A 230,686-nucleotide genomic window follows, 5' to 3' on the forward strand; every position below is an offset into this window, starting at 1 on the left:
GAGATAGTTACTATTGAAGCAGGATCAAAAGAGATTATAGAGTTTATTATTTCTGAGACTCTTACACATCTTAAAAAATCAAGCATAACAAACATTTTAGTGATACGACCGTGGAAACCAACTTATTGGAAAATCCTGCCAGAAGGGTTTTCTGTTGCTATAGATAATATTAATGATGTATCAGACAAAATTGCACTGGTAACATCGAAAATCAATTGGAAATCTAAGGTGTGATTGAAGATCTTTGAGAAGTTTACTATCAGATGGAAGATACTTTTTTGTAGTGAGAGTCTTTTAGCTGTTTAATGGCAGAATCTGGTCAGTGTTTTCTGGTTTCAGTGGTTAGATGTATCCGATTTGGTGGGGAAATCGGAAACAGGGCATACAGTCAGATGATTCTGGCATCGTGAAGTTGCGAATGCACTTGTTGATTCCTTAGTCTCATTAGAGGTAAAAAGAGATTCAGTATTGTGATTCTGGCTATTGCTAGGGAGTGTTACTCATAATTCACAATGGCTTAATTGAATGACTCAGAATCGAGAAATTGCTTTGTTAGAGGCATTTTTGAATGCAGGCGAAGCACTGGGCATGTCGCAGTCTCAGCTTGAGACTATTATCGGAAAAGAAATCACCTCGATTGGCCAAGGCATGAGTCCTGATAGCGGGCCAGGCGAAGCGGCAATGATGCTTGTTAGATGCTATGAAAAAGGTGACAGATTTATTTTATTTTTAACTCCATCTAGCCTCGGTAAAAGGTGACAGATTTATTTATTTGACTTTATCTAAACGGAGTTTAGGTTTCTTTGAAATATAAAAGGAATGATTGCTATGCCAAGGAGAGGCAGAGTTGTTATCCCCAATTACCCACACCACGTAGTTCAACGGGGTCACGACTGGAATGTTGTATTCGCTTCTGAGACAGATTACCAATATTACCTAAGGAGTTTGGGGTCAGAGTAAAAACTACAAGAGATTTTCAGCTTTTAGCCGGTCAATAGCAGCAGGCTGGTCAGGCCATTTCGGTTTCAGTGGTCAGGGCTTTGCAGAATAGCGGGCAATTCGGTGCAGCGCCTGCATCGTACATTTAGATAATTAGGTTTGTCGCCGGAATCGTAACGATAGTAAAGGTTCTGGACTCATGTGCAGACTTTTCTGGATCAAGAGGCAGCCTTTTTTGGAACAATGTGCAATCTGGTCTGGAATACGCAAGTGGGTCTCTTATGTCTATATATGGCGGGTTAATCGGCCATAATGTTGTAGGTGAAGGAATAAATATCGGACGTAGTGGTACTGTTCATGTTCATGGTTGGGATTTGAAACTAGAAGATGATCTCCTAACTGGCTACCTACTGGATGGTAACTGGATCGAGACCGCGGTTAATATAACTGAATGGTATGATACTACTCCTGAGAATGGACTTCATTTATTCAATCATGAAAATGTCAACGTACCTGAACCTAGACAAAAATGGAGACCCCCCAGCTCTGCTGGGGAGGCATCAACAGTTTGACAGAAACAGGAGTCTCATAGTAACCCCAAAGCGTGAGCCGCCAAGCAACACGCTAAGGAGAAACCATGAGACAAGTAGAAAGTTTAAGCCACACGAGATGGGAGTGTAAGTACCATATTGTGTTTATCCCGAAGTACCGGAGGAAGACGCTTTTTGGGCAGATCAGGCAGGAGCTTGGAGAGGTATTCCATCGGTTGGCAAGGCAGAAAGAGAGTTTGATAGAGGAAGGGCATGTCATGGCTGATCATGTACATATGATGATATCGATACCACCAAAATATGCGGTATCGCAGGTAGTTGGGTTTATCAAAGGGAAAAGTGCGATCCACATAGCCCGTACCTACCTGGGTCGTAAAAGGAACTATGTTGGCCATCATTTCTGGGCCAGGGGATATTTTACTTCGACGGTAGGCAGGGATGAGCAGGTGATTCGGGAGTATATACGGCACCAGGAAGCGGAAGACCGCAGGATTGATCAATTACAGTTGATGTAACAGCCCCTTTGAGGGGCTCAAGGAGCCAATAGGCTCCGTTTTACAGACCGCTTCGAGCGGTTCACAACTAAAGCCCCCGGCTTTGCCGGGGGATACTTACTGTTTTGTTACTCATGGTGACTGGACTTGCGGGAATTGGATTCAGCAGGTTGAAAAATCGTCAATCAACGTAATGGATTGAGAAAAGTACGCCAAGCAAGGCCCCGTATCATGGTGTATTAAAGGCGATTATCCCTCACCCTATACTTACACTCTTGGTAAGTAGAGATTGGTCCCTGCGAGGGCATATTTTTTGATCTAAAAACAAGGCCTGTAATGAAGGTCGGGTTAGAGGTCTGCAATTATCCGGCTTGCGCAAATTTACTTGCACTTAAAGTATGCAGAAGACTCATCAATGCAATCTCCCTTGAAAGTATAAGGGACCCATAATGCAGCTTATGTCATAGCGCAATTACGAGTATTAAAGAGAAGATCAAGCTTACGAATAGGGGCCGATCAGGTTGTGCGTGGTGCGATGATGATTTTGTGGTTCAGTCAGCAATTGGGGGTGGGTTTCAGTGATTGTTACCGATGCAATCTATTATGAAAAAGAAAGAGAGTAACGATATTGCCGGGGAGTGAGAGTGTTTATGGCTTCCATGCCATTGTCTATATTACATCAACACATTATTAAGGTTATTCATTATCCCGAATAGAATGAAGTGCAGGTGCTGAATTGTGACGATTGCCTTAAATAGCCTGCTCGATTACGGCTGCTCCGGAATAATGAATCAATCAGAACTTCCTCAATATTTGTGCAGTCAGTTAAATAAAGGATAACCAGATCATTACTAGTGCGGTTACGACAGCAAGCACCGCCAGTGCGGCGCCGATACACCAGATACAGATATTACCAAATCGATTGATCAACGTAGTCATTTGTCTACTCCTACCCTCATTGAGTGGTATAAAAAATTTTTTTTTTAATATAAGGTACTGATTAGTTGTCATGTGGTTGGTGATACAAAACAACATAAAATATAAGGTTAGACAAAAGAATTTAAAAAGCAAAAAAATGAATAAAATCAGATGGTAAGTGTATTATGAAGTACTAAATATGATATTTAAGGCTATGAAGTTCCAGTATTTTTATAGGTTGTCGCTGCTTGTGAAGATTTCCTGAAATGATAATACTGCCGCCCCGTTAACTATCAAAGCAAAGCCATTTGATGAATATCGGATTACTAATCACATAGCGGATCGCCTCTCAGCAATGCCATCAAATCCAGCTTTCCTAACAGATTTGAGCTGTAATAATCATGATAATTGCTCTGGAGGACGATATATATATATTTTCTCCAACATAATAGTGACACTGCTCAGCACTCAGATCGATCAGGCATGCGGCATCGAGCGGTTTTCACCCATTCAACTCAGCACTGTAAGTGCACTATCTGACAATCATGATGGGTAATATTCACTGTTTTGCGCTGCTTGCGGTTGGGATAATAGTCTCGGGATAACAACAAGCGTAAGGAGAAGGAAATGATTATTTATCGAAATCCCTCTAACGCTAAGATCAAAGAGCTGATTACCTTATCGAGCGAGGGTGCCGCCAGGTGGATTGAAGAGAAAGAGACCGGTGATGTGTTTTACTGGCCCTCGGACATTGCCTATCACAAGCAGATAGCCGAGGTCCTGCATATCGAAGAGTATGAAAAGGGCATTGCCATTGAAGACAGGTATGAATCCTGATTATCCGATCCGGTGCCCGTGATCGAGTCTGTGAGGGTATGCCATTCGTCAGCATGCGCCTAACTTCAATCAAGAAAAAAAGGGAGAGTGATGTCTCCCTTTTTTTCAATGTGAATGGATTAACGGCTACGAATTGCGTTGACGCAAGCGGGTTATCCCGATACCGATCAGGCCCGCGCCCAGCAGAAGGAAGGTAGAGGGTTCCGGAACATTCGGTGTTGGAGTCGGGCTGGATGGGGGAACCGGCGGATTCGCTGTTTCACCCGCAAGACTGTAGGTAAAGGCCTCAATCGCTTCATTGTCATAGAAGGCAGTGCCGGTGAGTTCGATTAAATTATTGTTATCGGTAAATGTGAATTGCAGCAGGTTGTCTGAATCAGTGTCAATGATCGAAAAATAATCCGAATAATTGATCCCATAATCGTTACCGACAGCTGTACCGATAATGTTGTCCACATTAAGCCCGGCCAGACCGGTCGGTTCGTTTGTGCCGTCGGCGCTTATCGTGTAGAACCCCGGGCCATTTGTGGTGTGACTGAAGATTGGTAGCGCGTCAGTGGTACCGAAAAAACCTGATAACATAAAGAAAAACAAATACTTAATCTTATCCATGATCGTGCTCCCTTTGATTGATATTGTTTGTGGGGATTTTAAATCCTAACCTGAAGGTTTACAGGAAAGCAGCGAACCTTCCTCATGAGTCTAAAGGATAAAACAATCGCGCCGCATATTTGCGTATGAACTCGGCCGGCCATGCGGGCGGAATCTTATTTGTATTTTCGATATTTGTAGTATCAACCTGAACAAATCTATGCTAAAAAGTAGTATGATAATTCCTGATTTTTTATTGAGATAGATTCATTGTTTAAGATTATCTCTCAGCAAAGCCGGTGAAAAAGAAGAATCTCAAGAAAAAAGAACTCGCGGTCAGAATGAAGCGATTGGTTGACCAATTCTCCGATCTGAACAACCGGCTCAATCGAGTTTCCCACGACAAGCTCAATCAAGGATTGAAACTGGATCAGTTGAGTGAGGCCAATACTGGCATGCAACTGCGTCTGCAGGAGATGCAGAATCAGATTGGGCAATTGATCTCTCAAGAGGAAGAGCTGAGTAGTCTGCTGGACTCCCTGCGGCTGCAAGCCTCGGATCGGAGTACCACCGAGGAATCCCGCCCGGAACAACAAGAGATTCAGCGAAACATCGACTATTTGAACGAACAGCTGGCATCACTGCATGAGCAGCAACAGGCGTTCAAACAGGCTTTGGAGCGTGACAGTCGGTCGGCAGATAGCGCTGCCAATGACACAGACGATCTGCGACGGGAAATCGCCGATTTGCTGTCCCATATCAGGCGCCTTGAGGAGAGTGGCAGTGAACTCCTGATCAGCGACTCGAATCATGAATCGCAAATTCAGAGCCTGCAGAACGATATCGCTGAACTCAGCCACAAACAGGTGCTGAGTCAGACTGAGCAGGGAGAACCGCAACAGGAGGTCTCCCGGCTGTTGCAGGAGAGTGCTCAACCCCTGCGTCATGAGATTGAGCATCTGAGACATCAGCTCACTGAGAAGGGTGGTCAGCAGAAGGAGTTGGAACGTCGCCTGTTGGAGCTTGCCAATCGCATAGGTGAAACCGGGGCCAGACTGGAGAGTCAACAGCAGGATAAGGCGCGCAAGAACGAGGTATTGGAGCAACGTCTGTCGAAGTTGGAGAACCTGGTCAAGGATTTTGAACCGGTTTCCAATGCCGATGCGTCCCAACTGCTGGAGTTGGAGCGGAAACTCAACCAGGCCGAAGAGGATATGACATCCCTGTTGGCGGATAAGAATCGCGAGTTGGCAGCGCGCCTCGATTCCATCGATGGGGCATTGAATGAACAAGCGGTCAAGCACCAATCTTTCCAGGACAGGGTCAATCATCTTAACAATGATCTGGCTGACAGTAGCCGCAGTTTGCAAGAGCAGCTTGCATCCACTGATCTCCGGCTATCAAGTTACATAGACCAGCAAGCGGATCTGCCGGATCCATTGACCTCAATCTCTACTGTAATCGAGGAACAGAGAGAGCGTTTTGAGGAGACGGTCAACCAATTGAAAGGGGAGATAAGCGGTCTGCAATCGAAATTGCAGGTGCTCGATATGGATGAGCATGAGGCCGCAGAGAGATTGAACTCACTTGCCACCGATCTCGACCAGCAGGCCGGTAATCGAGAGCAATTGCAGGAATCGGTTACTGCCGCCAGGAGTGAAATCAACCGGAGAGTGGATGAAATCGAGGCGCGATTGGTCAATACAGAGCGCCTGTTCAAGGAACGAGAAGAGGCTGCACAGGATCAGTTGCACAGGTTGAACAGCGTTGCTGATGAGATGACCGAGCAGAGTAGGCATGGCGTGGATCTCAAGTTGACCACCGCTGCTTTGCAGGAAGACGCCAGCGGCCTGAAAGAGAGTGCCGGCAAACTCAGCGAACGCCTCGACACATTGGAGCAGACACTGCACCAAGGGGAACAGAAGCAGACACAAATTTCACAACAATTGTCCGTTGTTGAGCAAGATCAAAAGGAACTCCGTGAATTTAGCGACTTAGGGATCGATTCTCTGCAGGAGCGCGTGAAGACCGCATTGGCGCAACTGGCCGAACAATCAGGGCTGAATGAAGGGTTGTCGCAACGCCTGGATGATCTGGAATCATCCCTGCAAGCACAGTTTAAAGACATTGACTCCAGGCACCATCAATTACTGGAAACAGAGTCAGAAACCCGGGATCGGTTGCAACTCCAGGAACAAAACAGCCACACTCTCTCCGATGTGATCACGGATATTAAAACAGATCATCATCTACTGTTGGAACAGACTGAAAAACAGAAAACCTTTCTCGAGGCGATGACCTCCGAATACGGCAAACGCCAGGAGGAATCGGAGCAGATGGTTGAACGTCTGGGCCTGCTCGGTGCGCAGGTGGAGTCAGCCAGGTCGAGCGGGACATATCATAGCATTGCGATTGGCGGGCTTTTTGTATTACTCCTGCTTTCCATCCTGTTGGGTTACCAATATTTTACCGACAAGTTTGGCGGTTTCGAGCGTGACATCTCACTGAAGCTGATGGAAGCCAGTGAAAACTATATGACTCGGGACGAGATTGAAAAGCTGATGAGCGGTGGCGTTGCTCAGGAGGGAAGCGCCTATGATTCATTGGCGGTCGAAGAGCTGATGAACCAACAGGAGACCTTCGAGCAGCGATTGGATGAGTTTGAACAGCAAATCGCCGCATCGATAGGGTCAGTGGCGGGCGGGGCCGTGGATAGGGATCGAAGCCCGGTCGGACAGACAGAAGCGTTGGAGCCATCGACCTTAGATGTGAGGACGGAACAACGGCTGCAGCGAATGGAAGTGATGCTGGAGAGTCTGAGAAAAGAGTTTGGCTCCCGTATTGAACAACTTGATGCGCAGAACCGTGTTTATCTCAGCAGCCAGGATGAGATGGCCGCGATAATAAACCAGATGGCTACCACTCTGCAGGGGCTAAAGAGCGAGTATCAACAGTTGGAGCAACAACCGGTGTCACAAGATGGCTGGCAGGCGTTAAGAAGCCGTGGCGGCTATACCATTCAGCTGATCGGTGTTTCCAACCAAGAGTCAATTGCAGCTTTTGCCGACAAGCACGGCCTGAAGAGAGAATTAGCCTATATCGGTACCGAGCGAGAAGGGAGTGCATGGTACATCCTGCTGCACGGTACGTATGATACCTATACAGAAGCTGCAAACGCACTGGAGACCCTTCCAGAATCCTTGAAATCCCAGCAACCATGGATAAGAAAAATGCCGGACAAAGGAACGATCAATAGACTGTAAGGTTAGGTGTCTCTTGATTCAATCCACTGCGATTTCACCAAACAAGGGAAAACCGCTGTTTTTAATCCACTCTTTGGCTGACCGGCTCAGGATCATAACGGGCACTTCCAAATCGATCTGCTTGCAGTGTCTGGAGAATACCTTCATGGCCTCCTGTTGGGTATAGCGGGGACGGGTGTAAAAACTACCGGTCCGATCTGTTAAGAACCACTTGTCCAGATGCCGGGCAATTTGCAGGCGCGGCTCTTTGGTGGTTATCCGGGTATTACCGATCGTCAGGTCGAGGCCTTCACAGAGCCGCCCGATTATTTTTGGTATCTCATTGTCATACAGGCGTTTGACGGTTGACAGTTTTTTGAAATAGTGTGATTCCTGGACTTCACCTCGTGTCCAGGCGATGGCGTCATAGTCATCTTCAGCAGCGTGCATAAGCAGAAGTTTCAAGGCTAAACTCAGCCACTCCCTGCGGAAAGGTGCGGGTGTTATCCTGCCAGGCCAGCGATCTTTGTATCCATACATGGCGCCGCTCTGGTGCCAATCACTCTGTATCTCCTCAATGAACAGCAATCGCCTGCCCCGGCAGTCAATACGCTGTTTGGTGCGGAAGTGTACAAGCAGGTTTCGGGCATGGTAGTGGCCGGTGAAATGTGAAAGCGGATAGTCGGGCAGTGTCAGCAACCACTCGCGATAGTCGCTTCCGCCGTACAGACTTTTATGCTCATAACGGCCGTAGTGTGTATAGGCGACAGGAATGCCCAGATGTTGCAGAGCATGTCGACTGGCGGTAGTGAAGGCCTGTTCCTTGGTTGCAAAGTGATGCTGATTGGTTTCGTTGTCACCTATCGGATTGCCCACTGAATCGAGTGCAAACCACTGTTGCGATGAGGCGAGGGTATTCCAGCCTTTCTGCTTTTTCAGATATCCCACCTTGTAGTAGTGGACAGGATCCACGTAACGAAGGACGCAACAATCACTGGGTTCGGTAATGGCTCTGGGCGTAATTGAAAGGTTGATCGATTTTGAGGTGGGTATTTCTGTGAACTCAAGCTGACAGGCTTGATCTCTGACGATCTCATTGGTCAGACTGAGACGGGTAATTGAGAAATCAATATGCGACAAAAGTTGATCCCGGGTGATAGCGGTCCTGCTGTCTTCTTCCATCTTATCCAGAAAGGGCATCAGGCCGGACCAGGTTATCTCTTCTTCACGGACACCCGAACGTGACAGATTCAACAATGTTTGCCGCCATTGTACCGGCGAAGCACGATGCATAGACATCTGTTCTATCTTTTTACGTAAACTGCTGTAGAGCTGTTTGGGATAGCTATACTGTTTTTCCGTCAATACAAGTTTATCCCCGGTCACGCGTTTTCGAACATGCTCGATCTCCCTGATCTGCTGTTCCTGCTGTATCCAATCATCGAAGGCCTGGTAGTCTGATGATGACCAGTGGAGTCGTGGCAGATCTGCAAGCGTATAACCGGAGAAAACAAAAGAGGGATGATAGGGTGGGTTTTTCAACCGATCCGGTTTGACGATGATGTCGACAAAACCATACAAATCACGATGAGATGTGTCCGCACCTACCACGCGGTTGAGTCGCAATGCGTGGTAGCGTGCGCGGATATTACTTATTCCGGCCAACTGTCCACTGGGTAATGGGATCATCTTGCTCGCACCCTATCTGTTGTCTGCGCCTTTTGTAGCATCTGCTGGTTTTATAGCAGGCCACCGTTTCAGTTTTAACAGAGTGGATGTAGGGAAATGGCGGTCATACACCATAATTCATGCAACAAGCCCTGGTTGAATCTTACCCGAGGATCCATTCGCAGGCTGAGCTCTATTGAAATACAAACGATGCGTAGAGGGGATGTGATTCCGGTTCCTTTTTAATCAGCGCAATAGTTGTGGTATTTCCAGCGTCTATTTTTTTACAATCAGACACAAGGGTGGGTGACTGACTTTCGCTGGGTGTGTGAATGGTGTGACCGCGCTACTGGCAGGCATAGTGTCGCGGTTGATATTGAATGGCTTTCTCATCTTCAGCCCTTTGTGGTTGCCACTGGAGTCGGTATTCTGGTTCACTGTAATAATGACTTTACCGGCCAAAGTGGTCCACGATGGGTTTGTGACTGATTCTTACGTTAGGCTATGGTCATTTATCTGGCCGTGATATAGAAGAAGTTCAATATGCGGTCTTAAGATCCTTTTAGGTTGAGCCGGAGATCAATATGGCTGATAACTACCAAGGCTGCTGTCATTGTGGTGCTGTCCGCTTCTCTTTTGAGGGCGATATCATTGAAAAGGGATTGCGTTGTAACTGCTCAATTTGTACCCGTAAGGGTGCGATGATGAGTTCCCAAGCGATCCCACCGGAACAATTCAAAATCCAGGCGGAAGAGGGTGCATTAGGCCTCTATCAGTTTGGCGCCAAGACAGCGAAGCACTATTTTTGTAACCGTTGCGGCATCTACACATTTCATGAAACCGCCAGGTTTCCGGGGCACTTCCGCGCCAATCTGGGCTGTATTGAGGGGATCGATCCCTTTTCAATGGAGTACGATCTGTTTGATGGCAAGCATCTGCTTTAATTTATCTGCGTTCACAATCAGTAAAGTGCAAAATGGCCCGTAAAAGAGGCAAAAGAGGACAATTCCAGCGTTTTTACAAGGGATTGTTGAGGTGGGTCTTTCTACTCTTCTTCGCATCATCGATGTTGCTTTTCGCATTGATACTGATATTCCGTTTCGTTGATCCGCCGACATGGTCGTGGAAACTTCAACGAGAACTCAATCCCCCTGTCAACCAATCAATTGTATCGAAACATGAGTGGTGGGACCTGCAGTACATACCGCCCGCCATGCAACTGGCAGTGGTGGCAGCGGAAGATCAGAATTATCCCCGTCACATGGGAATTGACTTCAACGCGGTTCAACAGGTCCTGAAAGAGGCTGAAAGAGGTAGGGCGCTACGCGGCGCCAGCACCCTGACTCAGCAGACGGTAAAAAATCTCTTTCTTTGGCAGCGTCGGGATTGGAGCCGTAAACTGCTTGAAGGAGGTCTTGCCCTTGTGCTTGAAGTACTCTGGGGTAAGCGTAGAATTCTCGAGGTCTACCTGAACATTGTAGAGTTTGGTCCTGGTGTCTACGGTGTTGCCGCCGCCAGCGAATATTGGTACCAGCTTCCACTGGATCAGATATCGCATAATCAAATGGCCAGATTGGCGGCGCTTCTTCCCAATCCCTGGCGCTACCGTGCAGAACCGCCAACACCCTATGTCAGTGAACGGGCAGTGTGGATTGAGCAACAGATGGATCGACTGGGATATGTCTGGTTACTGCCCGTCACCGGCGGTTGAATCCACGAGCCTGGTGTCGTCCACGGGGCCTAAGTTGATGGCTGAAAGACAAACTCTACCGGCATACCCTCTAAACGCTGCTGGAAATGATCAAGCAGTTTCCGCGATGTCAGGACGATAACAAAGGTTGTTTCCGCGGTATCCCGATTTTGCAGGTCCTTCGCCAGGGCTTCAGTGGCGGAAAGATCCATATAGGAGACCACGCTCAAGTCAAGAAGCACGCTATCGTATCGATGGCGCTTGAGCAGACTGCTCAATTGATCGATTGAGGCATAAAACAGATGGCCTTCGACGCGGATCTGAACCGATTCGTCTTCCTTCTTAATATTAATATCAAGTTTTGAAGCGGATAGAACAAACAGGATCAGCGACAGTATAAATGCAATGATCAAACCGGTTTGCAGGCCGAGAAATACTATTCCGAACAATGTTGTGACAAAGACCAACAGTTCGCCGGTCCAGGAAAACAGGCGGGCGATCTCTCCGGGTTTGATCATACCTATACCCACCAGCATCAATGTGCCGGCGATAACCGGCATCGGCAGATAGGTGAGCAGGGTGCCAAGGGTATCAATCAGGATGAAAACGATAAATGCTGAGAGTATACCGGCCAGGGGCGTAGCTGCCCCCAACGACATGTTCAAGGCTGTTCGGTTAAAACTGCCGGAACCTGCGAAGCTCGAAAAGAAGGCAGCGAGGGTATTGGCGATACCCTGAGCGAATACCTCCTTATCCAGGTTGATTGACTGGTCGGTGTCACTGCGCAGGTGTTTGATGATCACCATTGACTGGGCCAGTCCAATGAGCGCTATGGTAATGGCATTGGGTAACATGGCCAATCCCACCAGCAGATACTCGAGATCCATCTTCGGGCTTGAGAGAGGCAGGGCCTGAAAGGGTATATGTCCAAGCAATTCTATTTCCGTATCGACTTGAGTGAATATACCCATCACAAGCAGGCCTGCGGCATAGCCGACAACCATGGCGATCAGGATTGCATACCGGGGGAACCTGATTTTTGCGATGATTCCTGTAATCACAGTTGTGATACCGATGGTAAAGCTGTAGGGATTGATCAAAGACTGCCAATCATCAGCCATGACAAAGAGTTTTTCGAAGAAGAAAAGGGTCCCCGATGGGGTAAGCCCCAGCATACCGTCGAGAGATGAGAGGATGAGGATGATACCTACACCGACCGTGATGCCGGTTATGGCTGCCGGGCTTAGGTATTGAAAATATTTGCCGCCCCTGAGTAACCAGATTGATAGTTGAATCAGTCCAACCATCAGGCTGAGCAGTATCACATAGTCGATATAGAGCGGGCTGCCACGCCCTGCGAAAGGCGCTACCGTTATGCCGATCAATACGGCAACCGCGGTGTTTGGTCCACCCAACATCGAACTGGTGCCGAAAAGACTGGCGAAGAGGGTTACGAAAATCGACGTATAGATGCCATATTCAGGCGGTAGTCCTGCCAGATAGGCGAAGGTGATGCCCTGGGGTATCACCAATATGGCTGCGACAACAGCGGCAAACGCCTCTGTCGTTAGCTTCAGCTCTCCTGCTTGAGATGGCCTCCATGGAATTAACTCCGACAACAGTCGCAGATATCTCATATCACTATCATTGGCCGAGTGTCAGCAGGCCCAAAATTCCATGGTTTAACCTCGTGTCTATTCCGGCAGCTCAATCTACTCCACCAGTCCGGAGATGGATTCAAAGAGTTTCAACATTTTACTTCGCCGGGGATCGCCCGGCCGGATCTGCATATTGATGTAGGCCGATACATCCAGGGCATCCTGATGGGTCAGGGAACGCTCCTGTCCGAGGGGCATGTTCGCCCAGATGAATCCGGCCGCCTTTTTGGTATTGGCCATGCCGGCACCTTTATTGTATGCATCCATTCCCCACAACGGCGGTATACCTGGAATGCCATGGCCGTCACTGCCGTGGCATAGGGCGCACTTACTGTCATAGATGGCCTTGCCATTGGCTGGATTCGGGTCATAGCCTGTGTCGGGCAGGGTGGGTACCCCGCGTCCCGGTGGTGCCTCGCCTATCATTTCACCATAGGAGATATGGGAGATGTAGGCCGCCACAGCCAATATCTCCGGCGAGTCCTCCGGAGGCATGATGCCATCCAGGCTATAGACGAAACACTCACGGATACGCAGTCCTATACCATTCCGACGCCCGTTCTTACTGCGCCATTTCGGGTACATACCGGCAACATTGAGGGGAATGGCATCCGGTTTCCGTCCGGCGTTGAGGTGGCAGTTACTGCAACGTAATTGGTTGCCGGAATAACGGGCGCCAAAGCGTTCGGTTTCAGTGATGATGCGATAGCCGAAAACAACATTGCTATGGTAATCGTCCAGGTAACTCCGCTTGAGTAACTCTTCGATCGGGACGGGGGTGCCTGCTGCTAAAGGCTCGATAGCGAGCAGCCCAAACATAAGTATAAATGGGTGTAGAAATCGGCCGGATTCAAATACCTGACGAACCAGTCGCGGTAAAATAATGTTTTTGCTATTCAATGTGTTATAAACATTCTAAATAACAGATGCATGGTATGTTAGAACCTGTGTCCAAGTGACCTGCAGCCTGGCAGGCGGCAGGTGAGTGGGAGGAATTTACCATAATTAAAGTGGTTTTTTTAGATATAAGCTTCAGAGTCTGGTGTAGTTCACCTTTATGACTCTAATCACAGGGTCCTAAGCGCTTTCCAATGGTCTTTGAACTCACTTGCACACCTTCCACATCTATATTGATTACACCTTCGGCGCTATCACCATGGTAGGTGATACTTCCATGGCTTCTGGTTACACCTGCCGCTTTGGTGCAGCTAATATTCCACGACACCTTATCCCCCTCTGTGGTGAGCTCGATATTTTCACAAGCCTTTCCCAATTGACTCTCCTTAGGTACGAAATCGGCCCTGGTGATGCAGGTTGTATAGGAAGTGGGTGGCAGCTGTATCGGCATGCCGGGCATATTCAGTACCGCTGTCCACTGCCACTTTCCCGGATTCATATTGATCTCAGATGCGTCGCTGACCTTTGAGAGAAACAGGAAAAAAGAGAGCGAGATAGCAATAGTTCTGAAATTCATCGGTAGATCCAATGAGACTGGAAACTGTCAGCAGGAATAGCTGGCAGATAATCTATCGCGTTTCGAACGCCGATGACGAGATCTGATTCACAAGGCAACAATGCTCCGAAGTTAAACTTGGCCTGCAATTTGCTGTTGGACTGGGTAAGGGCATATTCAACAGGAGAACAGCATTGGTTATTCAGCTTTGGATTGGGTTGCTATCACTCTCCGTACTGGGTTCTGTGAGTATACAGCTGTTAGCCCCGGGTTCCGGGCTGATCGCGATTATTTCAGGTCTTTTCCTGGTTGTAGGCGGTACTCTACTGACAGCCATCATGAGCCACTCCTTCAATTCCGTATTGACGCTTTGGGAGCTGATTGCCGATTTTCGTCGTCCCTCAGCCAACACGGAAGACGAAGAAGAGGGGTTCAGACGTTTTCTGCAAGCGGCAAATTACTTCCGCCGCGGCGAAATTCGGCCGGCTGAAGCGGTCACTCAACAGATCTCAGAACCGCTGCTGCGCCGGGGGACACAACTGATCTTGGACGGTTTTCCCCGTGACCAGGTAACGCTTACGCTGCAGCGCCAGATTGCAGAAGACCGGGACCACTTGCGCCGCCCTGCCGAGATGTTGCGAGCCATGGGAGGCTATGCACCGGCATTTGGCATGCTTGGAACATTGCTTGGTTTGGTGCAGATGTTATTCGGGTTGGGGTCCGGAAATCTGGCCTCTATCGGTGCGGCCATGGGTTTCGCCATGCTGACCACAGTGTATGGCCTGGTTTTGGCCAATCTGGTGTTCAAACCCTTAGCCAGCAAACTCGAGCAACGCGGCAGACAGTTGATTACACGTCGCGTCGCACATCTCCAGGCAGTCATGATGTTGTGCGACCGGCAACATGCTGAACTGATCAGGGAAATGATGGATGAGGTAAATGCCAGGCAGGACATGCGGCAGGCGGCTCATGAGTTGCAGTTGATCGCAAATCCCAACCAGCATGCGGCCTGAGGGCATGACTACCGATGACCATCAACAGTGGAAAGAACCAGATGCTCGATAAAGCAGCCAGGGAAGAAATACTGGATGGCACTACCTGGTATGCCTGGGAGATTGAAGAGAACGATGGCGGATGGCTACTGACCTATGTGGATGTGCTGAGCGTCATCCTGGCCATGTTGGTAGTGTTATTGGGACAGATGGCAGTACAGCATCTCCAGACAACCAATGAAGACAGCCGGATGGCGGCGAGCTATGAGGCCGTTCCCAGCGACGAGCCGACTATTGAAGTACAACAACCGCAACCATCGATTCAAACTGACGCTGATTCCGCACAGACCATTGATGCCGAAACCCGTCTGGTTGCGGCGATAGAGGATCGTTTCCAGGATGAGGTTAAGGTTGTACAACGGGACAAGGGGATCTCCCTGGAGATCGCCGATGTGATTCTTTTCGATTCAGGCAAGGCGGAACTGCTTGCCGAGGCCCTGCCCGTATTGAAAAAGCTCGCTGTGACACTGCAGGAGATTGGCGAGGCGGATATTGCCGTGGAAGGGCATACCGATGACAGGCCGATTTTGGGTGGCAGGTTTCAGTCGAATTGGGAACTGGCAGCTGCTCGCGCCAATGCAGTTACCCGTTTTCTGTTGGACCAGGGTTTTGCGCCGAAACATCTGCGTTCGGTCAGCTATGCGGATGCTCATCCTGTTGCAGATAATTCAAATCCCAATGGTCGTGCCGAGAATCGCCGTGTCAATCTGCGCGTGGAGTTCTTGAAATAGCCGTTAGATGCTTATTCAAGTCTCATACAGGCTGAGTCCTGAATGGATGAGGCATCCTTAAATTCCTATACTCATAATTTGATGTGATGCACTCCCCATTCTAGTCCGTCGCTCAGGCCTAGTTCCCTGTTTTTTGATCGACGTCAAGTTCAAACCTCCCTGGAATATCCGATTCTTTGCCAAGCTATTTGGTATTTATGCAATTATTGGAGTAGAAGAGCCATGGGATTTTATAGAGTCGGCATTGCTGTATTGATTGGATGCTTAACCGTTTCATGTGGCGGCGGTGGTGGCGGTGGCGGGAACAGTGATAACACCAATACATCGACTATATCCATGGCTGAGTTGGGAAAGAAGCTGTTTTTTGATACCAATCTATCCAGTGGCAGCAACCAGGCATGTGGCTCTTGTCACGACCCGGACAACGGCTTCGCCGATCCTCGTGTCAGCGTTACAGCTCCGGTTTCTGAGGGATCCGTAGGCGGAGAATTTGGTGATCGAAATGCGCCCACCGCTGCCTACGCCTCTTTCGCTCCATCCTTTGGGGAAGTTGCGGATCAGGATCAGACACCGGAGACAAACTCCAATTACCAGGGTGGGCAGTTTCTCGATGGGCGTGCCGTTGACCTGGTTGAACAGGCCAAGGGGCCCTTCCTCAACCCGGTCGAAATGAATAACACGTCCGAGGCCGAGGTTGTCGCAAAGGTACAAAACTCTGACTACTCTTCGGACTTCATCGCTGTATTCGGTGCGGATGCGTTTAATGATACAACGATGGCCTATCACAACATTGCAACCGCGATCGCAGCATTTGAAGCTTCTTCAGAGGTCAACAGATTCAGTTCGAAGTTTGACGCTTACCTGATGGGCAACTACACCATGACTGCGTCGGAACAGCGTGGGTTTGATCTGTTCATGGATGCCGAGGTGACTAAATGCGCAAACTGTCATACAGTCGGTGACACACCTGAAACATCCCTGTTTACAAACTTTCGCTACTACAATATCGGAACACCGATTAACCTGAATAACCCCGCCTATCTGGCTGACAGCTCTTTTATCGATATCGGCCTCGGAGCCAGCAGTGCGATTGCTGAGTCAGACAGGGCAGGAGAACGGGGTAAATTCAAGGTTCCCACCTTGCGCAATGTGGAGTTGACGGCACCCTATATGCACAATGGTGTCTACGCCACGCTGGAAGAGACGGTGCTGCACTATGATATTCAGGTTGCAAACCTGTTTATCACGCCGGAAGTTAATGACGACAACATCGCGGCTGAAATGAATGCCGGCACTTTTGTCGGTCTTGGATTGTCCGATCAGGATCGTGCTGATCTGGTCAATTTTATGAAAACCCTGACCGACGGTTACTTTTAGGGTCTGCTGCCACCTTTATCCCGGCAATCAAATCAGCGTTACATGCAGCATTGACTCGCAAGCCGATGTGCTCAGCGGCGTTTTTTGTTCTTTCCTTTTTTAGGTCTGTCCGGGCCCACGCGAATTGTACTGCCGCCTAGATCGCTACCATCAAGTGCAGCGATTGCGGCCCGGGCTTCGTGACCCTCCATATCGATGGTGGCGAAACCTCTACAGTCACCGCTGAAGAGGTCCTTGGCTATTTTAAGAGAACGCACTACGCCATATTCTGTAAAGAGTGCTGTCAAACTCTCTTCTGTGGTCGATCTGGGAAGACCACGAACCGATAGGGTAATCATTGACCTATTCCTGAGTAAGTGTGATGAAAGACCAATCCGTGCATCCCTGTACGGATATCGCCCGTTGGTTCGCAGATATGACAGGATGCCAAGGTGAGTGGCAACGGGGAAGAATTAAGAGTTACAGGGGAACTACGTTATCAGCCTGCGGACCCTTCTTACCCTCGACCTCGGTAAATTCCACTTTTTGACCATCCTCCAGAGAACGGTGTCCTTCACCGGCAATAGCGCGAAAATGGACGAAAAGATCCTTGCCGTTTTCACGTTCGATAAAACCATAACCCTTTCCGCTGTCGAACCATTTAACGGTTCCGATCTGTCTTTCTGACATCAGTAAATTACCTCAATGAATTGCAAATATGCCCGCCACAATAAACGGACCATCCCCACGGATCTTGGCAGGCGCTATGTTGCTCGATTCGGTTGCATCTGTAGTGAGACAGCGAATTTGAGGCGTTATAGGCAGGTCAAAGATCATGCAGACCACCCACGATACTTCTCCCGGTAAAGAAATGCAAACAACAAAATTTATTCGCCGAGTAGCTGCCACCGATTGAAAGGTCCCTGGATGTATTTGTGGCGAATGGGTGGTGATGATATGTAACATATTGTAATAAAAGGTTATTTTAGGGTTACTCGCTTGTAACTAAGGAAGCTGCTTTGATAGAAAGTCGATGATTGAGCCAAGACGGGAACGATAAGAATAGTTAATTGAATATAGATGTGGGAAGATTGATTGGCTAAATCGATAATTTTGCGGACCGTGCAAGAATCTGTGTGTTTTCTATATATATCAATAAGTTAAGTATTTTCGTATTTATTATTGCGGCACTGTTGATGCCTGTCTCACAGGCCCCTGCCTCAGATACCGTAAGAGTACTGATTGTACACGCCTACAGCCAAGAATATCCCTGGACCAAGGGGCAACATGAAGGTTTTGTCGAAAGGCTAAAACAGGGATTAACCCTACAACCCACGATAAAAACAGAATATCTGGACACAAAACGCATTCTCTATGATGAGGATTATGCAGATCGATTTGCCGATTACCTGAAGCGGAAATACCATGATTTCAATCCAGATGTACTGTATGTCACAGATGACAACGGTTTGAGTTTTGGTATAGATGAGCTCTCCGCACTGTTTCCTGACACACCGTTATTCTTCTCCGGAGTCAACGATTATTCGATCCAATCCAAGCTTGACAAAAGCAGAGTCACCGGCGTTTTTGAAAAAAAAGAGATTGGGCCCAATCTGGATTTACTAGATGCTCTATTTGGCGATGTAAGCCATATCGTGGTGCTTGGCGACGATTCAAATACCTACCAGGCCATCGAACGTGAAATACATCAGGAGATGGCGACGCGACCGCGGATGAAGATTACCTATCTGGCGGATAATCGACTGGACATTATTTTGAGTCGCTTGACTCAGATTGAAAGGCCGGTAGTCCTACTCACTACTTTAGGTGCATTACAGAATAGTCAAGGCGAGATACTCAATCTCCACCAGACAATTTCACGTATAACATCATCCAACGCGGATGTCGTTATCAGCATGGAAGATGCTTATCTCTTAGATGGTGTGCTGGGTGGCTATGTCACCAGTGGCCATGCACAAGGATCGACTGCCGCCGCTCTGATGCGCGATTATCTTGACGGCCAACCCATCAGTTCAATATTGCCTGTTACCGACAGTCCGAATGAATATGTAATTGATCACAGGGTTCTGGAGTCCTTAAAGCTGGATTTACCAGACTACATTCACAGCAAGGCCAAGATCCTCCACCCCAGCATCAGTTTTTATCAGGATAATCGTAATGCGATATTGTCGATTCTTATCTTTCTTGCAATTGCATTAGTTGCAACACTGATTTTTTATAGCCTGGTAACCTCGCGTAAGAATCGAAAACTGCGATTACAGTCTACCCAGCTTCTTCATCAAGGGCGAATGCTTCGAGAAAGCGAAGAGAAATACCGTTTATTGTTTGAGCTTTCCGAAGACCCAATGCTAGTGATTCAAAGCGACAAGTTCGTTCTGGCCAATGATGCGGCAATTCGGACGTTGGGATATGGCAGTGCAGATGAAATACAACAGGTACATCCATCCAGTTTGTCCCCCGAAAAGCAGCCGGACGGGCAGCTATCTGTGAGTAAAGCCGACGACATGATGGAGCAGGCCTATTTGAATGGGTATCATCGATTCGAATGGCAGCATCTAAAAAAAGACAGTAAACCGCTCCTCTTAGAGGTCTCATTGACACGAATACCTTTCGAAGGCAAAAGTGCACTGTTTTGTGTATGGCATGATATAACCGAGTGGCGACGTGCTGAACGGGGATTGCGCGAAAAAACCACTTATCTCAATAGCATATTAAGTGCATCGATTAAAATTGGCTTTATTGCGACTGACAATGATCTGAATATTACCTATTTCAATCAAACTGCCGCTCAGATATTCGGTATGAAACCTGACGAGCTGGAAGGTAAAGACATTCACTTCTTTCACGGCGGAGTGGGCAGTGTGGCCGATCAGCAGATGTTCAAAGCGTTGCAATCAGCCAGGGAAGAGGGTGAGTTTCGTTTCTCTTTGCAACGTATAATTGATGGCAGTAAACAATATATTGATGCCAGAATCTCGCCTATCTGGGATGAATCCAAGATTTTGAATGGCTACATGCTGATGGCTGAGGATGTAACCAAACAACACGCTGATGAGGAGTTGATAAAATTTCAGGCTACCAATGATATTCTCACCAGTCTGCCCAATCGACGAACACTTGTGGATCGTTTATCTCAAACCGTTTCACGCTGTTTGCGGCATAATAAACTGGGCATTGTGATCTTTATCGATCTGGACCACTTCAAACATATTAACGATACGCTCGGACATACGGTCGGCGATAGCTTGCTGCAGCAGCTGGCTGTTCGTATGCAGGAATCGGTGCGAAGCGAAGATACCGTGGCACGTTTGGGGGGTGACGAATTTGTTGTCCTGTTATCTGAAACCAATGAGGATTTAGAGACTGCCATCAACAACGCACAGGTTATCGCCGGTAAACTATTGCAGGCGATTGCCATTCCCTATGATATAGAAAAGCATGATATAAGAACCAGTGCCAGTATTGGTATCACAATCTTCCCCACAGACAATGAGTCGGCTGACGATGTACTGAGAAAAGCGGATACAGCCATGTATCAGGCAAAAGAGGCCGGCCGCAATACGATCAAGTTTTTCTCACCTGAAATGCAACAGAAAGTTGAAGCTCGATTAAGGTTATTGGAGCAGTTGCATCAGGCAGTCGATAAGAGGGAATTTCTGGTCCACTTCCAACCGCAGATTGACCTAGACGGACAAATGGTTGGCGCCGAAAGTCTGGTGCGTTGGTGCATGCGTGACAATACTTTAGTGTTACCGGACGAATTCATTCCATTGGCTGAAGAGAGTGGCCTGATAGAACCGATCAGTGAATTTGTATTGCGTGAATCACTTTTGGCACAGCTGAAATGGATGCGGCAGTACCCTGAACACAGGGTTCCACGCATATCGATTAATGTCAGCGCCATGCAGTTTCGAAAAAAGAATTTTGTCGATGCGATCAGAACGGCCGTGAAGGATAGCGGCAATGACCCGGACAACCTGACACTTGAACTGACGGAAAGTATGCTTATCGGCAACATCGACGAGACCGTCGAAAAAATGAAGGAATTAAAGGATTTCGGTGTCAGATTCTCCATTGACGATTTCGGAACCGGCTATTCATCATTGGCTTATTTGAAAAGCCTGCCGATCAGTGAGATTAAGATTGACCGCTCCTTCGTCCGGGATATACTCACCGATCCGAATGATGCCGCATTGGTGGAGACTATTCTCAATCTGGCCAAACAGTTACATCTGGAGGTTGTTGCGGAAGGCGTTGAAACACAGGAGATACGCAACATGCTTTTAGAGTATGGATGTACTGTTTTTCAGGGCTATTATTTCAGTAGACCCATACCCCTGGAGCAATTTGAAAAAACGTATCTAACCGACCCTGGCATATCAACCACCCAGTAATGCGGCTACCTCCTTGCTTCGTTTTACCCGTGAATGTCGATGTGTCGATGATTGGCTTTCATTCTGCTTGCTGCGCTTGTGTTTGTGTGTGGCTTTTGTCGGGGACTGTTTTTCTGCGTCAATTCGGGTATCTGATTGTCGGGTTTTATTGACAGATCGCTTCTTGGTTGTATTTACACGGTTTTTGTTGCCGTTCGGTTTTCTGTTTTGTATACGATCATTACCATTTCCTCGCTTCTGAATGGGCTCGGCTTTGATGTTGGGATCCGGTTCGTAGCCTTCAACAACTATTTCCGGAATCTTTTGTTTCAAAAGTCGCTCAATATCCTTTAACAGCTTGTGTTCATCCAGGCATACGAGAGATATGGCTTCCCCTTCATTTCCGGCCCTCCCGGTACGCCCGATACGGTGGACATAGTCCTCGGGGACATTGGGTAACTCGTAGTTTACAACATGAGGCAGCTGGTCGATATCCAAGCCACGTGCGGCGATATCGGTGGCTACCAGCACACGTATCTCACCGTTTTTGAAACCGGCCAGTGCCCGGGTGCGCGCACCCTGACTTTTATTGCCGTGAATCGCCGATGCGCTAAGACCGTCCTTCTCCAGTTGTTGTGCCAGACGGTTAGCGCCATGTTTGGTGCGTGTGAATACCAACACTTGTCGCCAGTTTTGCGATCCGATCATATGGCTCAACATCTCTCGCTTGCGCCGTTTATCCACCGGATGGACCACCTGTTTGATCCTTTCGGCGGTGGTGTTTCTACGCGCGACCTCTATCAATTCGGGATGATCCAGCAAGCGGTCAGCGAGTTTTTTGATATCACTGGAAAATGTGGCGGAAAAGAGGAGATTCTGACGTTTGTTGTTGTCGGGCAGCAATGCCAATACTTTGCGGATGTCATGGATGAACCCCATGTCCAACATGCGATCGGCTTCATCCAGCACCAATATTTCAATTTGGGAAAGATCCACTGTCTGCTGACCGGCATGGTCCAATAGCCTGCCCGGCGTGGCGATCAGGATATCAACACCACGGCGCAGTTCATCGATCTGAGGGTTGATCTTGACGCCGCCGAAGATAACCGCAGAACGTAAGGATGTGTGGCGGCCATAGGTCTGGACGCTGTCGCCAACCTGGGCTGCCAGTTCCCGGGTTGGCGTCAATACCAAGGCCCGAACAGGTCGTTGACCGTTATGTGAAGGTTTTTTTGCCAGCCGCTGCAGCAGGGGTAAGGTGAAGCCTGCAGTCTTGCCTGTACCGGTCTGGGCGCCGGCCATGACATCCCTGCCTGTGAGAATGACGGGGATTGCCTTGCGCTGAATCGGTGTGGGTTGGGTGTAACCCTGATCGTGAATGGCGCGCAGAAGTTCGGCCGACAGGCCGAGATTTTCAAATGACATGGGATAGTACTCCGTAACCTGCTGTAGCTCCATTTCAACAGGGAGCATGAAGCGGTTACTTGATTAATTTGTTGGATTTCCAAAAGGGGAGTTGCTTGCTCAACCCTATGGCCCCGCACCGGAAGTCCTGTGTCGGGTTGTGAATCTGAATCTATTTGTTACTCCAGTCTTGCCCTCCCTGCGACAGCAATGCTGGCGGGAGCCGGTCCGGGCTGGAAAAGATAGCTGTCAATAAGCGGGAAGCGCTGTCCCTGATGAGGGAGAGGCGAACGGCTCAAGGTATTTCGACGAGCGGATTATCCTAGTGGGCGCTAACCGGTCAAACGCCCCCGAAGCGGTGCACTATACCAGAAAAATCGTCACCGATCAGATTTGTTTCGTTTTTTCGCCTTGCGGAGGCCTTTTTTACCCATTTTCGGCTGCTCCAATCTGCTGATGTTCAAGCGTTGGCCACAGACCCAAGCCCTTTTCAGATCCTGATAAATATCTTTCGGTATCCCGACCGGCAGATCGACGAGGCTGAAATCATCATGGATATCGATATGCCCGATATACTGAGCATCAAGCCCCGCTTCATTTGCGATTGCGCCAACGATATTGCTGGGTTTGACCTGGTGTTGATGCCCTACATCGATGCGAAATCGCTCCATCCCATTTGCGGGACGGGTCTGTGGTTTGCGCTGACGTTTCTCATTTTTCCCACGTTGTGACTTCGACTCTGTATCTCGCCGGGCTGGCCTCTCCCTTTCCGGTTTCAGCAATAAAGACTGATCACCCATCGACAGCTTGGCCAGTGCGGCGGCAATCTCCAGTGCAGGTACATCGTGCTCCTGCTGAAACTGCTCCAGCAGGCTTTGCATGAATTCCAGTTCTCCTGCTGCAATGGTATCGCTGATGCGCTGTTTAAAATTGGCGATACGCTTGTTGTTCACCATTTCGGTGGTCGGCAGCTCGAGGGATGCGATTTTTTGTCTGGTTGCCCTCTCTATGGCTTTGAGCATGCGACGTTCGCGCGGGGCAACAAAAAGAATGGCGTCACCGATACGTCCGGCGCGCCCGGTTCGCCCGATGCGATGGATATAGGCCTCGGTGTCATGGGGAATGTCGTAATTTATGACATGGCTGATCCGCTCAACATCGAGGCCGCGAGCGGCCACGTCTGTAGCGACCAGGATATCGAGAGAGCCACGCTTCAGGCGCTCGACCATCTGTTCCCGCTGCTTCTGCACCATGTCTCCATTCAATGCTGCGGCGGCATAACCCCTGGCTTCCAGGCGCTCAGCCAGTTCACTGGTGGCGGTCTTGGTGCGTACAAATATGATGATGGCGTCGAAGGTCTCCACCTCCAGGATGCGTGTTAGCGCATCGAGTTTGTGCAGGCCGCTGACCTGCCAATAGCGTTGTCGAATGGTATCTGCAGTCGCGGTTCGCGTCTTGATCGCGATCTCGCAGGGATTGTTGAGGTGGTGACGGGCAATGTGTTGGATCTCTTTCGGCATGGTTGCCGAGAAAAGGGCTGTCTGATGCACTTCCGGGATCTGTTGCAGAATCCACTCCACGTCATCGATAAAGCCCATGCGCAACATCTCATCCGCTTCATCCAGCACCAGAGCTTGCAATGAGTCCAGTTTAAGCGTCCCTCTGCGCATGTGATCCATCACCCGTCCCGGAGTGCCGACAACCACGTGCACCCCTCTTTTCAACTGCCTGATTTGACCAGAATAGTCCTGGCCGCCGTACACCGGCAGTACATGAAATCCCTTGATATGGGCCGCATAACGTTGAAAGGCCTCGGCTACCTGAATCGCCAACTCCCGGGTAGGTGTAAGGACCAATACCTGGACGATGTGTTGTTTGGTGTCGAGTCTGGATAGCAGGGGCAGGGCGAAAGCAGCTGTCTTGCCGGTTCCCGTCGGTGCGTGTCCCAACAGATCCCGGCCTTCCAGCATATAGGGGATGGTCTGAGCCTGAATTGGCGACGGTGTTTCGTAGCCGACCTCGTCAAGTGCCTTCAATAAAGGCTTGGGCAGCTTTAAATCACGGAAACTGGAGTGGAGGGCGTCGGTGTCTGACATTGGGGGATTCCTGGTGGGGCGAAGCGATATGGCCATAGGCAAGGCCGGGCGGAGCAGTATAATGTTTCACCTAGTGATTACAATAGCTTATTTAAATTAACCGGGTTAAATGGCGTAAAAAATGAAGATTGAACAGATTTGGGTCGATGCCGATGCCTGCCCGAAGGTGATCAAGGAGATTCTTTACCGTGCTGCTGAGCGGGTAAGGATAGCGTTGATTCTGGTTGCCAATCAGCCATTGCAGGTGCCGGGTTCCCGCTATATCCGCACGGTCCAGGTGGGGGCCGGTTTCGATATTGCCGATAACTACATTGTACAACGGGCGCAGCCCGGCCATCTGGTGGTAACGGCAGATATCCCCTTGGCGGCCGAAGTGATACCGAAAGGGTGTCTGGCATTAAGTCCGCGCGGGGATCTCTATACCGAGGAGAATATCCGCCAGCGTCTGAATATGCGTGACTTCATGGATACATTGCGTGGCAGTGGCATTCAAACAGGTGGACCGGCAGCACTCAGCCAGGCTGACAGGCAGGCATTTGCCAATCAGCTTGACCGCTTGCTGACTTGTTGAGCAGGCGGTCTGGTGGCCTCCAAGACTATTTCAAACCGACCTTTTCGCTGGTGGAACGTGTATCGAGGCTGAGTGCGGAATAGAGCGGGCAGGTGGCGAATAGACCGGTCAGCAGCAGAATAAGCCCAATCCAGCCGACTGGGCTTTGCAATCCATAGAAGATATTTCCGATCAGCAAGATACCAATAATGATGCGGACGACACGGTCGATTATACCGACATTTTTTTTCAGTAAATCCATATGTGTTGCTCCCGATAATAATGATTATAAAAAAGCCTACCATAACCTCTATGTGTATTGATTGTACCCTATAGCTGATTAACAATTGTTTTCATAAAATCGGCCGTTCGATCATGAATCATACGCTTGATATGTTCCTTACAATGTCGCTGATTGCCAATGAACCAATGCATGGGTGAGCCATGAACGCCAAACACTTGCGTGAATCGTTACGCAGCTCAGCGGATCCTGTAATAGCGGAACACTCTCAACGCTTCTTCAAAACCGGTAAGGGTGAATATGGTGAGGGGGATCGCTTTCTGGGTATCCGAGTACCCGTACTCCGGCAACATGCCCGACAGCACCGCAACATACCCATCAAGCAACTCCTTCAATTGTTGCGCTCCGGATATCATGAAGAGCGTCTCTGTGCGCTGTTAATCATGGTATTGAAATATCAAAGCGGTACTGATGAAGAGAGGGAAACAATCTTTCAACACTACTTGAACAATACGCGATATATCAATAATTGGGATCTGGTAGACAGCAGTGCCTACCATATCGTTGGTGTACACCTCGAAAATAGAGACAGGCGCATATTGCACAACCTGGCCAGGTCGGAAAGCCTTTGGGAGCGCCGTATCGCCATTATCTCAACCCTGCATTTCATTAAAAAACAACAGTATGAGGATACCTTAAGGATATCGCGTCAACTGTTGGATGATACTCATGACTTGATACACAAGGCGGTTGGCTGGATGTTGCGGGAGGTGGGAAATCGTGATCTATCCGTTGAGCAGAGATTTCTTCACGAGCACTACCAGAGTATGCCCCGTACCATGCTTCGCTACGCGATCGAGAAGTTTCCGCAAAAACAGCGCAAAGCCTATCTGAATGGCCAGGTTTGATTGTTATGCCGTATAAACTGCATTAAATCAGTCGATATGCCATAATGTGTGTGAAATTTATTATATTCTTCATACGATGGCCGTCACGACTCAATTCCGCTCTTTCTTGCTGCTTGTCCTGCTGGGTTATGCGCCTTCCTGCCTCTCCCATGGGGTGGGTTTGAAGATAGAACGGCAGGAGGCGGCTGTTATCTGGCTTCACCATACCGACGACACTCCCCTGGCCGATGTTGAATACGAACTCACTGCAGACGGTGGGAACGCACCCTATCAATCCGGAAAGAGCGATGCATCGGGTAGGGTTGTGTTCATTCCCGGGGATGTCCGGGGGTGGCGGTTAAGGGTCTTCAGCGAGGACGGGCACGGTATCGATACCGTCTTCGAATTGGCTCCAGGTGTGGCATCACACTCCCATACTGGCCATACCTATTCCGACTTCACCAAACTGATTTTGGGTATTGGTATCCTGTTGAGTGGATTTGGAGTGATGATGTTGTTTACGAAGCGTAAGAGACGGTGATGCATTCAACACATTGCATCTGCTGAATATGCATATACCCGACGGTTTCATTGCACCACAGTTCTATCTGCCGGCCTATGTGGTGACAGGCGGAGCCTGGTTATGGGCGGCGCGGGGTCTTAAACAGCGGCTCAATGAAGAGACCATACCCCGTTTGGCGGTGATCACCGCATTGGCCTATGTCATTGGAATGGTCATGTTGCCTCTGCCTGGGGGAAGCACGGGACATCTGGTGGGAATCGCCATGCTGGCGATGCTGTTTGGTGTAAGGCTGGCTTTTTTGGCATACAGCCTGGTGCTCTTGCTACAGGCGCTGCTGTTCGGCGCGGGGGGGATTACAGCCTTGCCGGTGAATGCATTCGCGGTCGGACTTGTCGGTGCTGCAGTGATGACCCTATGCATGGGTTTGCGAGGTGAGCGAAATCCGCTGCCATTTCTAGCGGCAGGGACATTTCTGGCGGTGGTGATACCCGCTTTGCTGATAGCGTTGGTATTGGGGATTCAGCCGTCCATCGCCCATCGGGATGACGGTACCCCCCTGTTTTTTCCATTCGGCCCCGAGGTGGCGGTGCCCGCGATCCTTCTGCCTCATCTGATAATTGGCGGGGTGGAGGCGCTGCTTACCCTGGCTGTCTGGCGTTATGCCAAGACAAGGGGGTGGTTGGTATGAGGGATTTGCGTTGGATAGTGCTCTATCTGCTTACCGTGGTTGGGGTGACATTGATACATCAACCGTTGTATCTATTGATCGGCCTGGTTGTGGTGATTCTGTTTTCGGGTTCGCTACGTTGGCGTCTGCTACGAAAGGCGCTCCTCTCCGTGTTGCTGTTCAACACAGCTGTCTCCCTTGGATATCTGGTAATCGCCCTGCTGAGGGATGAGTTCCACATCGAGTACCTGATATTGATCAACGCTCGTGTGTTGTTGCTGGTGATGCTGGGATTTTGGCTGAGCGCCAGGATTAATTTCGCCAACGCATTGAGGTTCTCGCCCACACTAACGTTTTTAACCACCTTGGCTGCAGGTCAGATTCGTCTGATGAGCCGCATCATCAACGATTATCGCGCGGCGTTTGAGAGCCGCTGCCTGAAAAGACCGAACTGGCGTGAACGGTCCCGGCTCGCAGTGGTGCAGACGGAAGCGATAGTGGAGCAATCCCATCATGCCGCAACAGAGATCAGCCAGGCGATGCGTTCAAGAGGCGTATTCAATGATTGAACTGGATCGTATCGGATTCAGCTGGCCTGAGGGTCCTGCTGTATTCAAGGATCTGTCCCTGCGGGTGGAGACGGGAGAGAAGTTGGTGGTGTTGGGTGCCAACGGATGTGGTAAGACAACCCTGCTCAAGCTACTGAACGGTCTTCTGTTTGCAACCTCTGGAGACTATCGCTACAGGGGGGATCCGGTCACCAGGCAGCTTGTACGCAGCGGTCCATGGGCCAATCGATTCCGGCGGGAAATGGTATTGCTGTTCCAACATCCGGAGGCGATGTTGTTCAATCCCACGGTTGCCGATGAGATAGGCTATGGCCCCCGCCAATTGGGCATTCCCGACAGTGACAAGCTGATTCAGGAATGGGCCGGGCGTTTGGGGCTTCAACCGTTACTGGAAAAGGCCCCCTATAGCTTGTCCGGCGGTGAGAAAAAGAAAGTGGCATTGGCCGCGCTGCTGGTGCTGGAACCGGCGTGCCTACTGCTTGATGAACCCATTGCCAATCTCGATCCTCGAAGCAGTGGCTGGGTGGTCGATTATCTGCTTGCCACTGAGGCGACAGTGATTATCACGACCCACAATTTAAGTATGGCTGCTGAATTGGGCGAGCGCTGCCTTATCATGGATGAGCGGGGCACGCTCTGTTTTGACGGCCCGGTCAAACAGGCTTTGGCGGATATGGAATTATTGCAGCAAGCCAACCTGGTGCATCGTCATCAGCATCGGCACGGTGCAATCAGCCATTCCCACCCACATGTACACGATTGGGAGTAGATGAAGCCATGACAGATTCCAACGAACTTGCCCGCGTCACTGTTTCACTACCGGAAGGTTTACTGAATGAACTGGATAAACGCTACACCGATCAGGGTTATGCATCCCGTTCAGAGCTGGTGCGGGATATGATAAGAGAAAAACTGGTGGAGGAGCGCTGGGCCGGCGAGCATGAAGATGTGTTCGGTGTATTGACCATCAGCTACGACCATCATCAACGTGGCTTGACCGAGAAGATCAACCATATCCAACATCACAGCTATATCAATGTTCTCTGCACAACCCATGTGCATCTTGATCACCATCACTGTCTGGAAACCATTATCGTGCGGGGAAAACCCGATGAAATAGAACAGTTGGTCACCAAGATAGGCGGTATGCGAGGCGTCAGATTCTCCAAATTGACCCGAGCCTCGATACCGGCGATGTGAATCAATCAGGGTGCCAGGGCCAATCGCTTTAATTGGTTAACAATGGCTCGATAGGCGAGTTATTGATACGTGGCACAACAGCTTACCCGCTCCGATTATTTCTTCTATTGTATTTATCAGGCGGTTGAATGATTTTTCAACAGGGGGTTCGGGTGAGGGAGCTGGAAGAGCGTATTCAAACCATTGGTCACCAGATGTGGGCCGAGATGCAGTCGAGGTCCGATACCCACCCTCGAGGATGGATCGATCGATTGCTTGCCCAATTGTTGGCTGACGATCAGTTTCGCCTGCAAGGTCTTCGCTTCGTCGACACCGTACCGGTGCTGACTGACGACGCACAGCTTGTGAACCATTTCAGGGAATATTTCTCAGTACTCGAAGGTCGTCGCCTGCCGCCGCTGCTGGCCTGGGGGATCAGGCGCAGCACATCTCCGGCACTACCGACAATGCTGGCACCGGTCATCCGCACTGCCGTACGGCGGGTAGCGCAGCGTTTTATCGCCGCCGAAGACGCTGACGGCATACTGGATTGTGTGGCAAAGCTGCATGGAAGAGGGATTCGCGCAAGTCTGGATATGCTGGGTGAAGCGACTGTGAGTGAGGCGGAAGCCCTGGGCTATCAACAGGCCTATCTCGACTTGATTGCCAGGGCTTCCGAAGGTAGTAAAGCCTCTGGTTGGGACACTGACTTGAACCTCTCGATAAAGGTCTCTTCTCTCTATTCACAGATCTCGGCCGTTGACAGTGAAGGCAGTATCATTCAATTGGCCGAGCGTTTGAGACCGATCTGCCATGCCGCCATGACAGCGGGACTCACGCTCACCCTCGATATGGAGCAGTACGACTTTAAGGCGATCATCCTGCAACTGTTCAAACGGTTGGCCATGGAGGAGTCGTTGCGCCAATGGAAAGGGATGGGGATAGCCATCCAGGCCTATCTGCGTGATGCAGATAGTGACCTGGACGAGCTCTTATCATGGGTCGAACTCAGGGGCACGCCCATTATGGTGCGTTTGGTGCGTGGCGCCTACTGGGATATGGAAACCGTGGTTGCAAGGCAGCAGGGATGGCCGGTACCTGTTTGGCCCACCAAAGGTGAAACCGATGCCTGCTTTGAACGCTCCCTGGTCCGGCTTTTTGAATCGCCGCTGATCAGGCCGGCAGTGGCTACTCATAACCTGCGTAGCATTGCCTGTGCCATAGCACTGGCAGAGAAGACGGGTAGAGGTCGGGACGAGTACGAGTTTCAAATGCTGCATGGAATGTCAGGTGCATTGGAACCCCTGATAACCGATCGAGAGTTGACTTTGCGCCATTATCTACCGTTTGGCGAGTTACTGCAGGGTATTGCCTATCTGGTAAGGCGCCTGCTGGAGAACTCTTCGGATCAATCGATTCTACCCCTGATGCCGAAACTGGACATCACCCGGATATTACAGCCTCCCCAGACAGGCGATGCGGAGGAATCGCCGACCCTGCAAGGATTTACCAATCAGCCGTTGCATCGATTCACTCAATTTTCAGAGCGCGAGGATTTTGTTTCTGCACTCGAGGCGGTGGAGAGCGAGCTGGGTAAAACCTACCCGCTGATGTTATCGGGCCACATTGCTTTGGAGGAGCATGTCATCGAATCCACCAATCCCGCCGATACGACGCAACTGATCGGCAGGGTTGTCAGTGCCGGTGCGGATGATGCTGAAATGGCGATTAGGCAGGCCCAGTCGGCCTGCAGCGACTGGCGGGCGAGGTGTTTCAGCGAACGGGCGGACTACCTGGATCGTATTGCCGGTGCATTGGCCGGTCAGCGTGACCGGTTTGCCGCATGGGAGGTGAAAGAAGCGGGTAAGGGGTGGACAGAGGCGGATGCGGATGTGGCGGAGGCGATCGACTTTCTTCACTACTATGCGGAACGTGCGCGAGCCCTCGACAGGGGACAAAACTCATCCCTGCCGGGGGAGGAGAATTGGCTTACCTACCAACCCATGGGTATTGGTGTGGTGCTTCCACCCTGGAATTTTCCATTGGCGATCCCCGTCGGCATGTTATCGGCCGCCATAGCCTGTGGTAATTGTGTGATTCTCAAACCCGCGTCACAGACGCCTGTGGTTGCCTGGCACTTTTGTCGGCTGCTACAGCAAATAGGACTCCCCGAGGGCGTTGTGACCTGTCTCCCGGGGAGTGGGGCTGAGATAGGTGAAGCACTGGTACGCGACCCACGCACCCATTTTGTCGCCTTTACCGGCTCAAGGGAGGTGGGTCTGCATCTCCATCATCTGATGTCACAATCCATAGAGGGGCAGCGTCATGTCAAGCGCCTGATTGCCGAGATGGGTGGCAAGAATGCGATCATTATCGATGCGGATGCCGATCTCGACGATGCGGTTGCAGGAGTTATCGACTCCGCCTTTGGATATCAGGGGCAGAAATGCAGTGCCTGTTCCAGGGTGATATGCCTGGACTCGATCCATGACAGATTCGTATCCCGTCTGACTGAGGCGACACGCAGTCTCTCTGTCGGTGATCCAGCGGAGCCTCGCAACAGGATCGGCCCGGTAATCAGTACCGAGGCAAAACAGCGCATTCAGCAACGTATCGAGGAGGCCAGGATCACGGCGCACCTACACTACATCGGAGCCTCGAAATCGAATCAGGCCCACTATCTGGCACCGGTTATCTTCACCGATGTGGAAGAGGAGTCGCCGTTGGCGCAAGAGGAGATATTCGGGCCGGTGTTGGCGGTGATGCGCGCGACAGATTTCCAGGACGCCCTGCGCATTGCAAACAGCACCGCCTATGCGCTAACCGGAGGGGTCTATTCCCGTCTGCCATCCCATTTGGTACAGGCAAAGCGGGAGTTTGCTGTGGGAAATCTCTATATCAATCGCAAAATTACTCGCGCCATGGTCCACCGACAGCCTTTCGGTGGTTTCAAGTTGAGTGGGATGGGTTTCAAGGCGGGTGGTCCCGACTATCTGCTGCAATTTCTGCAGGCCAAAAATGTAACCGAAAACACATTGCGGAGAGGTTTCGCCCCCGTTAATCCGACTATTGGAGATTAATCCGGGTTTTGCAATGCATATTAGCTAATATTTGCGAGAATTAACGATACGCTGTGTATATAATTATGTGTGAAATCAAAACAACTAAATGACCACAGGATTTCCAATTGCCAGTTAATTGTCCAGGCCTTACCTGATGTGAAAATTAAACCCGGTAAAATTAAGGTTTTTTGGCTGAGAGCCTCTTAAAGGTAACTAAAAAAGATAATTGATTGAAGTCGATATGGAAAAAAAGCCTGAGAGAAGAACAATGGGCGCATACCCAAAATCTCAAGAAAAAGCTGGTGAGATCTTCCGTCTGACAGTCGCCTTTCTGGCGAAACATGAGCTAATTATCAATCCTGTCAATTTCAGCATTGCATACCACTATGTCCTCGGTGAGGATCCCGCTCTGAACGCACGCTTGGACGAGCTGCTGAAGAGTGATAAGGGTTGGCAGGAAGAAACTGTAGGGAAGCTGTTCAGACACTATGTCTGCAATTGTGATGAAGCGGTGTTGAGGGATCTGAGAGAGGAACTGATGGATATCGTCGCCCATACCTTGGGGACCATGATCGATCTGACCGGTAAGACTTCGATAACCAATGAAAAGATTAAAACGCATATCGATACCTTGGCGGAAAGTAACAGGATTGAAAGCGTCATGCAGGCGGTTTCTTCGATCATATCTGAGACCCGCTCACTGGTTACCGAGACGAATCAGTTTGAGACACAACTGCTCAATTCAACTGACGAGGTTGAGAAACTCAAGGAGGAGCTGAGTTATGCCAGGCAGGAAGCGATGCTGGATCCGCTGACGGGGGTGATGAATCGACGTGGATTCGATCAGACACTCGCCTCGATGATCAGTGAGATAGACCAGCAACATACTGCCAATTTCTGTCTGGTGCTCATAGACATTGATAAATTCAAGGAGGTTAACGATAACCATGGCCATCTGCTGGGAGATAAGGTGCTGCGCGCAGTGGCGGAGTTGTTAAATCGTCATACCAAGGGAAAAGACGCCTGTGCGCGTTTTGGCGGTGATGAGTTCGCCATCCTGCTGCCGGATATAGGTTCCAACAATGCGCGGAACCTGGCCGAGCATTTCCGTACCGTTATCGAGAAGATCGTACTCAAACGACCGAATACCGGGAGTGTCGTCGGTGGCATTTCGGCATCGATCGGTGTGGCCGCATTCCGTATGGGGGAGTCCTGCGAAGATTTTCTCAACCGCTGTGATCAGGCGCTCTATCGCTCTAAATCGCTGGGCAGAAATCGGGTGACGCTGGCGGATTGATTTGAATCCCTTTCAAAGGATTCAAATCAATATGTATTAGGGCCTGTTAACAGGCCCTAACCGGCATCTGAATGGTTTGTTTTCAGGGTCGTAATTAACAACATCCTGAAAGGTCAGGCTTGAGATATTTTCTCAAAGGTTCTTTCCATCTCTCCGCGCATCGCGCTATCAGGCATCTTTCCAAAACCTGCGCTCATATTGTCAAGGACATGGTGTACCTTTGAGGTTGCAGGTATGGCACAAGTGATGGCTGGATGGGAGACGATATATTTAAGGAAGAACTGCGCCCAACTGTTGCAGTCGAATTCATCCACCCATTCCGGCAGCGGTTCCTCTTTCACCCGTCTGAACAGGCTGCCTCGCGCAAAGGGACGATTTGCGATCACAGCAATCCCCCTGTCCATCGCCAAGGGTAACAGCCTGTTTTCTACTGCCCGGTCTCTGATATTGTAACTCAGTTGAACAAAGTCGAAAGGATTGTTCGAGAGAGCCCGATACAACTCATCATGATCACGGCCATGAGATGTCGTAATGCCGACATATCGGATCTTACCCTCCGTTTTCATCCTCTTCAGTGTCTCAAGGTGTACTCGCCAGTCTCTCAGATTGTGAATCTGTATGAGATCGAAACGTTCGACGCCCCACAGCTTCCTCGAGAGTTCCATCTGAGTGACACCATGCTCTTTTCCGTCTGTCCAGACCTTGGTGGCGGCAAACAGTGATCCCGGTTGAGTACGTTTTAACAAGGTACCGAGTACATGTTCAGCGGAGCCGTACATAGGGGATGAATCGATCAGTGATCCTCCCATTTTAAAAAACTGCTCCAATACCTTGCCGAGCTTGGCTATCTTTTCACTGTTTCCGGCAGAATCAAAGGTGCGTGAGGTGCCCATTCCAATGACGGGTAATCTCTCATTGCTGGCGGGTATCGTTTTTTTGATTGCTGTTCGTTCTACAGCCTGAATCAAGCTGGGAGTGAGCCAACAGCTGCCGGCCATAGCGGCCATCATTTTGAGCAGTGCCCTGCGTCCAATCGGCTTATCCGATCCGTTCATAGCGTCCTCCTGCAGAAGTAGCATGCAGTCCATTCGCCATGATAGTTTGCCGCCGTCCCAGTCTGTATGCAATCCATGCCCAAAACAGGGAGATCGGTACGGCGATCCAGGCGATGCCGGAGAGCGTGAAGCCGACCGATTTAAGACCTGCATAGACCCAGGAGCTGACGGCATCCCCGCCGCGATAGACTACGGTATCGATAAAATTCTTTGCCTTATATTTCTCTTCCCGACTAAGGACTACATATAGCATCTCGCGGGCCGGTCGCATAATGGCGTAATTTCCCGCCCGCCTCATTACTTGAACAGCGATCAATACTGGTAGTGCCGGATAGAATCCCAACAATACAAAGCCGAAAGCAAGTAGCAGAGGGATCAAAGCCAATGTAATACCCAGGCCAACTCCCTTCACCAGGCGTGATGTCACAAAGGTCTGCAACAATAGAGTAAGCAGATTCACGCTGAGATCGATCGCAGCAAAAACAGATGTGCGCGTTTCCGAGTCGGAAAATGCATCTTTGACGATCTGTGCCTGTTGAAAATAGAGGAAAGTAGAGAGCAGTGTAAACAAAAGCATCAACAGGCAGATTCCCAGCAAGTAGGGGGAGGTGAGGGCAAGGCGTATACCGTCCAGGATTGCTCCTCCCAGCGGCTTGTCATCGAGTCGATGAGGTTCATTGACCTCATGCCGGGTACGTTGCCAGGCGATCAGCCGATAAATGCTGATGATAGATAGACCAAGCAGTCCGGCCGATATCAACAGCATTGATGCATTGCCGACAGATTGAACCAGGAAGGTTGTCAAGAGTGGTCCCGTAATCGCGCCGATAGTTCCTCCTGTGGCGATTACGGCAAACAGCCGTCTTGCCTGTTCATTATTGAACAGATCGGTCATAAAGCTCCAGAAGACCGAGACAACAAACAGATTAAAGACACTCAACCAGACGAAAAAGATCCGGGCAGTAAGGATCTGTGAAAATCCGGATTCGAAAAGCAGATAGAAGAGCAGAATATTGACGATAAAAAAATAGTAGATGTAGGGTAGAAATGATTTGCGTTGCAGATGTGATGTCACATAACCAAACAGTGGCACTGCCAGCAGCATGACGATAAAGGTGGCTGTAAACAGCCATTGCAATTTATCTACCCCCGCTATCACTCCCATCTCGTCGCGGATCGGGCGCAGTATGTAGTAACTGCTGAGCAACGAGAAAAAATAGACAAAGGACCAGATCACCGCACCATATTCACCCGGGTTGATATTGACCATGTTTTTTACATAATTGTGAATGGCGAAGCGTCTGATCATCATAGTTTACAGTTGTCAATCCTTATGGTGATGGTCCGGGAGATAGCCGTTAAAATGCTGTTCTGCCGTGCTTTGTGAACTGCGCACTACCTGAATTATGGGTAATTTAGTAAAAGTTTACGCCATACAAATCCTTCTGTATGACAACACCGCACCCTGCAGAGCGATTAAACCGGCAATCTATTAAGTTGTCGGGCTGATATTATGCGGAAGTTTACAGGGTGGATCTGCTTACCGGCTCTTTTGACTACGCAAACGGTCTAGCAGGGAGTGGGCCTGATCGATGAATTCTGTTATCAGTTCAGGGTCAACTCGCCTGTCTTTCTGGTAAAAGATCACTCGATCGCCCCGACTCTCAACCACCCAGCCGGGATTGTTGGCGAAATGGGTCAGCAGGTCATTATTGAATAACGATCGCACTTTTGCCTCTTCACGGGCGGCCAGACGGTAGTTTTGAGTAAAGTTCGGGGCCTCATCAAAAGCCACTGTTCTGAAGTCTGTATTCAGCGTGCGTTTAGACCTGTCATTCGGACTCAGATCGAAGTGTGGCAGGGGAGTGATTTCGTGGAAGGCAACCACTGTTTGCATATGTGTCAGTATTACACCCTCGTCAGTCAAACTGGGGATTTCTCGCCTGCCTTCAAACCCCTGAGTGGCTTCGAAGGTGTAGTTGAAAACCAAAAGACGGTCTCCGATACGTCCGCCTCGCATCATGTTCTGAATCAGTGGCTGTCCCTGGCTGAAAAGATAGAAATCAGCGTCATCAACGAATTGGGGCAGTCTCTGTTGACCGGGATCAAGCGTGAGACCGATGCGTTGGGCCGCTTTCGCAAGTGCGTCACGGCGGTGGTTCTCGAAATACCAGGCGGCAACGAGAATAACAGCGACGATGATCAGAAAAATCGTGATTTTCAATCTCCTTTCCCCTTGTGCTCCATCTGCGATTCCAGAATTAGGTGGGTCCAGTTACAATGTCACTGCATGACAGAGATAATCTCGTTTTAAGCTTGTGGCCAACAATCAGCAATATTTCAACTTGGAATTGAGATTCTATCAGAATTGATATTCCGGTTGCCGGTGCGATGGATAAAATTTAACAATCCAGTCGAATTATGGCAGGTATAAACAAACCAGTGAGCGATTCACAAATAGGCAAGCGGTTCGAAGGTGATCTCGATCTTCACAAAGCCCAGGATATCAAGTTACCTAAGACGCTGTTTGTTCATGGTAATCTGGACCTTTCAGGGAGTCATAATGTCCGCTTGCCCAAGCGTCTGCATGTCGCCGGAAACCTTGATATGTCGGATACGATGATCGAGGAGTTGCCTCCCAGGCTTCGTGTCGATGGTGACCTCAGTCTGTTCAGCACAAGGATTCATACGCTGCCTAAAGGCATCAGACTCGGCGCCGGACTCGATCTGCGGGCAAGCAGAATCATGAAGCTGCCCAAGGGCTTGGTGGTACCGGGAGATCTGGAGCTCTCCGGTACTCTGATAGAAAGCTTACCTAATAATCTCAGCGTGGGTGGGGATCTGTATCTGGGCAATTCTGAGCTGACCGGACTTCCCGCAAATCTCAAACTGGGTGGAGGATTGGATCTGTCCGCGACACCCGTCAAGGAGTTGCCGAATGGCCTGAAGATCGGCGGCTGGTTGAACCTGGTCGGGACTTCAATAAAGCGCCTTCCCAAAGGGCTTAGCGTGGGCGAATGGCTTGATCTTCGGGCCGTTGATATCAAAAAACTGCCCAAGGATCTTCAGGTGGGTGGTGATCTCTACCTGGCGGGTACGCGAATCAAGCGGTTGCCCGGCAACATCAGGGTGGGAGGGGATATCGAGTTTTGAATCAGAGTATACTGTCTAATTGCACAAGCCATGCTTTTCGATAAGCGCCTGCTGTAAAAACGGTTGAGCAAAGACTTGCAAGTCCCGATATGCCAATTTAGTGATGTGTGACAAATCCTCGGTGTAATAGCCTTCCTTACGGTTTCCTTCTGAATTGGTCATCAACCGCTCAATCTCCAAGACACTGACTCCATGCTCGTTCGCATAGTTTCTGATCCATTCATTGACCGCTAAGACATTCGAACTGATGTAATCCTGAAAACTTCGTTTTCCCAATATTTTTCCGATAAACTGCATGACAGAAGTTTTTATGTCTGACGGCATACCGAAAGTTACCTCAGTTGCGATTATCGGTATGATTCCCGCTTCTTTAGTGCGGTCTATCATGTATTTCAGATTCTCAATTGCTGTTTGGCGTGTCTGCGCTTCCAGTTCCATTGGCGCATTCGAGAAATCATTGATATGGCCCCAGATAATGACCGCTGCAGGATTGTTGGAGATGGCATCGGCTTCAAAGCGCCCGCGAACCTGAGTTGAGGTCTCACCGGATATACCTTTATTGACAACCGGGAGACATGCCACTTCACTTAATGGCCAACCTTGCAAATAGGATGCGCCTATCATTACGATCTGTTGCGAACCAGACTGATCGCTTGTCTTATCCGACAAAACCGGACCTGGGTATATTGTGATCGAAAATACAAAAAGCACCAAAGACAAAGGAATGGGAAGTTTCATGGGATAGATCAACTTTCCTGTAATTTAATTTCGAAATTAATGATATGCAGTATGCACTACACGGCTGGTATTAAATAGACAGCAGATTATGAGTTTTTCATCTTTCGAACATATCTTCAAGAGATTATTATTGTTGTATTTTAATATCTTTATTCTACTTCTCCTTCCGATAAATATTTACAGTAAATAGTGTGCCGTCAGCAATCTTTCAGCATGAGGTTTGAATAGGCGGGCCTCTCTGCCCGCCGGTCGGGTATCGATGGCGGTTCTACTATTCTGTTAAAATGCCGAACGACTCTATCTCAGCCCTGCTCATAAGGTAGATATCGTCGGCAGGAGCGGCATAAATCGTGAAAAAGTAAAAATCCTTCCCAACAGGTTCGCTCAGCATTTCATTGAAATAGGTGATCTGGGCATTATGCAATGGGCTGTCAGCCGGGAGATCTACCGCTTCGATACCGTTTTCAAAGTCAGACCAGGAATGTACCCCGAACGTTGCGCCTTCTTCCATGGTGCGTTGATTGCCTGAGCAAAACAGATCGACAGCGCCTGAGGCGATATCGCTGGTACTTTCCAGGTGGGTGGACAACCCCGACTTTCTGATGAGTCTGCCTGTCTGCATGTTGATGTCGTCGTGAATCGAACCTGAGATTGTCCCTTCTACGATTGTCGTTACCTCCGGGTGGTCAGATACCAGATCGAAAATCTGATTGTAGGCCCGGGTGCCCAATCCCCCTGACAGGCGTAGATTTTCACCGAGTTGGAACTCCGTATCGAGATAGGCCCTCTCCCCATCGATCTCAACACGGCTGGTTCCTCCAGAAATCATGGATTGGGTGAGTTTCATGTGGATGTCCTTTAGCCGTCCTGTGTTTTCTCCTGTACCGACACAGTTCCGCCCGGTGGCGGAGAAGACCACTGCATCTTCAATGACTGTCGAAGCTGTCTTCACACTGCTGATTTGATCGCAGTAGTAGCCATTTTCGGCATCCGGCAGGTTCACAAGAACCCACTCAAAATCAGGTAGAAAACCGTCTTCCGTCGACATGGTAAGGATAGGTGACTGGTTATCTTCGCCAAAGGCTGCCAGCCCCAAGGCCTGGTACTCCTGCTGTGGTTCAAGTTGGATCAACAACAGGCCGCTATAGGCTAGTGTCGTGCTTGCCCCATCGACAGTCACACTGCCATATTCATAATTAGCCGGTTGATTCAGTGACACGAATTCCGCAACCTTGCTCCCATTCGAGTCGCCATTACAGCCGGTCAGCAGCGGCAATGCGGTAAAACATGCCAACATAACCGCTTTAATCGTAAACATGACTATCTCCACTCAAAATTACAATCTAACCGACCACCCGGTGGCCGCGCTGCTTCATGCATTCGACAACGATCAACTTGCGCTCCTCCCGGGTTTCCCATGCCCGTTCGCCGGCACCCAGCATGCCACCGACTATTGCACCGCCAACTGCACCTTCCGAACCTTCATCAATAGCGCCAACCAGAGCACCTATTGCTGCACCCAGTAAGGCTTCCGATTTAACGTCATCGTTGGTGAACCTCCTTTTCTGGGAGAGGTTGCTGCAGGCAACCAGATCGACTTCATAATTAGAATTCTTGTCGCCATCCACGATTGGGTGGTATTGACTACTGGTCGTTCCGCATCCACTCAACAAGAGCGTTATTGAAGCTGCAACTATTATTTTGGGATTGAGTAACATGGCAAATCCTCTTTTATCGTGTTAATCGATGCTGACAGTATCCATCGCCTGTGCATATATGTCTGTCGCAAGAGGGTCTGCTTATGTAAGGATTTGTAGAGACTGCGTATCTTTGGTGAGACGGGTTGGGCAGTGCCTATAGAACGGGAAAATATATAAAAGTATGGGTTACCGGACTTTTCCGGAGACGCCAGGCCAACGCAATTCAACGCATAAACCACCTGACTCGATGTTCCTGGCAACCGCTACGCCATTGTGCTGCCGCATTATCAGCTGCACGAATGCAAGCCCCAATCCAATACCGCCGGTCTCGCGGCTCCGGCTCTTATCGATGCGGGAAAAAACCAGGAAGATATCTTCCAGCTTTTCAGCCGGAATGCCCGACCCGTCATCCTCTACCTGGATCACGATATCATTCTGCTTCACCAAGACACGAACTGCGATCCCGGTCTCGGTAAAATGCACAGCATTCTGTATCAGGTTATGCAGGGCTCGTCTAATCAAGCCTTCATTTCCATAACCCTGTGTCCCCCTCTGACAAGTAACGTCGATTTTGATAACCTTGTCCTGATAGCACTCGGCAACGGAATTTGCCAGCGCACACAGATCAATCGCTTCATCGATCGATGCCTTTTTGCCTTGCAGGCGGGTATACTCCAGCACATCCTCAACGGCGCAATCCAGCTCGTCCACATAGGCATCGAACTGCTCGATTTGTTGCTGCAGGGCTTCAATCGTGTGCTTATTGCGTGACAGATCAAGGGCAAAACGGATACGGCTCAGAGGTGTGCGCAATTCGTGCGGAATAGCACCGATCATGAGCTGCTGTTCATGAATCTTGCCTTCCAGCTGGTCGGCCATGCTATTAAAACTTTTCGCCAGTAGCTCTACCGGTGGGCGGGGTTTGTCTATTCTGGCGCCTAATTCTCCCTTCCCGAAAAAGCCCGCTGCCTCAGATAGTTCATTGACAGGTTTCGATACCGAACGAATAATCAGAATTGTACCGAATGCCTGCGACAATGATATGAGTAAGAGCGGTAGGACCAACCATATGGCCTCATCTGTGTTGATATCGCTGAATGGTGGTGTGTCTGTCTCGGAGATCTTCAATACACTGTCGTTGTTGGGCAGGGCGAATAGACTGTACCAGATATCTGTCGAGATATCACAAAGGTATTGTCTTGGGCCTTCACCTAAGAGTGCCTTTCGCTCAGCGCTATTAAGCAATTCACGGCCGACCAACTCCATGACCAAATCGAACACAGGCTGATAGTCGGAAACTGCCCGATGCCATTGACCTTGCGGTGTCTGTTCCAACTTGAGCATAAGTAGTTGGTGGTCCACAATCACTTCCTGTTTGAAGTCAATCCAGTTGCTTTTCAGTAAAACCGGCCTGAATATCACAAATATCATGACAAAAAACATCACTATGGAGAAAAGAATGACCGCAAGGTAGGTTTTGAGAAAAAACAAGCGCATTGGCGTTCAGCTATCCTGAGTCAAACTGCCCATACAAGTATGAACAGCACATGTAAAATATGATAGTCATGTTGTTTATCGCTTTTGTATGAAACCGTAAGCATCGAGGAATTAAAACTACCTGTTACATAGAGAGACCGAACAGAGTTTATTTTCTTGACATCAGGTACCCCTTACCGCGTATTGTCTTGATGTAGCGATAGGGCGGACTTTCGTCTTTCAGCTTCCTGCGCAGGGTTGAGATACGTAAATCGATAGAACGATCCAGACCATCGTATTCGATACCCCTAGTCATCTTGAATAACTTGTCCCGACTGACAGGAGTGCCGGCATTCTCCATCAACACCACCAGTAGTTCGAACTCACCAGTGGTCAGATCCATCTGTTCCTCACCTTGCATCACTCGAAGAGAATCACGGTCCACTCTGATATCCTGTACAACCAAGCTGGATGAGTCCATATGCACCGGTGAAGCAGAGCTTCGGCGTAATGCCGCCTGGACATGCGCCAACAATACATGGGGCCTGATTGGTTTTTTTAAATAGTTATCGACGCCCTGTTGGAGGGATGCCACCTCGACCATATCATCATCTTTTGCCGTCAGCATGATAATGGGATTAAAGAACTCTTTGCGGATACGCCTGCAGATTTCAATACCATCAATACCAGGCAACATGAGGTCGAGGATTACCAGGTCCGGGACTTCGGTGGTGATGGCGTTGACCGCCTCATCGCCATTAAAGACCGATTTGACCAGATAGCCTTCGTCGCGCAGGAATTCGGACATCATCCGGTTGAGTTCCATATCGTCTTCAATCAAAACAATTGAGTGATTACTGGTCATTTTAAATTACTTTTCGGTTGTTAGATTTCAAACTTAACATCTGTCGGTGTGAGCCGCTGCATAGCCTGCCGTCAATCTGGCTCTCTACCATCATGCAAAAAGAGTAACTTCTGAGTGGGTTGATTTGTGGAGGTTCTCAGTTGCTTTGGTGTTCCGAATATATTTTATATTGATAGGGGCTTCAAGTTTACCAACCAAGCATATACGGACGTACTGAAATCGCCAGCGATAAAGAGTGGAATGAGTGGTAAACAATTATACAGTTTGTAACTCAAATCCAAGGACCTGTGAAAATCCTGGACAGCAGGTAATAATTTCGGCCTACTGTTGGCATAGCATTATGTAAAAGCGAATGGCGTTATACCGAAACCAAAGACCAGTATGAAATAACACACAGACTGACTGTTTGGATTTATCCCTTCAACCAGTCTACAAGGTGTTCCACTGCGGTTGTAACCCGGCCGCAATATCGGCGAATGAATTCATCATCTATCGTTTCGGTTTCGGCCATTTCCAGGGCATGTGACCCATTGAAATCCACTACAGCGATGCGCGTGGAGAGTTCCTTTGTATGGCGTCCAAAACAGGCGCCTGGCAACAGCGCCACACCCTGCTCAAGCAGCAACCGGTCGCAAAAACTCAGGCTGTCCATGACGCCGCGGATGGCCAGTTGCTGACGATAGGCATCAAAGCGGGGAAAGAGGTAAAAACCACCTGAGGATGGGTGGAGCGCTGCACCGGTATCCGATAGCGTCCTGTAGGCATAATCAGACAGCGTGGAGAGAATCGCTCTGCATTGATTCAGATAGACCGCCATCTCGGGATGATCCTCCATGGCGGTAATCGCAGCATACTGTATGGGTGCACTGGTGGAGGTGAATGTTTCACTGGCAACAGCGGCCACTGCATCCGCCAGCCAGTTGAGACCGTGGGGAAAGACGAAGAAACCCAGTCGCCAACCACCGGCACCGCACCATTTGCTTAAACCATTGCTGATGATGGTGCCTTCCGGGTAGTAGCGTGCCAGAGAGCGATGACTACCCTTGAAATGCGTACCGCTATAGATCTCATCGGAGAGGGCAAGCACGCGGTACTTTCGTAATACATCCGCCAAGGCTTTGAGTCGTTCCTCAGTGTAACAGAGACCGGTGGGATTACTGGGCGAGTTGAGAATCAAAAGACGCGGACGATCCGGATCTTGTCGACACAATTCTTCCAGGATTTCGGGCTCCACCCCTAATCCTGTTTCCGGGCGTGTACGAAGCCAATGGATCTGCCGGCCGATGATACGTGCCTGTGGCGCATAGGAGACCCAGGATGGCGAAGGGATTACCAGGTCACCGTAATAGACCAATTGAACCAGAAACATCAGTTCCTTGGTACCGGGACCCACCACGATATTGTCGACAGCGTAGTCAAGACCCTCGGTGCGTTTCACCCAGTCTACTATTGCCTCACGAAGCGCGGGGAGTCCCTTGACCGGCAAGTAGTCTTTCTGATGGGCGTTTCTCGCGAGGCTCTCGCGCACATGTCCCGGTACGGGAAAAGGGGACTGTCCCAATCCCAGTCGATAGACATCACGCCCTGAAGCCATGAGTTGACGCGACCGCTCATTGATCGCCAGGGTTGCGGATTCTCCCATACCCCTGATATTTAAATTGAGATAGACCTCAGGGGAACGAGGTTGATTGACAGACATAAACTGACCCTTGTATTGGTTGTTCTCTACACATAATAGCGGTGATCACAGATGCCTATCCGGATCATCCATATTGTTAATACGATCGTAATAGTGTTTAGGATGTCTGATGAATCGGTCATCCTGAAAACAACCGATCACTCGTTTGATGAGTGTTATTAGTTTCATAAAACCGGCAAGAGAGCATTGCCATGTGCAAAATCGATACAGAACAGCCCCCTCACCCGGTATGGATACCTTCCAAAAAGCTGATGGAACAGAGCCAGATGGCACTCTTCATGCGCCAGGCAGGGGAGCAGCAGGGGCGGGAATTTACTGAGTATGGTCAACTCTGGGAGTGGTCTGTCACTGACCCCGCCACTTTCTGGGGCGCCTTGTGGCGCTTTTGCGCTATTGTTGCCAGTCGAGAGTGGGACGAGCTACTGCAAGATGGTAACCAGATGCCGGGGGCTCGCTGGTTTACAGGTGCAAGACTCAATTTCGCGGAGAATCTGCTGCGTTTCAGGGATGATCATCCTGCATTGATCTGTATTGGCGAGGAAGAGGACGGTGACGGTGGTAACTTGCAATATACTGAGCTCTATCACGCCAGCGCCCGGCTTGCCGCGGCACTTCGTCAACTGGGTATAAAACCGGGTGACCGGGTTGCCGCCATCCTGCCGAACATTCCACATGCGGTAATAGGTATGTTAGCCACATCCTGGCTGGGTGCCGTGTGGTCATCCTGCTCACCGGACTTCGGTAGTGAAGGGATTGTCGATCGATTTGGACAGATCGAACCCAAGCTGCTCATAGTCGCAGATGGTTATCGCTACAAAGGTCGATCCATCGATATTCGCGATAAGATCAATCGGGTTAGGGCGGGGCTGCCTGGCTGTGAGCACTGTCTGTTCGTGTCCTGGCAGGGGACAGGTGAAATCGAAGATGCGATCCACTGGGACAGTGCATTGGATAACGATTTCCCTTTGCCACCCTTCGCCCAGCTGCCTTTCGATCATCCGCTGGCAATCCTGTTCTCTTCAGGCACCACCGGAAAACCGAAATGTATCGTGCATGGAGCCGGCGGCACGTTGTTGCAACATCTGAAAGAGCATCGACTGCATACGGATATCCGTCGCGAGGATCGTCTGTTCTACTTCACTACCTGTGGCTGGATGATGTGGAACTGGTTGGTCTCGGGTCTTGCTTCCGGCGCCACTCTGATACTTTACGACGGTAATCCCATGTACCCGATGCCCGATCGTTTATGGCGTGTGGCGGATGATATAGGGATTACCGTATTCGGTACCAGCGCCAAATATATCTCGGCTCAGCAGAAAGCGGATGTGACGGTGAAGCACAACCTGCCTTTGTCTGAGTTGCGCACGCTGCTCTCCACCGGTTCGCCACTGCCACCCGAGGCCTTCGACTATATTCACCAGGCGATCAAACCGGGAGTACAGATCAGTTCCATCTCGGGAGGTACCGATATCATCTCCTGTTTCGCTTTGGGAAATCCCATGCTGCCGGTGTATCGCGGCCAACTGCAGTGTCGTGGTCTGGGGATGGCGGTGGATGTGTACGATGCTGAAGGAACGAGTCTCAACGATCAGCCGGGTGAGATGGTCTGTAAAAGGCCCTTTCCCAGCATGCCGGTCGGCTTTTGGAACGACAGTGACGGGCGCCGTTATCGTGCTGCCTATTTCGAGCGTTTTGCAGGTGTCTGGAACCATGGAGACTGGACACGCATAACCGGGCAGGGCGGACTGATCATAGAGGGTCGGTCCGATACGGTGCTCAATCCGGGTGGTGTACGTATCGGCACTGCCGAGATCTACCGTCAAGTGGAACGGCTGCCACAGGTGAAGGAGTGTGTCTGCGTGGGACAACAGTGGGATGATGACGTGCGCGTGGTGCTGTTCGTGGTCCTGCAACAGGAACTGGATTTGAATGATGAACTACGCCAACAGATAAATGACACCCTACGGATAAACGCCAGTCCTAGGCATGTGCCTTCAAAGGTGATCCAGGTGACCGATGTTCCGAGGACGCGCAATGGAAAAGTGTCTGAAATCGCCGTTCGGGATACCATCGAGGGAAGAGCGGTTGCCAATACGGAGTCGCTGATTAATCCCGATGTCTTAGTACAATATCGTAACCTGCCTGAGTTGGCTGTTTCATGAAGGTGCGGATCGGAACAGAACAGGGAGGGCCGCCGATGCGGCAGATATCATATACCTGCCGCTGTAGATAGATTATCCGTATTGATACAGGCGCCTATAGAGACTTCAGATATTCGACCAGGTCGGATTTGGCATTGGCACTGAGAGATAGGCCAAAGTGGCTATCATAGTGATCGACAACATCCATCAGTGTGGCGAATCGGCCATCATGGTAATAGCCTCCCTTGCTATGAGTCCACAACCCCTTGAGAGGTGCCGTTCGGTAACCATCCTCGGGACCACGCCGGGCCTGGAAATCATCAATGCCGATTTCATCCGGGAAATGTAGATTCCAGCCTGGTTCGCTAAACAGTGGAGGTACATGGCAGCGTGCGCAATCAGCCTGATTCTCGAATACCAGCTTTCCCCGTTTGGCCGCCTCGTTATCATAACTCCGGCGGGGTGGCTTAGGTGCTTTGAGCGCAAGTTGATACTGTTGCAGTACAGCCAGTTTCGGTGTTACCCGATCAACTTCAGGTCTGGTATCGCCAAATCCATTGGCCGCGGCTACCGGGAATTTATCGAAGTCATCGAGACGTGGATCATAGAGTGTACCTTGGCCGCCCATCTCCAGAGTCGCAACAAGGGCATTCCAGTGAGTGATCGACCCCCAACCGGTCCAGGTATGCAGATTGATGCCTGCCAGGCCGAATGCAGGAGGAATCAGAACAGCCCCTGACCTGCCGTCCGGCTGAAAAGCCTTGCCGTCGAGCAGCAGGGAAGCATCAAATTTTCCCGCTCCCCAGCTCATGAGTACGCTTCTGACCGTTTGCTCATCGACATTCAACAGTTCAGTGAACGGCGAGAGATCCGGCGCAAGGGCGATAATCAATCCTGGGTCGAGATCACGGTTGGCCCAACCATCCAATCGACGACCGATACCACCGGCGAAAGAATCATCTACCGTACTGTGGCAAAGCGCACAGGTGATGCCCACTGATTCCAACCTGCCGGCTTCATCTAGCTTCCCCTTTAAACCCACCACTGCATCGAGTTCGAGCAGGGCGAGTGTTGTTGCGGGATCGGTCAGATCCACCTTGCCCTGTTTCAATGCGCGTTGCAGTTTTTTTGGCAGGGCTTTGATGTCGACTTTCAACCCCACGGCCAGGGCAGTCGTCGGATCGACACCGGGACCCACCCCTCCCAATGACTCACCGGCAATGGCTTCATGCAATCTTAACCGCTCTGTCCAAAACGATTCATCACCGAATGTATCGTGTCTGAATGTCTGTCTTCCCTTCGATACAGAGGATAAAACATCGAAAAAAAGACCCGCATCATGGAAGTGTCGGTTTGCAGCCTGCGCAGAGGTGGGTAATGCAAACGTTAATGTCAGAGCAAGCAGTTGTATACTAATCAGTAGATTGCGACATTTCATGATTTGTTCTCCCATCACGGCAGGTTGATGGATTGTTTAAGAAGCAGGAACACGCGATAGACAATCGCATCGCAACGGGCGCCTGCAAATGGATAGGCGAGAGCACTGATCTCTTCCAAACGATATTTATATTTGCTGCGTAGAATCGATTTAGCCCTGTGCAGTCGTGTTTTTACGGTTGCTGGATTCAAGTCCAGTGCCTTGGCGGTTTCATCGGTACTCAAGCCTTCAAACTCACGCAACATCAGCACCAGGCGAAAATCCCGGGGCAGGCTGTCCACCGCTTTTTCCAGCATTCGCACCATTTCATCGTTCATCGCTGTCATTTCAGGCTCGATGGTTTCATCGGCGGTCAAACTGACAGCATCAATCGGTAGAGAGACGGCATGCAGCCCCGACTCTTTGCGGGCAATTCGAAACGCAATACGGGATGCGATACGCATCAGCCATGTAGCGAAGCCATCGGGGCCATGAAACTGATGCAAATGCTGAAATGCACTGACATAAGCCTCCTGGACCGCATCTTGCGCCAGTGAATCGTCCGTCAGAATGCCATATGCCAAGCGAAACAACCTGCGGTTGTAGCGCCTCATAATCAACTCATACAATGGATGATCGCCATCAAGAATACGGGCAATGACCTCACTGTCGCTGAGTGCCTCAAATAACCGAAGATTTTCCCTCATTTTTGGTTTGTCGTCTTTCATAACCTTAAAGAGGCATCTGGTTATTGATAGGTTCCCACTAAATTTCAAATGATCTGAGCATGGGGTATGCAACACCAAGGGTATTCGCGCGCAAGCCGAGATAGTGGGGATTTATGATTTAACTGACAAACATATCCCGCCATACAGGAAGACAATATCCACTATGTGAGAGGAGGGAATTGATCGGGTGAAGCTCTGATTGATTCACCATTCCTGGCGCAGCGAGGCACCGACGAGAAATCCTGCGCCAATCTTTCAATGACTGACTGGAATCCTGCCTTCGCTGGATTGACTGTGCTGTGATCGGTTTGCGCTACCTTAGTAAAACCTGGATACTTTCCGTGTCAGCTACTTCGCCGTGTAGCTGAATTTCTGGCCGCCGATGCTCGCCTCATACATCAAGCCGCCCTTGGCGACGGTAAAGGTGGCCATGCCTTTGTGATATTTACCTGAGGTGATGGCATCATGCTGACCGCCACTTGCGCCGACAGAGCTTCCTGTGGTCGTCGCAGCGGCTGAGGCGCCCGCGGTGATCGCGACAGCGGTAGCCTGCGCGCCGAATTCGAAGTTGCCGCTGGTAAACTCATCCAGTGCCCGCTTGTCCTGGAAAAAAATAATCATGCTGTAGGCCTGTCCGCCGAGTTGCAGGCCGATTGTTACCTGGGTGACCTTGGTATCGCCGATGTGTACGCCGTTCTCGTAAACACGCCCCTTGCCGAAGGCGCCGCCAATGCCGATCCCTGCCTTTCCAACGGTGGGAAAAACAGCATAGCCCTGGTGGTTGTCGAAGAACCATCCACTTTCACTGGCGGCATTAAAGACATCAACTGTCTCCTGATATTCATCGGCCCAGGCATTCACCACCGAGAGAAGAAACAAGACAGTAATCGAATAAATGGATGTGATTCTAATATTCATTATTGTTTACCCTCCAGTCAGCGGTGTGGGAATGATCTGCTGATAGGCATACTATCAACCATAGATATTATAGATGGGGAGAAGTTTTATATTCCCTCCATTTTACCTCAATTAGGCCACGCTTTTGATCATAAGGTTATAAATATAGAAAAAATATAAGCGGTTAATAAAATGTGTCTTATTTTGTAAACTTTTTGCTTCGATCGGGTGTATGGCGATAACTAGGGCCGCCTTGATTATTACGCGGAACGGCTTTATCAGTTAGTACCTATTTTTTAAACCACTTTGTTGCAACAAGGTTTGTCATGAGCATGGTCTGTTACAAGTAGTCAAAGCTCCATATACATGGATATTGTGTCTTGACGAGAATATAGGAATTGATAATAAATACGATTGAGCTCAGAAATGATGTGCCCAACTTAGTTCCAGTTCCCACTGTTCCATTTCCACCGAGCCTGTCTGGCCAGGTGTGAAGACCGGATTGCTTCCCTCGATCTTCTCATTCAGTGCACGTGTCAATGACAGATTGATTTGATTCATTTTATTAAAGGAAAAAGTGGTGCCGAAGCTCAGGTGGTTACGGATCGTTGCCGGTGCAAGTACATTGAACAGCGCCTGTCCGCCTTCAAACAGCTCATCGGCACGGCTATATCCTGCTCGAAAGGTCCATTGAGGATCATATTCCCACTGTACCCCGAATTTCCAGATTCCCATGTCGTCCCAACCAAACCCCAAGCCCTGATCCGAACCAAGGCGCTGACTGGGATTGGCGAAGAAGTTGACATCATTGCCATTCGCGAGAGACCTCACTTCACCGTAATTGATGTATTGATAGTCAAGCGCCAATGTAACCGTTGGGCTGGCAACATAAGAGAGTCCAATGACCCAGGTTGAGGGGGTATCGAAATCCCCCTGTTCCGCAAACAGGCCCTCGTAGTCGTCAAATTCCGACATATAGAGGCGGCTTTGGTATGAGGCGCCCAGTGACAGCCTGTCATTGACCCTGCCCAGCCAGCCTATCCGTACACCGTAGCCCCATGACTGATCATAACCGTTGTTGGTTACCTTGCCCGTTGCGGTTGTCGCCATGGGATTGTCGAACGGTTCCAGACCTTCCGCCTTGAACCGTTGCACAGCGACTATGGGCATGATACCCAGCCAGTGGCCATCACTGACCTTACGGGCATAGGTGACACCGAGAAACAGTTGGGCGAAATCCACGCCTGTCGGTGAGCTGGTGGGAATGCCGAAGGCAGCCCCGAAATTACCGAACACCGCGCTATCGTATTCGGTATTCATGCCGCCGTTGCCACCGACGGAGATACCGATACTGCTATGTTCGTCCAGGGGCCTGTTCCATCCGACATGAGGCACAAGAAATATATCGTTTTCACTGGTGTATTCGCCGGCTGGAATCTGCATCGGTGAAAGGGCGTCGTTATTGGCGGTAAAGCCGCGGTCGGAAGGTGAGAAAAGGGCCATGCCCAGATCCGTTCTGTGACCGAGCAGAACCATGCCGGCAGGATTGGTCGCGGCGGCGAGGGTGTCCTGGGGAAATGCAACACCGGCACCCGCCATGCCCTTGTTGGTGGTGCCGAACCCGGTGGGGGAATAACCATTGGTTGCGTGGGCTGTATGGCTCACAGAGATGATTAGTACAAGCCCTATGAAGCGGGACAGCCGGTGAGTTACTGTTGATCGCCTACCCAATAAGAAACCGACTGTCATAATGAAATTCCCCAACAGATATGAATAGTGACTATGTGCCCTAGGATTCAGGCAGGTAACATTATTGTATTAAGTACTATAAAACCACAAACTGGTGGAACTTAAGAATATTGGAAAATCAATTTGTAACAATTGTTTTACATCAATAAGCAGAGCGCTTCCCCAGTATGGAAATCCGGGTTGAATGTATTGACCGATGATTTTTCGTTATATTCTTTCCTGATCCCTCAGCACTTTTACCTGAAACAAGGCATTCCTTTCTTCTTCCTCCAGCGCATTTTCAATGAAACGAATCGTATTGCGATACTGGGGGATGATGTTATAGCGCAACGCATTCACCCGCTTCTGCGCCTTGCGTTGTTCGGCAATCAGACGGTTGAGACTCATCGAGACTTCGCCCATCTTTGCAAGCTGAAGCGAGGCTTCGGCAAAGTGGAGGCGGGTTTCATCGAAGCTGGGATCGGTGCCGAGCAGGCCGACCGGGTTGAGTGGCAGCAGTTGTCCGCTGACAGATGGGTATTCCACACCGAGGTTTCGCCGCGGCAGGATTTTCAGATCCAGCACGGGTTCCACCCCGAGGGCCGCCTGATTGACGGCACGGCTGCCCATGCGCAATTGCAGCATGCTGAGCCAGTGATAAGCCAGTTTAGTGGCTTCGTGGGCTTGATCTCTGATCTTGCGGTATTCACCGATGCGTTGATAGACCAGTCGCGTAAGCAGCTCCCGTTTGCGTTCCAGCAGGCTGTGGCCCTCCTCAAGAAAATTGAGCTGCCGTTTCAGATTCAGCAGGGTGTTCTTGGTCGGGGCCGCTTTGATGCGTTTACCGGTCATGTGCTCTGCCGATGGTACTTGGCGATCTCGGTTTCATTGACCCGGGTCAGCGCCTGTGGCGGGAAGGTGGAAAGCAGATCCCAGGCCAGGTTGAGGGTCTCCTCGATACTGCGGTCTTCATCCTCCCCTTGTTGTACAAAACGCTGTTCGAACGCATCGGCAAACTCCAGATAGCGGCGGTCACGGGCGGATAGCTCATCGGCGCCGATGATGGAGGCCAGATTGCGCGTCTCCAGGGCTCGGGCGTAGAGGGCATAGAGCTGGTTGGAGACGTGGGGATGGTCCTCTCGGGTGAAATCCTTGCCGATACCGTCCTTCATAAGACGCGACAGTGAAGGGGATATGTGCACCGGGGGATAGATGCCCTGGTTGTGCAGTTCGCGACTGAGGACGATCTGCCCCTCGGTGATATAACCTGTCAGGTCCGGGATCGGGTGGGTGATGTCGTCGCTGGGCATACTCAATACCGGCACCAGGGTGATGGAGCCGTGTCGATCCTTGATGCGTCCGGAGCGTTCATAGATCTCCGCCAGATCGGAGTAGAGATAGCCGGGGTAACCCTTACGCGCCGGCACATCGCCCTTGGCGGTGGCGACTTCGCGCAGCGCTTCGGCGTAGTGGGTCATATCGGTCATCACCACCAGGACATGGCGGTCGAGATCGAAGGCGAGGTACTCCGCCGCGGTCAGGGCCATGCGTGGGAGCGTGAGGCGTTCCACCGGTGGATCGTCGGCCATGTTGACGAACATCACCACATTGCCCAGCACACCGGAGGAGGCGAACTCCTCCTGGAAGAAGCGGGCGTCCGCGTAGGAGACACCCATGGCAGCGAAGACCACCGAGAAGCGGCTGTCGTCGTCGGGGAGTTTGGCCTGACGCACGATTTGAGCCGCCAGCCGGTTATGGGGCAGGCCCGAGGCGGAGAAGATCGGCAGCTTCTGTCCGCGCACCAGAGAGTTGAGACCATCTATGGTGGAGATGCCTGTCTGTATGAACTCTTTCGGATAGGTGCGGGCTGCCGGGTTGAACGCTGCGGCGCTGATACTGCGGCGCAGGTTTGAGACAATGGGGGGACGATAATCCCGCGGTTCGCCCAGGCCACTGAAGACGCGACCGAGGATCTCCGGAGAGAGGGCGATTTCCACCGGTTCGTCGAGGAAGCGCACCCAGGTGCTCTCCAGGTCGATTTCGGCGGTGCCCTCGAACACCTGAATCAGCACTTCTTCGTTGGAACTGCGGATCACTTGGCCGTTGCGTGTATTACCCTGCTGGTCGCGGATATGGACCCGGTCGCCAAAGGCGATATCGGGGACATCGGCTACCGTCAACAACCCGCCCCGGGCGGAGGAAGCGGTACGATACTCCTTGGCGCTCATGCTGTCTGTTCCCCCCGTTGTGCATATTCGGAATGGATTGCCTTGAAGTCATTCAATGCCTCAACCCGAAACGCCTTCAGCTGATCGGTTTGGGACGAATCGTAAAGTTCCTTGCAGCGGCGCAGGCGTGCCAGTATCGGCATCTCGGCAAGTTCCTGGACAGGCACGCCGAGATCGATCAGGGTGGCGCCTTCGTCATACACCGTGAGGATCAGGTCGAGCAACATGAACTGCTTATGCGGTGAGGAGAAGGTATCCACCGGATCGAGGGCGCTCTGTTGCAGCACACCCTCCTTGATCAGTGCGGCACCCTCCAATATCCAGCGCTGGGCGGAGGAGAGGGCCTCGGGCCCTACCAGATTGACGATACGTGACAGTTCCGCATCCCTCGCCAGCATTGCCAGCGCCTGGGCACGGCGTTTCTCCCAACCACGGTCGATGTTTTCGTGCCACCATTCGGCGGCGGTGCCGACATCGGCGGAGAAGCTGTCGACCCAGTCGATAGCCGGGTAGTGGCGGGCATCCGCCAGTTCCTTGGAGAGGGCCCAGAAGGTCTGGATGATCTCCTTGGTATGGCTGGTGACCGGCTCGGAGAAATCGCCGCCTGGTGGAGAGACGGCGCCGATCAGGGTGACCGAGCCCTTGCCGCAATCCATGGTCTCGACCCGTCCCGCCCGTTCATAGAAGGCAGCCAGCCGGGAGGCAAGATAGGCGGGATATCCCTCTTCCACGGGCATCTGACCCAGGCGGCCGGAGACCTCGCGCAGGGCCTCGGCCCAACGACTGGTGGAGTCGGCCAGCATCACCACGTCGTAGCCCTGATCCCGGTAGTACTCGGCAATGGTGATGCCGACATAGATCGAGGCCTCACGGGCCACCACCGGCATGTTGGAGGTGTTTGCGATGAGCAGGGTGCGATCCATCAAGGGTCTGCCGCTGTAGGGGTCTTTCAATTTGGGAAAGCTGTCGAGTACATCCACCAACTCATTGCCGCGCTCACCGCATCCGACATAGATGACGATATCGGCATTGGCCCAGCGTGCGACCTGATGTTGCACCACGGTTTTGCCCGCGCCGAAAGGGCCGGGTACGGCGCATTTACTCCCTTTGAGCAGGGGGAAGAAGGTATCGAGAATACGTTGCCCGGTGATCAGGGGTTCGACCCCGTTGTCACGACCCTGATAGGGGCGGGGCTTGCGTACCGGCCACCTGTGGTAGAGCTTGAGATGATGCACCTGACCCCGAGGGTCACGCACCTGTGCGATGGTCTCTTCCAGGTTGTAGTCGCCCTCGGGCGCGAGTTCGATCAATTCACCTTCGATGTTAGGGGGAACGACGATGCGGTGTTCGACTGTCTCAGTCTCCTGTACTAAGCCAAGACGGGCGCCACCGATGATCGGCATATTGGGTTCAAGATTGTCGCTGGGTACGAAGTGCCACAGTTTCTCCCGATCGAGGGGTAGGGGGCTGAGGCCACGGGGGATCTGGTCACCTGCCTTGATGAACATCTCCTCCAGGGGGCGCTGCACACCATCGAATATACCGCCGATGAGGCCAGGACCGAGTTCCACCGAGAGAGGATGGCCCAGGCCCTCTACCGGTTCGCCGGGTCGTACCATTTCAGTGGATTCGTAGATCTGGGCCAGGGCTTCGTCACCCTCCAGGGAGATCACCTCACCATACAGGCCGAGACTGCCGATGCGCACCTGCTCACCGTTTTGCACGCCCGGTAGCCTGATGGTGACGATGGGACCGTTGATATCCTGAATGGTGCCTTTCTTGTTTTCGTGTTTCATCGTTAAAGTGCCTGTCCATCACCGATAGGGGGTAACAACCTTTCGACCAACGCCTGGTGCACTTTGCGCTCCAGTCGGGTGAGTCGGCCCTCGAAGGTGTGATCGATCTGTACGCGTTTGTCGGCTGTGGTGATCAGGCAGCCGCCTATGGTTTCGATACTCTGCTCCTTCAGTTCGAATATCTTGCCTGCCGCCAGACTGGAGGTCAGGGTCTCCCATTGGGGTTTCAGGCGTCGCAGATCTTCGGTATTTACCGAGACCAGCAGCCGCTGTTCCTCGATCTGTTTTGCGGCCTGCTGCAGAAAGGCCTTCAACAATTCGATATATTTTGCCTCGTCCTGGGCCAAGGCCTGCATGCGTTGTTGCAAACGGTCGACTACCACCTGTACCAGGTTCCAGCGCATATGATCCATTTTACTGTGCAGCTTCAGTTCATCCGCCTGAACCTTGCGTAAATAGGCCCTGTCAGCCAGTGATTTGGCCAGCAGAGTCTCTTTCTCCTCGCGTAGATGAAGACGCTCGCTGGCTTCACGCAGGATATTCTTGCGTCCCGCTTCGGCCCGGCTGTGACACTCATTGGCCATCAGTTCGGCCCTTTCAAGGATCGCTTTTTCAAGCGCTTCAACCTGATTCAATGTCGTTCTCCTCTGTTAACCACCGGTGAGTTTTTTCAGTTGAATGTCCAGGTCGGAATGAAACTCCTCGGGATCCTGCAACGACGGGACCTCGGACAGGATGATGCGACCGCCTTCATTGCGGATCTGATCCAGCAGCTTGGAACCGACATGATTGACAGACTGCTCGATGATCAGCAATGCCCGCTGTCGTTCCTGTAATAGCTGGTTCAATAATTCGTCCAGCCTGCTGCTGTCGGGTTCTGTGAGGGTTTCAAATCCGATCAGCCGGAAGCCGTCCGTCAGGGCATGGCTGCCGACGAAGATCTTTCTGACTTTGTGTGTTGCTGTTTCCGGCACTTTCAGATCTTATCCAGCAACAGAATACTCATCACCAGACCGTAGATGGCAATACCCTCAGCCAGGCCGAGATAGATCAGCGTGCGTCCGAAGATCTCCGGTTTTTCCGCCAGCACGGCCAGTGACGCGGCGCCGATGGGTCCCACCGCGATACCTGCACCGATGGTGCTGAGGGCAGTTGGTATACCGACACCGATGATGCCAAGACCGAGGCCAATCGATATCTCGCCACCCGCTTCGGCAACCTCGGTGGCTGCCATGACCTCGTTGGCTCCCATGAAGATCAGTGTCGCCTGAGCGACGACAAAGACCAGCAGATTGATACCGATAGTCGGTTTGAACCACGGTCTGCTGACCTTGGCAGGCTGCATCTCCATGATAACGCCGGTGATGATGAGGCCGGCGATACCCAGGGTCATTACTGCAATAAGCCAGTACATATTGATCTCCTATTATGTTGAGTTTTTAGTTATGAGTTATGAGTTGATGTGTTCGCTTCGCTCACGCTTGTTTGAATTAACTCACATGCAGTAACGTGCGACATTGCTGCCTGTTGATAACCTATAACTAAAAACTCATAACTCAAAACGCTTAAGTTAAAGTGTGAGCGGCTTAAACGCCTTCCCATCTCCCGAATAGAAGCGGGAGAAACCTTCATAGAATTCGAGTCGCAATACCTGGATGGCGACGATCAGCCCTTCCAGGACCAGGATAAAGATATTACCCAGGATTACTGTAATCCAATGACCCATATCACCCATCATGTTGGCCAGGGTGAAGACTGCAATCGCCAACGCCACATGGTTCAGGCTGAAGGCCGCAACACGCAGGAAGGAGAGGGTATTTGATGCATAACCGGTAATCGTCTCGAAGGTCTCTATGAAGGCAACCAGTATGCGCTCTCCGATCGCAGCTTCCTGCTCGACCAGTTTGTGGGCGAAGATGCCGATCAGGGTAAGGATGGCAAGGGTGCCCCAATACGGAGAGATGCTGCCGGTGTTGTAAAAGCTGTAACCGGTTCCCAACAGGCCGGTATAGAGTAGCAACGAGAGCAGGCCATTATCGCCGAACAGGGCGCCGATTCGGTCGCCTATCATCATGTGGTTGAAGATATTGATCAGGGTTACCAGGATAATGAAACCGACGCCCCATAGTAGCGCCACGGTGAGCATGTAGAGTGGATCGGTGAGTGGCGCGATCCATAGCGCATGCATGATATGTTCATAGCCGAAGATACTGCCGTAGAGAAAACCGAATAGGATAGATGCAAGACCGGCGGCGATGCCAAATGGGGTGAAGCTTCCGAGTTTGCGCCGCAGCAGCAGGGTGACTGCGATGATCACCGCGCCATGCCCTACATCCCCGAACATCATGCCGAACATCAGGATATAGGTGAGGGCGAACAGCTGGGTTGGGTTGACCTCGCCATAGCGGGGTACACCGTATTGCATCACCAGTGATGAAAAGGGCCTCAACAACCGGTTATGCCGCATCACCGAAGGTACCAGTCCGCGTTCCTCTGGTTTGGGATCGCGGGTCTCCAGCACAAAGGTATTGGGAAGCTTGTCCCGTAAAGCGATTTCCACCAGGCTTATATCCTCGGCGGGAATCCAACCCTGTAGCCGGGACAGATTGCCCCGATGGCGGGCGGCCTCCCCCAGGGCCACATAGGGTGCTGCCAAATGGAGAACACGTGCTGCCTTCTGTAGCTCCTGCCCGGAGGATTCTCCCCAGGCCGCAATAATTTGTTCAAGCGATTCGGCTGCTTCTTCTACTGATGCCCTGCGTTGCATGAGACGGGTCTTGGCGGTTTCAGGCTGAGCGTGCAGCTCCGGTGGAATATCGAGTGGTCTGAAACCGGCGGTATCAAGCACCGATTTCAGTTTAGAGCCTTCACGGCCACCCGTGCCGGCGATAATTACATGGCTCTCGTTATCACTTTCGTGGAAGGGAAAGAGTAGGTAGTTATCGAGTCCAAGGGCGTCTTTCAGTTGATTCACCTGGGTACGGGGGACCATGCCGATGGTGGTTTTGAGAAACTGATTGTCGCCCTGAAGCTGGCCCAGATCGATATGCAGATTACGGAAATTGGCCAGGGTGGTCTCCAGTTGATCGATACTGCGCCGTTCTTCCAGCTGCCGGCGGCGGGTCTCGTCAAAGTCGGAGCAGCTCTCCCACGCCTTCCCCAGCCATTGGTTCACCGCTTCGAGCTCCTGTTCGGAGATTGGGGTGACCTCACCGGTAAGTGCCTTGGGTATGAATCCGACTTGAGAGGCGATCTTATCCATTCGCGCCCTGGCTTGCGCATAACACTCGCGAAAACGTTGACCGGGAATATCGGGTAGTGCCTGCTCGGCATAGGGGCGATTGTCCGGACTGAAACTGTTGAGACCGGCCAGGATCATCGAGGCATTTGGCAGATCTTCCGTGAGCACATGCAGGCTGATATGCTTCATCGGCAGCGGGCTAAACATGACTCGCCTCCGTTGCATCCATCTGCAAGGGATTGCCGGGTACCGCCTCATTCAGAATTGTCCCATCCATCTGCAGCAACTTGCTCTGAATAATGGCGTAGAGCTTCATCAGGTCCATATCGCGAATAATCAAGTAGCTGAGCGCAGAGACCACCGCGTCGGGGCTGTGGTGCATCAATTTGCGTAGTTCGTCAGAGACGGTTTGATCGAGACGCTGGCGTACCTGGGTGATGCTGTTGGCATTCGAGAGGATTGCCTTAAAAGGGGCGGGCAGGTGCTCGATGATGGTTTCCAGCCCATCCAGGTTGGCCAGTTCCATCAGTTTTTCACGCTGGAGCCGCCCGCCGTAGGGGATCAGCAGGTAGTAGGCTTCACTGGGGGCGAAGCGATAGACCAGCCGGTAGCGCAGCAGCCATAGTATGTTTTGCCGATCGACCATGATGCCGATCACCTTTTTCAGACCGCGTTTATCGATACTGTCCGTAATATTGGCGTGGCGCAGCATACCGGTGTAGTAGAGACGATCGATGGCCGCGTCAAGGGAGAAGTTTTCGTGCTGCTCCTCAAACACATTACGCGCCTGCCTGGCAATCAGGGCGTAGGGTCCCTGGTCGAGCTGGCGCAACATCTCGAGCACATTTTCCGCCTGCAGCAGGGATTCGTGAGGCAGGCGGATATTCTCCGGCATCTCAAACAGGTTATCCCGGATCTCCTCCATCCCAAGGCTGTTCAATTTACCCCGGATCAGTGTTTTCAGGTTATAGAGTTCGAACTTTCTCGGCCAATAGAGCATCAGTCCGCGGGAACGACCGCTGAGAGGGCGCAATAGAACCGACAGTTCACTCATCAGTCGCTGTAACAGAGCCTGTTCAACCAAACGGATCCTTTGCCGGTTGTCTATGGATTCTTCAAAAATCGGCTGAAGATCGAAGGCATCGCCAAGCTGTCTGAGTGACATCTGCTTCAAGCGTTCGATCTCATCGGCGTCGAGCAGACGCGCCGAGAGTACACCGACACGGGTTTTTAGGTAGGCCTGATCCCTATTCGAACTCATCGGAACGGTTCAATCTTCATCTGCCGTGGGATCGATCAGTACGGTGAAGGCTGCTTCCAATGCGTCATCCTCACGTGCTTCGGCATATTCGCGCAGTTGGGCATGGCGTTCATTGAAGCGCTTTTTTAGTTCCGCGATGGTCTGTTCAGCGCGGCTTTCCGCCTTTTCCATGAAACTATGGTGCAATTCGGGAATCCGCGCCTCGAAATGTTCCTCTTTAGTCTTTGCCTCTTGCAAAGCCTCCTGGATCATGCGTTCTCGCATCTCCTCGGCTTTGTTGTGAATTTGTTGCGCTTTGGTTTCTGCATCGAGCAAGCGCTGAAGTGATTCTTCCATTAATACAAATCCCCCCAGTATTATGTTGGGCCGTTTGTTGTATCTGAGGATCAATGGCAGGGCATCGATCTGCGACCCTGCAGTACATGAATAGTGTAGCTAATTTAGCTGTGGATTGTACGACTTCATTTGTTCGTCGATTGAGCCAGATCATTAATCAAACATCTAATCCGACCGGCTGAATCAGACATCGGTATCCGGAGGCGCCAGCTCAGGATCCTTGCGCTGATAGCCAACGGCCTTGAGCTTATCCAGATAGGCCTGCCAGAGCTCATCATGGTGTTTGCCCAGATTAAAGAGATAGCGCCAATCGTAGAGTCCTGAGTTATGGCCGTCATCAAAGTGGATCTTGATTGCGTACTGGCCGACAGGTTCAATCTGGGTGATGCTTACCATCTCTTTGCCACGCTCCAGTTTTGCCGTCGCAGGGCTATGGCCCCGCGTCTCGGCGGAGGGTGAATAGACCCGCAGGTATTCGCATGGGAGCGAGAAATGGCTGCCATCGTCAAAGGCGATATCCAGGAAACGACTCTTCTGATGTACCTTGATATCAACCGGGTGTGGATAATCCGCCATCAATGCCTATCCTCTGGATTCGGTTCTGCTTCAGGCCATCCCGAGGCATGTCTGCAGATCAGATCAGCAAGCATCTTCATATGCTCTGGTGTGTCATTCAGCGCCGGTATGTAAGCATAGCTTTTACCCCCGGCATGGAGGAAGGCATCCCGGTTATCCTCGGCGATCTCTTCAAGAGTCTCCAGACAGTCGGCGGAGAAGGCGGGGCATACCACCTGGACACTCTCTATACCTTCGGCACCCCACTGCTTCAAGGTCTCCATAGTGTAGGGTTTGACCCATTCCTGGGCGCCGAAGCGCGATTGAAAGGCCAGATGCCATTGTTCCCTGTCCAGCCCCAACTGCTCCACAACCCGGTTCGCTGTGGCATGACATTCATCAGGATAGGGATCGCCAGCCTGGTAGTAGTCCTCGGGGATACCGTGAAAAGAGAACAGCAGCTTTCTTGCCTCACCAGCCTGCTGACGGTATTTGCGTATGCTCTCACTCAATACCCGGATATAGTCGGGATGGTCATGGTAACGTTGTATGAAGCGCACTTCAGGTATCCATCGCCAGCCCTGGAGTTCTCCTGTCACGGCATCGAATATGGATGCAGTGGTGGTGGCTGAATACTGCGGGTAGAGGGGAAACACCAGCAGGCGCTGCACATTCTTCCGACGCAACTCCTGTAACACGCTGGCGATTGAAGGGTTGCCATAGCGCATCGCCAAGGTTATGTGGACATTTCCCTGCATACGTGAATTCAATATTTCCGTCATGGCTGCCTGTTGCCTTCTGGAAATGGCCAACAACGGTGCGCCATCCTCTGTCCAGATGCGCTTGTAATCCTCGGCCTTTCTTTTCGGCCTGACCCGCAATACGATACCGTGGAGTATTATCTGCCAGATCAGTTTCGGGATCGCCACTACGCGTGGATCACTCAGGAATTCCGCCAGATAGCGACGTACCGCCACAGTTGTCGGGGCATCGGGTGTACCGAGGTTGACCAGTAGTATCCCAAGACCGCCGTCTGGTTGATTGAGCTGATCTGACTGATTGATGTACTTCATAGACTTATTTCCGGTTTGAATATCGGATTTTTGCTTCAACCCGCGCACTATTCAACAGGTCTTTATTGTGTATTTCCGGATAGAGTCGCCACAGGCGCTCAACTGCTTCAGCCTGCGTTACGGCAATACGCTCAAGTCGTTCACGGGTCACCGGGCCGAGCCCGTGCAACTGCAATAGTTGCGGCGCCCTCCAGGCGATATAGTCGGCGACCAAACGGCGAGCCTCCTCATCCTCCCAATCCTCCGTGACGGGCAGATCCGGAAAAGTCCATGGAACCAACACGGGGGCACTCTCATGATAAGGGCTGAGTGTTCCGTCCGGGCTGTGTTTGAACCAGGCTCGTCTGTGGTGCTGTCCGCCGCGGTGCCTGATCAATGCCTCCAGGATCGAGGCATGCACCCGGGGATTATAACCATCATCATTAGGCTGCTCTCTTTCCACCAATCGTGCAGAGATGAATGAGAAATCACCCCGTTCAGCGGCGACCCACTTGGCGCTATCGCATCGACTCATCTCAACCGCTTTGCGACAGGAGGTTAAAAGCGCAACAGGTGCGAGACTTTGTTCATCCAGTAGCCACTGCTCGTAGATATCCGCCATGGGGAAGGGGAGATCGTCGATGACTTGAGACAGTGCAGTGATCAGTTGTTCCGCAGAGGCGATCATATCACGGACATTAAATAACGGATTAACAGGCACTTGCTGCAGACCTGAGTCGATTGTCCAGCGTCCGAAGGTATAAAACTCCTTCCCGTTGAATGGCATATTGGCCCAAAGGCCCTGCGGTGTATCACTCAGAACCTGGATCTCCCAGACAACACCATTGCTGCTTAATGCACGGGCATTTTCAGTGCTGAATACCTGCAGTACGCCATTGAACGGATTGAGTCGTCGTATACTGAATGCACTGATTTTCTGACTGACCATGAGGGGAGACTACATCAGGAGACTGGAACAAGCGAGTTCCCGCTTGCTATAGTCGATAACCTTTATTAAGACGCAATAGGGGAGTTAAGGATAATGCGTGAATCAGCAGGAGTGAACCATAGTTCATACGGTCTTGATAACCACGGTCTGTACAACCTGAATGACATCTACTGGAACTTGCCAACCCCGAGTCTGATGGAACAGGCGATTTTTCGTCGCGAGGGTCAGTTATCACATCTCGGTCCCCTGGTAGTCAGGACAGGGCACCACACCGGACGTTCGGCGAACGACAAATTCATTGTCGATGAACCGTCAGTGAGCAAGGATATCTGGTGGGGTGATATCAATAAGCCCATTTCGGAGGAGGCTTTCGACAATCTGCACAAACGCCTGGCGTCCTATCTGCAAAACAAGGATGTCTATGTGCAGGATTGCTATGCGGGGGCGGATTCCGACTACCGCTTGCCGGTGAGGATTATTACAGAGAACGCATGGCATAACATCTTTGCCAGAAATGTCTTCATTCAGGCAGAACGTGAAGAGCTTGCGGATCACGTACCGGGCTTTACCGTGATTGACGTACCCCGGTTTCACGCCATTCCTGAAGTGGACGGCACCGTTAGCGAAACATTCATTATTGTTAATTTCTCCAAGAAACTGGTCTTGATCGGCGGTACCAGCTATGCGGGAGAGATTAAAAAATCGATATTCAGCGTGATGAACTACCTGATGCCGCAGCGGGATGTGCTACCGATGCATTGTTCGGCGAATATCGGCCCAAACGGTAAAACCGCACTCTTTTTCGGTCTTAGCGGAACCGGTAAGACCACCCTGTCTGCTGATGCAAGTCGTACATTGATCGGTGATGACGAACATGGTTGGAGCGATAATGGCATTTTCAACTTCGAGGGTGGCTGCTACGCAAAGTTGATCAATCTGTCGGCGGAGAATGAGCCTGAGATCTTCTCAACAACCATGCGTTTCGGCACGATATTGGAAAATGTCACCATGATGGCAGATTCCCGTCGTCTTGATCTCGACGATAGTACCTTGACGGAAAATACTCGTGGCGCCTATCACATCAGTGCGATTCCAAACGCTACCCTGGACGGTGTGGGTGGCCATCCGGATACGGTGATCATGCTCACAGCAGATGCCTTTGGTGTATTGCCGCCTGTTTCCAGGCTCAATTCAGCTCAGGCGATGTACCACTTTATCTCGGGCTATACAGCCAGGGTGGCTGGAACAGAGAAAGGGGTTACCGAACCTTCACCTGTCTTCAGCGCCTGTTATGGCGCACCTTTCATGCCGCTCCACCCCCAGCGCTATGCAGAACTTCTCGGTAAACGGATCGATGAGCACAAGTCGAAGGTCTGGTTGATCAATACCGGCTGGACAGGTGGGCCCTATGGTGTCGGTAGTCGGATGGCGATTCCTCATACCCGTGCCATGGTAAATGCGGTGCTGGATGGAAAGTTAGATGACATACCCATGCGTAAGGACCCGATTTTCGGGGTTGAAATACCCACTCAGGTACCGGATGTTCCGATTGATGTACTTTTTCCAAGGGATACATGGAAGGACCAGGGGGCTTACGATGCCCAGGCGATGAAGCTTGCGGGTATGTTCAGGGATAACTTCAAGAAGTTTTCCCTTCAGGTGAGCCAGGATATCAAGGATGCAGCACCAAAGGCTGGTTAGCCTGTCATTTTTTTTAATAATGGGATGACATTGACCCGGCAATCTTATGCATAATGCGATATCTCTCACTTGAAGCCAGACACCCGTAATTCAGACTAGACTGTAACGTTTGCAACAATTTTTATATGAATAAACCGAAACGCCAGGCAATCTTCGAGCGCTTGCAGGCGGATAATCCCGATCCCACCACCGAACTCAGCTACAATACCCCTTTCGAACTGCTGGTGGCGGTGATCTTGTCGGCACAGGCAACAGACAAGAGCGTGAATAAGGCGACACAACAGCTTTTTCCCCTGGCAAATACACCTGAGAAGATTCTCGCACTCGGCGTGGAAGGGTTAAAGCGTTATATCAGAACCATAGGGCTGTTCAACAGTAAAGCCAAGAATATCGTCGAAACATGCCGTATTTTGATCGAAGAGTACGGGAGCGAAGTGCCGGATACGCGTAAAGCGCTGGAGAGATTGCCGGGTGTGGGTCGAAAGACGGCCAACGTCGTATTGAATACTGCTTTCGGCCAACCCACCATGGCGGTGGATACCCATATTTTTCGGGTTGCCAATCGAACCCGTCTGGCGCCGGGCAAGACGCCATTGGAAGTTGAAAGAAAGCTTTTACGTTATATACCTCAGCCATTCTTGCAAGATGCGCATCATTGGCTGATATTACACGGGCGATATACTTGTATAGCACGCAAGCCTCGATGTGGGAGCTGTGTCATTGAAGACTTGTGTGAATATCGGGATAAGTGCATATAAAAACCCGCCTGAATTGCAGCTTTCCAGATCATTCAGGCTTATCAACGGAGATGACGATGAAAAAATCAACCCCTCTATTTATGGTATTTCTGTTGTTGCTGATTGCTTCCATGGCACAGGCTGACACGGGACTGATCAATGTACAGAGTCAGTTTGGTGTCGAAAAGACAGCCGACCGATTTGCAGCGGCAGCGACAGAGGCTGGTTTGAAGGTTTTCAACCGAATCGATCATGCTGCCGGGGCGGCAAAGGTGGGAAAGTCTCTGCGTCCCACCCAACTGATTATCTTCGGCAGTCCCAAGGTTGGTACGGCTCTGATGACAAGCGATCAGCGTGTCGGTATCGATCTGCCGTTGAAGGCTTTGGTCTGGCAGGATGCGGAAGGTAAGGTCTGGCTGAGCTACAATAGTCCTGACCACATTTTCAATAGATTCGCCATCGATGACAGGCCCAAGGTCAAGGGCAAGGTCACCGGAGCGCTGGATAAGTTCGCAAGGCATGCCACACAACCCTAGGCACCACCCGTAACTACTCAGTATGATCAGCGGTGACAGGAACCAATTACGTCAGGTCTTTTTTGAGGCATGGCGAAAGCATCTGACAGGTGAAGAGACAGAACCACTGGAGAAGATGGTCGTCAGTGTGATTGTTGAGCATCCTGAATACCATGAGATGTTGAGCGACAGTGAGCGATTCCTATTGCGGGAATTTCACGCTGACGACGGGCAAAGTAATCCGTTTCTGCACATGGCTATGCATATCAGCCTGTTGGAGCAGATCTCAACGGATCGACCGGCAGGCATCAGCGAGTTTTACCAACATCTTTGTCAACGCATGGGAGAGGCGCATGAGGCTGAGCATCAGCTGATGGAGTGTCTTGGCCGGATGTTATGGGAGGCGCAGTCCACAAACAGGATGCCGGATGAACAAGCCTATCTGGAGTGTATCAGGACACTGTTGAATTGATGGCATACACAGATAACCGAAACTGTACCTTATGTCGGGTCATGCGGGGCCTGGCTTTTGGCGGCATAGGTGCGGCCATTGGCGGCTATGGCGCGCTCTTGTTTGGTGTTGAGCGCAGTGATGCTATTTACTATGCGCTGTTTGGCGCTGTGGCGTTGACGGCGTTTCTGCAGCGTAAAAGGGAAAAGAAGGATTCAGAGGACGAGTAGGTGTTACGGTTTGTGAACCTGGTGGTGTCCGGGACGGTAAGAATCTTGTCTCTTTTCTGATTAACCCAGCGCTTCCAGGTCCCGCTGCAACTGATCTTCATCAGCGATATTCAGTTCGATCAGGCGGCGCAACAGCATGATGCTCTCCATATCGATCTTTTCACACAATACACCGAGATGTTGATTCTCTTCGTGTGCGCAGACCGCATGCATGGAAATTACGGCATCAACGTGGTTGAGCATTACCTCAATAGTAACCTCATCCCCCAACTCCCCGGACCAGTCGGCAGGTGTTTTGAGTAGTGCACCTTTGAGTGAGATATCTATCAGTGTGGTTGGATAGGCGTTTTTTTTCCTGATGATTGTCGCGGGGGCATCGAAGAGTACACGGTGGAAACGTCGACGCTCTTTCGAATCTGGTTCATTCATATCGTTTCCTAATCATGAAACTGCATTTGCGTGCCGCCCACATCGATAATATCTCCATCCGTCAATAGCTGGGCCTGGTTGCCGATCGGTTTACGGTTGATGCGGGGAGGGTTGGGGCCTTCGAGGAAGGTGATGAAATAGCCGTTCTCCCTCCGCGCGATCATCGCACAATCACCGCCTGCATGGCCTATCCGGGTCATATTCCTGTTAAGTGGGATAATTCTTCCGAAGTTATCACCATTCATAATTTGAAGTACACCTGACTTGGATTTCGACTCATCGCTTTCGATCGGCTCATTTTCGTCGGTCAACTGATCGTTGGCAGGGATTGGACCTAGATCGGCACTCAGGTCCATAACATCTTCCGCGAAAGACAATGTATGTTTCCCTACTTGTATCACATCACCATGGTTGAGGGTGGTCTGCTCTGTCTTTTCATGGTTGACCAGGACAGGAAAAGCTTCCTCCTGAGCCTGGAGCAGGTAGCTTTGGTCGTCATTGCGCGTGATAACCGCCTGTACAGGGGCTATGGCGAGACTGTCGATCGGGATGGTGCAGTCATCGTTGCGCCCGATTTCGGTCTTGTCACGCTCAATGTGAAAGACATCTATAACGCGACCTTTGAAGGAGAGGGTGAGTTTAGCCATGGAAAAGTCTTAGATTCAACCTGTACAAAGTAGAGTATATACCCAGATTTATTGGGAAAACCATATCATGATCACTCTTCTTCCAATAGGAATTTTATCGGAATAGATAGATAAATCTGATGGCAATGATCCGATTACTGGGTCAGCGTCACTGTGAAGTTGTCTATATGATACGGCTCACCAAAAGGTAAAGTTATATTGGTTAGACAATCTAAGGTTAACCAGTGCTCTCCTGTGATTATGTTAGAAGTTTAAACTAACCTATAATAATTACAATGTGTTACTGAAAATTATTAATTGAAAATATTGGATCGACGTAATTTTGACATTTCACATGATTACTGCTTAACTTCGCTGAAATCACGTTGTATTTCTGCCATGTCAAACGGATTTGACTAATGGGTCAAACAATAGCTACAGATGGTCCAGTGTTTCCAAATCTTTGCGTCTATTTAATCGATCAGAATTCTGAGCGTCAGAGTTACCTGAAGAATGTCATCAGGTTTGTCGAGGGCGATCTGCGTATTGTCTCGGAACTGTCTGAAATTGAGTTGCCTTCAATAGATGAGGCAGTCGCGTGTGTGGCTGTTTTTCTCGGCATTGATCTGGAATTGGAACGGCAACTGGAGATTGCACAGAAGCTGCAGCAGGAGTTTCCCGGTATGCCGGCCTTTCAGCTCTATGATGAGCACAGCGGCCTACCGGATAAACTCGAAGGTTGTGACAATGTGATCGGCAGTATCAAGCTGCCTAGTGTCTACGATGATCTGATGGCTTTGATCCATAAGGCCCAGGTCTATCAAGAGTTAAAGACTTCAGACGTCCAGACCGCCCGACCGGTTGAACTCTTCCGTAGCTTATCGGGCAGCAGCAGGGCTACCAGACGGGTCAATAAAATGATTGAGCAGGTTGCTGATTCCGAGGCAACGGTATTGATACTGGGGGAATCCGGTACGGGCAAAGAGGTGGTGGCCCGCAAACTCCACTTTCACTCGGTGAGGCGCGGCAAGCCCTTTGTCCCTGTGAATTGCGGAGCGATCCCGGCCGATCTACTGGAAAGTGAATTATTTGGTCATGAAAAAGGGGCCTTTACCGGTGCCATCAGTGCCCGCCAGGGGCGTTTCGAAATGGCCGAGGGCGGTACTCTGTTTCTCGATGAAATCGGCGACATGAGCATGCCGATGCAGGTTAAGTTGCTACGGGTTTTACAGGAGAGAACCTTTGAGCGGGTTGGCAGTAACAAAACCATGGCTTGTAATGTCCGTATCATCGCCGCAACCCATCGAAATCTCGAAGAGGCCATCAAGAATGGGGACTTCCGCGAAGATCTGTTCTATCGATTGAATGTGTTTCCAATTGAAATGCCACCTTTGAGGGATCGTGTTGAAGATATTCCCGTATTGGTTAACGATCTGATTCACCGCATAGAAAACGAAAAAAGGGGATCGGTCAGATTGACTCCTGCAGCGATTGCCGCCCTGAGTCACTACCGCTGGCCCGGTAATGTCAGGGAACTGGCCAATCTTATTGAACGTCTGGCAATACTACATCCCTATGGGGTTGTCGATGTGGTCGATCTGCCGGAGAAGTTTCGCCCCACGGGCGATCTGCATGAGATTACCCAACTCCCACAGGTTACCCTCGAGGGAGAGGAACCTGGCACCACCATGAATGCTCCGCGTCTGCCCAATGATGGTCTTGATCTAAAGGCGCATCTGAATTCACTCGAACAGAGTCTGATCCAACAGGCCTTGGATGAATCGGATGGAATTGTCGCTCATGCTGCCAAGCGGCTACACATGCGGCGTACCACACTGGTGGAAAAGTTACGTAAATATGGCCTACAACGTCAAACTGAGTCGCCAGGAATTTGACGCACTGCCAAATCTATCTTTATAACTGATTGATATATAACAAAAAGTAAATTAGGCACACATATTGCAACTTGGTCAGTGAGTAAGCTCAATTGACTACAGAGGCCAATATACGTGTCACCCAAGCCATCTCTTGCCGATAGACAGCACGCCTTGGAATCTGCGTTCAAGCTGTTTAATCAGCTTTCTGAAGAGCTGACCGGTTCCTACCAGCAACTACAGCAACAAGTTCTTGAGTTGAACCAGGAACTTGCTGCCGCCCGCAGTGAGCGTATGGTACAGCTTGCAGAGAAGGAGAGATTGGCGGATCGTCTTGAGAGACTGCTTGAAACCTTGCCTGCAGCAGTCATTGTGCTGGATGGCGAAGAGCGTGTTCGTGAGTTCAATCCGGCTGCTCTCAAGCTGCTCGGTACCCTCAATGAGTATGATGCATGGCCGGAAGTCATGCGTGCCGCTGTTTTGACCGGTGATATCTCAGGTAGCGAATTAAAACTGCGTAACGGTCGCCTGCTTACCCTCTCTTCCAGCCGGTTGGAACAGACCCCAGGGCGTATCCTTGTCCTGCTCGACATCACTGAAACCCGTCGTCTTCAAGAACGGCTGAATCGACATGAACGGTTGACCGCGATGGGTGAGATGTCGGCTCAACTGGCTCATCAGATGCGCACTCCATTGAGTACTGCGCTACTTTATGTCTCCCATCTGGCCAGTGATGACCTGGTTCCTCAGAAGCGCCATCAGTTTACCGCCAAGCTCCGTAACAGGCTGCAGCACATGGAACGTCAAATACATGACATTCTGCTGTTCGCACGGGGGGGAGACGCTGGTGAATCCCGTCTTTCCCTGGGTAAATTACTGACGGCATTTGCTGCTTCTGTCGAACAGGATTTGGCCGATGCCAAGGTGAAGTTGTTGATTGACGACCAGAGTCAGGAACGGGCCATTATGATCGGTCGCCCGGATGCACTTCAGGGATTGCTCAACAATCTGCTCGAAAATGCTGTTCAACAGGGCGCCAGTGAGGTCCGGCTTATTCTGCGTGTAGGATCCGAAATCGAGTTGGATGTGGCCGATAATGGTCATGGTATACCGGATGATCTGCATCAACGTATCTTCGATCCGTTTTTCACTACGCGCAATGCCGGCACGGGCCTGGGATTGGCAGTCGTCCAGAATCTGGTGCTGAATCATGGAGGAGAGATCACCAGCGGGCATTCGGATAGCGGAGGTGCCCTGTTTCATCTTCGTTTCCCGCTGGCCTTGAGAAAGAGCGATCTGGAATCAGAGATGGCGGGTGAACGAAGGTCTGTTTCAGAACATTATGATGCGATGAGGAGCCTGTCATGAGTTTAGCGACGGTGCTGATTGTTGAGGATGATCCCGCACTTAGGGAAGCCTTGAGTGACACATTGGAGCTTGCAGGTTACCCGATCTGTGTTGCTGAAGAGGGCGGTGCGGCAATCAATCTACTGCAGCAGAGATCTGTCGGTATGGTTGTAAGCGACGTACAGATGCATCCCATGGATGGGCACACTCTTCTGCGCAAGATCAGGGAGCGGTACCCTGATTTGCCGGTGTTGCTGATGACGGCTTACGGCACTATCGAGAAGGCTGTCATGGCAATGCATGATGGCGCCGTTGATTACCTGACAAAGCCATTTGAGGCGGAAGTGTTGGTCAGTAAGGTCGCCAGTCACATCCGAACAGCTGTCGGACCTGTCTTAGATGGCCCAGTTACGGAGGATTTGCGAAGTCGTGAAGTGCTCGATCTGGCGCTTCGCGTTGCTGGCAGTGATGCCACAGTATTGCTGCATGGTGAGAGTGGTACCGGTAAAGAAGTATATGCCCGCTATATCCACCAGCACTCGACCCGTACCGAGGGACCTTTCGTAGCCATCAACTGTGCTGCGATTCCGGAAAATATGCTTGAAGCGGTCCTTTTCGGATACGAGAAGGGCGCCTTTACCGGTGCCTATCAAGCAACCGCCGGCAAATTCGAACAGGCACAGGGCGGTACACTGCTGCTGGATGAAATTTCCGAAATGAGCCTGGCTCTGCAGGCAAAACTGCTGCGCGTCTTGCAGGAGAAGGAGCTTGAACGTCTGGGTGGTCGCAAGCTGATTGAGTTGGATGTCAGAGTGCTGGCAACCACCAATCGCAAATTGCGTGAAGAGGTCTCAGCCGGCCGATTCAGGGAGGACCTTTTCTATCGCTTGAATGTTTTTCCCCTGAGTCTGCCGCCGTTGCGGGAGCGTCAGCGGGATATTCTGCCTTTGGCGCTTCATCTTCTGCAGCAGAATCTCAGAACCGGGCAGACACTGCCGAGCCTGAGCGATGAGGCAAAACAACGCCTGCTTGTTCACCCATGGCCGGGTAATGTGAGGGAACTCGACAACCTGATGCAAAGGGCCCTTATCCTCGATAGCGATGGTGTGATAGATGCCGATGAACTCTGCTTCGAGAGCGAGGCAGCGGAATCCACGCCTGTACAGGCCTCACAGCGTTCTCATCCGGGCCGCCTGCCGGAAGATCTTCGCTCAGTGGAGGAGCAGATGATTCTGGATGCGCTGGAAGAGGGGCGAGGCAGCCGCAAGGCGGTTGCCAGCCGCCTTGGCATCAGTGAACGGACACTGCGTTACAAGATTGCGCGCATGCGGGATGCCGGCGTCACCATACCGGGTTGAAATGGTATGAAAACTGCGTGGCAAAGTTGAGTAGCTGATTTAATGGGAAGGGTACGATGAGTAACAGTATGAACATTGATCAAGTCCTGGCTCAGATGCGGGTGATGGCGGCCCAGGCTACCAATAAATCATCCCAGGCATCGGAGAGTGGCGGGGCGGATTTCGGTGAACTCCTGAAACAGTCAATCGACCACGTCAATTCCGCGCAACAGGAGGCCAGTGCATTGCGCACCGCGTTTGAGAGTGGCGAGGGTGATATGGATCTGGCCCAGGTGATGATTGCGGCCCAGAAGTCGAGCCTCTCTTTCGAGGCCATGGTTCAGGTACGCAACAAACTCGTCGAAGCGTACAAAGACGTAATGAATATGCCGATCTAAGTTTCTAATTAAGAAGGCAAAAAATGGCAACGACAGCAACCGAGACAAATACTGAGATTCAGGTAAAGCATCGACTTCAGAATAATCCCACTTTACGTGTGATTGCTGTAATGGTGGGATTTGCCGCAAGCGTCGCCTTGGGAGTGGCAGTGGTGCTTTGGACCCAGAAGCCCAGTTACAGCCCGCTCTACGGCAACCTCGCCCACAAGGATGCTGTCGAGATAGCTCAGGCCTTACAGCAGGCCGGCATCAAGTATGAGATCGATCAGAGCAACGGCATCATCATGGTGCCCAGCAGTGACCTGCAGGAAGCGCGGATGAAACTTGCCGGCCAGGGATTGCCGCAATCGGGTTCCGCCGGCTTTGAGTTGATGCAGGAGGATACGGGGTTTTCCACCAGTCGTCTGGTCGAATCGGCTCGCTATCAACGCGCCATAGAAGGTGAACTGGCCCGCACCATTATGACCCTGACCAGTGTCGAGAGCGCCAGGGTCCACTTAGCGAATCCGAAGCAGTCGGTGTTTGTCCGCAAGCGTAAATTCCCCAGTGCATCGGTGGTGCTGAAACTCTATTCCGGACGAAACCTTGAGAAGGGACAGGTTGATGCCATCACTCACCTGGTCGCCTCAAGTGTGCCGGAACTGGATGTCTCCAAGGTTACGGTGGTCGATCATAAGGGTCGTCTCTTGAGCAGCAAAGACGACTCACGGGAAATGGGGTTGACCACAAGTCAGTTTGAGTATACCCGGGAACTGGAGAGTCACTACAAACAGCGTATCGAGGATATCCTATCGCCCATGGTGGGTCGGGAAAACCTGCGTGCGGAAGTCACCGCGGACGTTGATTTCACCTATATCGAAAAAACCCAAGAGTATTTCAATCCGGATGCCACTGCGCTGCGTTCCGAGCAGCTCAATGAGCAGTCATCTGTGTTGAATGAGGTGCAAGGAGTACCTGGCGCCTTATCCAATCAACCACCGGCTGCCGCGACCTCGCCTCAAGTCGCGGCTGGTGGCGCTAATGCCGAAGCCGGCGGCACACCCATCAACTCCAGTAAACGGGCAACCCGAAATTATGAGCTGGATAAGACGATCAGTCATACCCGACTGCCCACCAGTCGCCTGCGTCGGCTATCCGTAGCGGTGGTTGTCAATCATCGCTACCGGACCGCAGAGGATGGAACGGTCGAAGTGATAGAACGTACCGCTGAAGAGATTACCCGGATCTCCACCCTGGTGAAGGAGGCGATCGGTTACGATCTCCAGCGCGGTGATAGTGTACAGGTCGTCGATGAAGCCTTCTACGTGCCGGCGCCGCCGGAACCGCTACCGGAAGCCCCGATGTGGGAAGAGGCATGGTTTTGGGATATCGTACGACAGGTTGGTGGCGTTCTGCTGTTCCTGCTACTAATCTTTGGAGTGTTGAAACCGACAATGACCCGTCTCACCAAACAGGTCGCGATCAGCCCCATGCCTGAAGGTGCGGCTGCGGCTGCAGGTGGCGCCACAGGAAGCCTTGAAGGAGGTGCTGTAGGCGAACCTGGCGGTATGATGGGCGCCCTGGCCGAGGATGATGCTTCCCTGCATCTTCCGGGGCCTCGCAGTTATGAGAAGACCCTGGATCAAGCCCGAAACATGATCGAGGAAGATCCGAAACGAGTGGCGCAGGTCGTTCGAAAGTGGATTGCAGAAGATGGCAGATAATCAGGTAGCAGATTCGAAAGCGGTAGCAACCGAAGAAAACAGCGAAGTCGCTAAGATTGGCGGCGTCTCACGCGCCGCTATTTTGTTACTGGCGCTCGGGGAGAAGGATGCCGCTGAGCTACTGCGGCATATGGGTCCGAAAGAGGTGCAGGATGTCGGCCTCGCCATGGCGACTTTGACCGATGTCTCCACCGATCAGATGGAAGGCGTGATGCGCCACTTTGTCTCGACCCTGGAGAAACAGACTGCACTGGGGCTTGGCTCTGACGAATATATCCGCACCATGCTCAACAGCGCATTGGGTGAAGACAAGGCGGGTGGGGTGATAGACAGGATACTGCTCGGACGTAACAGTAAGGGACTCGAACAGCTGAAGTGGATGGATCCCAGGGGAATCGCAGAACTTATCCGTCTCGAGCATCCGCAAATCATCGCTATCGTGCTCTCATTTCTGGAATCGGATCAGGCGGCCCAGGTTGTCAGCCAGTTTCCTGAACGGGTGCGTACGGACGTGATCATGCGGATTGCGACCTTGGACGGCATTCAGCCTGCTGCACTGCAGGAACTCGACGAGATTCTTGAAAAACAGTTTTCTGGCGCTACCAATGTCAAATCCTCCAGTTTAGGCGGTGTTAAAACAGCCGCGGAGATACTCAACATGCTGGATGGTGCGGTGGAAAGCAAATTGATGGAAGAGATCATTGAAGTCGATAGCGACCTGGGACAAGAGCTTCAGGACAATATGTTCGTCTTCGAGAATCTCATCGATGTGGATGATCGCGGCATCCAGAGCCTATTGCGAGAAGTCAGTACGGAACAGTTGCTATTGGCCCTGCGCGGCGCAGATGAAGCGCTGAAAGAGAAGATATTCAAGAATATGTCCAAACGTGCGGCTGAAATGTTGAAGGATGATCTCGAGGCAGCAGCGCCCGCTAAGCTGAGCGATGTCGAATCCGCCCAGAAAGAGATACTGGTGGTGGCACGCCGCCTGGCGGATGCCGGTGAGATAATGCTCGGAGGCGGTGGTGAAGAGTTCGTCTAGATCTGACAAGGATTCCGACCTTGATCAGGTCATGCAGTGGCTACCGCCGGAGATGAGTGACGGCAAGGTGGGGACGCCACGAACCCTACAGCCACCTGGCGCACCTCCCACAGCAGGTGAACTGGAACAACTTCAAAAACAGGCCTATGAGGAGGGTTTCGAGAAGGGTAAACAAGAGGGATTTGAATTCGGTCACAAGGAGGGGCTGGCGCAAGCCAAACGCGATATCCAACATTACACCGCTCACCTCAACAAGCTGCTTTCCCATTTCGAACAGCCATTACGGGATTTGGATGACCAAGTCGAGAAGGAGTTGCTGAGTCTGGTCATCGCAATCGTCAAGCAGCTCCTGCGACGTGAGGTGAAGAGTGATCCGAATCTGATCGTCGGCGTGGTCCGTGAAGCGCTCTCGGTTTTACCTGTCTCTTCCAATAATGTGCGATTGCTGCTCCATCCGGAGGATGCAGAGCTGATTCGTGAAGTCTACGCATTGGGGGACAACGAAGTGGGTTGGAGTCTGATCGAGGACCCGGTCATCAATCGTGGCGGGTGCAAAGTGGTCACCGACACTTCGCAGATCGACGGTACCCTCGAATCCCGTCTTACCACGCTCATTGCCCCATTGCTGGCGAGCACCCGGGCCGTAGACAGTCAAAATGAGTAATCATCAATGACAACAGATTCCATCGTAACCCAGCGTCAGGCGAACCTGGCAGAAAGACTGCGTCAATACCAGGACCGTTTGGGGGACGACCGCGGCTTGGTGGTAGAGGGCCGCCTGACCCGCATGGTCGGTTTGACACTGGAAGCAATCGGTTGCCGGGCAGCCATCGGCGGACAGTGTGACGTGGTGAGCAGCAACGGAACTCATATCGAAGCGGAGGTTGTCGGATTTGGTGAGGAGAGTCTCTATCTGATGCCGACCGGTGACATCCAGGGCCTGGAGCAGGGAGCCAGAGTTATCCCCACAGGGCGGGTATGTGAAGCTGTTGTCGGAGAACAACTCCTCGGACGTGTCATTGATGGCGCCGGCAAGCCCTTGGACGGACTCGGTCCCATTCACAACGATGAACGTCGCCCGCTGACCGGGACTTCATTCAATCCCCTGGCGAGAACCCCAATCCGCGAACCCCTGGATGTTGGTGTCCGTGCCATCAATGCCCTTCTCAGTGTCGGACGCGGCCAGCGTTTGGGACTGTTCGCCGGATCCGGTGTCGGTAAGAGTGTATTGCTGGGTATGATGACACGCTATACCAATGCGGATGTCACGGTAGTGGCATTGATCGGTGAACGTGGCCGTGAAGTAAAGGAGTTTGTAGAGAATATTCTCGGCAAGGAGGGCCTGAAACGGGCAGTGGTGGTCGCAGTGCCTGCCGACAATCCACCCCTGCGGCGTATGCATGGTGCAATGTTGGCGACCAGTATTGCAGAAAGCTTTCGCGAGCAGGGCAAGCATGTTTTGTTGCTGATGGACTCCTTGACGCGCTTTGCTCAGGCACAACGGGAGATTGCGCTCGCAATCCATGAACCTCCGGCGACAAAGGGTTATCCACCCTCTGTATTTGCCAAAATGCCTCAGTTGGTGGAAAGGGCCGGGAACGGGGATAAAGGCGGCGGATCGATTACTGCCTTTTATACAGTCCTCACTGAAGGTGACGACCAAAACGATCCGATTGCGGATGCAGCCCGGGCGATACTCGATGGACATATCGTATTATCCCGTCGTTTGGCCGATGCAGGCCACTATCCCGCGATTGATATCGAGGCCTCAATCAGCCGTGCAATGAACGATGTCACTAGCTATAGTCATCAGGATGCCGCGCGTTCGTTTAAGCATCTATACTCTATATATCAACAAAACAGAGATTTGATCAGTGTTGGCGCCTATGAGGCTGGTAGCGATGAGCAGATCGATATTGCTATTTCTGCAATGCCGGCATTAAGCCAGTTTCTTCGTCAGGATATGAATACCAGGGTTACACTTGAGCAGAGCATGCAGGATCTCGAATCCCTGTTTCCCGCTGAAGATGTCGAGGATATAGAGATACCTGAAGGGCTCAATCTACCTCAAACCATCGAACAATAATTGGATATTTAGAACATGTCACCATCAAAACGACTCAAGCCGGTTCAGCGCTTCGCTCACTCAAAAGAGCAGAAAGCCGCGCGTATGATGGGACAGGCTAAGAAGAGTCTGCAACAGGAAGAAGCAAAGCTGGAACAGCTCAAACAATACCATCAGGAGTATCTGGAACGCTTTAAGAAAATGGCCGGTGAGGGCATGAACGCGACTCAATTACAGGAGTATCGAGCCTTTCTCACCAAGTTGGATGAGGCGATCAACCAGCAGCAAGAGGTGGTGGCGGCGAGCGTCATCAATCATAGCAGTACAAAGAACTTCTGGAAGAAAAAGCATAGCCGCACTCAGGCTTTAAACAAAGCCGTTGATAAATTTCGAAAACAGGAACGAAAGATTGCTGACAGACTGGAACAAAAAGAGAATGACGATCATTCACAAAGGGAAAAGTAGTTCCTTACCTGCTTAGGAAAAACAGCAGGTACGATCCAGGTGCCGTGCATGGATTCAGTCAATGGTTAATTCTAATTTGTCCCCTGCAGATCCTCAATGAGACACTGTTCCGACAATACTAATCATTTGGTCATCAGAAGGTCTGTTAGAATCCTATAGAGGCATACTCTCAGAAATCTGTTTTTATCGGCAGGAAATGAAGTAAAAGCATGCAGGGAACGGGATTTATAAATATGATCAACCGGTGTCTGTGCTGTTTTCCGGCACTTACTTAGGATTACAGGTCCGATGAACGAAATTACCGGCACATCACAACCAGTATTACCAGTAGGGATAAGCCGGGTTGGCCGTCAACCGATTCTGGATCGAAATCTTAACATTTATGGTTATGAGCTCCTCTATCGCTCTGATGAGGCCTTTAGTGAAACAGGCTTCGATGGCGATCTCGCGACTGCGCGTACCGTATTGGACAGCTTTTTGGAATTTGGCTTGCATCGCCTGGTGGGCCCACATCAGGTTTTTATCAATATGACCCGTGCCTTCTTTACCGAACTGCAGCCACTGCCTATTGACAAGTCTCGTCTTGTCATTGAGGTTCTTGAGGATATAGAACCTACAGCAGAAGTTATAAACGGAGTGAGCAGACTGCATGCTGAAGGATATACCATCGCATTGGATGACTTTAGATTTGAACCACGCTGGAATCCTCTTTTGCCCCATTGCAGCATCGTCAAGGTTGATATACTCCATCTTGATATCGATGCCTATCAGCAACAGATAAATGAACTGAAGTCGATGGGATTGACGCTGCTAGCCGAAAAGGTCGAAACACGGGAAGATTTCGATCGCGTGAAGATACTCGGATTCGACCTTTTCCAAGGCTATTTTTTCGCCAAACCGCAAATAGTGACAACCTCGAGGTTGTCCAGTAACAAGAATATCGTGTTGCAGATGATTGCAAAAATCAATGACCAGAATTCCGATATCGATGAGATAGCATCGTTAATAGAACTCGATGCAAACCTGAGTTTCAAGGTACTGCGCTTCATCAACTCCGCCGCGATCAGTTTCCCCAAAAAGGTGACCTCCATACATCAGGCCGTAATCTATGTCGGTATGCACAGGTTACGTGCATGGTCGACACTGTTTATTATGGCCGGTATGGATAATTTCTCTCCGGAGCTGATAACCACCAGTCTGGTACGGGCGGAGGTATGTAAATCACATGTCACTGAATTGAAGTTGGGAGACCCTGAAAGTGCATATACGGTCGGTCTGTTGTCCACATTGGATGCCATGCTTCCCCTGTCCATGCAAGAACTCGTCAATGAACTTCCACTTCCTGAACAGATGATCGAGGCACTCAAGGAACGTAGCGGCCCCTATGCAATGAGTCTACAGTGCGCCATTGACCTGGAGGAGTGCCACTGGCTGACTGAAGCGGCACAATCCATGTCGGTTGAGCGTTTGAATAGCTTGTACGTAAAGGCTTTGGAACGTGTCGAGATGATACGTGGGGAGTTTGCATAGCGAGCGCTGACCATTCCGTATGTAAATATACAGCTCAGAATGACCGGCTGATAATGTTTCATGCCTTACCCTGTCCTGCCGATCAGGATAAACATTTCGAATAAAAATTTAAGGTATGACTACACCGTGGATCGGGCCGGATGGCGTGTGGCAGACACAGTAGTCACCAACATTGGCGGCACGACCCATAGGACAGACACCGGAATAGATGGCGCATTTACGGCTGCGTTGATTGTTATTTGCAGGATGACTGCTGTATTGCTTTATCTGTGAGGACGATGTAGTGGCCTGCTTTTGTTGTTGTGCAGTACCATCTTCCGCATACAGATGCAGGGACGATAGCAGTAGCAGCATAGCTGATATTCGTAGTATCACACTTCTCATTTTTGACTTCCTCTGTTTTTCGGAAATGACGGATTCCATATAAGTGTTAACAGGCCCTAGTTGATCATAAGCCATCTTCATAACCCGGTGGCAGTTTACCTGAGAGCAGGTAGGCAAAGGCAATTACCTCTGCCACTGCCCGGTAGAGTGATTCGGGTATCTCATCACCCAGTGGAATTTGAGCCAGCAGAGCAGCCAACTCTGCATCTTCATGCAGGGGAATGGCATGATCATCCGCCAAGGCAAGAATTCTATCCGCCAACTCTCCACGTCCTTTGGCGGTCAGGCGGGGTGCATTCTCCCCGTCATATTTCAAGGCGATGGCTAGGTCCGGGTCTCTGGTTTGATAATCGGTCATACTTTTTCACTCAACAGCGTCTGCTCGCTGGGTAGTTCGTTTTCAATCCCGGCGATTCCTTGAAAGGCCTCCAGCTTATCGACTTCCAGACCGGTTGACTCCAGGCTGGCGCGAAGTCTGCCGAGGTGATGATTGACCAAACTCGCCGTATTCGGCTTTTCAGACCAGATGGTGGTCGATAGTTTCTCTCCGAAAAGTGACAGCTTTACCCTCATAGGACCAAGGGATGGCAGATTCATATGTAGCGTGAGACTCCACATGAACACTGTTTCAGTGCCTTTCCTTACAACGTCGCGACTGATTCTGAAATGAAACAGATCGAAACCACCTTCCTGGCGAATGGGGAGTTCAAATTGCCAAACCTGTCTTGTCGTATCCTCGGTTGGCAGGGAACTAAGTTGATTTGTCTGTATTCGCGCAATTGCGCCATCCAAATGCTTGAACAGATCGAGTAACAGCCTGGTGGTTGGGTTTGTCTCCTGCGCTGCGGGTGGTGGAGTCACAGGGGGTGACTGCGCCGGGTTTAATATTGGCTGTTGAAATGTCAGCGCCTGATTGATCTGGCTCCCAGGATTACTGATCAATGGTTTTATCAGTCCGATAAGACGCAGCAGGTTTAGTTTGAGATCTTTGCCGTTTATCTGATGGTTGATCAAGCGGGCCTCTGTTTGTGTCCCGCTCAGTTGCATTGCTTGCACCAACTGGGTCTTGAAGCCAGGGTCTTCTATCGGTATGACTCTGGCCAAAATGCTCTGCACAGCCTGTTTGACTGCCGGTGGTAGCGGACTGGCGCGGGTTGAGTCGGATGTAACCTGGGTGAGGTGCTTAAACAACTGGGGCAATGGCTGTTGTCGGGGCATCACCTGTTTCAGCGCGGCTGACTTCATCTGTTCCAGAGTGGGGCGAGTGAGCACCCGTAACTCAGGGAGATTACCTGTTTTCTCTACCTGAAGGGTCAAGGCCTGGCCGGTAGGTACTCTCAGGGTGGTTTGGGCGATCAGCCGTGTGACCCCGATCTGAAGCCGAATCGTACCGTTGATGTTTTCACTGAGCGCAGTACCCCGCAATATCTGTCCAGGCTGAAGTTGCTCAAAAAGGGACTTGCCAGGCTCGATTGTCGGTAGTGGCAGTACGATTTTGCTACCGGATATCTCCATATTAAAATCCATTCATAGCGCAGAACTGGTGGCATCCAGGCATAAGTTGATGTTCTTTGCCTTGGTGATGGGAGTTTGCAGATGCTGAGGAAACGGCCGCAAATGAACGCCAATCACCGCAAGCGATCGCTAACGTTTGACTATGTGTATGGTTACCGCTCAATTCAGCTCCTGATGTAGGCAGTCTGTGTAGGAATTCAGATAATTTGTGCTCATTTGCGGTGATTAGCGCCTATTTGCGGTAAAACAGCGGCTCTTTTTTCATCGCCTGAGTCAGCATCAACAGGCCTGACCCAGCCCCTCAGCGGTGATCCAATAGCTATTGACGGATCATACCTTGTTTTGGGCCGGGGCTTGCTAACATTATATGCGAGCGGACTCGATGGTGTTCATTTCTTTCCCATTTGGCCGATAGGGTAGGTGTCACATTGGCGGATAACGAAGCGATGCAAAAGCAGGACGATGAAAAACCACAAAGTTGGTTCGTCAAGCATGATGATCTGGTCATGGGGCCGCTCACCAGCGCCAAAATTCGTCACCTGTTACTTGATGGAGAGCTTGAGTTACGGGATCAGATAAGTCCCGATAAAAATAGATGGCAGGCCATCAGTCAAATGCCCAGTGTGGTTCCACTCCAATTGAGGGCGGCGGAAGGGGATAGTGAGGCGAAGGCCAAGGTCGCTGCCCGTGAAGTTGCTGACGCAAGAGATATTAAGCAGGAGAACCGTTTTCCCATACTCTCTTTGTCGATCTTCCTGTTACTCATCGGTGCCGTCGTCTTCTATTCATTAAGGTATGGAATGCCGGAAAAGATCGAAGAGTCTGTGTGTGAAGCGCCACCAGCCCCAGGTGTGAATTGGCGTAACTGTCTCATCAAAGATCTTGATGCGGGGGCGGCCAGCCTTGCAGGGGCGAACCTGAACAGTGCCGTACTTCGTCGTGCAAAATTGAGTGCCACGGATTTGAGTAACGCCGATCTTCGCTATGCCAACCTGAGTCATGCGGATCTACGTCATGCGCAGATGCGCGGTACTGCTATGGTGGGGATAAATCTCCAGTTTGCCGATCTTAGGGGTGCCGATTTGAGTCATGCCGACCTGCGCTTTGCCGATCTCTCCAATAGCCGGATTGATGATGCCAACCTTGAAAACGCGAGGCTTGATAACGCACTCTGGCTAGATGGTAGAAATTGCGGGGAAAATTCCATCGGGAAATGCGAAAAACAGTAGCCTGGATGACTGACCCGCAACATCCGGCGATCCACGGCTATGGTGCGCCACTGAATGACTCAGTCTCATAACGATAAACCTCAAGCGTACTGGACCAATAGTTGGCGGGCAGGCCGGCCTTCTGTTTGAGATGGCTGAGAAAATTGCGGGTATCAGGAATAGATTCCCACACTGAAGGGAGAAAGGTACCCCGATGGTGTCCATCCAGTAGAATCAAGCCGTCTACAGATGGTCTGATTTTTGATACGAGCTCCTGCTCGGATTCGAAGTCGATGACCTCAGCGGGGGTCAAAACTGAGATGTGAATTTCAAGGTTATTCCTATCATGGGAGGTTAACGGTGGGAATCTTGGGTCTCGGAAGGCGGCAGCATAGGCATTCTCAGCGACATCCTCAACGATCGACAAATGAGCTTCAAGATGCCCGATACATCCTCTCAGGTCTCCACCCAGCAGCAGGGTAACGAAGCATGCCCGAATTTCTCTTAGCCCTGCTGGATAGTCATTGGCTGCAACTGGCAGCGGCACACCCTGCTCGAGACCATGCTTGATGGAATGTACAGCAACCTCAAGCAAGGTTGTTCTTTCCTCTGCAGAAAATTGTGAATGCGCGGTATGGTTCATGCTATTCACCCGATATACTCATATGTATTACTTTGGTTCGTTCCACTATCTGGAGCAGCGCTGCCATCTGCTCCCGCTTATTCTGTTTTTGACCGAGTTCCCAATAGCTGTTTCATCCCAGTCTGCTTCCGGATTGACGCTGCTTTTTAGAAAAGGGATGTTGATAACCATGTATCGAAATCGGATAAATAGCAACCTGTAACCTGGCTTGTAGGCTGACAGGATGATGGCCGGCATAATTATCTGTGGCTGAATCACTGTTTCACTTATGAAGGCCTGGATTACTCACCTCCGGTTCGCCATAATCCGCTCCTCGTTTTACAGAATGGTAAATGTGATGTGGTTTAAAAATCTTCGTATCTATCTGCTACAGCATCCCCTCAATCTCAGTCAGGAAGCACTGGCCGATAAGCTTGAGGCTAAGCGGTTTCAGGCTTGTGGCAGCCATGACCTGATCGGTATGGGATGGGATAGCCCGCTGGGCCGTCAATCGGAGACGCTGGTACATGAGGCCAGTGGGTGTCAGATGATCTGTGCCCGTCAGGAAGACAAGCTGTTGCCTACAGCGGTTGTCAATGAGATCGTGGAAGAGAAGATCGATCAGATCCAGCAGGAGGAGGGGCGAAAGGTAGCGCGCAGAGAGCGAAGTGAATTGAAGGATGAGGTCTTTCATCAATTATTACCGAAGGCGTTCAGCCGGCATACCCGGCAATTCGCCATGATCGACAAACAGCAGGGCTGGATAGTGGTGGATGCTGCCAGCGCCAACAAGGCGGAAGCTTTGATATCCCTGCTGCGCGACACCCTGGGCAGTCTACCGGTAAAACCACTGGAGGTTGCGACGTCCCCATCCTATGTCATGACAGAGTGGTTGAAGCGCCCCAGCCAATATGCGGACTTTACCCTTCTGGATAGCTGCGAACTGCAGGACCGTAGCGATGAGGCGAGTATCCTTCGGTGTAAGGGACAGGATCTTACTGCGGATGAGATATTGGCACATATCGATGCCGGCAAGCAGGTGGTTAAACTCGCTGTAGAGTGGGATGAACGTCTCTCCTGCACTATTGATGAGGATATGTCGATAAAACGACTTAAGTTTCTCGACCTCATCCAGGAGCAAGCCGCAGATTACCAGGTTGAGAGCGAGGCCGATGCCTTCGATGGCCAATTCACGCTGATGAGTCTGGAGTTTCGTCGCTTTTTACCCCGTTTATTCGAACTCTTCGGGGGGATAGCGGAGTCTTAGGCCCTGTTGTGCCTGAAGTCCGGGGATCTTCAGACTGAGCGCACAATGGAAGGTTCTGACTGAGAATCAAACCTGTGGCGCATACACGATTAATAACCAGGATTTAATCATGGTTTATTGATTTAAGTCAATGTTTGTCACGACAAGAGTCTTTAACCTCTCCCTACGCTCACGGTTGGTCGTTTCCGTGTTAAGCGCTAGTCTGGCGGGGACTGAGACCCATCTGCCTCCAGGGTCCTTCCCCGCCTGTTTTTTTCTGATCAGTAGTCGTAATAATCCAGAAACCACCGCGCGAAACTTGCCACGCCATCCTCAAGTCTGGTATCGGGTTTGTAGCCTGTGTCGGCTATCAGATCGGAGACGTCCGCATAAGTGGCAACCACATCGCCATCCTGCAGAGGCAGCATGTTGATCTCAGCCTTCCTGCCAAGACTCTCCTCCAGTAGCTCTATGTAGCGCATCAACTCAACAGGCTGGTTGTTGCCGATATTATAGAGTCTGTAGGGTGCTGTGCTGGTTGCCGAGTCGGGATGATCACTGTCCCAGTCCGGATTAGGCCGGGGAATACGGTCCAGCACCCGAATGACACCTTCAACAATGTCATCGATGTAGGTGAAGTCGCGGCGATGCTTGCCATAGTTGTAGACGTCGATGGCTTCACCACGCATGATCTTGTGGGCGAACTTGAGCATCGCCATATCGGGCCTGCTCCAGGGTCCATAGACGGTAAAGAAGCGCAATCCGGTGGTGGGTATACGATAGAGATGGCTGTAGGTATGCGCCATCAGTTCGTTGGCCTTCTTGGTGGCTGCATATAGGCTGACGGGATGATCCACATTGTCATGCACAGAGAAGGGCATCGAGGTATTGGCGCCATACACCGAACTGCTCGAAGCGTAGACGAGGTGTTGTACGCCATGATTCCGGCATCCCTCCAGAATGTGGCCAAATCCCACCAGGTTAGAATCGATATAAGCCAACGGATTTTCGATTGAATAGCGAACCCCGGCCTGAGCGGCAAGGTTTACCACCCTCTCCGGTTTGTAGTGGGAGAAGGCGTCTGAAATGCCCCCGCGATCCTCGAGTTCCAGTCGTAAATCGGTGAAATGCGGATGATCTTGGGTGCGCGCCAGGCGAGCTTTTTTTAAATTGACATCGTAATAATCATTAAGGCAGTCAATACTGATCACCTCATCCCCACGGTCAAGCAGACGTATCGCTAAAGCTGAGCCAATGAAACCGGCTCCACCGGTGATGAGTACTCGCATGGTTAAGAGTCCTAGTTATTAATTCGTGATCGTTTCCAGCGGCCTAAGCTACTCGATTAAGGGATCGCCTGTGATTGATCCCTACGCCTTTTTCGAAGATGCATTCTGTCGGCCGGTCAGGTCATCGATATACCAACTCATGGCCTCCGTCAGGCCCTGATCGATGTTGTGCGACGGTTCATAACCGAGCAAGTGCCTGGCTTTGTCAATATCAGCCAATGAATGTCGTACATCGCCCGGTCGAAAATCCCTGTAAGTGGGGGAGATCCCTTTCAGGTATGGAAAGCTATCCGCCAGGATGTCCCTGATTTTAGTAAACAGCTGATTCAGCGTGGTACGGTCACCCACGGCAATATTGTAAACCTGATCGGCAGCATCCGGATTGTCGCTGGTCGCGGCCAGGAGATTTGCCTGCACGGCGTTGTCGATATAACAGAAGTCACGGCTGGTCTCGCCATCGCCGTTGATGAAGACCTCGTCCCTGTCAATCATGGCGGCGACCCACTTCGGTATGACGGCGGCATAGGCGCCGTTGGGATCCTGGCGTCTGCCGAAGATGTTGAAATACCTTAAGCCAATGGTCTTGAAGTCATAGCAGCGGGCGAAAACCTGGGCATAATGTTCGTTGACCAATTTCGTCACCGCATAGGGTGAAAGCGGATTACCGATTCGGTCTTCTAGCTTGGGCAGGCCGGGGTGGTCGCCATAGGTTGAACTCGATGCCGCGTAGACGAAACGTCTGACTTGCGCATCTCGGGCTGCCACCAAGATGTTCAAATAGCCTGTGATATTGCTTTCATTGGTGGTGATGGGATCGGCCAGTGAGCGTGGCACGGATCCCAGTGCAGCCTGGTGCAATACGTAATCGACACCCTGACATGCCTGACGACAGGTATCCAGACTCCTGATATCGCCCTCGATGAATCTGAACTGGTCCCACTGTTCGGCATTGACGCTGTTTTTGACCTTATCGAAATTGTAGGCATGACCTGTAGCAAAGTTGTCGAGACCAACGACTTTTTGTCCAAGGGATAACAGAGTTTCCAGTAGGTTTGAGCCGATAAAACCAGCAACGCCGGTGATGAGCCAGGTCGATTGCTCTATATGCAGCCTGTTCTTCAGTTCGTCATAGGGTGTCATAGTCTTGCATCGACCGCGTCGGCAGGGAGGACATTCTTGACGTCGAAGAGAACCCCGTTTTCTTTACAGAGAGTACGGATTTTTTCCACCCCCATCTGCTGGAATTCACGGTGCGCGACTGCCAGTATTACGGCATCGTACTCGCCCTCTTTGATTTCGCTGATAGGACGAAGGCCATACTCTTCTTCTGCTTCAACCTGGGAAACCCAGGGATCATAGACATCCACCTGGGCCCCGTAATCCTCGAATTCGGACACGATGTCCACTACCCGCGTGTTTCTGAGATCAGGACAGTTTTCCTTGAAGGTCAAACCCAATACCAGCACCCTGCTATTGTTGGATGCGATCCCCCGTTTCATCATCATTTTCACCACACTGTGCACTACATAGGCGCCCATACCGTCGTTGAGCCGCCTTCCTGCAAGGATGATTTCCGGTTGGTAACCGATCGATTGTGCCTTGTGGGTGAGGTAATAGGGATCGACACCGATACAATGACCGCCGACCAATCCGGGTCTGAAGGGAAGGAAATTCCATTTGCTGCCGGCAGCTTCCAGTACTTCCAGGGTATCGATGCCGAGGCGGTTGAAAATCAATGCCAATTCATTGATCAGTGCGATGTTGACATCACGTTGGGTGTTTTCGATGACCTTGGCAGCCTCCGCGATCTTGATACTGCTCGCCTTATGCGTGCCGGCAGTGATGATCGAGCGGTAGAGTTCATCCACGAAATCAGTGACCTCGGGTGTGGATCCTGAGGTCACCTTTTTAATTGTCGGCAGGCGGTGTTCCTTATCGCCTGGATTGATACGTTCGGGACTGTAGCCGACATAAAAATCCTGATTGAACTTCAATCCGGAGTCGGCCTCCATGATGGGAACACAAACCTCCTCAGTCGCACCCGGATAGACGGTGGATTCGAATATAGCGATATCGCCCTTTTTAAGTACCTTTCCCAGGGCATGACTGGCGCCGATCAAGGGAGAAAGATCCGGTTGTTTATGCTCGTTGATCGGTGTGGGAACTGTGACGATATAGATATTGCAGGGTTTTAGATCGTCGAGATTGCTGGTATAGCTCAGGTAGGGTACCTTCCGCAGCTCTTCAGGATCGACCTCAAGAGAGCTGTCTTGCCCCGATTTGAGCTCCGCAACCCGCGCATCGTTGATATCCAGCCCGATTGTCGGGTACTTTTTACCGAATTCCACTGCCAATGGCAGTCCCACGTAACCAAGGCCGAGCACACCGATGTGCACTTTCCCAAGATCAAACATACGTTATCCTTGTTAAAATGAACCTGAGCCGTCGAGATCAGGCCAATGAGTATATTCTGACTAAAGATGATGAGTATCAGTAGCCTGTAGCGCTGACAGATGATAACTTGGCATGTCGGCGAAATCGAGGGGTTTTTAGCGACATAAGAACTTCTGGCCGGCTATTGAACATAAGCGCTATCATTTATATCGCACACGCCGTTAGCATCGACCTGATACCGCCCTGGCGATCTGTGAATATCTATCCATGTCAAACAGTCATATTCCGGGCCGGTACGAATGAGAATACTGGATGTTGAGCGGCTATCTGCATTCGCTTTATCTGATCGATCAACCATGGAAATAAAGCTGAAATGATTGCCCTGGTTGCATTGCACGCCGGTTATAGCCACAGTTCCCTGGCACTGCAATCTATCGCCGCCTACGCCAAATCCGAGACTTATTACGACAGGTTGCGTTTGTTTGAAGTATTGGTTAACAGCAATCACCAGCCATTGTTGGAGGCATTGGTGGATTTGCAGCCCAGAATAGTCGGCTTCTCCACCTATCTGTGGAATATCGCTGCGGCTATTCATCTGTCAAGACTGCTCAAGCAGCTCATGCCTGATATTGTTGTTGTATTTGGTGGCCCGGAGGCCGGTCCAAGGGGCAAGTCGTTGTTGGCCCAGTCGTCTAGCGTAGATTTTATCATTCAAGGTGAAGGAGAGGCGGCATTCAATGATCTGGTTAAATACGTGCTGTACGATGAAGGAGAGTTGCAGCGTATTTCCGGACTGATCTATCGGGATAAAGGCGGGATAACAAGTAATGCCGTTGAGCTGATCCCCGTTGATAAACTGCCGGCGCCGATCGCCGAAGGTATGGTGGATACAAGTCGGCCGCTTGTCTATTGGGAAACCTCCAGAGGGTGCCCCTACAAATGTACCTTCTGCAGCAGCGCCACAGAACGTTTGAGACTGTTTCCATTGGAACGGATAGAGGCCGATCTGCAGCAACTGGAGAGGCTTGAAAACAAGACCATTAAGCTCCTCGATCGCAGCTTTCATCTCGGTCAGCAGAGAAGCTGCCAACTGTTAAAACGTTTTGCCGGGACGGGATCGGGATTACGATTCCATCTTGAGCTGAATCCCGATCGAATATCGCCGCAGGCAATGGAGATCTTTCAACAAGCGGAAGCGGGAAAATTTCAGTTCGAGATAGGTTTGCAAACCCTTGACGAGGATGTTCTGAATACGATTGAGCGCCATATGGATATCGCCAAGGCGCTGGAGAATATCAGGCAGCTGGTTGAGATGAGGCGCCATCCGGTCCATCTCGATCTGATCGTGGGATTGCCGGGAGAGACGGCAGATCAGTGCGCCACATCACTTGACCGAACTTTTTCCCTCTATCCGGATCATCTGCAGCTGGGCACGCTGAAGCTCCTTCCCGGCACACCATTGAGGGATCAGGCCCAACATCTTGGATATCGATGGGATCCGGATCCACCCTATGAGGTGCTTTCACACCCGCAGCTTTCATTCAGCGAGATCGCGCGATTCAAACGCCATGCAGAGTTGCTTGAGCGTTTATGGAACAGTGGTTATCTGCGCGCTGTTCTGGCGGGGTTGGTGGCAGGTTGTTTTCGTGGTTCGGTGAGTCACTGTTTTGACCAACTGTTACGGGTGTGTGGTGTGGGTCTGGCGCGTGACAACCTTCAGCCGGATAGGTTGTTTGACCATATGACGGCATTTATCCAACCCTACCTGGATCAACATCCGGAGTTGGAGGAGTTATTGTTGTGGGACTATTGCCAATTTAGCCTGGTGACCGGTAAAACGCCTGTCTGGATCGCATCGCGGTTAAGAGAGAGAGTGCGACTTATAATCGATGATAAACCGAGGCGACTGCCTGTCCTCACCTTGACGGAGTCGGGTGTCGAGCTGATTCAGCGGCATCACAAACAGACGCTAACCGCCGGGCGATATGCGGTTTGGCCGAAACAGTATAAGAAAGGCAAGCCGGTTGAGATTGTAGCGCTTGACGCCTGAGCAAAGCCAGGGCATTCCGGTACTGAAATCGGCGTTTATTCTGTACAACAGCGGAAATCAAATGCTGTGTTAGCGGGCACCGCCGTTATTGCCTGTTTGCATACGAGATGCGCGTTCGCGGATATCCTTGTCTGCGTAGTGAAACACCAAACGGCCAACCACTTGACGAATATGCTGCATTGTCGCGCCACGACCGCTCAGGTTCGATGCCGAGGCGCATACCTGCCAGGACTGTTTTTGCAGCACGCGTTTAATCAAAAGCTTGGCGTCTGCATCGGTGAGTATGCCATCGGCCAGGGCGGCAAGGGTGATCACTTGAATAGCATGCAGACTGAGTTCATATCCCCGCCGGGCGAAGGCGAAGGCGAGCAAGTCGAGCCAATCCTGGAAATCGAGGGTTGTAGTGGACGGGTGCTCTATGTTCTCCAGTAGCGGTGCGGCCAGGCTGCTGGAGAGATGGGCCAGACTGTCACCCAACAAGGCAGGAAGCTGTCTGGCGAAGCGCTGTCTGGCCTCAGTCGCCATCTCCACGCCATGAGGACCAAGTGGTTGTAGAAACATCACCGATTGATTGCTGCTGCTGGCGCCGGTCCGCAGACCGATTCGCACCGCTTGCAGACCGCATCGCAGCCAGAACCCGATCAATTCTGGCGTGGCGCCGAAGCTGGTGCCAAGGTAGTCGAATCCCGTTTTTTCCGCCTCATCTCGAACCGAGTCTACCAGCAGTCGGCCAAGCCCCCTGTTCTGTACGGCCGGATGGACTGTAATCCGCATGATACGCATGCCGTTCAGGGTAGCCGCTAAAGGGAGCCCCAAATGAGCACTGAGGGATTGAGCCAACAGATGCCCACGGGGTCTGCGTCGGCCGGACCAGATCCGTTCGGCCATCGCCTCATCGAAACCGCCTTCGGCGGCCAGTAATGCCACAGCGACAATCAGCCCTCGATGTCGCAACAGAGCGATGTGCAAGTTCGGTCCGTCCAGGAGATGCCTGAGATCCAGGGGCGTGGTTCGGTAATGGGCGATGACCAATAGACCGAACAGCTGATTGAGATCGTTCTCATTTTCCAACAACTGTTGCTGTGTTGGAAACTCCACTCTGACTTCCTGTACGTTCACATCAGCAACCTCGGTGTCTGTCGCAGGCGAGGCATCCAGGGCGAGGAGCCTGAAGACCAGCGCCTCGAGAGGGTCGTCCCGGGACCAGCGTATCGGCTCGGTGAGGATGACCTCCCGCCACTGAGGTGCATGACGATCGAGGTGGCCCTTGAAGCGGATGCTGAATCCCAGGCCTGTGCCTTCATAACCGTGCACCGTAGTTGCGAAGACGATGCGGGGATAGTGGGCCAGCAGTCCCTCGAGGAGTTTCGTCGGGATAGCGGCCGCTTCATCCACAAGCAGAAGATCTGCGCGCTGGGGATTGGACAAGAGATGGTCCGGTGCATGGAAACGGATGGATAAACCCTCGCTATCGATAGAGAATGGTGAACTTTTAGCCTCTGGTAATGCGTTGATCGCCTGCTCGAAGAGCGAACTGACCGCAGCCTGTCTGGGGGCCGTCACTAGGATATCCCGGTATCCCTCCCCAATCAGTCTGGCAGCGGCGATACCCAGTGCGGATGACTTGCCTCGCCCCCGGTCGGATGTAAGCACCAGGGGTCGTTTTCTATGACCCTTCACTACTCGGATGATGGCATCCACGGCCTGGAGCTGATCCCTGGTGCGGCATTGTGGATGATTAAACAGTGGTATTTGAGGTGCGGACGCTTGCGGATTGACCGGCGTTGAGGGTGTGGCCTCCGGTGTAATGATTAAAGCGTCCGGGTCGCTTTCCAGGATATTGGCGATCCTTTGCAGGAATCTTCCTGTCATATCAGTCGTATCGTAACCGGCGACCCTGATTCGTTCGGCGACTGGATCCGGGTGGGTGTGCCACTCCGAGAGAGGTGGTGTCAACAGCAACAACAGACCCCCACCGCGCAGGGTGCCGCTCAATGCACCGAAAGCGTCCGGATCGAATCCGCTATGGGCGTTATAGATGAGAATTTCAAACTCCTGCCCCAGCTGGGCAAGCGCCTGCTCATTGTTCAGGGTTGCGATCTCATCGGTGTTTGCATCGCCGATCCAAATGGAATCAGCAAGCTTCAACTGCCGCAGGGCGGCCGTTGCCCGGTTTTTACACCATTCAGGATCCCCCGCGATTACCAATAGAGCTCTGTGACGCCGCTGACTTGCATTGGCGCGGAGCTGTTGAAGTAAGGTTATAAATGATGAATTAGTGTTAATAATAAAAAACTTACTATATCTTTATAATATTTTACATTATATATGAGCTTTACATTCCTCCGCTTTCAAAGTAGAGAAGGGAGATAACCTTGACTGTTTCAGCGGGTTAACCGTTTAAATGGTAGTTAAACTCATATCCGGCATAGCTGTTATACGGTAACGGCCTGCATTGCTTCCAATAGTAACAGCGTAAAGGTGTAATTTTTATGTCTGATGTCGAGGTGGCCGAACAGATCCGGGTCCGCGGCCTGGTACAGGGCGTGGGCTTCCGTCCGACTGTTTGGCGCCTGGCGCGGGCAAATGGACTGCGCGGTGCAGTATGGAATGACAGCCAGGGTGTGGAGATGCATATCTGCGGTGAAAAATCGCAGATCGATCGCTTTTGCGAACAACTGCTGTCACAGCCTCCGCCCTTGGCGAAAATCGATTCCCTGAATCGGCATCCCACGGATCAGCTGCCGCATCAGGATGAATTTATTATCACCGAAAGCCGGTCGGGAGAGGCGCAGACCGGCGTTGTACCTGATGCCGCGACCTGCGATGCCTGCCTCAAGGATATCGCCGATCAGGAAAACCGGCGCTATCGTTACCCATTTACCAACTGTACTCACTGTGGTCCGCGATTGACCATTGTTGAAGGGATACCCTATGACCGGATCAACACCAGCATGCGCCATTTTCCCATGTGTGATGCCTGTGAGGCGGAGTACCGGAATCCAGGGGATCGGCGCTTTCATGCCCAACCCAATGCCTGTCCGGTATGCGGGCCCAGGATCTGGCTCAGCGACCTGTCGGGCAGGATAATCGAAGCAAGCGCCACAGGGGAGGATGCGATTCAGGAGGCGCAACGCCAGCTGGCGGCAGGTAAGATTGTGGCGATCAAGGGAATAGGCGGTTTTCATCTTGCCTGTGACGCAACCAATGATGATGTGGTGGCGCGTCTGCGTGAGCGAAAGGGTCGCTATCACAAACCCTTCGCCTTAATGGCGAAGAACAGCCGCATTGTGCGGGAGTATTGCCGTGTCAGCGATGAGGAGGAGCACCTTCTGCAGGGTGCGGCCGCACCCATTGTACTTCTTTCCCGTATCCCTGCTGCGCTGGCTGAAAACGTTGCGCCCCGGCAGACCACACTCGGATTTATGTTGCCCTATTCACCGCTGCATCACCTGCTGCTGGCCGGAATGGTGACGCCATTGGTGATGACCAGCGGCAATCGGGTCGAAGAACCTCAGTGTATCGGCAATCGTGAAGCGACGGAGCGGCTTCAGCCCCTTGCCGATCTGTTTCTCTTGCATGACAGAGAGATCACCAACCGGGTCGACGATTCCGTGGTACGAGTTATGGATGGAAGCCCAAGAGTATTGCGACGTGCTCGAGGCTATGCGCCTCAACCCATGCGTCTGCCTGATGGTTTTGATCAGGCCCCGCCGTTGCTTGCTCTGGGAGGAGAGCTGAAAAACACTTTCTGTCTGACACGGGATGGGGAGGCGATTCTCTCCCAGCATATCGGGGATCTGGAAAACCTGATCTCCTATCAGGATTATCTGAAGAATCTTGAACTCTACGGGAAACTGTTCGACCATCGTCCGCAACGGTTGGTCGCCGATCTGCACCCCAACTATCGTTCCACCCAATATGCCGGGCAGCTCGCAGAGGAGCTGGGGCTGCCGTTAATACTGGTACAGCATCATCATGCACACATCGCCAGTGTCCTGGCCGAAAACGACTGGCCACTCCACGGACGAAAGGTGCTTGGGATTGCTCTGGACGGATCGGGTTATGGTGATGATGGGACCATCTGGGGTGGGGAGTTTATGATCGCCGATTATCGCGGGTATCAACGCCTGGGTAAATTCACTCCCATTCCACTGCCGGGTGGAACTCAGGCGATCCTGCAGCCCTGGAGAAACACCTTCAGTCAATTGAATCACTATCTGGGGTGGCGGCAGGTGGTGGCCCAGTGGGGGGATTTGGAACCGATCGACTGGCTCAACCGTCAATCGGTGAAGGTGCTCGGCAGAATGATAGAAGCCGGTGTCAATTCGCCAACGAGCAGCTCCTGCGGGCGTCTGTTCGATGCCGTGGCGGCTCTGTTGGGTATCTGCCGGCAATCGATCAGCTACGAAGGCCAGGCGGCGATCGAGCTCGAAGCCGCTGCTTCACACCATCGGAATGACGATCTGGCACCCTATAGTCTGCAGATCCATGAGGAGCAGGGGAGTTTTCGCCTCGATAGTGCAACACTCTGGCCGAGTATGCTTGAGGATCTGCATGCCGGGCGGGACAGGGGTGAGATCGCATGGCGTTTTCACCTGGGTTTGGCACACAGTCTGTGTCAAGCGGCAGTTAAAATGGCGCGACTCCATCAACTGGATACCGTCGTGCTCACGGGGGGCGTTTTTCAGAACAAGACCCTGTTCGAACTCGTCTCAAATCGACTTCAGCAGGCTGGTCTCAGACTGTTGTCACAACGGCAGGTCCCCGCCAATGACGGTGGTCTGGCACTCGGACAGGCAGCAATCGGAGCTGCAAGGAGTTTGATATCAGACTAAATTTACTATTAGGGAAGCTCTAATGAGGTATGTGAGGAGAGTACTGTTTCAGAGGTCGCCATGAAGACCCATTTCCCCACCAAGTATTGGCACAGTGTTGATGATAAGCGGATTCAATGTGATCTCTGCCCACGCTATTGCCGTATAAAAGAGGGGAAGCAGGGATTTTGCTACGTCAGAGAAAATCAACGGGGTGCCGTGGTGCTGAATACCTATGGTCGCTCGAGCGGATTCTGCATCGATCCCATTGAGAAAAAGCCCCTCAATCACTTTTTACCAGGCACCCCCGTTTTTTCTTTCGGCACAGCCGGTTGCAATCTGGCCTGTAAATTTTGTCAAAACTGGGATATCAGCAAATCCCGGGAGATGGATACCCTGGCGGATGAGGCCTCGCCCGAAGCGATAGCGCAAACAGCCCGGCGGCTGGGATGCAGGAGTGTCGCCTACACCTACAATGATCCGGTTATTTTCCACGAATACGCCATCGATGTGGCAAAGGCCTGCGCCGAATATGATATCAAGTCGGTGGCTGTGACGGCAGGCTATGTATGCGCCGAACCGAGAGCAGAGTTCTATCGTTATATGGACGCCGCAAACGTGGATTTGAAGTCTTTCAACGAGACCTTCTACCATAAATTGACGGGCGCTCACCTGGAACCGGTTCTCGAGACCTTGAAATATCTTAGGCACGAGACCGATGTATGGGTTGAAATAACCACCCTGTTGATACCTGGAGAGAATGATTCAGATCAGGAATTGAACGATCTGAGTCAATGGGTGGTGGAAAACCTGGGGCCTGAGATACCGCTCCATTTCACAGCCTTCCATCCCGATTGGAGGATGAGAGACTATCCTCCCACCCCCCATGCCACCCTCAGCAGGGCGCGTAGGATCGCTATCGATAATGGGGCGCACTATGCCTATGTGGGTAACGTTCACGATAGCCGCGAGTCGAGCACCTGGTGCCACCATTGCGGGAAACTGTTGATTCAGAGGGATTGGTATGAACTGGGAGAATGGCATCTCGATGATCATGGCTGTTGTGTTCATTGCGGCAGCCGATTGGCGGGGCTGTTTGATTCGACCCCAGGTGTGTGGGGAAGTCGGCGGCAGGCAGTGAGGATGAACTATTGAGCATCAGACAACTTATGTGGCTTGCCTGCGGTTCAGTTGTGAAAGAAGTGGGCGATGCAGTGATTTCAATGGGAAATTGAGCTTCAAGGTGGTCAATATGAGTATGATCAGAAAGCCCGCGGTATCCGATCTTTTCTATCCTGACGATGCGGATAATTTGCAGCAGATGGTAACAGGTTACCTTGATTCGGCGATGCAAGACGGGCAGTCGCCAAAAGCGCTGATTGCCCCACATGCCGGTTATATCTATTCGGGGCCGATTGCCGCCAGCGCTTATGCCGGACTCTCCAGTGCGGCGAATCGTATCAGCCGGGTAGTGCTTATCGGTCCCTCTCACCGGGTACCGTTCTACGGATTGGCAACCAGTGGGGCAGACTATTTTCGGACTCCACTGGGTGATATCCCAATCGACCGGCAGGCAATCCAAACCCTGGAGGCGTTACCGCAGGTGACTTGTCTTGAGGCGGCCCATGCCCAGGAACACTCATTGGAAGTGCAGTTGCCTTTCCTGCAGGTCGTGTTGCACGAGTTCTCCCTGGTTCCACTGGTAGTGGGCGATGCCTCGGGTGATCAGGTGGCAGAGGTGTTGGCAAGAGCCTGGGGGGGAGAGGAGACTCTGATCGTGATCAGTTCCGATCTCAGCCACTATCATGACTATGTGACCGCGCAACGTATGGACAAGGCGACCAGTGACGCCATCGTTACCCTCCATCCGGAACGTCTCGATTATGAGGACGCCTGTGGTCGCATACCGGTTCAAGGCCTGTTGTTGGAGGCAAAACGTCTGGGCCTGCATGGAAAGCTGGTTGATTTAAGAAATTCCGGTGACACCGCAGGCAGTAAGGACAAGGTGGTAGGTTACGGCGCCTATATCTTTACCGGATCCGAGGCTGCGTGAAGCGTCGATACAGGCGGGACCCTTGTCTCTCCCACGTTGCTCACTGGATAGCATCCCAAGGGCGTCGATATCCGCCCGATAAGGGCCAGGCGATGCGTTTTCTCGAGCGATTGGATTCCGCGGCCGGCTTTTTCTCATTTCGGACCTTTTCTGATACCGAATACAGCCGTTCGCCCGGGTATGATCCCTTGGAAAAAGCGGTCCACGGCACCCTTGACGCATGCTGGGATCGACTTGTGACACTAAACCGTCAAGGGGCGGTAGTCTCTGTCACCATCAATCGGACCAATGGGGTGGGTAGGGGATTGACCGATATTCATCAGGTCAGGGCCTTGTTTGTGGATGATGACACGGGAGGCGATCCGGGAAGATTTCCTCTTAAGCCCCATATCCAGGTAGAGACATCACCTGGTCATCACCACTTCTATTGGCTGGTGCAGGGCCTTCCGTTACGACATTTCTCCTCCTATCAGCAACGGCTGGCCAAAGAGTACCAGGGCGATACCCGTGTACAGGTCCTGAATCAGTCGATGCAACTGCCCGGATTCTGGCGCAGAAAAAGTATCACCGAACCCCGGTTGCCGGTGGTGCTGGCAATCAGCGGGCACGACCCTTATCGATATTGTGAGCTGGGAAGTCTTATCATGACTGACTAGCCGCAAATGAACGCCAATCACCGCAAATTTAACGCCAATATCTTCAAGGTCATTTTTCGGGCGTTAATTTGCGGCCTGTTATTCTCAGCTTGATCCTCACATTATGAAGAGGTTCTCTTTCAAACAGGCGATCAATGCACGATTATACCGCGCATCAATAGGGGAAGTAGTTATCGGGTATCAGTATCGTGGCTTTCTTCTGAACCCGGTCATCCAGGTAGGGAAAGTCGATTGTATAGTGGAGGCCCCGGCTCTCCCGGCGTGATTGGGCCGAGCGGATGATCATATCCGCGACATCGACCAGGTTACGCAGTTCCAGCAGGTCGATAGTGACCCGGAAATTGCTGTAGTACTCGACGATCTCCCGGCGTAACAGATCGATTCGCCGGCATGCCCTCATCATACGCTTATTGCTGCGTACGATACCGACATAGTCCCACATGAAATGGCGCAGTTCATCCCAGTTATGTGAGACCACGACCTCTTCATCGGGTTCGGTAACCCGGCTTTCATCCCAGGGCGTCAGTTTGGGAGGCTCAGGGGTCTCGGCATCCAGGAAATGGATATCCTGGGCGGCGAGGTTGGCGAAAACCAGACATTCCAACAAGGAGTTGCTGGCCATGCGATTTGCCCCATGCAGACCGGAGTAGGCGCTTTCGCCGATCACGTAGAGTCCGGCGATATCAGTCCGTGCCTGCTCGTCAGCCACCACGCCACCGCAGGTATAGTGGGCGGCCGGAACGACCGGTATCGGTTGCCGGGTGATATCGATGCCGAAGTCGAGACAGCGCTGATGGATGGTGGGAAAGTGCTCCTGTATGAAATCGGCGGATTTATGGCTGATATCCAGATAGAGGCAGTCAGCACCGATGCGTTTCATCTCATGGTCGATGGCGCGGGCGACGATATCACGGGGCGCCAACTCTTCACGCTCGTCGAAACGATGCATGAAACGGCTGCCATCGGGGAGTTTCAACTGACCGCCTTCACCCCGGACTGCCTCTGAAATGAGAAAGCTTTTGGCCTCCGGATGGTAGAGGCAGGTGGGGTGAAACTGGATAAACTCCATATTAGCGACCCGACAACCGGCCCGCCAGGCCATGGCGATGCCATCACCCGTAGAGACATCGGGATTGCTTGTGTATTGATAGACTTTGCTCGCACCGCCTGTTGCCAGGACGACGAATCGAGCCCGGAAGGTTTCGACCTGGTTGTTTTTGTGGTCGAGGATATAGGCGCCATAACAGCGTTTTTGCTGCTTAATCTGACTGCGTTCGCTGGTGATCAGGTCAATAGCGATATGATGTTCGAATACGTCTATATTGGATTGAGCCAAAACTTGAGCCTGAAGCGTGGTTTCCACCTCTTTGCCTGTCGCATCGGCAGCATGGATCACACGGCGGTGGGAGTGTCCCCCCTCCCGGGTCAGGTGATAGCCGCTGCTGGACGATGAAGTGTCATCCCGGGTGAAATTAACGCCTCCCTTGAGCAGCCAGTCGATGTTCATCGGTCCATGTTCCACTACCAGCTGAACTATTTTTTCATCGCACAGTCCTACACCGGCGTTAAGGGTGTCTTTCACATGTGACGCAACGCTGTCCTCCTCATCCAGAACGACGGAGATCCCGCCCTGTGCATAATAGGTATTGGTCTCTTTAAGCTCACGCTTGGAGATTACGGCTATTTTCAGGTGCCTGTCCAGGTGCAGGGCCAGGCTCAAGCCGGCAGCACCGCTGCCGATGATGAGGACGTCATACTGATTATCGGTTGTCATATTTGCGGGGTTGAGTCGTTACGGTGATAATGCGCATCCAGATGTAATGCATCCTAGCTTAATTTGACATTTCATTGAACCAGATCAATTCAAGCTGGGGGATTGCGAGAACTAATCAACACCAAGACTGTCAATGGGACTGTGCACAGGATGTGCCCGTCACGAGGAGGTATCGGCCCGGATGGGCGAGCGGTTAATCGATCAGGAACTCGTCGCACGGGTTCAGCAGGGTGATAAAAAAGCATTTGATCTGTTGGTGCTCAAATACCAGCAGAAGATCACCAATCTGATCTCACGCTATATCCGGGATCCGCATGAGGTGCTGGATGTGACCCAGGAGGCCTTTATCAAGGCATACAGGGCCATGCCAAAATTTCGTGGCGACAGTGCTTTTTACACGTGGCTGTACCGGATCGCCATCAACACGGCCAAGAACTACCTTGTGGCTCAGGGACGTCGCCCGCCTTCGGATGATGTCGAGGCAGAAGTGGCTGAACAAATGGACGTCGGTACGCGTCTAAAGGAGACAGGTACACCGGAGAATCATGTATTGACGGAAGAGATCAGCATGACTGTACAGAAGGCGATCGACGATCTGCCCGAGGATCTGCGTACAGCCATCGTTCTGAGAGAGCTCGAGGGTATGAGCTACGAGGAGATCGCCAACGCCATGTCCTGCCCGGTCGGGACGGTTCGTTCACGCATATTCAGGGCCCGTGAAGCGATCGACAAAAAACTGAGACCTTTGTTAAAACCTTAATATCAGGCATATAAAGATGACTGAGCAAGAGTTCGAAAGATTATCCGCACTGGTGGACGATGAAATTTCAGAACATGAAATTTCGGGTGAAATCAATAAGCTGAAGAATACTCAAGAGAGTCAGGATATCTGGTCACGCTACCATCTGATAGGGGATGCGATGCGTAACGAACTTGGCCAAATCCATGACCCGGAGATGGCCCGCTCCATCTGCCAGCACATTGAAAATGAACCGATTGTACTGGCTCCCGTCGCTTTGAAGCCCCGTTCGGCAAATAAGAAACGGGCCATCACGGGACTTGCGGTAGCGGCATCACTGACAGCGGCTGCAGTCGTTATGGCTCCCCAGCTGATCAATCCGGGCAGCTCAGAAACACCGAATCAGCTCGCATCGAGCGATCAACTCCCGATTAGCAATCAGAATCAGAGACCGGAGAGTAATACAGTCTATGTGGCTGAAAACGGTACCCGTTGGAAACTGCTGAAAAAGCCCAAGGTCGAATCGCGTCTGAATGACTATCTGCTGAATCACCAGGACCTTTCGCCATCGAGCAATATCAAGGGCATCATGCCCTACGCCACATTCGTCAGTTACGATGAAAACAAGCAGTGAATGGTGCCAGCCCAGATGCATACGGAATGAGTTCAGTGCCTCATATCAGTAATCGCCTCAGCCAGGCCTGTATGCTCCTGTGCCTGTTCCTGGTGATTTCCCAGTCCACATCCGCTGCGGATGATCCCTCGCCCAAGGATTGGCTTGAGCGTATGATGCGGGCGGTACAACAGCTGAACTATCAGGGTACCTTCGTCTATCTGCACGACAATCAGCTTGAGAGCATGAAAATCGTACATGCGGTGCAGGGCGATCGTGTAAGAGAGAGCCTGATGTCCCTTAACGGAACCCCACGCGAGGTGATTCGCGACGAGGAGTCGGTGACCTGCGTATTGCCTGATTCAAACGAGGTTTCTATTGATAGGCGAACTCCCAGCACCAAGTTCCTCAATATTCTACCGCACGACCTGGACCAACTCGATAACCACTACAGCTTTCAAAATGTCGGCAAGAGCCGGATCGCCAATCGTCAGGCCCAGGTTGTGGTGATTGTTCCGAATGATCGCCTGCGTTATGGCTACCGATTCGCACTCGATATCGAAAGCGGTCTGCCGCTGAAATCCGATTTGCTGAATGAACACGGCGAATTGGTCGAGCAGACGATGTTCACTGACCTGCAGATAGGCGTCGCGGAAATCAGTGAACTCCACAACAGGGAGTCTCTGTTTACCTACCGGTTGAAAAGTCATCCCGATGAAACAAACAAAATACCCCTGTTGAATCCCAACAAATGGGATTTCATTGGCTTGCCCAGCGGATTCAGACTAAGAATGCAACATCAATTGATCGACCCACAGGGCAGTGATCCCATAGATCAGTATGTATTCAGTGACGGTTTGAGTTCACTTTCCGTCTTTGTCGAACCGGAAACCAGGGAAGAGGCATTCAGTGGGGTATCACGACTTGGTGCCATCAATGCCTGGGGAGGCCAGGTTGAAGGTTTTCAGGTGACTGCAGTGGGCGAGGTGCCAGCGGTTACTATTCTGGGTATTGTGCAAGGCATGCAGCTCAAGCAAACTCATGATTGAGGAGCCTGCAACCGTCATCAGCATTGATGATGAACACGCAGTCGTAGAGACAGAACAACGCCCAGCCTGTGGCGCTTGTGCCAATGCCGGCGGATGCAGTACCTCCGTACTCAGCGGGCTCTTCAAACGACGACACAACAGGCTCAGAGTTTTCAATCCCATTCATGCCAGGCCGGGCCAACGGGTTATTATCGGATTGCAGGAGAATGCGCTTCTGAAAGTCTCTTTTCTTGCCTATCTGCTACCGCTCGTATGTATGATATTGATGGCGATCCTGATGCAGGCTGCGGCAACGCTTTTTATATGGCAGATTGGGGAACTCCCGCAAGTGGTCGGTGGTCTATTGGGCCTGATTGGCGGATTTATTCTACTCAGGCAGCTTGCCGGGCAGAAGCAGAATGAACCAGGTTATCAAGCAGTCATATTGCGTCTGGCCGGCACTGTGAACGTTGAGTTTTCAAAAGAGTATATTGGCTAGATGCCTACCCGCCGCTGACCGAAACCTTATTTCCATGACATATTCCTTGCGCTATCTTCAAGTTTCCTCCAGGAGCTGTAACATGAGACTAATTAAAATCCCCGCATACATTTTTACAGTAGTCATACTGGGATTAATCTTTACTGTTCCGCTAAATGCCAGGGAGCTGCCGAATTTTGCGGATTTAGCAGAAGAAAACGCCCCTTCAGTGGTGAATATCAGCACCAAACAGAAGTCTCTGAGTCAAAACCTGCAGCGTTTCAATATTCCTGAGTTGGAAGACTTCCCTGAGGGCAGTCCACTTGGGGAACTGATGAAAAAGTTCTTTGGAAATCATGGATTCCCAATGCCGGACGAGGGACCTGAAAAGCGCTCGCTCGGCTCCGGATTCATTATTTCCGCGGATGGGTACATCCTGACCAACAACCATGTTGTCGATGAGGCGGATCAGATTCTGGTACGTATGAATGACCGCAGAGAGTTCGTGGCCGAGGTGGTTGGAAAGGATGAGCGCAGCGATATCGCCCTGATAAAAATCGATGCCGAGGATCTTCCTGTGGTGGAAATAGGGGACTCCAAACGGCTTAGAGTGGGCGAATGGGTGTTGGCGATCGGATCGCCGTTTGGTTTCGATCATTCAGTTACCGCGGGTATCGTGAGTGCCAAAGGCCGTAATCTACCAAGCGAGAATTATGTCCCTTTCATCCAGACCGATGTGGCTATCAATCCCGGTAATTCCGGGGGTCCGCTGTTTAATCTTGATGGCAAGGTCGTTGGCATCAATTCTCAAATCTACAGCCGTTCGGGCGGTTTTATGGGACTCTCATTCGCCATACCCATTGAAATGGCGATCGATGTTGCCGAACAGCTGAAGACCCGGGGGCGCGTCACCCGTGGCTGGCTTGGTGTATTGATTCAGGATGTAACCAATGATCTTGCCGACAGCTTTGGCATGGAGCATCCTCGTGGTGCACTGATCGCACGCGTACTGCCGGACAGCCCTTCCGAAGAGGCGGGATTGCAGGTAGGAGATGTCATTTTGGAGTTTAACGGCGCCAAGATTGCCACCTCTTCTGAGTTACCGCCACTGGTGGGCAGCAGTAATGTGGATAAGCCTGCGCTGCTGAGAATTTTGCGCAACGGCAAAATCAAAGAGATCAATGTCAATATCGGAGAGCTGCCGGCGGAAGATGAAATGGCGCTGGCCGGTAGTCAGGCACCGAAAGTCTCGGAGAACCGACTCGGTCTGATGGTCTCATCGGTCAGTCCGCAATTGCAAAAACAGTTGCGCCTACCCAGTCAGCGCGGTGTAGTGGTGGACTCGGTAACGGGGCAGGCCGCGCGGGAAGCCGGTATCCAGCAAGGTGACATTATCATTATGATCAATCAGCAAGAGATTGAGGGAGTAGAACATTTTAATCGATTGGTCAAGGAGTTAGCGGCAGACAAAACAGTGCCCCTACTGGTTCATCGCAATACGGGACCAATTTTTCTCGCATTGCGCGTTCCTGAAGAGTGACCGCTCTGCATTTCTATTACAGAGAGGGTTGCCATCTTTGCGATGACATGCTGATGGAGCTTGAACGGCTGCAAGCGGAGTGGGGCTTTGAGCTTATCGAGGTCGATATAGACCGCAATCCCGCCATCCGGGAGAAGTACCAGACTCGGATACCGCTACTGGAAGATCACCAGGGAAGGTGTCTGAGTGAGTATTTTCTCGACCAGGTGACGCTTCTACGCTATTTGCAGGGCGCTTGATTTGGTATCATTGCAGGTTTGCGGCATCAAACAACGATTGAAACGCCCCGAGACGGGGCGTTTCTGTTTTTCGACGAGATCTTCAGGGCTCTATGGCAGATTTGCAACATATCCGTAATTTTTCAATCATTGCGCACATCGATCATGGAAAATCGACAATTGCGGATCGATTTATCCAGAATTGTGGAGGATTGACTGATCGTGAAATGGCGGATCAGGTGTGTGACTCCATGGATCTGGAACGCGAGCGGGGCATTACGATCAAGGCACAGAGTGTAACGCTCGATTATCAGGCTGAAAACGGCGAGACATATCAACTCAACTTTATCGATACCCCCGGCCATGTGGATTTTTCCTATGAAGTGTCCCGTTCTCTCTCGGCCTGTGAAGGTGCGTTGCTGGTAGTCGACGCTGCACAGGGTGTCGAAGCACAGAGTGTAGCCAACTGTTATACCGCTATCGAGCAGGGACTCGAAGTGATGCCTGTGCTGAATAAAATTGATCTGCCGTCGGCGGATCCCGAACGGGTCATCAATGAGATCGAAGAGATTATCGGGCTTGATGCCGGGAATGCAATTCGGGTCAGTGCCAAAACAGGTCTTGGTATCGATGAACTGCTGGAGCAGCTGGTGGCAACCATTCCTCCCCCTTCCGGGGATGCAGATGCGCCTTTGCAGGCGCTTATCATCGATTCCTGGTTTGATTCCTATGTGGGAGTGATTTCGCTGATACGCGTCATGAATGGAGTAATCAGGCCAAAGGACAAGATGCGGATAATGTCCACAGGGCGGGTTTTCCAGGTGGAGAAGGTGGGTGTTTTCACCCCTAAACAACTCGATAAATCACAACTGGGGACCGGAGAGGTGGGTTTTGTCATTGCAGGCATCAAGGAGATAGACGGTGCTCCCGTGGGTGACACCATCACGCTTGAGAATCGCCAGGCATCTGTACCTCTGCCCGGATTCGAAGAGATGCGCCCACGGGTCTTCTCCGGCCTCTATCCGGTCAACTCAGATGACTATGAGGCCCTGCGGGATGCACTACAGAAACTGCGCCTCAATGATGCTGCGCTGCACTATGAGCCGGAGACCTCACAAGCCCTGGGATTTGGTTTTCGTTGCGGTTTCCTGGGCATGCTGCACATGGAGATCGTCCAGGAGCGCCTGGAACGCGAGTACGATCTCGATCTGATCACCACCGCGCCCTCCGTGGTGTATGAGGTGTTGAAAAACAGTGGTGAACTGATTCATATCGAGAATCCGGCTGCATTACCCGACCCAAGCAAGATCGAAGAAGTCCGCGAACCTGTGATCAATGCAACGATCCTTGTGCCCCAGGACTACCTGGGTAACGTGATCACGCTTTGCATTGAAAAGCGTGGTGTACAGAAAAACATGCAGTACCTGGCCGGGCAGGTACAGTTGAGCTACGAACTGCCGATGAACGAAGTGGTGCTCGATTTCTTCGATCGGCTCAAGTCGGTGAGTCGTGGGTATGCATCGTTTGAATATGAGTTCACCCATTTTCAAGTGGCCCCACTGGTGAAGCTGGATGTGTTGATCAACGGTGACCGGGTGGATGCCCTCTCTTTGATCGTTCACAAAGATCAGTCTCAAAGCCGTGGTCGTGAACTGACAACGAAAATGAAGGAGATCATTCCGCGACAGATGTTTGAAGTTGCCATCCAAGCGGCGATCGGCAATAAAATCATTGCCCGAACGACGGTTAAGGCTTTACGTAAGAATGTAACGGCCAAATGTTACGGGGGCGATATCACACGCAAGCGCAAGCTGCTTGAGAAGCAGAAAGCGGGGAAAAAGCGTATGAAACAGGTTGGTAAGGTAGAGATCCCACAGGATGCCTTTCTTGCCGTGCTGCAAGTGGGTAAGGATAATTAGCTCTCCAGGAGAGGATACCAAAAAACAATGAATTTTGATTTTCCTACATTTCTTGTTGTCGCCAGTGCCCTGACAGGCGGCATCTGGTTGTTGGACAGCATCTTTCTGGCACCGAAACGACGTCAGCTGGCAACTGATCAAAGTGTAGATACGGATGAGGTTTCGGCCGCAGGAAAAGAGCCTCTGATCGTTGAGTACTCACGTTCTTTCTTTCCTGTAATATTCGCCGTATTGATACTCCGTTCCTTTCTGGTGGAACCATTTCGTATTCCTTCCGGGTCGATGATGCCAACGCTGCTGGTTGGGGATTTTATTCTGGTGAACAAGTTCAGCTACGGAATACGCTTGCCCGTCTTGAATAAGAAAATAATAGAACTGGGTGATCCACAGCGGGGTGACCCCGTCGTCTTCCGTTATCCAAAACAGCCTTGGGTGGATTACATCAAGCGTGTCATCGCAATACCGGGGGACACGGTCTATTACCGAAGCAAGACCCTGTATGTGAATGGAGAGGCGATGCCGCAAACTCCTGTGGGTCGGTATACAGGTACCGGCAGTGGAGTACGCATGACCGGTGCCATAATGGCCATGGAAGATCTTGATGGGACTGAACATTCGGTTCTGATCAATCCGCTTGCACCTGATCTGCCCACCGGATGCAGGGTTTTGAGCCAGGGACCGATCACCATTCCACAAGGACAATATTTTGTGATGGGCGACAATCGGGACAACAGTAACGATAGCCGTTGTTGGGGGCTGGTTCCCGATGAGAATCTTGTCGGTAAGGCCTTCGGTATTTGGATGAATTGGGATTCCGAAATCGATTCATTCCCGCCAATAGCATGGGAACGCATCGGAAAGGGTATTGAATAGTCGTTTTAAACAAAATTCACTTGCTGAATAGTCTGCTATCAGCTATTTGTGCTGTTTCTTCATGAAATATCGAGGTATCTCATATGCAATCACTACAAAAGCAAAAAGGACTCACGTTTATCAGCTGGTTGGTGATCCTGATCGTAGCGGGTTTTTTGGTTTATGTCGGTATCAAGATCACTCCTGTCTATATCGATCACTATGCAGTCAAAGCTGCTCTCAGTTCAGTGGAGAACGATCCGTTAACAGCTCGCAAGTCGAAGAGGGAGATTCGTAATATGATTGCCAAGAGGTTGGATGTAAATAATATCCGACATGTCAATCGGGATCACATCAATATAAAACGCAGTGGTAAGAACACAATAATCAGTATTGCTTATGAGGAACGTCGACCTATTGTATATAACATCTCTTTGCTAATGACCTTTGAAGAAACTGCAGAGCTAACAGCCAATTGAAAACTGATGTCGATAAGCTTTGCCGAGAACTCGGCTACCGCTTTACAGATCCGCAGTTGATGGAACAGGCGCTGACACATCGCAGCGTTGGTGGTAAAAACAATGAACGCCTGGAATATCTCGGTGACGCCATTTTAGGATTTGTCATCGCCGATGAACTGTTCAAGCATTTTCGAGAAGCGACCGAAGGCCAGTTGAGCCGTTTACGTTCGAGCCTGGTCAAGCGCGATACCCTGGCCGAAGTGGCCCGCGACTTCAATCTCGGTGACTACCTCCACTTGGGACAGGGTGAGTTACGCAGTGGCGGTCAAAGCAGAGACTCAATTCTGGCGGATGGATTGGAGGCGATCTTTGCATCGATCTATCTGGATGGGGGTTATGAGGCGTGTCGTCATGTGATTCAGGCAATTTTTCTGCCTCGACTGGGTAGAATGAACCTGGAGAATCAGCAGAAAGATCCCAAGACAGGGTTACAGGAGTATCTGCAGGCGAATAAGATCGATTTGCCCAGTTATGAGATTGTGGATATCAAAGGTGATCCCCACAACCAGCGCTTCACCGTAAACTGCGCTGTTATAGGTTTGGGAAAGAAGGCTACAGGAGAAGGCTCAAGCAGAAGAAAGGCTGAACAGGATGCTGCATCGAAAATGCTGACGCTTTTAAAAGATGACCAAGTCAAATAACCATTGCGGATATGCGGCGATCGTCGGACGTCCGAATGTTGGTAAATCGACACTTCTGAACCGCCTGCTGGGTTTCAGGTTGGCCATTACTTCACACAAGGCGCAAACTACGCGCCATACAATTCTTGGTATCAACACGCTTGCCGGAGGCCAGGTGATCTATGTGGATACACCGGGAATTCATCAGCGTAGCGACAATGCCATGAACCGCTATCTCAACCGCACCGCTAAAACAGCACTGGCAGATGTGGATCTGCTGATATTCGTGGTTGATGCGTTGAGTTGGAACAGTGAGGATGAAAAGGTGTTGACTCTGATCAAGCAAGTCGAAACACCCACTATACTTGCTGTCAACAAGGTCGATCGAATTAAACAGAAAGAGAGGCTATTGCCCTATCTTTCCGAGCTCTCTTCTCGCCATCACTTCATTGAGATCATACCGGTATCGGCAAAAAACGGAAGGAATCTGGATACGCTTCAGGAACTGGTGCTCCGGACATTGCCGGAGGCTGAGAATTTCTATCCGGACGACCAGTTGACCGACCGGCCTGAAAAATTCTTTGCCGCCGAGATGATTCGGGAACAGATTACCAGAAGGTATGCCAAGGAGTTGCCCTATGCAGTATCTGTTGAAATAGAACGTTTTGAGGAGTTGTCAGGGCTTTATCGTATCCATGCAGTCATTTGGGTTGAGAAAGCGGGACAGAAGGGGATCCTGATCGGTAAGGACGGACAGGCCCTGAAGGAAGTGGCTACACAGGCGAGAAAAGCCATGCAGCAGTTCTTTGATTGCAAGGTACACTTGGAGCTTTGGGTTAAAGTGAAAAAAAGCTGGTCCAGTGATGAGGCGGCATTGATCCGGTTGGGCTACGGCGAAACTTAACAAGCCCTAATGAATGAATTAAGTCCGGCATTTGTAATACACCGAAGAGACTATCGTAATACCAGCCTCCTGTTGGAGCTTTTTCTTGCCAATCAGGGACGGATGCCAGCGATAGCCCGTGGTGCGAAATCCGGTCATTCCTCCCGTGCCCTGTTGTTACAACCCTTTTCCCCCCTAGGTGTTACTTTGAGCGGCAGAGGTGAGGTTAAAAACCTTACACAGGTAGAACCGGATGGTCATCCCTATCGTCTGAAACAAGAGATGATCTATTGTGGAATCTATCTGAATGAGCTGTTGATGCGTCTACTACAGCGAGGAGACCCCTACCCATCCCTCTATGTCCATTATCAGCAAACACTTGCCAGACTTGCCTTTGGGGAATCCGCCAACCAGTGTTTAAGGGACTTCGAAGTCTCCCTGGTAAGAGAGTTGGGATATGGGTTATTGTTGGATCGCACCGCGGATACCAATGAGCCGATTTCGCAAGGGCAGCTATATGAATATCACATCGAGCATGGCCCTGTTGTCGCAACAGGTAGTGGCACGGGCAGTGGCATTCATGGCCAGACACTAATCAGTCTGCACCGTGGAGAGAGACTGGATGAGCGGGGCAGAGTGGAAGCGAAACAACTCATGCGTCGGGTCATCAGCTATTATCTTGGTGACAAGCCTCTTAAAAGCAGGGAACTCTTCCAATCCCTAAAATAAGTAATGAAAGGCGCTTATTTCCAACCAAGGTGAATGATACTATGAATACCGCAGGCCGTGAAATAACGCCGATCACCGCAAATAATCGCAGATTGTGAATCGTATACATTATCAATATTTAAATATGATTGATGTGTAAAAAATTATCGTGCGACTGGCTTTGATTTTGCGGCCAGACTTATTTTACGTTTTGATTTTTTCAAACTATCCATTTTTTTGAAGGCGCTACATAGATGGACGGAAAAGAGATTTTACTTGGTGTCAACATTGACCACGTGGCTACCTTGCGTCAGGCGCGCGGAACCCGATATCCCGAACCGGTACAGGCCGCCCTGGTTGCAGAACAGGCAGGCGCAGATGCTATTACCCTGCATTTGAGGGAGGATCGCAGACACATCCAGGATAGAGATGTTGAAATCTTAAGCGACCTGTTGCAAACGCGAATGAATCTTGAGATGGCTGCAACATCGGAAATGGCTGCCATTGCGAAACGCTTTAGCCCCCACGACTGTTGTTTGGTGCCGGAAAAACGAGAGGAGTTGACCACCGAGGGTGGTCTGGACGTGGCAGGTAATTTGGACTACATGACTGATTTCTGTGCTGAGCTTAATGATGCCGGAATCCGTGTGTCACTCTTTATCGATGCAGATTCCAAGCAGTTGGAGGCCGCTAAGGAAAGTGGTGCGCCTGTAGTTGAAATACATACCGGTCACTATGCAGATGCGGTATCAGACAGAATTAAGCGTTCCGAACTAGAACGTATAATCAATGCAGTAGAATATGGAAACAGCCTTGGATTACAGGTCAATGCGGGGCATGGACTGGATTACCATAATGTTAAAGCCATTGTCGCCGTAGCAGGGATCACCGAGTTGAATATCGGACACGCCATAATCTGTCGTGCGCTATTCCGTGGTCTTGACCAGGCAGTAAGAGAGATGAAGGCACTCTGTAGCAATATGATTTAGTGCAAACAGGCACTGGTGCAATATGGTTACTGCCTGACACGGTCAATCATTGGCCATAAATATACAGTAATTAGCTTTCATCAGCCGACCAGCTGCGTGCGCATGACGATTGCCAGGACTACCAGTACCAAGGTGGCAATCCAAACCGCAATATAGATCCTCATTGCCCGTTTTGCCTTGGTTTTCTCGGCCCAGGTGCGTGGCTGGATGCCTTTTACCAGAAACACAAGCTTGGCCGCAAGGTTGACGCAAACGATATTTGCTGCAAGCAGTAGTGCCGCACCCATCGCCAAATCCACCCGCCAGTGACCCAGTGTCAGGCCTACCGCAGCGGCAGGTGGCAGCAGGGCAACCGCAACCATGACACCGACCAATACACTTGGCAGACCCGTGGTGAGTGAGAGTGCGGCAGCCGCTCCAGAGGCAAGAGCAAGGGCTAGAGAATCCATGCCGACATCTGTCCGTGCCAGCAGTTCAGGACTATCTAAACCGAAAGGCCATAGTAACCCGATGATATAGGAGAGGCCGATAGCAATAACGATACCTGTAAGCAGGGATTTGAGAGAGTTCTTCATCAGATGAACATCACCCAATGCAGTGCCGAGACCGAAGGCAAGATTGGGACCCAGCAGGGGAGCGATAACCATGGCTCCGATGATGACTGCGACATTGTCCTTCACCAGCCCGATCGCCGCTACGATGGTCGATAAGATGACCAGGAAGATAAAATTGCTGTCCAGACGCGCGTTCTTATCCACGGCTGCATACATTGCTTCCCGTGTCGAACTGGCGGAATCCTCTTCTCTTTCCTGCTCGGTCCTTGCACGTGGCAGGGTGGCATCGACAGGAAAGACGATGATGCGGGCGGTCGATTGAGCACCGAGTATATTCTGCAACGCATCGAGAGTCGGTTGCACATTTTCGTCAGTGACCAGCATGCGCATAGGTTGCCTGCCATCCTCTCCCTCCTGCCCCAGCCTGAAATCCCTGGCCTTGTACTTCTCGGCGATAATGGAAATAGTGGGGTGGCTGCTGGCGTTGGCAATGACTTCTATCAGCTTCATTTCTTGTTTCTACTCATATGAAAACGAGGCTTGCGGGCGTTTATCAGATTGTCTGAATTGGGTAAGTAATCTGTCCAATCAATCATAAGAGAAAAATATGATGTAACTGCAAATAAACGTAAATCACCGCATATTTAACGCCAATCTTATAACTATTTCATATGGCATTCATGCTATTTCCGATTAATCCGACTCGTCTGAGGATCATTCAAAGTTGTCTGAATAGAATTGTTTAGACACATAGCCAACAATTTCGGGGGATAAATACAATTTCGCATTCATGTGTAGCCTTTTTGTGGCGCTGCTGATACCCGGCCAGTCTGATGAAGAGTGGGGGTCTTTCTATCATATCGTGTAATGAATACTGCGGAAATCGCATGGATTTCATGCTTAGTCGTCCTAACTTCAAGTGCCAGATTGTATGTGCACTACTTTTTGGCCGGTAGCGCCATCATTTGTCTGCAAATAGGCGATAGGTTCAGTCCTGTAGACTGGTACATTGTCTTGGCCCGCTGCATCAGTGAGACAAGTGAGGGTGATGGCGTGACAGTACAAAACAGTACAATGTTGTCCATATCGGCCACATCGTATAGTAAGATCCAGGGGAATGCACTGCGTAGAGTGATCAGAACCTCAATGATCTCGGATTCCGATCTGGGCAGAATATTGACTGCAAACACCCCACCTGTATTCAATGCGCGAGCTGCATGCATGACAAATTCAGTGGAGAGCTGTGAATTGGCGGTTCCCTGTCTGGTACATATATCGGATACCAGAATGTCGAAACCACCCTGATTTATCTCGAGATATTTTTCTGCCGGCAACTGAAAAACTGTATGGCTTGATGGGATATGGAAATATTGTTTGGATATTTCAATTATTCTGGCGTCGATTTCGACTGATACCAACTCAATATCGGAAAATTGCGACAGAATGAACCTTTCAATCGAACCGGAACCCAGCCCTAGGTTGAGCAGATTGCTTGGTCGCGGCATAAACAGGAGTGAACAAAGCAGTGCCTGAATATAGGTGAGTACAGGAAGGGCCGGTTCCTTTAACAGCATGACTGATTGGATGGTACCGTCAGGAAACCGGATCCATCGTAAGTCACCATTCTGGCGTATATCCAAACCCTCTAAATCTGCCGTTCGATGATTAACCTGTTCTCCTGGTAGAGTCAGCAGATGCTCCATGTTCATGGTGTATTGCTCTATCTTGAGCATGGTTTTTTACTGTACAGATGTGTGTGGACCCTGCGAGGGCAGTGAGAGTTAACGTAGTGCCGGATGGCTAGCTGCTGATGTAACTGACCAATTGTTCGATCACGAATTGCTGTTCTTCAATGATCGCTTTTACCAGGTCGCCGATGGAGATGATGCCGACAAGCTCATTATCTTTCATTACTGGGAGATGACGAATGCGTTTTTCCGTCATGATCGCCATACACTCCTCTGTGGTTTGTTCAGGGTTGACCACCAGAACCTGGCTACTCATTATCTCTTTTACCCGGGTCTCTTTCGATGTACGTCCCTTCAGTATGATGTTGCGGGCATAATCGCGCTCGGAAAAGAGTCCGACTATCTTTTTGTCCTTCATAACGACCAGAGAACCGATCTCTTTATCGGCCATCGATTGCAAGGCTTCGAACACCGAGGCATTGGGATCGATGGTCTCGATATTGTAACCCTTGCGTTGTAAGAGCTGATTGACTGTTAACATACCGATGCCTCCTGTGGATTTTTCTCGTTAGTGCTCGTGCATAGTGTATGAGGTTGTCTACAAACCCCAAACTGACTTGGATTTCCCATAATAATAGATCATGAAGCCCCGAAAGAGGGAAATCAGTACTGCGTTCAGTGGGTAAATCGGGGTAAAATCAAGGCCATGAAATACAAAACAATTGAACAATTCGTTGGTAATACACCGCTGGTCAGACTTCAGCGTCTGCCCGGTGATGACAGTAATACTCTGCTTGTGAAACTGGAGGGGAACAATCCCGCCGGCTCGGTGAAAGACAGGGCTGCCGTCAGTATGATCAGCCATGCCGAGGCTCGTGGAGAGATCAAGCCCGGTGACACCCTGATCGAAGCTACAAGTGGAAATACAGGGATCGCACTGGCAATGGCGGCAGCAATCAAGGGTTATCGATTGATTTTGGTGATGCCTGAACATATGAGCCTGGAACGGCGTGCTGTGATGAAAGCATTCGGGGCTGAACTGCTATTGACCCCTAAAGAGGGCAGTATGGAGGCCGCTATCGACAAGGCAAGAGAACTGGAGGCTTCAGGTCGCGGATTGATTCTTGATCAGTTTTCCAATCAGGATAATCCCCAAGCCCATATTGAAGGTACCGGACCTGAGATCTGGCGGGATACAAACGGTGAAGTGACCCATTTTGTGAGTGCCATGGGTACTACAGGTACCATTATGGGTACCTCTGTCTATCTCAAACAGCAGAACCCTCAGATTGAAATCGTCGGTGTTCAGCCCATGGAAGGTTCGAATATACCGGGGATTCGCCGCTGGCCTGAGGCCTATTTGCCAAAAATCTACGATGCCTCGAGGGTTGATCGGATAATCGATGTTTCTCAAACGGATGCTGAAGAGACGACACGTCAATTGGCGGCCAAAGAGGGGATCTTCGCCGGTATCTCCTCCGGTGGAGCCGTTGCCGCTGCGCTGAAACTGGCCTCGGTGGTGGAGAATGCGGTGATTGTCTCCATAATCTGTGACCGGGGTGATCGCTACCTCTCCACCGACGTCTTTCCAGCAAGCTGAAATGGGGCGCAGACGCAGACGCCAACCGCTCCCTGTGGAGCCGGTCGAAGCCGAGATCGAATCCCTGACCCAAGATGGGAAAGGCGTGGCCCATATCGACGGCAAGGCGACATTCGTCTATGGATCGCTATCGGGTGAGCGGGTACGCTTTGTCTATACCGGACGTCGACGTAAATATGACGAGGGCAGGGTGGTTGAGGTCATCGAGCCCTCGCCACAGCGAACAGAGCCCCGCTGCAGTCAATTCGGCATTTGCGGTGGCTGTAGCCTCCAGCATCAACAGTCGGAAGCACAGGTTGCCAGCAAGCAGCAGGCAATGCTGGATGCCTTGAAGCATATCGGTAAAGTCGTGCCTGAGGAGGTAATGAGTCCCCTGGTTTGTGAGTCAGTCTGGGGTTATCGTCGCAAGGCCCGCTTGGGTGTGCGCTATGTGCCGAAGAAAGGCGGTACCTTGGTAGGCTTTCGCGAGCGGGGTTCATCCTTCGTTGCCGATATCGATCAATGCCATATTTTGCATCCCAGGGTAGGTCAACTGATACCGCAGCTTAGTGCATTGATTGATCAGTTATCGATACATGATCAAATCCCCCAGATCGAGATGGCCATGGGCGATGAGGAGTGCATTCTGATCTTTCGCATGCTGTCGCCACCTTCCGACGAAGACCTGATGAAGCTCGCGATATTTGCCCCCCAGCATTGTATTTCAATTTATATCCAGGAAGGCGGGCCTGAATCAATCCGCCCATTGGACTTTGAGCCTACAACGCTCAGCTATTCACTGCCCGAGTATGATCTCCAGCTCGATTTCCTGCCCAGTGACTTCACCCAGGTCAATACGGATATCAATCGACAAATGGTAAAGCGGGCGATCTCGCTGCTTGAATTACAACCCGATGACAGGGTATTGGATCTGTTTTGTGGATTGGGTAACTTCACCCTGCCATTGGCAAGCGCTGCAGGACAGGTCACCGGTGTTGAAGGTGACAGCGGGTTGGTCGTCAGGGGCAGAGAGAACGCACTGCGCAACGCAATCGATAATATCGAGTTCTATACTGCTAATCTCTATGAGACGTTGGACAACGAACCCTGGCTCATGCAACGTTTCAATAAGGTGTTGCTCGACCCACCCCGGAGTGGGGCGGTTGAGATACTCGAGCACTTACCCAAACTGGGCGCTGAACGCATTGTGTATGTCTCATGCTACCCGGGAACCCTGGCGCGGGATGCCGGTATACTGGTGCATGAACAGGGTTATCACCTGAAATGTGCCGGTGTCATGGATATGTTTCCGCATACCGCCCATGTGGAGTCAATAGCACTGTTCGAGAGATGCTGAGCCTGGCGCCAATTGATTTGCAGGTAAATAATATATGGCATTAGAAATAGAGCGTAAATATTTGGTGATAAACGATAAATGGCATGATGGCATTATCCAGAAATCGGTTATGAAACAGGGCTATCTTGCCAGCGTACCCAATGCCAGCGTGCGTGTGAGGGTATCGGGAGAAGAGGCTCGATTGACCATTAAAGGGAGAAGTGAAGGGATCAGCAGAAACGAGTATGAATACCCCATTCCTCTGCGGGATGCTGAAGAGATATTGAATAACCATGTTTCGGGGGCATTGATCGAAAAGATCCGTTATCAGGTCAAGTGCGGTGACCATGTCTGGGACCTCGATGTCTTTGATGGCGCCAATCGAGGCTTGATTGTGGCTGAGGTGGAACTGAGTTCAGAGGAAGAGGCTTTTAAAATGCCTGAATGGGCAGGTGAAGAGGTTTCATCGGATAGCCGCTATTACAATGCAAGTTTGGTCACACATCCCTATTGTGACTGGTAGGGGGGCGAATAGTGGGGTGGCGCCGGCTTAGCTTACTGCTGTTTGTTCCATTTTTCATCCATGCCTGCTCCACTTCCCATATCGACGATTCGATACGCATGGGCTTGGCATCGTCACCCATGAACCTCGATCCGCGCTATGCCACCGATGCCACATCAGAACGGATCAACAGACTCCTCTATCAACGCCTGGTGGCGTTCGATGAGCAGAGCATGCCCGTACCGGATATTGCTGATTGGCGGCGATTGTCTCCACGTCACTATCGATTTCGTCTGAATCCCGAAGCCGGTCGATTTTCCCATCAACGCAAATTGGATGCAGATGATGTCATTGCTACCTATCGATATGTACTGGATGCCAACAATGCATCACCGAAACGCTCAGGACTTGTGCTGATCGAGAGCCTGGCCAAGGTGGATGAATTGACTATCGATTTCAAGCTCTCCCGTGCAGACCCTTTGTTTCCCGCCTACCTGACTTTGGATATCCTGCCTGCGGATCTAATCACCGATGATCACGATTTCGCACATCAACCGGTTGGCAGTGGTCCTTTCTCTTTCCATTCATGGCCGGTGAGCGGAAAACTGTTGTTGGAGAGAAGAAGTGACAAGCGGATGTTCGAATTCGTGGAGGTAAAAAATCCGACGGTGAGGGTACTGAAGCTACTCCGGGGGGAGATAGATATGTTGCAGAATGATATCTCACCCGAGCTGATCGGGTACCTGGAGTCGCAATCCACAATAGAAATAGCGCAACGCCATGGCAGTAACTTTACCTATATCGGGTTCAATCTGCGGGATCCCCATACCGGTGACCCGAGGGTGCGTCTGGCAATCGCCCATGCTCTTGACCGGCAGGCAATCATCGAGCATGTCATGCACGGCGCCGCGCGTCAGGCAGAAGCACTCTTACCCCCAGAGCATTGGGCGGGCGCACCATCTCTGATGGCATATGAGTATGATCCGGAGAAGGCTACCACGCTCTTGAGTGATGCGGGTTACACTACCGCTGATCCGTTGCGCCTGGTCTATAAAACCTCCAGTGATCCCTATCGGATTCGGCTGGCAACAGTGATCCAGAGTCAACTCAAAGCGGTCGGCATCGAAGTTGAACTGCGTAGCTACGATTGGGGCACATTTTTCGGTGACATCAAAGGCGGGAACTTTCAGCTCTACAGTTTGAGCTGGGTCGGAATCCGCACACCGGATATATTCAGGTATGTCTTTGGCAGCGATTCTCTGCCCCCCACGGGCGCCAATCGCGGACGATATGCCAGCCATGCCGTCGACCGGTTGCTGCGGCAGGTTGAATCGGCTGATACCCTGGAGAGCCAGGCGGATCTCTACCATCGGATACAACAACAACTTCACCAGGATCTGCCTTATCTGCCGCTCTGGTACGAGGCGCAGGTGTCAGCCTCGAATCCAAGGGTCAGCGGCTATCGATTAATGACGGATGGCAACTATGACGGACTTGAACAGGTAAGGCTTCGGCAACCCGAGGAAACAAGCGATGCCCAGATTGCAGTTGCGCATTGAACTGTCTCAACAACGCCTGGTCTGCAGTGAGTCTGGCCGGATTATCAGATCCTATCCTGTCTCGACAGCGGTAAACGGTCCAGGCGAGTTGTATGGCAGTGGTTGTACGCCACGGGGAAGACATCGGATACGCCTGAAGATCGGAGACGGTTGTGAGGAAAACACGGTCTTTGTTGCACGACGCCCGACCGGCGAACAGTTCAGCCTGCAACTGGCCGCCTCAGAACCGGAGCGCGATTGGATCCTGACCCGTATCTTATGGCTGACCGGCATAGAAAAGGGAATAAACAGAGGCGGGGATGTGGATAGCCTGCGCAGGTTCATCTATATCCACGGTACCCCGGAAGACCAACCAATGGGAATGGTCGCCTCCCATGGCTGTATCAGGATGCGCAACCGGGACCTGATGGACCTGTTCGACCGGGTCGAGAATGGCACCCTGGTGGAGATCGTTGAATAGTGGGGGCGTTCCTAATCTCCCGCCTGTTGAGTGCGCTCGTCGTCATCATAGGCGTCGTCTGTCTGGTTTTCATGCTCATCCACCTGGTGCCGGGGGATCCTGTGGATGTCATGCTGGGCGAATCTGCGATACCGGCGGATCGTGAGGCGCTGCGAAGCAGCCTGGGACTCGATCGGCCGATAACGGTCCAGTTGACTGACTTTCTCAAAGGTGTCGCAGTGTTGGATTTGGGAGACTCTCTGCATACCAGGCAGCCTGTGTCCGAACTGCTTGCCAGCCATATACCCGCAACCCTGGAACTGGCCTTGGCGGCGCTTATCGTCACCCTGCTGACTGCAATACCCCTGGGGATTTTGGCCGCTGTGAATCGGGGAGGCATGGGTGATTGGGGCGCTATGGGTTTCTCCATGTTGGGTCTCTCGATTCCCAATTTCTGGCTTGGCCCGTTGCTCATACTCTGCTTCAGTCTGTGGCTGGGTTGGACACCGGTAAGCGGCCGAGAGGGCATAAGCAGCCTGATCCTGCCTGCAGTGACGCTGGGCACAGGATTTGCCGCCATCCTGGCACGCATGGTGCGCAGCAGCCTGTTGGAGGTGCTGGGGGAGGATTATGTTCGGACCGCACGGGCCAAGGGCCTGGATGAGACAAGGGTTATCTGGCGCCATGCCATGAGAAACGCATGGTTGCCGGTGATTACCCTGCTTGGCTTGCAACTCGGGGCGTTATTGGGTGGGGCCGTGGTCACCGAGGTGGTATTCGACTGGCCAGGTATCGGTTCCCTGATGATCGAATCCATTCAGAAGAGGGATTATCCGGTTGTGCAGGGTTGTGTACTGTTCATCAGTCTCGCCTATGTGCTTGTCAACACACTGACCGATATCCTGTATGGCCTGATAGATCCGCGCATACGCAGTGGAGGCAAGGCATGATACGGCGCTGGCTCCCCTATCTGTTGATCGCGCTCTGGGGCATTGCCGCGCTGATCGGTCCCTGGTTCAATGAACCGGCAAACCTGATCGATCTTGAAAAGATCCTCCAGCCTCCCTCTCTATCAGGCCTGCTCGGTTACGATGACCTCGGACGGCCTATTCTTATGCGTCTTGTGGCGGGCGCACAGACCTCATTTCTTGTGGCGGTTGGTGTGGTGGGGCTCTCTGCCATTATCGGCACTGCGATCGGTCTGTTGGCAGGTTATCAGGGGGGGTGGCTCGATCTGCTACTGATGAGGGTGATAGACGTATTTCTTGCCTTCCCGGGCATCCTGCTGGCGATTGCCCTGGCCGGTGTGATGGGACCGGGGATCGACAACCTGATCATAGCACTCTCGGCGGTGGGCTGGGTGGGGTATGCACGCCTCGCCCGCGGCCAGGTATTGTCATTGAAGACTCGGGATCATGTCACGGCAGCTGTCGCACTGGGTAGTTCCCAATGGACGATTCTGACAAGACATCTGCTACCGTTGCTGCTTGCCCCTTTGATCGTTGAGGCCACATTCGGCATGGCCGGGATGGTTATCGCTGAAGCGGGGCTCTCCTTTCTGGGTCTGGGGATTCAGCCGCCCTATGCCTCCTGGGGCAGTATGATCCGTGATGGTGCCGGTTACATGCTGATGGCGCCGCATATGGTGCTTGCGCCTGGCGTGACGATTATGTTGCTGGTGTTGTCACTCAACCTGCTGGGCGATCGTCTGCGAGACTATCTGGATAACCGTCTTGACTAGGGCCCAGGAATGTCTCTGTTACTGAACCAAAAAGGTGGTGAAGAACAGGGCCTTCAGTTCATTCTTTCCACTCAGCTCCTGCATAAGCTTGCCGAGGGTCGATAGGGCCTTTTTACGTAACGCCTCCTTACCACTCGGAGATTTGATACTCTTCCCATCCTGTTCCGACAGCAGTAGCAGTAAACTATGGCGAATGGCCGGGCCGTGAAGGTTGAGCTCATCGAGAAAAAGCTCATCATTGGTCATCAGCTGTACATCACAGCGGATATACTTTCCTCCACTCGCCAGATTGGCGACCAGGGATGGCTTGACCTGATAGTAGCTTATGACCGGTGCCGCCTCTTCGGTCTCTTGTTCTTTCTGATCCTCGTCTTCTGCCAGCAGCGGCAGGGCAACGAACATCATCAATGCTAGTAGTATTCTGAATGAAAGCATCTTTTTACCTACACACAATAGACTGGTTTCCTCTCCACCTATGTTTGCGGCATACTGACTGAATTATTGAGCGATATGGGTCCCGATATGGGAGAACTAGGTCTGTAATGTCGCTTGCCGTCTGTTTCAATAATCAGACACCGGAGATGCTGATTTACCACTTTTTTCAGAGTAATAATTCATTTGCATTGAGTGGGTTGCCGCATATCCCGCCGGCTGGGGTGTGCGCATGAGTCTGGGCCCTGTAATGCTTGATCTGGAAGGGACAGCCATCTCTGCGGATGAGACGCGACTGTTGAACCATCCTGCGGTGGGAGGCGTGATTCTCTTTACCCGAAACTTTGACTCCATTGACCAGCTGCAAACACTCTGCAGTCAGGTCCATAGCGCAAGAAATCCTCATCTCCTCATTGCGGTCGATCACGAAGGCGGACGCGTACAAAGATTCAGAGAGGGCTTTACCCCATTGCCTCCGGCCGCATGGTATGGCGATCAGTATCGGAAAAGTGCCGAGCAGGGACAGGAGTTGGCGCGACTCGGTGGCTGGTTGATGGCCTCCGAGCTGCGTGCCTGTGGTGTGGATTTCAGTTTTGCCCCGGTGCTCGATATTGGTTTAGGTATCAGTGAGGTGATCGGGGATCGGGCGTTTTCTTCACAACCCGCTATCGTTGCCCGCCTGGCTCAGGCGTGGATGCAGGGGGCACACCAGGCGGGAATGGCGGTTGTGGGCAAACATTTTCCCGGTCATGGTGGGGTGCAAGCCGATTCCCACCTGGCGTTGCCGGTTGATCAGCGTCGCTTCGAAGATCTGGAAATGGAGGATTTGCGTCCCTTTGAAACCATGATCCATGCCGGCATGGAAGCGATCATGCCGGCACATGTGGTTTATAGCCGTATCGATAAGGAACTGGCGGGTTTTTCATCATTCTGGCTAAACAAGGTGCTGCGTCAGCAATTGGGATTTCAGGGTGTGATCTTCAGTGATGACCTTAATATGGCGGCGGCCAAAGAGGCGGGCGGTTACGGAGATCGTGCTAAAGCTGCACTGTCTGCGGGCTGCGATATGGTTTTGGTATGCAACAATCGGCCGGCCGCCATCGAAGTACTGGACTGCTTAAAGGACTATAATGATCCCGCTGCCCATGTGCGGTTGGTGAGAATGCATGGTCGAAAACAGCAGACCATACAGCAGCTCCATCTTGAACCCCGCTGGAGGAGTGCCGTAAATCGCTTATCAGTGGCGCCGGAAGAGATCAGTCTCGATCTGCGCCTGGAATAGTAGAATAATTGAGTGCTTTGCGGGCGAACTTAGTGCTAACAGACCCGGTAACTACTTGGAATTGAATTCACAATGACAATCACTGCACAGCAGGCGGCCGAGGTTTTGGCTACTGCCGATCAGATATTCACACCCGCTGAAATTGAACAGACACTGGATCGTTTGGCGATGGAGATAACAGGCAAGCTGTCGGGTGAGGATCCGTTGGTGCTGTGCGTATTGAACGGGGCACTGATACCTACCGGACATCTTTTGACGCGCCTGAATTTTCCATTGCGGCATGACTATATTCATGCCACCCGATACAGGGGCGGCACCAGTGGCGCCTCTTTGGAGTGGATTGGCCGGCCCAGTACCTCATTGGAAGGTGAGACGGTATTAGTGGTGGATGATATTCTGGACGAGGGGGTCACCCTCTCGGCCATAGTGGAGGCCTGCCATAAGGCGCGGGCAAGGAGGGTGTATAGTGTAGTTTTGGTTGAAAAGGTGCATGATCGCGGGGTTGGCTTCGTAGCGGATTTCGTCGGAATGACGGTGGAAGACCGATATGTCTTTGGTTTTGGAATGGACTATATGGGATACCACAGAAACCTGCCGGGTATTTACGCAGTAGCAGGGAATTAGTATTTACCCTAATGCGTCATACCCTGACTCAAGGGTAATCCCGGGTGTTAATCATACTAAAAAAACTTGTAAAATTAAGCATCTACTGCCATTTTTAAATGAGTGGTACAAACTAGAAGGGTGTGCTGAACCCGGCGAAGATCGGGAAGCGCGTATTAGTTTTTTCGGCGTCACCTGTATTCATAAAAAAAGTACAGGGGCTACCGGACAATGAGGAGAGTGGAAGTGACTACAATTGAAAACCTGAAGGGCAGTCATACTGATATACAGGAAATCATCAGTGATCTCAGGGCCATGATGACGAAGGAGCAGTTGAGCATACGTCCCAACGCTATGACAACTCACAGAATGATCTGTGATCTTGCCGAAAAGATGAAGGTTCATATGTCAGAGCAGGACAGAGGTGTCTATCCGGATTTGTTGACCCATCATGACCCAAAGCTGAAATCGATGGCATGGGGTTTCCTGAACGGTCAAAAACCGATGAGAAAACAGTTCGAGCAGTATCATCACCGCTGGCTGAAAAACTGTGACTTTAATTTTACTGATGAGTTCATTGCCGATACGTTCGAGATCTTTGACATGATCGAAGACCGTATACAGCGCGAAGAGACAATCCTGATTCCAACACTGGAAAAGTCAGGGGTATTTGCCCGGGCAGTATAATTCATCAGGATATTAGGAGGAGATTGTTGAAGGGGTGACTTGTCGCCCCTTTTTTTATTTCAGCCATTGTGGTGGTACAGCTACGATCGTTACTGAACTCTCTTCTCATGGCATCCATTGTAAAGAAGCACTAAGATACCTCCCCGAATCAACCCCGATTCATATTGATTTTATCAACCCATCTGGAGGTAAATAGTGGGCGTACTTGTTGGCCGTGAGGCACCGGATTTTTTAGCAGCAGCAGTGCTTGGTGACGGCACTATTATCGATGAGTTTGATTTCAGACAGCGGATCAAAGATAAATATGCAGTCCTGTTTTTCTATCCGCTCGACTTTACTTTTGTCTGTCCTTCCGAGTTAATCGCTTTTGATCATCGTCTCAGCGAGTTTAAAAAGCGTAATGTCGAAGTGGTTGGTTGCTCCATCGATTCCCACTACACACACAATGCATGGCGCAATACACCTGTCAATGATGGTGGCATCGGGCCTGTAGGCTATCCACTTGTTGCCGATCTTAATCATGCAATTTGCAAGGCATATGATGTTGAAACCCCGGATGGAAAAGTCGCGTATCGCGGTTCATTTCTTATCGATAAAGAGGGGATCGTACGCCATCAGGTAGTTAATGATCTGCCTCTTGGACGCAATATCGATGAGATGTTGCGGATGATTGATGCACTACAATTCAATGAAACCCACGGCGAGGTTTGTCCGGCCGGTTGGAAAGAGGGTGATGCAGGCATGAAGGGAACCCCCGAAGGTGTTGCGGACTATCTGGCAGGGCATGCGGAAGGCCTGTAATCCAAAAAAACGGCAACGGCCGGTTCTGTATAACCGGCCCGAGTCTGAGCTGCAAGGTACGGTTTTTTTTACCTTCTCACTCGATGTACAATGCTGATTCTATCAAGCAGCAAAACAGCACCTGATAATGACAAAACTGGCCATCATCGGCGGAACCGGGCTGGATGAGATTCCGGACCTCGAGATTACCCATCGTGAAGTCTGCCATACTCCGTTCGGTGAGCCCTCCGCAGCATTGACCCATGGCAGCATTTCCGGACACGAGGTTGTGTTTCTGCCTCGTCACGGTGCCTCCCACATGATTCCACCACATCTCGTCAATTACAGGGCGAATCTGTGGGCGCTAAGGCATGTGGGTATACAGACCATTCTCGGTGTTGCAGCTGTAGGGGGAATTGGTTCCGAGATGGCCCCCGGACGCATTGTTATACCTGATCAGATCATCGATTATACATTTGGTCGTGAACACACGATTTTTGATAACGATTTGAGTCATGTGACCCATATCGACTTTACAATGCCTTACTGTGAGGAGTTACGTCAGGATTTGATTGAGGCGGGCCGTCTCAGTGGCGTGAAACCGGTAGCCGGCGGAACCTACGGCGCGACTCAGGGACCAAGGCTGGAAACAGCTGCAGAAATCATCCGTATGGAAAGGGATGGATGCGATTTGGTAGGCATGACGGGTATGCCGGAAGCGGCATTGGCCAGAGAATTCAATCTCTGTTATGCCTCATGCGCCGTTATTTCCAACTGGGCGGCAGGAAAATCGGAAGGGTCGATCAGTATGGGCGATATCGAAAAGAATCTGATCAAAGGCATGGATCATGTAAAATCCCTGCTTGTGGAGTTACTTAGAATCCGTGCCAGGTGATCGCTTAACCATGGCGTTACTCGATAGAATTCAATTAGATAAAAAACTATTAAAAACAATACTTAATGGGTTATTTCTAATTCTTATTCTGATATTTGCCAGGCAGCTTCGTGGAGATCCTTTCGAACTGGGTATGGAGTCATTGAAAGTCGGCGACTACGCCGAGGCGTTCTGTCTTTGGCGTCCGTTGGCGATGCAGGGAGATAGCGAGGCGGCTTACCATCTGGGGTGGTTGTATGCCAATGGTAATGGACTGCGCGTTGATATCCACAAAGCTGTCTACTGGTGGAGACAATCCGCTGCCGGTGGTCACCGTGATGCCATGTTCGCTTTGGCGCTGGCCTTTACCGATGGCGAGGGAATTGGCAAGGATCAGGAGAAAGCGATCGATTGGTACCTGAAATCCGCTGTTAAGGGACATGAAGATGCGCGGGAGATCGTCAAGATGAAACTGCGCAATGGCGAGCGGGCGATTCTCGATCGACTCAGTGAGTTGTTGACAGAGCCTTGGCTTGGAGATCGAGTCAATGTCGCCAGAGATAGGGTGAATATACGCTCGGGTCCCGTTGTCGACAAGGCTGTAGTCAAGCAGGTTATAATGGGACAATCACTCATCGTGATAGATCGTCATGGCGACTGGTATAGGATCCTTGATCCTGAAGACTTGAGCCTGGGTTGGATTGCGGCTTGGTTAACGGAGCCAAATCAATAATTTACTATTTCTTTTTTGAGACACCATCTTGGATTAGGTTACAATATCGCGAAGTTTATTTGCGTGCCTGAGGGGAATTAACATGGCTGACGAGACAAGCAGTGCTGAGGAAAAAGCTAAGAAGGATTCGGCAACAGAGACAGTGACAGTCAAAAAGAAGGTTGCCAAGAAGAAGAGTGCCAAGAAGAAGGTTGCCAAGAAAAAAGCGACCATAAAGAAAAAGGTCGTAGCGAAAAAGAAGGTTGCAGCCGGCAATGCGGCACCAAAATCAGCAACGCCCACAGCCGTTGCCGCTGCCAGCACCATGGCTTCCGAACCAAGTACGGCAGCAGGCAGCAAGCCAGCCCCAACAAACGTCACGATTCAAACAGAGTTGAAAAAAGATACCACACCGGAGGATTCATCGATGACAACAGATACAAAGAGCGCAAGTGGCTTTTGGTTAAAAGTCACCTTCTGGCTCGTCATCATCATACTGGGCTTTATGTATATCAGATCGTTGGCCAACAATCCGCAATCGGATGCCAATACCACAGCGATGGAGCAAGAGGCGGTCGAGACATCGGCCACAGCCGACTCTTCCGCAACAGATCAGGCTGCAGGGGAGATGGGCGCCTCCATGGCTTCATCCACTGAAGATGAAGGCAAGGCATCGACTGATGCGCCGCAACAGGGTGGAATTGAATCTGGCGAAAGCGTCTCCGCTACCGGGCAGGAGACCCAGGTCGAATCAGCTCCCGCTGATGCAGAGCAACAGACAGCTGCCGCTGATCAGGCAACCGCCGATGCAGGTACTGTTCAACAGTCCGTTGCCGCTGGTGCCGAAGCGACAGCATCCGATTCCCAGGAGACAACCTCGACAGCGGACCAGGTGCAGTCCATTCGCGATCTGCATGCCGAGTCTGTAAGTAAAATACTCAAAGAATTCGATGATCTTCGAAACGCCACCATGGCGGAGATGGAGGCAATGCGGAATCGGATCCAGGCTGAGCGCGAGTTGCAGGAAGCGATGGTTCCGCCGCCGCGACCGGCATGGACTGGACGGGGATATTCGCCTTATGGCGGCTATCCGCCGGCACGGCAGGGCAATTCACCCTACTATCGGCAGTAAACAAAAACGGGCGCCAAGCGCCCGTTTTTTTTAACCGCCGTAACCCACTTCCAAGTTCCGCTGGAAAGAGCGCCGGGCATCGGTACCGGACCGGAGCAAGATCAATTGAGATGAGCCAATGCCTGATCATAGTCAGGTTCCTGTACGATTTCAGGCACCAACTGGGTGTAGAGCACCCTATTGTTCTCATCCAGGACTACCACAGCGCGGGCACAGATACCGGCCAGAGGCCCATCTGTTATCAGAACACCATAATCCTTTGCAAAATTGCGATTCCGCATCATCGACAGTGATAACACATTGTCGATTCCCTCGGCACTGCAGAAACGTCCCTGTGCAAACGGCAGATCGGCCGAGATTACCAGTGCCACCGAATTGCTCTTATCGCCCATTGCCTGGTTGAATTTTACGGTCGATGTAGCACAGACGCCCGTATCGAGACTGGGAACGATATTCAGCAGTTTTCTCTTACCGGTATAGTTGCCGAGAGAGACATCCGAAAGATCGGCGGCTGCCAAGGAAAAATCGGGTGCTTCGGAGCCCACCGCCGGGAGCTCACCATTGGTGTTGATCTGATTGCCTTCTAAGGTGATTGTTGCCATGTTTCTATCCTGTTTTATCGGGAGGAAATTACGCGTGTTCAAACATAGGAATTGTATTGATATCAGCGGAAGGGAAAAACCCCCCAATTGATAAAGTTACTTGCCCGGCTTTTGCCCCAGTGGCAGTCCACGGATCAATCCCGTGCCGGACCGCTCAATGGGATGCGATCTCTTGGTAAACTGTGGGTGAGATCTCTTTCGTGATTGAGAGAATGCTTTGTTGCAAGGGGTCAGACAGCTCTCTGATATCCTCGATATTGATGATCTCTTCAAAAGATGGAATACCTGATATCTCCGTATTCTGAATGATAATGTCGTCAGATGGCAGGAGGGTTCTCAGGGGACAGGAGATGATAATTACCGGCAGTTCTCCCAACCCGTCATGGTGAGAGGTGTCGATAGTGAAACGCAGGCCTTGGAGTATATTCACGAGTCCCGGGCGTTTCTCCAACACCAGGTTCAGGGTCAGGCACTGCAGCAGGGCATGGGACAGCTCGTCCTCCAGCTGGTTGCGGTTCCCCTGCAGTAATTCAAGTAACCTTTTAGGATTCAGATCGGGATAAGAGAGGACCCATTTCAAGGGAGAGGTCACGGTAAGTGAGGCTGATTTATTCTCCGCAGTCGCTGTATAGGGATACTCGACCGCAGTCAGGGCAGGTGTGGCCGCAAAGATATCCAGGGGCGGGGATAGCTCGGTCTGCAGGGAAAACGGTATTTGGCCGGCGATCGCCTGATAGCGGCTTTTCAGGTCACGAAAAGCCATTTCCGCACCCTTAACAGGTGCTTTGGAACCTCCCCGGATGTATTCACCGAGGATCGGCGCCGGCGAAAAGAGCGGTCCCAGGGTTGACAAGTAGCCATTCAGATCGGTTTCGATCTTTTCCGATATAGATCTTGTCAACTTGCGCAATTCAAGGATTCTTGGGATATCGAAGGTTTCGTTCATCTGCTAGCCCGCTTTTATTATGAGTCCAGGTCATCCGTCTGATTGGGACTATCGTCCCCGCTTCCAGGGAACGCTAATCCAAACAAGGAGCAGGCGTCAATATGATTTTTTTTAATTGATCACCATTTGCTACACTCTATCAGGGAAAGCATAGACGAGACATAAGAATATGCATGCCTGGAGTGCGGCTGCTTATCCCGGATAATGCGGTAATGAAGGAGTGGGGGTTTGGACAAGCAAAAGCCTATGCCTGACACGATCGGAAGATTCAACCTGATTGAGGAGATCGGTGAGGGGGCGATGTCGATTGTCTACAAGGCATTCGACCCGGAGATCAATCGCACGCTGGCGATCAAACTCCTGCGCGGGGAGGTTGCGGCAGACCCGGAATACCGATATCGCTTCCTGCAGGAGGCCAAGGCGGCAGGGAAGCTCACCCACCCTAATATCGTCACCATTTTCGACGTCGGTGAGGTCGAACAGGGGCCCTATATCGCGATGGAGTTCCTTGAGGGCCGGACCCTCGAACAGATGATGGACTCCAACACCCCGATTGCCGTCAGAGAGGCGGTGGTGTATGGCATTCAATTGGCGGAGGCACTGGATTACTCCCATAATCGCGGCATCGTGCATCGGGATGTGAAACCGGGAAACATCATCTCCCCGGACGATGGCCATACGATTCGCATTACCGATTTCGGCATTGCTCATGTGGACTCCCCCAACAAGGAGCACCGCACCCGGATGGGGGCGGTACTGGGTACTCCGCAATACATGTCACCCGAACAGGTCGAAGGGTTTCCGGTCGATGGACGTTCCGATCTTTTTTCGCTCGGTGTCATTCTCTATCAGCTCATAACAGGGGAGAAACCTTTTGTCTCCGAGACCCTGACCTCTCTGCTGATGAAGATCGTGCAGGAGGATCCTCCGCCGATCGAGGACAAGACCGGGGAGATTCCGCAAAGCCTTATAAAAATCGTCGATAAACTGCTTAACAAGAAACCTGAACTGCGTTTTCAAACAGGTAAGGAACTCGCCACGGAACTGCGCAGTGTGGTACATGAGATCGATGAAAAGCAGCAACATCTCAATGAAACAAAGATCCTGCCGTTGCGAATCAAGTGGACCGCAGTGATGGCGGCAGTGGTTTCGATCGCAATGATCCTGGGCTCCTATCTTGTGTATCAAAAACAAGTGGATGCGATGATCGAACTGGCCCTCGACTCAGGTGGGTCTTTGGCGGAGTTTATCGCAGTGGAGAGCGCCGAGGCTGTGCTGATCCAGGATTGGGTCGCCCTGGAAACATTCGTGCATGAAATCAAACAGCGACAACAGATCAGCTACCTGAGAATTCTCGATCATAAAAAGATTCTGCGTGCCAGTACTTCTGTTGAAGAGGTGGGCAGGAAACTGCAAGCTGCCGAATCCCTGGAAATGTTGCGTGAAGACGACGGTATCACGATTTCCGAGAGGGAGTTGAATGATGAGATGGTATTTGATTTTCAGGCGCCGCTGGTTTTTCAAAACAAGCAAATCGGCAAGATACAGCTTGGCTTGTCTCAGACACCATTGCTGGCTGCCGCAGATCTTACATTCTACACCATGCTGGCGCTTCTGGTAGCGGTCGTGCTGACCGTTGTCATCGTCGCCTATCTGCTGGCTACGGGTATAACCGTTCCGATAAGGATTCTAAGACGTGCCATCGCTCATGTACATCATGGAAATTTGGGATATCGGATCAATAAAGAGCGAAACGATGAATTGGGATTGCTCTTTTCCGAGTACAACAGAATGGCGGACACGCTGCTTAAGCAACGCGAAGAGTATCAGTCTCAGCAGCAACAGAGTGTCACGCAAATTATTGAAGAAGGCGATGACACCACGAACATTGTTCATGAGCCTGTAGGAGAAGAGTCGCCCGCACAGGAGGAGCAGGCGCTTGCCACATCGGATCAGGAATTCGATGATGCCACCAGAATTATGCCGCCCAAGCATAAAAAATAACTGACTATAGGCGTCTCTCATATCGGCTCGTTATGCCTGTCAGGCCGTGTGGGGAGCTTGGAAGTGGTCACTACAGGAGGTATCGAACTGCAAACACCGAGGTACTTTTCAATGCGAATTTCGCTGATGAGATTTACACCGCTGATTATCTGTGCATTGATGGTTGCCGGTTGTTCCTCTCCCATACTTCGCTCCACATCCAGCCAGATTATCGCCAAAGACAGGGATTTCATTGTACTGCATGTCGGAAATGAAGATGCGCGCAGTTTGGCAAGGCGTTATCTCGGTGATGAAAAACGCTATTGGGTGATCGAGGATGCCAATCAAGCCACTCCGATAAAGGCGGGCCGGGAAATCGTGATTCCGTTGCGGACGGCGAATCCAACCGGGATTGAATATAGCGGATACCAGACTGTACCCATCCTCTGTTATCACCGTTTCGGTCAGCGTAGCGACCGAATGGAGGTTACGCCGAAGCAGTTCAGGGAGCAGATGGAATATCTGAAGAACAAAGACTACCGGGTGATACCATTGAAGGATCTGCTGGGATTTCTCAAGGGTGAGCGGCAATTGCCAAAACGCGCTGTCGTACTGACCATCGATGATGGACACCGTTCCATCTATAAAGAGGCATTCCCGATCCTCAAGGAGTACGGTTATCCTGCGACTGTATTCGTTTACAGCGACTACATGAACAATGGCGGCCTGAAGACATCGGAACTTACCGCGATGAAGAAGAGCGGTTTGATCAGCATCCAGCCCCATTCAAAGACCCATAGCAATCTGACTGTACAGCAGCCCGGAGAGAGCCGTAGCAAGTATCAACGCCGGGTACGCCAAGAGATCGCTGTCCCCAATGATAGATTGACCAAACACCTGGGGGAAAGACCGCGTTTTTATGCCTATCCGTTCGGCGACAGCAACGACCTGGTGATCGAAGAACTGCAAGCGAACGGCATGCAGTTGGGATTAACCGTTCAGCGTCAGCCCAACGCGGCCTTTACCTATCCCTATCTGCTTCACCGCACCATGATATTCGGTGACAGGGGTATGCAGGCCTTCAAGAAGAGCCTGGTGACCTTCAAGGCCTTTCGCCAATGATGCGATCATCAACACTGTTATCCAGCCTGTTACTCTCGGTTTGCCTCTTGTTGCATAGCGGCTGCTCATCTTCTCCCTCAGGCAAGGGCGCGAAATCGGGTAATTACGGTAACCCCGCCATCTGGCTGAATGCCGCTGAAGCACATGAAAGTAAAGGCGATCTGCAAAGTGCGCTGTTCGATCTCAAGGTGGCGAGAACCGTGTCGGCGCGGGATACGAAGATCAACGCCGCGATTAAACGGGTTGAAGCGAAGATCGCTGCGCAAAGCAAAAAAAAGATGAGTCAGGGCAAGCGAGCGGTTCGCCAAGGCAAGCTGAACCAGGCCAGGCGGTACTATCTCGAGGTACTTGGTCTGAACCCGAAACACAAACAAGCGCTTGCAGCCATGCGCAAACTTGATGAAAGAGCATCCAAGGCGTCGATGAAAAAGAAGGTTGCAGTTTCAAACCGCAACTACAACTACAGAACGAAAAGGTCGAAGCTCGCCAAAGGGTTCGAGGAGGAGGCATACATCTATTCACGCCAAGAGATATTGCAGGCAGAAGATAAACAATCAAATCCTGCAGAATATATCAAAGAGATCGAGACGCACTTGAATAGATTCCCCAAGGATAAAGAGGTGCGTGATCTGCTCTCAAAGACTCTTCTAAAGCATGCAAACAACGCATTCGAAGCAGAAGAATATAATGACGCCCTGAGCTATCTCAAACAGGCCGAGCGCGCCTTCAATGGTGATGCCAAAAGGCTTAACAAAATTCAGCAGCAGCGTAAGGCGTATGGCAAGGCGTTATACATCAAGGGTGTGAGGAGTTCTCGTGAAGAACCCGGAGATGCGATTAAGTATTGGGAGTATGCGCTCAAGTTCGATCCTGATGACAAAAAGAGCAGCTTGAGGTTGCGTAGTATCAAATCTATGTAATAGCGAAATACGGGATCTAATATAAATCAATATGTGAAATGCAATCCAAATACTCAGCCAGGTATATCCCGGACAGTCCAGTTGATTTTAAGCAGTTTCATTGCCCCAAGTGGCAGCAGAACGAACGCAAGGAGCAACAGCAGTTCATACCAATGCAGCACAACCAGGTTGGCGGAACCTGTGTGGTTGTGCCATAGGTAGAAGGCGTAGGCCATTAATGGTGAATAGAGGAGGACGATGGCGAAGCTGGTCATGAATAGTCTGAAGATATGAATAATCATGTTATCGGATAAAGGAACTGGATTCCTGGTTGGTTTTTTTGAAGTCGCAGTTACTGTTTGAAGGGATCCTGCCTGTAACAATCTCGGGTTCCTCTGATTGAATCCATTAACTATCAAATTTATTAGTGGCATCGGGAATCCGTTCTTGAGCCAAAGGGCTTTAATTGAGGGCAATAGAGGAATAAGATTCATCAATTGGGAATTAGAGGAGATATTTTGGGATGGAACAGTGGGTTCGATTTGAGTATCAGGGAGCTCAGGGTTTTGGTACCTTGAGCGACAGCCGGGTAACCCCTTTTGAGGGAAACATGTACAACGGAGCGGCGGCAACCGGGGAGACGCTGCCATTGGATGCGGTCAAGCTGCTGACCCCCTGTCAACCGACGACAATGATCGCGTTGTGGAACAATTTTCATTCCAGGGCGGCGAAGGAGGGTTGGTCGAGGCCCGATCATCCACTCTATTTCATGAAGGCGAGCACCTCTTTTCTGCCCACTGGGGGGACAATAAGGCGACCCGAGACCTATGACGGCCCAGTGGTGTACGAGGGTGAACTCGGCATCGTCATCGGCAGGCACTGCAGTAATGTCAGCGAGGATGAAGCCCGGGATTATGTATTCGGCTATACATGTGTCAACGATGTTACTGCCCGTGGCCTGTTGAGGGAGGATCCCTTGTTTGTCCATTGGACGAGGGCAAAGAGCTTCGACACCTTCAGCGCTGTCGGTCCGGTTATATCAACCGGCCTGGATGCGACAAAGTTGACGGTCAGGACATTGGTGGACGGGGTTGAGCTACAGAACTATCCGGTTACGGATATGTTTTATCTGCCTCATCAGATTGTCAGTCGCCTGTCCCATGATATGACGCTCCGTCCGGGCGATATCATAGCCTGCGGTACCTCCATTGGCGCCGGGCCAATGCAGCAGGGCTGTACCGTTGAGGTGCAGATTGACGGTATAGGGACCTTGGTGAATAGTTTTTGCTAGTGTGATCTGAAGGCTACTTCAATAACAGGGCCAATCCGCTGAAGACCAACAGCATGCTGATGGCGCGCTGAAAGGTTTGCTGTGACATATTGGTATGGATATGACCACCGATAAACATCCCGATGACCATTAGTGGGATAGCCACAGCCATCATCAGCATCAGATCCAAACTGAAAAAACCCGAAAAGACATATCCGGCGATACGCCCGGCCCCATCGAGCAGGAATATGGTCGCGAAGGTTGCTCTAAACTGGGTCTTTTCTATCTTACGGAATTTCAAGTACAAGACATAGAAGGGACCGCCGGTACCATACAGGGTACCGATCAGTCCGCCCATACTACCCGCGGGGACCGACCATAGCGACGAGACAAGCGTATTGCGGGAAAAGGAAAACAGTGAATAAACGGCAAACAACAGTACAAAGGTGCCCAATCCCATCTTCAGCGCCTCCATGTCCACAGACCTGAAGATAAAGAGAGCGGTTAATACACCGACAATCGCAAAGGGCAGCAGGGAGACGATCTCTCTCCATTGAATAGCCTCCCTGTGTTTGATGCCGTGGCTGGCCGAGGCGATGTAATCGAGAAAGACGATGAGTGGAACCGCCATCGTCAACGGCATCATCAAGGCAAGCAGCGGTATCGCTATAAGACCCGATCCGAATCCGGCAATGCCGCGCACCAGGTACGCCAGGCAGATGACACCTGTCGCGAAGATAAGATTGACCAGGGAGAGAGATTCAATCACGGCAGTCACTTATTATTGTTGTTGTCGGCTCATATATATCCATGCGGCGTATGCTTCCATGATTAACTAACTAAATCATTGATCGTGAGCAATATTTTCAAGTGTTTTTTTGATACTCCGTCGACGATTCACGGAGCCAACATCATTTGCTGATACATAAAGTATCAAAAAAGCCGTGATGGCATGATTAACCGGTAGCGGATGGATGTCAGATGTGCCAAAGGATGATGTCCATAGCGATATTGTCTTTCCAGGCAATGCCAAAAACTCCCTATAGTTCCATTGTATCGAGCAGTATTGCTGAACTTCGCTGTAGCAGCGAGAGACTGTCTCAGTTTTCAAGGCATGGAATGGATGCAAGAGGATATTATTATCCTGTACGTGACTCCCCCAATGCCGATGATGATCCATCATCCTGGTGGTTAAAAAACCACAAAATAGTGCCACTCTATCCGTTTGGCATGTTTGTACTTCTTATTGCGAGCTATATTACCGTTCAAGGATAGACCAGGCAACCAACACATCAAGTAGGAATTTATCCCAAAGAGATGATCGCATAGTGTTTTACTTGGTATTTTATGCCGGACTTCTCTTCTTTAAATCATTACCCGAATAAATGAGTGGCGTGGAGGGAATACGCCCAATATCTTTATGGCAACGTCTATTGCTTCCGTATCATTATTCGTTCACATGGTGATTGTCGGCGCGGGTGGTTCGTTTTTCTTCTCCCTATTTCACGACCCGTTTCAACTAGATGTTGACGTAATTCCCCCGGTTCTTTGCGCAGTGCCCGCTCTATCACTAACAGTGCTTCTGTATAACATCCCCGGTCAGCCAATACTTCAGCCAAATTGTTACGGGCTGCTATATGGTCAGGTTTTGCGCTCAGCAGACGCCGATAGCTCTGCTCAGCTGCCGTCAAATCACCTTTGGCATGCAGTGCGGCGGCAAGTCCGAACAGTGCTGTTGGGCTATCCGGCCATTGGGTTAGAGCCGCCCGGTAGGCTGAAATCAGACTGTCGACCGGGGCCAGGCGTTCCATGGCCGCCACAGATTTAAGGTATGGCAATTCTTCGGGCATTGCGGGCAATTCCCCGGGTTTCAACAACACCATGGCCCAGTGGCCACCACGTTTCCATGTGTCGACAAATCGATAGGTGGAAAGGATCTCCCGCCGGGTGATGCCTGATCGCAGGATTATCTCATCCGTTTCTGCCGAGTAACCGATTACCACCGCATAGTGCCAGACTGGCCATAGCTGCAGACCGAGGTTCTGCAATACCAGCACTGGACGACCTGCCTGCAACTCTCCAATCAGTGCGGGCAGGTCGGTTTCGATTAGATAGGGGATTCTGCCGAGGCGACGGCTGGCTGCCACCATCTCGATCTGCAGGCTGCCCTTTTTGTCCGGCAGATAGACGAGAGGGACCAGGGATTCGGCTGTTACCGATACACCTGAGTGGCCTAGCAGGGTGGCAAGCGCAGCCGGTCCACACTGATACTTCTTTTGTGGATGGAAGGGCGTGGTCTCAATCTCCAATCTCGAGATTGCTGTCTCAGTAGTGAGCAAGGACGGTAGGATTGGCGGCCGGCTTGCACAACCGGCCAACAGCAAAAACAGCACTGCAACGAGATAACGACACCATGCCATGCCAGTTCACCAAAGAACGCGTACTTTTTGGGACAGCTCTGTATCTTTGCTCAGTAAACCCGCTTAGAGCCTGGTGAAAACGTTGGTGACACCCAGTAGTTCCAATACAATCAATACAATGAGGACAGCGCCAAGGACGCCAAGAACACTACCGCCTGCCGGCAGTTCATCAATTTGCTGATTAAGCATCACAAGCTCAGCGTCTGTGAGTGCATCCAGCCGCAATTCCGCCTCCGCAGGATTGACGCCCATACCGACCAGGGTGCTGCGTACATCGTCACGGGTCATCGTCGAGCGGATTCGGTCTGTATACATTGCCCTCTCATCCATTTGAATAACCGTCATGGTATTGATTGGCGATGCGAGGACTAGGGAGGGAAAACCTATGAGGGCGGTATTAAGTGCAAGGGTGAGTATCAAAAAACGCTTAAGCAGGGATTTGAGCACTTGGTTCCTCCTTGGTCGTGGATATTAGCGCTGGATCTGACTATAGGGGTATATTACCGCTTTGAGGGACTGAGGCAATTACAAACCCTCTATGTTGACTTTGTTTTGCGACTTGATAGGGGGATCAGCAATTCAAATAGGAATTAAAGTACTATTACTGGATCCTCGATTAGAATCCACCCACTACCAATCATTCGCCAGGACCAATCTTTTGCAGCTGCTGTTTCATCTCTAATGCGCGTGCCTTGTAACCTGGTGCCAATGTATGGTTCGGATTCAACGCCAGTATCTTGTTCCAGAATGCTATTGCATCATCAAGTTCCTGCTTCCTGAAGAGCTGCATGGCGCGTCGGTGGTAGCTGTCCGTCAACTGATCGCGGACTGAGAGTTGTGATGCCGAGGCGGCCGAATTTTCCGGGTCGTATGTCAATACCTGGGTATAGGTCTGGTAAGCCTCTTCCAGGTTGCCTGCAGTTTGCTGATCTTGGGCTGCGCGCATCAACTTTTGTGCCTCGATCTTGTCTTCAACCTGAATCAGCTTGTTGATCGCTGCATCGTCGGATGAGTCGAGAATGATCAGTTTCTCTAAAATGGTCCTCGCGTTATCCAGGTCACCCCGGTTGATGAGCTGATCGGCATGTTCGTTGTAGTAGCCGGCGAGCAGTTTCGGCAGTTCCTGTGCATTGGGGTGTTGGCTAATCTCGTTTTCCAGCAGATAGATTGCTGCGCTGAGGTTGCCTTCCGCATGCAGTCCCATTGCAGTGCTGAGTGCTTCCTCCGCTGTCATTGCCGCAGGCTGTTCTTCAACAGCTTGCTCCACTGATGTCTGCAACGGTTCTTCGCTCTCCAGCAGTGCTTGCTCTTCCGGCATGGCGGGGGATGACTCCTCGATCTGAACTTCATCCGTCATTAAATCAGGCGTTTCCGTGGTTTCCTCATCTGGTGTCGGTTCAGGGGTTTCCTGCGCCACAGGGGCAGGTTCCGGTTGTGCTATCTTAGGTTTAGGTTTTTTTCTCTCCGGCATGACACCGGGTACCCGGATGCGCTGTCCCGGCGCAAGTTTGCTCGGGTTCTCCAGTTTGTTGTATCGTGCCAGAATGACGAACTTGAGTGGATCGTTGAGAAACTTTTTGGCAATGATGGAAAGCGAGTCTCCCTGTTCCACGTCGTAAAAGAAGCTCTTCATACCGAGATAGTCGATGGGATTGGCATCCATCTGCTCAAGCAGATTCGTAGCGATCTGCAGGGTGGGTTTTTCCTGTAGAGCCCAAGTGAGTTGCAGCCTGGCATTTTCATAGTCGCCCTGCTCGAGTTGTTGCAACGCCTGACGTACCCGTTGTGACGGGGACAGCGAGTCCGGCGGTATTGAGATGGTCTCCACCTCTTCCTGTGGTTCAGCCTGAACGGGTTCCGGCTGCTGCTGCGGGCCCATAGCCACACAGGCGGAGAGGCTCAAGTTAATTAGGCTTATGGTGAGGAGTTTGGCGAAATCTTGAATGTTCTTAACGCTATCTTTCACAACATTATGTCTCTCAAGGCCTGTTAACAATCATCCAATCGGCCCTGCCGGGACTATTTTTTAGACCAGCGAGGCTGCATGAACGATGTGTAGTTTTTTTACCTTCATTTTGAATAACCAAACTCCTCTCCTTGTACCATGGTTGGCGCTTTTTCAGGGGCAACAGAGCCGATTGGATGAGTGTTAACAGGCCCAAATAAACATGTTTGATTCCTGCGTACTGCGGTCCTGTCAGTGACTTTGAGCCAATATAGCAGATCATCCCTATTCCGGCGCGCTTGATTGGGTCGATCTCACCTCTACCAGCACCAGAGTCACATTATCCCGTGCCCCGCGTTCCATTGCCAAGTCAATCAGCTGCTGTACCGCCTCCTGAAAGCCATGACTGCCCAAAATTCGGGCGATCTCCGCATCGTTGACCTCTTTGTTCAGACCATCGCTGCAGAGCAGAAACAAGTCGCCATCGCAGGGTTCGAAGATCTCCGCGTCCAGTTCCAGTTCCTCACTGGCGCCTACTGCACGAGTAATATAGTTGGCGATCGGTGACTGTTCAGCCTCATCGCTGCTGACAATGCCTTGTTCAATCAACTCTTCAACCTGGCTGTGATCACGGCTGAGCTGTTTGAGCCTTTCCCGGCGATAGAGATAAATACGGCTGTCTCCTGCCCATTGATAGATACAGTAGCCCTGATAGGTAAGCAGAGTGACCACCGTGGAACCGATGATTTCACCGCCGCGACGTTGCGACTCCAGCAACAATTGTCGATTGACATATTGCAGGCGTTGCTCCACATCGCTGGCCAGTGCTCCCAGGGAATCCCCGGGGGTAATCGACTTGAGCTCGTTGACGATCATCTCTGAGGCCATATCGCCTGCGGCGTGGCCGCCCATACCGTCCGCCACCACCCAGATGCCAAGATCGGCCCGGTCGAGACAGGCATCTTCATTGATTGAACGCACCATGCCCTTGTCGCTCACGTGCGCAGAGACCCAGTAGAAGCTGTTGAGACTCATTGCGGCTGCGAAGCTTCGATATCGGATGCGGCCCCCATGGCGTAGGCGCCGGTCTCGATCTCCTCCCAGCCATGCTGAGCCCAGGCACCGTCGATCAGCGCACTGGCACCTTTGATCTGGGGTAGCCCCTGACACAGCAGCATCGACGGTGAGATGCGCTCCGAACCCTGGGTCCACCAAAGGCTGTAGGCAAACAGCAGTTTCTTCATCAGATGGGGCAGAAAGAGGGGATAGATGGTGCGCATGGAGGATTGCTCATCGAGATTGGCATGCCAGGCGTTACTTAACGCAGTAGTGGCCGCCTCCGGCTGCGCAGAGTGGATCTCCCGCTCACTATTGGGCAGGACCACTGCATGAAGCTGCTGCTCGAATGACTCCATCTGGAAATCGTCCTCCAGACAGGAAAGTGCGAGGCTCTCCATCCTCGCGAACCAGGCTTCGGACTCCTCCATGAAGAGAAACAGATTGCATTTGGGATCGAGTCTGGCCGCCATAGTGAAGGGGTAGTAGCGTCCGACCCGGTCCACGCTGGGCATCAATACCCCGGCCCAGCCATGTTCACCGCAGATACCCGGAGTGAGGGCGAAGCGCCACAGGGGACTGGTAAGATAGTTATCCAGCCAGAAATCCCCGAGCTGTTCACGGCTGTTGGCTATCGCCTCCTGCATCCAGGTTTCCCAGGGCGCAATGAAGCCCCTCGGCAGGCGTCGTGTGACGAAATCGCCGAGGGACGGTATCTTGCCGTAGAACCCCGGAGCGTCTTCGTGAATTGAGTTGTTCAGAGTCTGCTCGGACACCGGAAATCTGCCAATTCTCTAAGTTTGAACGGATTGAGTGCTCCACTGGCACGCATCATAAATCGGGATTTACGCCCACCTACGTCAAATTCAACCTTGATGGTTTCGGGAGAGTCGGTGGCCTCGGTTTTTGCCTGATCGATGATCCGGAACCAGCCCCATGGTCCATCTTCGGTTATCCCGGATGGTTTGTTGCCGGCAGGGGGCGCCAGCAGGATTTTGGTATCGCTGATGCCGGAATCATCGGGCCAGGTCATGCGGTTCCAGCGGGCTGGCCCGTGGTTATACCTGACACGCTGTTGATTGAGTAACAGGGTAATCTGAGTGATGGTGGTATCCATGCTCAGGGGCTTGATCTCGAAGTGGATCTTCGGCTCCTGAGATGACCCGCTGAAAAAAGCGTCGCGAATCACTGCCGCTCTTTGGAATTGTCTAAGAGTTCCTGTGGGTATGCCCAGTGCACGGTTGCCGGCGGCATTCCAGCGCCAGTTGCGGCGTGATGTGTCGACAAAGTCCTGCAGATAGGTATTGAAGAAATTGTCCATCATCCCACCGGGACCGAAAAAGCGCCCGAAATCACCTATAGTCACTTCACGGCTGCTGGTACGGTCAAGGGGATAACGGCCAGTCAGGCTGCGCTGACAGAAGGGCAGCAACTGGGTTTTCCAGACTGAGTTCAGATGTGACCTGACCCCGGAAACGGTCAGATTCGAGCTGCCGTCGGCCAAAGAGTTGAGCATCCCCGCCAGAGGGCCAGGCTGACGTTTCGCTTCCAGTTTCAGACGGCTGATGACGCTGCCACCCGCGGAAGGGTCTCTGGCCACATTGAAGGCCTGGTTGGATTGGTTACCGGCGGAGGCGATTGAACTCATATGGGCATAGAGCTCGTTCAGCATCTCCATGGTTCTTTCAAGGGGTGCCTGCTCTCCCTCCTGGGCATCGATCATTCTGTTGAGGCTGGCGAAATGCTGATCCACCGGGGTTGTCAGCAGGGAATCCTGCGGTGTCTCCTCAGATCCATCCGGCGCCACCTGCAGTATCGAGGCGAGTCGACGAGTGATGCCCGAGGTGTTTCTCTCCACCAGTTCAGCGGCCTTTTTGGCGCCGCCGGGAAGACGGGAGAGTGTGGTCTGCTCCTGGATCAGCTTCAGGTAGCGGCGTAGGGGAGAACTCGGTCCAGAGATGATATTGAGGATATCTACCGCCTGCCGCATGCTGTTGAACGGCTTGACCCGGATGTCGGCCAGCAGTTGGTCCCAGGTACGGATATACTCCTCGTAGTAGAGCTCTTTGACCCGCGCACTGAGCCTTACCAGATCGGTTTTGCCGACGATCTTCTCCAGATCGGGACCGAGTATCCATTTCTCTTCCAACAGCTTGTTGGCTATCTCAAGATGGTCCTTGAGAAACAGTTTGTGATAACCCTCATAGCTGAACAGTGCCGGGATCTCTTTGTCCAGCGGCTCGCCGGAACGACGACTGAAAACCATTTCCGCATCCGCTCCGATGACCTGGGAGAGTCGAATCGGGGGTATGGCGCCGCTTTCGGTGGTCCGTTTCATGCGGTTGTAGACCCGGTCGGCCAGGGGTACCCGCAGCAGATTGCTGCGCACGTGGGCGATCAGGTCCTGATCCAATGGCAGGGTCGGTGTCATCGGCAGCATCTCCAGCAGCGCGTCGAGATGCCCCGTCAGGGCCTGCCGCGCCTGGGCATTCTCGGCACCGGGGAGGGTCAACTGCCACTGTAGCAGCATCCAGGCCTTGACGGTGGCGGCATCGAAATGCTCGCTGTCATCGAACATCAGATAGACCTTGAGGGCTTCATACAGGTAGTCGGGGTTGTTTCCCTGTTGGTTGAGTTGGTTCTCCAGGCTGAGAATGATGCGAGGCAGAAACAGATTCTTCAGGCTGGTGCGATAGGCGCTCACAGCCTCGCTACCCAGTTTATCGCCCTGATATAATCCCAAACCCATGAGCCATGGGATATCGGCCTCCTGATCCGCATAGCCGCCGGGGATCTGCCGTACCGAATCGAGTGCAGGGACCACATTGGTGAGGGTCAGGTCATCCGGAGCGACGGTGTTCACCTTCTCCTCGGCGGCATTCGCCTGGATCGCCACCTGATCGATGTAGCTCTGGTTGCGGCTGTAGCTGGTGAACCAGGCGATGCCGGCCAGCACCGCCAGGGAGATGGCCCCCGCATAGGCCATGCGCTGCAGCCATGCACGCCGCTTTTCTACCCGGGTGTTGACGCCGGCCAGATGGGCTTCCGGAAAGATCAGATCCTTGAACAGACGATTGATGAAGTAACTGCGTCCGGAGCCGGAGAATGCGGGTGCGATCTGTCGGTTGAGACCGAACTCCTGGGCCATCGAGCCGAGCAGTCGATCGATGGGGGTGCCCTCCTGGGTGCCGCTGGTGAAGTAGATGCCCCGTACCATCGGGGTCTCCTGAAACCGGTTGGCATTGAAGGCCTCGTGCAGAAAGCCCTCCGCCGCTTCACGCAGGGCGCTGAACTGCTGTGGAAAGGAGTAGATCAATATCCGGCGCTTGGCGTCGCGCTCCTGTTCCAGGCGATCCAGCAGGCGTACATCGATGCGTTTTTCCAGCGCCCTGAACTCATCCCGGAAATGGCTGATGCCGCTCTCCTGATCGGCCTTGTCGGTAAGGGGGAAGGTCATGCCCCAGACCTGACTGCGCTCTTCCCGGCCCATATTTTCGAAGAATTCGCTGAATCCGGCCAACAGGTCGCATTTTGTGAACAGCACATAGATGGGGAAACGGATCCCGAAATGATCGATCAACTCCTTGACACGCATGCGGATCGCCTTGGCATGATTGAGGCGCTCCAGCTCCGTCAGCTGCAGGATATCCTCGACGCTGATCGCCACCAACGCGCCGTTGATCGGTCTGCGTTTACGATGTTTCTTCAACAGATCGAGAAAGCCCATCCAGGCGGCCCGGTCGACCTCTTCGTAACTGTCCTGCGTGGTATAGCGGCCGGCCGTGTCGAGCAATACCGCATCATCGGTGAACCACCAGTCACAGTTGCGGGTGCCGCCGATCCCCTGAACCGCATCATTACCCAGTTTGTCCGCCAGGGGGAAGTGCAGACCTGAGTTGAGCAGGGCGGTGGTCTTACCGCTGCCGGGCGGGCCGATAAACATATACCAGGGGAGCTGGTAGAGAAATTGGCGATTGTTTTTACCGCCGACCTTCGACTCCTTGAGTATCCTGATCGCATCGTCGAGGCGTTGGCCGAGAATCTCCACCTCCTCATCGGATTCCCGCAAAAAACTTTGTGGCTGATCCTTCTGGCCGACCACGCTCTCCAGCATCTGCTGATTTTTCTTGCGTGCTGTGAGGAAGCGTCGCAACTCCATACCTACCCAGACCAGCATCAACAGGAGGATTGCGATCAGGCGTGCAATTGCCGAGCCCAGAGGTTCGACTCCGGCGATGGCAATCAGGGGTCCGACCAGCCAGATAATGACCGAGATTGCAATCAATCCCAGGATGGCAACGAACCAGCGATTTTTTACGATGCTTAAAATTGCGCGCATATGGGTAGCCGTTGCCTATGGTTTTATCAGGGTGATCTCTACACGCCGGTTGCGTGCTCTGCCCTCACCGGTGTCATTGGATGCAAGCGGCTCTGCCGAACCTCTGCCTATGCTTTGGATACGACCTGGTTTGGTGAGGTCGCTTGCCATGATCTTCGCCACCGATTCGGCGCGGGCTCTGGAAAGATGCCAATTGGAAGGGAAGCGCAGACTGCGAATCGGTATATTGTCTGTATGACCCTCAACCACAATCTCGCCTTGCAGCTGATCCATCGCCGCTGCGATGCGGCTCAACAGGGGTAGAAACTGTGCCTTGACGGCGCCACTGCCGGAAGCGAACAGACCGTCTCCGGCAATACGCACACTGCCTTCTGCGTAGTCCTCTTCAACATCGACACTGCCTTGGGTGATCTCATTCGCCAACAGGACACGCAGTGTCAGTTCAGGCTCCGGTGCCGGGGGTGGCTTGCGCTCCACCACGGTCTTTACGTTACGCGCGATATTGTGCAGTTCGGCGTGAACCGGATCCGATTTTACATTCAGGCTGAGATTGAAGCCTGAATACATCAACAGCAGAATCACACCGGAAACAGCTAAAACGACCCACAGCGGGACATACTGAACCAGCGCATTCTGCTTCAGATAGACACCCTGCCAATGTGCGGATAGGTCACGCTCATACTCCTCGTGATGATTGCGTATCGTGCGATAGAGGTTATCGCGCAATGTCTGCAGCTGGGCGTATCCATCCGGTAGCGGGCGGAAGCGCCCCTCGAACCCGAAAGAGAGACAGATGTACATCACTTCCAGCAACTCGATATTCTTGGCTGGATTTTGCAGCAGTTTTTGCAGTAGCTGGAAAAACTTCTCACCACCCCATGCCTCGTTATGCAGGCTTACCAGCAGGCTTTGGTCACGCCAGAGACTTTGATTTCCCCAGGGGGTGGAAAGAACCGTCTCATCGATAGTGGTGCACAACACATATCGCGTCCAGAAGATCGTCTCTTTGTCCACACCAAGATCTTCTGCGGTGCGCTCGAAGATCCTGAACTTTTCGATGATGCTGTTTTTTAGCGCTGCAGGATCCGGATGTGACGGCGTCTCTCGCAAACGTCCCAACAGGGAGAGTAGTGAGGTGGCGGCAATCTCCAGTTTATTCGCGCCTTGTCGAGTCGGCAGCTTAGGGGCGGCAGCTGTCCGTTGCGCTGCTGCTGGTGGTGGGGCCTGAGGTGATGATGGCGGTTGAGCTGCCGGACCTTTACCTCCTGGTCTGGGACGGATGACGGTGCGGTCACCTGTGTCGTTGGGCTTCATGCCAAATGGGTCGTCATGATCCATTGTCAACTACCTTTTATTGCCCAAAGTTCAAGTTCCAGACCGGGGAATTCACCTCCTATATGTATGGCACATCCTCCTGAGGTTTCAAGCAGATTCCAGTACTCGTTATTCTTGTCCAGTTCGAAGTAACTGAAGCCTGCATTGTATGGTATTTGTCTCGGTGCGACCGATAGAATGCGAAGACCGATGCCGGGAAGTTGAAGATTCACCAGGTCACGTATCTTTTCCACCGGCCCGATCTTGGTCTGGCTGGGGAATCGGCGCTGCAACACATCTGCCGTCAGGTTGGCATTGACCGCCAATACAAAGATCGCATCGCTCAACAGCGAACGGTCGGATATGACCGCAACGCGGATGCCATACTTGCGTTCTTCGAGGGGTATGGCCACCGCTTTTTGTTCCAGTACCATGCTCAACGATCGACGCAGCTCTCGCATCAGCGGGGTGAATGTCTCCTGCAGTGACTGATGCTGATAGGTGGCAAAATCGGGTGGCCGCTTGTTGCTGCTTGTAAAGGTAGCCAGTTCGCCTGCCAACTGCAGGGATGTCTCGTAAAAGGCGAGGGGGTGAAGTGGAGCGGTCTCGCTGTAATGGGTGTACAGGGGCTCGAAACGGTTCACGACCTGCAACATCAGAAAGTCCGCGACCTCGGCGATACCCTTGCCGCCGTCAACCAGACGCGAGGCGATGGCATCGGCACGGTGATGCAACAAACCCTCGATCTCCTTTACATATCCGTCGAGTCGGGGGGAGACTTCGCAATCGAGGCAGGGAGGGATGAAATCCTCATCCAATACCAGCATGTCATCGGAACGGCGTTCGACGATTTTGGCCACCGCCAGATGAGCGAACTCCTCCAGTTCCGAGGAACCGATCATCAGCCTCAATGTCGGTTGCGCGACCTGCAGGGTGGATGTGGCTGTAGAACCCGCAATACCGTCTTTGGTCTCTAACTCATCGACAACATAACGTTCCAGGCCCTCTTCCTGATCGGCAAACCGGACGTTCGCTGTTCCTTGACGGGCCAGGGGGAGGGCAAGATAGATAATCTCACCTTTGTGCTCGGCCGGGATATCCAGCGGCGGGGGAGGGTTGTCGTTGCCGGGTATATCGAAGGTTGTGCCATCCGGCAGTACACCACGACAGGACTCCACGGCCAGTCTGCCCAGTGCCAGTGCCTGTTTGTCGATCTTCAGTTGGGTAAAGCCCCAACTGAAAGGGGTCAGATCAGCACAGCGCGCCTGAACCATATGTTCCAGGAAGCGCTCCTGTTGCTGAAAGTGGTGTGGCCTGAGGAACATTCCCTCTGACCAGACAATCCTAGACATCCAAGACATTATGTTCGGCTCTTTTACAGTAAGTTATTTACTTTTTTTTTGGAGTGTGATGCCGCTCTTTCCAAACTCTATCACAAAGGCTGTTTCATCGTGCAGATTGATCTCGATTGACCTGCGCCAGGTGGCGTTTTCGATATCACGATAGGCACCAATTACACCCACATAGCGCGTATCCGGTTGCAGTTCCCGTTCCAATAGCTTTACCTCGCCGGGTTGGAAATGGAGTTCGTCCCGCATCAACATCTCATCTCCCAATAGAGCTACATCCTGTTCAAACAGGTTGAAGAAATCTGCGTTGTTGAAGACACTCAGCGATTTCAGTTCATAGATCCGGGCGACGATAGGCGAGGGCCGGTCGTTGATATCGGGGTTGACGCTTTGAGCGGCACTCATCGTCACTGTGACACTGGAGACACTCGAACACCCCATCACCATCGCCAAGTAGAGAAGTGCCAAGATATGCAGTAGGTTTCTTATGATTGATTTCATCTGCGTGCCTTTCTGTCAGTTGGGTAAGCCAGGATCGGGTTGTTTGAGTGATTCCAAGCGACGTATCTGCTCTTCATAGGCTTGAGAGAAGGTGCGTCCGAAAAGTTGGTGAAAATCGTCCTCAGCTTCGTTTGCAATCTCCGAATAGAGCTCTGTGAAGAGTTCCCAGGTCTTGGCTTGTCTGTAGAGCGGTAGTTTTTCCAGTATTGCCTGTTGACCCAGGCGCTGCTCCAGGATTTCCGGTTTGAAGCGTTGCAACACGGCATGCAAGGCGGCCTGCATGCCCACCATTACCGCCAGCATATGCGCCTCGATGTCTTCATGGGCCTCTTCGAATGCCGACAGCGGGGAGAGGTAGCCGCTGCTGGGATTGGGATTGATGATATGGCGCAGCGCCTCCTCGATATTGATGGAGAACTTCAGTGGATTGTTCTCGACCGGCTGTATCATGGTCTGGGACATGCGGAACTCTCCCTTCATCTGTGCCCTGGCGCGAAGCATCGACATGGTGCCGTTGACACTGGTGCGCAATATCTTCCCCAGGTTCTGCAACAGGGTCTCCATCGGCAGGTCGGCAATGTGCTCTTCGGATATTCCCATGCTTTCAGCCAGGACTCGACGCATGGTGGCTTCATCGGATGACTGTGCGATATTGGGCGCGGCTCTCTCCGAGGGAAGTTGCACAGGAGCGGTTGCTGCCGTGTCTGCTTGTTTACCCGGCCTGGGAATCGATTCCCTGTTGACTGCGGGAGATGGTTCGTTCAGATCACTCGGTTGTAAAGGCGGTATATGAGACGTCTGTGGTGGAGTGGCTGGAACCGGCTCCTGATCGAGGGGGGGCAGATTGGGGGGGGATAGGGCCTGTGACTCATCCTTACGATCACTACCGTCATCATCCAGGTCCCAATCTTCCGGGATCGGAGTCGGCTGATTAAAGTAAGCGTTCAAATCGGAGGTGTGGTCTGATTGGGATGGGAGGCTTGAGGCGCCGCTCTCTGGCGGTGTCTCGTCCAACTCCAGGCTGGGTGTCTCCGGCTCATCCAGGGAGTAGTCTTCCTCGATGACCGGTTCCGATTGGGGTTGCTCCAACGGTGTGGAAAAAGCTTCTTCCAAGTTTTGCCCGGCCTCTGCATCCACCATGCGGGCAAAAGGATCATCCAGGCCCTCGAAATTATTTGTCTCCAGGGTTTGACTGGCAGGCTTTTCTACTGATACGCCAATTTCGTAATCACCGATGGTGAAGCTGTCACCATCCTGCAGGGCGACACGGTTATTCTTCCCCAAGGGCTGCGCGGAACGGTTTATGAACACCCCATTGGAGCTCAGATCGCTGATATGAAATGATTCATCGCTGAAATCGATCTGGGCATGGCGTCCCGATATAAAGCGTTCCGGATCGGGTAATATCCAGTCATTCTCATCCCGGCGGCCGATACTCCCGCCCTGCTCATCGAAGGTTACAGTCATAGGCTGTGTCGGGGGTGCCCCGGCAACCTGTTTGACTGTCAATGTAATTTTCATCGCACCGCTTTCAGAAAACATGTCAACAACTGGTTATCTCTGTCGCTTTTCTTCGGCTTCAAGAAAAGTTATAGCTGAATTCTTCATTCTCCACACCAATGTGGATTTTTCCAATCGGGCGTGCCTCCATCTTTTCAATCAGAATGTGTCTGCTGATCTCCGGCAGCAGGGTGTTGGTGAGGATGGCATCCACCATGCGGGCACCGCTCTCCACCTCCGTGCAGCGGCTGATGATCAGCTTCACGACACTATCCTCATAGGTGAGCGGAATGCCATGATTTTCTTGGATACGGGATTCGATACGGCCCAGCTGCAGACGCACTACCTTGGCCAGGACCTCGTCACTCAGAGGATAGTAGGGTATCACTACCAGCCGGCCGAGCAGGGCGGCGGGAAAGACCTTCAGCAGGGGATCGTGCAGTGAGCTGGCGATGGCATCGGGCTCCGGCATCAAATCGGGATCCTTGCACAGATTGTCGATCATCTCCGTGCCCACGTTGGAGGTCAGCAGAATCAAGGTGTTCTTGAAATCGATATGGCGGCCCTCGCCATCTTCCATCCAACCTTTATCGAATACTTGAAAAAAGATCTCATGGACGTCGGGATGAGCCTTCTCCACCTCATCCAGCAGGACCACGCTATAGGGTTTGCGTCGCACCGCTTCGGTCAATATTCCGCCTTCGCCATAGCCGACATACCCTGGAGGCGCCCCTTTCAGGGTGGAGACCGTGTGCGCCTCCTGAAACTCGCTCATGTTGATGGTGATGACATTCTGTTCACCCCCATACAATGATTCCGCCAATGTAAGTCCGGTCTCGGTCTTGCCCACCCCTGAGGGGCCGCAGAGCATGAACACGCCGATCGGTTTGTTAGGATTGTCCAGATTGGCCCGTGAGGTCTGGATACGGCGGGAGATTATCTGCAGGGCGTGGTCTTGACCGATGACGCGTCTTGCCAGGGTGTCACTGAGGTTGAGGATGGTTTCGATCTCATTTTTCACCATCCGTCCGACCGGAATTCCAGTCCAGTCACCGACGACGGAGGCGACTGCCTGAGCATCCACGCTGGGCAGGATCAGTGGGCGTTCGCCTTGCAGTTCGCTCAATTCCGATTTGAGTTCGGTCAGACGCTGCATCATCTCTTCGGCCGATAGATCAGATGCGGAATCAGAGCCCGTGTCCTCCGTTTCATCGCTGACCCCGATCTTGCTTTGCGTTTCGCTGTCCTCGCCGGCATTTTCTTCGGTGGTGGTATCTTCATCGCCACCGTTCAATCCCTTGAGCTGGTTTTGTATCTGCAGCAGTTCTTCCACCAGCGCCTTTTCGGTCTCCCAGCGTTCTGAGAGCTGGACCAGGCGATCGCGCTCCTGCTCCAGTTTTTCCAGGGTGGCGCTTTCACGCTCCTCGGTATCCATGCCGATGGCCTTCTCCCGGCCGATGATCGCCATTTCCGTCTCAAAGGCCTCGATGCGGCGCTGGCTGTCATCCACCTCTGCAGGAACAGCCGCCTGGCTGATGGCAACCCTGGCGCAGGTGGTATCCAACAGGCTGACCGATTTATCCGGTAGTTGACGGGCAGGGATATAGCGATGAGAGAGTCTGACCGAGGCACCCAGTGCCTCATCCAGGATCTGCACCTGATGGTGACCTTCCAGGGTCGATGCCACGCCGCGCATCATGCGGATGGCCCGATCTTCGTCCGGTTCATCCACCTGCACCACCTGAAAGCGTCGGGTCAGGGCAGGATCTTTCTCGATATATTTCTTATATTCCGCCCAGGTTGTGGCGGCCACTGTACGTAGGGTGCCGCGTGCGAGGGCGGGTTTCAGCAGATTGGCCGCATCCCCGGTACCGGCACTGCCGCCGGCACCGATCAGGGTGTGCGCCTCGTCGATAAACAGGATGATCGGTTTTTCGGAGGACTGGACCTCTTCGATCACCTGCTTGAGCCGATTCTCAAACTCTCCCTTCATGCTTGCGCCGGCCTGCAACAGACCGACATCGAGTACCCGCAGGGTGACCTCTTTCAGTGAAGGGGGTACGTCACCCCGGGCGATGCGCAGGGCGAAGCCTTCCACTACTGCGGTCTTGCCGACACCGGCCTCGCCGGTAAGGATTGGGTTATTCTGGCGTCTGCGCATCAGGATATCGACAATCTGGCGGATCTCCTCATCACGCCCGACAATCGGATCGATTTCTCCATTTCTGGCCCGTTCGGTCAGGTCTACGGAAAATTGATGCAGTGCCTGCTGCTTGCCCATCTGGGCAGGGGCGATGGCATCACTGGCCTCACCGGGAGCGGCGCCACCGCCGACTTGGAAGCCGTCATTGGAACGCAGCGCCTGTTCCGGAGAGCCTTCAACCACTTCGTTAAAACGGTCTGTGAGGGTATCGATACTGAGCTTTTTGAACTGGTCGGAAATGCGCATCAGGGCATTGCGTAGACTGTTGGTCTTCAATATCCCGATGATCAGGTAACCGGTGCGCACCTGGCTGTCCCCGAACATCAGAGTACCGTAGACCCAGCCTCGTTCGGTGGCCTCTTCCACATGGGATGAGAGGTCGGAAATCGAGGTCGAACCCCGGGGTAATGCGTCGAGGGTTTCGGTTATATCCTTCGCCAGGTGGGAGGGATCGATGTTGAACTGCTTGATGATGCGGTGGATGTCTGAATCCTGCAGTTGCAAAATCTGATGAAACCAGTGAACCAGCTCCACATAGGGATTCCCGCGCATTTTGCAGAATACCGTCGCACTTTCGATGGCCTTGTAGCCGAGGCTGTTCAGTTTTCCAAACAGTGCGGCACGATTTATCTCGCTCATGTATGAAGCCCTCTGATTTCAAGCGGATGCAGGAACAAGTCATCGCCGTCCCGGCCCAGGGGTTCCTGAGCAAGCCATGTCGTCCAGCCGAGTCGGCTTTCACCATCCAGGCTTAACTGCGGCACCTCTTGCTCCTGCAGGATCAGGTTCAACTCCCAGTCCTGCTCATCCCCGATATAGTTTTTTACGATTGCGATGAGTCTTTTCAGACTCTCGCCGCCGGGTAGCATACGTTGGTAGTCGTTATATTCGACGGCTCCCATCACAATGCGGAATTTCTGCTGTCCCTGCCAAACCCGGTCACCCACGATAATCGTCGCCCCCAGTGTACTGATATCCGTCGAGGCACCCAATCGACAACGGCTGTTGTCAGGCAGTTCGATCCAGGTCCCGACAAACTCGTCGATATGTACCGGAAGTTGGAAAAAGTCTTGTATGATCGCTTCCAGACCTTCTGCATTGCGGGTCTGATCCGAGAGTCTCCCGGCATAGTGCAGTTTTGCCAGGTCCGGCATCGCATCGCGATCACGAAGGTGGGGGGATCCGATGCCGAATACAGAACCGAGATAGTTACCGAATCTGTCCTGTTCCGGGCGATCGAAACTGACGGTCGGCTGACTGTTTGCCCAGACCCGGTAGAAGAGGGTTAGCAGCCGATGCTGAAAATGATCGAGAAAAGCGACTTGGGTGGCGTCATGCTCGTTGTGTATTCGGTCGTGGACATATTCGGTCAGATGAAGTGGGAGAGGCCCGTTGGGGCCTAACAAACCAAAAAAGTAGAGACCCAGACGGGGCGGTAATCCCCCCTTACCCTGTTTGAATGAGGAAAGGGTTGATGGCTGAAACCCCATGGTCGGATCCTGACCGAGTCGAATTGCATCATGTTTGGTATGCAGTGACTCGCCCAGACGCGGCTGTTTCGGATAGGCGCACTCCAGCCGCCGCATCGCCTGATAAAAATCAAAGCGATAGGGTGCCTGTTGCAGCCTGTCAAACAGACCTAGAGCGTTTGTCTCAGACCCAGCCTTACCGGCCATCGCATGATCTCTCCGCGTTGCAGGGTGACAATCACCGTCTCCGTGAAGGAGTTGATTGCCGTATATTTTCGAAAAAACTGTTCCATCATTGCACCGAACAGGAATGCGCCACTGCCTTCGAATGCCATTTCATCCAAGGTCAGGGTTACCTCCAGGCCGCGGCCAAATGCAATCGGGCCAGGACTGGGTAGACGTCTGTTGACCGGCTTTGAGGTGATCGATACGACACCTTCGATCTGTTTTCGCATCGTTGGATCGCCGGTGTCGGAATAGAGTTGTAAAAAGTCCTTCAGTGCCGCTGTACTCTGCTCCCTGTCCTCACCGGAGAGTGAGAGATAGTTGAGCGAAAGATGATTGATCAGGCGCCAACTGATGCCTCCCTTCGCGGTGGATGGCTTGGGCTTCGTGGGAGAACCGATACAGCGGATATTATTCACCGGGGTACTGCTGTCGAGGCTAAAGTTTGATTCACCGTGACCCAGTGGAAGATGCATCGATAGATCACGATTGGTACAGAGTGTCGTTACTGAAAGCTGCCGTAGATCACTTTGAAAGGGAGCTTCGTCCCCATCAACGATAGAGATAAATACCTCACTGCCTACATAGCTGGAACGGGCGCCCTCACGCTGTTGTTTGGATGACAGCAACCTAGGCATTCTATGGGTGGCGTAATAGGCTCGAGGCTGATCGGTTGAGATAAAGTCATTACTGGCATAGAAGGGATAGAAGGTCTGACTCTGCTCGCTACTGCTGCCGAAACCCTTGATCTCCTCGATTTCATACACCTCATAGTCCATAGGCCGGGTCCGGTCGGGCAGGATATGATATTCCGCTTCACTGTCGGTCAAATGGATACGGTCGGCGCGTTTCGGAAAAAGGTTGATGCACGGAGCGCAGTAGAGCAGGAAGTTTGACTCGTTCAGACTATCTTCAAGTTCGGGATCGCTCTCATCGAGCATGATGAAGAGATCCAGTGAATTTCCCTCACAACTACTGATGACCCGCTGCAGGTCGAACAGTTCGATGAACATGAATCGCTCGGGTAGCGCATAGTATTCCGCCAGGAACCGATAACCCTGAAAGGATCGGGGACCATATGGCAGCAGGGATTCGTCTTTCTCAAACCCCATGATGCGTGCCGGTCTGGGATCTGACGTGGTGCTGTATTGGTCCGAATCCGGATTTTTGCCGGTGATACGCAAGGCGTGGCCTGCCAGCGCCTCAAAGGTACGCATTCCGGTTTCCCCTCCGGTTAAAAAGAGGGGCAGTTTGTTCAGGTCGAGCTTGTTGAATGGGATCTCACCGGTAGTGTTCAGCCTGATGCGTATGGCAGCCTTGGCCTTTTCCTGTCTGCCGATACCTGCCAGATTGATTGCCGCCGGTGTGGGGAGATAATCCGCGCTGTGAATTTCGATCGGCCATAATGTGACATCTTGTGCGCTGCGATAGATACAGGCCGTGTGGCTCCCCTTGCCAAGGCGGCTGCGCAGGATCGAGTGGCGGGGCAGCGGGAAGCCGTCTCCCAGGGAGGGTTCCAGCATGTCGGCCTGGAACTGAACCACCATCATCGACGGAGTGGGGCAGAGATAGTGGGGAAAGACTCGCTCCATCAGATGCTGAGTAAAGCGTGGGAACTCCTCATCGATCTTAAGCTGGATTCTGGCCGCGAGAAAACTGAAACCCTCTAACAGGCGCTCCACATAGGGATCGGCACATTCGAATTCGTCGAGTGAAAGGCGGCTGGCAATCTTGGGATAGGATTTTGCGAACTCTGCCCCCATTTCGCGCATGAACTGCAATTCACTGTTGTAATATTTGAGTAATCTCGGATCCATGGGATTACTCCATGCCTGAACTGAATGCATCGGACAGGGTCACGCCACCTTCCTCCAGGTCGATCTGGGTCTTGATAAGCAGATGGGAAGGTGTCGGCACCGCCCATAGCTGACCCTCGATTTCAAACATCAATCGATTGTGGCTCTCTTTGCCGCTGTCTCTGATAGAGCGTACCTTGACGGATTGCGGTAAGATGCGCGGCTCATAATCCTGAATCGCCTGCCGTACCAAACGTTCCAGTCGCGCAAGATCCATCCCCGTTACCAAATGTCCCGAGAGTTCCGTAAGACCATAGTTGAGTACTGAATGTTCCACCTCCGGGTAGGCAGCAAGATCTTCTGTGGTCGAGAGATTGGTGGTGTTCAGCAACCAGGCTAGATCACGCATGACCATTTGTCGCAGGCGACGCATGGAGATGATCCGCTTATCCTGCGATTCACGGGTTTTGCCTGGCTCGTCATCGGTTAGCCGGTCAAGCAGAGACGGTTGTAACTGATTTTGTTGTTTAGCGGTTTTCAAACTGAATACTCCGATTAACCGCTATTTGCTTGGAACGTTTGATATGCATACTGACGATTGGTTTGATTAGTCCGCTTCACTGTCTATCGTTGTTTTAAAATCAATCTGACGGGTACTCAACAGGGGATACTCGTCCAGATTGGTTGTAAACATCCTTTGTCCCAGTCCGGTATAGAGCCCCTGGTAGGGTTCCAACCACTCGGTTTTCCTGGAAAGCTTCAGCATCGCATCGCTCTCTTCCTCGGTGGTCGGGTAACGTGCAGGAATCAGTGCAACAGTCTGACCTTCGTTCTCAAACGTCAAATGGGCAGGTGCCCACACCATATCCCTCAGATCCTCAGGCGTATCGATAGTCACCTGTTTCAGGCGTTGCATCGGAATCCAATAGTATCGGCCATTGATGATCGCCTCCAGCATCGGTCCGATACGATTGTCGGCATCGGCAATCCATTCGAAAGGTTGCTCATCGATAGTGCCGGCGCTTCCTGGCGCCAACTCAAAGGCCTGATTACGCAGTGTTTCGGCTTGAGCGTATTCCCCGGCCCCAGCGTGTTTCAGTGCTTCGATGAGAAATGCGGTCCACTCGGGGGGATCGCCGAAAATCAAAGGGGATTTCTCACCGCTGAATACCTCTTTTCGGAACAGTTCGCATTGAATCGCCTCGCGATAGGTCTGTGTCATCGGTAGATTCAGTGAATCCATGTCGCCGGCCACGTCCAATTGACTCAGTGCGCGTTCCCATTCACCTATTACACAGAGTAATTGAAAGAGAAAGACCCGTAATTTCGCATTCGAGGGCTCTTTTCGGATTTTCTGCTGCAGTGCCTGGAGAGCCTCGTCTAATTGACCTTGTTTTAAAAATTCTTCTGCATCCATCGTGATGACCTTATATGCTCTCTGATCGAGGCAAATTGCAACGACCCCAATGAATTGTGATTGCTAGGACCTGTTTACACTCATTCAATCAGCCCGGCGGGAATTATTTTTTCGTTCCGGCAAGGCAGAATGAGCGATGTGTCGTCATTCGTCTTTCATTTGGAATTACCAATCCTCTCTCCTCACGCCTTGATTGGCGCTATTTCAAGTGCAACAGAGCCGATTGAATGAGTGTTAACAGGCTCCAGAGTGTATTCAATGTGCGATTCATAGTCAGAATACCCACGTTGATGACTGCTCAAGGATACCTATGATGATGAGTACAATGAGTGATCCCGAAGCTTCCGAAATTGACGATGGTAACTTTGCTCCCTTGACGTAAAATCCAAGGCTGACAGTTCCTTGGGTGAACTCAACCATTACTCCCCCTGGGGGGAGTAATGGTGTCTGTTGTGATTTATATTGAATGGTGACCTGTATGAGACGCATTACTCCTGTTTGTTGGTCTCAAGATTCCAGGTTCTGTCCGTGGCGGCGCCAGGTTTACCGGTATGATCAATAGGTGTGTACTCCCATTTGATCTTGCCGTATGCGAATTCTACGGTTTCAACAGGTTTGGTCTCATCACCCGCACTGCCACCGGGCATGACCGAATTGACGATGACATCTTCCATGGTGTATTTCATAAAGGTGTGTTTGTCACCTGAAGCCAGGCATAGTTCGACTTCCACCTTTGGGATGTGTTCGCCTTTGGCGCACTTGATGTTGAGATCGGGCGTCCCATTGTCTACGGTCTTTACCGCCAGGAAAGGCGCGAAGTCGGCTCTCCCGCCGGTTCGACCACCGGTACCGCTGGCGCCGGACACAGGCTGTGAAACCCCGTGACTGTAACTCAATAATTCGATCCATTTACTGTGGGCATCATCGGTGCTTTCACCATCAACCCCCTCAATCTTCATAAACATATCAACTGCCATGATTAAATCCTCCAGTTAGTGGTTTCGCGGTATCAGGCTGTCTTCTCGGAAGGTAGCTTTGATACCAGTCGTAGAGAAACCGTCAATCCTTCCAGCTGGTAATGCGGTCGCAGGAAAAATTTAGACGTATAGTAACCAGGGTTGCCTTCGACTTCTGAGACAACAACTTCGGCGGCTGCCAGCGGCTTGCGCGCCTTGTCTTCTTCGGATGCGGTTGCCGGATTGGGTTCAACATAATTCTGAATCCATTTGTTGAGCCATTTCTCCATGTCCTCACGCTCTTTAAAGGAGCCGATTTTGTCGCGTACGATACACTTCAGATAGTGCGCAAAACGGCAGCTGGCAAAGAGGTAGGGGAGACGCGCTGCCAGGTTGGCATTCGCGGTTGCATCCGGGTCATCATATTCAGATGGTTTTTGCAGAGACTGGGCGCCGATAAAGGCGGCAAAGTCTGAATTTTTACGGTGAAGTAGCGGCATAAAACCATTTTTAGCCAGCTCCGCTTCACGACGATCCGAGATGGCGATCTCAGTCGGGCATTTCATATCCACACCACCATCGTCGGTGGGGAAAGTGTGCGTCGGCAGACTCTCCACTGCACCACCGGACTCAACGCCACGGATACGGGTTGTCCAGCCATACATCTTAAACGCCCGGTTGATGTTTACCGCCATCGCATAGGCGGAGTTCGACCAGGTGTATTTGTTATGTTGTGCGCCTTCCGTATCCTCTTCGAAATCGAATTCCTCGACCGGATCTGTTTTAACGCCATAGGGTAGGCGTGACAGAAAACGAGGCATGGCCAGGCCGACGTAACGGGAGTCCTCGGACTCTCTTAGAGAGCGCCAGGAGGCGTATTCAGGGGTCTGGAATATCTTTGTCAGGTCCCTTGGGTTGGCCAGTTCCTGCCAGGAATCCATCTGCATGACCGTCGGCGCCGCGCCGGCAATGAATGGGGCGTGGGCCGCTGCCGCAACCTTGGACATGTTTGTGAGCATCTCCACATCGGGCGGTGATTGGTCGAAATGGTAGTCGCCGACCATACAGCCATAAGGTTCGCCACCGAACTGACCATACTCCTCCTCATAGACCTTCTTGAAGATCGGGCTTTGATCCCAGGCGGTTCCCTTGAATTTCTTCAGGGTCTTGCCAAGTTCCTGTTTGGAGATATTCATCACCCTGATCTTCAACATCTCGTCGGTTTCGGTATTGTTGACCAGATAGTGAAGTCCGCGCCAGGTGCCTTCCAGCTTTTGGAACTCCTCGTGGTGCAGGATCAGATTGACCTGCTCGGTGAGCTTTTTGTCGATCTCGGCAATGATGCCCTCGATGGTTTCGACGGCATCATCGGATACGATGCTGGTCTCTTTCAGCACCTGCTCAGCCAGCGTCTGTACGGCACTGGTAACCGCTTCCTTGGTTCGCTCGGTCTTGGGCTTGAACTCCTGTTGAAGCAGTGCTGAAAACTCGTCGGGAACTACACCCTGTGTCGATTCTTTGCCTTCAGCCTGTTGGGTATCTGTTTCAGCCATGCTTTACTCCTCTGCTGAGGACGAATCCTCAGATGATGCTTCGTCAGGATTGGGGGAAGAGGCCAGGGATTGCAGCAGTGTCGGATCTTTCAAGGCCTTGGCGATCAGCTCCTCCGCGCCGGATTTACCATCCATATAGGTCAGCAGATTGGCCAACTGGGTACGGGCATCGAGCAGTTGCCGCAAGGCCCCGACCTTTTTGGCTACCGCCGCAGGTGAGAAGTCATCCATGCTCTCGAAGGTGATATCCACATTGATGTTGCCTTCACCTGTCAGTGTATTCGGTACCCTGAAGGCCGTACGCGGTTTCATGGCTTTGAGACGTTCATCAAAATTATCGACATCGATCTCAAGCATCTTACGCTCGGCTACCGGCGCTAAAGCCTCTTCCGGTTTGCCTGATAGATCCGCCATCACTCCCATGATGAAAGGTAGCTGGATCATCTTTTCAGCCCCGTAGAGTTCCACGTCGTACTCAATCTGGACCCTGGGTGCCCGGTTTCGGGCTACAAACTTCTGGCTGCTCTCTTTTGCCACGATCTACCTCTCTATTATCTCTAAACCAATTCGGTATGTTGCCACTAAAAATCGATTCCGGCAGGGTGATTTCCTGACCCTACCTGTCTTCTTCCTTCCACAGAAAATCAAATTGAGACATGCCGTTCGGCGCCAAATCCTGGACGATCTCGTAAAAGTCCATTTTCACCAGCCGCTTTGCTCGATCGAGTAGCAAGGGTATCGGGCTGGAAGGTTCATGTTTCCGGTAATATTGATTGATTCGCTCTAAGGCACTGATGACATCGTCACGACTGTTGATGGCTCCGGAAGATGCGTTTTGCTGTTGTGCCGATACGCCACTCCCATCCTGCATCGAGTCCTCTTCCATCATGTCGACACCGGCTCGAGTCGCTACCTCTTTTTCCAGCAGTTTCATATGATCCACGAGGGATTGAAGGTCAGGCGCCTGGTCGATGCCTACTCTCTCATTTAGCTGGTTTTCTATCGCGTTCACACACTCGATGGCACGGCGGATATGGGACAGGGTCTGTTGCGTCTGTTCCGATGGACACTCGCGGAATGCAGCGTCGATCTGATCCAGCGCAATCTCCTGGTTATCCGCATCGGTGGGTTGCAGGCTGCCTGTGGCAATCTGAATATCCCGGTAACTGTAGGTCCCCATCACGTTGGATGTAACCACTGGGGTCTTGTTGACGGCGGCCAGGGTGTCGAAAGGGTCACATAAATTGATCAGGGTGTTGATTCTGATAGTAGGATCGTTGTTGTCCTCAGGATCGAGTTGAGGATGCAGGCTCTCCCAATACTGATTAATATAGCCCTTGATAAGTTCGAGACCGTCGGAGAATCCGGCAAAGCCATCGGTGTGAATCAGCGCGCGGGTAAGGTAGATGGCAGCTCGCAGATCCTTGCTCTGCTGCAAAACCTGTAATGCCTTGTTTTTCAGTTCACGCCAGTCAGGGTCTTCGGCCGGAACAATCGTGTCACCGAACTCCTGTTCCGCTTTACCCTCTGATGCCCTTTCCATCTCACTGAACAGAGGGTCATATTCCAAGTCGGAACCTGCCGGGGCTTCCTCTGAGACTGCAGTGAGAAGTTTTTCAAGGTCAATGGTTGTCGTCAATCCTTCATCCCCCATGGAATAGTGCTGATCGCACTATTTGATTTTCTTGCTGATCTGATCTGTTTCTGTCTTTCCAATGTTGATTTTGCATATCCCTTTTAACCACTAGGTTTAGCACAAAACCGTTGTAGTTGATACTATAACAAATGCCGATAAGTGGAAGTTAAATATTACCATTTTGGTCAATTAAGTAATTATTTACACCCTGGTTTATCGTCGCTAACGTAGCTGGTGAACATTTACATGATGGCACTTGTGTTGCGCTGTCCATAAAACTGCCGTCAACCGCTGGTAAAGCCAAGATGTTGGAACCAGGGGAGCTGAATGGTGTTCCTGTTACGACTGCCGATAACCGGGACAAGACCAAGATTGAGTAATTGCTCGATCTGTTGCTCATTTAGCAGTAGTTTGGTGCAGGGCTGGAGGTGGTGCTCACCTTCGCTCTGGTAGGTAAAGGCCGGTAAATCGGTCAACACCGATGCCTTGACCCTATCTCCCTCGGTCATCCACCGATTTATCAGCACAACCGCCTGCGCATAAGCCGGATTGCCCCATAACATCTCATCAATCGTCCAGTTTTGATTTAGCTCTTCGAATGACAGTGATTGAATAGGGTCGGTGGCGGATCCGTAGGGCAGGCGGAGCAGCATCTCGGGATACAGCAGTGCTATTCTCCTGGCTGAGGGTTGCTTTCTGAAGGTGTTCCAGGCATTGAAGGAATCCCCGGATTTGACCTGATCGTTGAGCAAACTTGAAGCGGATCCGGCCAGCAGGGTGCCGTCAAAACGATCCATCAGTAACCCCAACCAATCCAGCATCGTTGTACTTTCCTGATCGGGGCCATAATCATGGTTGTCTATAAGTATAAAACTGGATTCTAATAAATCTTGTCGTTCAAGCGTCTCTCTGATCACTCGATAGAGGGGAGAGGTTGTTGGCTCCGTATGACTCGATTGTTCCAGCTCCAACTCGGAGCGCCTGATATCCAAGAGATAGCATTTTATAGAGGGATCGGGTTCAATACTGTGCAACAACCAATCCACGGAACGCCAGCTTGCTTCCAGTTTTTGGAAACTTTCATTGTGCAGTACACTTCTCAATAAAATGGTTTTGTCTGTCTCATCGAGCGTATGGGCCGGCGGTTCACCGGATGTATCGGATTGATCCGCACCAGAAGCGTTTTCGGCTAGCCTACGAACCACATCCGCAATCATCGATTGTTTGGCATTGTTTAAAGACGAACCTGATTCCTGTTGCTGTTCCACAGACAGCGGACGTTGACCAAGCAACCGTGATAGCGTCTCCTTTTGCGATTCATTTTCATCAGATCTCTCATCATCGGCTGATATTTCCTCGGCGCGATGATCAGAGGAGGTTAGCGTCTGCTGTTCACCCGTTACCGGTCGATAATCAGCCAGTTGGTCCAGCAGTCCATCGGGATGAAAATCATCAAGGGATTCAAACCGAAGAGTGATTTGTTGGCCCGAGTCGCCCAACAGTGTTAGCGAAGGATGTAATTTTGCGATCTTTTTGTCGATGGTATCGGTTTCGATGCTGTGCAGTGAAGGGCCGTTTTGTGTAATTGGATTACCGGTGCCGGTGCCTCCGCCAAAGCTTCCAAGCATGACAATAGTAAAGCCTTTGGCGGAATCCTGTATGTGATTTCGATCCCTCTTTCTACCAAGCTCGACCGAGAAGTGCATTCGCTCCGACATATTGTTATCTCATCCTTATTAGTGTGTAGCTGTCAACGGAACTATGTCACTCAACAAAACCCAAGCGTAGCAGGTCGTAGCAACTGTTCAATGTCCGCAAAGACCTGTTTATTGAGTATTTGGCTATAAATCACACTGTGTGACTACTCATTTGTATCTCGTCTAAGTATCTTAGCGGAAGCCGCCGGGACGAATAATCAGGCAATCAACTATTCGGCATAGTGGTGAGTGGATCGATTATTGTGCAGTGCATTGTATAAAGGGACACACAGTCAATGTGCAAAACTACCTATACGACAGCATTGACCCAAGCTATTCTGAATCACATACTCTAAATACTTAACATGCTTTCGTATAATCTCTCCATCTCGAGAGCGTTTAGGCATGAGACAAACAATGACAATGCTTAATTAGATGCGCAGGAGTCTTGGATGGCTTTCACACAGAGTAATCGGCAGCTACAGATCAAAACCCCATTGGGCCCGGACGAACTCTTGATCCTCAAGCTGGAGGGGCGTGAGGAGCTGGGTCGCTTGTATGAATTCACGGTGGACCTGCTGAGTGACAACGAATCGGTGTCCCATGACGATCTGTTGGGTAAGAAGATGACGGTCGAGATGGACATGGTGAACACCAGCAAGCGCTATTTCGACGGTTATGTGAGTCGTTTCACCCAGGTTGGGCACATGGCCTATTTTGCCCACTACCGGGTCACGCTACGGCCGTGGTTTTGGTTGCTGACGCAGACTTCGGACTGTCGCATCTTTCAGAAAAAGCGGGTGCCCGACATCATCAAGGAGGTGTTTCAGGACAATGGTTTCAGTGATTTTGAGGATCAGCTGAGCGGCAGTTATCGGGAATGGGAGTATTGTGTTCAGTATCGCGAGACCGACTTCAATTTTGTCAGCCGGCTGATGGAGCAGGAGGGGATCTACTACTACTTCAAGCACGAGGCGGGCAAGCACACGTTGATATTGTGTGATGACTACAGTTCCCACAGTGTGCTGGAGGCCTATTCGGAGATTCCCTATTTACCGCCGACGGAGACCGGGTCGAGCCGTTGGCGTGATTACATTCACAGCTGGAAGTTCAGCAAGTCGGTGCGGCCGGGGAAGTATGCGCAGACCGATTACAATTTCGAGACGCCGAAGTCGGATCTTTCGACGAATGCCCTGATGCCGAGAAGCCACTCATATGCGGACTACGAGATCTATGATTATCCGGGTGAGTACGAGGTACCGCCGGACGGTGAGAGTTATGCCAGGTATCGGATCCAGGAGCTGCAGGCGGGACATGAGGTACTGGAGGGGAAGGGGAATGCGCGCGGGATAACGACGGGTGGTCTATTCACCATGACCGAGCATCCGCGAGGGGACCAGAATCGGGAGTATCTGGTGACCGGGGCGTACTACATGCTGCATTCTGATGCCTTCGAGTCGGTGCCTGAGATCGTGGAAGGGCCGTTATATGGCTGTGAGTTCAGCTGCTTTGACACAAGAGAGGGATTTCGGTCGGCGCGGATCACGCCGAAGCCGATGGTGCAGGGGCCGCAGACGGCGGTGGTGGTGGGTCCGTCGGGCGAGGAGATCTACACGGACGAGTATGGCCGGGTGAAGTTGCAGTTTCACTGGGACCGGTATGGGCAGCGGGATGAGAACAGTTCCTGCTGGGTGCGTGTGGCGCAGGTGTGGGCGGGGAAGAACTGGGGAGCGATGCACATACCACGCATTGGCCAGGAGGTGATTGTCGATTTTCTGGAGGGTGATCCGGACCGGCCGATCATTACCGGACGGGTTTACAATGCGGATCAGATGCCGCCCTATGATCTGCCCGCCAACATGACCCAGAGCGGGATCAAGAGCCGTAGTACGAAAGGGGGCAATCCCAGTACCTTTAACGAAATCCGCTTTGAAGACAAGAAGGGCTCCGAAGAGCTCTATATTCATGCCGAGAAGAACCATACCAATATCACCGAAAGCAGTCGCAGTGAACGGGTTGGGTATGATCGTTCGCTAACTGTCGGGCATGACAAGTCTGAGCAGGTCAATAACGATAAGACCATTACCATCGCCAAGAATCATACCGAGACCATCGGTGTTGACATGACACAAACGGTGGGTTCCAACAAAACAGAGACCGTGGCATTGAACAAGTCGGAAACCGTGGGTGTCAACAGCACGGAGACCGTAGGCGCCGCCAAGGTGCTCACCATCGGTGCTGCTTATCAGGTCTCTGTCGGTGCGGCAATGAATGAGACAGTGGGTGGCGCCAAGGCGGAAGAGGTCGGTGGCGCCAAACTGGAGACAGTGGCGGGCGACAGAAAAGCCAGTGTTGGCGGTGACAGGGGTGACACGGTCGGTGGAGACCTGTCAGAGGAGGTGGACGGTGAAAAGAAATCCAGTATCAAAGGAAAGTACAGCATCGACTGTCAGGATAAATATGAACTGACGGCCGCGAGCAAGATTGAACTGAAAACCGGCGCCGCGTCCATCAGCATGGAACCGAGCGGGAAGATCGAGGTTTCAGGGACCGATGTGACCTTCAAAACCGCTGCAGGCAAGGTACATATTGATGCTGGCGGTATCATCACGATCAAGGGCACTATGGTTAAAATCAATACATGATCAAAAAGTTAAGAATGTAGATGAACGGATATCGGCGAAATGTTATTGAGGGGGACGAGAAATGAGTGGTAAACCTGCCGCGCGGGTAGGCGATACGATCATGTGTAGTTTACCTCAAGTACTTCCAGCCGTTCCGCCGATCCCCCACGCCCCACCACCTGGATTGCCGATTATACCGCCGGGTGCACTCACTGTATGGATAGGTGGCAGACCTGCGGCAAGGATGGGGGATATGAGTCTTTGTCTGACCCCCATACCAGTGCCAAACCCCATTGTGCGTGGCGCTTTTCCAGTACCCATCATGAATATGCCGGCCGCCAGGTTGAGCGATCAGGGCACTCATCCCGGGTCGGTGATCATGCCTCCATGCTGTCCAACGGTACTGATCGGCCTTTCTGGTGTTACGGGCAATCCCAGATTGGGCAATCAGGCCTGTCAAAGCATGGCAGCGGGAAGAAATCCCCCGCCTGGCTCAACAAATTCGACCGGAAATGCCATTGGCTCCAATACCCCGGGCCAGAGCTACAATAACTGCGGTATCGAGTCTTCAAGGCAGATCGTGCAGCAGGCCACAAACGCCAATCCCGGTCAGGAAACCATGATGAATACGGCAATCGCCAACAACAATGCTTCTCAAGCCACTGTCGGCAGCCCGTCTAGTCCCGGTGGCGCCCCGGTGACGGCACAAAATCAGGCATTTTTCAGTGGTGGTACAACGCCTTCGCAACAAGCCTCCATACTTACCAATAATGGTGTTCCCTCATCGACAATCCCAGCCACATCGACAGGTGCTCAATTGAGTCAGTACGAAACGGCACTCTCGCAGGGACGGGGGGTTATCGCCAACGGTGATGTTTCCGGGTTGCCTGGTTGGGGTACACAGACCGGTCAGCATGCAGTATTGGTAACGGGTTATGAATACGATGACAATGGAAACATCACTCATGTCATCTATAACGACACCGGTATAGGTGCTTGCAATCAAAGAGCGACGGCTGCCCAGTTTCAAAATTTTCTCACAATAGGTGCGAACAACTCCATTGCGAATGGATTCACACCATCGGGTGCGGCTGTTACCAATAATTCGATTTGGTAGCGGTCATGGACAAGAGGGTATTCTTGTATGCAAGGCTATTTTTATTTTCGTTATGCATTAACACTTCAGGTGTATCCGCCATGTCCATGAAAGAAGCAGTCCAGCAGATCGGACAGCATGCGAACATGATGCCGATAGAGCGCGGTATAACTTTGCCAATGGTGAAGGTCGAGAGAAACAGGGTAATCGTACGGCGACTCATCTACTTTACCCGTACCACCCCGGAGGATGGAACGGCAATAACAGAGCCTCAATATGTAGCCATCTATGACCTTACCGGCAGGGCGTTCTTAACCCTTAAGCAATTCGAGATGGATGTACCGAACCTGCGACCGCCACCATGGATTCACAACAGACCGGCATTTGACAAACCCGAGGACATTATCCCTGAGTTTGAAAAGATATGGACGCTTTATGACATTCTGATACCAGCATTCCTAAAAGGAGATGACGGGGTAAGTGCGGAAATCAAGCTGGCAGCCAAAGAATATGCTTATTACTTCGAACGACATGCGGAAAAGCCTCTACTCCCGTACTACGATGTATTCAGCGGGGATTTTTTACTCTGGGTTGGACGTGTTGCAAATTCCTAAAGGCTAATTCTATAGGTATCCATCCAATGTCTGATCAAAAATCCACATCAGTAATTACTGCGTCGGCAAGAAACCTCATCAGTCCGTCACTTCAATTTGCAAACTATATGAGTCTGCCCATCCCGGTAATCGGCGATAACAAGCTACTATTTGCTTTTTTGGTGGGTAGAGGAGAGGCGGTCAACCCTGAGCTAGGCTATCAGATATGGCCTCCAAGCCTGTTGGCCCTGTTCGATGCCACGCATGGCCAGTTCCATGAGTTGAGAGCCGTTACACCCGCTTATTTTTCACTTGATCAAGCTGTGGATCAACCGATGGGCAAGGGAGTGCCGCCATCCGATAAAAGCACGACGGACTATTTGCAGAATGAACTCAATCTGTTTCAGTGCTGCGATAATGTGATCAGTGCCGTAAATACGAAACAGGCGCACCAAAATGATCTTAAAAGATTTGATGAATATTTCAGAGCTCTTAGCGAGGAGTCCTTGTTACCCTATTATCAGCGATTGTGTATGGCTAAAGTAGCGTGAAAGGGCAATATAAAGGAGGTGATCATGTGTGACAATCCATCGCCTGCTCGTAACAATCGGCCAGTGCCGCCTGGCCCATCCCCGGACATAGCCCATGCAGGATTCGGGTCTGCTCAATCACAGGGTGCGGCGGCATCACCTGGACAACCTGGTCCTACATTGATCGGTTGGCCCAGACAGTTGACGTGGAGCGATTTCAGAGACATTCAAAGCCGCCCCCGGGGAGAATCCGAGGATGCGCGAATCTCCATGGGGTTTCGGCCTGGCAGAGTCAGGGTCGTAGAAGAGGAATCAGAACACAGATTGGGCGAGATGGAGTTCGAGATGGTTTTGAATGCCGCCGGGTCATGGGCCGTGGTATCCGCGAAAACCACAGAACTCCTGGCACACGAACAGGGACATTTCGATATAGTCGGACTCTGTTACCGGGATCTTACAGCAGAAGCAAGAACCTTGCGGGGAAGATCAAGAAACAGACTGCTCCTGGCAATGCGTCGTGTCATGCGCGAACATGATCAGCGAGCAGAGAGTTTAACCCGGGAATACGACACTCAGACTGAACATGGGCGCAATCAAGCTAATCAGCAAGCATGGCAGCGACAAATAGCGGCCTGTCGTCAAAGTGGCATGCACTTGACAGCGCCACAATTGAGCGCTGCTGAGTAAAAGATCAGCTGAAATGGAATTACTTAACGCCACGCCAATGCAGGTCGGGTATACCATGAGTATGCTGCCCGATGGCCGTGAGCTACTTGTGGTTGTAGTAAAAGGTACTTTCACTATGCCTGAGAGGGGCGGACAGCCTGGCTATTCCGAACCACAAAAGCCATTGGTTGAGGCGGATGTCTATACAGGTGAGCCTGGCATTTCCGCACCGCTCTATGAACTTGATTATGCACCTTTCAAACGGCACTGCGATGTTCTATTGGTCGGAAGTGCTTACTCGCCTAGAGAAAAGCCGGCATCAAGAGTTGAAGTAACCTTGAGATTGGGACCCCTGCTAAAATCATTCGCCGTTACAGGCGATCGCTTTTGGGAATCGGGTAATGTTGCAATTCGACCTGGCTATGCAGGTATCTTTGATAGAATGCCGATCAGCTATGATCGTGCATTCGGTGGTGTAGATGATAATCATAAAAATAAGAATAAGCACAGTGTATTCATGAAGAATCCTGTCGGTAAGGGTTACCACCGAGAATTGAACCGGTCTTTTGTCAATGGTTCGCCAATGCCGAACACGGAGGAGCTGAAACGACCAGTGACCATGCCAAATGGAACTTATTCCCCGATGTCGTTCGGTCCCGTGGGAAGAGGCTGGGTTCCGAGACTCCAACTGGCAGGTACCTACGATCAGAACTGGCGAGACAATATCTTTCCGTTACCACCTGCAGATTTTGATTCTGCCTACTTTCAGTCGGCACCTGCGGATCAACAGATTCCCTATCCTCAAGGTGGAGAGCGTGTGTTTCTGGAAAACCTGACGGTGGAGGGGCATACCGGTTTCACCTTACCTGAGATAGATGTGCCTGTTGTTTTCTTTTATCAAATGGGGAAGAGCATTGAAAAAAAGGCAGTGATAGACACTATCGTTCTGGAACCTGACCAGGGCCTGTTCACAATGACTTGGCGTACCTTTATACCGCTAAACAAAAATATTCTAGAGATACCTCAGATACTGATCGGAAGAAAATCAAAAGGCTGGTGGCGTGCACGTGAGTTGGGGAAAGTCTATTACCCATCACTGGAGCATATGGTACGAGATAGAATGAAGCAGTCTGTTGTCAAAGATTGAATAGATAGTCCAAGCAACGATAAATGCCTGTAAAGAATCATGTAAAGTTAGTTAACTGAAATGAACGCGATATCAATACAAACATGGATGCCGCTGCTGTTTTTGGCTATTGGTGTATATCATGGTGTGACGGCATGGAAAGTGTACCAGCATACAGACAAGAAAAAGAATATGCCTCTCTTTAAGGCAAAAGCACGAGTAGCAGGGTTCTTTATAGTTGTGGCGCTACTGCTGTTTATTTTTCTATAGTGGCAAAGTAGCACTAATCAACAACTCCAAACGCTCCAGCACGATCATCGATAAAACAATTATTGGTACACGATGAAGTTATCAGTGTAGTGAAGTCCGTTCTTTATTTTTACCGATACGATCCCTTTTCCTGGTGAATTCATGCAATGATAGGGTTAACAGGTTGTTAATCAGGGGGGGCTTTCAGTGCTAGTGTGGATTGATAGATACCCGGGCTGGAGTCGGGGATCTCAACCGCATTAGCGACCTTGCGGTAGAAATCAGATGCGTCCGCCATGCCTGCTACTGCATAGCCATAGCCTTTCAGTCGCATATCCAACAGGCATGCTTTGGTCAGTGAACTGCCGATACCATTGCCGCGTGCTGACTCAACAACACCTAAGGGACCAAAAAAACCGAGTGCGGTAGCATCGTAACAGGCAATCCCAAGCAGAGATGACTCACGTTGTGCGATAAAACATGAACATGGTGTGTTATTCAGTGCCCGCTGAAACTCCCCTAGCCAGGTTTGTGGAAAGTGCCTTTCAGCCCAGGAAAGGACCGCACATTGGTCGGGACCAATCGGTTTGCGAATAGTCACCTGTCGTTCTGCCTGCTGTGAGATGAAACTCCAATCGATATCCATATTGAACAGCTTGATAAGCATGTCATTATTTGCCATCGTTACAATCCCTAATGCTATTTAACTAAAGAGCCTGGATTTTGACGGACGTCAACCCACAAACAGAGACTGTAAATGCTGAAATCCGCATTGGCAACCGCAGCATTCACTTTTCTGCCCAGTTTACCAATGAAGCGATTGAGTTGCATGAGTTACTCCCATTCTTCCAGAATATTACTGATAAAGTGGTTGAAATCGCGATTGCCGAGGTGATTGAGAGCGGTAAGCGGATTTCCTGTCATAGTGGATGTGGTGCCTGTTGCTCTCAACTGGTACCCATCAGTAAAGCAGAAGGTGCAGCTCTGTTAAACCTCATAGAATCATTGCCTGAGGCAAGACGTTCAGAAGTGAGATCGAGGTTTGCGAAGAACATGGCCGCACTGGAGGAAACGGGCCACGGATTATTCGATAAGCTGGAGATGGCTGCGCTTGATCATGACAAGGAACGAATCAAGGCCATTGGCCTGGCTTATTTCGATCTCAACCTGCCATGCCCTTTCTTGCAGGATCAATCCTGTTCGATACATCCACATCGACCGTTGAGCTGCCGGGAATTTCTGGTAGTCTCCGATCCTGCCTATTGTGCCAAGCCCGATCCGGCGGTGGTGGAAAACGTGGTCCTGCCAAAAAGAGTCTCTTCGATTCTCTATAACCTGAGCAGCCGGGATTCAAACAGCGATACCGGTTTCATGCCCTTGATCCAACTATTGGCAAGTGCAGAGTCGATCAAAACCGGACAACCGGCCCCTGCACCTGCCATGGATTGGGTGAATCGTTTTCTAGAACGCCTTGGCGGCTAAAATTCCATACGCAGTCCCGCACTGATGGTATGGGCACTCCACTCGCTATGGGCGAGGATGGTGCCGAAATCGATAAAGCCGACCACACCGTTCTGGAATTGGGCCGATGTGCCAAAGCGCAGGCGCAGGTAATCCCGGTCGGGATCATCGGTCTGAATTTCGATCCCCATGCCGGCCGGATCCTCGATAAAATGCGCCGTGATGACCTGAGAATCATCCTCGAACTCATGCAGCCAATCGAGCCTCGCATAAGGGATAAGGACGCCCCAGTCAGCGCTATGCGTGTAGGAGACCTTGCCGCCCAGGTTGAGGGTCAGCCAACGTTGATCGGTATCCTCCACACGGGTCGCCCAACCACCACCGTCGGCTGTGGGATCGGAAACCTCCTCGGTAAATCCGTCGACATCGGACTTGATATACTCCAGATCGGCACGGGGTCCAAAGGACCAGGCGCCACGATTGAAATCGTAGCCGGAACCGATGAACAGGCTGACCGTGTCACCGTCATAGTCCGCTTTGAGTTCCTGACTGACGTCCGCCAGGCCGCCCAAGGTGTAGACGATGCTCCGTTTCTGGTCGAAGTCATTCTTACCAACGGTGGCGGAGAAATCGACAAAATAGTTCTGCGGACTGTAATAGGTGCCGAACAGGCTCAGGCTGACTCCCTGGGTATCCAGGTCGCCGGCATCGTTCTCCAGTTCGGCTTCGGTGTCGATGAAACCTACCGCACCACCGAGAATAAACTGGTTGGTGATCCTGTAGTCCGCACCGATGGTGATACCGACGGTATCGAAATCCAGACCGGTTTCAAGATCGGTCTCATCCCGTTCGCCGGTAGAGATATCACCGGTCACGAAGACACCCAGTCTCGATGCCAGTAACTGATTATCCGCACTGGCTCCACCACCGCGACGCCCCGCGTCCTGGTATGCCTTTGCAATCATTTCAATGGGTAGATTCTGATCATCGATCTGCAGATCGAGCCCCTTGAACGAGAGGCCCCTGGCACCGGCGCGCAGGGCGGAGATACGTGTCCCCAGATTGCGTATCTGGGTCTCGCCGCCTTGGCGGGATGTGGTATTGGCCTTGGTTGCCGTTTCCGGACTCACTTGAAACAGCGCCACTTGGGTGTTGCTATCGCCATCGATCGCCGCACCGACGACCGCATTACAATCTTCCTGCAGTCGATCGCTGAGTCTGCCGCTGGGACAGGCTTCGGCGATCACATCAATCAATGACAGAATATTCGGGTTGTCACCGCTGAAGGGTCTGAGAAGATCGGCAACCGGATTGGTGCTGGGTGCGGCATCGGCACTGCCCGACAGAACGATTCTTGATAGACCGTCACTGGTGTCGATGTTCAAGGCACCAGATGCCGCTCCAGTGGATTGCGGTGTGAATACAACCTGGATGTCACAGCTGCTGCCGGCAGCGATCTCTGTTCCGCAATCGTTTGTCTGGCTGAAATCACCCTCGGTGGTAATCGAGTTGACCATGAGGGACGCAGTACCCTGATTTGTCACCGTTACCACCAGGGGCTGACTCGAGGTGTCAACCGTCGAGTCAGGAAATGATAAGGTTGTATCGGAAACCACGAGATCAGGTGCAATACCCTCTACGTTGAGGGCTATGCTTTCCAGGATTGCTCCTTGTGGGCCGGTTGCGTCGACTGTCAACGACTCAGAGACTGTTCCCGTTGTTGTGGGCGTCGCACTGACCATAATGGTGCAATTACTATTTGCACTCAGCTGTGAGGGACAATCGTTGCTTTGTGCAAATGGAGCTGTTGTGGTGATTGTATTGATACTCACCGATGCGTTACCCGTATTGGTGAGTATCACGGGAACAGAACTGCTGGTACTGTCTACGGTAGTTGATCCAAAATTCAGTGTGCTGGGTGAAAAAGACAGGCTGCCAAACTGATTTGCCACTCCAATGCCAGAGAGTGCTACCTGGGCAGTAAAATCAATTCCTTCATCACTTCCCACAAAGGTCAATTGACCATTGTGGGCGCCACTGACCTGTGGTGTAAACACTACATTGACTGTACAGGATGCACCAGGACCCAAAGAGAGACCATTGATTATCATCGGGCAATTATTGGTGATGCTGTAGCTTCCGCTTGCAGATATCGAGCTAAATGAAATAAGGCCTGATGTATTGAAACTGGTGAATGTTACAGTCGATGCTCCACTGCTACTGCCAACGGTAACAGTACCGAAATCGGTTGAGGTTGGTGATACATCGTATACAGCAAAGGCACTCATGGAGTTAAGTGCGAGCAGAAGGGCAGATAAATAGAGCAGTGATTTAGATATCAGCCTCAATGGCTGAGTGGTCTTCCCGCAGTATACCATTGTCTATGCTCCCTGATGTTATGTGCCGCTCAATAGGACAATCGATTACACACCTGCTTGTTACTCAATACGGTTGCTGACGATTCTGGATTTGAATATAGATGTCGTCAGCTGAGCAATTCAGCCACATTACATAATGGCGAATACAACTTTAGTTCGCATTGCATTTGAGCCCAATCATGCCATGGACAAATCGATAATGAAACATGATTTTGAGGGTCTCGACGATCCACTATAGTAATAGGGTTTTCATTCCCTTAGTGCAGCTACTGGCAGGTGCAGAGTCGATCAAAACCGGACAACCGACCCCTGCACCTGCCATGGATTGGGTGAATCGTTTTCTAGAACGCCTTGGCGGCTAAAACTCCATGCGCAGTCCCGCACTGATGGTATGGGCACTCCACTCACTATGGGCGAGGATGGTGCCGAAATCGATGAAGCCGACCACACCGTTCTGAAATTGGGCCGATGTGCCAAAGCGCAGGCGCAGGTAATCCCGGTCGGGATCATCGGTCTGAATTTCGATCCCCATGCCGGCCGGATCCTCGATAAAATGCGCCGTGATGACCTGAGAATCATCCTCGAACTCATGCAGCCAATCGAGCCTCGCATAAGGGATAAGGACGCCCCAGTCAGCGCTATGCGTGTAGGAGACCTTGCCGCCCAGGTTGAGGGTCAGCCAACGTTGATCGGTATCCTCCACACGGGTCGCCCAACCACCACCGTCGGCTGTGGGATCGGAAACCTCCTCGGTAAATCCGTCGACATCGGACTTGATATACTCCAGATCGGCACGGGGTCCAAAGGACCAGGCGCCACGATTGAAATCGTAGCCGGAACCGATGAACAGGCTGACCGTGTCACCGTCATAGTCCGCTTTGAGTTCCTGACTGACGTCCGCCAGGCCGCCCAAGGTGTAGACGATGCTCCGTTTCTGGTCGAAGTCATTCTTACCAACGGTGGCGGAGAAATCGACAAAATAGTTCTGCGGACTGTAATAGGTGCCGAACAGGCTCAGGCTGACTCCCTGGGTATCCAGGTCGCCGGCATCGTTCTCCAGTTCGGCTTCGGTGTCGATGAAACCTACCGCACCACCGAGAATAAACTGGTTGGTGATCCTGTAGTCCGCACCGATGGTGATACCGACGGTATCGAAATCCAGACCGGTTTCAAGATCGGTCTCATCCCGTTCGCCGGTAGAGATATCACCGGTCACGAAGACACCCAGTCTCGATGCCAGTAACTGATTATCCGCACTGGCTCCACCACCGCGACGCCCCGCGTCCTGGTATGCCTTTGCAATCATTTCAATGGGTAGATTCTGATCATCGATCTGCAGATCGAGCCCCTTGAACGAGAGGCCCCTGGCACCGGCGCGCAGGGCGGAGATACGTGTCCCCAGATTGCGTATCTGGGTCTCGCCGCCTTGGCGGGATGTGGTATTGGCCTTGGTTGCCGTTTCCGGACTCACTTGAAACAGCGCCACTTGGGTGTTGCTATCGCCATCGATCGCCGCACCGACGACCGCATTACAATCTTCCTGCAGTCGATCGCTGAGTCTGCCGCTGGGACAGGCTTCGGCGATCACATCAATCAATGACAGAATATTCGGGTTGTCACCGCTGAAGGGTCTGAGAAGATCGGCAACCGGATTGGTGCTGGGTGCGGCATCGGCACTGCCCGACAGAACGATTCTTGATAGACCGTCACTGGTGTCGATGTTCAAGGCACCAGATGCCGCTCCAGTGGATTGCGGTGTGAATACAACCTGGATGTCACAGCTGCTGCCGGCAGCGATCTCTGTTCCGCAATCGTTTGTCTGGCTGAAATCACCCTCGGTCGAGATGGAGTTGATCGTAAGGGGCGCACTGCCTTGGTTCGTGACAGACACAACCTGTGGTTGACTGGATGCATCAACGGTCCCGTCAGGAAAGGAGAGCTGTGTCTCGGATGTGACCAAGTCGGCGATCGTGGCATTCACACTAAGGGCCACTGTAGTGCTAACTGTGCGGCCAGCGTCGGTTGCGGAGATATCGAGTGAGCCCGTAACATCACCGGCAGTAGTGGGCGATGCCATCACCGAGACGGTGCAACTCTGGTTGGCGGCAAGTGTGGTCGGGCAATCGTTGGACTGGGTGAAGTCGCCGCTACTCGAAACCGCCAGGTCCAGGAGCGATGAGTTGCCCGTATTTCTAATTGTGACGGTTTCTGCGCTGCTGGTGGTGTTTACCGGCGTATCGGGAAAGGCGATGCTGTCAGAGGATGTGCCCAGTACGCCACTTTGGGCGTTTGCCGTCAGAGAGATCGACTGAGTGGTAGTACCCTGTATGGCGGTACCACTTGCGGTCAATGTTCCGGACTGTGACCCTAAGCCTGTGGCAGTGACGCTGACCATGATGGTACAGCTGGTGCCGGCATTGAGGGTTGCCGGACAGTCATTGGTTTGCGAAAAAGGTGCCGTTGCCGAGATTGTACTGATATTAACTGCGTCATTGCCCGTGTTGGATAGGGGTACAGCTACTGGTTGGCTAGCTACACCTAATGGTACAGAACCCAGATCCACGGCATTGCCATCTATTGCCAGATCACCGATCAATCCCGTTCCACTGAGTGTTACAGATGTTGTAAAAGGCAGGAATCCCATACCGAGGACAATCGAACGATCGTGGCCGTCAAAAGTCAATGCGCCGGCTAACGGACCGGAAACTGAGGGATTGAACCTGACATCGACGGTACAGCTCGTCAATTCATCGAGAAGCGTCGGTAGGAAAGGACAAGTATTGTTGACGATTGAGAAATCGCCTGTCGCAGTGATTGAGGTGAAATCGATAGCAGACGTGGAGTTATCGTTGTTGAACGTCACGGTCATGATGCCGCTGCCGGAGCCGACACCAATGCCGCCAAAATCCAAGCTTGCAGGTGTTACGCTGAATATTGCGAAAGCGTTCATAGAATACAGCAGCAAAAGAAGTACTGAGCTGTATTTCAGCTGGGTGACAAAAAGCTTACCCACTGGGGCATTTTTACCACAATCAGTCATTAGATATCCTCCCCGGATTCGATTTCTTTATTGTTGTCAGCCCTTGAGCCAATCAACCCTGCGGTATGAAGAAGAACTCGCCTGCTTCATGTCCCCCATGTTTGATAGGTGCGTACTCCGGAATCTGGTCGATGCCGAATTTCGAAGCTGTCTGCTGTACCTCTTTCGCCAGATTACGGAACAACTTATAGGCCTCGAGAATAGAGTCATTATCAGCCAAGGTTCTGAGAAAAGACTTGGCGAATACCGAGTGTTGTCCGCCACCCTGATCGAGTACAGGTTTGAGGCCTCCAGAGGTCAACACGGTACGAGATCGGGTCTTCGCCATGACTTTCAGCCATTTGGTCTTGACCTCATCGGACATTCCTGACTCCAATCGTGCCATGGATGAGCGAGTAAGGGAACCAGAATAACAGGAGTCGGCAACCACGAGTATATGCTTTGCCGACATGGCGTTGAGAATATCGGTGATGGCGATATTCGAGATCCAGTTAGTTGTACTGTTGGGTTCTGCATCCACGGGCAACCAGTAGCCGCGTAAATTCACTCTGTCCAATTCACCGTGTCCTGCATAATAGATAAGCAGATTATCATTTTCTGTCAGGGTCTCACGCAATTTATTGAGTGCCGAGAGCATGTCATAACGCGTGGCGTCGATCAGGGTGGTGGTCTGGAAACCATATTTTGTACGCAGTAATTCCGCGGTCTCCCTTGCATCGACACTGGCACTGAGGAGATTGGGAAAGTCATTGTACTGATTGTTTCCGATGATCAGCGCATGATAATTACCGAAATCAACCTGTCCGGCGATCCGTCGGGTGGTGTTGCGGGAGTCACTGCTTGTATTCAGCTGCTCCTCTGCGCTACTGGCATAACGCAGCTTGGGTATAAGCAGAAACTCGAGGCTGGTATGTTGTCCCTTTTTGTCCACAGCAACCATTTTTACCGGGGTCTGTTCATCTTCCACTCTGACATTGGTTGAAAAGATACCCAGATTATCGGGTGATTCAGTTTTGTCGTTAACCGTGAAAGAGAGCAGCCCGGCCGGCGCCACAACCCGTCCCGTTATTTGCCGCTCCTTTGCAGCCGAGCGTAAACGGACGCTTGGAATGCCACGGGTCAGGGCAACCGGTGGATCGATGATCTCGATTGTCGGTCCGGAGACCAGACTGGCCTGTTCATTGGCTCTCAGGTCGGCTAACTGGGCCCTGTAACGCAACGCTTCGGCCTGATAACGGTCGATCTTGATCTGCTGTTGCTGAATCTGATCGAGAAAGCCCTGTTCGGACTTGCGCAGACGAATGACTTCCGCCTCCTTTCGTGCGGCAGCCGTCTTGGTGGCGACAAGCTCCTTTTGCGTCTTCCTTAGCAGTGACTGTTGACGAGCAAGGTCAGGGTTTACTTTCGCCAGTTCTGCCTGATTAGTGTCGAGTTGTCGCTCTGTTTCCCCAAGTTTTTGTCGTAACTCCGCAATCTGGCGCTCCTGCTTGGCGACATCACCCTGCAAGGCAGTTTGCTGATTGATCTTTTCCTGTTCCAGCACTTGCAGGCGCTGTTGGTATTTGGTCAGCTGTTCCCGGAGCTTTGCGACTGCCTGTCCCTGTTGTCCCATAGTACTTTCACGCTTCTCAAGGTCTTGTTGCAGACGCACTACCGTCTGTTCAAGGCTGATGCTCTTGCTGGTTGTCTCATTCAATGTTTTTTGTGCCAGTTCCAGTTGCCGGCGTTGATCGGCAAGCACAGGCTGATTCTTCTCGATATCCGCAATTGTCCGATCAAGTTCAGTTTGTGTCCGGTCAAGTTTCTGTTTCAATTGGCTGGCCTTGCCGGTCTGAACCTTCAAAGCCTCCTCTAACTGGGCTTTCTCCTGGGTCGAGAGGCGGAGCGCCTCGTTCATCTTTGTCTGCTGAGTGGAGAGTGATGATTCCAGATCCACGATCTTGCGCTGTTGGATTACTACGGCCTTTTCCTGTTCGGCAAGTTGCGCCTGCAGTGCGGAGAGTGCCTCATCCTGGGAAACCTTGGATAGTTTCTCTTTTCGGCTCAACTCCGAGCGCAGCATCACCAGCTCAGACTCGGTTGAGGTAAGCGACGCCTTTTCATTCATCAACTGCTGGTTGGTTTCATCAAGTTTACGCCTTAGTACTGCGGCCTGTTTTCTCTGCTGTTCGGTTTCCAGCTGCGACTGTTTGAGCGCACTGTCCATCTGCATCCGTTGTTTCGTAAGCGCCTTTTCCAAAACCGCTATCTGGGTACGCTGTTGCTGCGCCTGTTTTTCGCTGACAGCCAGTTCCGATTTCAGCTGTTTGACATCGGAGGCGGCTGCAATCAATGGAGAGGTCGTCATTGCGGGCTGAATTCCAGCTTCAGACCTCAGCTTTTTCAGTCGCTTTTCAGCCTTTGTCAGCTTGACTCTTTCCGACTTCAACTGTGTGCTGGTGTTCTTGAGCTGTTTGCGCAACCGTTCTGTTTCAGATTTTTGTTGCTGTCTCTCCTGCTTCAGAAGGCGCAGTTCTTTCCGTTCGGCCTTGGAGATCTCCACCGCGGAGGAAAACTGCAGGTTGTCATCCTCCAGACCGGAGGCTTTGCGATACCAGTTAAGTGCCTGGGCCAGATCTTTCTTCACCCCAAAGCCCTTTTCATGGAGAAAGCCCAGGTTGATGCGCGCCCTGGAGTTGCCCTGATCTGCCGCCTTTAGATACCAGGCGGCGGCGGTGGCGTAATCGGGCTCAATACCGAGTCCCTTCTCATATATCTCGCCCACATAATTTTGCGCCACAGGGTCACCCTCCTGGGCCTGGGGTAACCAGACACGCAGGGAGGTTCGGTAGTCTGCACGGTCAAATGCCACATATTCGCCACCGCGAATCTCACACTCGGAGGCAGTGGTTTTAACCGGCCGCCTGGGTGAAAGATAGGTCATGTTGGCACCCAGTTTGCGTACCTGGCCAGGCAGCAGGCAGTCGACAATCAGAAATTTATCCGGGTTGCCGGTAACCGGTGCCGCCGCGTCTGCGCTGCTCTGCCGGGTACTCTGCGTTTGACAGCCTGAAAGGGCCAGCACTGCAGTGAGTAAAGTGCTGACGATCAGTGGTACTGGTTTGATGTTGGGTGTTTGCTTGTTTGAATGAAGATGTAACATGGTATATCCAAAACCTAATAATTTTGCTTCTCGATAAAGAATAGACAATTCAAATCCCCCTGGAAATGGTTTAATCGGCTATCTATGACATATTCACTTATTTGCTGCGTCGCAACATGCATGCTGATGGTTGCCTGTTCTACGCCCAGTCAACGATTTGAACGGATGGCGCAGGAACAGGGATTCCATAAAACTGAGATAATGGGCAGTGATTTCTTCCATGTCGTCTTCGATAACGGGAAGTTGGGCACCGCATCCACCCTGCACGTCTACCTGGGGGGGGACGGCACGCCTTGGATCGGTGGATTCATCAAAGCCAGCGATCCCACACCAAGAAAACCTATTGCATTGAAATTGATGGCAATGGATGAATCCCCCAGTCTCTTTCTGGGTCGGCCTTGTTACCATGGATTTGCGAATCAGCATCCTTGTATGCCGAATTACTGGACCTCTGCACGCTACTCTGAGGAAGTGATAGGCAGCATGTCCAGGGCGCTACGGACGCTGATGAATGACTACGGGCATGAAAACCTCCACCTGTTGGGTTTTAGTGGAGGAGGGAGCTTGGCCATGCTGATGGCTGAGAGATTTCCTGAAACCCGGAGTATCGTCACCATTGCCGGTAACCTGGATATTGAATCATGGGCCGATCTGCATGGTTACGACCCATTGGAAGGGTCAAGGAATCCAAAACTGCTATCGACGCTGCCAACGAAAATTCGGCAATACCATCTGGCGGGAGGCAAGGATGGCAACGTACCTCCCAATATCATACGTGGCGCTTTGGACAATCAACCTGACAGTCAGTTGATACTGTTAGAGGATTTCACCCATGGTTGTTGTTGGGAGGAGATCTGGAATGAGGTACTGGCCTGTATCGATGCCCGGTGCGTATGGCGTCATGAAACGCTTAAGTAACAGCGTTTTTTTAATCGTTGACCGGCAAGATCCCTTAATGGTTCTATTGTAGATCTTGCTGTAACTTGATCAATCCCTGATGATCAGGCAGGGCATCCAGCCCTTTTTCCAGCAGCGCCTTCCCCTCTTGAACCTGTTTCGATTCGATCAGGCCTCTGACCTGTTCTGCAAGAAAATCGCCAATTTGCTGCAGGCCCAGGGTTGCCTGCTTGTTGTGTCGGTGCATGATCAATATCTGCTGATAGGCATCATAGGCACTGCTGCCAGGGGGTTCCAGCAGCCGACCGACAAGCATATGCACCTCGGCGACCTCGAGGATGCTCTCAATCCTCGCCCTTAGTTCCGGTTCCAGCGATGTCGTCTCCTGCAGCACGATTTCAGGTTGGACTTCGCCATTTTGCCCGTTGAACAGCAGGGATCCGATGGTGATGACGAGCAATAGAATAACGCCTGCAGCAGCCGGAATCGCCCATTTTGGGAGGAGATTGTCCCTCCCTTGCCGGGGTCCTGACATCTCTTTGAGAAACTCTGTCGCATTGCGGGTCCGATTCTCCCGCTCGAACTCCAATCCATGGGAGATGGCATTCCAGATCTCCTTCGACAACTCTTTGGGACGTTTGGGCTTGAGCGCCAGGTCCCGTGCATAGGTCGCCGGTTTCCGGTCGAAAGGATGGCTGCCAGCCATCAATTCGTAAGCGACCACCGAAAGGCCATAGACATCATCCCGCGGATCCGGCTCGCCATACTCCAGCATTTCACAGCTGGCATAGGTCGGGGTCAGGGCGCCGAGGGACCCGGGATCGAAGACAGTGGCGTCCTCTGCAGGACGGTCGGCGTTTTTTGCGGCCCTCGCGATACCGAAATCCACCACTTTGACCACGCTTTTCGAGGTGAGAAAGACATTGCCCGGTTTGAAATCGGAGTGAACGATGTTCTCGGAGTGGGCATAGGCAAGCGCGCGGGCCATCTGCTCGATGATGGAGAGGGCCTGCTGAGTCGGAAGGGTGGCCGGGCGCAGGCGCCTGATCAGCTGATCGAGGGGCTCACCCTCCAACAACTCCATGGTCATAAACACATTCGGACCGTCCCGATCGAAATCGTAGACAGTCACGATATTGGGGTGCGCCAGCTGCTGCGCCTTCTTGCTCTCCCGTTGCAGGGCGATGAAAGAATCGGGATTGGCCTGAAAGTCCTTCGACAATACCTTGACCGCGATATAGGGGTCCCGGTCCATCGCCTCGACTTTGCGCAAATCCCGGGCCTTGTAGACCACGCCCATGCCGCCCCGTCCCAGCATCTCTTCCAGGACAAAGCGGTTTTTCAGTACCGAGCCGACAGCAACTACAGTAGAGGTACCATTGGCCAGCTCTTCAGAGATGGCGGTCAATGCTTCAGTGACGTTCTTTCCGGGATCGGTTGTCGGATTGGTAGTGCCGGTAGACTTTTGCTTGTCCGTTCTGTCGGTCGTAGCAAGACGCGTCGCTTCATCATCAGGGGAGGGACGATCGTCATCATGTGTAGCCACTAACCTTGAATCCTCTCTAGCAAATCCATAAACGGTTGTTAGCCGCGAATGAACGCCAATCACCGCAAACTATCGCAAATGATAAGACATTGCGCATGTCGATCATAGCCTCTGTAAGGTTTGGCAAAGCGCTATATTTGAATTGCAGGTCATATATCGGCTGTATCTTCATTGCGAACAATTTGCGAGTATTATCTTTGATTGGCGTTAATTTGCGGCTTGTTCTTTCGCGGCTTAAAACCCACTCGATCCGGGGAAGAGCCAATAATAGGGGAGAATACCTAAAAATGTACAATGATTCATCGTGTATCAGCGCCCCGGATCGGTAGGATTTATGCCATTTCCAGACTACAACGGCGGCAGCATTGTCAATCTGATGGCATCATTGCAGAGGGCAATGGGTGGTGACCGCCACAGCTATCCGCCACTCGATCTCATAGCATCCCTGCCACTCGGGTCCTACCGTAAAATCCTGCTCTGGGTGGTGGACGGCTTGGGAGTCAACTATCTTCGTGCTCATCCTGAAGCCGAGGCGCTGAATGCACATCTCAAGGGAGCGATAACCTCTGTCTTTCCACCAACCACTGCCACAGCCGTAACCACCTTCCTCACCGGCGATGCGCCGCAACAGCATGGCCTGACCGGTTGGCATGTCTACTTCAGGGAGTTGGGCGCTGTATTGGCGGTACTGCCAGGACGCCCAAGATATGGCGGTGTCACGCTTGGAGAGGCAGGGATCGATACCGGGATCTTGCTTGGGCACACACCTTTCAGCGATAAAATCGCCTGTGACTCAGTCATACTATCACCGGCCTATATCGCCGATTCGGATTTTAACCGGGCCCACCTCGGCAGGGCGCGCCTGGTGAGACACCGGAACCTGCCGGAACTCGCCAGTCAGATTGCAGAATTGCTTCGTGAGGGTGATGATCGTTATCTCTATGCCTACTGGTCCGAACTGGACAGTATTGGCCACCAGTCAGGTATCTGGAGCGAAGAGGCAAAACACCATCTATTGGAAATCGATCAAGCGTTCAGCTATCTACTGGAACAATGTCGAGGCACCGATAGCCTGATTATCATCTGTGCAGACCATGGCCAGATCGATACCCAGCCGAATGACAGGATTTCGCTCGACGATCACCCGGAACTACTGGAAATGCTCAGTTTGCCACTTTGTGGTGAACCGCGTGCTGCCTATTGTTATTTACGTCCAGGCAGTGAAAATGATTTTGATGATTATGTGAAAAGTGAGTTAGCCGGAAAAGCGGTCGCTTATCAATCAAATGAGTTAATCGAGAAGAATTGGTTTGGTCAGGGGTTGCACCACCCTCAACTACCGTGGCGGATTGGTGATCGTTTGCTACTGTTGCAAGACAACTATGTCATCAAGGATTGGTTGGCACAGGAAAGACGCTATGAAATGATAGGGGTGCATGGAGGCTTCAGTAACGATGAACTCAATGTGCCACTGATACTAATTGAGACAAACTAGAAAATTGCCTGACTTAAGGATACTAAAATGACTACTTTTTTGTCATTTTCAGCCTGGGTATCTTCACCGCATGTCCTTATGGGTGAAGAATAAATAATTCAGGAATTACCTTGGACAGAGGTTGTATACAAATCCACTCACGATAATTAGACAAGAACCCTTTGCTTCAATAATTGTGTGGACATTTATAATTGCATCGACTGGTAGATGCTCTTCAGGGAATTTTACGGGTTTTCCGGTAATGGCTTTACCCTCGCTATTCAGTATTACCAGTTTACCTGATTTGGCATCGAACTGAATTGAGTATTCAAATTTATCCGTTTGCGAAGAACTGTCGTTACCCGGCTTTCTGTACATTTCTGCGCAAGCCGTAATTGTCGACGCAAAGAAAACGATCAGAGTAAGTGATATGAAATTTCTAAGTCGCTTCATTTCGATGCTCCTCTTGTTGAAGTTATTTTGTAAATCAGCGGAAAATGACAGATACTTGCCCGTAAATCAGGCGTTCAGGACTGAATGATGACGGTGAAGCCGTGGCTTCAATGCCCAGGCTATCATAACTGTTTCTATCTTCGAAATTGAAATCCTCGTCAAAGGCATTCTTAACGCCAAATGATATGAGGCCATACTTATCCGGAAGACGGTAAGAAAGTTGAAGGTCAGTTTGCCAGAATTCATCCTCGGCACTTTGGGGTGGATCTAAAATGGAATTTCCCTGGAACACGCCTTCCTGATTTATATAAGTCGCAATAGCGCCAAAAATTAAACCTGTCGGGTGATAGTAGTTAAAAGCAATTGGAAACCGATGTGTTTCCAGTTCCACTACGCCATCCGGCGCCAACCCATTGAAGTTGGCGGCGTCAACATTGGTAGCAGAATCAAGATCGTTATATTCGTAATCAATGCTTAGACTCAGATTCTTTTGTGGAGTCCAATTGACCCATGCATTTACACTAGTCTCCTCAAATTCGACATCTACTACTGATGAGTTAAATGTCATTGTGTCAAGTAGTGTAAAGGGCGTTTCACCATTACGGTTCAAACCTCTAACGCCTACAGACAGAGATGGCGAGAACTGATGGTCAAGACCCAATCCAAAATTCCAGCTTTCTGTTTGGCGGAACTCGTCATGGATCTGATTGAAACCTGCAACATGTGATGGTTCGAGTGTTTGATAAAATGAAGCGACAATTACACTTGAAGTAGTCCTAAAAAGGGCTGCACGGAGAACAGACGCATCGGATATAGACCATTGCACTCCCAATTTTGGAAGGACTCGGGTCTCATTGTCGTCAAATATTTCACTATCGCCACGAACTGCGGATATTGCTGCAGTTAGGTGCAGCATTTTTGACGGGTTGTAGAAATAATACCCGTACAGACGTGACTGCTGCTCGGTAAATGTACTGCGCTGGGCACAGTTAGGAAAAGGCAGTGGGCACGGTATAGGTGAGTAATCAAAGGTGGAAATGGTATCTAGCTCATCCCGATTGTAGCTGAGTCCACCAACGAAGTGATGCGATCCGTTATAATGCAATAGCTGAAGGTCATGCGTATTTATGTTGGCATCGCTTTCACGCACAAGCTCAAATAATGGTGATGAAGTAACAAAATTTGCTTCGTCCTCTATTTTTGAGGTTGTAAAAATAACATTGGTTATTGGTGAGAATCTATGATTGAAACCAAGTCGATAGTTCATTGTGTCCGTATCGACACGCAAGGTTTCATCAACCAGCAAACTGGGCAACAACCTTTGGCTGACGTCCCCTTTAGTCACTTCATCCTGACTAACTTCCATCTGGATAGAGGTGTTTTCGGAAAAAGCATATTGAGCGAAAACATTGTAGATATCCTGTTCGTAATCTGCATTCGGCCGAAATCCATCGGTTTCAGTATGATACTGGCCTGCACTGAACGCAAAGCGATCATGTAATCCGGCTATGATTGCATCGTTACTCCAGGTGTCCTCTTCGGCAATCGCTGCATCAAGCTGGAATGCCAGGCCGTTGTGGGTAAAGAGCGGATTGTATTCGTTATATGAAAGTTCACCAGGACCATTGCCATCTAACAAGCCTAAGTTAGAGTTGCTCAACTGTGGTTGTAACGGATCGAGATTGAGGGGCTGGGTCATCTTTGATTGCAACAATTCACTCTGTCTCGCGGCATCCAGGTTGGTAAGGCCTGAATAGCTGTCTGCCAATAATCGATGCGCAGAGTGGTTGCTTGGGTCCTGTGCCAGTGCATCGGTTGCTTGGAGCCGCGCTTGTTGCTCGAAATTCAGATCGTTGTATATTCTGCCCAGTGCAACACTACGGGCAGCCTCATCCTTGTCTAAGAGCTGTCTTGAACGGTATACACCTCTGTTGTCATTCAGTTCAATAGCCCTCTTTTGCGCATGCAGGGCCTCGACTGGACGGTTGCCGGACTGTAGAAGTATCGAATCATAGAACCAAGCCGTTGGGTCATAAGGGTCGAGGCCCTTCGCCATGGCAAACTGTTGGGATGCCAATTCGTTGCGCTTTTCCTCGTAATAGGCTTTACCCATATAGCTGCGAAGCAGTGCGTTGCTTGGATCTAGCAGTACAGCAGTTTCGATCTCTTCACGGCCAGATTCCAAATCGCCTAGGCGAATCTCCAGTAAACCTAGACCGAGGTGGGGCAGGGGGGCTGCTGAATCGAGTGCGATGGCCTTTTCAAATACCGTTTTGGCAGCATCCAAATTGATATCCCGCAGTGATGCGAACCCGAGAACGGTATATGCTAGTGAAAGCTCGGGATTGATGTTGATTGCCTGATTGGCGGCTTCCCTGGCGGATCTCGTGTGACCTGTCATTAACCAGACTTCTGCAAGACGCGCTTGCGTCAAAGCGTTTTGCGGAGCCAGTTCTGCTGCTTTCCTGCTATTGGCCAGGGCGGCGGGAATGTCGAACATGGCCTGATTGACATAGGATTGCGCCATATAGGCTGCAGCTGACTGACTATCCTGCTGCAAAGCCTGTTTTGCCAGTTCGGTAGCCTCTTCCAGACGATTTTGCACGATGGCCTTGATGGCTTCTCGAGCCAGGGTATCGGCTTTACCGGGGGCTTCAGGTAGAGGAGGGTAGTAGAGCGCCCATGCAACAGCCTCGAAGGGTTTGACGATCTCAATTTGAACCGGCTGCTGATCGGCTGATGCCCGGGCGGCCTGATTTGCGCTCAAATCGATTGAGCCGGCTTTATTTGCGGCTATCACAGTGCCTTCCAGAACCGTTACTTCGGTCGCCTGGTTCCGTATGCGAATTACAAACTCTGTGCCCTCAATGGATGCGTTCACATAGGGAGTTTTGACCTCCAGGCTTTGTGGTGTGCGGCTGATGAAGTGTACAGCACCTCGAAGCAGGTCCAGGAGGGATGGCGTTGTCTTTCCGACCTGGGTAAATGTCAGAGCGGAATCTCGATCCAGACGCAGCAGGGTATCGTTGGTCAGGCGAACGGCGGCCCTGCCATCGTGTAGTGTTCTTATGGCGTCACCGGCACAGAATTGATCGTCAAGCACCGCATGTTGCCAGGTTTCCTGGCCGTCTCTTTTCTTTTCTGCACTGCCTTCCAGGGAGACCAATTGAGCCACATGACTGCACTCGGCTGAAAAGAGTTGCTGCGAAAAGACCAGGATGGAAATGAGAAATAGAAATTTCGCGAGCATTGTGGCCTGTTTGCAATGCTGCATATTGATCCCCTGCTATCGTTTTTATAGATCCAAAACCTTGACTGGAAATGTGTGCCTGGCAAGGCAACGAAAATTTCCATTGCATGTAGCTATATAGTAACGAATATTTACAAAGATGCGAATTTATTTCATATCTGCCAAGCGTATTGGCTCTCTTTTTTAATGTAATTTATATCTTCCCTGCCTTAAGTATGTCTCAATAAAAAAGAATGCCCCATAAAGTCGATAAATAATGGCAGTAAGGCATAGATTATTAAGGGTTTTTGATTGTCGGGATATTTTACGCCCGTTTCTATTATATACATTAGAAATATACAGTAACTATTTAATTTAACGATTGTAAATTAAATATGGCTTGAGTTGTGCATTTATTTCATAAAAGCATCATGTTAAGACAAAGGTGTTAAGAAAACTGACATTGTTGGTCTTTGACAGTTGAGCAACAGGCCGGTTTTTCTCAAACGACAACAATGAAAAACAACAACCTTCAGCACAGTCAAGATGACAGCTATCCGCCCAAGGTACTGTTGTTCTTGGTCGCCATGTTCAGCACTGGCATTGTGATGGCTGAAGAGGCCATTGAACCGACGAACCTGGAAGACGATCTCAAACACTGGCGATCTCTATACCAACCCCCAGAAACATCAGAGGTTTCAAAAGAGATCGATTGCCTGGCGCGAAATATCTATTTTGAAGCACGCAGCGAGACTGAACAGGGACAGCTTGCAGTGGGTCATGTTGTCATGAACCGGGTTGCGCATGCAGGCTATCCGGATTCGGTTTGTGCGGTCGTCAAACAGGGAGGGGAAAAAAGACGTAACCGGTGTCAATTTTCCTGGTGGTGCGATGGACGTTCGGATTTGCCCGTGAATAAAAAGGCCTGGAAGCGGTCGCAGAAACTTGCCAAGGCGATCTATAAAGGGCTATCCAAAGACCCGACTGATGGTGCGCTTTGGTATCATGCGGACTATGTCAATCCTGTATGGAGTACAGCGCTGGTATTGGGTAAAAAGATCGGACAGCATCTATTTTACTTGAGTGAAAAACGGCCTGTGTATGCCATGAATACGGCATCCACGTTATAGTCCGTAAACACACCAATCAATAAACTGAGCAATCGATCGGGTAACCGCACCTTAAAGTCAAGCCATCCTACTCCGGTATGGGTACTTCGATAAGCTTTCCTGTCTTGCAGTTATAGATATAACCATATATAGGCATATCACCAGGCACCAATGGGTGATTGCGTATTCTTTGTACATCCTCGACAACACTTTTAGCATTGTCCGAGATGGTCAGCCAATTGATAAACCTGCCTTCGATTGAACCGCTGCCGTCATCGGTGTCATGCCAGCCATCGGCGTCGATCGTTGCGGTTTTGAGACTGCTTGCGAGCAGGTCGCCCATGATTTCATTGGTGAATGTCAGCATACCGCAATCGGTATGATGGATAACAAACCACTCTTTCGTTCCAAGTAGCTTATAGGAAATGACAAGGGAACGGATTGCATCGTCGCTTGCTCTTCCTCCGGCATTGCGAATAACATGCGCGTCACCTTCAGACAATCCGGCAAACTTAGCCGGGTCGAGTCTTGCATCCATACAGGTTAGCACAGCGAATCGGCGCCCCGGCGGCATGGGAAGTTCACTTTTATTACCAAAACCTTTTGCATACTTTGCGTTTGCAGTTATAACCTCATCGCGAATTTTGCTCATGGCTTATCCCCCGGTTACTATTTTCCTTAATAACTATGATCACTATTTGACAGGTATCTCACCCTGCTTATTGATCACAATTTATCGGGTAATTGAATCTAAAGCATGTTTTTTCAAATGATAAAAAAGAGCAAGGCAGTGATGAATACAGGCATAAAAATCACCCTGTCCACTCTGGCTATTCACTCCACTTGAACAGCTGACCGTCCGGATGAAAGGCATACCACGCAAACCAGAAGGCGATGACTGTGGGTATGGTTTTGCCCTCAGCATCGATTGCGCTTGCTGTCTGGTTATCGATATCGTATTCGATTTCAATCGATTCTCCACCCACGCTGTCCGCTATTCTGCCTGATGTTTTCGCCAATTCAGCAAAAGGGTAGGCTTTGACGACCCCACCGATATTCACGCCCATAACACGTTCCTTTGGATGGTAGCCCTTTGCGGCAAATTCAACCGGAAAATAGATCGAGCGGTTAGTTTCGTAGTCCCCATAGGGAGACCGCCGGTAGTTTCTTGCGAAACCGGTGTCATCAGATAACACTTGAGAGTCCGGATGCCTCTTTATCCAGTCGGACCAGGTTGTGTGATGCAGAGCGATGGGCTCCAGGCGCTCTCCTTTGAATTTACCACTGATGGCCTGCATTTTGATCTGCGACCACAAAGATTCTGAAGTCCGGTCATACAGCAGCACATCACTGTTGTAGAGTAGTCCCGATACACCGAAGCTTAGCGGTCTATTGTTATGCTCAGCCTTGAATGCGATTCCCGTACCGCATAGCGGGCAGAAGGTGACGGCAACGGGTTGGTTCCCAAATCGGTCATTGACAATCTCATGCCAATTCATGATGGCAATCGGGTAGGCCCTGACAAAACCATTATAGGAAAGACCAAGAACACGATCTTCAGGTTGAAGGAAATCGACCTTGCGGACTGGTAAGAACTTGGGATTGTCGATGGAGGGAATGCCATCCTTAGGGGGACCGCCCGGTAATATTTGTTCGATTGGCACCAATGCATCTGTTACATCAAATCCGCTTTTATAGCTTCTTGCTTCAGCCGAGCCGATATATATGCCGCCTGCCAAAAAGAGTAGGGCTAAAATCCTGTTGAATGCCATACCGATCACACTTTAGGATATCAACAGGGCTGCAGCAGATGTGGCCACATATTCACCAATCAGATCCATATCTACCTTTGGTTGAAGGGATTTTACCGAACCCTTATGTCCGGTAGGGTGGATAGAAATGCGACTATTGTTTTTTTCTATTATCGCTTCTGCGGCACAATTTGGGCAGTAAGTGTGTTCGCCGCTTTTCTGACTGCGTCTCACGACAATGGTGGGTCCGCATGTGAGACAATTCTGAATGGGAATACCCTGGTCCGTATGCCCTAGAATCGTGTTCATTCGGCCGGAATGGGCAAGTTCGATAAAAAGATGTCCAAAATTGCCGTCGAATTGGGTATGCAGGTTCAATTTAATACCTTTCAAGGCCTGATCAAGGGGCAAACTGCGACGATAGGGACGGGTACTGGTCATTGCATCGAAGGCATCGCAGATACTTACGATTCGGGAGTCGATTGACAGATTGCCCTCGTCCAGTCCAAATGGATAGCCGGCGCCATCGGGACGTTCATGATGATGAAGAATGGCGTTTTTTACCAATGAGGCCAACGGGTGCCCGATCAATATTCTCGCTCCAATTTCGGGATGGTTCATAATGACTTCGTATTCGTCGTCATTCAACCTTCCCGGTTTCTTCAGGATTGAATCAGGAACGCTTATCTTGCCCAGATCATGGAGGAAACCTCCAAGGGTGATCCGTGCCACTTCGTATTTATTTAAACCCAGTGATTCGGCAAGCAGTCGACAGTATTGGGATACCCGCCATAAATGACCGCCGGAATAGGGGTCGCGGGCTTCCACCATCCAAGCCATGACCAACAGTGACTGTAATAGTGGTTTCATTTCACGCTGTTGTAATTCGGAAGTATAATCCGGCTCAAACAAGGATTTTGCTGCAGGTAGAAGACTGATCATTTTCCAGTGCCTCACAGTTGTGCAATCCAAGCCCAGTCAATCTCCTTAACTGGTCCGCTACGATGCGATTGACTACACGAATCACAGTAAGGTATACGCACGTTATCGGTCTGTGGATTCATATAGGATTACCCTGCAGAAATCAGGGTAATGTCGCCATCGCAAACTATCGTTCACTCCTGCATCTGGGCGGGCAATGCCTACAGGCCGGCAAGTCAGCTGGTGGATAGAGACGGGGGGTAATTGAGGTACGTACTTTTTTGTGAGTGGGAGGTGGTTTCTCAGTATGCAACCACTTCCGACACTAGGCTTGGAGAAAGAGCTGGGGCAGACGATCGTCACTGACCAGGGGATGCTGGATGAACCCATATGGCGTTGGCCGGATATGAAAAAGTGACATTAAGGTTCCATTCAGTTTTGACGTGCTAATGTTCAAAATGTCGGTTTCTTGCTCGAATTATTAGGCGTTTTTCACTCTCGTTATGGAATCTTTGGCTATATTGGTTAGCAAGTGCGTTTTTCTGGAAAGGCATGTATTGGGAGGCTTCACTTTTTGAACAGATCATCTTATCTGAAATCTTTAAGTATCACCGCAATCGTTAGCCGTTACCTGTGCAGGTCCTTTAATATTGTAATGTGTATTGTGTTCGCCAGTGCACTGTTTTCGGGATGTGCCTCAGTATCGAAAACACCCGCCAGCGCAACTGAGAGTCCCGGATCCGACAATCGGAATTTATCTTTTATACTTGCTATTCACCCCGTGGTAGAGATCGCAGAAAACCTGAAAGGCGTACCCTATCGGTACGGTGGGGTTACTCCAAAAGGTTTCGACTGCAGCGGTCTGGTTCACTATGCGTATCATAAAGCCGGTATAAAAATTCCAAGAACAACACAGGATCTATACCGAGTATCCCGGCGACTGCCTATCGAGCAAGCCAAACCCGGTGATTTGCTGTTTTTCAAGATTAACTCACGTAAATTATCGCATGTGGGGCTCTACGCCGGAAACGGGCGATTCATCCATGCCTCGACCGGGCAGAATCGTGTTGCCGATGGTTCGCTCGAAGATCCATACTGGCGCGACCGCTTGATTGGGATCGGCCGGCTTCCAGTTGACCGGATGTGAATAAAATTCCTTTCATCGCCTTTTTTACATTTGTACACAATATTCGGGAATTGATTCTCATAATTCAACCTATCCATGTGGTACGTTTTTCCCAAATATAGAGAGGAATAACGACTATGCCACGATTTACCAAACTTATTACATCGGTTTCACTGACATGCATCTTGGCTGTCAGTCTGATTTCCTGCGGTGGCGGTGGCGGTGGCGGTGGCGGTGGTGGCAGCAGCGACACTACGATTTCGACATCGGCTCAACGCACCGGTACGGTCGGTATTCTTTTAACCGATAAGCCCGCCGATCCATCTCTGTTTGTGGCCATGAACGCCACCATAGAGCGGATGGGATTGATTGGATCCGAAAATGGTGATGAGGTAACCCTCTTTTCCGATGAACCACAGACAATCGATCTTCTCAGCCTGAAGAACGAGTCGATTCCTTTCACCTTCCGGGATGATGTGCCCGTGGGTACTTACTGCAAGATTCGTTTGATTCTGAGCGATCTTGAACTGGTGCTGGTCGACGATACACCCGATGATCTGACTGATAATGAAACCTATCATCCAAACCTGCCGGGTAATGGCAAACTTGATCTGCTCGCGCGTGATTGCTTCACGGTCGAGGAGGGTAATGTAATAACTGTGCAGGTCGATATGGATGGTGGCAATTCGATTCATATCACCGAAAACAACAACGGTTACAATTTTAGGCCAGTGGTCTTTGTTGATGTCCTTGAGGAAGGATTTGAAAGTAAGCTGGTCCGCTTGGAGGGTGAAATCACTGAAGTGATGCCTGATGAGAATTCCCTGTTGATATGTGATGCCCTGCCCATGCAGCAAACAGCGAGTATGGAGTGTGTCGAGATTAAACTGGGTGATGATACGGCTTTCTTCGACAATCTGAATTATAACGGTGAACCTCGTTCTCTCGATGAACTGCTGTTGGAGGAGAATTTGGGTGAAGTGGTGGTGGTTGTGGGCTGGCCCGATCATCAGGTGATGCCTCATGTTGATGTGGATGTTGATATTCCCCGGGGCCACCTTCCATCTCCCGGTGAGTGTCGACTTTGGATGATCGATGAACCTCCTGGTCTACAATCCCCTCCAGGTGACTGCGAATCATTGGAGGAACAAATAACAGATGTTTCCGTTCTGGTGGATCACGAAGGTGTGGTGAGCGACAGATATCACCCCCTGATGGAAGTGGATGCCCTGGTCATTGAGTTGGGTGATTTTCTTCAGGTGGAGGGTGAAGTCGCTGCTGATGCCGATATCAGCGGATTTGGTATGAATGTCACTGAAAGCGGCTCGGTTGTGACAGCTGGGCCGCTTGATGTCATGTTTCATCAGGATGAGCCCGGTATCAATGGCACAAGGATCGTCTCCAAGTCGGGCGACATACTGGATTATCTGGAGGTTGCCGTGCCCCGCACGGTTCAGGTTGACGGCGTACTCGACCTGACTGGTACCGAAGCCGTACTCAAAGCTGCGTTGGTGATTATCGATACCACTACTGAAGAGAACGATCAGCAGATCACCGGTACTATCCTTTCGATTGGTGCAAACGGCTTTGTCCTGTCTCCCGAAGAAGATACTGTATGCGGTATTGCTACCACTGACTTGACGGTGACATACGCCAATGGTGTTGATTTTCTCACTGTTGTCATCACCGATACGGTCAGTGAAATCACACCAGACGGTACACTTGAGGTCGGCCAGGATGTGGGAATAAACGGCAGCTGCAGTGCGGATGGATATATAGCCGAAAGCGTTGTGATTTTGGATGATCAACGTATTCCATAGGCATACTCCAGTACTCTCCTCATAAAGAATCCCCGCACAATGTGCGGGGATTCGTTCCCATCAATTCTGAGTTATTTCATTGATTGGCTGTACAGCCAATATCTCTTTTGATCGAATCCCATACTAGTATCATCAATCTTTTAGAATATTCCTGAAATAATCTAAAATATTGAGATAAATGTCTGTCATATGCTGGAGCTATATAGTGCTGCGTATTCTTTTATTTACCTTAACAGTGATTTGAATATGTCAATATAGTCCATACTGTATAAACACAACCATGGGCGAATGGAAGATAATGATGAAGATGCGCGCTATAGCCTGTCTATTAACCTTGTTCTCTACGCATCCTTCCGCACATGCTGGAGAAGCAGATGTAGTCGATGTAACTGTAAATAACAGGGGGGGCAACATCTATGATTTTTCAGTAACGGTAATGCATCAGGATACCGGTTGGGACCATTATGCCAATCGCTGGGAGGTATTGGATGAAAAGGGTGTCATCTTAGGCACAAGGACACTTCATCATCCGCATGTCAATGAACAGCCGTTCACCCGTCGCCTATCGGGGATTCATATTCCATCAGAAATCAAATCAGTCGTTATTCGATCCCATGACTCGGTCCATAAATACGGTGGTGCGACTGTGACAGTGCAGTTGCCAATGAATTAAACACGTTATGGCTTGTTTGAGTGACTGGCAGCAAAAGGGTAGATCGTTTATCAGGTTTTGCCGCTTTTTCTTATTCTCTTATTGTGCGCTTCAGGTTTGCGCAATGAATCGAACAATCCATAGGACCAGGGGCGCATTGCGATCACTACGGTGGTTCCATCCCGATCATCCAGTGACAGCTTCGCATCATCGTCATTCAATTCATCGAACTCCCTGGCAAGATGTTCCATTTTACGTTGAAACACACGATTCGAGCTTTCGGCCAACATGCCGTTTATCACGATCAATCTTTCATTCCGGTGGTCAAACCGGGAAGCGAAAAATTCCGCTTCAATCTTTTCCTGGAAGAAGCGCTGAATCGGCCCGTTTTCCTGCCATTTGAAGTTGCGGGCGACGAGTAGCTTGACTCTGTTTTTAGGTAAAAGCTCTATCAGACGCAACCGGTCGAGTTTAGCCAGCTGCTGTATGCATCTGGTCTCGGATATGTGGAAACGCGCTACGATATCATCCAGTGACCAGCGGTTGAGCACACAGACCGTGACAAGCAGCAGTTCGAGATTTCCCGCAATCTCAGCTTCCTGTTCAATGCTCAATCCGGAGATTGCTGTCGCGCCAGCCCTTTCATTCATCTCCTGAACCAGGTCGGAGATCTCCATCTCCATCAATTGGCAGACTTGGTCCAGCCGCTCCAGGGTAAAGCGACGCTTGGCGAAAAGCCGTTTCACGTTCGCCTCAGAGAGATCCAAATGGCGCGCCACATCCGCATAGGTCAGTCCGTGGGCTTTGAGGCTGCGTTTCAGGGCATCGATGAGTTGAAGGGTTTGGGCCATGATTCGGAGAAAGGTATTAAAAAGTTATACTGATAAATCAAAGCATATATTTTATTACAAATATAGTAGCTTTTTATGATTCAAATCAGAAAGAACTGAATTACACTGCTGTTGGCACAGGTGCATGGTCTTCTCTCAGTACACTTTAATGCACTCAGAGAAAACCATGCCTTGCGCAGGTTCTGTTTAGCCTTACGGCGGTGTGCCTTGTTGGTTTTGTCATGCACACCCCCCTTACGCAGCATCGGATGGTTATGCAATAGATTTCGTGGTTTGCGTGTTTTGTTTTTCATCTCAATTTCCTCTGTATTGAAATAAATGGGCCGGTGCCCCGGCCCACTTATCCCTTGACGCACAGCACCTGTTTCAGGGTGTGCACCACTTCAACCAGATCGCTCTGGTTCGCCATCACCTGGTCGATATCCTTGTAGGCGCCCGGGATTTCGTCGATGACTCCCTTGTCCTTGCGGCATTCAACCCCCCGTGTCTGGGATTCGAGATCCTCCCGGTTGAACTGCCGCTTTGCCTTGGAGCGCGACATACGACGTCCGGCACCGTGTGAGCAAGAGCAGAAGGACGCTTCATTGCCCTTGCCACGTACAATGTAGGACTTGGCGCCCATAGATCCGGGGATGATCCCCAATTCTCCTTCGCCAGCACGAATCGCACCTTTGCGGGTGACATAGACATCAGCACCGAAGTGATGCTCCTGCACCACATAGTTGTGGTGGCAGTTGATCGCCTCCTTGGTGATTGAAAAGGGCGGCAGCTGCAGAGCCAGGGCATCCAGGATATGCTGCATCATTTCGCGGCGATTGATCATGGCGTAATCCTGAGCCCAGGCAACAGCTTCGACATAGTCATCGAAGTGCTGCGCCCCCTCAGTGAAGTAGGCCAGGTCCCTGTCGGGCAGCCTTCCCAGCTGATCGCCCATATCCTTGCGCGCGAGATTGATGAAGTAGCGTCCAATGACGTTGCCGATGCCGCGGGAACCGGAGTGCAGCATTACCCATACCGCCTCGTTTTCATCCAGACAGAGCTCGATGAAGTGATTCCCGCCACCCAGGGACGCCAGTTGGCGAACCCAGATGTCGTAGGGACGCTTTCGCTGCATCTTGGCGATTGCAGGATGCTTGCCGAGGATCTGATCCAAGCGCTTGGCCAATGGAACAATGGTTGAGCGCTTTACCGGATCACGGTCATGCATACCGAATCCAACCGGAATCGCCTGTTCGATACGATTACGCAGCATACGCAAGCTGTCAGGCAATTCAGAGGTGGTCAGGGAGAGCCGGATGGCGTTCATACCGCACCCGATATCCACCCCGACCGCTGCCGGCACGATGGCGCCTCTGGTGGGGATCACCGAGCCGACGGTGGCGCCTATACCCGCATGGACATCCGGCATCGCCGCAACATGGTGATGGATAAAGGGCATCTGGGATACGTTCACCAACTGGTTTAGTGCCGTCGATTCGGTATCCCCGGTCCAGATATGGACCGGCACCCTGCCTTTGTTGAGTGTTTGTAGAATAGGCATAGTCATATTCCTTATAGTTCAAGTTTATAAAAAAGGGGTTCGATTTTCCCTCGACGCAAACGTTTGATTGTGCGTCTGTCACTGAGCATGCCGGGTAATTGTTCCGTCTGTTCGAAACAGAACTGCCTCGGCAGAGCACTGTACAGCGACTTAGGGGGCAGGTAGTGGTCGTTGATGCGTTTCAGGTAGTTCCCGACTTTCCAGCTGTGATACCAGATATGTTTCAATCCCAACTCTCTGTTGACGAAATCCACAGTGGCAGCGAGCATGGCCTGACTCCACTCCTTAAGCAGCGGTTCCACGAACTCAAGATAACGACGTGCCGATGCGGCGGTTGTTTTGAAATCGCCACAATCCATTACATGCTCGTCCCTGTCACACCTGTTGAGCCACTTATGCAGCCAGGCGACATCTCTGACCCAGTCACTTTGAACCTCTTCAATCAAGACCTCATCTCTGCCGAGATCGATATCGAGACGTGACCAGGCCAGGGTCTCCCGGTAATAACTGCGATCACCCCTTCCCAACACCGGATGACCCCAATAGTTGAAGACACCATCCCGGGTAGGGTGGATCAGTTTCTGCAAAAGGCTGTCATGCTGGTGATTGAAATTGAGTCGCAGTACCAGGTTGACGCCTGGTCGCGATGTTTGCGCATAACGGTCTGATTTACTCCCCCACACACCTGTAGTGACCAGGTAGGTGGTGCTTGGCTCCTGCCAATAGCTGACTAATAGATCGCTGTTTAAGCGTCCATTGCCACAGTTGCTCAGTAGAGGGGCGATAGAGGATTTGTTCAGCAGCCTTCCAAAGTTGGATCCCTTCAAGGTTTGAATGGTCGCATGCCGCTTGACCGCAATCTGCAGCAGTTGCACTGCATAATAGTCACGGCAGTATGGATAGAGGGTTCTCTCCTTGGAAAGACATGCCAACAGCTCCCGTATGTCGTTCTGGTCCATGATTGTACTCCTTTATTGTTTGGGCGCAGATTGGTTGGTGACAAATGGGTATATGGATTTCATTCATAGTCGACTCCCGAACTTATCAGATTGATGAACCCAACCGCTGTCACTCGATTATTTATTGAAGACCTGGATCATCCATCAGCTGTTGAACCTGAATGGATGAGCAACTTATGGTCTGAAATAGCTGTTTCTGTTGGCGCCATCATAGTGTTTGCTTTGTAGGCAACACCGCTTAAAACCTAAGGCCCGAACCGCAGGGGCATGGATCGTTACGGCCAAGCTTTTCCGTCAGCTCTTTGTTGCCATGAACTATACGGATACCCCGCTTTACCCTTGTCTCAGAGGGATAACCTTTACGTCGCTTGCTCATGACCTCAAAAGGAGTGTTGCATCTTGTCGCGTCTTATGGTTTTCATGTCACACCTCCTGAATAATATGATTGAAATATGGGTGGGAAAGGGGCGTTCGAACACACAACCAACTCTATCTGGACTTGTTGCGTCTTCTAATTGCGATACATCCCCATGGAAAGATATGTGGATAGATATTTCATCCACTCAAATTGGTCCGCTATCAGATGATTGCGGACCGGTGCTGCGGGAATCCGTCTCTACATCTCCCCTGACACTGCACTGCTGTGCTTATCAATAAGACTCGAACAGCAGTACTACCTCTTGTCCCTGGAACAGTCACATCGTTCCATTCCCGACCCTTAACCGAGAACGCGGGGATGAGGCTTGCTTGGTATTTGCCCCAAGCGGCCTGAATTCAGCCCTGTCCGTTTTCCGGAGAGGGCATGCAAATGATTCCAAATTGTTAAAGAGCGTCTCGAGATGTTCTCGAAATTCCCGGGCATAAAAAAACCCCCGGGGTCTACACCAACCGGGGGTTTACTATTCCGGAAGGTGTCAATTGTCATGACACCTTCTCGCAATTATTGATGAAGGCGTCAGGCCATTTCTATTGCATCCCAGTTTTCAAACGATTGGGCGGCTGAACTGACTTGAATTGACCGATACGCTGGAGACGCAGGCACGCAAGCAAACCCCGGCCGGAGGGATGCAGATATGTCGATGCTGTATTTACGTATTGGGTTCATTGCCTATTTCCGTAAGAGATGTCAGAAGCCTCTGAACGATTCAGGGCTTTCCAAAGCTTGGTGCGTAAGTATAATCGTCATTAACTGAATTGCAAGAGATAATTTTGCATATGACAAAAATTAATTCTGCCAAACACTCACGCACAAAAGATCCGATGGCCGTTAAGATCGGTAAGCGTATCGCACAGGCACGGAAGATGGCCGGGTTTAAGACAGCAAAGGCATTCAGGCAACAGCTGCCGAAGTGGCCTGAAAACAGGCTCTCATGGTATGAAGCCGGTTACTCGATGCCCCATCCCGGCCATCTGGAAATTATTGCCAAGATTACCGGCACATCGGCCTGCTGGATCATGTTCGGCCTTGGTCCAATACGCTCGGGTGAACGTGACCTGCAGGCAGTGAGACACCAGAATCTGGTCTATCTGTTTCGAGAAGCGGAAGCAGGTAAAGCTGAAACAGTCAGTAGGTTTTTGTTGGGTATCAAGCTTGAAGCCAAGCAACTGGCCAGCTATATCGACAACCCTTTCAAACATATCGGAGAACGATTAGCACGTAGGATTGAAAAGGCTTGCGGAAGGCCTCGTAAGTGGCTTGACGAACAGCATATTGAATCCGATGGACTTTGTGTCTCGTTTCCGGATGATTTACGAGAATTGATGACTCTCTATTCAGAGATGGATGTGAAGGGCAGGCAAGTACTAATCGAGCTGGCACAGACCATATTTAAACACTCCTGACCTTTTACTTGAAATTCATCCGCAATCCTTCTTCGGCCAAGTTCGGAAAATAGAACCAGAAAGCCTGGAGGGTCTGACGTGGTATTCTTGTGGGATCATTCCAGTATCAACCCTTCATGCACGATTTCAATAGTCTCAATGGCAACATCGTTAGAGCTGGCATTAAGATCACCCATTGAGTACTTTGATACCCAGGCATTACGCAGTTTCCAGGTAAATGCTGGTTGTTGTTCATCATTCAGCAGATGGATAGTCACATTGCGTCGACTGCCTGTACTGGATTGTGCGCTTTCGGTAATCCATTCGAACAAATCGAGAGTACCGATCATGCCGCGCTTTAAGGTAACAGGGCCATATTTTGTCAACCCAGGTAACTTTACCGGGCTTTCAGTGCGGTCATTACCTGCACGGTACTCAATGACCTGGATTTCCATTGAAAGGCCGCTTACCTCGCTGAAGCCCGCCCGGGCATCCTGCGGGTCGTCGCCACCAATCGAGACCAGGAAGTTAAAGGCACCATAGGGTGTTTCTGACTGGATGGCCATGGGGCTTCTCCTTTATTTGAGATCCGAATCTTGTAACCAGCATAAAGAACGGTAGCAAAGAGTTAGTGTTTCATAGGCCGGACCTGCATTCATGGCATCCAAATTCGGCCCCCGCCATGCTTCGATCCAGCAGTTGTATAGCTGCCAGCAATTGACCGGCTTATCTGTATGCTTGTCCAGCATACAAATTGTCATTGTCCGAAGGTCTTTTGCACGACAAAGATTGGCTTGGTGCCAATCGAAAAAGAAGTGATCACTATCTATTGCCCTGCGTAGCTCAATTCGATTGGTTTTGATATCAAGACACAGAAAACCAAGCAATTTCGTCAGAGGCGAGGGACGGGCAGTTGCATGTCTGGTGGAGCTTATGCCAGAGATACTCGAGAAAGCTACGTCTCTGCGTGAGCAATCAGGTTTGGAACTGTCGATGTTTACCGTGAATCGGTTGTTGAGTAACGGTAATTGATTATCAGGCATGGGTTAGGCCAATACTCCGTATTGGAAATCGTTGATTTTTCATAATCTGATTCCTATGCAATCAAAGGCTAGCAGTTGCATATGTTATGTCAATCTTACACTGTGGATTTTGTTCCCGGACTCTCTAAAAGACATTTGACCTTACAAGTGGCGAAAACACCACACAAAGAGCACTCATAGAACTGGATTGCTGATGGATTCAAGGTTGATATCTATGCCGATTTTAGCCATTGTTTCAATCCGGCGTACACTCTAAACAAGGATTAAAAAGTTGAAAAAGACGATGGTACATGTCACCGACATCCACTAAGTCAATGCTGAACGCATCAGGCTTTTAATTGAATGCTGCATACAGGCCTATAATGCCTTTTCTGATAAAGATCTTTCACACTGTGAACGGGCCAGGGTAACTGTACCTGATGGGTTTGAGTTACTGGATTGCTGGAGCGGTGTGGATAGTGTATTTGGACGGGATAAGACAGTCGAGACGTATGGTTTGGTGTTTCGGTCATCGACTGCTCCATGGCGTTATGTCTTTGCATTCCGTGGGACTGACAGTGCCCTCGATATGCTGGATGACTGTGGTGTCGAGCCACAGAAATTCATCCCGTTCGAATCGAATATCAAAGTCCCTGCCGATGTTAGTGTCGAATCTGGTTTCAACGATAATTACATGAGTGGTGATGGAGCTGTTGATCCAATGCACAAACAACTGTTCGCATTGGCCGAATTGCCCAGATAGTCGCGAACCACAAAAACCAACGGTAAATATACCGCCGGCAGATTTCAACTTGGTACCATAGCGGCATTCAATATCATGCGCGGAGAAGCGCTTCCATTCCGCATTCCGGACATCGGATATCCCCACAATATCGTTAAATGAATCAATTCTGGTCTTACAGGTAAGTACGCCAGGGTCGCAGCGAAAGAGCCCAATGGGTGTTATGAGCGAGGCAGAGAAACCCAACGTGTTCAGGCTGTAGTCGATATCCTGTCGTGTTTTCGCAAATATGCCAAATGATGAATCCCCATTGGCTTGAACGTTGGATGCAACAAGGGGGGACAGGAGTGCTATTAGAATGCTGTTCCTTACAGTCTTGAATCAGCCTTGTGACTGAAATCAGGTTGGATCATATTCTGGTTCTTGGGGTGCCATATGTTGTCGGCAGGTGGAAGGACATCTTCAGGAAATAGCATCAGTACCAGCCATTCTGCCAAAACGGCTGATCTTACTCTGTAAAAAAGCGATATATCGGACAGGTTATTGGGTCAGTGTTAACAAACCCTAGTTGAGATCGATAGATATATTCTGCCCTTTAAGTACGCAAGGTTTCTCCGGTTCCAGCCCGTAGATAGATTCCAGGTGAGCGAGAGATCTCAACAGATTTTCGTCCAACACCTGAATTTCATTGCTTTTTGTCTTGAGAATATTCTTTGTCGAGAGGTTCTGAAGAATTCTTGAAAACGTCTCAGGTTTCATTGAGAGTCGTGCCGCCAGCACTCCCTTGGCGGCAGGCAGCGTGAAGTGATCCTGGCCAACATCCTCCATTCTGTGCAACAGCAATGCGCACAATCTGGTGGTGGCACTCTGCAGAGTCAGATCATCGATCTCTTTGATGAGCCCGCGCAGTCTCTGACTCATCGTGCCCATTATTCGAAAGCAAACCTCGATTGATCCACTCAGTATCTGCAGGAAGCGTCGATTATCAAATGAGATGACTTTTGCCGGTCCAAGTGCTTCAGCGCTCACGGGATAGATGGGATGTTCCATGAACATAAGCGCTTCCGCAAAGGTATTGCCCGGCTGAATGATATCGATAATTTTCTGATCACCGTTGGATGAAACACGAAACAGTTTTATCTGTCCGCCGATCACCAGAAAAAAGCGATTTGCCTCATCGCCTGTTTCAAACAGTGATTCGCCATCCTTGAGGGTTCCTGTATGGCTGCTCTCCATGACCTGTCTGACCTGATCGTCATCCAGGGCGGAGAAAAGGTGGGCCATTCGAATGTCAATGTTCATCACTTGAAGCCAGTATCATGTCAGGGTAACACCTGGTGGTCCTTGTCATATTTGCCAGTGGATAGAACAATGTCAATTACCCAAAAAGTGTTATATCCCAACGGCCAATACCTCGTATACGGGCAGCGACTGCTGCTGAGTCTGACCGAAATTGACATTTTTCTGTTTGACAAAGATCAAGGAATCGCAATTCTATAGCACTTATCAAGGGCGTTTGTACAATCATCCGCCTACCTGTTTGGCCTGAGTTAGCCGCCTATGTGGCAGTTTTCAGCGAATGTGCACCCTTCAGGCGCTCTTCATCCTGTTGATGTCCCGATATAAACCCATTTGACACATGTCAAGGTAGGGAAGGGTGTCTGTTTTCTAATAGCGGGGACTCAATCAAGACAGGCCTGGGAGGAGAGTGATGGCACAAGCGTTCACGAAGGAGATGTCACGGAACATCTTTTACGGGGGTACGGCGTTTTTCTTTCTGTTGTTTTTGGCATTGACCTTTGACACCCATCTGGCGCTGCCGGACCGGGACAATCGCGAGGCATTGGACCCGACCACGGAGCGGGGGCAGATGATTGCCCTGGGGAAGAAGGTATGGGAGGAGAACGACTGCATCGGCTGTCACACGCTGCTGGGCGAGGGGGCCTATTTTGCGCCGGAGCTGGGCAATGTTTACCAGCGTTACGGTAACAGCAAGGAGGCGATCATGGCGTTCATCAAGGGACGTCCGGTGGAGGGGATACCGGGTCGTCGCAGCATGCCGCAGTTCAACCTGAGCGATGAGGAACTGAAGGCGGTGGCGGAGTTTCTGCAGTACAGCTCTGAGATCGACACGGCGGACTGGCCGCCGAACATTCAGGGTTAGTGGTGCACAGAGTAGAGACAAGCTGAGGAGAAGACGATGACGTTCAAATATCAATCCCAGGCGGTGGCGATGCCTTATTTTATCGCGGCCATTGGCCTGTTTGTGGCGCAGATCCTGTTTGGTCTGATTATCGGGCTGCAGTATGTATGGGGTGATTTTCTGTTTCCGGAGATTCCGTTCAACGTGGCGCGGATGGTGCATACCAATGCCTTGATCGTGTGGTTGCTGATGGGCTTCATGGGGGCGGCCTATTATCTGATTCCGGAGGAGTCGGAGACGGAGCTGCACATGCCGTGGTTGGCGACGCTGACCTTCTGGGTGTTTCTGGTGGCGGCGGCGCTGACGGTGGCGGGTTATCTGCTGGTGCCCTATGCGACGCTGGCGGAGATCACCGGTAACGATCTGTTGCCGACCATGGGGCGTGAGTTTCTGGAGCAGCCGACGATCACCAAGCTGGGGATCGTGGTGGTGGCGCTGGCGTTTCTGTTCAACATCGGCATGACGGTTCTGAAGGGCCGCAAGACGGTGGTGAGTCTGGTGCTGCTGATGGGCCTGGTGGGTCTGGCGGTGTTCTTTCTGTTCTCGTTTTTCAACCCGGTCAACCTGGTGCATGACAAGTTCTGGTGGTGGTGGACGGTGCACCTGTGGGTGGAAGGCGTGTGGGAGCTGATTCTCGGTGCGATTCTGGCCTTTGTGCTGATCAAGGTGACCGGTGTGGACCGTGAGATCATCGAGAAGTGGCTCTACATCATCATTGCGATGACCCTGATCACCGGTATTGTGGGGACGGGGCATCACTACTACTGGATCGGCACGCCGGAGTACTGGCAGTGGTGGGGCTCGGTCTTTTCCGCGCTGGAGCCGATCCCGTTCTTCATGATGACGGTGTTTGCCTTCAACATGGTGAACCGGCGGCGGCGCAACCATCCCAACAAGGCGGCGACCCTGTGGGCGCTGGGCACGGCGGTGATGGCGTTTCTGGGCGCGGGCGTGTGGGGCTTTCTGCACACCCTGGCGCCGGTGAACTACTACACCCACGGCACCCAGATCACGGCGGCGCACGGTCACATGGCGTTCTACGGGGCGTATGTGATGATCAACCTGGCGATCATCAGCTACGCGGTGCCGATTCTGCGGGGCCGCGAGGCCAACAGCGAGCAGGCGCAGGTGGTGGAGATGTGGGCGTTCTGGCTGATGACGGTGTCGATCGTCTTCATCACGCTGTTTCTGACCGGTGCGGGGATCCTGCAGGTCTATCTGCAGCGTTTCAGCGACACGCCGCTGTCGTTCCTGGTGGTGCAGGACAAGATCGCGCTGTTCTACTGGCTGCGTTTCTTTGCCGGTGTGGTGTTCCTGGGCGGTCTGGTGGTCTACATCTGGAGCTTCTTCATTCCAGGTGAGAAGACGGCGGCGGAGATGCCGGCGATGGAGCCCCAGGGTGAGGCGCGCGGCGCCGCGGAGGCTGCGGCCGGCTAGATAAACACGACTAACCGATAGCAACCCCCTGGCCGGACGGTGAGATGGCATCAACCCGTTCGGCTTTTTTATGGGCAGCCTGTGGCCTTCAGGTTATTTCCGTTTTTTTCTACTACTAAGAGAGTAATTTTGATGGCAGGAGACGGCTGTTTTCGGATAAGTGGGCAGGATAGATTCGTCCCCCATTAACCGCTTTGTATTTTAGGCGTTTTTCACTTTGATCTTTGTCAAGGATGGTTAGCCACGGAATCATAAAGTGGCTATCAGACCAATGGATCGGTGGTCATACGGAATGCATAAATCGTATGAGATCCAGTCCGGCGTCGAATCGATTTCGATAATCATGGACTTGCCGGTGCGACTCAAGCCAATACGTTGACAGGCACATCTTATGAAAACAGAAGGGGTTGTCTATCTGGTAGGTTCAGGACCCGGTGATCCGGAACTCTTGACCGTTAAGGCGTTGCGACTGATGCAGTCAGCCGATGTAGTGATCTACGATCGCCTGGTTTCACCGGAGATCATGGAGATGATCCCTTCCGGCGTCTCCCGCATTGCTGTAGGCAAGTCACCGGGCATGCACTGTGTGCCACAGCATGAGATCAACTCGCTGTTAACCCGGTTGGCAAAAAAATCCCGTACTATCGTACGTCTCAAGGGCGGCGATCCCTTTGTTTTTGGACGGGGTAGCGAGGAGGCGCTGCATCTGCGTCAGCACGGTATCCGCTTCGAAATCGTGCCTGGGATCACGGCCGCATCCGCCGTCAGCTGTTATGCCGGCATCCCCCTGACGCATCGCTCAATGAGCCGGGGAGTAAGGATGGTGACCGGTCATTTCCGCGATGGGGAGGCGCTTGATCTTGACTGGGAGAAACTGGCGGATGAGAGCGCAACCTTGGTGGTTTATATGGGTTTGTCGAATATTGAGACAATCACCCAACAGTTGATGTACGCAGGTCGTGCGGCGGAAACACCGGCAGCCGTGATCCAGGAAGGCACCACGCCCCGCCAGCGTATGGTTCAGGCAACGCTCTCTACGCTGAGTCGCGAGGTGGAACAGGCGGGACTCAGTTCACCTGTAATGATCATTATCGGTGAGACGGTGGCGCTGGCCGATCAACTTGCCTGGTACCAGACCCAGGAGATGAGCGATGAAACAACCTGTCTTGATCATTGCTAGCCTCCTGTTCCTGGTTCAGTCCGCTTCAGCCGCCGGGATTCCCGAACCGAGGCGCATCGAGCTGCTCAACCTGCTTAAACACGATTGCGGATCCTGCCACGGTCTCTCCCTGAAAGGGGGGTTGGGTCCGCCATTGACACCGGCGAACCTGCAAGGCAAACCGGTCGACTTTCTCGCTGCCACCATCCTCTATGGTCGTACGGGTACCCCCATGCCGCCATGGCGGCCATTTCTCACAAACAGAGAGGCCGATTGGCTTGCCCAGCGAATCAAAGAGGGTGTGCAATGAGAATGCGGCTTTTCACAATCATTTTCCTGCTGACCTTTTCGCCCTTGTTGAACGCCACTCAATGGAGAGGTACGGGTGATCTCGGGGTGGTCGTGGAACGGGCGGACGGAAGCCTTCAGGTCATCGAGACTACCGGTAACACCATCCTGGGTCGTATCGAGGGGTTGGGCGATCTCTCCCACGCCTCGGCCGTCTTTTCCCGGGATGAGCGGTTCGCCTATCTCTTCGGGCGGGACGGGGGTCTGACTAAAGTCGACATATTGCAACGAAAAGTGGCCGCCCGTGTCGTCCAGTCCGGAAACAGCATCGGGGGGGCTATATCACAGGACGGCCGATTGGTGGCGGTCTCCAACTACGAACCGGGCGGCGTGCGTATCTTCGATGCCGCCAGTCTGGAAATGGTGGCCGATATCCCGGCAACCTACGGAGACGGCAAACAGTCGAAAGTGGTTGGACTGGTCGATGCACCGGGTAATCGATTTGTTTTCAGCCTGTGGGATGCCGGCGAAATCTGGATGGTCGATATGAGTGATCAGGCAAAACCCGTCGTGAGGAAATTCAGGGATATCGGCCTGCAACCCTACGATGCCCTGATCACACCGGATGGCCGTTACTACATTGCCGGTCTCTATGGGGAAGACGGCCTGGCCCTCCTGGATCTGTGGAATCTGGATAAGGGGCCACGGCGGATTCTGGCTGATTACGGTAAAGGTGAGCAGAAGCTGCCGGTCTATAAGATGCCTCATCTTGAAGGCTGGGCTGTCGCAGGCAAACGCTTGTTCATTCCTGCTGTGGGCCAGCATCAGGTGTTGGTCGTCGATACCGACGGCTGGCAGGAGGTCGGTCGACTCGATGTCCACGGTCAACCCGTCTTCGTGATGGCGCGCCCCGACGGCCGACAGGTATGGGTCAACTTTGCCTTTCCCAATAACGATACCCTGCAGATCATCGACACTCAGAGCCTTGAACTGATCACCACACTGAAGCCGGGAAAAGGCGTATTGCATATGGAGTTCGAACCCCGGGGGGAAGAGGTCTGGGTCTCCGTACGCGATATCGACAGGTTGCAGGTCTACGATACAGATACCTTTTCACGTCGCGCCGATTGGCCGGTACTTAAACCCTCCGGGATCTTTCTCACTTCCCGGGCTCACCAAATTGGACTTTGATCATGGTTGCACAGAAAGAGACCATCCTAGATCGACCCTTGAACGCCTTGGAGCGTCGGTTGTTGAATGACTTCCAGGACGGTTTTCCACTGACACCACGTCCGTTCCGGACCATTGCGGAACGCGTGGGAAGCACGGAGAGTGAAGTGATGACAACGATACTCAATCTACAGTCACAGCGACTGATTAGCCGGGTGGGGCCGGTTTTCCGCCCAAATCGAGTGGGGGCCAGTACCCTGGCTGCGATGGAAGTGCCTAAGGAGCGGTTGGAACAGGTTGCCGAGATTGTCAGCAGCTATGGTGAAGTCAACCACAACTATGAGCGGGAACACAGTCTGAATCTCTGGTTTGTGGTCACCGCGGAAGACAGGAAGTCGTTAAGCCGTGTACTCAAGGAGATTGAAAAGAGGTCGGGACTTGAGGTGATTGATCTGCCGATGGTGGAGGATTTCTACATCAACCTGGGATTTCCCCTGCAATGGACTTGAGCGAACTGTCACAACTGTTGGAACCCGATCCATTGGATCTTGATCTGGTGCATGCCATTCAGGGCGGATTGCCGTTGGTTGAGCAGCCTTATGCCCAGATCGCAAGCGAATTGAATATTACAGAGGCGGAAGTCATTAGGCGTCTCGGGCGCTTGCTGGAGACAGGTGATATCAGGCGGCTTGGTGTTGTGGTACGTCATCGGGAACTCGGTTATCGCGCCAATGCCATGGTGGTCTGGGATGTGCCTGACGATCGCGTGTCCGAAATCGGTCAACTGCTGGGTCGGCAATCCTGCGTCACACTCTGTTACCGCAGGCCAAGACGCCCCGACCGTTGGCCCTATAATCTCTTCTGCATGATTCATGGCAGAAGCAGGGAGGGTGTACTGCGCAATCTGGACCGGTTGATCCATGACTGCAATCTTGGATGGATCACGCACGATGTCCTGTTCAGCCTGCGGCAGTTCAAACAGCGTGGCGCAAAATATATCAGCGAACGTGATGGATCCGTCAAGGGATCCGGTCATCTGCCAGCGGGTCTCTCTTAGGAATCGGTATCAATATGCAACAAACGCTGACATCATTTGAACGACAGTTGATCAACCGTTTCCAAGGCGGTGTGGATTTAACTAATAGACCCTTTCGCGAGATGGCCAAAGCACTCGACTCTGAAGAAGACACGGTCCTGGGATCGGTACAGTGCTTACTGGAGAGGGGTTGGCTTTCCCGCTTCGGCCCACTCTACAACGCTGAACGGCTGGGAGGCAGCCTGGTTCTCGCGGCGATGTCTGTACCCGATACGAAATTCGACGAGATAACGGAGCAGGTCAACGCATTAGCGGCTGTTGCCCACAACTATCGACGGGATCATTGGCTGAATATGTGGTTCGTGTTGGCAACCGATACCACCGACTCAATGCAGGCAACGATCCAGCAGATCGAAAACGAGACGGAACTGCGGGTTTATGCCTTTCCCAAAGAGCAGGAGTTCTATCTCGGTCTGTGGTTCGAAATGGGTGATGACGGCAGCCTCAACACCCGTTCTATTCCCGCTGTTGCAGCGACGGAGAGAGTCGACCTGGACGACCTTGACCGACGGATCATCGCCGAGACACAGCAAGGCTTGCCACTCACCCACGATCCTTGTCAAACCCTGGCGTGGCGTATCGGCTGCTGGCCGAGCGAAGTGGTTACCCGGATGGATAATATGCTGCAGTCCGGCGTTATTCGTCGTTTGGGCCTGGTGCCCAACCACTACCGCCTCGGCTTCAAAGGTAACGGTATGACCGTGTGGAATATACCGGATGACCAGTTACGCGAGGCAGGCGAGCGGATTGGCGCCATGGATTTCGTCAGCCACTGTTATGCCAGGCCGCGTCACCTGCCCGATTGGCCTTATAACCTGTTCGCCATGGTGCACGGCAGGGATCGCGGCGACGTCATGCAGAAGGTTAACGAATTGAGCCAGAAACTGAGAGAGTACAACCAGGGACATGAGGTGCTTTTCAGTTCCGCCGTGCTGAAGAAGACCGGTATGCGGCTCGCCTTTTAGGATTTGATTATGTTTCGCATCAGTCGTTACTTGCATGCCCTGACCCGACCGGCCGCATCTGTTCGGCGCCCTGTGAATCCGACGGGCCCGGTCGTCATCTGGAACCTGGTCAGGCGTTGTAACCTGACTTGCCGCCACTGCTATGCCACCTCGGCAGACAAAGACTTTCCGGGCGAACTGACAACCTCTGACGTCTTCGATGTCATGGATGACCTGAAGGATTTCGGCGTTCCCGTGTTGATCCTTTCGGGTGGTGAACCGTTGTTGCGACCCGATATTTTCGAAATCTCGCAGCGTGCCAAGTCAATGGGTTTCTATGTGGGTCTTTCCAGTAACGGCACGCTCATCAATGAAACCACAATTGCCGATATAGCCGAAGTCGGTTACGACTATGTGGGGATCAGTATCGACGGCATGCGGGATACCCATGACCGGTTCCGTCGCAAACAGGGTGCCTTCGATGAGTCGATTCGAGGGATCAGGTACTGCAGGGATGCCGGTCTTAAAGTCGGCCTGAGATTTACCCTGACCCAGGATAATGCTGCCGAGTTGCCGGATCTTTTACAGTTGATGGACGATGAGGGTATCGACAAATTCTATCTTTCTCACCTGAACTATGCCGGACGCGGCTACAAAAACCGGAATGACGACGTTCATCATCGAATTACCCGGGAGGCCATGAATCTCCTCTTCGCCACTTGCTGGGATGATGTGCAAAAGGGACGCAAAAGAGAATTTGTTACCGGTAACAACGATGCGGATGGGGCTTACCTGTTACTCTGGGCAGCGCACCATCTGCCGCAACATCGTGCCAGGTTGCAGGAAATGGTCTCCCGATGGGGCGGCAATTCGAGCGGTGTCAATATCGCCAATATCGATAATGAAGGCCGTGTACATCCCGACACCATGTGGTGGGACTATACGCTCGGCAGTGTCAAAGAACGTTGTTTTTCAGAGATCTGGCAGGATACCAGTGAACCCCTGATGGCCGGCCTGAAACAGAAAACGCGACCGCTGGAGGGACGTTGTGCCGAATGCACCCATCGGTTGATCTGTGGCGGCAACAGTCGTACCCGTGCATGGCGACTCACTGGCAATCCATGGGCGGAAGATCCAGGTTGCTATCTCACGGATGATGAGATCAAGCCCCTGCCGAATGTTCAGGTAGCGACAGGCTGAAAGGCATGCATCGTCTATTGGCCTGGCATCCATGAGAATGAAAAGCTGTTGTATCCCGGCGGCACTTTTGTTGCTGGTGGTTGCGGGACTTCTGTACAAGTTTCTTTGGCGGGGAGAGGTGGCGCCCGCCAGTGACGGACGCAGTGCGATCCTGATGCCTCAACAAGAGCGGGATCTCGTACTCAGGGAGATGCGGGGATTCTTACAGGCAGTACAGGCAATTCTCGTTGCAGCCGACAGGGGAAATACACAGGGTATAGTGGATGCGGCCCGTGAAGTGGGCGTGACTCAGCAACAGGGTATGCCAGGGACATTGGTTAAACGATTACCGGCTGGATTCAAAATGCTGGGTTTTGATACCCATCGTCGATTCGACCAATTGGCGCTGGATGCAGAGCAGCTGGGGGACACACAGCACAGTCTGCAGCAATTGGCCGAATTGATGACGAACTGTGTCTCTTGTCATGCCAGCTACCGGATAGAATCAATCAATGAGTAATATGCAAGGTTCGCGGATGGATTCATTGCTATCGAAACAGTATTGCCATGAGATTGTGTCGGCTTTGCTTGTTACATTTATTCTGCCGATCTTTCTGTATGCCGGTTCGGCATATGCTGAAGCGGTCGATGAGCTTTATCTGAAATTTTGCGCCGAATGCCACGGCGCAGACAGGCTGGGAGGCCAGGGTCCGGCGCTGCTACCCGAGAATCTGCATCGCCTGCGACCTGCCAAGGCGCACAAGACAATTGCCGAAGGTCGGCCGGCCACGCAGATGCCGCCATTCAAGGAGCGGTTGAGTGATAGCCAGATCGAAACACTTGTCAAACATATCTACACACCCCTGGAAGATATACCACAATGGGGAATGCAACAGATTTCAGCCAGTCGAATTGAACATCACAGATCTGGGACACTGCCGGATCAGCCGCGCTTCGAGGCCGATATCGAAAATCTGTTCGTGGTGGTGGAGCTCGGCGATCACCACGCGACCCTGCTGAACGGCGACACCTTCAAACCGATCCATCGTTTCCCGACCCGCTTCGCGCTGCACGGTGGACCTAAATATGCGAAGGGCGGTCGCTATGTCTATTTTGCCTCCAGAGACGGTTGGATCAGCAAATTCGATATCTATAACCTGACCTACACCAGCGAGGTGAGGGCAGGCATCAACACTCGTAATCTGGCCGTTTCGCATGATGGCCGTTTTGTCATGGTAGCCAACTATCTACCCCATAGTCTGGTGGTGCTGGACGCGGAAGACCTTAAACCATTGAAGGTCATTCCGGTGATAGATGACAAAGGCAATTCATCCAGGGTCAGCGCCGTCTATACCGCCGATCCCCGTTCAAGCTTCATCGCTGCGTTAAAGGATATAACCGAGGTCTGGGAGATCAGTTATGAGATACCGCCTCCCAAAGGATTTGGTAGGTGGATTCACGACTACAGGGAGGATTCGGGCGAACCGGGTGTTACCGATCCGTTTCCAGTCCGCCGGATCCGGGTGAAAGATTACCTGGACGATTTTTTCATCACCCAGGATTACACACAGATTGCGGGTACCGCGCGGGACGGCAGCGGACAGGTGGTTGATCTCGATATCGGGCGGGCCGTGCAGGCACTCGACCTGCCCGGCATGCCGCACCTCAGTTCCGCCATCACCTGGCGCAGTGGTGATCGCCATGTGATGGCCACGCCCAATATCAAGGCGAACAAAGTGACCGTAATCGACACCAAAAGCTGGGAGGTAATCAAAGAGATACCAACATTGGGACCCGGTTTTTTCATGCGCAGCCACGAGCAGAGTCCGTATGCCTGGGTGGATGTCTTTTTCGGTAAGGAGAGAGATGCCATGCATGTTATCGATAAGCAATCCCTGGAGATCGTCAAGACCTTGCGTCCTGCCGAGGGCAAGACCTCGGCACATGTGGAGTTTACCAAGGATGGGCAGTACGCCCTTGTCAGTGTCTGGGACGATGATGGTGCATTGGTGGTCTACGATGCCAATAACTTCAATGAGGTGGAACGTCTGTCAATGAAAAAGCCGTCCGGCAAATACAATGTCCACAATAAACTGACACGCTCCTCAGGGACCAGCCATTGATCAGGACTGATCGGATTAGTGTTTACAGACCCTCGGGAGGTAGAGACAGATGCGATTGAATTTAAAAGTTTTCATGATTTGTAACCTACTCTTATTCGCTTCATCCGGTACATGGTGTAGTGAATTGACGATTCCGGCAGAGAATATCACCGTTGAGGATGGGGACACCTTGATAATCAGCTTTGCCGACGGCAAGGAGCGGGTTCAGCTGATGGATATCGATGCACCGGAAGATACCGAAAATGCAAAATTCAGGCTCGATATGCGTAGAACCGGCCTGGATTACGACACGCTGTTCTCACTTGGGGCAATTGCGACCCAGCATTTGATCAAACTGATAGCCGGCGAGGATAGTTTTACCCTGCAGTATCAGCCGGAAAAGCGGGATAGATATGGCCGATTGGTCGGTGCTTTGATTGATAACGAGGGTGTTTCCATAAGTGAACGGATGGTGTTGAACGGATATGCCATCGTCAAGTCAACAGCTGCAGAAAATCCCGCTCATCCTTATCATGCATTACAACGTAATGCCCAGGAGGAAATGCAGGGACTATGGGGCTTGCTGCCCAAACAGGCCCATCTCTGGGCAGGTACTTCATTGAAGCGTTGAAAGATCTGAATTTCAAGGTGAACTCACCCGTCACCTGAATCCGGCTTATTCCTGATCATGTGTCATGCAGCTATCTCTGCTCAGCAGGGTAGCGAGGCGGGAATAGTCATGGCCATTTTTTTGAGGTTGTATTCGTCTCGGCTGTCGGTTGGTTACTTGTTATTGTTGCAAAGAATGAAAATAAAACTGTGTTTACTGATGTGGATTGCATTCATGAGCTGCTCCCTTAGCGCGGATGGAAGTGATGAGTTTGCGTTAAGGACCCGTATTCAATTCGGTGCGATCAAAAACGACAACGCCTCGGAAAATATCTTTCCATCGGGTTTTCTAAACTTTGACGAGGGTCTGAATCTCAACCGGGCCGAGCTGATCCTGGAAAAGGTGCCGCAAAGCAATATCAAACCGCGCATCGGGCCGTTTCCGGGGCCTAAGCCGAGTTTGGCTGGTTGGGGTTTCGAGATCGATCTTCGTTATGGAGAGGATGCCGCCATCACCTTCGGCCTTGACGATGAACTCGAGATCAATGAAGGCAATGAAAGACTCTATCTGCTGCCGCAATGGTTTCTGACCGGTTACCTGCCGATAGGGGATGGTTTTTCCTGGATTGCCGGCAGTTGGTTTACATCCATCGGCCATGAGATCGGTGCGCCGGTCGATCCGCCGACCGCCTTCTACACCCACGCCTATGCATTCACCTACCAACCGGTAAAACATGTCGGCGCAATGGGAGCGCTGAAACTACCTTTTGATCGGGAGAGCGGACTCTGGTCGAGTGGTCTCGGCATTGTGCAGGGATGGAACAATCTGCAGGATAATAACAACGATAAAACCCTAATCTTCGATCTTCGTTGGCGAAGTCCCGATTTCAGGACCTGGATCGATATAGAAAATATTGTCGGCTATGAACAGTCGGAGCAGGGCACTACCGATCAGACAAGGCCCTTTAATGCAGTCAGCAGTACTGACGAGAAACTGTTGAGGCGCATGCATTCTGTTACTCTCAGTCACCGCTTCACCCGGACGCATCGTATCGTCGTGAATGCGGTCTACGGAAAGCAGGAAGGAGGGGACACTATTGCAGATGCCAACAATCCACCAGGATTTCTCATTACGCAAGAGAGTCGATGGTACGGCATCAATCTGAACTACTATTTTCAATGGCGCGAAAACAAACAGTTAGGTATGCGTGCTGAGTGGTTCAGAGATGAGCAGGGTGCGCATGCCTTACTACCTGAAGGTATTTATCGATCGCTGACGATGAACCTCTCCTGGTGGGTGCAGGATGGTCTTAGGATCCGCCCTGAGCTGCGTTACGATCAATACAGCGGCAACGGCAAGCCCTTTGCGGGACAGGTGCCAACAATATTCTTCGGTGAGGAGGAACAACAGTGGGTAGCATCGCTGGATGCCACCTGGTTCTATACCCTATGAATAACAAATATACCTTTGTTGGCGCCTTGCGGCCTTTTTCGCTTGTGGTAGCCATTGCCACCTGCGGACTCGGTGTCAGTCTGGCGCTCATAGACAATGCGGATGACAGCTGGCTGGCCTGGCTCGTGCTCCTTACAGGCCTGCTGTTACAGGTAGCCGTCAATCTGGTCAATGACGCACCCGATCTGGTTAATCAAGAGCTGGACCAGTTAAGTCGGCAAAACATTCTTCGGAATCAGAAAATCGGCTGGATCATTATGCTGCTGGCCGTCATGCTGGGTCTCTATATGGTCTCCATCAGGGGATGGCCTCTGCTCCTGTTGGGCATGGTCGGTGTGGCAGGTGCCTGGGGATATACCGGTGGCAAGGTCAACTATAAACAGCGCGGCCTGGGTATCGTACTGGTGTTTCTTCTGATGGGCGTATTGCTGATCGGCGGTTCATACTATGTACTCAGCGGTCTCTACACATGGAGGGTGTTCTGGCTGTCACTGCCCTTCAGCCTGCTCTCATCCCTGTTGTTGCTGAGTAATGAGTTGAGGGATTATGAATCCGACCGTGATGCAGGTATCCGTACCCTGATAGTCCGCATAGGTTACCATTCAGGTGTCAGGCTCTACTACCTGCTCATCAGCCTGGTCTACCTCATCTGCGCGATGCTCTATTGGGCCGGGATGCTGCCAGGATTTTTAATGCTACTGATCACTTCACTGGCATTGGTCGGCCCTCTCAATCTGCTCGATTCGCCAACCACCCAGCGGCAGCGATTGACACCGCTGACAGGCCGCTTCTACCTCCTGTTTGGCGCAACCTATCTTGCTACCCTATGGATGGATCTGCCGTGAACCAAGATATGATCCTGAGTCTGGCACTACCGGTCACGCTGTTCTGTATCATGTTCAGCATGGGTACAGCGCTTGTTGCCAGGGACTTTCGGCTTATCCTTGAATCTCCATTCTCCGTGCTGATTGGTATTGTCAGTCAGATGCTCATTCTTCCCCTTGTGGCTTTGGTCGTGCTCATGCTGCTGCAACTGCCTCCTGAGCTCTTTGTCGGTTTCATGATCCTGGCCTTCAGTCCAGGGGGCACCACATCCAACATGTTCTCCTACCTGGGCAGGGGTAATGTGGCACTCTCAATTACCTTGACGGCGATTGTCAGTCTGGTGACGCCGCTTACCATTCCGCTGTTCGCAAGCCAGGTCATTGAATGGCAGCTGGACAGTCGCAGCGAGATAGTTCTTCCCTTTGTCTCCACATTTGCAAAACTTGTGCTCGTGACATTGATACCCGTCGCTCTCGGTATGCTGTTACGTCACTATCGACCCAACTTCTGTATGAAAAATGAAAGGCTTCTGACCCGGATTCCGCTGATCATGCTGCTCCTGGTCATTGTAGGTATCATCCGGCAGAACTGGGAATCGATGCCGTTGTTTATTGCCCAGACCGGCGTGCCCGCCCTGATACTTGCTACACTGGCCTTGGGGGCGGGATATGGCTTTGCCCGTATGATGCGCTTAATTGAGACAGACGCGCGCACTGTTGCGATAGAGACGGGCATTCAAAACGGCGGTACGGCGATTTTGGTTACGGGTACCATCCTGAACAACCCAACCATGACCATCGCGCCGGTGATGTACGGTATCCTGATGTTGATTCCCACGTTCGCATATATTGCCTGGTTGAATCGCAGGCAAACGGCTATGGCCTGAACGCGACATGATTGGATACCGGATTGATATCTTGTTCGCTAGGACGTGATTGGGATATCGAACATTCATTAGGAGGCAAAACTGTCATCCATCGAAGTATCATGAATGCCCTCATTAAAAACTCATTGATCTTCATTGGTCTGCTGATGGTTGCGCCAGTTATGGCTTTACCCCCTCTGCAGCTTTTTGTTGATTTAACTCCTCTGGGTAAGACGCTCCGACTGATACCAGGCAGCTATTCCGGTCCTGTCGTCATCAATAAACCGATTGTCATCGAAGGTGGTGGCGAAGTAACGGTCGATAATGAGGGTGTGGGAACGGTAATGACGATCAAGTCGGATCACGTTGTGGTACGTGGACTTCATTTGACTGGTTCCGGTACTTCCTACAATGCCATGGATGCCGGTGTATTGATTGAGGCCAATGAAGTCATTTTCGAAGACAACCGTTTGGATGATGTTTTGTTTGGCATTCACATCAAGCAAGGAAATGCCAATACCATCCGCAACAACACAGTCACATCGAAACCGTTTGAGCCGAGTTTGCGAGGTGAAGGACTGAGAATCTGGTACGGAAACGAAAACCTGATAGAAGGTAATACCTTTTATTATGTCCGTGATCTGCTTCTGACGAACTCATCAGCAAATGAGATTATCGGTAATGAGTTACACCATAACCGGATCAGTCTGGAATTTATCTTTTCTCCGGACAATCTCATCAAAAACAATCATATTGGTGAAAACGACACGGGAATCGTGGCGATTTATTCCGATGGGCTGTTGATCGAGGACAACCATATCGAGCATATCAGAAACACGGGTAGCTCGGCGCTGGCAATCAAGGAGAGTTCACAGGTTAAGATCAAGGATAATAAAATTCTTCACAATGCCGTGGGATTGACCGCAAACTCGCCGGTGTTTCCAGAGAATATTCTCTATCTGGAGAACAACCATTTTTCCTACAACAATATGGCGATGTATTTCTATGGAGAGAAGGGGGGGCATATCATTCATGGCAATCGATTTGTCAACAATCTCTCCACGATTGCCGTCAGTCATATAAAGAGTGCAAAAAGCAATGACTGGGATGGAAACCTATGGGATGACTATCGGGGCTTCGATCGTGATCATGACGGATATGGAGATACGCCTCATACAATCAAGTTGTACGCGGACCGGATTTGGATGGACAGACCGGTCACGCAATTCTTTCGCGGTACGCCGATTATGGGAATGATCGATTTCATGGAGCGATTGGCGCCTTTTTCGGAGCCGGGATCCATATTGACCGATCCCCATCCCCTGATCGACTAATCTGCAGATATCCTTTCCAGCACCTATTCAGTCCTGGAAAGCACCAGTTTGTTTAAAATTTTCACCAAGTCTTTCTGCTCCTTCGGAGAAAGGGCCGACAAAAGATGCCCGTTGACCTTGCCGATGATCGTAAAAAGCTGTGGGACTATCCTGCGACTCTGCTCGGTGAGATATATTCGATGACTCCTACGTGACCGGTCATCTTTGCGGCGTTCAACGAAACGTTTTTCTTCCAGCGCGTCGATAGTCCGGGTCGTTGCATAGCCGGGCATGGTAATTTTTTTACCGATCTCAGATTGGGTAAGCCCTTCGGCTTCCGACAGCGTCATCAACACTGCAAATTGTCCCAGATTTAAACCCAGGTGCTTCAGTTCGCTACTCATTTCGGCATCAAGTGAGGTGCAGAGTATTTTAAACATCCACCCGGTACTGCCTTTTCTGACTTTTTCAGCCTCAGGCTGAGTCTTCTTAACCATGTTCATACCAACATAATGACACAATAATGAAAATCAGCAACTATTGCAATTGCAATTAACGCATTTGTTGAATACAATCAGCGCTATCGTTCCACAATCTGGAGATTCTGATGAGACGTTACCATCCTGCTTTGGTACTTTTACATTGGTTGCTGGCAATCATGATCGTGGCAGGACTGATCATGGGCACGAATGTCCTGAGCGCCACACCGAACGACGTTCCTGAAAAGTTGTTCTACCTGAAAATGCATATGTCGATGGGCATTATCATCTTCATACTCATGACTATACGTTTAGGTATCCGTTTTTTTACAGCGAAACCGCCGGCGGCTGATATCGGGAACAGCCTGATTAACAAGCTGGGTATCGCTACACACTACTTGTTCTACCTGGTGGTGATACTAATGGGGGCCAGCGGTCTCGCGATAGCCAATATGGCAGGTCTACCGGAGATTGTTTTTGGTAGTTCCGGCGCATCCTTGGTTTCAACGTTCGATGATTTTCCCCCACGCATTGCGCATGGCGTGTTAAGCAAAGTTCTGCTGATACTGATCATCGGCCATGTATCAGCCTTCCTGTATCACCAGTACGCTCGTAAAGATAACCTTTTTTCCCGTATGTGGTTTGGTCGTCGTTCATCGGATCCATCCGAGGTTCAATCATGAGAAAAACCCTAGATTTCATCCAAGAGATAGGCACGATTATGTACGTGGGTGGGATACTCTCGCATATCGTAATCGGTGTCGTGCTGGGACACCCCGATGCTGCCACGGCATACAGTGTTTATGTTTACAAGGAGATGAGCGCCTATGTTCTCATTCTACCGGGACTGGGACTGAAGGTGGCCTGCGATAGCATTCTCTATTTCGGGCTGGGAGTGAAAGCCAACTGGTTGAAAGGCAAGATGCTGATGATGGCATTTCTCTCTACCAACGCTTTTATTTTCCTTGTTCCCATGATGCCTGAGCTGGTTGTACTGGCCAGGGAGTCATTGCCGAATGGGGAGGTCAGTCAGGCATTTCTTGATAAAACCGCCACTGAGCAACTGGTCGGTATGTCGAATGTGATTCCGCTGATTCTTGAAATGGTACTGGGTTCGTTCAAGCCCCGGTTATTCGGTGAACGCAGAGAATGATGCAGACTGGAAAGCAATGTCTTCGTCCTAAACAAGTGTTGTGATCAATGCAATTTAACTCAATGACATTGATTCAACGCCTCGAAACTCATGGAGTTTCCATTATGTATCAGCTGCACAATCATATTTTTCTTCTTGCTGTGCTCGCATTGGGTGGCCTTACCGGCTGTCAGCAAGATGAGACTGAAACCAAAGTAGAGAATATTCGCCCCATAAAAACCATCACGCTTACGGCCAAGACTCAAGCGACCGAAGAGCGGAAATTTTCCGGGCTGGTCAGTCCCGCGAACTCGTCCACCCTCAGTTTTGAAGTGTCCGGCAAAGTGATCGAGATTACAGTGGATGTCGGCGATCAAGTGGTCGCCGGTCAGCGATTGGCGGTTATCGATGATGAGCCATTCAAACTTAAGGTCCAGTCGGCCGAGGCGGACTTCAAAAAAGCCAAAGCAAATTTCAGGCATAGTGCAAGCGATTATGAGCGTAAAAGCGAATTGGCAGTAAAGGGCTATGTTTCTGCTTCGGATCTGGACTCGGCATTGGCACAGCGCGATGCGGCCCGTAACCAGGAAGCCATGGCGCTATCCCAATTGAATATCGCCAAAAGGGAGTTGAGAAAAACTGTACTGAAAGCACCGTTCGGCGGATATATCTCAAAACGACTGGTGGAGCCTCACCAGGAGATTGTTTCAGGACAGGAACTCCTGCAGCTCGATGAGTTGGAAGAGGTAGATGTGGAGCTAATGTTGCCTGAGAACATCATTGGTTATCTGAAGCATGGCGATGCCGGCATCGCATCCTTCCCCAGTCTGCAAGGCATTCATGTGGAAGGGCGTATCGACGAGATCGGTACGCTGGCTGAAGCCGCCAATACATTTCCCGTCTCACTGCGCCTCAATCAACGTCCGCACAGCCTCTATCCAGGTATGACCGCAGAAGTCCAACTCATGATCGATCACGGTGAGCAGAACGAGGGATTCCTGTTGCCTGCATCGGCCATTGTCGCCGGTGTGGGCACGGGATCAGGACGCCACTTTGTTTTCGTATACGAGCCAGAATCCGGTACTGTTCGCAAGAGACCGGTATTTGTTTCAGGCGGGCAGCGACAAATGGCGCGGATCAGTGAAGGCCTGAAGGCAGGTGATATTGTCGCTGTCGCCGGCGTGAGTTTTCTTACCGATGGCATGAAAGTCCGTTTGCTCGATGAGAAGCGAGACTGATCCTCCCACACCACACGAGCCAGATCATGAATCTTTCCCGTTTTGCACTCGACAACTCCCGTGTCATGTCACTGTTCGCGCTCTTCATCATTGCTGCGGGGATCATCCTGTATCAGGGGTACCCAAAACAGGAGGATCCGACGATCACGATCCGGGAGGCTGTGGTCACGGCCAGCTTCCCCGGCATGTCGCCAAAGCGTGTTGAAGATCTGCTGACCCGCAAGCTGGAGGAGAAGATTCGCGAAATCCCCGAGGTCGACGACATCATCTCGGAATCCAAGACCGGTAGCGCAACCGTCCATGTGGTTGCCAGGGACGAGGTCGATGATTTGTCCTCAGTTTGGCAGGATCTACGCAACCGCATGGAGGATATCGCGGACGATCTGCCTGCCGGCACGAATGGGCCTTTCGTCAACGATGAATTTGGCTTGACAGCGGTAGCCAGCATAGCCTTGTGGTCAGATGGCTTCACCCTTGCCGAGATGCGTGAAACGGCACGTGATATACGTGATCGTCTCTATTCACTTCAGGGTATCAAGCGCATTGAGCTGTTTGGTGTGCAGGAGGAGAGAGTCTATCTGCAGACCGCCAATGCCAAGCTGGCTAAGTTCGGTATCTCCCCGGAAACGATCGGCAACACACTCGAGCAGCAGAATATTCTTTTACCCGGCGGTATTCTGGATATCTCGGGGAGAGCATTCGCCATTGAGCCGAGCGGTAATTTCGAAAACCTGGAGGAGATTGCCGCCATACCGATCGGAATACCCGGCACCGCGCAGAGCATAGCCTTGCGCGATCTGGCGGAGATTAAACGTGGTTATGTCGATCCTCCTGAAATGCCGACGTTCTTCAATGGACGGCAGGCGATTGTGATCAGCGTTTCGGTGATGGATGGCGTGGACTCTGTTGCTTTTGGTGATCAGTTGACGGCGCGAATAGAGGAGATAAAGCGTGAACTGCCATGGGGTTTGGAGCTGGAGTTTGCCACCTACCAACCGGAGTTGATCGAGAAAACGGTCAGCGCTGCAGTCGTCAATCTGGGCCAGACCGTGGTGATCGTACTGGCGGTCGTTGTACTGGCCCTGGGTCTGCGCACAGGACTTATAGTTGGCGCCTTTGTGCCCCTTGTCATGATGTTCGGCATGGTCATGATGTCGTTTTTCGACATCGAACTTCAGCGTATTTCAATCGCTTCAATGATCATCGCGCTTGGCATGCTGGTCGATAACGGTATCGTGGTTGCCGAAGATATCCGTACACGCATGCACGACGGGGCGACAGCAAGGGAAGCAGCCGTCGCCATGGGTCAATCCTTGAGCGTACCCCTGATGACCTCTTCTTTGACCACCGTGCTGGCATTTATGCCATTGATGCTGATGGTTGGGGCTGCCGGTGAATTTACGGGATCGTTGAGTTATGTGATCGGTATTCTTATGGTCGGTTCCTGGCTCCTGGCCATGCTTATCGTGCCGCTGGTCAGCGTTCGTTTTATGAAAGTGGAGAAGAAGGAGAGTGATGAGTTCCATCGCTTCGACAGGGGCTTTTACAAACTCTATCGGCAACTGTTGACCTGGATGTTAACTCATCGCCTGGTGGTGATGGCTGTCGTCTTGTCATCCCTGATCCTATCGGGATGGGCCTTCGGGAACTTTGTCGTAAAAGAGTTTTTTCCGAAAGGTGAGCGCAATCAATTTCTTGTCTATCTCGATATGCCAGCCGGAACCAGGTCGACTCAAGTCGTCAAGGAGTTGCAAGCGATCAACAAGTGGTTGCTCGATTCGGAGAATAATCCCGAGGTTAAAAGTACGGTTGCCTATGTCGGTCAGGGGGGGCCTCGATTTTTTCTATCCCTCGCACCGCTCGACCCCGATCCGCACAAGGCGTTTATGCTAGTCAATCTGGAGCGTAGCGACCAAGTCTCGGAACTGGTACGGCGTACGCACAACTACCTCATCAATAATTTCCCGGAGGTGCGTGGCCGGGTCAAGGCGATGTGGATGGGACCTTCCGAAACCGGCCTGTATGAAGTGCGGATATCCGGAACTGACGCAGAGTCTTTGATGGATCTGGCAGAGCTTGTCCAGGCGGGCTTAAGCGCGATTCCGGGAACCATCGATGTATTCCAGAACTGGGAAAATCCCCAGATTAAGTTCCATGTCAAGGTCGACCAGTCCCGCGCCCGCCGCGTGGGCGTAACCTCCACAGATATTGCCGTGGCTTTGAATAACTTCATGGATGGTGTCGTACTGACCGAATACCGGGAGGGGGACACGATTATTCCCATTGTTGCCCGAGGCAAGGATGAAGAGCGCGCGTTGGTCAGCAATATCTGGGAACTCGCTGTTTTCTCCTCATCCACCGGCAACAGTGTGGCACTGGGACAGGTGGCGGAATTGGAGGGGCTGGGAGAGTACAGCCGGATAAAGCGCCGTAACCAGGTGCGCACGATTACTGTGCAGGCCAAACACCCACATTTAAAAGCGGATCAGATCCATAAGCGTATGTTACCGGTTCTCGAATCCCTGCAGTCTTCAATGCCTCCAGGGTACTTCATTGAGTTGGGTGGCGAGCTGGAGGGCTCATCTGAGGCGCAGGGACATCTGGCGACTTGGATGCCGTTGGCGTTTGCCCTTATTTTTGCCTTGATCGTATGGCAGTTCAACTCAATCAGGCGGGCCGCGGTCATTATGCTCACGATTCCTCTCATCATTGTGGGTGCCACCATCGGTCTGCTCACCATGCAGGCCGTGTTTGGATTTATGACCATTCTCGGTCTGTTGGCACTGGCAGGAATCATTATCAACAATGGCATCGTCATGATCGACAGGATTGAGGAAGAGCGGCTGATTGGGACACCCCCCTATGAGGCTGTCGTACGTTCAGCCCTGTCCCGACTTCGCCCCATCCTGTTATCGGTCTTCACGACAGTGCTTGGCTTGCTACCTTTGATCGTATATCGGGATATTCTCTTCTACGGCATGGCCTCAATGATGGTTTTTGCGCTAATGGTGGGCACGGTTCTCACACTCGGTGTGGTGCCTCTCCTGTACACCCTATTTATGAAGGTGAAGATCCCACATGCGGTCTGATCGAGCGGGTTTTTCGGATTTATGAGACATAACCGATGAGCTTGTGCCCGATCGCTTCGGTCTAGTTCTCAGACTGCCCGTTTTTGAATTCCTTTCCTGTCAGGGTGGCAAGAAAGGCTGCGATATCGGCAATCTCATCCTCTTTGAGCTCGATATCCAACTGGATGCTTCCCATGGTACGGATGACATCCTCCAGGATTTTACCGGAACCGTCATGAAACCAGGGACCGGTGATCGCCACATTGCGCAGTGATGCAACCTTGAACATCATCTCATCCGCTTCGTCTCCGGTCACACGGTGCCGTCCCTTATCCTCTGTATTGTGGAAGTCTTTGTAGACACCCAGTTTCTCGATCAGTGTGCCACCCAGCATGGGACCATCGTGGCATCGAATGCAGTTATGTCGGATGAATCTGGTAAGCCCCGACTGTTCCTGCGTCGTCAGTGCCGATTTATCTCCGCGCATGAAATCGTCGAAGCGGGATTCACTGCGCAGGGTGCGTTCGAAAGCGGCGATGGCCTCTGCCAGATTGGCATAGGAGAGGGGAGGGGTGTCGTCCGGATATGCCTTGGCGAAGGCTTCGACATACTCTGGTATCGCGCCGAGTTTCTTCACCACGCTCTCTTCATCGGGCATGCCCATCTCGATCGGATTCAGTATCGGCTGGCGTGCCTGATCGGCCAGGTCCGCCGCGCGGCCATCCCAGAACTGTGAACTTTGCCACCCGGCGTTCAATACGGTGGGGGTGTTGCGGTTTCCGAGTTCCCCGCGGGCTCCCGGCGAAGTGGGGAGGTTGTCCATGCCGCCCCTGCCGTCCCCAAGCGGATGACAGCTCGCACAGGACTGGGTGTCATTGATGGAGAGGCGGGTGTCGAAATAGAGCTGCTTTCCCAGTTCGATGCGTGCCGGCGTGTCGTTTTCGCTACCGGGCATGGTCTGGGGCAATGCTTCGAAGTAGCGGTTGGCCTTCCTGATGAGGCGATCGGTTTTATCCGCCTGCACGCCGGTGCCGAACAGGAACAGAAACGATACAACAATTAGACTGACCTTTTGATTCATTTCGATTCCCATCAATCAAATAGAAAGGATCGGGTATCGCCTAATGTACGGTGTACCCCATGGCATCTTGCGCAGATGATCACGGCAGCCTCGCCCAGCTTTTTACCTGTCGATTTCGGCTGTTGCCGGGTCAGCGCCTCATCCAGTTCATCGAGCGTACGGGAGCTGGCGTCGCCAAGTATCCGCAGGCGGGGTAGTTCATCTTTGTGACAGGACCCGCAGCTCTCACCCAATCGATACAGTTGCCCCCTGAGCTGTTGGGAGGCCTTCGCCGCACGCGCCCATTGTTTGTCTTCACTGGCGATCTTGATGCGGTTGACCGTCCGGGACAAGGCATCCATGTGAGTGCCGTAGTCCTTCAAGATGCCCTGTTCGTCAGCAATCTGGATGTGGCTGAAATCCGGCGAGCGGTATCGCAGCGCGGCAAGGGCACGATACTCCCGGTGACAGTTTCGGCAGTTGCGCTGAAGCCGTGAAACAGCACTGGTGACGGTTTTGAAATCTCCCAACCGGGCAGCCGTTTCCAACCGTGTAGCCTCGTCGAGTTCCACCTCATCCCGCCACTCCGGCACCATATCGGGCAGCTTGCGAAAATGCTCGACGAACTTGCCGCTCCACTTCTTGGTCAGCATCAGATCCTGCTCGGCGGCATACTCGTCTATAGCCTGCAATTCACGTCTCAGGGCGAACATGGTATGAAGCCAGACCTGTCGCTTGTTTTCAGGTTTGTACCACTGTGATAGGGAGTCGGGCAGCAGTGTGACGTTGCGTTCCTCTTGCGCGACGGATGGACTGTTCTGACTCGTCAGCAGGAGGGTGAAAATGCCGACGAGCCAGAACTGATCTCGATATCTCATTTTATCTTTGGTTTTCCAACTGGACGAAGCGGTTGATCGTGTAAAGTATTTGGGGCTGGCGTGAAATGGTGCTCTCTGGCAGACAAACACGGATATCTGACTATTCTACAACGTGTACGACACCCTTCATCTGGTGACTTTCATGGTGAGGTTCACAGATATAGTGGTAGCTACCCGGTTTATCGAAAGTGCGTTCCCTGATATCGCCGGGGAAGAAGTAATCGCCGGGCTCCTCACCAAGCACCTCAAACCAGGCACTGTGATACTGGCGTTTCTCGTGGTTTTCCCAGCGCACGGTGGTACCGACCTTGACGGTGATCTCCTCCGGCTGGAATTTATAGTCTTTCGCAATGACCGTGACCGTCTCTCCGGCCAAGGTGTATGGCGCAACAAACAGCCCCAACAGCAACAGGATTATGTTAGCTCGAAACATAATGGTTACCTCTGTTCGTCATCTGCCGTTCCCGTTCCTTTGGTGCGGAGAACTCTGCGGTTACTGCGCCACGGCGTTGATCTCCGCATCCGGGTTATCCAGCCCCAGTTTATAGCCGAGTGAGACATGATGGAAGCGGCTGTCGGTATAGTCATCGTGGATCGCAAATCCGAAATTGTAGACTGTCCCCTTTTCGATGTTAACATCGTCGGATAGTTCAGATTTCAGCTTGCGCTTGAAAGTGGCGGTCCAATATCCCGCCTCCTCCGTGATACTCCCCTGTAACGCTTGACCTCCCGTCATGATGCGCTGTTCCAGGACATAGCCGTTCTCCACACTGCCGTTGCCGCTGCTTATCCGTATCAGATCCATGGTTTTATGGGCATCGAGTTCCGCCTGAAGGGCGGCATTGTCTTTCAACTTGTCCCAGCCGCCCAGTTTCTTACCGCGCCGGCCTTTCTCCTCGACCTTGGTGCGCGACTCCTTGATGTATTTGGTCACCCCCTGGCTGAAGTCGAGTGACAGACCTGAGGCTGCCGGATCCTCTGGATGTCCCGGCATGGTGCGCAGGTCTTCGTGGCAGGTGCCCCAACAACCGGCCTGGGAGGCGTATTCCACCTCATCGGTTGCCAGCATGAACGCCAGTTTCACCTGATTGTCGGGGTCCATCTTGCCGCCATCCACGAAAGGGACGGGAACATGCTCGGTGCCTTCCCACTGGAAACGCAGATAGAGATTCTCACCGTCGTGGGTGGCCTGGACCGTCACCGGGATTGCCGCGCGCTTGCCTTCTGGCGGTGTCGGTTCGGCCTTCTGACCGGTAACCATCTTCTCGCCCATATCGGCAGTCTCTTTGTCGTGACAGACTGTGCAGCGATCACCGGCGCGGAAAGGTCTGGCGCCACCGTGGTACTTACCTACCAGGGTCCACTCCATCGAGGTCTGACCGGGATAGAAGAGGGTAATCTGGCGCTCTCCCGTTTTTGACCAGTCCACACCGCTGTCCACTTCATCCCCGGCGGAAGCCGTTGCCTTTTGCGGTGTCGCTGCGGCGACAGCTGCGGTGACCTTGGCTTTTACCGCATTGAGTTCGGCCTGGTCGTTGTCCAGCGCCAGCTTGTAACCGAGTGAAACGTGGTGAAAACGTGCGTCGGTATAGTCGTCATGGATGGCGAAGCCAAAGTTGTAAACAGTACCGGGCTCAAGGGAGATATTGCCCGTACCCGTGGATTTAAGGGGGCGTTTGACTTCAACGGTCCAGAGACCCGCTTCCAGCCAGCCTTGGGCATCGATTTTGCTGCCGTCGTCCATGATGCGTTGCTCAAGCACGTAGCCGTTTTCTGTTTTACCGTTGCTGTTCCAGCGCACCAGGTCCATGTACTTGTGCGCATCCCGCTCCGCCTGGATGGCGGCATCGTCCTTCAGCTTATCCCAACCGCCGAGTTTCTTACCCCGGCGCCCTTTTTCCTCGACCTTGGTGCGTGACTCCTTGATATATTTCGTCACACCGTTGGAGAGATCCAGGTTGAGACCGGCGGCAGCGGCATCTTCGGGGTGTCCGGGCATGGTTCTCAGGTCTTCGTGGCAGGTACCCCAGCAACCGGCCTGGGAGGCGTATTCCACCTCATCGGTCGCCAGCATCAGGGCCAGTTTGACCTGGTTGTCCGGATCCATCTTGCCACCGTCCACGAAGGGGACCGGGACATGTTCCGTGTCTTCCCACTGGAAACGCAAATAGAGATTCTCATCATCATGGGCGGCCTGGACGGTTACGGGGATCGACCCTCGCTTGCCAACGGGTGGTGTGGGTTCCGCTTTCTGCCCGGTAACCATCTTCTCGCCCATGTCGGCAGCCTCTTTATCGTGACAGACTGTGCAGCGATCACCGGCGCGGAAAGGTCTGGCGCCACCGTGATACTTACCCACCAGGGTCCACTCCATGGAGGTCTGACCGGGATAGAAGAGGGTGATCAGACGTTCCGGAGAACCGCTCCAATCGACACCGAAACCGCGAGTGGCAACGGCAGGTACTGTAGTGTCATCTGTCTGATTCGATTTGACCGCGGCAATTGCCCGGGCAACAGCGGCATCGATCTTTTTCTGTGCAGCCAATGCCTGCGCCTTACGGCGTTCACGCTCTTTCTGGGCCTCCTCCTGGCGGGCTTTTTCCGCCTCGGCCTCAGCCGCTTCGGCACTTGCGAGACCTGCTTTGAACGATTCCGGTATCTCGAATTTATAGGCTTCGACAGGTTTTGCCCACTCCTCCAACTCCTCTTCGCTGATCTCTTTATGGACTGGCTTGTGGGCGATACCTTTATGGCAATCGATACAGGTGTTGCCTTTCTCCATGGCGAAGACGTGTTGGTTGCGGGCACGCGGTTTCTGCTTTTCGGGATTCATCGTGTCCCAATCGTGGCAGTTGCGGCACTCTCTCGAATCCGTCTCCTTCATCGCCTGCCAGACCCGCCGTGCCATGGTCAGCCGATGAGCTTCAAACTTTTCAGGGGTATCCACAGTCCCCATGATTTTGTGCCAGATTTCATTACTGGCCTTTATCTTTCTAACGATTTTGTGCACCCAGGGACGGGGGACATGGCAATCCGGACAGCTCGCGCCCACGCCACTGCGGTTACCGTCGTGTGCCGTTCCCTTGAACTCGGCATAGACATTCTCCTCCATCTCATGGCAGGAGATACAAAATTCCATGGTATTGGTGGCTTCCATCACGGTATTGAAACCGCCCCAGAGCACCACACCGATGATCATGAACAGGACAGCACCACCCAGGGTCGCGCCAAAGGCGACTTTACGTGAAAGCAGGCTTTTGAATAAAGAGTGCTGATGCATCGCTTTCCCCGTTCAGGTCACAATGGTCAGGTGACACACCACTATTGGAGATTGTGTGGTGCAGGTGTTGGTGTATGCCAGGCGGACACGAGGCTAAGCCTCGTGTCCACCCAGTCTTCAGTTACGTGCGTGTAACCTTGCGGTCATCAAGTGACGTGATTGACCCGGTTGTGCACGTTGAACTTACCGGTCGGTGCGAACAGACCTTTAACACGGGCCTTCTCTTCGAGTGTCTTGGCATCGAAGATGATGATCTCACCATTCGGTTCCTTGCTGTCCTTACGATTCCAGACAGAGGTCCAGACCTCAGAACCATCGTTGTTGAACTCGATATGGACAGCGGCATAGCCGGCCTTTTCGGTCAGGCGGATAGTTTTGACGATCTCGCGGGTCTCCTTGGAGATGACCTGTATGGACTGCTGGACTTCGGGCTCGGGATGCTTGGTCTGATCCGCCCAGACATAGTCACTCTTCGGATGGGTGCGGATAAAGACGCCTGGACCGTCGGTTTCAGTCTCATAGCAGACCTTCCATGCCTGATCGGCATGACCTTTCGGATCGTTACCCCAGGCAGTGACCTTGCCGACACCAAGATGCACGGTGCCACCGACAGGACCACACTTCGGATCGACCCAGTTGGCGCCCGGACCGGGATGCGGCAGCTTGTCAACGTCAATCAGCTTGGTGAGCTTCTGGGTTTCGGTGTCTACAACAACCATCTTGTTGGAAGCGTTTGCCGCGATCTGGAAGTAACGGCCTGTTGGATCGTAGAAACCGTCATGCAGGAACTTGGCGGTATCCATCTTGGTGATCTTCAGGTTGTCGATGTCGCTGTAGTCGACCTGCCACATCTGACCCAGCTCCTTCATGGAGACCAGCCAGCTGGGGTGGTTGGGCGTATCGTAGATAGCCGCCACACGGGACTCGTTGACATACTCGCCGTCCACATTCACACCGCGGGCGGAGACCACTTTCAATGGTTCCATGGTCATGGCGTCAGCAATGACGAAGTGGGGTGGCCAGTAGCCCCCGCCAACCACATACTTGCCATCGCCGGATACCGCCACGTCACGAGCGTCATAAGCGATCTGAACTTCGGCAACCTTCATCTTGTCAGGTGTCTGCCACAGATCGATCTTGGTCAGCTTGCCGTCACGGCCCTGGGTGTACCAGAAGCGGCCGGGATTTTTGGCATGCAGGGTGTTGTGATGCTCGGCGGCTTTCAGTACATGTACCGCATAGCCGGTGGGTACGTGAGCGACCACCTCTTTTTTGTCACCGTCGATAACCGCTACCTTACCCACATCGCGTTCGATGACGAGGAAGAAGTTTTCCCAGTTACGTCCATGCATAGGCTTGGTGGGATAATCCTTGGGTTCAACAAAAACCTTGTGACGCTCTTTCATCAATGCCAGGGACATCTCAGGTGGAATGGGTGCTTCCATCTGAATGTAGGTGGCCATCTTCTTGATCTCATCTTTTGTCATGATATCGTCGAAGTTGTTCATGCCGCCTTCAGTACCGAAACTGATGATTTTTTCGAGACGCTCTTGTCCCAGCTTCTGGGTCTCCTTCGGCTCCAGATTCTTACCGGTCGCGCCTTTACGCAGGGTGCCATGGCAACCTGCGCAACGCTGGAAGTAGGTAGTCTTGGATGCTTCGAAGTCTGCTTCGCTGAGAGTTGGCGTGGCTGCTTGGGCGGATAACCCTAAGCCACTGATGGATATGCCGATTGCCATTGATAGTGCACTTGCGTTTAAAATAGAGTGTGCGCCTGGCCGGGAACTTTTGATCATTGGAGAAATCCTCCCTTCTTGTCGATTACGCAAGACAGATTAAGCGCCCGGTCGGGCGTACTCACCTTGACAAATGTCAAATCAAAAAATGTCCATTTCTCCGATAGTCTGATTCACGGTTCTGGAAGTGTGAACTCGAATTGATACGGATCAAGGCTAAAAGGAACCTGAGTGAGATGATCCCGACAGGCGGGGTGTGCCTGCTCAAGAACACCGCTTTTCCGTTAGACAATCCTTTGGGGATATCCATTATGCGTAAGAGCTTAAAGACCTTTGGCCTCTCCCTCTTCATTGTGCTGGCCTTTCTGGTTATCGGTATCGGCTTTCTGTTCGGTATCGACAATCCGGTCCCCTGGATCATGATCGCCGTACTCTTGGCTTTACCGGTTATCCACAAAAAAATGACATCCCGCGATTTCGTCTCCTGGGACGACAACTTGAGCGTAGGGATTCAGGCGATAGATGACGATCATCAAAAGCTCTTGACACTCATCAACAATCTGCAGACGGCGGTGCTCTATCCCACTGGTGAGTCCTTTGAACGCCAGGCGTTGAGTGACCTGGTCGACTACACTAAATACCACTTTGCGCGTGAAGAGAAACTGATGAGTGAAAACGGATATCCGGAATACGAGGACCACAAGAAGCAGCATGAAGAGATGATTGCCAAGGTGTCCCGCTTTTTGGACTCCTATGAAAAGGACCGCGAATCCACTATCGATGAACTGAACAGCTTCCTCAAGAGCTGGTTGATCGACCATATTGCAGGAACCGACCAGAAATACAGTGAGTTTCTTAGAGAGAAGGGTATTCGATAATCAGGTTGAACTTGTGCCCGGTATACTCAATACATATACGGCCGGTTTTTAATCTATGCGGGTCAATTGCCTCTATTGCGGCGAGTCAATCGCAGATGACATCGATCATTGTCCACACTGCGGTGCTCCCTCGCACTATCAAAAAAGAGGTTTTCGCATCGGTGGCAGGGAGAAGTTTCTTATATTCTTTGTGGTGCTGTCCGCTGCGACCTTGATTATTGCCTTGTTGTTGCCGAGGTAGCGGAGACATCAAGCCAACCAAAAAGATAGGGTGGAGGCCCGGTTGAACAAAACAGGATTAGATCCCGCTAAAGTCACACCCTCCGATCTCACCGCAGCCATTAAGTCAGGTTGGGGCATATTTCGCGCTGCGCCATTGCCAAGCGCGGCCTATGCGTCGGTCGCGGCGCTGATAGGTCTATTACTTCTCTATGCTGTCGGTGAACTCGGTATCTCCCCCATGTCGCTGCCGTTTGCCGGTGGTTTCATGTTGATAGCGCCGGCGATGCTGGGTGGTTTTTTTCAACTGGCCTCGAGGATACAGGCACATCAGGAAGTGTCGCTAGCCACGCCTTTTTCAGCATTTCTGCATACACCCTTGCAAACCTGGATGGTTGCACTTTTCTGCGCCTTCATCTTTTTGATCTGGATAACTGATGCGGGCGTACTCTACAGCTTTATCATCGGCGGTACCGATCTCCCCTATCAACTGCCATGGTTTCTGCAAGTGGATGAATCAATCACCAGT

Annotated in this window: 212 protein-coding genes (2 of these 212 only partly in view); 114 read left to right on the top strand and 98 right to left on the bottom strand. The window is 51.6% G+C overall.

Annotation, left to right across the window (positions count from 1 at the left end):
- The 5 genes from AB8516_RS01920 to AB8516_RS01940 form a co-directional block, all read left to right on the top strand.
- Positions 1-234, top strand: the 3' portion of a protein-coding gene (locus AB8516_RS01920) for a hypothetical protein (protein WP_369157540.1). 342 nt of this gene lie to the left of the window's left edge; the window shows 234 of its 576 coding nt (coding positions 343-576); its start codon lies off the left edge, out of view; the stop codon is at positions 232-234.
- Positions 235-525: 291 nt separating this feature from the next.
- Positions 526-759, top strand: coding sequence for a hypothetical protein (locus AB8516_RS01925; protein WP_369157542.1), 234 nt, complete (start codon positions 526-528; stop codon positions 757-759).
- 461 nt (positions 760-1,220) lie between these two features.
- Complete coding sequence (locus tag AB8516_RS01930) at positions 1,221-1,511, top strand: hypothetical protein (protein WP_369157544.1); 291 nt, start codon at positions 1,221-1,223, stop codon at positions 1,509-1,511.
- A 65-nt stretch (positions 1,512-1,576) separates the two neighbouring features.
- The gene (gene tnpA / locus AB8516_RS01935) at positions 1,577-2,005 is read left to right on the top strand and encodes an IS200/IS605 family transposase (RefSeq protein ID WP_369157546.1); all 429 of its coding nucleotides are present in this window, start codon (positions 1,577-1,579) and stop codon (positions 2,003-2,005) included.
- Between the two features lie 1,524 nt (positions 2,006-3,529).
- Positions 3,530-3,739: a hypothetical protein gene (locus AB8516_RS01940; protein ID WP_069128303.1), complete on the top strand. Its 210-nt coding sequence runs from the start codon at positions 3,530-3,532 to the stop codon at positions 3,737-3,739.
- 126 nt (positions 3,740-3,865) lie between these two features.
- Here AB8516_RS01940 and AB8516_RS01945 read toward each other — a convergent pair whose 3' ends face one another.
- Complete coding sequence (locus tag AB8516_RS01945) at positions 3,866-4,351, bottom strand: PEP-CTERM sorting domain-containing protein (RefSeq protein WP_369157548.1); 486 nt, start codon at positions 4,349-4,351, stop codon at positions 3,866-3,868.
- Between the two features lie 278 nt (positions 4,352-4,629).
- Between AB8516_RS01945 and AB8516_RS01950 the strand changes: the two genes are divergently transcribed.
- Entirely contained in the window at positions 4,630-7,593 is a 2,964-nt protein-coding gene (locus tag AB8516_RS01950) for an SPOR domain-containing protein (protein ID WP_369157550.1), read from the top strand.
- Positions 7,594-7,611: 18 nt separating this feature from the next.
- Here AB8516_RS01950 and AB8516_RS01955 read toward each other — a convergent pair whose 3' ends face one another.
- Positions 7,612-9,261: a hypothetical protein gene (locus AB8516_RS01955; RefSeq protein ID WP_369157552.1), complete on the bottom strand. Its 1,650-nt coding sequence runs from the start codon at positions 9,259-9,261 to the stop codon at positions 7,612-7,614.
- Between the two features lie 563 nt (positions 9,262-9,824).
- On the opposite strand from AB8516_RS01955, the gene AB8516_RS01960 reads away from it, so the two are divergent.
- Together AB8516_RS01960 and mtgA are read left to right on the top strand one after the other, a co-directional pair.
- Positions 9,825-10,184: a GFA family protein gene (locus AB8516_RS01960; RefSeq protein ID WP_369157554.1), complete on the top strand. Its 360-nt coding sequence runs from the start codon at positions 9,825-9,827 to the stop codon at positions 10,182-10,184.
- Between the two features lie 32 nt (positions 10,185-10,216).
- The gene (gene mtgA, locus AB8516_RS01965) at positions 10,217-10,951 is read left to right on the top strand and encodes a monofunctional biosynthetic peptidoglycan transglycosylase (protein WP_369157556.1); all 735 of its coding nucleotides are present in this window, start codon (positions 10,217-10,219) and stop codon (positions 10,949-10,951) included.
- 29 nt (positions 10,952-10,980) lie between these two features.
- On the opposite strand, the gene AB8516_RS01970 is transcribed toward mtgA, so the two are convergent.
- The 3 genes from AB8516_RS01970 to AB8516_RS01980 all read right to left on the bottom strand — a co-directional run bounded on the left by AB8516_RS01970 (position 10,981) and on the right by AB8516_RS01980 (position 14,062).
- Positions 10,981-12,567, bottom strand: coding sequence for a SulP family inorganic anion transporter (locus AB8516_RS01970; RefSeq protein ID WP_369157558.1), 1,587 nt, complete (start codon positions 12,565-12,567; stop codon positions 10,981-10,983).
- Positions 12,568-12,642: 75 nt separating this feature from the next.
- On the bottom strand, positions 12,643-13,407 hold the full coding sequence (locus AB8516_RS01975) for a c-type cytochrome (RefSeq protein ID WP_369157560.1): 765 nt from the start codon (positions 13,405-13,407) through the stop codon (positions 12,643-12,645).
- 244 nt (positions 13,408-13,651) lie between these two features.
- Complete coding sequence (locus AB8516_RS01980; RefSeq protein ID WP_069128295.1) at positions 13,652-14,062, bottom strand: DUF3617 family protein; 411 nt, start codon at positions 14,060-14,062, stop codon at positions 13,652-13,654.
- A gap of 173 nt (positions 14,063-14,235) precedes the next feature.
- On the opposite strand from AB8516_RS01980, the gene AB8516_RS01985 reads away from it, so the two are divergent.
- The 3 genes from AB8516_RS01985 to AB8516_RS01995 all read left to right on the top strand — a co-directional run bounded on the left by AB8516_RS01985 (position 14,236) and on the right by AB8516_RS01995 (position 17,201).
- Positions 14,236-15,054: a motility protein A gene (locus AB8516_RS01985; protein ID WP_108289588.1), complete on the top strand. Its 819-nt coding sequence runs from the start codon at positions 14,236-14,238 to the stop codon at positions 15,052-15,054.
- A gap of 41 nt (positions 15,055-15,095) precedes the next feature.
- Positions 15,096-15,824 (top strand): flagellar motor protein MotB, encoded by a 729-nt coding sequence (locus AB8516_RS01990; RefSeq protein WP_369157563.1) that lies wholly within the window; start codon positions 15,096-15,098, stop codon positions 15,822-15,824.
- Positions 15,825-16,046: 222 nt separating this feature from the next.
- Positions 16,047-17,201: a cytochrome-c peroxidase gene (locus tag AB8516_RS01995; RefSeq protein ID WP_369157565.1), complete on the top strand. Its 1,155-nt coding sequence runs from the start codon at positions 16,047-16,049 to the stop codon at positions 17,199-17,201.
- A 71-nt stretch (positions 17,202-17,272) separates the two neighbouring features.
- On the opposite strand, the gene AB8516_RS02000 is transcribed toward AB8516_RS01995, so the two are convergent.
- Both AB8516_RS02000 and AB8516_RS02005 read right to left on the bottom strand, forming a co-directional pair.
- On the bottom strand, positions 17,273-17,539 hold the full coding sequence (locus tag AB8516_RS02000) for an RNA recognition motif domain-containing protein (RefSeq protein ID WP_369157567.1): 267 nt from the start codon (positions 17,537-17,539) through the stop codon (positions 17,273-17,275).
- Between the two features lie 121 nt (positions 17,540-17,660).
- The gene (locus tag AB8516_RS02005; protein ID WP_069128290.1) at positions 17,661-17,870 is read right to left on the bottom strand and encodes a cold-shock protein; all 210 of its coding nucleotides are present in this window, start codon (positions 17,868-17,870) and stop codon (positions 17,661-17,663) included.
- 506 nt (positions 17,871-18,376) lie between these two features.
- Between AB8516_RS02005 and AB8516_RS02010 the strand changes: the two genes are divergently transcribed.
- Positions 18,377-21,595: an EAL domain-containing protein gene (locus AB8516_RS02010; RefSeq protein WP_369157570.1), complete on the top strand. Its 3,219-nt coding sequence runs from the start codon at positions 18,377-18,379 to the stop codon at positions 21,593-21,595.
- Here the strand turns inward: AB8516_RS02010 and AB8516_RS02015 are convergent.
- Together AB8516_RS02015 and AB8516_RS02020 are read right to left on the bottom strand one after the other, a co-directional pair.
- On the bottom strand, positions 21,581-22,999 hold the full coding sequence (locus AB8516_RS02015; protein ID WP_369157572.1) for a DEAD/DEAH box helicase: 1,419 nt from the start codon (positions 22,997-22,999) through the stop codon (positions 21,581-21,583). The genes AB8516_RS02010 and AB8516_RS02015 overlap by 15 nt on opposite strands.
- A gap of 359 nt (positions 23,000-23,358) precedes the next feature.
- On the bottom strand, positions 23,359-25,074 hold the full coding sequence (locus AB8516_RS02020; protein WP_369157574.1) for a DEAD/DEAH box helicase: 1,716 nt from the start codon (positions 25,072-25,074) through the stop codon (positions 23,359-23,361).
- Between the two features lie 121 nt (positions 25,075-25,195).
- Here AB8516_RS02020 and AB8516_RS02025 point away from each other — a divergent pair, with 121 nt between their 5' ends.
- Positions 25,196-25,645 (top strand): YaiI/YqxD family protein, encoded by a 450-nt coding sequence (locus AB8516_RS02025; RefSeq protein WP_369157576.1) that lies wholly within the window; start codon positions 25,196-25,198, stop codon positions 25,643-25,645.
- A 25-nt stretch (positions 25,646-25,670) separates the two neighbouring features.
- Here AB8516_RS02025 and AB8516_RS02030 read toward each other — a convergent pair whose 3' ends face one another.
- The gene (locus tag AB8516_RS02030) at positions 25,671-25,886 is read right to left on the bottom strand and encodes a YgaP-like transmembrane domain (RefSeq protein ID WP_369157578.1); all 216 of its coding nucleotides are present in this window, start codon (positions 25,884-25,886) and stop codon (positions 25,671-25,673) included.
- Positions 25,887-26,068: 182 nt separating this feature from the next.
- On the opposite strand from AB8516_RS02030, the gene AB8516_RS02035 reads away from it, so the two are divergent.
- The 8 genes from AB8516_RS02035 (at position 26,069) to AB8516_RS02070 (ending at position 34,049) form a co-directional block, all read left to right on the top strand.
- Positions 26,069-26,773: a DNA alkylation repair protein gene (locus AB8516_RS02035; RefSeq protein ID WP_369157580.1), complete on the top strand. Its 705-nt coding sequence runs from the start codon at positions 26,069-26,071 to the stop codon at positions 26,771-26,773.
- A 76-nt stretch (positions 26,774-26,849) separates the two neighbouring features.
- The gene (locus AB8516_RS02040) at positions 26,850-27,293 is read left to right on the top strand and encodes a hypothetical protein (protein WP_369157582.1); all 444 of its coding nucleotides are present in this window, start codon (positions 26,850-26,852) and stop codon (positions 27,291-27,293) included.
- A gap of 28 nt (positions 27,294-27,321) precedes the next feature.
- Positions 27,322-27,963 (top strand): energy-coupling factor ABC transporter permease, encoded by a 642-nt coding sequence (locus tag AB8516_RS02045; RefSeq protein ID WP_108289580.1) that lies wholly within the window; start codon positions 27,322-27,324, stop codon positions 27,961-27,963.
- Positions 27,960-28,511 carry a hypothetical protein gene (locus tag AB8516_RS02050; RefSeq protein WP_369157585.1) on the top strand — a complete coding sequence of 184 codons (552 nt, stop codon included), beginning with the start codon at positions 27,960-27,962 and terminating at the stop codon, positions 28,509-28,511. The genes AB8516_RS02045 and AB8516_RS02050 overlap by 4 nt, the downstream gene beginning before the upstream one ends.
- Positions 28,504-29,280 carry an energy-coupling factor ABC transporter ATP-binding protein gene (locus AB8516_RS02055; protein ID WP_369157587.1) on the top strand — a complete coding sequence of 259 codons (777 nt, stop codon included), beginning with the start codon at positions 28,504-28,506 and terminating at the stop codon, positions 29,278-29,280. The genes AB8516_RS02050 and AB8516_RS02055 overlap by 8 nt, the downstream gene beginning before the upstream one ends.
- Positions 29,281-29,288: 8 nt before the next feature.
- Complete coding sequence (gene nikR, locus AB8516_RS02060; RefSeq protein WP_108289577.1) at positions 29,289-29,711, top strand: nickel-responsive transcriptional regulator NikR; 423 nt, start codon at positions 29,289-29,291, stop codon at positions 29,709-29,711.
- A gap of 128 nt (positions 29,712-29,839) precedes the next feature.
- Entirely contained in the window at positions 29,840-32,770 is a 2,931-nt protein-coding gene (locus tag AB8516_RS02065) for a proline dehydrogenase family protein (RefSeq protein ID WP_369157590.1), read from the top strand.
- A 250-nt stretch (positions 32,771-33,020) separates the two neighbouring features.
- Positions 33,021-34,049, top strand: coding sequence for a GGDEF domain-containing protein (locus tag AB8516_RS02070; RefSeq protein WP_369157592.1), 1,029 nt, complete (start codon positions 33,021-33,023; stop codon positions 34,047-34,049).
- A gap of 113 nt (positions 34,050-34,162) precedes the next feature.
- Here AB8516_RS02070 and AB8516_RS02075 read toward each other — a convergent pair whose 3' ends face one another.
- The 3 genes from AB8516_RS02075 to AB8516_RS02085 all read right to left on the bottom strand — a co-directional run bounded on the left by AB8516_RS02075 (position 34,163) and on the right by AB8516_RS02085 (position 37,328).
- A complete protein-coding gene (locus AB8516_RS02075) occupies positions 34,163-35,104 on the bottom strand; it encodes an aldo/keto reductase (RefSeq protein ID WP_369157594.1) in 942 nt (313 codons plus the stop codon).
- The gene (locus AB8516_RS02080; RefSeq protein WP_369157596.1) at positions 35,088-36,416 is read right to left on the bottom strand and encodes an NTP/NDP exchange transporter; all 1,329 of its coding nucleotides are present in this window, start codon (positions 36,414-36,416) and stop codon (positions 35,088-35,090) included. The genes AB8516_RS02075 and AB8516_RS02080 overlap by 17 nt, the downstream gene beginning before the upstream one ends.
- Positions 36,417-36,644: 228 nt before the next feature.
- Entirely contained in the window at positions 36,645-37,328 is a 684-nt protein-coding gene (locus AB8516_RS02085; RefSeq protein ID WP_108289573.1) for a hypothetical protein, read from the bottom strand.
- Positions 37,329-37,546: 218 nt separating this feature from the next.
- Here AB8516_RS02085 and AB8516_RS02090 point away from each other — a divergent pair, with 218 nt between their 5' ends.
- A complete protein-coding gene (locus tag AB8516_RS02090) occupies positions 37,547-38,257 on the top strand; it encodes a hypothetical protein (protein ID WP_369157599.1) in 711 nt (236 codons plus the stop codon).
- 15 nt (positions 38,258-38,272) lie between these two features.
- On the opposite strand, the gene AB8516_RS02095 is transcribed toward AB8516_RS02090, so the two are convergent.
- The 6 genes from AB8516_RS02095 to AB8516_RS02120 all read right to left on the bottom strand — a co-directional run bounded on the left by AB8516_RS02095 (position 38,273) and on the right by AB8516_RS02120 (position 44,735).
- Positions 38,273-38,995, bottom strand: a complete 723-nt coding sequence (locus tag AB8516_RS02095; RefSeq protein ID WP_108289571.1) for a GDSL-type esterase/lipase family protein — start codon at positions 38,993-38,995, stop codon at positions 38,273-38,275.
- A 271-nt stretch (positions 38,996-39,266) separates the two neighbouring features.
- Positions 39,267-40,313, bottom strand: a complete 1,047-nt coding sequence (locus tag AB8516_RS02100; RefSeq protein WP_369157601.1) for a hypothetical protein — start codon at positions 40,311-40,313, stop codon at positions 39,267-39,269.
- A gap of 25 nt (positions 40,314-40,338) precedes the next feature.
- Positions 40,339-40,713, bottom strand: coding sequence for a hypothetical protein (locus tag AB8516_RS02105; RefSeq protein WP_369157604.1), 375 nt, complete (start codon positions 40,711-40,713; stop codon positions 40,339-40,341).
- A gap of 168 nt (positions 40,714-40,881) precedes the next feature.
- Positions 40,882-42,192: an ATP-binding protein gene (locus AB8516_RS02110; RefSeq protein WP_369157605.1), complete on the bottom strand. Its 1,311-nt coding sequence runs from the start codon at positions 42,190-42,192 to the stop codon at positions 40,882-40,884.
- Positions 42,193-42,340: 148 nt separating this feature from the next.
- Positions 42,341-43,036, bottom strand: a complete 696-nt coding sequence (locus AB8516_RS02115; protein WP_369157608.1) for a response regulator — start codon at positions 43,034-43,036, stop codon at positions 42,341-42,343.
- A gap of 412 nt (positions 43,037-43,448) precedes the next feature.
- Complete coding sequence (locus AB8516_RS02120; RefSeq protein WP_369157610.1) at positions 43,449-44,735, bottom strand: pyridoxal phosphate-dependent aminotransferase; 1,287 nt, start codon at positions 44,733-44,735, stop codon at positions 43,449-43,451.
- A 191-nt stretch (positions 44,736-44,926) separates the two neighbouring features.
- On the opposite strand from AB8516_RS02120, the gene AB8516_RS02125 reads away from it, so the two are divergent.
- On the top strand, positions 44,927-46,897 hold the full coding sequence (locus AB8516_RS02125; protein ID WP_369157612.1) for an acetoacetate--CoA ligase: 1,971 nt from the start codon (positions 44,927-44,929) through the stop codon (positions 46,895-46,897).
- 94 nt (positions 46,898-46,991) lie between these two features.
- Here AB8516_RS02125 and AB8516_RS02130 read toward each other — a convergent pair whose 3' ends face one another.
- The 16 genes from AB8516_RS02130 to AB8516_RS02205 form a co-directional block, all read right to left on the bottom strand.
- Positions 46,992-48,314, bottom strand: a complete 1,323-nt coding sequence (locus tag AB8516_RS02130) for a hypothetical protein (RefSeq protein ID WP_369157614.1) — start codon at positions 48,312-48,314, stop codon at positions 46,992-46,994.
- A gap of 14 nt (positions 48,315-48,328) precedes the next feature.
- Positions 48,329-49,000 (bottom strand): RNA polymerase sigma factor, encoded by a 672-nt coding sequence (locus tag AB8516_RS02135; protein ID WP_369157616.1) that lies wholly within the window; start codon positions 48,998-49,000, stop codon positions 48,329-48,331.
- Positions 49,001-49,369: 369 nt separating this feature from the next.
- Positions 49,370-49,939, bottom strand: coding sequence for a YSC84-related protein (locus tag AB8516_RS02140; RefSeq protein ID WP_369157618.1), 570 nt, complete (start codon positions 49,937-49,939; stop codon positions 49,370-49,372).
- A gap of 399 nt (positions 49,940-50,338) precedes the next feature.
- On the bottom strand, positions 50,339-51,667 hold the full coding sequence (locus AB8516_RS02145; protein WP_369157620.1) for an OmpP1/FadL family transporter: 1,329 nt from the start codon (positions 51,665-51,667) through the stop codon (positions 50,339-50,341).
- Positions 51,668-51,874: 207 nt separating this feature from the next.
- Complete coding sequence (locus AB8516_RS02150) at positions 51,875-52,498, bottom strand: V-type ATP synthase subunit D (protein WP_108289913.1); 624 nt, start codon at positions 52,496-52,498, stop codon at positions 51,875-51,877.
- Entirely contained in the window at positions 52,495-53,874 is a 1,380-nt protein-coding gene (locus AB8516_RS02155) for a V-type ATP synthase subunit B (protein WP_108289914.1), read from the bottom strand. Before AB8516_RS02155 ends, AB8516_RS02150 begins: the two co-directional genes overlap by 4 nt.
- The gene (locus tag AB8516_RS02160; protein ID WP_369157623.1) at positions 53,871-55,670 is read right to left on the bottom strand and encodes a V-type ATP synthase subunit A; all 1,800 of its coding nucleotides are present in this window, start codon (positions 55,668-55,670) and stop codon (positions 53,871-53,873) included. The genes AB8516_RS02155 and AB8516_RS02160 overlap by 4 nt, the downstream gene beginning before the upstream one ends.
- A 2-nt stretch (positions 55,671-55,672) precedes the next feature.
- Complete coding sequence (locus AB8516_RS02165; protein ID WP_369157626.1) at positions 55,673-56,305, bottom strand: V-type ATP synthase subunit E; 633 nt, start codon at positions 56,303-56,305, stop codon at positions 55,673-55,675.
- A 15-nt stretch (positions 56,306-56,320) separates the two neighbouring features.
- The gene (locus AB8516_RS02170) at positions 56,321-56,644 is read right to left on the bottom strand and encodes a V-type ATP synthase subunit F (RefSeq protein ID WP_369157628.1); all 324 of its coding nucleotides are present in this window, start codon (positions 56,642-56,644) and stop codon (positions 56,321-56,323) included.
- Between the two features lie 2 nt (positions 56,645-56,646).
- Positions 56,647-57,084 (bottom strand): ATP synthase subunit C, encoded by a 438-nt coding sequence (locus AB8516_RS02175; protein WP_369157630.1) that lies wholly within the window; start codon positions 57,082-57,084, stop codon positions 56,647-56,649.
- 156 nt (positions 57,085-57,240) lie between these two features.
- Positions 57,241-59,118, bottom strand: a complete 1,878-nt coding sequence (locus AB8516_RS02180; protein WP_369157632.1) for a V-type ATP synthase subunit I — start codon at positions 59,116-59,118, stop codon at positions 57,241-57,243.
- Positions 59,111-60,172, bottom strand: a complete 1,062-nt coding sequence (locus tag AB8516_RS02185; protein ID WP_108289920.1) for a V-type ATPase subunit — start codon at positions 60,170-60,172, stop codon at positions 59,111-59,113. The genes AB8516_RS02180 and AB8516_RS02185 overlap by 8 nt, the downstream gene beginning before the upstream one ends.
- A 9-nt stretch (positions 60,173-60,181) precedes the next feature.
- On the bottom strand, positions 60,182-60,508 hold the full coding sequence (locus AB8516_RS02190; RefSeq protein WP_108289985.1) for an ATPase: 327 nt from the start codon (positions 60,506-60,508) through the stop codon (positions 60,182-60,184).
- 183 nt (positions 60,509-60,691) lie between these two features.
- A complete protein-coding gene (locus AB8516_RS02195) occupies positions 60,692-61,084 on the bottom strand; it encodes a gamma-butyrobetaine hydroxylase-like domain-containing protein (protein WP_369157635.1) in 393 nt (130 codons plus the stop codon).
- Positions 61,084-62,136: a ferrochelatase gene (gene hemH, locus AB8516_RS02200; RefSeq protein ID WP_369157637.1), complete on the bottom strand. Its 1,053-nt coding sequence runs from the start codon at positions 62,134-62,136 to the stop codon at positions 61,084-61,086. Before hemH ends, AB8516_RS02195 begins: the two co-directional genes overlap by 1 nt.
- A 4-nt stretch (positions 62,137-62,140) precedes the next feature.
- Positions 62,141-63,064: a hypothetical protein gene (locus tag AB8516_RS02205; RefSeq protein WP_369157639.1), complete on the bottom strand. Its 924-nt coding sequence runs from the start codon at positions 63,062-63,064 to the stop codon at positions 62,141-62,143.
- A 93-nt stretch (positions 63,065-63,157) separates the two neighbouring features.
- Here AB8516_RS02205 and pckA point away from each other — a divergent pair, with 93 nt between their 5' ends.
- The 5 genes from pckA (at position 63,158) to AB8516_RS02230 (ending at position 66,698) form a co-directional block, all read left to right on the top strand.
- Positions 63,158-64,765, top strand: a complete 1,608-nt coding sequence (gene pckA, locus AB8516_RS02210; RefSeq protein WP_369157642.1) for a phosphoenolpyruvate carboxykinase (ATP) — start codon at positions 63,158-63,160, stop codon at positions 64,763-64,765.
- 125 nt (positions 64,766-64,890) lie between these two features.
- Positions 64,891-65,523, top strand: a complete 633-nt coding sequence (nth, locus tag AB8516_RS02215) for an endonuclease III (protein ID WP_369157644.1) — start codon at positions 64,891-64,893, stop codon at positions 65,521-65,523.
- Positions 65,524-65,579: 56 nt separating this feature from the next.
- Entirely contained in the window at positions 65,580-66,038 is a 459-nt protein-coding gene (locus tag AB8516_RS02220; RefSeq protein ID WP_369157646.1) for a DUF302 domain-containing protein, read from the top strand.
- Positions 66,039-66,063: 25 nt separating this feature from the next.
- A complete protein-coding gene (locus tag AB8516_RS02225; RefSeq protein ID WP_369163217.1) occupies positions 66,064-66,489 on the top strand; it encodes a DUF1841 family protein in 426 nt (141 codons plus the stop codon).
- Entirely contained in the window at positions 66,489-66,698 is a 210-nt protein-coding gene (locus AB8516_RS02230) for a hypothetical protein (RefSeq protein WP_108289927.1), read from the top strand. The genes AB8516_RS02225 and AB8516_RS02230 overlap by 1 nt, the downstream gene beginning before the upstream one ends.
- 60 nt (positions 66,699-66,758) lie before the next feature.
- Here the strand turns inward: AB8516_RS02230 and AB8516_RS02235 are convergent, their stop codons facing one another.
- Together AB8516_RS02235 and AB8516_RS02240 are read right to left on the bottom strand one after the other, a co-directional pair.
- Positions 66,759-67,127, bottom strand: a complete 369-nt coding sequence (locus AB8516_RS02235) for a PilZ domain-containing protein (protein ID WP_369157649.1) — start codon at positions 67,125-67,127, stop codon at positions 66,759-66,761.
- Positions 67,128-67,135: 8 nt separating this feature from the next.
- Positions 67,136-67,774 carry an FHA domain-containing protein gene (locus AB8516_RS02240; protein ID WP_108289929.1) on the bottom strand — a complete coding sequence of 213 codons (639 nt, stop codon included), beginning with the start codon at positions 67,772-67,774 and terminating at the stop codon, positions 67,136-67,138.
- Positions 67,775-68,172: 398 nt separating this feature from the next.
- Between AB8516_RS02240 and AB8516_RS02245 the strand changes: the two genes are divergently transcribed.
- The 10 genes from AB8516_RS02245 to AB8516_RS02290 all read left to right on the top strand — a co-directional run bounded on the left by AB8516_RS02245 (position 68,173) and on the right by AB8516_RS02290 (position 79,514).
- Positions 68,173-69,648, top strand: coding sequence for a sigma-54-dependent Fis family transcriptional regulator (locus AB8516_RS02245; protein WP_108289930.1), 1,476 nt, complete (start codon positions 68,173-68,175; stop codon positions 69,646-69,648).
- A gap of 114 nt (positions 69,649-69,762) precedes the next feature.
- Positions 69,763-70,995, top strand: a complete 1,233-nt coding sequence (locus tag AB8516_RS02250) for a PAS domain-containing sensor histidine kinase (RefSeq protein WP_369157652.1) — start codon at positions 69,763-69,765, stop codon at positions 70,993-70,995.
- Positions 70,992-72,332: a sigma-54-dependent transcriptional regulator gene (locus AB8516_RS02255; RefSeq protein ID WP_369157654.1), complete on the top strand. Its 1,341-nt coding sequence runs from the start codon at positions 70,992-70,994 to the stop codon at positions 72,330-72,332. The genes AB8516_RS02250 and AB8516_RS02255 overlap by 4 nt, the downstream gene beginning before the upstream one ends.
- 68 nt (positions 72,333-72,400) lie before the next feature.
- Entirely contained in the window at positions 72,401-72,709 is a 309-nt protein-coding gene (gene fliE / locus AB8516_RS02260) for a flagellar hook-basal body complex protein FliE (RefSeq protein WP_069125592.1), read from the top strand.
- 23 nt (positions 72,710-72,732) lie between these two features.
- Complete coding sequence (gene fliF, locus AB8516_RS02265) at positions 72,733-74,412, top strand: flagellar basal-body MS-ring/collar protein FliF (RefSeq protein WP_369157657.1); 1,680 nt, start codon at positions 72,733-72,735, stop codon at positions 74,410-74,412.
- Positions 74,402-75,454 carry a flagellar motor switch protein FliG gene (gene fliG, locus AB8516_RS02270; protein WP_369157659.1) on the top strand — a complete coding sequence of 351 codons (1,053 nt, stop codon included), beginning with the start codon at positions 74,402-74,404 and terminating at the stop codon, positions 75,452-75,454. Before fliF ends, fliG begins: the two co-directional genes overlap by 11 nt.
- Positions 75,438-76,118 carry a flagellar assembly protein FliH gene (locus AB8516_RS02275; RefSeq protein WP_369157661.1) on the top strand — a complete coding sequence of 227 codons (681 nt, stop codon included), beginning with the start codon at positions 75,438-75,440 and terminating at the stop codon, positions 76,116-76,118. The genes fliG and AB8516_RS02275 overlap by 17 nt, the downstream gene beginning before the upstream one ends.
- 6 nt (positions 76,119-76,124) lie before the next feature.
- On the top strand, positions 76,125-77,540 hold the full coding sequence (gene fliI, locus AB8516_RS02280; RefSeq protein ID WP_369157663.1) for a flagellar protein export ATPase FliI: 1,416 nt from the start codon (positions 76,125-76,127) through the stop codon (positions 77,538-77,540).
- A gap of 15 nt (positions 77,541-77,555) precedes the next feature.
- Positions 77,556-77,984, top strand: a complete 429-nt coding sequence (gene fliJ, locus AB8516_RS02285; protein WP_369157665.1) for a flagellar export protein FliJ — start codon at positions 77,556-77,558, stop codon at positions 77,982-77,984.
- A gap of 288 nt (positions 77,985-78,272) precedes the next feature.
- Positions 78,273-79,514, top strand: coding sequence for an EAL and HDOD domain-containing protein (locus AB8516_RS02290; RefSeq protein WP_369157667.1), 1,242 nt, complete (start codon positions 78,273-78,275; stop codon positions 79,512-79,514).
- 108 nt (positions 79,515-79,622) lie between these two features.
- On the opposite strand, the gene AB8516_RS02295 is transcribed toward AB8516_RS02290, so the two are convergent.
- The 3 genes from AB8516_RS02295 to AB8516_RS02305 all read right to left on the bottom strand — a co-directional run bounded on the left by AB8516_RS02295 (position 79,623) and on the right by AB8516_RS02305 (position 81,413).
- Positions 79,623-79,898 carry a hypothetical protein gene (locus AB8516_RS02295; RefSeq protein WP_369157669.1) on the bottom strand — a complete coding sequence of 92 codons (276 nt, stop codon included), beginning with the start codon at positions 79,896-79,898 and terminating at the stop codon, positions 79,623-79,625.
- Between the two features lie 64 nt (positions 79,899-79,962).
- Complete coding sequence (locus AB8516_RS02300; protein WP_369157671.1) at positions 79,963-80,256, bottom strand: EscU/YscU/HrcU family type III secretion system export apparatus switch protein; 294 nt, start codon at positions 80,254-80,256, stop codon at positions 79,963-79,965.
- A complete protein-coding gene (locus AB8516_RS02305) occupies positions 80,253-81,413 on the bottom strand; it encodes a flagellar hook-length control protein FliK (RefSeq protein WP_369157673.1) in 1,161 nt (386 codons plus the stop codon). Before AB8516_RS02305 ends, AB8516_RS02300 begins: the two co-directional genes overlap by 4 nt.
- A 428-nt stretch (positions 81,414-81,841) precedes the next feature.
- On the opposite strand from AB8516_RS02305, the gene AB8516_RS02310 reads away from it, so the two are divergent.
- Positions 81,842-82,642, top strand: coding sequence for a pentapeptide repeat-containing protein (locus AB8516_RS02310; protein WP_369157675.1), 801 nt, complete (start codon positions 81,842-81,844; stop codon positions 82,640-82,642).
- 37 nt (positions 82,643-82,679) lie between these two features.
- Here AB8516_RS02310 and amrA read toward each other — a convergent pair whose 3' ends face one another.
- Positions 82,680-83,264 carry an AmmeMemoRadiSam system protein A gene (amrA, locus tag AB8516_RS02315; protein WP_369157677.1) on the bottom strand — a complete coding sequence of 195 codons (585 nt, stop codon included), beginning with the start codon at positions 83,262-83,264 and terminating at the stop codon, positions 82,680-82,682.
- A 337-nt stretch (positions 83,265-83,601) separates the two neighbouring features.
- Here amrA and rdgC point away from each other — a divergent pair, with 337 nt between their 5' ends.
- Complete coding sequence (gene rdgC / locus AB8516_RS02320) at positions 83,602-84,510, top strand: recombination-associated protein RdgC (protein ID WP_369157679.1); 909 nt, start codon at positions 83,602-83,604, stop codon at positions 84,508-84,510.
- A 260-nt stretch (positions 84,511-84,770) separates the two neighbouring features.
- On the opposite strand, the gene AB8516_RS02325 is transcribed toward rdgC, so the two are convergent.
- The 3 genes from AB8516_RS02325 to tviB all read right to left on the bottom strand — a co-directional run bounded on the left by AB8516_RS02325 (position 84,771) and on the right by tviB (position 88,192).
- Positions 84,771-85,778, bottom strand: coding sequence for an NAD-dependent epimerase (locus AB8516_RS02325; protein ID WP_369157681.1), 1,008 nt, complete (start codon positions 85,776-85,778; stop codon positions 84,771-84,773).
- A gap of 81 nt (positions 85,779-85,859) precedes the next feature.
- On the bottom strand, positions 85,860-86,918 hold the full coding sequence (locus AB8516_RS02330) for an SDR family oxidoreductase (protein WP_369157683.1): 1,059 nt from the start codon (positions 86,916-86,918) through the stop codon (positions 85,860-85,862).
- Positions 86,915-88,192 (bottom strand): Vi polysaccharide biosynthesis UDP-N-acetylglucosamine C-6 dehydrogenase TviB, encoded by a 1,278-nt coding sequence (gene tviB, locus AB8516_RS02335; RefSeq protein WP_369157685.1) that lies wholly within the window; start codon positions 88,190-88,192, stop codon positions 86,915-86,917. The genes AB8516_RS02330 and tviB overlap by 4 nt, the downstream gene beginning before the upstream one ends.
- A gap of 353 nt (positions 88,193-88,545) precedes the next feature.
- On the opposite strand from tviB, the gene AB8516_RS02340 reads away from it, so the two are divergent.
- Positions 88,546-90,222 carry a DUF4080 domain-containing protein gene (locus AB8516_RS02340; protein ID WP_369157686.1) on the top strand — a complete coding sequence of 559 codons (1,677 nt, stop codon included), beginning with the start codon at positions 88,546-88,548 and terminating at the stop codon, positions 90,220-90,222.
- Between the two features lie 69 nt (positions 90,223-90,291).
- Here AB8516_RS02340 and AB8516_RS02345 read toward each other — a convergent pair whose 3' ends face one another.
- Positions 90,292-92,430 carry a tRNA(Met) cytidine acetyltransferase TmcA gene (locus tag AB8516_RS02345; protein WP_369157688.1) on the bottom strand — a complete coding sequence of 713 codons (2,139 nt, stop codon included), beginning with the start codon at positions 92,428-92,430 and terminating at the stop codon, positions 90,292-90,294.
- Positions 92,431-92,714: 284 nt separating this feature from the next.
- Between AB8516_RS02345 and hypF the strand changes: the two genes are divergently transcribed.
- The 4 genes from hypF (at position 92,715) to AB8516_RS02365 (ending at position 97,748) form a co-directional block, all read left to right on the top strand.
- Entirely contained in the window at positions 92,715-95,060 is a 2,346-nt protein-coding gene (gene hypF, locus AB8516_RS02350) for a carbamoyltransferase HypF (protein WP_369157690.1), read from the top strand.
- A 60-nt stretch (positions 95,061-95,120) separates the two neighbouring features.
- Positions 95,121-96,194: an AmmeMemoRadiSam system radical SAM enzyme gene (gene amrS, locus AB8516_RS02355; protein WP_369157692.1), complete on the top strand. Its 1,074-nt coding sequence runs from the start codon at positions 95,121-95,123 to the stop codon at positions 96,192-96,194.
- 97 nt (positions 96,195-96,291) lie between these two features.
- Positions 96,292-97,092, top strand: coding sequence for an AmmeMemoRadiSam system protein B (amrB, locus tag AB8516_RS02360; protein WP_369157694.1), 801 nt, complete (start codon positions 96,292-96,294; stop codon positions 97,090-97,092).
- Positions 97,089-97,748: a DNA-primase RepB domain-containing protein gene (locus AB8516_RS02365; protein ID WP_369157696.1), complete on the top strand. Its 660-nt coding sequence runs from the start codon at positions 97,089-97,091 to the stop codon at positions 97,746-97,748. The genes amrB and AB8516_RS02365 overlap by 4 nt, the downstream gene beginning before the upstream one ends.
- A 154-nt stretch (positions 97,749-97,902) precedes the next feature.
- Here AB8516_RS02365 and nadB read toward each other — a convergent pair whose 3' ends face one another.
- The gene (gene nadB, locus AB8516_RS02370) at positions 97,903-99,522 is read right to left on the bottom strand and encodes an L-aspartate oxidase (RefSeq protein ID WP_369157698.1); all 1,620 of its coding nucleotides are present in this window, start codon (positions 99,520-99,522) and stop codon (positions 97,903-97,905) included.
- A gap of 181 nt (positions 99,523-99,703) precedes the next feature.
- Here nadB and rpoE point away from each other — a divergent pair, with 181 nt between their 5' ends.
- From rpoE to pdxJ, 13 genes are all read left to right on the top strand, one after another.
- Positions 99,704-100,282 (top strand): RNA polymerase sigma factor RpoE, encoded by a 579-nt coding sequence (gene rpoE, locus AB8516_RS02375; RefSeq protein ID WP_069125651.1) that lies wholly within the window; start codon positions 99,704-99,706, stop codon positions 100,280-100,282.
- A 16-nt stretch (positions 100,283-100,298) separates the two neighbouring features.
- Positions 100,299-100,895 carry a sigma-E factor negative regulatory protein gene (locus AB8516_RS02380; RefSeq protein ID WP_369157700.1) on the top strand — a complete coding sequence of 199 codons (597 nt, stop codon included), beginning with the start codon at positions 100,299-100,301 and terminating at the stop codon, positions 100,893-100,895.
- Between the two features lie 26 nt (positions 100,896-100,921).
- Positions 100,922-101,923, top strand: a complete 1,002-nt coding sequence (locus tag AB8516_RS02385; RefSeq protein ID WP_369157702.1) for a MucB/RseB C-terminal domain-containing protein — start codon at positions 100,922-100,924, stop codon at positions 101,921-101,923.
- A complete protein-coding gene (locus tag AB8516_RS02390; protein WP_108289957.1) occupies positions 101,916-102,401 on the top strand; it encodes a SoxR reducing system RseC family protein in 486 nt (161 codons plus the stop codon). Before AB8516_RS02385 ends, AB8516_RS02390 begins: the two co-directional genes overlap by 8 nt.
- Before the next feature lie 82 nt (positions 102,402-102,483).
- Positions 102,484-103,920, top strand: coding sequence for a DegQ family serine endoprotease (locus AB8516_RS02395; protein WP_369157705.1), 1,437 nt, complete (start codon positions 102,484-102,486; stop codon positions 103,918-103,920).
- Positions 103,917-104,159: a glutaredoxin family protein gene (locus AB8516_RS02400; RefSeq protein WP_369157707.1), complete on the top strand. Its 243-nt coding sequence runs from the start codon at positions 103,917-103,919 to the stop codon at positions 104,157-104,159. The genes AB8516_RS02395 and AB8516_RS02400 overlap by 4 nt, the downstream gene beginning before the upstream one ends.
- Positions 104,160-104,251: 92 nt before the next feature.
- Positions 104,252-106,057, top strand: a complete 1,806-nt coding sequence (gene lepA, locus AB8516_RS02405) for a translation elongation factor 4 (protein WP_369157709.1) — start codon at positions 104,252-104,254, stop codon at positions 106,055-106,057.
- A gap of 27 nt (positions 106,058-106,084) precedes the next feature.
- Positions 106,085-106,930, top strand: a complete 846-nt coding sequence (gene lepB / locus AB8516_RS02410; RefSeq protein ID WP_108289961.1) for a signal peptidase I — start codon at positions 106,085-106,087, stop codon at positions 106,928-106,930.
- Between the two features lie 83 nt (positions 106,931-107,013).
- Complete coding sequence (locus AB8516_RS02415) at positions 107,014-107,388, top strand: DUF4845 domain-containing protein (RefSeq protein ID WP_369157711.1); 375 nt, start codon at positions 107,014-107,016, stop codon at positions 107,386-107,388.
- Positions 107,385-108,071, top strand: a complete 687-nt coding sequence (gene rnc / locus AB8516_RS02420; protein ID WP_369157713.1) for a ribonuclease III — start codon at positions 107,385-107,387, stop codon at positions 108,069-108,071. The genes AB8516_RS02415 and rnc overlap by 4 nt, the downstream gene beginning before the upstream one ends.
- Positions 108,055-108,954 (top strand): GTPase Era, encoded by a 900-nt coding sequence (gene era, locus AB8516_RS02425; RefSeq protein ID WP_369157715.1) that lies wholly within the window; start codon positions 108,055-108,057, stop codon positions 108,952-108,954. Before rnc ends, era begins: the two co-directional genes overlap by 17 nt.
- A 9-nt stretch (positions 108,955-108,963) precedes the next feature.
- The gene (gene recO / locus AB8516_RS02430; RefSeq protein ID WP_369157717.1) at positions 108,964-109,662 is read left to right on the top strand and encodes a DNA repair protein RecO; all 699 of its coding nucleotides are present in this window, start codon (positions 108,964-108,966) and stop codon (positions 109,660-109,662) included.
- Between the two features lie 233 nt (positions 109,663-109,895).
- Complete coding sequence (pdxJ, locus tag AB8516_RS02435; RefSeq protein WP_369157719.1) at positions 109,896-110,630, top strand: pyridoxine 5'-phosphate synthase; 735 nt, start codon at positions 109,896-109,898, stop codon at positions 110,628-110,630.
- A gap of 80 nt (positions 110,631-110,710) precedes the next feature.
- Here the strand turns inward: pdxJ and AB8516_RS02440 are convergent, their stop codons facing one another.
- The 3 genes from AB8516_RS02440 to AB8516_RS02450 all read right to left on the bottom strand — a co-directional run bounded on the left by AB8516_RS02440 (position 110,711) and on the right by AB8516_RS02450 (position 113,413).
- Positions 110,711-111,694 (bottom strand): TIGR00341 family protein, encoded by a 984-nt coding sequence (locus tag AB8516_RS02440; protein WP_369157721.1) that lies wholly within the window; start codon positions 111,692-111,694, stop codon positions 110,711-110,713.
- A 428-nt stretch (positions 111,695-112,122) separates the two neighbouring features.
- The gene (locus tag AB8516_RS02445) at positions 112,123-112,917 is read right to left on the bottom strand and encodes a methyltransferase (protein ID WP_108289968.1); all 795 of its coding nucleotides are present in this window, start codon (positions 112,915-112,917) and stop codon (positions 112,123-112,125) included.
- 67 nt (positions 112,918-112,984) lie between these two features.
- Entirely contained in the window at positions 112,985-113,413 is a 429-nt protein-coding gene (locus tag AB8516_RS02450; protein WP_369157723.1) for a CBS domain-containing protein, read from the bottom strand.
- 165 nt (positions 113,414-113,578) lie between these two features.
- On the opposite strand from AB8516_RS02450, the gene cysM reads away from it, so the two are divergent.
- The 7 genes from cysM to AB8516_RS02485 are packed head-to-tail and all read left to right on the top strand — an operon-like array spanning position 113,579 to position 120,028.
- The gene (gene cysM / locus AB8516_RS02455; protein ID WP_108289970.1) at positions 113,579-114,472 is read left to right on the top strand and encodes a cysteine synthase CysM; all 894 of its coding nucleotides are present in this window, start codon (positions 113,579-113,581) and stop codon (positions 114,470-114,472) included.
- 1 nt (position 114,473) lies between these two features.
- Complete coding sequence (gene rlmD / locus AB8516_RS02460) at positions 114,474-115,808, top strand: 23S rRNA (uracil(1939)-C(5))-methyltransferase RlmD (RefSeq protein ID WP_369157726.1); 1,335 nt, start codon at positions 114,474-114,476, stop codon at positions 115,806-115,808.
- Positions 115,809-115,842: 34 nt separating this feature from the next.
- On the top strand, positions 115,843-116,310 hold the full coding sequence (locus AB8516_RS02465) for a CYTH domain-containing protein (RefSeq protein ID WP_369157729.1): 468 nt from the start codon (positions 115,843-115,845) through the stop codon (positions 116,308-116,310).
- A gap of 11 nt (positions 116,311-116,321) precedes the next feature.
- Positions 116,322-117,848: an ABC transporter substrate-binding protein gene (locus AB8516_RS02470; RefSeq protein WP_369157732.1), complete on the top strand. Its 1,527-nt coding sequence runs from the start codon at positions 116,322-116,324 to the stop codon at positions 117,846-117,848.
- Positions 117,823-118,308: a L,D-transpeptidase family protein gene (locus tag AB8516_RS02475; protein WP_369157734.1), complete on the top strand. Its 486-nt coding sequence runs from the start codon at positions 117,823-117,825 to the stop codon at positions 118,306-118,308. The genes AB8516_RS02470 and AB8516_RS02475 overlap by 26 nt, the downstream gene beginning before the upstream one ends.
- On the top strand, positions 118,308-119,237 hold the full coding sequence (gene nikB / locus AB8516_RS02480) for a nickel ABC transporter permease (protein ID WP_369157736.1): 930 nt from the start codon (positions 118,308-118,310) through the stop codon (positions 119,235-119,237). The genes AB8516_RS02475 and nikB overlap by 1 nt, the downstream gene beginning before the upstream one ends.
- Positions 119,234-120,028 (top strand): ABC transporter permease, encoded by a 795-nt coding sequence (locus AB8516_RS02485; protein ID WP_369157738.1) that lies wholly within the window; start codon positions 119,234-119,236, stop codon positions 120,026-120,028. Before nikB ends, AB8516_RS02485 begins: the two co-directional genes overlap by 4 nt.
- 18 nt (positions 120,029-120,046) lie before the next feature.
- Here AB8516_RS02485 and AB8516_RS02490 read toward each other — a convergent pair whose 3' ends face one another.
- A complete protein-coding gene (locus AB8516_RS02490; RefSeq protein WP_369157740.1) occupies positions 120,047-120,463 on the bottom strand; it encodes a flagellar basal body-associated FliL family protein in 417 nt (138 codons plus the stop codon).
- Between the two features lie 229 nt (positions 120,464-120,692).
- On the opposite strand from AB8516_RS02490, the gene nagZ reads away from it, so the two are divergent.
- The 7 genes from nagZ (at position 120,693) to AB8516_RS02525 (ending at position 126,530) form a co-directional block, all read left to right on the top strand.
- Positions 120,693-121,742: a beta-N-acetylhexosaminidase gene (gene nagZ, locus AB8516_RS02495; protein WP_369157742.1), complete on the top strand. Its 1,050-nt coding sequence runs from the start codon at positions 120,693-120,695 to the stop codon at positions 121,740-121,742.
- A gap of 72 nt (positions 121,743-121,814) precedes the next feature.
- Positions 121,815-122,366: a hypoxanthine-guanine phosphoribosyltransferase gene (locus AB8516_RS02500; RefSeq protein WP_369157745.1), complete on the top strand. Its 552-nt coding sequence runs from the start codon at positions 121,815-121,817 to the stop codon at positions 122,364-122,366.
- A gap of 225 nt (positions 122,367-122,591) precedes the next feature.
- A complete protein-coding gene (locus AB8516_RS02505) occupies positions 122,592-123,032 on the top strand; it encodes a hemerythrin domain-containing protein (protein WP_369157748.1) in 441 nt (146 codons plus the stop codon).
- A 195-nt stretch (positions 123,033-123,227) separates the two neighbouring features.
- Positions 123,228-123,833 (top strand): peroxiredoxin, encoded by a 606-nt coding sequence (locus tag AB8516_RS02510; RefSeq protein WP_369157750.1) that lies wholly within the window; start codon positions 123,228-123,230, stop codon positions 123,831-123,833.
- A 121-nt stretch (positions 123,834-123,954) separates the two neighbouring features.
- Positions 123,955-124,707 carry an S-methyl-5'-thioinosine phosphorylase gene (locus tag AB8516_RS02515; RefSeq protein ID WP_369163218.1) on the top strand — a complete coding sequence of 251 codons (753 nt, stop codon included), beginning with the start codon at positions 123,955-123,957 and terminating at the stop codon, positions 124,705-124,707.
- Between the two features lie 133 nt (positions 124,708-124,840).
- Complete coding sequence (locus tag AB8516_RS02520; protein ID WP_369157752.1) at positions 124,841-125,419, top strand: SH3 domain-containing protein; 579 nt, start codon at positions 124,841-124,843, stop codon at positions 125,417-125,419.
- Between the two features lie 82 nt (positions 125,420-125,501).
- Positions 125,502-126,530 (top strand): hypothetical protein, encoded by a 1,029-nt coding sequence (locus tag AB8516_RS02525; RefSeq protein ID WP_369157754.1) that lies wholly within the window; start codon positions 125,502-125,504, stop codon positions 126,528-126,530.
- 101 nt (positions 126,531-126,631) lie between these two features.
- Here the strand turns inward: AB8516_RS02525 and tpx are convergent, their stop codons facing one another.
- Positions 126,632-127,132, bottom strand: coding sequence for a thiol peroxidase (gene tpx / locus AB8516_RS02530; RefSeq protein ID WP_369157756.1), 501 nt, complete (start codon positions 127,130-127,132; stop codon positions 126,632-126,634).
- Positions 127,133-127,286: 154 nt separating this feature from the next.
- Positions 127,287-128,078, bottom strand: a complete 792-nt coding sequence (locus AB8516_RS02535) for a hypothetical protein (protein WP_369157758.1) — start codon at positions 128,076-128,078, stop codon at positions 127,287-127,289.
- Positions 128,079-128,324: 246 nt separating this feature from the next.
- Here AB8516_RS02535 and AB8516_RS02540 point away from each other — a divergent pair, with 246 nt between their 5' ends.
- The 3 genes from AB8516_RS02540 (at position 128,325) to AB8516_RS02550 (ending at position 132,103) form a co-directional block, all read left to right on the top strand.
- Positions 128,325-130,082, top strand: a complete 1,758-nt coding sequence (locus tag AB8516_RS02540; RefSeq protein WP_369157760.1) for a protein kinase domain-containing protein — start codon at positions 128,325-128,327, stop codon at positions 130,080-130,082.
- A gap of 126 nt (positions 130,083-130,208) precedes the next feature.
- Entirely contained in the window at positions 130,209-131,183 is a 975-nt protein-coding gene (locus AB8516_RS02545) for a polysaccharide deacetylase family protein (RefSeq protein WP_369157762.1), read from the top strand.
- Positions 131,180-132,103 carry a tetratricopeptide repeat protein gene (locus tag AB8516_RS02550; protein ID WP_369157764.1) on the top strand — a complete coding sequence of 308 codons (924 nt, stop codon included), beginning with the start codon at positions 131,180-131,182 and terminating at the stop codon, positions 132,101-132,103. The genes AB8516_RS02545 and AB8516_RS02550 overlap by 4 nt, the downstream gene beginning before the upstream one ends.
- A 53-nt stretch (positions 132,104-132,156) precedes the next feature.
- Here AB8516_RS02550 and AB8516_RS02555 read toward each other — a convergent pair whose 3' ends face one another.
- A complete protein-coding gene (locus tag AB8516_RS02555; protein WP_369157766.1) occupies positions 132,157-132,357 on the bottom strand; it encodes a hypothetical protein in 201 nt (66 codons plus the stop codon).
- Between the two features lie 248 nt (positions 132,358-132,605).
- Between AB8516_RS02555 and AB8516_RS02560 the strand changes: the two genes are divergently transcribed.
- A complete protein-coding gene (locus tag AB8516_RS02560) occupies positions 132,606-133,373 on the top strand; it encodes a fumarylacetoacetate hydrolase family protein (protein ID WP_369157768.1) in 768 nt (255 codons plus the stop codon).
- Positions 133,374-133,386: 13 nt separating this feature from the next.
- On the opposite strand, the gene AB8516_RS02565 is transcribed toward AB8516_RS02560, so the two are convergent.
- The 21 genes from AB8516_RS02565 to AB8516_RS02665 all read right to left on the bottom strand — a co-directional run bounded on the left by AB8516_RS02565 (position 133,387) and on the right by AB8516_RS02665 (position 160,749).
- Positions 133,387-134,121 carry a sulfite exporter TauE/SafE family protein gene (locus tag AB8516_RS02565; protein WP_369157770.1) on the bottom strand — a complete coding sequence of 245 codons (735 nt, stop codon included), beginning with the start codon at positions 134,119-134,121 and terminating at the stop codon, positions 133,387-133,389.
- A 661-nt stretch (positions 134,122-134,782) separates the two neighbouring features.
- Entirely contained in the window at positions 134,783-135,772 is a 990-nt protein-coding gene (locus AB8516_RS02570; protein ID WP_369157772.1) for a PA2778 family cysteine peptidase, read from the bottom strand.
- A 63-nt stretch (positions 135,773-135,835) separates the two neighbouring features.
- Positions 135,836-136,219, bottom strand: a complete 384-nt coding sequence (locus AB8516_RS02575) for a PA2779 family protein (protein WP_369157775.1) — start codon at positions 136,217-136,219, stop codon at positions 135,836-135,838.
- 190 nt (positions 136,220-136,409) lie between these two features.
- Complete coding sequence (locus AB8516_RS02580) at positions 136,410-137,651, bottom strand: LysM peptidoglycan-binding domain-containing protein (protein ID WP_369163220.1); 1,242 nt, start codon at positions 137,649-137,651, stop codon at positions 136,410-136,412.
- 351 nt (positions 137,652-138,002) lie between these two features.
- Positions 138,003-138,752, bottom strand: a complete 750-nt coding sequence (locus tag AB8516_RS02585) for a PP2C family serine/threonine-protein phosphatase (protein WP_369157777.1) — start codon at positions 138,750-138,752, stop codon at positions 138,003-138,005.
- Positions 138,749-139,549 carry a type VI secretion system-associated protein TagF gene (gene tagF / locus AB8516_RS02590; RefSeq protein ID WP_369157779.1) on the bottom strand — a complete coding sequence of 267 codons (801 nt, stop codon included), beginning with the start codon at positions 139,547-139,549 and terminating at the stop codon, positions 138,749-138,751. Before tagF ends, AB8516_RS02585 begins: the two co-directional genes overlap by 4 nt.
- Entirely contained in the window at positions 139,531-143,112 is a 3,582-nt protein-coding gene (tssM, locus tag AB8516_RS02595; RefSeq protein ID WP_369157781.1) for a type VI secretion system membrane subunit TssM, read from the bottom strand. The genes tagF and tssM overlap by 19 nt, the downstream gene beginning before the upstream one ends.
- Positions 143,113-143,127: 15 nt before the next feature.
- Entirely contained in the window at positions 143,128-144,450 is a 1,323-nt protein-coding gene (gene icmH, locus AB8516_RS02600) for a type IVB secretion system protein IcmH/DotU (protein WP_369157783.1), read from the bottom strand.
- A 2-nt stretch (positions 144,451-144,452) separates the two neighbouring features.
- Positions 144,453-145,787, bottom strand: a complete 1,335-nt coding sequence (tssK, locus tag AB8516_RS02605) for a type VI secretion system baseplate subunit TssK (protein WP_369157785.1) — start codon at positions 145,785-145,787, stop codon at positions 144,453-144,455.
- 24 nt (positions 145,788-145,811) lie between these two features.
- Positions 145,812-146,276: a type VI secretion system lipoprotein TssJ gene (gene tssJ / locus AB8516_RS02610; protein WP_369157787.1), complete on the bottom strand. Its 465-nt coding sequence runs from the start codon at positions 146,274-146,276 to the stop codon at positions 145,812-145,814.
- Positions 146,277-146,291: 15 nt separating this feature from the next.
- A complete protein-coding gene (gene tagH, locus AB8516_RS02615) occupies positions 146,292-147,797 on the bottom strand; it encodes a type VI secretion system-associated FHA domain protein TagH (protein WP_369157789.1) in 1,506 nt (501 codons plus the stop codon).
- Between the two features lie 58 nt (positions 147,798-147,855).
- Positions 147,856-150,618: a type VI secretion system ATPase TssH gene (gene tssH / locus AB8516_RS02620; RefSeq protein WP_369157791.1), complete on the bottom strand. Its 2,763-nt coding sequence runs from the start codon at positions 150,616-150,618 to the stop codon at positions 147,856-147,858.
- Positions 150,615-151,655: a type VI secretion system baseplate subunit TssG gene (gene tssG / locus AB8516_RS02625; RefSeq protein ID WP_369157793.1), complete on the bottom strand. Its 1,041-nt coding sequence runs from the start codon at positions 151,653-151,655 to the stop codon at positions 150,615-150,617. Before tssG ends, tssH begins: the two co-directional genes overlap by 4 nt.
- On the bottom strand, positions 151,619-153,490 hold the full coding sequence (gene tssF / locus AB8516_RS02630; RefSeq protein WP_369157795.1) for a type VI secretion system baseplate subunit TssF: 1,872 nt from the start codon (positions 153,488-153,490) through the stop codon (positions 151,619-151,621). Before tssF ends, tssG begins: the two co-directional genes overlap by 37 nt.
- A 4-nt stretch (positions 153,491-153,494) precedes the next feature.
- Positions 153,495-154,010 carry a type VI secretion system baseplate subunit TssE gene (gene tssE, locus AB8516_RS02635; RefSeq protein WP_108341503.1) on the bottom strand — a complete coding sequence of 172 codons (516 nt, stop codon included), beginning with the start codon at positions 154,008-154,010 and terminating at the stop codon, positions 153,495-153,497.
- A 66-nt stretch (positions 154,011-154,076) separates the two neighbouring features.
- Positions 154,077-154,886 (bottom strand): type VI secretion system accessory protein TagJ, encoded by an 810-nt coding sequence (locus tag AB8516_RS02640; RefSeq protein WP_369157798.1) that lies wholly within the window; start codon positions 154,884-154,886, stop codon positions 154,077-154,079.
- Positions 154,887-155,374: 488 nt separating this feature from the next.
- Entirely contained in the window at positions 155,375-155,863 is a 489-nt protein-coding gene (locus AB8516_RS02645) for a type VI secretion system tube protein Hcp (protein ID WP_108289426.1), read from the bottom strand.
- A gap of 32 nt (positions 155,864-155,895) precedes the next feature.
- Positions 155,896-157,395 (bottom strand): type VI secretion system contractile sheath large subunit, encoded by a 1,500-nt coding sequence (gene tssC, locus AB8516_RS02650; protein ID WP_369157801.1) that lies wholly within the window; start codon positions 157,393-157,395, stop codon positions 155,896-155,898.
- Between the two features lie 3 nt (positions 157,396-157,398).
- Positions 157,399-157,932 (bottom strand): type VI secretion system contractile sheath small subunit, encoded by a 534-nt coding sequence (gene tssB / locus AB8516_RS02655; RefSeq protein WP_069125795.1) that lies wholly within the window; start codon positions 157,930-157,932, stop codon positions 157,399-157,401.
- A 79-nt stretch (positions 157,933-158,011) separates the two neighbouring features.
- Positions 158,012-159,034 (bottom strand): type VI secretion system protein TssA, encoded by a 1,023-nt coding sequence (gene tssA, locus AB8516_RS02660; protein WP_369157804.1) that lies wholly within the window; start codon positions 159,032-159,034, stop codon positions 158,012-158,014.
- 281 nt (positions 159,035-159,315) lie between these two features.
- On the bottom strand, positions 159,316-160,749 hold the full coding sequence (locus AB8516_RS02665) for a type VI secretion system contractile sheath domain-containing protein (protein WP_369157806.1): 1,434 nt from the start codon (positions 160,747-160,749) through the stop codon (positions 159,316-159,318).
- Positions 160,750-161,180: 431 nt separating this feature from the next.
- Between AB8516_RS02665 and AB8516_RS02670 the strand changes: the two genes are divergently transcribed.
- From AB8516_RS02670 to AB8516_RS02700, 7 genes are all read left to right on the top strand, one after another.
- On the top strand, positions 161,181-163,373 hold the full coding sequence (locus AB8516_RS02670) for a type VI secretion system Vgr family protein (protein WP_369157808.1): 2,193 nt from the start codon (positions 161,181-161,183) through the stop codon (positions 163,371-163,373).
- A 61-nt stretch (positions 163,374-163,434) separates the two neighbouring features.
- A complete protein-coding gene (locus tag AB8516_RS02675; RefSeq protein ID WP_369157810.1) occupies positions 163,435-164,469 on the top strand; it encodes a PAAR domain-containing protein in 1,035 nt (344 codons plus the stop codon).
- A gap of 80 nt (positions 164,470-164,549) precedes the next feature.
- Positions 164,550-165,062 carry a hypothetical protein gene (locus tag AB8516_RS02680; protein ID WP_369157812.1) on the top strand — a complete coding sequence of 171 codons (513 nt, stop codon included), beginning with the start codon at positions 164,550-164,552 and terminating at the stop codon, positions 165,060-165,062.
- A 26-nt stretch (positions 165,063-165,088) separates the two neighbouring features.
- Positions 165,089-165,592 carry a hypothetical protein gene (locus AB8516_RS02685; RefSeq protein ID WP_369157814.1) on the top strand — a complete coding sequence of 168 codons (504 nt, stop codon included), beginning with the start codon at positions 165,089-165,091 and terminating at the stop codon, positions 165,590-165,592.
- Positions 165,593-165,616: 24 nt separating this feature from the next.
- A complete protein-coding gene (locus tag AB8516_RS02690) occupies positions 165,617-166,258 on the top strand; it encodes a DUF922 domain-containing protein (RefSeq protein ID WP_369157816.1) in 642 nt (213 codons plus the stop codon).
- A 55-nt stretch (positions 166,259-166,313) separates the two neighbouring features.
- A complete protein-coding gene (locus AB8516_RS02695; RefSeq protein ID WP_369157818.1) occupies positions 166,314-167,384 on the top strand; it encodes a DUF2169 domain-containing protein in 1,071 nt (356 codons plus the stop codon).
- A gap of 60 nt (positions 167,385-167,444) precedes the next feature.
- Complete coding sequence (locus tag AB8516_RS02700) at positions 167,445-167,633, top strand: hypothetical protein (RefSeq protein ID WP_369157820.1); 189 nt, start codon at positions 167,445-167,447, stop codon at positions 167,631-167,633.
- 166 nt (positions 167,634-167,799) lie between these two features.
- On the opposite strand, the gene AB8516_RS02705 is transcribed toward AB8516_RS02700, so the two are convergent.
- The gene (locus tag AB8516_RS02705; RefSeq protein WP_369157822.1) at positions 167,800-168,294 is read right to left on the bottom strand and encodes a GNAT family N-acetyltransferase; all 495 of its coding nucleotides are present in this window, start codon (positions 168,292-168,294) and stop codon (positions 167,800-167,802) included.
- A gap of 41 nt (positions 168,295-168,335) precedes the next feature.
- On the opposite strand from AB8516_RS02705, the gene AB8516_RS02710 reads away from it, so the two are divergent.
- Positions 168,336-169,094 (top strand): YkgJ family cysteine cluster protein, encoded by a 759-nt coding sequence (locus AB8516_RS02710; RefSeq protein WP_369157825.1) that lies wholly within the window; start codon positions 168,336-168,338, stop codon positions 169,092-169,094.
- Here AB8516_RS02710 and AB8516_RS02715 read toward each other — a convergent pair.
- The 3 genes from AB8516_RS02715 to AB8516_RS02725 all read right to left on the bottom strand — a co-directional run bounded on the left by AB8516_RS02715 (position 169,091) and on the right by AB8516_RS02725 (position 177,633).
- Positions 169,091-171,451: an autotransporter domain-containing protein gene (locus AB8516_RS02715; RefSeq protein WP_369157827.1), complete on the bottom strand. Its 2,361-nt coding sequence runs from the start codon at positions 171,449-171,451 to the stop codon at positions 169,091-169,093. The genes AB8516_RS02710 and AB8516_RS02715 overlap by 4 nt on opposite strands.
- 358 nt (positions 171,452-171,809) lie before the next feature.
- Positions 171,810-174,401: a choice-of-anchor D domain-containing protein gene (locus tag AB8516_RS02720; protein ID WP_369157830.1), complete on the bottom strand. Its 2,592-nt coding sequence runs from the start codon at positions 174,399-174,401 to the stop codon at positions 171,810-171,812.
- Between the two features lie 142 nt (positions 174,402-174,543).
- Complete coding sequence (locus AB8516_RS02725; RefSeq protein ID WP_369157832.1) at positions 174,544-177,633, bottom strand: caspase family protein; 3,090 nt, start codon at positions 177,631-177,633, stop codon at positions 174,544-174,546.
- Positions 177,634-177,759: 126 nt separating this feature from the next.
- Here AB8516_RS02725 and AB8516_RS02730 point away from each other — a divergent pair, with 126 nt between their 5' ends.
- Complete coding sequence (locus AB8516_RS02730; protein ID WP_369157834.1) at positions 177,760-178,551, top strand: alpha/beta fold hydrolase; 792 nt, start codon at positions 177,760-177,762, stop codon at positions 178,549-178,551.
- Positions 178,552-178,594: 43 nt separating this feature from the next.
- On the opposite strand, the gene AB8516_RS02735 is transcribed toward AB8516_RS02730, so the two are convergent.
- On the bottom strand, positions 178,595-180,076 hold the full coding sequence (locus AB8516_RS02735; protein ID WP_369157836.1) for a serine/threonine-protein kinase: 1,482 nt from the start codon (positions 180,074-180,076) through the stop codon (positions 178,595-178,597).
- 334 nt (positions 180,077-180,410) lie between these two features.
- On the opposite strand from AB8516_RS02735, the gene AB8516_RS02740 reads away from it, so the two are divergent.
- Positions 180,411-181,571, top strand: coding sequence for an alkaline phosphatase family protein (locus tag AB8516_RS02740; protein ID WP_369157838.1), 1,161 nt, complete (start codon positions 180,411-180,413; stop codon positions 181,569-181,571).
- 105 nt (positions 181,572-181,676) lie between these two features.
- Here AB8516_RS02740 and AB8516_RS02745 read toward each other — a convergent pair whose 3' ends face one another.
- Together AB8516_RS02745 and AB8516_RS02750 are read right to left on the bottom strand one after the other, a co-directional pair.
- On the bottom strand, positions 181,677-182,003 hold the full coding sequence (locus AB8516_RS02745) for a hypothetical protein (protein ID WP_108295582.1): 327 nt from the start codon (positions 182,001-182,003) through the stop codon (positions 181,677-181,679).
- Between the two features lie 34 nt (positions 182,004-182,037).
- Positions 182,038-185,277 carry a FecR domain-containing protein gene (locus tag AB8516_RS02750; protein ID WP_369157840.1) on the bottom strand — a complete coding sequence of 1,080 codons (3,240 nt, stop codon included), beginning with the start codon at positions 185,275-185,277 and terminating at the stop codon, positions 182,038-182,040.
- A gap of 470 nt (positions 185,278-185,747) precedes the next feature.
- On the opposite strand from AB8516_RS02750, the gene AB8516_RS02755 reads away from it, so the two are divergent.
- Complete coding sequence (locus AB8516_RS02755; RefSeq protein WP_369157842.1) at positions 185,748-186,362, top strand: cell wall hydrolase; 615 nt, start codon at positions 185,748-185,750, stop codon at positions 186,360-186,362.
- 67 nt (positions 186,363-186,429) lie between these two features.
- Here the strand turns inward: AB8516_RS02755 and AB8516_RS02760 are convergent, their stop codons facing one another.
- The 3 genes from AB8516_RS02760 to AB8516_RS02770 all read right to left on the bottom strand — a co-directional run bounded on the left by AB8516_RS02760 (position 186,430) and on the right by AB8516_RS02770 (position 188,962).
- Complete coding sequence (locus tag AB8516_RS02760; RefSeq protein WP_369157844.1) at positions 186,430-186,993, bottom strand: beta-class carbonic anhydrase; 564 nt, start codon at positions 186,991-186,993, stop codon at positions 186,430-186,432.
- Positions 186,994-187,171: 178 nt separating this feature from the next.
- Positions 187,172-188,113, bottom strand: coding sequence for a DUF3179 domain-containing protein (locus AB8516_RS02765; protein ID WP_369157846.1), 942 nt, complete (start codon positions 188,111-188,113; stop codon positions 187,172-187,174).
- A gap of 12 nt (positions 188,114-188,125) precedes the next feature.
- Positions 188,126-188,962, bottom strand: a complete 837-nt coding sequence (locus AB8516_RS02770) for an HD-GYP domain-containing protein (RefSeq protein WP_369157848.1) — start codon at positions 188,960-188,962, stop codon at positions 188,126-188,128.
- A gap of 832 nt (positions 188,963-189,794) precedes the next feature.
- Here AB8516_RS02770 and AB8516_RS02775 point away from each other — a divergent pair.
- From AB8516_RS02775 to AB8516_RS02785, 3 genes are all read left to right on the top strand, one after another.
- Positions 189,795-190,160, top strand: a complete 366-nt coding sequence (locus AB8516_RS02775; RefSeq protein ID WP_369157850.1) for a C40 family peptidase — start codon at positions 189,795-189,797, stop codon at positions 190,158-190,160.
- A gap of 116 nt (positions 190,161-190,276) precedes the next feature.
- Positions 190,277-191,959, top strand: coding sequence for a DUF4382 domain-containing protein (locus AB8516_RS02780; RefSeq protein WP_369157852.1), 1,683 nt, complete (start codon positions 190,277-190,279; stop codon positions 191,957-191,959).
- Between the two features lie 298 nt (positions 191,960-192,257).
- A complete protein-coding gene (locus tag AB8516_RS02785; protein WP_369157854.1) occupies positions 192,258-192,632 on the top strand; it encodes a hypothetical protein in 375 nt (124 codons plus the stop codon).
- A 50-nt stretch (positions 192,633-192,682) separates the two neighbouring features.
- On the opposite strand, the gene AB8516_RS02790 is transcribed toward AB8516_RS02785, so the two are convergent.
- The 5 genes from AB8516_RS02790 to AB8516_RS02810 all read right to left on the bottom strand — a co-directional run bounded on the left by AB8516_RS02790 (position 192,683) and on the right by AB8516_RS02810 (position 196,337).
- Positions 192,683-193,462: a helix-turn-helix domain-containing protein gene (locus AB8516_RS02790; protein ID WP_369157856.1), complete on the bottom strand. Its 780-nt coding sequence runs from the start codon at positions 193,460-193,462 to the stop codon at positions 192,683-192,685.
- An 80-nt stretch (positions 193,463-193,542) separates the two neighbouring features.
- On the bottom strand, positions 193,543-193,755 hold the full coding sequence (locus AB8516_RS02795; protein WP_108295516.1) for a hypothetical protein: 213 nt from the start codon (positions 193,753-193,755) through the stop codon (positions 193,543-193,545).
- Between the two features lie 47 nt (positions 193,756-193,802).
- Complete coding sequence (locus AB8516_RS02800; RefSeq protein ID WP_369157859.1) at positions 193,803-195,002, bottom strand: RtcB family protein; 1,200 nt, start codon at positions 195,000-195,002, stop codon at positions 193,803-193,805.
- Between the two features lie 11 nt (positions 195,003-195,013).
- Complete coding sequence (locus tag AB8516_RS02805) at positions 195,014-195,961, bottom strand: hypothetical protein (protein WP_369157861.1); 948 nt, start codon at positions 195,959-195,961, stop codon at positions 195,014-195,016.
- Between the two features lie 238 nt (positions 195,962-196,199).
- Entirely contained in the window at positions 196,200-196,337 is a 138-nt protein-coding gene (locus AB8516_RS02810) for an SEC-C metal-binding domain-containing protein (protein WP_369157863.1), read from the bottom strand.
- 839 nt (positions 196,338-197,176) lie between these two features.
- On the opposite strand from AB8516_RS02810, the gene AB8516_RS02815 reads away from it, so the two are divergent.
- Positions 197,177-197,803 (top strand): DNA-binding protein, encoded by a 627-nt coding sequence (locus AB8516_RS02815; protein WP_369157865.1) that lies wholly within the window; start codon positions 197,177-197,179, stop codon positions 197,801-197,803.
- A 95-nt stretch (positions 197,804-197,898) separates the two neighbouring features.
- On the opposite strand, the gene AB8516_RS02820 is transcribed toward AB8516_RS02815, so the two are convergent.
- Both AB8516_RS02820 and AB8516_RS02825 read right to left on the bottom strand, forming a co-directional pair.
- Complete coding sequence (locus AB8516_RS02820; RefSeq protein WP_369157867.1) at positions 197,899-198,348, bottom strand: phage tail protein; 450 nt, start codon at positions 198,346-198,348, stop codon at positions 197,899-197,901.
- Between the two features lie 12 nt (positions 198,349-198,360).
- Entirely contained in the window at positions 198,361-198,825 is a 465-nt protein-coding gene (locus AB8516_RS02825) for a phage tail protein (RefSeq protein WP_369157869.1), read from the bottom strand.
- 451 nt (positions 198,826-199,276) lie between these two features.
- Here AB8516_RS02825 and AB8516_RS02830 point away from each other — a divergent pair, with 451 nt between their 5' ends.
- Complete coding sequence (locus AB8516_RS02830) at positions 199,277-199,567, top strand: hypothetical protein (RefSeq protein WP_369157872.1); 291 nt, start codon at positions 199,277-199,279, stop codon at positions 199,565-199,567.
- Between the two features lie 543 nt (positions 199,568-200,110).
- Here the strand turns inward: AB8516_RS02830 and AB8516_RS02835 are convergent.
- Positions 200,111-200,848: a Crp/Fnr family transcriptional regulator gene (locus AB8516_RS02835; RefSeq protein ID WP_069128265.1), complete on the bottom strand. Its 738-nt coding sequence runs from the start codon at positions 200,846-200,848 to the stop codon at positions 200,111-200,113.
- Positions 200,849-201,257: 409 nt separating this feature from the next.
- Here AB8516_RS02835 and AB8516_RS02840 point away from each other — a divergent pair, with 409 nt between their 5' ends.
- From AB8516_RS02840 to nosD, 16 genes are all read left to right on the top strand, one after another.
- The gene (locus AB8516_RS02840; protein ID WP_369157874.1) at positions 201,258-201,710 is read left to right on the top strand and encodes a cytochrome c; all 453 of its coding nucleotides are present in this window, start codon (positions 201,258-201,260) and stop codon (positions 201,708-201,710) included.
- Positions 201,711-201,746: 36 nt separating this feature from the next.
- On the top strand, positions 201,747-203,186 hold the full coding sequence (locus tag AB8516_RS02845) for a cbb3-type cytochrome c oxidase subunit I (protein WP_069128267.1): 1,440 nt from the start codon (positions 201,747-201,749) through the stop codon (positions 203,184-203,186).
- A 391-nt stretch (positions 203,187-203,577) separates the two neighbouring features.
- Positions 203,578-204,366, top strand: a complete 789-nt coding sequence (gene cobA / locus AB8516_RS02850) for a uroporphyrinogen-III C-methyltransferase (RefSeq protein WP_369157878.1) — start codon at positions 203,578-203,580, stop codon at positions 204,364-204,366.
- Positions 204,338-204,655: a cytochrome c gene (locus tag AB8516_RS02855; protein ID WP_369157880.1), complete on the top strand. Its 318-nt coding sequence runs from the start codon at positions 204,338-204,340 to the stop codon at positions 204,653-204,655. Before cobA ends, AB8516_RS02855 begins: the two co-directional genes overlap by 29 nt.
- Positions 204,656-204,657: 2 nt before the next feature.
- A complete protein-coding gene (locus tag AB8516_RS02860; protein ID WP_369157882.1) occupies positions 204,658-205,824 on the top strand; it encodes a cytochrome D1 domain-containing protein in 1,167 nt (388 codons plus the stop codon).
- 2 nt (positions 205,825-205,826) lie between these two features.
- Entirely contained in the window at positions 205,827-206,312 is a 486-nt protein-coding gene (locus AB8516_RS02865; RefSeq protein ID WP_369157884.1) for an Lrp/AsnC family transcriptional regulator, read from the top strand.
- A complete protein-coding gene (locus AB8516_RS02870; RefSeq protein ID WP_369157887.1) occupies positions 206,303-206,860 on the top strand; it encodes an AsnC family protein in 558 nt (185 codons plus the stop codon). The genes AB8516_RS02865 and AB8516_RS02870 overlap by 10 nt, the downstream gene beginning before the upstream one ends.
- Positions 206,861-206,874: 14 nt before the next feature.
- Positions 206,875-207,864, top strand: a complete 990-nt coding sequence (locus tag AB8516_RS02875) for a hypothetical protein (protein ID WP_369157889.1) — start codon at positions 206,875-206,877, stop codon at positions 207,862-207,864.
- Positions 207,865-207,873: 9 nt separating this feature from the next.
- A complete protein-coding gene (gene nirJ, locus AB8516_RS02880) occupies positions 207,874-209,043 on the top strand; it encodes a heme d1 biosynthesis radical SAM protein NirJ (protein ID WP_369157891.1) in 1,170 nt (389 codons plus the stop codon).
- Between the two features lie 37 nt (positions 209,044-209,080).
- Positions 209,081-209,542, top strand: coding sequence for a hypothetical protein (locus tag AB8516_RS02885; RefSeq protein ID WP_369157893.1), 462 nt, complete (start codon positions 209,081-209,083; stop codon positions 209,540-209,542).
- A complete protein-coding gene (locus AB8516_RS02890) occupies positions 209,535-211,145 on the top strand; it encodes a cytochrome D1 domain-containing protein (protein WP_369157895.1) in 1,611 nt (536 codons plus the stop codon). Before AB8516_RS02885 ends, AB8516_RS02890 begins: the two co-directional genes overlap by 8 nt.
- A 124-nt stretch (positions 211,146-211,269) precedes the next feature.
- Positions 211,270-211,755 (top strand): thermonuclease family protein, encoded by a 486-nt coding sequence (locus AB8516_RS02895; RefSeq protein ID WP_369157897.1) that lies wholly within the window; start codon positions 211,270-211,272, stop codon positions 211,753-211,755.
- A 213-nt stretch (positions 211,756-211,968) separates the two neighbouring features.
- Positions 211,969-213,186 (top strand): outer membrane beta-barrel protein, encoded by a 1,218-nt coding sequence (locus AB8516_RS02900; RefSeq protein WP_369157899.1) that lies wholly within the window; start codon positions 211,969-211,971, stop codon positions 213,184-213,186.
- The gene (locus AB8516_RS02905; RefSeq protein WP_369157901.1) at positions 213,183-214,031 is read left to right on the top strand and encodes a prenyltransferase; all 849 of its coding nucleotides are present in this window, start codon (positions 213,183-213,185) and stop codon (positions 214,029-214,031) included. The genes AB8516_RS02900 and AB8516_RS02905 overlap by 4 nt, the downstream gene beginning before the upstream one ends.
- On the top strand, positions 214,028-214,897 hold the full coding sequence (locus AB8516_RS02910) for a bile acid:sodium symporter family protein (RefSeq protein WP_369157903.1): 870 nt from the start codon (positions 214,028-214,030) through the stop codon (positions 214,895-214,897). The genes AB8516_RS02905 and AB8516_RS02910 overlap by 4 nt, the downstream gene beginning before the upstream one ends.
- Positions 214,898-214,998: 101 nt before the next feature.
- Positions 214,999-216,210 (top strand): nitrous oxide reductase family maturation protein NosD, encoded by a 1,212-nt coding sequence (gene nosD, locus AB8516_RS02915; protein ID WP_369157905.1) that lies wholly within the window; start codon positions 214,999-215,001, stop codon positions 216,208-216,210.
- 23 nt (positions 216,211-216,233) lie between these two features.
- On the opposite strand, the gene AB8516_RS02920 is transcribed toward nosD, so the two are convergent.
- Complete coding sequence (locus AB8516_RS02920) at positions 216,234-216,686, bottom strand: MarR family winged helix-turn-helix transcriptional regulator (protein WP_369157907.1); 453 nt, start codon at positions 216,684-216,686, stop codon at positions 216,234-216,236.
- Positions 216,687-216,796: 110 nt separating this feature from the next.
- On the opposite strand from AB8516_RS02920, the gene AB8516_RS02925 reads away from it, so the two are divergent.
- The 4 genes from AB8516_RS02925 (at position 216,797) to AB8516_RS02940 (ending at position 222,127) form a co-directional block, all read left to right on the top strand.
- On the top strand, positions 216,797-217,351 hold the full coding sequence (locus tag AB8516_RS02925; protein ID WP_369157909.1) for a cytochrome b: 555 nt from the start codon (positions 216,797-216,799) through the stop codon (positions 217,349-217,351).
- Positions 217,348-217,821: a hypothetical protein gene (locus AB8516_RS02930; protein ID WP_369157911.1), complete on the top strand. Its 474-nt coding sequence runs from the start codon at positions 217,348-217,350 to the stop codon at positions 217,819-217,821. The genes AB8516_RS02925 and AB8516_RS02930 overlap by 4 nt, the downstream gene beginning before the upstream one ends.
- 104 nt (positions 217,822-217,925) lie before the next feature.
- Positions 217,926-219,038, top strand: a complete 1,113-nt coding sequence (locus AB8516_RS02935) for an efflux RND transporter periplasmic adaptor subunit (RefSeq protein WP_369157913.1) — start codon at positions 217,926-217,928, stop codon at positions 219,036-219,038.
- 26 nt (positions 219,039-219,064) lie between these two features.
- Positions 219,065-222,127 carry an efflux RND transporter permease subunit gene (locus AB8516_RS02940; RefSeq protein ID WP_369157915.1) on the top strand — a complete coding sequence of 1,021 codons (3,063 nt, stop codon included), beginning with the start codon at positions 219,065-219,067 and terminating at the stop codon, positions 222,125-222,127.
- 61 nt (positions 222,128-222,188) lie between these two features.
- Here AB8516_RS02940 and AB8516_RS02945 read toward each other — a convergent pair whose 3' ends face one another.
- The 5 genes from AB8516_RS02945 to AB8516_RS02965 form a co-directional block, all read right to left on the bottom strand.
- A complete protein-coding gene (locus tag AB8516_RS02945; protein WP_369157917.1) occupies positions 222,189-223,187 on the bottom strand; it encodes a cytochrome-c peroxidase in 999 nt (332 codons plus the stop codon).
- Positions 223,188-223,198: 11 nt separating this feature from the next.
- Positions 223,199-224,044, bottom strand: coding sequence for a hypothetical protein (locus AB8516_RS02950; RefSeq protein WP_369157920.1), 846 nt, complete (start codon positions 224,042-224,044; stop codon positions 223,199-223,201).
- 100 nt (positions 224,045-224,144) lie between these two features.
- On the bottom strand, positions 224,145-224,477 hold the full coding sequence (locus tag AB8516_RS02955; protein ID WP_108295340.1) for a plastocyanin/azurin family copper-binding protein: 333 nt from the start codon (positions 224,475-224,477) through the stop codon (positions 224,145-224,147).
- A gap of 60 nt (positions 224,478-224,537) precedes the next feature.
- Complete coding sequence (locus AB8516_RS02960) at positions 224,538-227,324, bottom strand: NapC/NirT family cytochrome c (RefSeq protein ID WP_369157923.1); 2,787 nt, start codon at positions 227,322-227,324, stop codon at positions 224,538-224,540.
- Positions 227,325-227,470: 146 nt separating this feature from the next.
- Positions 227,471-229,063 carry a nitrite reductase gene (locus AB8516_RS02965; protein ID WP_108295338.1) on the bottom strand — a complete coding sequence of 531 codons (1,593 nt, stop codon included), beginning with the start codon at positions 229,061-229,063 and terminating at the stop codon, positions 227,471-227,473.
- 308 nt (positions 229,064-229,371) lie between these two features.
- Between AB8516_RS02965 and AB8516_RS02970 the strand changes: the two genes are divergently transcribed.
- Together AB8516_RS02970 and AB8516_RS02975 are read left to right on the top strand one after the other, a co-directional pair.
- Positions 229,372-229,938 (top strand): bacteriohemerythrin, encoded by a 567-nt coding sequence (locus tag AB8516_RS02970; RefSeq protein WP_369157926.1) that lies wholly within the window; start codon positions 229,372-229,374, stop codon positions 229,936-229,938.
- 283 nt (positions 229,939-230,221) lie between these two features.
- A protein-coding gene (locus tag AB8516_RS02975; protein ID WP_369157928.1) for a DUF2189 domain-containing protein crosses the window boundary here: on the top strand, positions 230,222-230,686 show its 5' portion. The gene runs 291 nt beyond the window's last position; the window shows 465 of its 756 coding nt (coding positions 1-465); its start codon is at positions 230,222-230,224; its stop codon lies beyond the right edge, outside the window.

Origin of the sequence: Candidatus Thiodiazotropha sp. LNASS1 (assembly GCF_964212655.1) — a bacterium.
Taxonomy (GTDB): domain Bacteria; phylum Pseudomonadota; class Gammaproteobacteria; order Chromatiales; family Chromatiaceae; genus Thiodiazotropha.

Coding starts and splice junctions, on each gene's coding strand:
- AB8516_RS01925 (WP_369157542.1), top strand. CDS start 526: ATGACTCAGAATCGAGAAATTGCTTTGTTAGAGGCATTTTTGAATGCA.
- AB8516_RS01930 (WP_369157544.1), top strand. CDS start 1,221: ATGTCTATATATGGCGGGTTAATCGGCCATAATGTTGTAGGTGAAGGA.
- tnpA (WP_369157546.1), top strand. CDS start 1,577: ATGAGACAAGTAGAAAGTTTAAGCCACACGAGATGGGAGTGTAAGTAC.
- AB8516_RS01940 (WP_069128303.1), top strand. CDS start 3,530: ATGATTATTTATCGAAATCCCTCTAACGCTAAGATCAAAGAGCTGATT.
- AB8516_RS01945 (WP_369157548.1), bottom strand. CDS start 4,351: ATGGATAAGATTAAGTATTTGTTTTTCTTTATGTTATCAGGTTTTTTC.
- AB8516_RS01955 (WP_369157552.1), bottom strand. CDS start 9,261: ATGATCCCATTACCCAGTGGACAGTTGGCCGGAATAAGTAATATCCGC.
- AB8516_RS01960 (WP_369157554.1), top strand. CDS start 9,825: ATGGCTGATAACTACCAAGGCTGCTGTCATTGTGGTGCTGTCCGCTTC.
- mtgA (WP_369157556.1), top strand. CDS start 10,217: ATGGCCCGTAAAAGAGGCAAAAGAGGACAATTCCAGCGTTTTTACAAG.
- AB8516_RS01970 (WP_369157558.1), bottom strand. CDS start 12,567: ATGAGATATCTGCGACTGTTGTCGGAGTTAATTCCATGGAGGCCATCT.
- AB8516_RS01975 (WP_369157560.1), bottom strand. CDS start 13,407: ATGTTTGGGCTGCTCGCTATCGAGCCTTTAGCAGCAGGCACCCCCGTC.
- AB8516_RS01980 (WP_069128295.1), bottom strand. CDS start 14,062: ATGAATTTCAGAACTATTGCTATCTCGCTCTCTTTTTTCCTGTTTCTC.
- AB8516_RS01990 (WP_369157563.1), top strand. CDS start 15,096: ATGCTCGATAAAGCAGCCAGGGAAGAAATACTGGATGGCACTACCTGG.
- AB8516_RS01995 (WP_369157565.1), top strand. CDS start 16,047: ATGGGATTTTATAGAGTCGGCATTGCTGTATTGATTGGATGCTTAACC.
- AB8516_RS02000 (WP_369157567.1), bottom strand. CDS start 17,539: ATGATTACCCTATCGGTTCGTGGTCTTCCCAGATCGACCACAGAAGAG.
- AB8516_RS02005 (WP_069128290.1), bottom strand. CDS start 17,870: ATGTCAGAAAGACAGATCGGAACCGTTAAATGGTTCGACAGCGGAAAG.
- AB8516_RS02010 (WP_369157570.1), top strand. CDS start 18,377: ATGCCTGTCTCACAGGCCCCTGCCTCAGATACCGTAAGAGTACTGATT.
- AB8516_RS02015 (WP_369157572.1), bottom strand. CDS start 22,999: ATGTCATTTGAAAATCTCGGCCTGTCGGCCGAACTTCTGCGCGCCATT.
- AB8516_RS02020 (WP_369157574.1), bottom strand. CDS start 25,074: ATGTCAGACACCGACGCCCTCCACTCCAGTTTCCGTGATTTAAAGCTG.
- AB8516_RS02025 (WP_369157576.1), top strand. CDS start 25,196: ATGAAGATTGAACAGATTTGGGTCGATGCCGATGCCTGCCCGAAGGTG.
- AB8516_RS02030 (WP_369157578.1), bottom strand. CDS start 25,886: ATGGATTTACTGAAAAAAAATGTCGGTATAATCGACCGTGTCGTCCGC.
- AB8516_RS02035 (WP_369157580.1), top strand. CDS start 26,069: ATGAACGCCAAACACTTGCGTGAATCGTTACGCAGCTCAGCGGATCCT.
- AB8516_RS02040 (WP_369157582.1), top strand. CDS start 26,850: ATGGCCGTCACGACTCAATTCCGCTCTTTCTTGCTGCTTGTCCTGCTG.
- AB8516_RS02045 (WP_108289580.1), top strand. CDS start 27,322: ATGCATATACCCGACGGTTTCATTGCACCACAGTTCTATCTGCCGGCC.
- AB8516_RS02050 (WP_369157585.1), top strand. CDS start 27,960: ATGAGGGATTTGCGTTGGATAGTGCTCTATCTGCTTACCGTGGTTGGG.
- AB8516_RS02055 (WP_369157587.1), top strand. CDS start 28,504: ATGATTGAACTGGATCGTATCGGATTCAGCTGGCCTGAGGGTCCTGCT.
- nikR (WP_108289577.1), top strand. CDS start 29,289: ATGACAGATTCCAACGAACTTGCCCGCGTCACTGTTTCACTACCGGAA.
- AB8516_RS02065 (WP_369157590.1), top strand. CDS start 29,840: ATGATTTTTCAACAGGGGGTTCGGGTGAGGGAGCTGGAAGAGCGTATT.
- AB8516_RS02070 (WP_369157592.1), top strand. CDS start 33,021: ATGGGCGCATACCCAAAATCTCAAGAAAAAGCTGGTGAGATCTTCCGT.
- AB8516_RS02075 (WP_369157594.1), bottom strand. CDS start 35,104: ATGAACGGATCGGATAAGCCGATTGGACGCAGGGCACTGCTCAAAATG.
- AB8516_RS02080 (WP_369157596.1), bottom strand. CDS start 36,416: ATGATGATCAGACGCTTCGCCATTCACAATTATGTAAAAAACATGGTC.
- AB8516_RS02095 (WP_108289571.1), bottom strand. CDS start 38,995: ATGAAACTTCCCATTCCTTTGTCTTTGGTGCTTTTTGTATTTTCGATC.
- AB8516_RS02100 (WP_369157601.1), bottom strand. CDS start 40,313: ATGTTTACGATTAAAGCGGTTATGTTGGCATGTTTTACCGCATTGCCG.
- AB8516_RS02105 (WP_369157604.1), bottom strand. CDS start 40,713: ATGTTACTCAATCCCAAAATAATAGTTGCAGCTTCAATAACGCTCTTG.
- AB8516_RS02110 (WP_369157605.1), bottom strand. CDS start 42,192: ATGCGCTTGTTTTTTCTCAAAACCTACCTTGCGGTCATTCTTTTCTCC.
- AB8516_RS02115 (WP_369157608.1), bottom strand. CDS start 43,036: ATGACCAGTAATCACTCAATTGTTTTGATTGAAGACGATATGGAACTC.
- AB8516_RS02120 (WP_369157610.1), bottom strand. CDS start 44,735: ATGTCTGTCAATCAACCTCGTTCCCCTGAGGTCTATCTCAATTTAAAT.
- AB8516_RS02125 (WP_369157612.1), top strand. CDS start 44,927: ATGTGCAAAATCGATACAGAACAGCCCCCTCACCCGGTATGGATACCT.
- AB8516_RS02130 (WP_369157614.1), bottom strand. CDS start 48,314: ATGAAATGTCGCAATCTACTGATTAGTATACAACTGCTTGCTCTGACA.
- AB8516_RS02135 (WP_369157616.1), bottom strand. CDS start 49,000: ATGAGGGAAAATCTTCGGTTATTTGAGGCACTCAGCGACAGTGAGGTC.
- AB8516_RS02140 (WP_369157618.1), bottom strand. CDS start 49,939: ATGAATATTAGAATCACATCCATTTATTCGATTACTGTCTTGTTTCTT.
- AB8516_RS02145 (WP_369157620.1), bottom strand. CDS start 51,667: ATGACAGTCGGTTTCTTATTGGGTAGGCGATCAACAGTAACTCACCGG.
- AB8516_RS02150 (WP_108289913.1), bottom strand. CDS start 52,498: ATGACCGGTAAACGCATCAAAGCGGCCCCGACCAAGAACACCCTGCTG.
- AB8516_RS02155 (WP_108289914.1), bottom strand. CDS start 53,874: ATGAGCGCCAAGGAGTATCGTACCGCTTCCTCCGCCCGGGGCGGGTTG.
- AB8516_RS02160 (WP_369157623.1), bottom strand. CDS start 55,670: ATGAAACACGAAAACAAGAAAGGCACCATTCAGGATATCAACGGTCCC.
- AB8516_RS02175 (WP_369157630.1), bottom strand. CDS start 57,084: ATGTACTGGCTTATTGCAGTAATGACCCTGGGTATCGCCGGCCTCATC.
- AB8516_RS02180 (WP_369157632.1), bottom strand. CDS start 59,118: ATGTTTAGCCCGCTGCCGATGAAGCATATCAGCCTGCATGTGCTCACG.
- AB8516_RS02185 (WP_108289920.1), bottom strand. CDS start 60,172: ATGAGTTCGAATAGGGATCAGGCCTACCTAAAAACCCGTGTCGGTGTA.
- AB8516_RS02190 (WP_108289985.1), bottom strand. CDS start 60,508: ATGGAAGAATCACTTCAGCGCTTGCTCGATGCAGAAACCAAAGCGCAA.
- AB8516_RS02195 (WP_369157635.1), bottom strand. CDS start 61,084: ATGGCGGATTATCCACACCCGGTTGATATCAAGGTACATCAGAAGAGT.
- hemH (WP_369157637.1), bottom strand. CDS start 62,136: ATGAAGTACATCAATCAGTCAGATCAGCTCAATCAACCAGACGGCGGT.
- AB8516_RS02205 (WP_369157639.1), bottom strand. CDS start 63,064: ATGGTCAGTCAGAAAATCAGTGCATTCAGTATACGACGACTCAATCCG.
- pckA (WP_369157642.1), top strand. CDS start 63,158: ATGCGTGAATCAGCAGGAGTGAACCATAGTTCATACGGTCTTGATAAC.
- nth (WP_369157644.1), top strand. CDS start 64,891: ATGAATAAACCGAAACGCCAGGCAATCTTCGAGCGCTTGCAGGCGGAT.
- AB8516_RS02220 (WP_369157646.1), top strand. CDS start 65,580: ATGAAAAAATCAACCCCTCTATTTATGGTATTTCTGTTGTTGCTGATT.
- AB8516_RS02230 (WP_108289927.1), top strand. CDS start 66,489: ATGGCATACACAGATAACCGAAACTGTACCTTATGTCGGGTCATGCGG.
- AB8516_RS02235 (WP_369157649.1), bottom strand. CDS start 67,127: ATGAATGAACCAGATTCGAAAGAGCGTCGACGTTTCCACCGTGTACTC.
- AB8516_RS02240 (WP_108289929.1), bottom strand. CDS start 67,774: ATGGCTAAACTCACCCTCTCCTTCAAAGGTCGCGTTATAGATGTCTTT.
- AB8516_RS02245 (WP_108289930.1), top strand. CDS start 68,173: ATGGGTCAAACAATAGCTACAGATGGTCCAGTGTTTCCAAATCTTTGC.
- AB8516_RS02255 (WP_369157654.1), top strand. CDS start 70,992: ATGAGTTTAGCGACGGTGCTGATTGTTGAGGATGATCCCGCACTTAGG.
- fliE (WP_069125592.1), top strand. CDS start 72,401: ATGAACATTGATCAAGTCCTGGCTCAGATGCGGGTGATGGCGGCCCAG.
- fliF (WP_369157657.1), top strand. CDS start 72,733: ATGGCAACGACAGCAACCGAGACAAATACTGAGATTCAGGTAAAGCAT.
- fliG (WP_369157659.1), top strand. CDS start 74,402: ATGGCAGATAATCAGGTAGCAGATTCGAAAGCGGTAGCAACCGAAGAA.
- fliI (WP_369157663.1), top strand. CDS start 76,125: ATGACAACAGATTCCATCGTAACCCAGCGTCAGGCGAACCTGGCAGAA.
- fliJ (WP_369157665.1), top strand. CDS start 77,556: ATGTCACCATCAAAACGACTCAAGCCGGTTCAGCGCTTCGCTCACTCA.
- AB8516_RS02290 (WP_369157667.1), top strand. CDS start 78,273: ATGAACGAAATTACCGGCACATCACAACCAGTATTACCAGTAGGGATA.
- AB8516_RS02295 (WP_369157669.1), bottom strand. CDS start 79,898: ATGAGAAGTGTGATACTACGAATATCAGCTATGCTGCTACTGCTATCG.
- AB8516_RS02300 (WP_369157671.1), bottom strand. CDS start 80,256: ATGACCGATTATCAAACCAGAGACCCGGACCTAGCCATCGCCTTGAAA.
- AB8516_RS02305 (WP_369157673.1), bottom strand. CDS start 81,413: ATGGAGATATCCGGTAGCAAAATCGTACTGCCACTACCGACAATCGAG.
- amrA (WP_369157677.1), bottom strand. CDS start 83,264: ATGAACCATACCGCGCATTCACAATTTTCTGCAGAGGAAAGAACAACC.
- rdgC (WP_369157679.1), top strand. CDS start 83,602: ATGTGGTTTAAAAATCTTCGTATCTATCTGCTACAGCATCCCCTCAAT.
- AB8516_RS02325 (WP_369157681.1), bottom strand. CDS start 85,778: ATGCGAGTACTCATCACCGGTGGAGCCGGTTTCATTGGCTCAGCTTTA.
- AB8516_RS02330 (WP_369157683.1), bottom strand. CDS start 86,918: ATGACACCCTATGACGAACTGAAGAACAGGCTGCATATAGAGCAATCG.
- tviB (WP_369157685.1), bottom strand. CDS start 88,192: ATGTTTGATCTTGGGAAAGTGCACATCGGTGTGCTCGGCCTTGGTTAC.
- AB8516_RS02340 (WP_369157686.1), top strand. CDS start 88,546: ATGATTGCCCTGGTTGCATTGCACGCCGGTTATAGCCACAGTTCCCTG.
- hypF (WP_369157690.1), top strand. CDS start 92,715: ATGTCTGATGTCGAGGTGGCCGAACAGATCCGGGTCCGCGGCCTGGTA.
- amrS (WP_369157692.1), top strand. CDS start 95,121: ATGAAGACCCATTTCCCCACCAAGTATTGGCACAGTGTTGATGATAAG.
- amrB (WP_369157694.1), top strand. CDS start 96,292: ATGAGTATGATCAGAAAGCCCGCGGTATCCGATCTTTTCTATCCTGAC.
- nadB (WP_369157698.1), bottom strand. CDS start 99,522: ATGACAACCGATAATCAGTATGACGTCCTCATCATCGGCAGCGGTGCT.
- rpoE (WP_069125651.1), top strand. CDS start 99,704: ATGGGCGAGCGGTTAATCGATCAGGAACTCGTCGCACGGGTTCAGCAG.
- AB8516_RS02380 (WP_369157700.1), top strand. CDS start 100,299: ATGACTGAGCAAGAGTTCGAAAGATTATCCGCACTGGTGGACGATGAA.
- AB8516_RS02385 (WP_369157702.1), top strand. CDS start 100,922: ATGAGTTCAGTGCCTCATATCAGTAATCGCCTCAGCCAGGCCTGTATG.
- AB8516_RS02390 (WP_108289957.1), top strand. CDS start 101,916: ATGATTGAGGAGCCTGCAACCGTCATCAGCATTGATGATGAACACGCA.
- AB8516_RS02395 (WP_369157705.1), top strand. CDS start 102,484: ATGAGACTAATTAAAATCCCCGCATACATTTTTACAGTAGTCATACTG.
- lepA (WP_369157709.1), top strand. CDS start 104,252: ATGGCAGATTTGCAACATATCCGTAATTTTTCAATCATTGCGCACATC.
- lepB (WP_108289961.1), top strand. CDS start 106,085: ATGAATTTTGATTTTCCTACATTTCTTGTTGTCGCCAGTGCCCTGACA.
- AB8516_RS02415 (WP_369157711.1), top strand. CDS start 107,014: ATGCAATCACTACAAAAGCAAAAAGGACTCACGTTTATCAGCTGGTTG.
- era (WP_369157715.1), top strand. CDS start 108,055: ATGACCAAGTCAAATAACCATTGCGGATATGCGGCGATCGTCGGACGT.
- recO (WP_369157717.1), top strand. CDS start 108,964: ATGAATGAATTAAGTCCGGCATTTGTAATACACCGAAGAGACTATCGT.
- pdxJ (WP_369157719.1), top strand. CDS start 109,896: ATGGACGGAAAAGAGATTTTACTTGGTGTCAACATTGACCACGTGGCT.
- AB8516_RS02440 (WP_369157721.1), bottom strand. CDS start 111,694: ATGAAGCTGATAGAAGTCATTGCCAACGCCAGCAGCCACCCCACTATT.
- AB8516_RS02445 (WP_108289968.1), bottom strand. CDS start 112,917: ATGCTCAAGATAGAGCAATACACCATGAACATGGAGCATCTGCTGACT.
- AB8516_RS02450 (WP_369157723.1), bottom strand. CDS start 113,413: ATGTTAACAGTCAATCAGCTCTTACAACGCAAGGGTTACAATATCGAG.
- cysM (WP_108289970.1), top strand. CDS start 113,579: ATGAAATACAAAACAATTGAACAATTCGTTGGTAATACACCGCTGGTC.
- rlmD (WP_369157726.1), top strand. CDS start 114,474: ATGGGGCGCAGACGCAGACGCCAACCGCTCCCTGTGGAGCCGGTCGAA.
- AB8516_RS02465 (WP_369157729.1), top strand. CDS start 115,843: ATGGCATTAGAAATAGAGCGTAAATATTTGGTGATAAACGATAAATGG.
- AB8516_RS02475 (WP_369157734.1), top strand. CDS start 117,823: ATGCCCAGATTGCAGTTGCGCATTGAACTGTCTCAACAACGCCTGGTC.
- AB8516_RS02485 (WP_369157738.1), top strand. CDS start 119,234: ATGATACGGCGCTGGCTCCCCTATCTGTTGATCGCGCTCTGGGGCATT.
- AB8516_RS02490 (WP_369157740.1), bottom strand. CDS start 120,463: ATGCTTTCATTCAGAATACTACTAGCATTGATGATGTTCGTTGCCCTG.
- nagZ (WP_369157742.1), top strand. CDS start 120,693: ATGAGTCTGGGCCCTGTAATGCTTGATCTGGAAGGGACAGCCATCTCT.
- AB8516_RS02500 (WP_369157745.1), top strand. CDS start 121,815: ATGACAATCACTGCACAGCAGGCGGCCGAGGTTTTGGCTACTGCCGAT.
- AB8516_RS02520 (WP_369157752.1), top strand. CDS start 124,841: ATGGAGTCATTGAAAGTCGGCGACTACGCCGAGGCGTTCTGTCTTTGG.
- AB8516_RS02525 (WP_369157754.1), top strand. CDS start 125,502: ATGGCTGACGAGACAAGCAGTGCTGAGGAAAAAGCTAAGAAGGATTCG.
- tpx (WP_369157756.1), bottom strand. CDS start 127,132: ATGGCAACAATCACCTTAGAAGGCAATCAGATCAACACCAATGGTGAG.
- AB8516_RS02535 (WP_369157758.1), bottom strand. CDS start 128,078: ATGAACGAAACCTTCGATATCCCAAGAATCCTTGAATTGCGCAAGTTG.
- AB8516_RS02540 (WP_369157760.1), top strand. CDS start 128,325: ATGCCTGACACGATCGGAAGATTCAACCTGATTGAGGAGATCGGTGAG.
- AB8516_RS02545 (WP_369157762.1), top strand. CDS start 130,209: ATGAGATTTACACCGCTGATTATCTGTGCATTGATGGTTGCCGGTTGT.
- AB8516_RS02550 (WP_369157764.1), top strand. CDS start 131,180: ATGATGCGATCATCAACACTGTTATCCAGCCTGTTACTCTCGGTTTGC.
- AB8516_RS02555 (WP_369157766.1), bottom strand. CDS start 132,357: ATGACCAGCTTCGCCATCGTCCTCCTCTATTCACCATTAATGGCCTAC.
- AB8516_RS02560 (WP_369157768.1), top strand. CDS start 132,606: ATGGAACAGTGGGTTCGATTTGAGTATCAGGGAGCTCAGGGTTTTGGT.
- AB8516_RS02570 (WP_369157772.1), bottom strand. CDS start 135,772: ATGGCATGGTGTCGTTATCTCGTTGCAGTGCTGTTTTTGCTGTTGGCC.
- AB8516_RS02580 (WP_369163220.1), bottom strand. CDS start 137,651: ATGGGCCCGCAGCAGCAGCCGGAACCCGTTCAGGCTGAACCACAGGAA.
- AB8516_RS02585 (WP_369157777.1), bottom strand. CDS start 138,752: ATGAGTCTCAACAGCTTCTACTGGGTCTCTGCGCACGTGAGCGACAAG.
- tssM (WP_369157781.1), bottom strand. CDS start 143,112: ATGCGCGCAATTTTAAGCATCGTAAAAAATCGCTGGTTCGTTGCCATC.
- icmH (WP_369157783.1), bottom strand. CDS start 144,450: ATGGATCATGACGACCCATTTGGCATGAAGCCCAACGACACAGGTGAC.
- tssK (WP_369157785.1), bottom strand. CDS start 145,787: ATGTCTTGGATGTCTAGGATTGTCTGGTCAGAGGGAATGTTCCTCAGG.
- tssJ (WP_369157787.1), bottom strand. CDS start 146,276: ATGAAATCAATCATAAGAAACCTACTGCATATCTTGGCACTTCTCTAC.
- tagH (WP_369157789.1), bottom strand. CDS start 147,797: ATGAAAATTACATTGACAGTCAAACAGGTTGCCGGGGCACCCCCGACA.
- tssH (WP_369157791.1), bottom strand. CDS start 150,618: ATGAGCGAGATAAATCGTGCCGCACTGTTTGGAAAACTGAACAGCCTC.
- tssG (WP_369157793.1), bottom strand. CDS start 151,655: ATGGCCGGTAAGGCTGGGTCTGAGACAAACGCTCTAGGTCTGTTTGAC.
- tssF (WP_369157795.1), bottom strand. CDS start 153,490: ATGGATCCGAGATTACTCAAATATTACAACAGTGAATTGCAGTTCATG.
- AB8516_RS02640 (WP_369157798.1), bottom strand. CDS start 154,886: ATGGATGCAGAAGAATTTTTAAAACAAGGTCAATTAGACGAGGCTCTC.
- AB8516_RS02645 (WP_108289426.1), bottom strand. CDS start 155,863: ATGGCAGTTGATATGTTTATGAAGATTGAGGGGGTTGATGGTGAAAGC.
- tssC (WP_369157801.1), bottom strand. CDS start 157,395: ATGGCTGAAACAGATACCCAACAGGCTGAAGGCAAAGAATCGACACAG.
- AB8516_RS02665 (WP_369157806.1), bottom strand. CDS start 160,749: ATGTCGGAGCGAATGCACTTCTCGGTCGAGCTTGGTAGAAAGAGGGAT.
- AB8516_RS02670 (WP_369157808.1), top strand. CDS start 161,181: ATGGCTTTCACACAGAGTAATCGGCAGCTACAGATCAAAACCCCATTG.
- AB8516_RS02675 (WP_369157810.1), top strand. CDS start 163,435: ATGAGTGGTAAACCTGCCGCGCGGGTAGGCGATACGATCATGTGTAGT.
- AB8516_RS02680 (WP_369157812.1), top strand. CDS start 164,550: ATGTCCATGAAAGAAGCAGTCCAGCAGATCGGACAGCATGCGAACATG.
- AB8516_RS02685 (WP_369157814.1), top strand. CDS start 165,089: ATGTCTGATCAAAAATCCACATCAGTAATTACTGCGTCGGCAAGAAAC.
- AB8516_RS02690 (WP_369157816.1), top strand. CDS start 165,617: ATGTGTGACAATCCATCGCCTGCTCGTAACAATCGGCCAGTGCCGCCT.
- AB8516_RS02695 (WP_369157818.1), top strand. CDS start 166,314: ATGAGTATGCTGCCCGATGGCCGTGAGCTACTTGTGGTTGTAGTAAAA.
- AB8516_RS02700 (WP_369157820.1), top strand. CDS start 167,445: ATGAACGCGATATCAATACAAACATGGATGCCGCTGCTGTTTTTGGCT.
- AB8516_RS02705 (WP_369157822.1), bottom strand. CDS start 168,294: ATGGCAAATAATGACATGCTTATCAAGCTGTTCAATATGGATATCGAT.
- AB8516_RS02715 (WP_369157827.1), bottom strand. CDS start 171,451: ATGGTATACTGCGGGAAGACCACTCAGCCATTGAGGCTGATATCTAAA.
- AB8516_RS02720 (WP_369157830.1), bottom strand. CDS start 174,401: ATGAACGCTTTCGCAATATTCAGCGTAACACCTGCAAGCTTGGATTTT.
- AB8516_RS02725 (WP_369157832.1), bottom strand. CDS start 177,633: ATGTTACATCTTCATTCAAACAAGCAAACACCCAACATCAAACCAGTA.
- AB8516_RS02730 (WP_369157834.1), top strand. CDS start 177,760: ATGGTTGCCTGTTCTACGCCCAGTCAACGATTTGAACGGATGGCGCAG.
- AB8516_RS02740 (WP_369157838.1), top strand. CDS start 180,411: ATGCCATTTCCAGACTACAACGGCGGCAGCATTGTCAATCTGATGGCA.
- AB8516_RS02745 (WP_108295582.1), bottom strand. CDS start 182,003: ATGAAGCGACTTAGAAATTTCATATCACTTACTCTGATCGTTTTCTTT.
- AB8516_RS02750 (WP_369157840.1), bottom strand. CDS start 185,277: ATGCAGCATTGCAAACAGGCCACAATGCTCGCGAAATTTCTATTTCTC.
- AB8516_RS02755 (WP_369157842.1), top strand. CDS start 185,748: ATGAAAAACAACAACCTTCAGCACAGTCAAGATGACAGCTATCCGCCC.
- AB8516_RS02760 (WP_369157844.1), bottom strand. CDS start 186,993: ATGAGCAAAATTCGCGATGAGGTTATAACTGCAAACGCAAAGTATGCA.
- AB8516_RS02765 (WP_369157846.1), bottom strand. CDS start 188,113: ATGGCATTCAACAGGATTTTAGCCCTACTCTTTTTGGCAGGCGGCATA.
- AB8516_RS02770 (WP_369157848.1), bottom strand. CDS start 188,962: ATGAAACCACTATTACAGTCACTGTTGGTCATGGCTTGGATGGTGGAA.
- AB8516_RS02780 (WP_369157852.1), top strand. CDS start 190,277: ATGCCACGATTTACCAAACTTATTACATCGGTTTCACTGACATGCATC.
- AB8516_RS02785 (WP_369157854.1), top strand. CDS start 192,258: ATGATGAAGATGCGCGCTATAGCCTGTCTATTAACCTTGTTCTCTACG.
- AB8516_RS02790 (WP_369157856.1), bottom strand. CDS start 193,462: ATGGCCCAAACCCTTCAACTCATCGATGCCCTGAAACGCAGCCTCAAA.
- AB8516_RS02795 (WP_108295516.1), bottom strand. CDS start 193,755: ATGAAAAACAAAACACGCAAACCACGAAATCTATTGCATAACCATCCG.
- AB8516_RS02800 (WP_369157859.1), bottom strand. CDS start 195,002: ATGCCTATTCTACAAACACTCAACAAAGGCAGGGTGCCGGTCCATATC.
- AB8516_RS02805 (WP_369157861.1), bottom strand. CDS start 195,961: ATGGACCAGAACGACATACGGGAGCTGTTGGCATGTCTTTCCAAGGAG.
- AB8516_RS02810 (WP_369157863.1), bottom strand. CDS start 196,337: ATGAGCAAGCGACGTAAAGGTTATCCCTCTGAGACAAGGGTAAAGCGG.
- AB8516_RS02815 (WP_369157865.1), top strand. CDS start 197,177: ATGACAAAAATTAATTCTGCCAAACACTCACGCACAAAAGATCCGATG.
- AB8516_RS02820 (WP_369157867.1), bottom strand. CDS start 198,348: ATGGCCATCCAGTCAGAAACACCCTATGGTGCCTTTAACTTCCTGGTC.
- AB8516_RS02825 (WP_369157869.1), bottom strand. CDS start 198,825: ATGCCTGATAATCAATTACCGTTACTCAACAACCGATTCACGGTAAAC.
- AB8516_RS02835 (WP_069128265.1), bottom strand. CDS start 200,848: ATGAACATTGACATTCGAATGGCCCACCTTTTCTCCGCCCTGGATGAC.
- AB8516_RS02840 (WP_369157874.1), top strand. CDS start 201,258: ATGGCACAAGCGTTCACGAAGGAGATGTCACGGAACATCTTTTACGGG.
- AB8516_RS02845 (WP_069128267.1), top strand. CDS start 201,747: ATGACGTTCAAATATCAATCCCAGGCGGTGGCGATGCCTTATTTTATC.
- cobA (WP_369157878.1), top strand. CDS start 203,578: ATGAAAACAGAAGGGGTTGTCTATCTGGTAGGTTCAGGACCCGGTGAT.
- AB8516_RS02855 (WP_369157880.1), top strand. CDS start 204,338: ATGAAACAACCTGTCTTGATCATTGCTAGCCTCCTGTTCCTGGTTCAG.
- AB8516_RS02860 (WP_369157882.1), top strand. CDS start 204,658: ATGCGGCTTTTCACAATCATTTTCCTGCTGACCTTTTCGCCCTTGTTG.
- AB8516_RS02865 (WP_369157884.1), top strand. CDS start 205,827: ATGGTTGCACAGAAAGAGACCATCCTAGATCGACCCTTGAACGCCTTG.
- AB8516_RS02870 (WP_369157887.1), top strand. CDS start 206,303: ATGGACTTGAGCGAACTGTCACAACTGTTGGAACCCGATCCATTGGAT.
- AB8516_RS02875 (WP_369157889.1), top strand. CDS start 206,875: ATGCAACAAACGCTGACATCATTTGAACGACAGTTGATCAACCGTTTC.
- nirJ (WP_369157891.1), top strand. CDS start 207,874: ATGTTTCGCATCAGTCGTTACTTGCATGCCCTGACCCGACCGGCCGCA.
- AB8516_RS02885 (WP_369157893.1), top strand. CDS start 209,081: ATGAAAAGCTGTTGTATCCCGGCGGCACTTTTGTTGCTGGTGGTTGCG.
- AB8516_RS02890 (WP_369157895.1), top strand. CDS start 209,535: ATGAGTAATATGCAAGGTTCGCGGATGGATTCATTGCTATCGAAACAG.
- AB8516_RS02900 (WP_369157899.1), top strand. CDS start 211,969: ATGAGCTGCTCCCTTAGCGCGGATGGAAGTGATGAGTTTGCGTTAAGG.
- AB8516_RS02905 (WP_369157901.1), top strand. CDS start 213,183: ATGAATAACAAATATACCTTTGTTGGCGCCTTGCGGCCTTTTTCGCTT.
- nosD (WP_369157905.1), top strand. CDS start 214,999: ATGAATGCCCTCATTAAAAACTCATTGATCTTCATTGGTCTGCTGATG.
- AB8516_RS02920 (WP_369157907.1), bottom strand. CDS start 216,686: ATGGTTAAGAAGACTCAGCCTGAGGCTGAAAAAGTCAGAAAAGGCAGT.
- AB8516_RS02925 (WP_369157909.1), top strand. CDS start 216,797: ATGAGACGTTACCATCCTGCTTTGGTACTTTTACATTGGTTGCTGGCA.
- AB8516_RS02930 (WP_369157911.1), top strand. CDS start 217,348: ATGAGAAAAACCCTAGATTTCATCCAAGAGATAGGCACGATTATGTAC.
- AB8516_RS02935 (WP_369157913.1), top strand. CDS start 217,926: ATGTATCAGCTGCACAATCATATTTTTCTTCTTGCTGTGCTCGCATTG.
- AB8516_RS02940 (WP_369157915.1), top strand. CDS start 219,065: ATGAATCTTTCCCGTTTTGCACTCGACAACTCCCGTGTCATGTCACTG.
- AB8516_RS02945 (WP_369157917.1), bottom strand. CDS start 223,187: ATGAATCAAAAGGTCAGTCTAATTGTTGTATCGTTTCTGTTCCTGTTC.
- AB8516_RS02950 (WP_369157920.1), bottom strand. CDS start 224,044: ATGAGATATCGAGATCAGTTCTGGCTCGTCGGCATTTTCACCCTCCTG.
- AB8516_RS02955 (WP_108295340.1), bottom strand. CDS start 224,477: ATGTTTCGAGCTAACATAATCCTGTTGCTGTTGGGGCTGTTTGTTGCG.
- AB8516_RS02960 (WP_369157923.1), bottom strand. CDS start 227,324: ATGCATCAGCACTCTTTATTCAAAAGCCTGCTTTCACGTAAAGTCGCC.
- AB8516_RS02965 (WP_108295338.1), bottom strand. CDS start 229,063: ATGGCAATCGGCATATCCATCAGTGGCTTAGGGTTATCCGCCCAAGCA.
- AB8516_RS02970 (WP_369157926.1), top strand. CDS start 229,372: ATGCGTAAGAGCTTAAAGACCTTTGGCCTCTCCCTCTTCATTGTGCTG.